This is a genomic window from Methylomonas sp. HW2-6 (assembly GCF_052474525.1).
In genome coordinates, this window is sequence record NZ_CP184124.1 from 2,754,380 (window position 1) to 2,985,065 (window position 230,686).

At 55.5% G+C, this 230,686-nt stretch carries 189 protein-coding genes, 2 tRNA genes and 1 pseudogene (2 of these 192 cut by a window edge); 110 read left to right on the forward strand and 82 right to left on the reverse strand.

Features of this window, described 5'->3' with window-relative positions:
• The 3 genes in view from nirB to ACH518_RS13585 are tightly spaced (at most 4 nt apart) and all read left to right on the forward strand, a layout consistent with a single transcriptional unit that may run on beyond the window.
• A protein-coding gene (nirB, locus tag ACH518_RS13575; RefSeq protein WP_445370470.1) for a nitrite reductase large subunit NirB crosses the window boundary here: on the forward strand, window positions 1-1,078 show its final stretch. The gene continues 1,463 nt to the left of window position 1, outside the view; 1,078 of the gene's 2,541 nt are visible here — the last part of the coding sequence; the start codon falls outside the window, past its left edge; the stop codon is at window positions 1,076-1,078.
• The gene (gene nirD, locus ACH518_RS13580; protein WP_140911544.1) at window positions 1,078-1,410 is read left to right on the forward strand and encodes a nitrite reductase small subunit NirD; all 333 of its coding nucleotides are present in this window, start codon (window positions 1,078-1,080) and stop codon (window positions 1,408-1,410) included. The genes nirB and nirD overlap by 1 nt, the downstream gene beginning before the upstream one ends.
• Before the next feature lie 4 nt (window positions 1,411-1,414).
• Window positions 1,415-2,332 (forward strand): PhzF family phenazine biosynthesis protein, encoded by a 918-nt coding sequence (locus tag ACH518_RS13585; protein ID WP_445370471.1) that lies wholly within the window; start codon window positions 1,415-1,417, stop codon window positions 2,330-2,332.
• Window positions 2,333-2,383: 51 nt separating this feature from the next.
• On the opposite strand, the gene ACH518_RS13590 is transcribed toward ACH518_RS13585, so the two are convergent.
• From ACH518_RS13590 to ygfZ, 4 genes are all read right to left on the reverse strand, one after another.
• Window positions 2,384-4,114, reverse strand: a complete 1,731-nt coding sequence (locus ACH518_RS13590) for a DEAD/DEAH box helicase (RefSeq protein WP_278212114.1) — start codon at window positions 4,112-4,114, stop codon at window positions 2,384-2,386.
• Window positions 4,115-4,235: 121 nt separating this feature from the next.
• The gene (locus ACH518_RS13595) at window positions 4,236-5,210 is read right to left on the reverse strand and encodes a COX15/CtaA family protein (RefSeq protein WP_445370472.1); all 975 of its coding nucleotides are present in this window, start codon (window positions 5,208-5,210) and stop codon (window positions 4,236-4,238) included.
• Between the two features lie 12 nt (window positions 5,211-5,222).
• Entirely contained in the window at window positions 5,223-6,065 is an 843-nt protein-coding gene (locus ACH518_RS13600; protein WP_445370473.1) for an HDOD domain-containing protein, read from the reverse strand.
• A gap of 13 nt (window positions 6,066-6,078) precedes the next feature.
• Window positions 6,079-7,020: a CAF17-like 4Fe-4S cluster assembly/insertion protein YgfZ gene (gene ygfZ, locus ACH518_RS13605; protein ID WP_445370474.1), complete on the reverse strand. Its 942-nt coding sequence runs from the start codon at window positions 7,018-7,020 to the stop codon at window positions 6,079-6,081.
• Window positions 7,021-7,107: 87 nt separating this feature from the next.
• On the opposite strand from ygfZ, the gene ACH518_RS13610 reads away from it, so the two are divergent.
• The 7 genes from ACH518_RS13610 to ACH518_RS13640 all read left to right on the forward strand — a co-directional run bounded on the left by ACH518_RS13610 (window position 7,108) and on the right by ACH518_RS13640 (window position 12,179).
• On the forward strand, window positions 7,108-7,518 hold the full coding sequence (locus ACH518_RS13610; protein ID WP_445372998.1) for a protein YgfX: 411 nt from the start codon (window positions 7,108-7,110) through the stop codon (window positions 7,516-7,518).
• The gene (locus ACH518_RS13615) at window positions 7,515-8,384 is read left to right on the forward strand and encodes an HDOD domain-containing protein (protein WP_140911537.1); all 870 of its coding nucleotides are present in this window, start codon (window positions 7,515-7,517) and stop codon (window positions 8,382-8,384) included. Before ACH518_RS13610 ends, ACH518_RS13615 begins: the two co-directional genes overlap by 4 nt.
• Window positions 8,381-9,574, forward strand: coding sequence for a diguanylate cyclase (locus ACH518_RS13620; RefSeq protein ID WP_445370475.1), 1,194 nt, complete (start codon window positions 8,381-8,383; stop codon window positions 9,572-9,574). The genes ACH518_RS13615 and ACH518_RS13620 overlap by 4 nt, the downstream gene beginning before the upstream one ends.
• Window positions 9,575-9,684: 110 nt before the next feature.
• Window positions 9,685-10,002, forward strand: coding sequence for a hypothetical protein (locus ACH518_RS13625; RefSeq protein ID WP_445370476.1), 318 nt, complete (start codon window positions 9,685-9,687; stop codon window positions 10,000-10,002).
• 41 nt (window positions 10,003-10,043) lie between these two features.
• Window positions 10,044-10,805 carry a complement resistance protein TraT gene (locus ACH518_RS13630; RefSeq protein WP_186289506.1) on the forward strand — a complete coding sequence of 254 codons (762 nt, stop codon included), beginning with the start codon at window positions 10,044-10,046 and terminating at the stop codon, window positions 10,803-10,805.
• A 151-nt stretch (window positions 10,806-10,956) separates the two neighbouring features.
• Window positions 10,957-12,048, forward strand: coding sequence for a redox-regulated ATPase YchF (ychF, locus tag ACH518_RS13635; protein WP_278212108.1), 1,092 nt, complete (start codon window positions 10,957-10,959; stop codon window positions 12,046-12,048).
• A gap of 54 nt (window positions 12,049-12,102) precedes the next feature.
• Window positions 12,103-12,179: transfer RNA gene (locus ACH518_RS13640), tRNA-Met, on the forward strand.
• A 94-nt stretch (window positions 12,180-12,273) separates the two neighbouring features.
• On the opposite strand, the gene nadB is transcribed toward ACH518_RS13640, so the two are convergent.
• The gene (gene nadB / locus ACH518_RS13645; RefSeq protein ID WP_445370477.1) at window positions 12,274-13,920 is read right to left on the reverse strand and encodes an L-aspartate oxidase; all 1,647 of its coding nucleotides are present in this window, start codon (window positions 13,918-13,920) and stop codon (window positions 12,274-12,276) included.
• 129 nt (window positions 13,921-14,049) lie between these two features.
• On the opposite strand from nadB, the gene rpoE reads away from it, so the two are divergent.
• The 9 genes from rpoE to ACH518_RS13690 are packed head-to-tail and all read left to right on the forward strand — an operon-like array spanning window position 14,050 to window position 22,085.
• The gene (rpoE, locus tag ACH518_RS13650; RefSeq protein ID WP_140911532.1) at window positions 14,050-14,640 is read left to right on the forward strand and encodes an RNA polymerase sigma factor RpoE; all 591 of its coding nucleotides are present in this window, start codon (window positions 14,050-14,052) and stop codon (window positions 14,638-14,640) included.
• Between the two features lie 10 nt (window positions 14,641-14,650).
• On the forward strand, window positions 14,651-15,154 hold the full coding sequence (locus ACH518_RS13655; protein ID WP_445370478.1) for a sigma-E factor negative regulatory protein: 504 nt from the start codon (window positions 14,651-14,653) through the stop codon (window positions 15,152-15,154).
• A 4-nt stretch (window positions 15,155-15,158) separates the two neighbouring features.
• Window positions 15,159-16,100 carry a MucB/RseB C-terminal domain-containing protein gene (locus ACH518_RS13660; protein ID WP_445370479.1) on the forward strand — a complete coding sequence of 314 codons (942 nt, stop codon included), beginning with the start codon at window positions 15,159-15,161 and terminating at the stop codon, window positions 16,098-16,100.
• A 38-nt stretch (window positions 16,101-16,138) separates the two neighbouring features.
• Complete coding sequence (locus ACH518_RS13665) at window positions 16,139-17,542, forward strand: DegQ family serine endoprotease (RefSeq protein ID WP_445370480.1); 1,404 nt, start codon at window positions 16,139-16,141, stop codon at window positions 17,540-17,542.
• 13 nt (window positions 17,543-17,555) lie between these two features.
• Window positions 17,556-18,464, forward strand: coding sequence for a cysteine synthase A (gene cysK / locus ACH518_RS13670; RefSeq protein WP_445370481.1), 909 nt, complete (start codon window positions 17,556-17,558; stop codon window positions 18,462-18,464).
• Window positions 18,465-18,505: 41 nt separating this feature from the next.
• Window positions 18,506-19,753: a hypothetical protein gene (locus tag ACH518_RS13675; protein WP_445370482.1), complete on the forward strand. Its 1,248-nt coding sequence runs from the start codon at window positions 18,506-18,508 to the stop codon at window positions 19,751-19,753.
• A complete protein-coding gene (locus tag ACH518_RS13680) occupies window positions 19,746-20,807 on the forward strand; it encodes a hypothetical protein (protein WP_445370483.1) in 1,062 nt (353 codons plus the stop codon). The genes ACH518_RS13675 and ACH518_RS13680 overlap by 8 nt, the downstream gene beginning before the upstream one ends.
• Window positions 20,794-21,513 (forward strand): hypothetical protein, encoded by a 720-nt coding sequence (locus tag ACH518_RS13685; RefSeq protein WP_445370484.1) that lies wholly within the window; start codon window positions 20,794-20,796, stop codon window positions 21,511-21,513. Before ACH518_RS13680 ends, ACH518_RS13685 begins: the two co-directional genes overlap by 14 nt.
• 29 nt (window positions 21,514-21,542) lie before the next feature.
• Window positions 21,543-22,085: a hypothetical protein gene (locus tag ACH518_RS13690; protein ID WP_445370485.1), complete on the forward strand. Its 543-nt coding sequence runs from the start codon at window positions 21,543-21,545 to the stop codon at window positions 22,083-22,085.
• Here the strand turns inward: ACH518_RS13690 and ACH518_RS13695 are convergent.
• Window positions 22,082-22,996: a carbohydrate kinase family protein gene (locus ACH518_RS13695; protein ID WP_445370486.1), complete on the reverse strand. Its 915-nt coding sequence runs from the start codon at window positions 22,994-22,996 to the stop codon at window positions 22,082-22,084. The two genes, ACH518_RS13690 and ACH518_RS13695, sit on opposite strands and share 4 nt — an antisense overlap.
• 19 nt (window positions 22,997-23,015) lie before the next feature.
• A complete protein-coding gene (locus tag ACH518_RS13700) occupies window positions 23,016-24,491 on the reverse strand; it encodes a RimK family protein (RefSeq protein ID WP_445370487.1) in 1,476 nt (491 codons plus the stop codon).
• Window positions 24,492-24,597: 106 nt separating this feature from the next.
• Between ACH518_RS13700 and ACH518_RS13705 the strand changes: the two genes are divergently transcribed.
• The 12 genes from ACH518_RS13705 to purL all read left to right on the forward strand — a co-directional run bounded on the left by ACH518_RS13705 (window position 24,598) and on the right by purL (window position 40,512).
• Window positions 24,598-25,689: a DUF2817 domain-containing protein gene (locus ACH518_RS13705; RefSeq protein ID WP_445370488.1), complete on the forward strand. Its 1,092-nt coding sequence runs from the start codon at window positions 24,598-24,600 to the stop codon at window positions 25,687-25,689.
• The gene (locus ACH518_RS13710) at window positions 25,686-26,786 is read left to right on the forward strand and encodes a peptidase C39 family protein (protein ID WP_445370489.1); all 1,101 of its coding nucleotides are present in this window, start codon (window positions 25,686-25,688) and stop codon (window positions 26,784-26,786) included. The genes ACH518_RS13705 and ACH518_RS13710 overlap by 4 nt, the downstream gene beginning before the upstream one ends.
• Before the next feature lie 98 nt (window positions 26,787-26,884).
• Window positions 26,885-27,049, forward strand: coding sequence for a hypothetical protein (locus ACH518_RS13715; RefSeq protein WP_445370490.1), 165 nt, complete (start codon window positions 26,885-26,887; stop codon window positions 27,047-27,049).
• Window positions 27,050-27,160: 111 nt separating this feature from the next.
• Window positions 27,161-28,345: an alanine transaminase gene (gene alaC / locus ACH518_RS13720; protein ID WP_278212094.1), complete on the forward strand. Its 1,185-nt coding sequence runs from the start codon at window positions 27,161-27,163 to the stop codon at window positions 28,343-28,345.
• Window positions 28,346-28,381: 36 nt separating this feature from the next.
• A complete protein-coding gene (locus ACH518_RS13725) occupies window positions 28,382-29,692 on the forward strand; it encodes a homoserine dehydrogenase (protein WP_445370491.1) in 1,311 nt (436 codons plus the stop codon).
• 3 nt (window positions 29,693-29,695) lie between these two features.
• Window positions 29,696-30,790 (forward strand): threonine synthase, encoded by a 1,095-nt coding sequence (thrC, locus tag ACH518_RS13730; protein ID WP_445370492.1) that lies wholly within the window; start codon window positions 29,696-29,698, stop codon window positions 30,788-30,790.
• Between the two features lie 54 nt (window positions 30,791-30,844).
• A complete protein-coding gene (recJ, locus tag ACH518_RS13735) occupies window positions 30,845-32,590 on the forward strand; it encodes a single-stranded-DNA-specific exonuclease RecJ (RefSeq protein WP_445372999.1) in 1,746 nt (581 codons plus the stop codon).
• A gap of 8 nt (window positions 32,591-32,598) precedes the next feature.
• Window positions 32,599-34,143 (forward strand): ArnT family glycosyltransferase, encoded by a 1,545-nt coding sequence (locus ACH518_RS13740; RefSeq protein WP_445370493.1) that lies wholly within the window; start codon window positions 32,599-32,601, stop codon window positions 34,141-34,143.
• On the forward strand, window positions 34,124-34,822 hold the full coding sequence (locus ACH518_RS13745) for a phosphatase PAP2 family protein (protein ID WP_140910502.1): 699 nt from the start codon (window positions 34,124-34,126) through the stop codon (window positions 34,820-34,822). The genes ACH518_RS13740 and ACH518_RS13745 overlap by 20 nt, the downstream gene beginning before the upstream one ends.
• A 116-nt stretch (window positions 34,823-34,938) precedes the next feature.
• The gene (gene dapA / locus ACH518_RS13750) at window positions 34,939-35,820 is read left to right on the forward strand and encodes a 4-hydroxy-tetrahydrodipicolinate synthase (RefSeq protein ID WP_445370494.1); all 882 of its coding nucleotides are present in this window, start codon (window positions 34,939-34,941) and stop codon (window positions 35,818-35,820) included.
• Window positions 35,817-36,542, forward strand: a complete 726-nt coding sequence (gene bamC, locus ACH518_RS13755) for an outer membrane protein assembly factor BamC (RefSeq protein WP_445370495.1) — start codon at window positions 35,817-35,819, stop codon at window positions 36,540-36,542. The genes dapA and bamC overlap by 4 nt, the downstream gene beginning before the upstream one ends.
• Before the next feature lie 82 nt (window positions 36,543-36,624).
• Window positions 36,625-40,512, forward strand: a complete 3,888-nt coding sequence (gene purL, locus ACH518_RS13760; RefSeq protein ID WP_445370496.1) for a phosphoribosylformylglycinamidine synthase — start codon at window positions 36,625-36,627, stop codon at window positions 40,510-40,512.
• Here the strand turns inward: purL and ACH518_RS13765 are convergent.
• Window positions 40,484-40,969 (reverse strand): GNAT family N-acetyltransferase, encoded by a 486-nt coding sequence (locus ACH518_RS13765; protein WP_445370497.1) that lies wholly within the window; start codon window positions 40,967-40,969, stop codon window positions 40,484-40,486. The two genes, purL and ACH518_RS13765, sit on opposite strands and share 29 nt — an antisense overlap.
• A gap of 148 nt (window positions 40,970-41,117) precedes the next feature.
• Here ACH518_RS13765 and ACH518_RS13770 point away from each other — a divergent pair, with 148 nt between their 5' ends.
• Window positions 41,118-42,428, forward strand: coding sequence for a sensor histidine kinase (locus ACH518_RS13770; protein ID WP_140910498.1), 1,311 nt, complete (start codon window positions 41,118-41,120; stop codon window positions 42,426-42,428).
• Window positions 42,425-43,072 carry a response regulator transcription factor gene (locus ACH518_RS13775; protein ID WP_140910497.1) on the forward strand — a complete coding sequence of 216 codons (648 nt, stop codon included), beginning with the start codon at window positions 42,425-42,427 and terminating at the stop codon, window positions 43,070-43,072. Before ACH518_RS13770 ends, ACH518_RS13775 begins: the two co-directional genes overlap by 4 nt.
• Before the next feature lie 23 nt (window positions 43,073-43,095).
• Here the strand turns inward: ACH518_RS13775 and ACH518_RS13780 are convergent, their stop codons facing one another.
• Both ACH518_RS13780 and ACH518_RS13785 read right to left on the reverse strand, forming a co-directional pair.
• On the reverse strand, window positions 43,096-43,929 hold the full coding sequence (locus ACH518_RS13780; protein ID WP_445370498.1) for an HDOD domain-containing protein: 834 nt from the start codon (window positions 43,927-43,929) through the stop codon (window positions 43,096-43,098).
• A gap of 128 nt (window positions 43,930-44,057) precedes the next feature.
• Window positions 44,058-45,758, reverse strand: coding sequence for a methyl-accepting chemotaxis protein (locus ACH518_RS13785; RefSeq protein WP_278212083.1), 1,701 nt, complete (start codon window positions 45,756-45,758; stop codon window positions 44,058-44,060).
• A gap of 180 nt (window positions 45,759-45,938) precedes the next feature.
• Here ACH518_RS13785 and ACH518_RS13790 point away from each other — a divergent pair, with 180 nt between their 5' ends.
• The 13 genes from ACH518_RS13790 (at window position 45,939) to ACH518_RS13850 (ending at window position 59,992) form a co-directional block, all read left to right on the forward strand.
• On the forward strand, window positions 45,939-46,427 hold the full coding sequence (locus ACH518_RS13790; protein ID WP_140910494.1) for a low molecular weight protein-tyrosine-phosphatase: 489 nt from the start codon (window positions 45,939-45,941) through the stop codon (window positions 46,425-46,427).
• Between the two features lie 22 nt (window positions 46,428-46,449).
• Window positions 46,450-47,169 carry a dienelactone hydrolase family protein gene (locus ACH518_RS13795; RefSeq protein ID WP_445370499.1) on the forward strand — a complete coding sequence of 240 codons (720 nt, stop codon included), beginning with the start codon at window positions 46,450-46,452 and terminating at the stop codon, window positions 47,167-47,169.
• Between the two features lie 127 nt (window positions 47,170-47,296).
• Window positions 47,297-49,897, forward strand: coding sequence for a DNA gyrase subunit A (gene gyrA / locus ACH518_RS13800; RefSeq protein WP_445370500.1), 2,601 nt, complete (start codon window positions 47,297-47,299; stop codon window positions 49,895-49,897).
• A complete protein-coding gene (gene serC, locus ACH518_RS13805) occupies window positions 49,897-50,976 on the forward strand; it encodes a 3-phosphoserine/phosphohydroxythreonine transaminase (protein WP_445370501.1) in 1,080 nt (359 codons plus the stop codon). The genes gyrA and serC overlap by 1 nt, the downstream gene beginning before the upstream one ends.
• A 6-nt stretch (window positions 50,977-50,982) precedes the next feature.
• On the forward strand, window positions 50,983-52,068 hold the full coding sequence (pheA, locus tag ACH518_RS13810) for a prephenate dehydratase (RefSeq protein WP_445370502.1): 1,086 nt from the start codon (window positions 50,983-50,985) through the stop codon (window positions 52,066-52,068).
• A gap of 12 nt (window positions 52,069-52,080) precedes the next feature.
• The gene (gene hisC / locus ACH518_RS13815; RefSeq protein WP_445370503.1) at window positions 52,081-53,184 is read left to right on the forward strand and encodes a histidinol-phosphate transaminase; all 1,104 of its coding nucleotides are present in this window, start codon (window positions 52,081-52,083) and stop codon (window positions 53,182-53,184) included.
• Window positions 53,177-54,058 (forward strand): prephenate dehydrogenase, encoded by an 882-nt coding sequence (locus tag ACH518_RS13820; protein ID WP_445370504.1) that lies wholly within the window; start codon window positions 53,177-53,179, stop codon window positions 54,056-54,058. The genes hisC and ACH518_RS13820 overlap by 8 nt, the downstream gene beginning before the upstream one ends.
• Window positions 54,059-54,063: 5 nt before the next feature.
• On the forward strand, window positions 54,064-55,383 hold the full coding sequence (gene aroA, locus ACH518_RS13825; protein WP_445370505.1) for a 3-phosphoshikimate 1-carboxyvinyltransferase: 1,320 nt from the start codon (window positions 54,064-54,066) through the stop codon (window positions 55,381-55,383).
• A gap of 3 nt (window positions 55,384-55,386) precedes the next feature.
• On the forward strand, window positions 55,387-56,043 hold the full coding sequence (cmk, locus tag ACH518_RS13830; RefSeq protein ID WP_445370506.1) for a (d)CMP kinase: 657 nt from the start codon (window positions 55,387-55,389) through the stop codon (window positions 56,041-56,043).
• Window positions 56,044-56,140: 97 nt separating this feature from the next.
• The gene (gene rpsA / locus ACH518_RS13835) at window positions 56,141-57,802 is read left to right on the forward strand and encodes a 30S ribosomal protein S1 (RefSeq protein WP_140910485.1); all 1,662 of its coding nucleotides are present in this window, start codon (window positions 56,141-56,143) and stop codon (window positions 57,800-57,802) included.
• A gap of 67 nt (window positions 57,803-57,869) precedes the next feature.
• Window positions 57,870-58,175, forward strand: coding sequence for an integration host factor subunit beta (locus tag ACH518_RS13840; RefSeq protein WP_054759678.1), 306 nt, complete (start codon window positions 57,870-57,872; stop codon window positions 58,173-58,175).
• Between the two features lie 125 nt (window positions 58,176-58,300).
• Window positions 58,301-59,260 carry an acetylxylan esterase gene (locus ACH518_RS13845; protein ID WP_445370507.1) on the forward strand — a complete coding sequence of 320 codons (960 nt, stop codon included), beginning with the start codon at window positions 58,301-58,303 and terminating at the stop codon, window positions 59,258-59,260.
• Window positions 59,261-59,263: 3 nt separating this feature from the next.
• Entirely contained in the window at window positions 59,264-59,992 is a 729-nt protein-coding gene (locus tag ACH518_RS13850; RefSeq protein ID WP_445370508.1) for an esterase family protein, read from the forward strand.
• Between the two features lie 111 nt (window positions 59,993-60,103).
• Here ACH518_RS13850 and ACH518_RS13855 read toward each other — a convergent pair whose 3' ends face one another.
• Window positions 60,104-61,198, reverse strand: coding sequence for a 5-(carboxyamino)imidazole ribonucleotide synthase (locus ACH518_RS13855; protein ID WP_445370509.1), 1,095 nt, complete (start codon window positions 61,196-61,198; stop codon window positions 60,104-60,106).
• On the reverse strand, window positions 61,195-61,692 hold the full coding sequence (gene purE / locus ACH518_RS13860) for a 5-(carboxyamino)imidazole ribonucleotide mutase (RefSeq protein ID WP_140910481.1): 498 nt from the start codon (window positions 61,690-61,692) through the stop codon (window positions 61,195-61,197). Before purE ends, ACH518_RS13855 begins: the two co-directional genes overlap by 4 nt.
• Before the next feature lie 153 nt (window positions 61,693-61,845).
• On the opposite strand from purE, the gene ccmA reads away from it, so the two are divergent.
• From ccmA to ACH518_RS13915, 11 genes are all read left to right on the forward strand, one after another.
• Window positions 61,846-62,478, forward strand: a complete 633-nt coding sequence (ccmA, locus tag ACH518_RS13865) for a cytochrome c biogenesis heme-transporting ATPase CcmA (RefSeq protein WP_278212067.1) — start codon at window positions 61,846-61,848, stop codon at window positions 62,476-62,478.
• Window positions 62,469-63,143, forward strand: coding sequence for a heme exporter protein CcmB (ccmB, locus tag ACH518_RS13870; RefSeq protein WP_256609474.1), 675 nt, complete (start codon window positions 62,469-62,471; stop codon window positions 63,141-63,143). The genes ccmA and ccmB overlap by 10 nt, the downstream gene beginning before the upstream one ends.
• Window positions 63,143-63,904, forward strand: coding sequence for a heme ABC transporter permease (locus ACH518_RS13875; RefSeq protein ID WP_445370510.1), 762 nt, complete (start codon window positions 63,143-63,145; stop codon window positions 63,902-63,904). Before ccmB ends, ACH518_RS13875 begins: the two co-directional genes overlap by 1 nt.
• A complete protein-coding gene (ccmD, locus tag ACH518_RS13880) occupies window positions 63,901-64,068 on the forward strand; it encodes a heme exporter protein CcmD (protein ID WP_140910477.1) in 168 nt (55 codons plus the stop codon). Before ACH518_RS13875 ends, ccmD begins: the two co-directional genes overlap by 4 nt.
• Window positions 64,065-64,499, forward strand: a complete 435-nt coding sequence (gene ccmE / locus ACH518_RS13885; protein ID WP_278212064.1) for a cytochrome c maturation protein CcmE — start codon at window positions 64,065-64,067, stop codon at window positions 64,497-64,499. The genes ccmD and ccmE overlap by 4 nt, the downstream gene beginning before the upstream one ends.
• Entirely contained in the window at window positions 64,496-66,442 is a 1,947-nt protein-coding gene (locus tag ACH518_RS13890) for a heme lyase CcmF/NrfE family subunit (RefSeq protein ID WP_445370511.1), read from the forward strand. Before ccmE ends, ACH518_RS13890 begins: the two co-directional genes overlap by 4 nt.
• Complete coding sequence (locus tag ACH518_RS13895; protein WP_445370512.1) at window positions 66,439-66,969, forward strand: DsbE family thiol:disulfide interchange protein; 531 nt, start codon at window positions 66,439-66,441, stop codon at window positions 66,967-66,969. Before ACH518_RS13890 ends, ACH518_RS13895 begins: the two co-directional genes overlap by 4 nt.
• A complete protein-coding gene (locus ACH518_RS13900) occupies window positions 66,966-67,421 on the forward strand; it encodes a cytochrome c-type biogenesis protein (RefSeq protein WP_278212062.1) in 456 nt (151 codons plus the stop codon). The genes ACH518_RS13895 and ACH518_RS13900 overlap by 4 nt, the downstream gene beginning before the upstream one ends.
• Entirely contained in the window at window positions 67,418-68,635 is a 1,218-nt protein-coding gene (gene ccmI, locus ACH518_RS13905; protein WP_445370513.1) for a c-type cytochrome biogenesis protein CcmI, read from the forward strand. The genes ACH518_RS13900 and ccmI overlap by 4 nt, the downstream gene beginning before the upstream one ends.
• Complete coding sequence (hemN, locus tag ACH518_RS13910; protein WP_445373000.1) at window positions 68,635-70,014, forward strand: oxygen-independent coproporphyrinogen III oxidase; 1,380 nt, start codon at window positions 68,635-68,637, stop codon at window positions 70,012-70,014. Before ccmI ends, hemN begins: the two co-directional genes overlap by 1 nt.
• Before the next feature lie 295 nt (window positions 70,015-70,309).
• A complete protein-coding gene (locus ACH518_RS13915; RefSeq protein ID WP_445370514.1) occupies window positions 70,310-72,538 on the forward strand; it encodes a PKD domain-containing protein in 2,229 nt (742 codons plus the stop codon).
• 131 nt (window positions 72,539-72,669) lie between these two features.
• Here the strand turns inward: ACH518_RS13915 and ACH518_RS13920 are convergent, their stop codons facing one another.
• From ACH518_RS13920 to ACH518_RS13945, 6 genes are all read right to left on the reverse strand, one after another.
• Entirely contained in the window at window positions 72,670-74,751 is a 2,082-nt protein-coding gene (locus tag ACH518_RS13920; RefSeq protein WP_445370515.1) for a carbon starvation CstA family protein, read from the reverse strand.
• A gap of 196 nt (window positions 74,752-74,947) precedes the next feature.
• The gene (locus ACH518_RS13925) at window positions 74,948-76,330 is read right to left on the reverse strand and encodes a DUF3526 domain-containing protein (protein ID WP_445370516.1); all 1,383 of its coding nucleotides are present in this window, start codon (window positions 76,328-76,330) and stop codon (window positions 74,948-74,950) included.
• The gene (locus ACH518_RS13930) at window positions 76,327-77,739 is read right to left on the reverse strand and encodes a DUF3526 domain-containing protein (RefSeq protein WP_445370517.1); all 1,413 of its coding nucleotides are present in this window, start codon (window positions 77,737-77,739) and stop codon (window positions 76,327-76,329) included. Before ACH518_RS13930 ends, ACH518_RS13925 begins: the two co-directional genes overlap by 4 nt.
• The gene (locus ACH518_RS13935; protein WP_445370518.1) at window positions 77,736-78,458 is read right to left on the reverse strand and encodes an ABC transporter ATP-binding protein; all 723 of its coding nucleotides are present in this window, start codon (window positions 78,456-78,458) and stop codon (window positions 77,736-77,738) included. The genes ACH518_RS13930 and ACH518_RS13935 overlap by 4 nt, the downstream gene beginning before the upstream one ends.
• Before the next feature lie 16 nt (window positions 78,459-78,474).
• On the reverse strand, window positions 78,475-80,898 hold the full coding sequence (locus ACH518_RS13940; RefSeq protein ID WP_445370519.1) for a TonB-dependent receptor: 2,424 nt from the start codon (window positions 80,896-80,898) through the stop codon (window positions 78,475-78,477).
• Window positions 80,895-81,968, reverse strand: a complete 1,074-nt coding sequence (locus tag ACH518_RS13945; RefSeq protein ID WP_445370520.1) for a HupE/UreJ family protein — start codon at window positions 81,966-81,968, stop codon at window positions 80,895-80,897. The genes ACH518_RS13940 and ACH518_RS13945 overlap by 4 nt, the downstream gene beginning before the upstream one ends.
• 443 nt (window positions 81,969-82,411) lie before the next feature.
• On the opposite strand from ACH518_RS13945, the gene ACH518_RS13950 reads away from it, so the two are divergent.
• Window positions 82,412-82,903 (forward strand): cytochrome P460 family protein, encoded by a 492-nt coding sequence (locus ACH518_RS13950; RefSeq protein ID WP_278212053.1) that lies wholly within the window; start codon window positions 82,412-82,414, stop codon window positions 82,901-82,903.
• 22 nt (window positions 82,904-82,925) lie between these two features.
• Here the strand turns inward: ACH518_RS13950 and ACH518_RS13955 are convergent, their stop codons facing one another.
• The 13 genes from ACH518_RS13955 to ACH518_RS14015 all read right to left on the reverse strand — a co-directional run bounded on the left by ACH518_RS13955 (window position 82,926) and on the right by ACH518_RS14015 (window position 104,560).
• Window positions 82,926-83,873, reverse strand: a complete 948-nt coding sequence (locus tag ACH518_RS13955) for a histone deacetylase family protein (RefSeq protein ID WP_445370521.1) — start codon at window positions 83,871-83,873, stop codon at window positions 82,926-82,928.
• Window positions 83,874-84,292: 419 nt separating this feature from the next.
• Window positions 84,293-85,657, reverse strand: a complete 1,365-nt coding sequence (locus ACH518_RS13960; protein WP_445370522.1) for an ATP-binding protein — start codon at window positions 85,655-85,657, stop codon at window positions 84,293-84,295.
• 99 nt (window positions 85,658-85,756) lie between these two features.
• The gene (locus ACH518_RS13965; RefSeq protein ID WP_445370523.1) at window positions 85,757-86,932 is read right to left on the reverse strand and encodes an EAL domain-containing protein; all 1,176 of its coding nucleotides are present in this window, start codon (window positions 86,930-86,932) and stop codon (window positions 85,757-85,759) included.
• A gap of 19 nt (window positions 86,933-86,951) precedes the next feature.
• On the reverse strand, window positions 86,952-89,633 hold the full coding sequence (locus tag ACH518_RS13970) for a molybdopterin-dependent oxidoreductase (protein WP_445370524.1): 2,682 nt from the start codon (window positions 89,631-89,633) through the stop codon (window positions 86,952-86,954).
• A gap of 10 nt (window positions 89,634-89,643) precedes the next feature.
• A complete protein-coding gene (locus tag ACH518_RS13975) occupies window positions 89,644-90,867 on the reverse strand; it encodes an NAD(P)/FAD-dependent oxidoreductase (RefSeq protein ID WP_445370525.1) in 1,224 nt (407 codons plus the stop codon).
• Window positions 90,868-90,930: 63 nt separating this feature from the next.
• Window positions 90,931-92,244: an alginate export family protein gene (locus ACH518_RS13980; RefSeq protein ID WP_445370526.1), complete on the reverse strand. Its 1,314-nt coding sequence runs from the start codon at window positions 92,242-92,244 to the stop codon at window positions 90,931-90,933.
• A gap of 38 nt (window positions 92,245-92,282) precedes the next feature.
• Window positions 92,283-94,001, reverse strand: coding sequence for an ABC transporter ATP-binding protein (locus tag ACH518_RS13985; RefSeq protein WP_140910511.1), 1,719 nt, complete (start codon window positions 93,999-94,001; stop codon window positions 92,283-92,285).
• 42 nt (window positions 94,002-94,043) lie between these two features.
• Window positions 94,044-95,057, reverse strand: a complete 1,014-nt coding sequence (locus ACH518_RS13990) for an ABC transporter permease (protein ID WP_140910454.1) — start codon at window positions 95,055-95,057, stop codon at window positions 94,044-94,046.
• Between the two features lie 160 nt (window positions 95,058-95,217).
• Complete coding sequence (locus ACH518_RS13995; protein ID WP_445370527.1) at window positions 95,218-96,612, reverse strand: CmpA/NrtA family ABC transporter substrate-binding protein; 1,395 nt, start codon at window positions 96,610-96,612, stop codon at window positions 95,218-95,220.
• Window positions 96,613-97,086: 474 nt separating this feature from the next.
• The gene (locus ACH518_RS14000; protein ID WP_445370528.1) at window positions 97,087-99,351 is read right to left on the reverse strand and encodes a putative bifunctional diguanylate cyclase/phosphodiesterase; all 2,265 of its coding nucleotides are present in this window, start codon (window positions 99,349-99,351) and stop codon (window positions 97,087-97,089) included.
• Between the two features lie 15 nt (window positions 99,352-99,366).
• Window positions 99,367-102,633, reverse strand: coding sequence for a chemotaxis protein CheB (locus tag ACH518_RS14005; protein WP_445370529.1), 3,267 nt, complete (start codon window positions 102,631-102,633; stop codon window positions 99,367-99,369).
• A 291-nt stretch (window positions 102,634-102,924) separates the two neighbouring features.
• Window positions 102,925-103,479 (reverse strand): PAS domain-containing protein, encoded by a 555-nt coding sequence (locus tag ACH518_RS14010; protein ID WP_278212041.1) that lies wholly within the window; start codon window positions 103,477-103,479, stop codon window positions 102,925-102,927.
• Window positions 103,480-103,981: 502 nt separating this feature from the next.
• Window positions 103,982-104,560, reverse strand: coding sequence for a beta-class carbonic anhydrase (locus ACH518_RS14015; protein WP_445370530.1), 579 nt, complete (start codon window positions 104,558-104,560; stop codon window positions 103,982-103,984).
• Between the two features lie 14 nt (window positions 104,561-104,574).
• On the opposite strand from ACH518_RS14015, the gene ACH518_RS14020 reads away from it, so the two are divergent.
• Both ACH518_RS14020 and ACH518_RS14025 read left to right on the forward strand, forming a co-directional pair.
• On the forward strand, window positions 104,575-104,724 hold the full coding sequence (locus ACH518_RS14020; RefSeq protein ID WP_186289667.1) for a hypothetical protein: 150 nt from the start codon (window positions 104,575-104,577) through the stop codon (window positions 104,722-104,724).
• Window positions 104,717-105,601, forward strand: coding sequence for a LysR family transcriptional regulator (locus ACH518_RS14025; RefSeq protein ID WP_445370531.1), 885 nt, complete (start codon window positions 104,717-104,719; stop codon window positions 105,599-105,601). Before ACH518_RS14020 ends, ACH518_RS14025 begins: the two co-directional genes overlap by 8 nt.
• A gap of 173 nt (window positions 105,602-105,774) precedes the next feature.
• Here ACH518_RS14025 and lnt read toward each other — a convergent pair whose 3' ends face one another.
• The 4 genes from lnt to modA are packed head-to-tail and all read right to left on the reverse strand — an operon-like array spanning window position 105,775 to window position 109,019.
• Entirely contained in the window at window positions 105,775-107,343 is a 1,569-nt protein-coding gene (gene lnt, locus ACH518_RS14030) for an apolipoprotein N-acyltransferase (RefSeq protein ID WP_445370532.1), read from the reverse strand.
• Window positions 107,344-107,360: 17 nt separating this feature from the next.
• The gene (locus tag ACH518_RS14035) at window positions 107,361-107,747 is read right to left on the reverse strand and encodes a hypothetical protein (RefSeq protein WP_445370533.1); all 387 of its coding nucleotides are present in this window, start codon (window positions 107,745-107,747) and stop codon (window positions 107,361-107,363) included.
• A 33-nt stretch (window positions 107,748-107,780) separates the two neighbouring features.
• Window positions 107,781-108,209 (reverse strand): TOBE domain-containing protein, encoded by a 429-nt coding sequence (locus tag ACH518_RS14040; RefSeq protein WP_445370534.1) that lies wholly within the window; start codon window positions 108,207-108,209, stop codon window positions 107,781-107,783.
• 45 nt (window positions 108,210-108,254) lie between these two features.
• On the reverse strand, window positions 108,255-109,019 hold the full coding sequence (modA, locus tag ACH518_RS14045; protein WP_445370535.1) for a molybdate ABC transporter substrate-binding protein: 765 nt from the start codon (window positions 109,017-109,019) through the stop codon (window positions 108,255-108,257).
• Between the two features lie 468 nt (window positions 109,020-109,487).
• On the opposite strand from modA, the gene ACH518_RS14050 reads away from it, so the two are divergent.
• Genes ACH518_RS14050 through ACH518_RS14060 form a run of 3 tightly spaced genes read left to right on the forward strand, consistent with a single transcriptional unit; the run spans window position 109,488 to window position 112,257 of the window.
• A complete protein-coding gene (locus tag ACH518_RS14050; RefSeq protein ID WP_140914294.1) occupies window positions 109,488-109,721 on the forward strand; it encodes a FeoA family protein in 234 nt (77 codons plus the stop codon).
• A complete protein-coding gene (gene feoB / locus ACH518_RS14055) occupies window positions 109,718-112,036 on the forward strand; it encodes a Fe(2+) transporter permease subunit FeoB (protein WP_445370536.1) in 2,319 nt (772 codons plus the stop codon). Before ACH518_RS14050 ends, feoB begins: the two co-directional genes overlap by 4 nt.
• Entirely contained in the window at window positions 112,033-112,257 is a 225-nt protein-coding gene (locus tag ACH518_RS14060; protein WP_140914292.1) for a FeoC-like transcriptional regulator, read from the forward strand. The genes feoB and ACH518_RS14060 overlap by 4 nt, the downstream gene beginning before the upstream one ends.
• A gap of 35 nt (window positions 112,258-112,292) precedes the next feature.
• Here the strand turns inward: ACH518_RS14060 and ACH518_RS14065 are convergent, their stop codons facing one another.
• The 3 genes from ACH518_RS14065 to ACH518_RS14075 all read right to left on the reverse strand — a co-directional run bounded on the left by ACH518_RS14065 (window position 112,293) and on the right by ACH518_RS14075 (window position 114,271).
• Window positions 112,293-112,583 (reverse strand): hypothetical protein, encoded by a 291-nt coding sequence (locus tag ACH518_RS14065; protein ID WP_140914291.1) that lies wholly within the window; start codon window positions 112,581-112,583, stop codon window positions 112,293-112,295.
• 76 nt (window positions 112,584-112,659) lie between these two features.
• Window positions 112,660-113,610: a YncE family protein gene (locus tag ACH518_RS14070; protein ID WP_445370537.1), complete on the reverse strand. Its 951-nt coding sequence runs from the start codon at window positions 113,608-113,610 to the stop codon at window positions 112,660-112,662.
• Between the two features lie 64 nt (window positions 113,611-113,674).
• Window positions 113,675-114,271, reverse strand: coding sequence for an SRPBCC family protein (locus tag ACH518_RS14075; protein WP_445370538.1), 597 nt, complete (start codon window positions 114,269-114,271; stop codon window positions 113,675-113,677).
• 123 nt (window positions 114,272-114,394) lie between these two features.
• On the opposite strand from ACH518_RS14075, the gene sbcB reads away from it, so the two are divergent.
• The 5 genes from sbcB (at window position 114,395) to ACH518_RS14100 (ending at window position 120,612) form a co-directional block, all read left to right on the forward strand.
• The gene (gene sbcB / locus ACH518_RS14080) at window positions 114,395-115,834 is read left to right on the forward strand and encodes an exodeoxyribonuclease I (protein WP_445370539.1); all 1,440 of its coding nucleotides are present in this window, start codon (window positions 114,395-114,397) and stop codon (window positions 115,832-115,834) included.
• 55 nt (window positions 115,835-115,889) lie between these two features.
• Entirely contained in the window at window positions 115,890-117,071 is a 1,182-nt protein-coding gene (locus ACH518_RS14085; protein ID WP_445370540.1) for a pyridoxal phosphate-dependent aminotransferase, read from the forward strand.
• A gap of 95 nt (window positions 117,072-117,166) precedes the next feature.
• Window positions 117,167-117,253 (forward strand) — tRNA-Leu (locus ACH518_RS14090).
• A gap of 186 nt (window positions 117,254-117,439) precedes the next feature.
• Window positions 117,440-118,315 carry a glycerol kinase gene (locus ACH518_RS14095; protein WP_445370541.1) on the forward strand — a complete coding sequence of 292 codons (876 nt, stop codon included), beginning with the start codon at window positions 117,440-117,442 and terminating at the stop codon, window positions 118,313-118,315.
• Between the two features lie 50 nt (window positions 118,316-118,365).
• Window positions 118,366-120,612 carry an nSTAND3 domain-containing NTPase gene (locus ACH518_RS14100; protein WP_445370542.1) on the forward strand — a complete coding sequence of 749 codons (2,247 nt, stop codon included), beginning with the start codon at window positions 118,366-118,368 and terminating at the stop codon, window positions 120,610-120,612.
• A 99-nt stretch (window positions 120,613-120,711) separates the two neighbouring features.
• On the opposite strand, the gene ACH518_RS14105 is transcribed toward ACH518_RS14100, so the two are convergent.
• Together ACH518_RS14105 and ACH518_RS14110 are read right to left on the reverse strand one after the other, a co-directional pair.
• Complete coding sequence (locus ACH518_RS14105) at window positions 120,712-121,257, reverse strand: REP-associated tyrosine transposase (RefSeq protein ID WP_445373001.1); 546 nt, start codon at window positions 121,255-121,257, stop codon at window positions 120,712-120,714.
• A gap of 142 nt (window positions 121,258-121,399) precedes the next feature.
• Window positions 121,400-122,275 (reverse strand): LysR family transcriptional regulator, encoded by an 876-nt coding sequence (locus ACH518_RS14110; RefSeq protein WP_445370543.1) that lies wholly within the window; start codon window positions 122,273-122,275, stop codon window positions 121,400-121,402.
• Between the two features lie 115 nt (window positions 122,276-122,390).
• On the opposite strand from ACH518_RS14110, the gene ACH518_RS14115 reads away from it, so the two are divergent.
• The 3 genes from ACH518_RS14115 to ACH518_RS14125 are packed head-to-tail and all read left to right on the forward strand — an operon-like array spanning window position 122,391 to window position 124,268.
• Entirely contained in the window at window positions 122,391-122,717 is a 327-nt protein-coding gene (locus ACH518_RS14115; protein WP_445370544.1) for an EthD family reductase, read from the forward strand.
• A 44-nt stretch (window positions 122,718-122,761) separates the two neighbouring features.
• Window positions 122,762-123,349, forward strand: coding sequence for a hypothetical protein (locus tag ACH518_RS14120; RefSeq protein ID WP_445370545.1), 588 nt, complete (start codon window positions 122,762-122,764; stop codon window positions 123,347-123,349).
• 34 nt (window positions 123,350-123,383) lie between these two features.
• Window positions 123,384-124,268 (forward strand): alpha/beta hydrolase family esterase, encoded by an 885-nt coding sequence (locus ACH518_RS14125; protein WP_445370546.1) that lies wholly within the window; start codon window positions 123,384-123,386, stop codon window positions 124,266-124,268.
• A 52-nt stretch (window positions 124,269-124,320) separates the two neighbouring features.
• Here ACH518_RS14125 and ACH518_RS14130 read toward each other — a convergent pair whose 3' ends face one another.
• Together ACH518_RS14130 and ACH518_RS14135 are read right to left on the reverse strand one after the other, a co-directional pair.
• Window positions 124,321-125,505: a type II toxin-antitoxin system HipA family toxin gene (locus tag ACH518_RS14130; protein ID WP_445370547.1), complete on the reverse strand. Its 1,185-nt coding sequence runs from the start codon at window positions 125,503-125,505 to the stop codon at window positions 124,321-124,323.
• Complete coding sequence (locus ACH518_RS14135; protein WP_445370548.1) at window positions 125,502-125,741, reverse strand: helix-turn-helix transcriptional regulator; 240 nt, start codon at window positions 125,739-125,741, stop codon at window positions 125,502-125,504. Before ACH518_RS14135 ends, ACH518_RS14130 begins: the two co-directional genes overlap by 4 nt.
• Window positions 125,742-125,974: 233 nt before the next feature.
• Between ACH518_RS14135 and ACH518_RS14140 the strand changes: the two genes are divergently transcribed.
• Window positions 125,975-126,241: a hypothetical protein gene (locus tag ACH518_RS14140; RefSeq protein WP_445370549.1), complete on the forward strand. Its 267-nt coding sequence runs from the start codon at window positions 125,975-125,977 to the stop codon at window positions 126,239-126,241.
• Between the two features lie 112 nt (window positions 126,242-126,353).
• Here the strand turns inward: ACH518_RS14140 and istB are convergent.
• Window positions 126,354-127,100 (reverse strand): annotated as a pseudogene (istB, locus tag ACH518_RS14145) (IS21-like element helper ATPase IstB); the annotation flags it as partial.
• Between the two features lie 855 nt (window positions 127,101-127,955).
• Here istB and ACH518_RS14150 point away from each other — a divergent pair.
• Together ACH518_RS14150 and ACH518_RS14155 are read left to right on the forward strand one after the other, a co-directional pair.
• A complete protein-coding gene (locus tag ACH518_RS14150) occupies window positions 127,956-130,967 on the forward strand; it encodes a response regulator (RefSeq protein ID WP_445370550.1) in 3,012 nt (1,003 codons plus the stop codon).
• Between the two features lie 23 nt (window positions 130,968-130,990).
• Window positions 130,991-131,350, forward strand: coding sequence for a response regulator (locus ACH518_RS14155; protein WP_445370551.1), 360 nt, complete (start codon window positions 130,991-130,993; stop codon window positions 131,348-131,350).
• A gap of 45 nt (window positions 131,351-131,395) precedes the next feature.
• Here the strand turns inward: ACH518_RS14155 and ACH518_RS14160 are convergent, their stop codons facing one another.
• Window positions 131,396-132,001 (reverse strand): DUF938 domain-containing protein, encoded by a 606-nt coding sequence (locus ACH518_RS14160; protein WP_445370552.1) that lies wholly within the window; start codon window positions 131,999-132,001, stop codon window positions 131,396-131,398.
• Window positions 132,002-132,052: 51 nt separating this feature from the next.
• Here ACH518_RS14160 and ACH518_RS14165 point away from each other — a divergent pair, with 51 nt between their 5' ends.
• On the forward strand, window positions 132,053-133,192 hold the full coding sequence (locus ACH518_RS14165) for a GNAT family N-acetyltransferase (RefSeq protein WP_140911301.1): 1,140 nt from the start codon (window positions 132,053-132,055) through the stop codon (window positions 133,190-133,192).
• A 5-nt stretch (window positions 133,193-133,197) separates the two neighbouring features.
• Here ACH518_RS14165 and ACH518_RS14170 read toward each other — a convergent pair whose 3' ends face one another.
• From ACH518_RS14170 to ACH518_RS14185, 4 genes are all read right to left on the reverse strand, one after another.
• Complete coding sequence (locus tag ACH518_RS14170) at window positions 133,198-133,416, reverse strand: TraR/DksA C4-type zinc finger protein (RefSeq protein ID WP_140911300.1); 219 nt, start codon at window positions 133,414-133,416, stop codon at window positions 133,198-133,200.
• Between the two features lie 34 nt (window positions 133,417-133,450).
• Entirely contained in the window at window positions 133,451-135,094 is a 1,644-nt protein-coding gene (locus tag ACH518_RS14175) for a putative bifunctional diguanylate cyclase/phosphodiesterase (RefSeq protein WP_445370553.1), read from the reverse strand.
• Window positions 135,095-135,252: 158 nt separating this feature from the next.
• On the reverse strand, window positions 135,253-137,349 hold the full coding sequence (uvrB, locus tag ACH518_RS14180; RefSeq protein WP_445370554.1) for an excinuclease ABC subunit UvrB: 2,097 nt from the start codon (window positions 137,347-137,349) through the stop codon (window positions 135,253-135,255).
• A gap of 43 nt (window positions 137,350-137,392) precedes the next feature.
• Complete coding sequence (locus tag ACH518_RS14185; RefSeq protein WP_445370555.1) at window positions 137,393-138,625, reverse strand: ABC transporter substrate-binding protein; 1,233 nt, start codon at window positions 138,623-138,625, stop codon at window positions 137,393-137,395.
• A 137-nt stretch (window positions 138,626-138,762) separates the two neighbouring features.
• Here ACH518_RS14185 and ACH518_RS14190 point away from each other — a divergent pair, with 137 nt between their 5' ends.
• The 3 genes from ACH518_RS14190 to ACH518_RS14200 all read left to right on the forward strand — a co-directional run bounded on the left by ACH518_RS14190 (window position 138,763) and on the right by ACH518_RS14200 (window position 141,008).
• Window positions 138,763-139,152, forward strand: coding sequence for a PilZ domain-containing protein (locus tag ACH518_RS14190; protein ID WP_278211963.1), 390 nt, complete (start codon window positions 138,763-138,765; stop codon window positions 139,150-139,152).
• Window positions 139,153-139,163: 11 nt separating this feature from the next.
• Window positions 139,164-139,985 (forward strand): MOSC domain-containing protein, encoded by an 822-nt coding sequence (locus tag ACH518_RS14195; RefSeq protein ID WP_445370556.1) that lies wholly within the window; start codon window positions 139,164-139,166, stop codon window positions 139,983-139,985.
• Window positions 139,986-140,117: 132 nt separating this feature from the next.
• A complete protein-coding gene (locus ACH518_RS14200; protein ID WP_445370557.1) occupies window positions 140,118-141,008 on the forward strand; it encodes an OmpA family protein in 891 nt (296 codons plus the stop codon).
• A gap of 79 nt (window positions 141,009-141,087) precedes the next feature.
• On the opposite strand, the gene ACH518_RS14205 is transcribed toward ACH518_RS14200, so the two are convergent.
• The 4 genes from ACH518_RS14205 to ACH518_RS14220 all read right to left on the reverse strand — a co-directional run bounded on the left by ACH518_RS14205 (window position 141,088) and on the right by ACH518_RS14220 (window position 144,577).
• Window positions 141,088-142,926 carry an Hsp70 family protein gene (locus ACH518_RS14205; protein ID WP_445370558.1) on the reverse strand — a complete coding sequence of 613 codons (1,839 nt, stop codon included), beginning with the start codon at window positions 142,924-142,926 and terminating at the stop codon, window positions 141,088-141,090.
• Window positions 142,923-143,570 carry a DUF2760 domain-containing protein gene (locus ACH518_RS14210; protein ID WP_140911294.1) on the reverse strand — a complete coding sequence of 216 codons (648 nt, stop codon included), beginning with the start codon at window positions 143,568-143,570 and terminating at the stop codon, window positions 142,923-142,925. Before ACH518_RS14210 ends, ACH518_RS14205 begins: the two co-directional genes overlap by 4 nt.
• 83 nt (window positions 143,571-143,653) lie before the next feature.
• On the reverse strand, window positions 143,654-144,037 hold the full coding sequence (locus tag ACH518_RS14215) for a hypothetical protein (RefSeq protein ID WP_445370559.1): 384 nt from the start codon (window positions 144,035-144,037) through the stop codon (window positions 143,654-143,656).
• 120 nt (window positions 144,038-144,157) lie between these two features.
• The gene (locus ACH518_RS14220; protein WP_445370560.1) at window positions 144,158-144,577 is read right to left on the reverse strand and encodes a hypothetical protein; all 420 of its coding nucleotides are present in this window, start codon (window positions 144,575-144,577) and stop codon (window positions 144,158-144,160) included.
• A 191-nt stretch (window positions 144,578-144,768) separates the two neighbouring features.
• Between ACH518_RS14220 and ACH518_RS14225 the strand changes: the two genes are divergently transcribed.
• From ACH518_RS14225 to ACH518_RS14245, 5 genes are all read left to right on the forward strand, one after another.
• Entirely contained in the window at window positions 144,769-145,572 is an 804-nt protein-coding gene (locus ACH518_RS14225; protein WP_445370561.1) for a spermine/spermidine synthase domain-containing protein, read from the forward strand.
• Window positions 145,569-147,770: a YgiQ family radical SAM protein gene (locus ACH518_RS14230; RefSeq protein ID WP_445370562.1), complete on the forward strand. Its 2,202-nt coding sequence runs from the start codon at window positions 145,569-145,571 to the stop codon at window positions 147,768-147,770. The genes ACH518_RS14225 and ACH518_RS14230 overlap by 4 nt, the downstream gene beginning before the upstream one ends.
• Window positions 147,771-147,880: 110 nt before the next feature.
• Window positions 147,881-148,621: a DUF6901 family protein gene (locus tag ACH518_RS14235; protein WP_445370563.1), complete on the forward strand. Its 741-nt coding sequence runs from the start codon at window positions 147,881-147,883 to the stop codon at window positions 148,619-148,621.
• Window positions 148,622-148,629: 8 nt separating this feature from the next.
• Window positions 148,630-149,007, forward strand: coding sequence for a VanZ family protein (locus ACH518_RS14240; protein WP_445370564.1), 378 nt, complete (start codon window positions 148,630-148,632; stop codon window positions 149,005-149,007).
• 157 nt (window positions 149,008-149,164) lie between these two features.
• Complete coding sequence (locus ACH518_RS14245; RefSeq protein ID WP_445370565.1) at window positions 149,165-150,739, forward strand: peptide chain release factor 3; 1,575 nt, start codon at window positions 149,165-149,167, stop codon at window positions 150,737-150,739.
• A gap of 54 nt (window positions 150,740-150,793) precedes the next feature.
• On the opposite strand, the gene ACH518_RS14250 is transcribed toward ACH518_RS14245, so the two are convergent.
• From ACH518_RS14250 to ACH518_RS14275, 6 genes are all read right to left on the reverse strand, one after another.
• Window positions 150,794-151,117 (reverse strand): hypothetical protein, encoded by a 324-nt coding sequence (locus ACH518_RS14250; protein WP_140911289.1) that lies wholly within the window; start codon window positions 151,115-151,117, stop codon window positions 150,794-150,796.
• Window positions 151,118-151,262: 145 nt separating this feature from the next.
• The gene (locus ACH518_RS14255) at window positions 151,263-151,967 is read right to left on the reverse strand and encodes a rhomboid family intramembrane serine protease (RefSeq protein WP_445370566.1); all 705 of its coding nucleotides are present in this window, start codon (window positions 151,965-151,967) and stop codon (window positions 151,263-151,265) included.
• Between the two features lie 38 nt (window positions 151,968-152,005).
• Window positions 152,006-155,899 (reverse strand): ATP-dependent RNA helicase HrpA, encoded by a 3,894-nt coding sequence (hrpA, locus tag ACH518_RS14260; protein WP_445370567.1) that lies wholly within the window; start codon window positions 155,897-155,899, stop codon window positions 152,006-152,008.
• 27 nt (window positions 155,900-155,926) lie between these two features.
• Window positions 155,927-158,161: a hypothetical protein gene (locus tag ACH518_RS14265; RefSeq protein ID WP_445370568.1), complete on the reverse strand. Its 2,235-nt coding sequence runs from the start codon at window positions 158,159-158,161 to the stop codon at window positions 155,927-155,929.
• 12 nt (window positions 158,162-158,173) lie between these two features.
• Window positions 158,174-159,289 (reverse strand): AAA family ATPase, encoded by a 1,116-nt coding sequence (locus ACH518_RS14270; RefSeq protein ID WP_445370569.1) that lies wholly within the window; start codon window positions 159,287-159,289, stop codon window positions 158,174-158,176.
• 97 nt (window positions 159,290-159,386) lie between these two features.
• Window positions 159,387-159,977 (reverse strand): hypothetical protein, encoded by a 591-nt coding sequence (locus ACH518_RS14275; RefSeq protein ID WP_445370570.1) that lies wholly within the window; start codon window positions 159,975-159,977, stop codon window positions 159,387-159,389.
• A gap of 698 nt (window positions 159,978-160,675) precedes the next feature.
• Between ACH518_RS14275 and ACH518_RS14280 the strand changes: the two genes are divergently transcribed.
• The 7 genes from ACH518_RS14280 (at window position 160,676) to ACH518_RS14310 (ending at window position 174,550) form a co-directional block, all read left to right on the forward strand.
• Window positions 160,676-161,764: a flavin monoamine oxidase family protein gene (locus ACH518_RS14280; RefSeq protein ID WP_445370571.1), complete on the forward strand. Its 1,089-nt coding sequence runs from the start codon at window positions 160,676-160,678 to the stop codon at window positions 161,762-161,764.
• A 314-nt stretch (window positions 161,765-162,078) separates the two neighbouring features.
• Entirely contained in the window at window positions 162,079-164,061 is a 1,983-nt protein-coding gene (locus ACH518_RS14285) for a TonB-dependent receptor plug domain-containing protein (RefSeq protein WP_445370572.1), read from the forward strand.
• A gap of 10 nt (window positions 164,062-164,071) precedes the next feature.
• Window positions 164,072-166,153 carry a TonB-dependent receptor plug domain-containing protein gene (locus ACH518_RS14290; protein ID WP_445370573.1) on the forward strand — a complete coding sequence of 694 codons (2,082 nt, stop codon included), beginning with the start codon at window positions 164,072-164,074 and terminating at the stop codon, window positions 166,151-166,153.
• A gap of 18 nt (window positions 166,154-166,171) precedes the next feature.
• On the forward strand, window positions 166,172-166,786 hold the full coding sequence (locus ACH518_RS14295; protein ID WP_445370574.1) for a YfiR family protein: 615 nt from the start codon (window positions 166,172-166,174) through the stop codon (window positions 166,784-166,786).
• Between the two features lie 19 nt (window positions 166,787-166,805).
• Entirely contained in the window at window positions 166,806-169,565 is a 2,760-nt protein-coding gene (locus ACH518_RS14300) for a response regulator (protein WP_445370575.1), read from the forward strand.
• Window positions 169,566-171,713 (forward strand): EAL domain-containing protein, encoded by a 2,148-nt coding sequence (locus ACH518_RS14305; RefSeq protein ID WP_445370576.1) that lies wholly within the window; start codon window positions 169,566-169,568, stop codon window positions 171,711-171,713.
• Complete coding sequence (locus ACH518_RS14310) at window positions 171,710-174,550, forward strand: EAL domain-containing protein (RefSeq protein ID WP_445370577.1); 2,841 nt, start codon at window positions 171,710-171,712, stop codon at window positions 174,548-174,550. Before ACH518_RS14305 ends, ACH518_RS14310 begins: the two co-directional genes overlap by 4 nt.
• Before the next feature lie 9 nt (window positions 174,551-174,559).
• On the opposite strand, the gene ACH518_RS14315 is transcribed toward ACH518_RS14310, so the two are convergent.
• Both ACH518_RS14315 and ACH518_RS14320 read right to left on the reverse strand, forming a co-directional pair.
• Window positions 174,560-175,393, reverse strand: coding sequence for a PHP domain-containing protein (locus tag ACH518_RS14315; protein WP_445370578.1), 834 nt, complete (start codon window positions 175,391-175,393; stop codon window positions 174,560-174,562).
• Window positions 175,390-177,219, reverse strand: a complete 1,830-nt coding sequence (locus ACH518_RS14320; protein WP_445370579.1) for an ABC transporter ATP-binding protein — start codon at window positions 177,217-177,219, stop codon at window positions 175,390-175,392. The genes ACH518_RS14315 and ACH518_RS14320 overlap by 4 nt, the downstream gene beginning before the upstream one ends.
• A 68-nt stretch (window positions 177,220-177,287) precedes the next feature.
• Between ACH518_RS14320 and ACH518_RS14325 the strand changes: the two genes are divergently transcribed.
• The 5 genes from ACH518_RS14325 (at window position 177,288) to galE (ending at window position 182,990) form a co-directional block, all read left to right on the forward strand.
• Entirely contained in the window at window positions 177,288-179,201 is a 1,914-nt protein-coding gene (locus ACH518_RS14325; RefSeq protein ID WP_445370580.1) for a transglycosylase SLT domain-containing protein, read from the forward strand.
• Between the two features lie 76 nt (window positions 179,202-179,277).
• Entirely contained in the window at window positions 179,278-179,793 is a 516-nt protein-coding gene (gene fabA / locus ACH518_RS14330; RefSeq protein ID WP_140911277.1) for a 3-hydroxyacyl-[acyl-carrier-protein] dehydratase FabA, read from the forward strand.
• A gap of 10 nt (window positions 179,794-179,803) precedes the next feature.
• A complete protein-coding gene (gene fabB / locus ACH518_RS14335; RefSeq protein ID WP_445370581.1) occupies window positions 179,804-181,024 on the forward strand; it encodes a beta-ketoacyl-ACP synthase I in 1,221 nt (406 codons plus the stop codon).
• A 46-nt stretch (window positions 181,025-181,070) separates the two neighbouring features.
• Window positions 181,071-181,928, forward strand: coding sequence for a tRNA 2-thiocytidine(32) synthetase TtcA (ttcA, locus tag ACH518_RS14340; RefSeq protein WP_140911275.1), 858 nt, complete (start codon window positions 181,071-181,073; stop codon window positions 181,926-181,928).
• 15 nt (window positions 181,929-181,943) lie between these two features.
• The gene (gene galE, locus ACH518_RS14345) at window positions 181,944-182,990 is read left to right on the forward strand and encodes a UDP-glucose 4-epimerase GalE (RefSeq protein WP_445370582.1); all 1,047 of its coding nucleotides are present in this window, start codon (window positions 181,944-181,946) and stop codon (window positions 182,988-182,990) included.
• On the opposite strand, the gene ACH518_RS14350 is transcribed toward galE, so the two are convergent.
• Together ACH518_RS14350 and ACH518_RS14355 are read right to left on the reverse strand one after the other, a co-directional pair.
• On the reverse strand, window positions 182,987-184,120 hold the full coding sequence (locus ACH518_RS14350; RefSeq protein ID WP_445370583.1) for a DUF484 family protein: 1,134 nt from the start codon (window positions 184,118-184,120) through the stop codon (window positions 182,987-182,989). The genes galE and ACH518_RS14350 overlap by 4 nt on opposite strands.
• A 109-nt stretch (window positions 184,121-184,229) precedes the next feature.
• Window positions 184,230-184,589 carry a DnaJ domain-containing protein gene (locus ACH518_RS14355; protein ID WP_445370584.1) on the reverse strand — a complete coding sequence of 120 codons (360 nt, stop codon included), beginning with the start codon at window positions 184,587-184,589 and terminating at the stop codon, window positions 184,230-184,232.
• A gap of 207 nt (window positions 184,590-184,796) precedes the next feature.
• On the opposite strand from ACH518_RS14355, the gene mobB reads away from it, so the two are divergent.
• Complete coding sequence (mobB, locus tag ACH518_RS14360) at window positions 184,797-185,321, forward strand: molybdopterin-guanine dinucleotide biosynthesis protein B (protein WP_445370585.1); 525 nt, start codon at window positions 184,797-184,799, stop codon at window positions 185,319-185,321.
• Complete coding sequence (gene moeA / locus ACH518_RS14365) at window positions 185,318-186,562, forward strand: molybdopterin molybdotransferase MoeA (RefSeq protein WP_445370586.1); 1,245 nt, start codon at window positions 185,318-185,320, stop codon at window positions 186,560-186,562. Before mobB ends, moeA begins: the two co-directional genes overlap by 4 nt.
• A 49-nt stretch (window positions 186,563-186,611) precedes the next feature.
• On the opposite strand, the gene ACH518_RS14370 is transcribed toward moeA, so the two are convergent.
• From ACH518_RS14370 to ACH518_RS14380, 3 genes are read right to left on the reverse strand one after another with little or no spacing between them, the layout of a single operon-like run.
• The gene (locus tag ACH518_RS14370) at window positions 186,612-187,340 is read right to left on the reverse strand and encodes a DUF3581 domain-containing protein (RefSeq protein ID WP_140911269.1); all 729 of its coding nucleotides are present in this window, start codon (window positions 187,338-187,340) and stop codon (window positions 186,612-186,614) included.
• Between the two features lie 14 nt (window positions 187,341-187,354).
• Window positions 187,355-187,678: a rhodanese-like domain-containing protein gene (locus ACH518_RS14375; protein WP_140911268.1), complete on the reverse strand. Its 324-nt coding sequence runs from the start codon at window positions 187,676-187,678 to the stop codon at window positions 187,355-187,357.
• Entirely contained in the window at window positions 187,669-188,832 is a 1,164-nt protein-coding gene (locus tag ACH518_RS14380) for a pyridoxal phosphate-dependent aminotransferase (protein WP_445370587.1), read from the reverse strand. The genes ACH518_RS14375 and ACH518_RS14380 overlap by 10 nt, the downstream gene beginning before the upstream one ends.
• Window positions 188,833-188,942: 110 nt before the next feature.
• Here ACH518_RS14380 and dksA point away from each other — a divergent pair, with 110 nt between their 5' ends.
• From dksA to ACH518_RS14400, 4 genes are read left to right on the forward strand one after another with little or no spacing between them, the layout of a single operon-like run.
• Complete coding sequence (gene dksA, locus ACH518_RS14385; protein ID WP_140911266.1) at window positions 188,943-189,374, forward strand: RNA polymerase-binding protein DksA; 432 nt, start codon at window positions 188,943-188,945, stop codon at window positions 189,372-189,374.
• Window positions 189,323-190,282 (forward strand): tRNA glutamyl-Q(34) synthetase GluQRS, encoded by a 960-nt coding sequence (gene gluQRS, locus ACH518_RS14390; RefSeq protein ID WP_445370588.1) that lies wholly within the window; start codon window positions 189,323-189,325, stop codon window positions 190,280-190,282. Before dksA ends, gluQRS begins: the two co-directional genes overlap by 52 nt.
• Window positions 190,283-190,297: 15 nt before the next feature.
• On the forward strand, window positions 190,298-192,238 hold the full coding sequence (acs, locus tag ACH518_RS14395; RefSeq protein ID WP_445370589.1) for an acetate--CoA ligase: 1,941 nt from the start codon (window positions 190,298-190,300) through the stop codon (window positions 192,236-192,238).
• Window position 192,239: 1 nt separating this feature from the next.
• The gene (locus ACH518_RS14400) at window positions 192,240-193,133 is read left to right on the forward strand and encodes a DMT family transporter (RefSeq protein ID WP_445370590.1); all 894 of its coding nucleotides are present in this window, start codon (window positions 192,240-192,242) and stop codon (window positions 193,131-193,133) included.
• A gap of 18 nt (window positions 193,134-193,151) precedes the next feature.
• Here ACH518_RS14400 and galU read toward each other — a convergent pair whose 3' ends face one another.
• Window positions 193,152-194,033 (reverse strand): UTP--glucose-1-phosphate uridylyltransferase GalU, encoded by an 882-nt coding sequence (galU, locus tag ACH518_RS14405; protein WP_445370591.1) that lies wholly within the window; start codon window positions 194,031-194,033, stop codon window positions 193,152-193,154.
• Between the two features lie 148 nt (window positions 194,034-194,181).
• Here galU and ACH518_RS14410 point away from each other — a divergent pair, with 148 nt between their 5' ends.
• Window positions 194,182-195,516 carry a TolC family outer membrane protein gene (locus tag ACH518_RS14410; protein ID WP_445370592.1) on the forward strand — a complete coding sequence of 445 codons (1,335 nt, stop codon included), beginning with the start codon at window positions 194,182-194,184 and terminating at the stop codon, window positions 195,514-195,516.
• A gap of 39 nt (window positions 195,517-195,555) precedes the next feature.
• Here the strand turns inward: ACH518_RS14410 and ACH518_RS14415 are convergent, their stop codons facing one another.
• Window positions 195,556-195,684 (reverse strand): MFS transporter small subunit, encoded by a 129-nt coding sequence (locus ACH518_RS14415; RefSeq protein WP_260839210.1) that lies wholly within the window; start codon window positions 195,682-195,684, stop codon window positions 195,556-195,558.
• A gap of 13 nt (window positions 195,685-195,697) precedes the next feature.
• A complete protein-coding gene (locus tag ACH518_RS14420; RefSeq protein ID WP_445370593.1) occupies window positions 195,698-197,092 on the reverse strand; it encodes an L-lactate MFS transporter in 1,395 nt (464 codons plus the stop codon).
• A gap of 319 nt (window positions 197,093-197,411) precedes the next feature.
• On the opposite strand from ACH518_RS14420, the gene ACH518_RS14425 reads away from it, so the two are divergent.
• Entirely contained in the window at window positions 197,412-199,694 is a 2,283-nt protein-coding gene (locus ACH518_RS14425; RefSeq protein ID WP_445370594.1) for a TonB-dependent receptor, read from the forward strand.
• Between the two features lie 3 nt (window positions 199,695-199,697).
• Here the strand turns inward: ACH518_RS14425 and ACH518_RS14430 are convergent, their stop codons facing one another.
• On the reverse strand, window positions 199,698-199,850 hold the full coding sequence (locus tag ACH518_RS14430) for a hypothetical protein (RefSeq protein WP_445370595.1): 153 nt from the start codon (window positions 199,848-199,850) through the stop codon (window positions 199,698-199,700).
• A 28-nt stretch (window positions 199,851-199,878) separates the two neighbouring features.
• On the opposite strand from ACH518_RS14430, the gene ACH518_RS14435 reads away from it, so the two are divergent.
• Entirely contained in the window at window positions 199,879-200,349 is a 471-nt protein-coding gene (locus tag ACH518_RS14435) for a hypothetical protein (RefSeq protein WP_445370596.1), read from the forward strand.
• Here ACH518_RS14435 and ACH518_RS14440 read toward each other — a convergent pair whose 3' ends face one another.
• The 5 genes from ACH518_RS14440 to ACH518_RS14460 all read right to left on the reverse strand — a co-directional run bounded on the left by ACH518_RS14440 (window position 200,350) and on the right by ACH518_RS14460 (window position 205,527).
• Window positions 200,350-200,850, reverse strand: a complete 501-nt coding sequence (locus tag ACH518_RS14440; RefSeq protein WP_445370597.1) for an aspartate carbamoyltransferase — start codon at window positions 200,848-200,850, stop codon at window positions 200,350-200,352.
• A gap of 110 nt (window positions 200,851-200,960) precedes the next feature.
• Window positions 200,961-201,641, reverse strand: coding sequence for a copper resistance protein B (locus ACH518_RS14445; RefSeq protein WP_445370598.1), 681 nt, complete (start codon window positions 201,639-201,641; stop codon window positions 200,961-200,963).
• Window positions 201,634-203,331, reverse strand: a complete 1,698-nt coding sequence (locus ACH518_RS14450; protein ID WP_445370599.1) for a copper resistance system multicopper oxidase — start codon at window positions 203,329-203,331, stop codon at window positions 201,634-201,636. Before ACH518_RS14450 ends, ACH518_RS14445 begins: the two co-directional genes overlap by 8 nt.
• A 64-nt stretch (window positions 203,332-203,395) precedes the next feature.
• Window positions 203,396-203,758 (reverse strand): hypothetical protein, encoded by a 363-nt coding sequence (locus tag ACH518_RS14455; protein WP_445370600.1) that lies wholly within the window; start codon window positions 203,756-203,758, stop codon window positions 203,396-203,398.
• A gap of 641 nt (window positions 203,759-204,399) precedes the next feature.
• A complete protein-coding gene (locus tag ACH518_RS14460; RefSeq protein ID WP_445370601.1) occupies window positions 204,400-205,527 on the reverse strand; it encodes a hypothetical protein in 1,128 nt (375 codons plus the stop codon).
• A 407-nt stretch (window positions 205,528-205,934) separates the two neighbouring features.
• Here ACH518_RS14460 and ACH518_RS14465 point away from each other — a divergent pair, with 407 nt between their 5' ends.
• The 3 genes from ACH518_RS14465 (at window position 205,935) to ACH518_RS14475 (ending at window position 212,601) form a co-directional block, all read left to right on the forward strand.
• The gene (locus ACH518_RS14465) at window positions 205,935-207,596 is read left to right on the forward strand and encodes a bifunctional metallophosphatase/5'-nucleotidase (RefSeq protein WP_445370602.1); all 1,662 of its coding nucleotides are present in this window, start codon (window positions 205,935-205,937) and stop codon (window positions 207,594-207,596) included.
• A 42-nt stretch (window positions 207,597-207,638) separates the two neighbouring features.
• Window positions 207,639-210,812: a hypothetical protein gene (locus ACH518_RS14470; RefSeq protein WP_445370603.1), complete on the forward strand. Its 3,174-nt coding sequence runs from the start codon at window positions 207,639-207,641 to the stop codon at window positions 210,810-210,812.
• Between the two features lie 76 nt (window positions 210,813-210,888).
• Window positions 210,889-212,601, forward strand: coding sequence for a DUF945 family protein (locus ACH518_RS14475; RefSeq protein WP_445370604.1), 1,713 nt, complete (start codon window positions 210,889-210,891; stop codon window positions 212,599-212,601).
• 61 nt (window positions 212,602-212,662) lie between these two features.
• On the opposite strand, the gene ACH518_RS14480 is transcribed toward ACH518_RS14475, so the two are convergent.
• A complete protein-coding gene (locus ACH518_RS14480) occupies window positions 212,663-214,675 on the reverse strand; it encodes a TonB-dependent receptor plug domain-containing protein (RefSeq protein ID WP_445370605.1) in 2,013 nt (670 codons plus the stop codon).
• A 423-nt stretch (window positions 214,676-215,098) separates the two neighbouring features.
• Between ACH518_RS14480 and ACH518_RS14485 the strand changes: the two genes are divergently transcribed.
• Both ACH518_RS14485 and ACH518_RS14490 read left to right on the forward strand, forming a co-directional pair.
• Window positions 215,099-215,704, forward strand: coding sequence for a GNAT family N-acetyltransferase (locus tag ACH518_RS14485; protein ID WP_140911252.1), 606 nt, complete (start codon window positions 215,099-215,101; stop codon window positions 215,702-215,704).
• The gene (locus ACH518_RS14490; protein WP_445370606.1) at window positions 215,697-216,557 is read left to right on the forward strand and encodes a carbon-nitrogen hydrolase family protein; all 861 of its coding nucleotides are present in this window, start codon (window positions 215,697-215,699) and stop codon (window positions 216,555-216,557) included. Before ACH518_RS14485 ends, ACH518_RS14490 begins: the two co-directional genes overlap by 8 nt.
• A 287-nt stretch (window positions 216,558-216,844) precedes the next feature.
• Here ACH518_RS14490 and ACH518_RS14495 read toward each other — a convergent pair whose 3' ends face one another.
• From ACH518_RS14495 to ACH518_RS14525, 7 genes are all read right to left on the reverse strand, one after another.
• Window positions 216,845-217,855: a catalase family protein gene (locus ACH518_RS14495; protein WP_445370607.1), complete on the reverse strand. Its 1,011-nt coding sequence runs from the start codon at window positions 217,853-217,855 to the stop codon at window positions 216,845-216,847.
• Between the two features lie 252 nt (window positions 217,856-218,107).
• Window positions 218,108-219,385 (reverse strand): sugar MFS transporter, encoded by a 1,278-nt coding sequence (locus tag ACH518_RS14500; RefSeq protein WP_445370608.1) that lies wholly within the window; start codon window positions 219,383-219,385, stop codon window positions 218,108-218,110.
• Window positions 219,386-219,403: 18 nt separating this feature from the next.
• Window positions 219,404-221,593: a glycoside hydrolase family 3 N-terminal domain-containing protein gene (locus ACH518_RS14505; protein ID WP_445370609.1), complete on the reverse strand. Its 2,190-nt coding sequence runs from the start codon at window positions 221,591-221,593 to the stop codon at window positions 219,404-219,406.
• Between the two features lie 267 nt (window positions 221,594-221,860).
• Entirely contained in the window at window positions 221,861-223,753 is a 1,893-nt protein-coding gene (locus ACH518_RS14510; RefSeq protein ID WP_445370610.1) for an ATP-binding cassette domain-containing protein, read from the reverse strand.
• Window positions 223,744-224,949 carry a competence/damage-inducible protein A gene (locus ACH518_RS14515; protein WP_445370611.1) on the reverse strand — a complete coding sequence of 402 codons (1,206 nt, stop codon included), beginning with the start codon at window positions 224,947-224,949 and terminating at the stop codon, window positions 223,744-223,746. The genes ACH518_RS14510 and ACH518_RS14515 overlap by 10 nt, the downstream gene beginning before the upstream one ends.
• Window positions 224,946-225,860 (reverse strand): AEC family transporter, encoded by a 915-nt coding sequence (locus tag ACH518_RS14520; RefSeq protein ID WP_445370612.1) that lies wholly within the window; start codon window positions 225,858-225,860, stop codon window positions 224,946-224,948. The genes ACH518_RS14515 and ACH518_RS14520 overlap by 4 nt, the downstream gene beginning before the upstream one ends.
• Before the next feature lie 68 nt (window positions 225,861-225,928).
• Window positions 225,929-229,231, reverse strand: coding sequence for a bifunctional diguanylate cyclase/phosphodiesterase (locus ACH518_RS14525; protein WP_445370613.1), 3,303 nt, complete (start codon window positions 229,229-229,231; stop codon window positions 225,929-225,931).
• Window positions 229,232-229,534: 303 nt separating this feature from the next.
• Between ACH518_RS14525 and ACH518_RS14530 the strand changes: the two genes are divergently transcribed.
• Window positions 229,535-230,686, forward strand: the 5' portion of a protein-coding gene (locus ACH518_RS14530; protein WP_445370614.1) for a type II secretion system F family protein. The gene runs 66 nt beyond the window's last position; the window shows 1,152 of its 1,218 coding nt (coding positions 1-1,152); the start codon lies at window positions 229,535-229,537; the stop codon falls past the right edge of the window.

Consider the following 230,686-nt stretch of genomic DNA (forward strand, 5'->3'; position numbering starts at 1 on the left):
TGCCTACACCCGCCAGGATTTGTACAACCTAATTATGGTCGGCCAGATCAAAACCTTCGACGAATTACTGGATAAACACGGCAAGGGCTTGGGCTGCGAGGTTTGTAAGCAAGCCGTCGGCTCGATCTTGGCTTCTTACTGGAACGACTACATTTTGGAAAAACCGCATATCGGTCTGCAGGATACCAACGACACCTTCCTGGCCAATATGCAGAAAGACGGCACTTATTCGGTGGTGCCGCGGATCGCCGGCGGCGAAATCACCCCGGATATGTTGATCGTGCTGGGACAGGTCGGCAAAAAATACAATTTGTACACCAAAATCACCGGCGGCCAGCGCGTCGACTTTTTCGGTGCCCGGCTGGAGCAATTGCCGGCGATCTGGCAGGAACTGACCGATGCCGGTTTCGAATCCGGCCACGCCTATGGCAAGTCGCTGCGCACCGTCAAATCCTGCGTCGGCAGTACTTGGTGCCGCTACGGTGTCGACGACAGCGTGGGTTTGGCGATCGAACTGGAAAATCGCTACAAGGGTTTACGGGCGCCGCACAAAATCAAATTCGCCGTGTCGGGTTGCACGCGGGAGTGCGCAGAGGCCCAGGGCAAGGATATCGGCGTCATCGCCACCGAGAACGGCTGGAATCTGTACGTTTGCGGCAACGGCGGCATGAAACCGCGCCACGCCGATTTGTTCGCCACCAATCTGGACAAGGAAACCCTGATCAAATACATCGACCGGGTATTGATCTTTTATGTGCGTACCGCGGCCCGGCTGCAACGCACTTCGGTCTGGATGGAAAACATGGAAGGCGGCCTGGACTATTTGAAGTCGGTGGTGATCGACGACAAGCTCGGGATTGGCGGCGATCTGGAGCAGCAGATGCAGCGTGTCATCGACACCTATCAATGCGAGTGGAAAACCACCTTGCAGGACGAACAACGCCTGAAACGGTTCCGCCATTTCGTCAACAGCGACCAAGCCGACGACAACGTAGTGTTTGTCGAGGAGCGCGGCCAGATTCGGCCGGCCAACGATTTCGAGCGCAAACATTTTAAACTGGTTGAGGAGGCCGCCTAATGAACAATTGGATCGATGTCTGCAGTATCGACGATTTGCAGCCGGATTCCGGTATTTGCGCTCTGGTCGGCGGCCAACAAGTGGCGATTTTTTATCTGCCGCGGCGGCAAGCGGTTTACGCGGTCGGTAATTTCGACCCGTTCAGTCGCGCGAATGTGTTGTCGCGTGGCATGATAGGCGACATCGGCGGTGAGCCGATGGTGGCGTCGCCGATGTATAAGCAGCATTTTCATTTACATACCGGCGTCTGTTTCGAAGATCCCAGCGTCGCAACGCCTGCATACCGGGTCAGAATCGATCGCGGCAGGGTAGCGGTGCAGTTGCCGGAGTAAACCGATGAAATACCGCTATTACATTGCCGACGTATTTACCCGGCAAATCTTTAATGGTGCCCAGATTGCGGTGTTGCCGCAGAGTAACGGTCTAAATACCGAAACGATGGTTGCCATCGCCAAGGAATTGAACCTGCCGGAAACCGTGTTCTTGTTTCCAGGCCAGGGTGCGGGTAGCGGTCGGCGTATGCGGATTTTTTCTCCGTTCGGAGAGATTCAGTTTGGTGGTCAGTCCATTGTGGCCGCGGCTTATGTGATGGCTGCTTGCGGCGATATTGCACTGGCCGACCCGGTGACGCCATTGTTGCTGGAACAAAACGTTGGCGTGATCGAAGCCAATATCTCCAGCGTCGGCGGCAAGCCGGTACTGGTGCAGTTTAGCCGGAGCATTAGCGCCGTCGTCGACCGCTTTGCGCCCAGCGATGAAGAGCTGGCCCAATTCCTCGGTTTGCAAATCGCCGACTTGGACCATAAGAAATATTCGCCGCGCCTGGTTTCCTGCGGATTTCCGTATCTGGTGGTGCCGGTGTGGAGTTACGAATCGGTGCGTAGGGCCCGATTCGATTATTCGGCGTGGAGCCAGTCCAGCGCCCCGCAAACCGCCGCCCAGGAAATTTTGTTGTTCGCGCCTAAATCGCCGAACCCGGAAGCGGATTTCACCTTGCGTCTGTTGGGACCGAACATCGGCATTCACGAAGATCCGCCGGTTGGTAGTGCAACGCCGGCATTTTGCAGCTATCTGTGCTCCTTCGAACACACGCGCAAGGGTACCCATGTTTTCGCCGTCGAGCGCGGTCACCACGCCGGTCGCCGCAGTTTGATACAGTTGGAAATGGACAACAAGCAGCAGGAGTATCTGACGGTCCGAGTCGGTGGACAGGCGGCAATATTTGCCGAGGGCACTATCGATTTGCTGGATTGAACCGGCGTATTGCAGGCCGGCGCGATTCCCGCGCCGGCTGCATTTGCCGGCTTATTCCCGGCTTTTAGCGCGTTTTGAGGTTGAGCCGACGCGTTTTTTGCTTTTGTCTTTCTTGACCAAAGCGGCGTCGAAACGGGAAATGTTCAACGGCTTGCCGGCCACGCGCACTTTTTTCAAAGCTTGAAATAAGTCTTTCGGCATGCCGGCCGGTAACTCCACGGTGCTGTAGTGTTCCTCGATTTTGATACGGGCGATGTGGTCGCCGTCGATGCCGGTTTCGTTGGCAATGGCGCCGACGATGTTGCCGGGCTTGACGCCGTCGGCGCGGCCGACTTCGATCCGGAACATTTCCATTTCCACTGCGCCGACGCGGCCTTTTTCCCGGCGCGGGCCACGTTCGCCCCGCTCGGTTTGCGGTTTGCTATCGGCATCTTTGCGCGGTTTTTTGCCGCTGTCTTTCAGCAGTAACGGTGTGTCGCCCTGCAACAGTCTGGCCAGGGCCGCGGCGATGTCCATCGCCGGAACGTTATGTTCCACCTGGTATTGGTTGATCAGCTGCGTATAAAAACTCAGTTCTTCGCCGGCCAGCGTGTCGGTGATGCGCTGTTTGAATTTGTTGATCCTGGCGTTGTTGATGAATTCGGTCGACGGCAGCTGCATTTCCTCGACTTTCTGTTTGGTGGCCTGTTCGATATTGGCCAGCAGGCGTTTTTCACGTGGCGAGACGAACAGGATCGCGTCGCCGGTGCGGCCGGCGCGGCCGGTGCGGCCGATACGGTGAATATAGGACTCGGTATCGTAAGGAATGTCGTAGTTGACGACGTGGGTGATACGGTCGACGTCCAGGCCGCGGGCGGCAACGTCGGTGGCGATCAGAATATCCAGCTTGCCGCTTTTCAGGTTGTCGATGGCGCGTTCGCGCAGTGCCTGCGACATGTCGCCGTTGATTGCCGATGCGGAAAAACCGCGCGCCTCCAATTTTTCTGCCACTTCGATGGTCGCGGTTTTGGTGCGGACGAAAATGATCATGCCGTCGAAATTTTCCGCTTCCAGAATCCGGGTCAAGGCGTCCATCTTGTGCAGGCCGCTGACAAACCAATAACGTTGGCGGATGTTGGCTGCCGTGGCGGTTTTGACCTTGATCGTGACTTGTTCCGGGTTGTTCAGGTATTGCTGGGCGATTTTGCGGATCTCGCTTGGCATCGTTGCCGAGAACAATGCGGTTTGCCGGGTCGGCGGAGTTTGCTCCAGGATCCATTCCACGTCGTCGATGAAGCCCATCCGCAGCATTTCGTCGGCTTCGTCCAGCACCAGGGTTTGCAACTGGTCCAGTTTCAAGGTGCCGCGGCGCATGTGGTCCATAACCCGGCCCGGCGTACCGACGATGACATGCGCGCCCCGGTTCAGTTGGCGCAATTGGCTGGTGTAGTCCTGGCCGCCGTATATCGGTAACACATGGAAGCCCTTGATGTGCGCGGCATAACATTGAAAGGCCTCGGCCACCTGGATTGCCAGTTCCCGGGTCGGCGCCAGCACCAGGGCTTGCGGGTCCTTTTGCTTGATGTCGATGCGGTTCAGGATGGGCAGGGCGAAGGCGGCGGTTTTACCGGTACCGGTTTGGGCCTGGCCCAACACATCTCGGCCGGCCATGACGAACGGTATGATTTGAGCCTGAATCGGCGAAGGAGTTTCGTAACCGACGCTTTCCAGCGCTTTGAGTATGGGATCGGCGAGGTTGAGATCTTTGAAGGAAGGCGCGGTTGCGGAGGGCGTATCGGACATTAAAAATACCTGTAGATGAAAAGAGATCGGCCGGCTAGGAGCACAGTCATAGCCGGCATTGTAACGCAGTTCGGTTGAATCTTGCTTAACTTATTGATAATTACAGAAAAATATCGATACGCTATGCTGCCCGGTTTGCCGAATAGCTCAGGCAAATAAACAGAAAAAATTGGGCGCCGAAAATCAGGTTCGCCATCAGCAAATGCACCGGTTGTGCAAACGCCGGGAAGCCTAAACGGTCCAATGTGACACCGGCCAGAATAGCCGTCACGATTAAGCCCGCCAGGACATAGCCTAGCCGCAACAACAGGTTGCCGGCGGCCGCTTGCTCGCGGATTTTCCAAACCAGCCACAGGTTGGTAAACAGAATGACCGACGAAAACGAGCGGTGGACGTAGAAGATGATTGGAAAACTGTCGCGCCAATATTGGCGGTCAATGTAACTGTGTTCGTGAGCGATGTAATCGACTGCTTCCCGTACCTGGGTGCCCATCGCGATTTGCAGTAAGGTCATGCCCATGGCTACTTTCAAAACCGTCGCGAAACGCGGCGTCAGCCAATGTGTGTCTATCGCCTGGAGCAGGGGTTTCTGCGAGCGGGCGATGGCATAAATCAACAGTGCGACGATGCCCAGGGCCAGCAGCATGTGCAGCGTAATCATCAGCGGTTTCAGGTTGCTAGCTACCACGGCCGAACCGAGCCAGCCTTGAAAACCAACCAACAAGAACACCGACAGCGCCAAATAAAAAATAGTCTTGTCGGCTTTCAGATAAATGCGCGAGGACCAGGCCGTCAGGAAAATCAAGAAACCTATCGTCACGCCGACCAGGCGGTTGGTGTATTCGGTCCAGGTCTTCACCGGATTGAAGGCCGTATTCTCGTAACCGCGCGCAGCATATATTTCGTGGTAATTGGCCGGAAGCTGCGATTCGTCGGTGGGTGGGACCCATTGGCCGAAGCAGGTCGGCCAGTCGGGGCAACCCATGCCGGCGCCTGAGGCGCGGACGATGCCGCCCACCAGAATCACAAAATACACGGCGAATATTGTCAGCGCGCCTAGGCGACGGAAGCGGGCGGCAGCCTGATCGTCTATCATGGTGTGGCGGGGTTATAAAAACATGGACTGGGCCAATTCGATCTCTTCGGAAACCCCTTCGATTTCCAAAATTTCGGCATCGGCTTGCAGGCCCAATTTGGCAAAAGCCGGCACCGTACTCCAATCGACCCGGCAGGCGGGGTGATCGGTACCGGCGATGCTTTGTAAGAAGGCAACTTGTACCAAGTCCACATAGTCGGCTTGCGGACCGGAATCCCGCTGAAAATCGACGTATTCAGACGGCACCCGCTTCAATTCTTCCGGAAAATTCCAGGTATTCATGATGAGTTTACCGACGTGCGGATGGGCCTTTTCCAATAGTTTGTCGAGTCGGGAGGGGCTGTCGCGGAATTCCGGAATTTTTTCCACCAAGGTCAGTATCGGCAGTTTGCCGATTTGGTGGATCAGGCCCGCCAGCATGGCTTCGTCGGCGTTCAAGTGTGGAACGAAAGAACTCAGGGCGCGGGCGATCGCCGAGACGTTCACGCCCTGTTCCCAGGTACTGCGGAAGTAGCTTTCCAACAATGCGCTGGCAGGCGTAAACATCTGCTGCATAATCAGGCTGGTGATCAGAGTCCGGATCGTGTTGTTGCCGAGCCGGGTTACCGCCATTTGAATGTTTTTGATTTCAACGGTGCCGCGGTACAAGGGGCTATTGGAAACCTGAATCAGACGTGCCGAAATTGCCGCGTCGGTGGCGATGATTTCAGCCAGACTTTGTGCGGTGGCGTCGCCTTTGGTAACAGCTTCTCGGACTTTGATGGCAACGTCCGGCAGCGTCGGCAATACCAGACGATTGGCGTCCAATTCCGCTTGTACGTGGACCAGAAAGTCTTGAACTGATTTGAATTGCATGAATGAATTTCCGTTATTGGACCGAAATCAGCGTCAGTTGCGCGTGGTTATCGCCGTCAAGTATAAGGTGTTTTGGCATACCATCAACTATTTGCAGGACCAACAATAGGCGTGTGCTGTTTTCCCAGGTAGCGGCAGTGAGGACGCTTCCGACCGTTTGTGTGTCGCCGTCCAAAACGGCGGCGCCAGGCTGCGGTTGGCTGGCGCCTGAGCAGGCTGCCACGAACAACGCGCGTTTAACTTTACCGAGGTAATGAGTCCGCGCCACAATTTCCTGGCCGGTATAGCAGCCTTTATTGAAACTGATACCGCCGAGTCGGTCGATATTCAGCATTTGCGGGATGTGCTGCTCGGACTGCTCCGGACCGAACCACGGTAAACCTGACGCTATGTCGTGGTAGCGCCATTCCGCCGGGCTCCCGTGGGTAAAACCGGGGTGATCAGTCAATTTTTCTACTTGGCTAGCGACTTCGTGTTCCGGCACCAGCCACAAAAACCGTTCGCTGCCGGGTAGCTTGAGCAAGAGCTCCGGGCCGGTAGACACTGCAAAATCGGCCTGAAGCGACGTTCGGTCGTTGAAGTTGCTGGCACAACCGGTGATCCCGAATATTTTCAGCCGGTCGTCCATCGTCAATTCCACTTTGGCGCGCAGCACATACATGCGTAGTTTGCGGTAAACGCTGTCCCTTAGCGCGAGCGGCAGAATCAATAAGAATCCTGGTGGCGTTTTGACCACTAACAGCGTACTAATGACCCGGCCCTTGGCGTTACAGAATGCCGCGATGCTGGCTTGCGATTCGGTCAGGTCGAGCACGTTGCAGGTGAGTTGGCCTTGCAAAAAGCCGGCGGCATCAACACCGTTGACGCCGATGGCAGCCAACCCGGTGTCGGCGTATAGTTTTTGGGGAAGTTTCGCTGGTTCTGCCGCTACGGCCGGAGTAGGGTCTACAATCATAAGGCTGTTAAAACCGAGAATAATTTGATTAGTTTACCTTAGGTAAGGCCGGGTGAAGGTTTTGTGACCAAAAATCTCGAGCAAAGCGTGGATTTTAACTTTGGCGTTTCCCGACAGCGCCGGATATGTGTTAGCGTCTTGCACAGCTTGGCGTTGGCAGGTTGTTGGCTGAATGCATTACCGGCGGGTTGCCGGGTAAGTCTGGCGGCGTTGGTGGTTTTGAGCTGGGCCAAAGCAATTGTGGCCGAAAAGGTCGGACCAATTCAGTTACGCTTCCATTTGAGTCGAGGCTGGTCGGCACGAGAAGGGCTAGGCGAATTTCTCCCGATTCGTTTGCTGCCGAGCTCCGTTGTTAGCCGGGTGGTGGTGGCGGTGCATTGGCGCGACGGGAGTGGAGTCCGCAACTCACTTGCGGTGTTCCCCGATATGTTGCGACGCGACCAGTTCCGCAGGTTGCTAGTGTGCCTGAAAATTTCCCAAATTGACCAAACCAAATGAACGCTACTTCTCGAACCATCGCGTTAGAAATAGGTGCATTGAAAAACCTGCCGGCCTTACCTGAGGCCAGTGTCAGAATACTTGCTGCCGTGAATACGCCGGATATTTCGATAGATAGACTAAGCTCGGTGTTGGCGTTGTCACCAGCGCTGGTGGCCAGACTGTTGGGATTGGCCAATTCTGCATATTTTTCCCGCGGTGGTGTTGTCAGCGATTTGCGTACCGCGATTTTCCAGGTTTTGGGTATGGACTTGGTCAAGTCGTTGGCGTTAGGGATTGTGTTCAACGCCCAATTCGATACCACTAAGTGCCAACATTTCGATAGCGAGCGCTTCTGGAGCGAGTCGCTATTGATTGCGATTGCGGCGCAAAAATTGGCGACGGAAAGCCGCCATTTGCATGGTTTCTCGGTATCGACGGTTTATACCAGCGGTTTATTGTTGAATATCGGTTTGCTGGCGCTCGGATTTTTGCTGCCGGAGCAGCTGAACGCGATCCTGGAAAAATGCAAAACGTCCGGGGAAGCGGTCGGTGACGAAATCGCCCGGGAATTTGGGCTTAGCCATTACCAATTCGGCTACGTGTTATTGAATAGATGGCAATTGCCGGTGGTGTATCAGACCGTACTGGCGAACTTCCGGCAACCGAATTTTAGCGGCCCGGAACGGCCTTTGCTGGTACTGCTCGGTTTGTCCCGCCAGTTAAGCGCCCGCATTTATAGCGGAACGGCGGTAAATAGCGGCGTGGTGGATGCGGCTTGTCGCGAAATCGAATTATCGGAACCAGCTATCGAAAACCTGGTGGATTGGCTAGCTCAAAACAAGCAGGCTTTAGATAGCTTGGCCGGCGTGATGGGGGCGCGATGAATTCGCAATCCGAAGGCACAAATCCTAGTCAAACCATTGGCATTCATGACTTGGTGATGGATTTGTTCAACGCCTTGTCGGCGATTAAGCAGTTGTCGGAACTCGACTGCCAGATCGACGACGAAGCCCTGCTGGTAAAACAAGCGCTCACCGGTTTGATTCAGTATCAGGACATGGAGCGCTGCTCGTTTTTTATGCTGGATGATTTGGGATGCCTGACCAATTTAGCCGGAACCAGCATTCAAGAGTCACTGCAAGTGGTGGAGTCGGTAGCGGACACGCCGCTAACCTTCAAAATCGGCGAGGGGATAATCGGTGCGGCTGCCGCGACCGGTGAGTTGCAGTATTGCCGAAATTGTCCGGAAGATCCGCGGTTCGAAAGAACGGCGGATGCTACGCCGCCGGGTTCGCTGATCAGCGTACCGGTGTTCACCTTGAATCGGCAGCTGATCGGCGTATTGAACGTGTCGCATCCGCAGCCGTTTTACTTCAACGATTGGCACATCCGCTTGCTGGAAATCTACAAAAATATCCTCGGTCAATTGATTACTAGCCAACGTTTGGTGCGGCAAATGGAGCGACGAATCGCGTCGCGGACGGCCGAATTGGAAAGTCTGGTCGCTGAAACCAATCAGCTCAAAGAACATTTCGCCAGTATGTCGATGCACGATCAGTTGACTGGCCTGCATAATCGGCGATTTTTTTACGATCAGGTCGAAATTGTTGTCGCCCAGCATATGCGTTATCGCAACAGCTTGTGTTTGTTGGTGCTCGATATCGATCATTTCAAAGTTGTTAACGACCGCTTCGGCCACTTATTCGGTGACCAGATACTGGTCGGTGTCGCTTCCGCATTAAAACGCCAAGTCCGCAGTACCGATATATTGGTGCGTTTCGGCGGCGAAGAATTTGTATTGATTTTTACCAATACGGCGAGCGAGGGCGGTAAGGTTTTCGGCGAGCGGATTCGGCAGGAAATCAATAAATTGGAATGGAAATTGGGCGGTCAGAAGGTAAACGTGACACTGAGTATCGGCCTGTTTTGCTTGGCAGCCGACAGCTATTCGGATAACTTGGCGCCGGACATCGACGAGATGATTAACTGTGCCGATGCGGCGCTTTACCAGGCCAAAGCCAATGGCCGCAACCAATTAGTAGTATTCGACGACCACATAGTGCGCGGCGATTAACGTTGTCGGCTCAAATCGGTTGTTCGGCGGCATTATCGATTCTAAAATCGGCGCGATTGTCATCAAAACGGAGAACGGCGTTGTGTTCTCTTGGTATCGGAGGAGATCGAATGAAACAAATGTTACCGCAGTGCGTTTTATTGCTGGGATTGATAGCGGCAAGTTGGGTGGTTCGGGCCGACCAGGCCAGCGACATGCAAAAGATGCTCAACGATCAGGTTATGGTCAAACCGTTCAGTGTTGAGGATGAGGCCAAGCTGAATAGTTATATCGAAGAAGCGACGAAAAGAGGTACGCCACCGAAGTCCGAGCCCAGTAAGTACTGGCGCCGCGGTTACACCTGCAACGATTTACGGCGTTACTCTTGGAACGATTACCGGGATTGCAGTTATTACTACCGTTATTACGGCTATTATTGGCCTTACTAAATTGCAGTTTTATTTTTGGATCAATTCATTTGGAGATATAGATGGCTATTGCTCGAAACACATTCATGAAACTTGCCGGTGCGGCGGCTGTGGCCGCAATGTTGGGCGGGTGTGCCGCCGTACACACATCGATTGCCAAAAAGGACCTGGACGTCCAAACCAAGATGAGCGACACGATATTTCTCGATCCGGTCGGGCCGGAACAGCGCACCATCTTTCTCGATGTGCGCAATACCTCGGACAAAGCCAATTTTGACGTGATGTTACCGGTGAAACAAGCTCTGCAGTCCAAAGGTTACATCATTTCCACCGATCCGGAAGCGTCGCATTATTGGTTGAGAGCCAATGTGCTCAGTGTCGATAAAGCCAGTCCCACCGCGGCGGAATCGGCGTTGCATTCCGGCTACGGCGGTTCGTTGGCGGGCGCAGCGGCCGGTGCGGCAATCGGCGGCGGCCTCGGCGGTTGGTCGGGAGCCGGTATTGGCGGTTTGGCCGGTGTCGCGGTTGGCGGCGCCATTGAAACCATCGCCGATGCTGCAGTCAAGGACGTAACCTACATGGTGGTCACCGACATCGAAATCGCTGAGAAGGCCAAAAGCGGTGTTGTCGTTAGGCAGGACAGCCAACAGGACGCCAAGCAAGGCATCGGCGGTTCGCGCCGGCAAACATCTTCGGAAGTCAGCGACCGAAAAAAATACCGCACGCGGATCGTCAGCACTGCCAATCAGGCCAATTTGGAATATGAGGCGGCGGCGCCAAGCTTAACCTCCGGTTTGGTTAGATCGATCTCCGGTTTGTTCTAAAACGCTTTTGCTTCTATCCGATACCTTTGCTGCGCCAGCTGTCCAGGCGAGGGTATCGGTTCTCAATTCGTAAAATCGCTGTATAATCCGCCGCCTCTCCAACCCGGCCATGTTGTGCCGGACATTCCTGTCAAATTTCGAAATTATTGCTATGGCACTTCATTGTGGAATCGTCGGCTTGCCCAACGTCGGCAAATCAACCCTGTTCAACGCGCTGACTAAAGCGACCATCGCTGCCGAGAACTATCCTTTCTGCACCATCGATCCGAATGTCGGAGTGGTTCCGGTACCCGATCCGAGGATGGATAAATTGGCTGAAATCGTCAACCCGGAGCGGGTATTGCCTACAACCATCGAGTTTGTCGACATCGCCGGACTCGTGGCTGGCGCCTCGAAGGGCGAAGGTTTGGGAAACCAGTTTCTCGGCAATATCAGAGAAACCGATGCGATCGTGCATGTGGTGCGCTGTTTTCATGACGATAACGTGATTCACGTTGCCGGTAAGGTCGACCCGGTCAACGATATTGAAGTCATCAATACCGAATTGGCCTTGGCCGACATGGCTTCGGTGGAAAAAGCCTTACAGAAATCGGCCAAGGCTTCCAAATCAGGTAACAAAGACGAGTTGGCCAGAAAGCAGGTGTTGGAACGGGTCCTGGAACACCTGAACGCCGGTGAACCGGTCCGCACCTTGGGGCTGAGCGAAGACGAAGCTAAATTAATTAAGGAATTGTGTTTGATCACGATCAAGCCCACCTTATATGTGGCGAACGTCCAGGACGACGGCTTCGAAAATAATCCGTTGTTGGATAAGGTAAAAAGCTTTGCCGATGGCGAAGGCTCTAAAGTGGTGCCGGTATGTGCTGCGATCGAGGCCGAAATCGTACAGTTGGACGACGCGGAAAAGGTCGAGTTTCTCGCGGATTTGGGCTTGGAAGAGCCCGGCTTGAACCGGGTGGTGCGAGCGGCTTACGAGTTGTTAAATCTTTCAACCTACTTCACAGCAGGGGTCAAAGAAGTCAGAGCATGGACGATTCCGGTCAATGCGCTGGCGCCGCAAGCAGCCGGCGTGATTCATTCGGATTTTGAAAAAGGCTTTATCCGAGCCGAAGTAATTTCGTATCAAGATTTTGTCAATTACAAAGGCGAACAAGGTGCGAAAGATGCCGGCAAATGGCGTCTGGAAGGTAAGGAATACAAAGTGCAGGACGGTGATGTGATGCATTTTAGGTTCAACGTTTGACAAGGTTTTGACGCGTCAGTATAATGATCGCTTGTTTCGTTGAACAAGATTTGTGGCGACATAGCTCAACCGGTTAGAGCGCGGGATTCATAACCCCGAGGTTCCAGGTTCGATTCCCGGTGTCGCCACCATTTAAAGCAAGGGCTTGAGATTTTCTCAAGCCCTTTTTTTATGCGCGTTCGTCGTCGTGCTGCCCGTGGGTAAGGCTTTGTCAGGGTTGGGCGATTATTGGTTGGTCTGTTCGGGGGTTAGTACCGTGTTAGTCGGGACGCGGCTGTTGTCCGGAGCCGGGTAGTCCTTGGTGTAATGCAGACCGCGGCTTTCCTTGCGTTGCTGCGCGCAGCGAATGATCAGTTCGGCAACAATTACCAAGTTGCGAAGCTCTAGGAGGTCGCTGGTAATGCGGAATTGGCCGTAGTATTCGGCGATTTCGTCTTTCAGCAACACGAGTCGATTCATTGCCCGTTCCAGACGCTTGTTAGTCCGGACGATACCCACGTAGTCCCACATGAAACGGCGTAATTCGTCCCAGTTGTGGGCTATCACTACTTCCTCGTCCGAGTCGCTGACTTTGGATTCATCCCAGTCGGGCAATGCTATCGGTTCCGGCAGTTGGTCGAAAATCCGCCGGATATCCTGGTTAGCTTGTTCGGCGAAAACCAGGCATTCCAATAACGAGTTGCTGGCCATGCGGTTGGCGCCGTGCAAACCGGTGCAGGCAACTTCGCCGATGGCGTATAAACCCGGAATGTCGGTACGGGCATTCGCGTCCGTAACGACGCCGCCGCAAGTATAATGAGCGGCCGGAACCACTGGAATGGGTTGCTGGCTGATGTCGATATCCAATTCCAGACACTGCATGTAGATGGTCGGGAAGTGCTTTTGAATGAACTCTCGGGATTTGTGGCTGATATCGAGATACACACATTCGATACCGTGCTTCTTGATTTCGCTGTCTATGGCACGGGCGACGATGTCGCGCGGCGCCAACTCCATACGTTCGTCGTAGCGGCGCATGAAGCGTTCGCCGTCCGGTAAAATCAAATGACCGCCTTCGCCGCGTACCGCCTCGCTGATCAAGAAAGAACGGGCAGTGGGATGATAGAGGCAGGTCGGATGAAACTGCATGAATTCCATGTTTGCCACTTTACAGCCCGCCCGCCAGGCTAGCGCGATACCGTCGCCGGTGGAAATGTGCGGATTGGTCGAATATAAATAGACCTTGTTGGCGCCGCCCGTGGCAAGTACCACGATCTTGGCCGCTATCGTCTTGATTTTTCCGGTTTTGCTGTCCAGAACGTAGGCGCCGCATATTCGCTGTTGCTCAGCCCCCAGCTTGGTCGCGGTGATTAATTCCACGACATTGTGGTATTCCAGCAAATTGATGTTGGGATGAGCTTTGGCCCGGTCGATCAAAGACAGCGATACGGCTTTGCCGGTAGCGTCGTCACTGTGTACGATACGCCGGTGGGAGTGTCCGCCTTCCCGGTTAAGATGCAACTGTTTTACACCGTCGGCGTCGTGTTCTTCGGTAAAGTTGACGCCTTGAGAGCGGAGCCATTCTATACTTTGCCGGCCTTGGGCGACGGTGAGGCGGACTATGTTAGGGTCACACAGCCCGGCGCCGGCGATTAAAGTATCCTCGATATGCGATTCGATGGAGTCGTGACGGTCGTCGAATACCGCTGAGATCCCGCCTTGGGCGTAGTAAGTGCTGCATTCGGTCAGCGCAAATTTCGCCAGCACTGCGACTCTAAACCGATCCGCCAAATGTAGTGCCAAGCTCAGTCCGGCGCCACCGCTGCCGGCAATCAAGACGTCGTAGTGAAGGTTTGCGTTTGGGACGGTATTGCTATGGGTCAAGGTCGTCAAGTTGATCAGCGAAGGAAAAAGTTCAAACCGGCCGGGAATAATATCTTGTTTTATCTGGCCGGCAATTTTTTTTGTATTGCCAGAACTAATAAGGTTTAATTCTGTCCATCTCATCAGAAAAATAGAGCAGTGAACGAACAAATTAGCAACACCGAAGATGTCGATCAGAGCTTGGTGCGGAGGGTGCAGCAAGGTGATAAATCCGCCTTCGATCTTTTGGTTTTAAAGTATCAGCATAAGATCGTCCACTTGGTGAATCGTTACGTTAAAGATCCCAGTGAAGCGCAGGATGTGGCACAAGACACCTTTATCAAAGCCTACCGGGCTCTGGGCGATTTCCGCGGAGAGAGTGCCTTTTACACCTGGCTTTACCGGATCGCGATAAATACAGCTAAGAATTATCTTTTGTCGCGCTCCCGTCGCCACTCCGATTATGAGATCGACGTTCAAGATGCGGAGCAGGTGGAAAACGCGCCGCAATTGAAAGATATAGAAACGCCCGAGCATCAACTGATGAACGAGCAAATTGTCGCTGTAATACGAGCGGCGATTGAAAATTTACCGGAAGAAATGCGAATAGCAATTACTCTCCGAGAATTCGAAGGGATGAGCTATGAAGAAATAGCCGAGGCTATGGATTGCCCTATCGGCACCGTGCGTTCGCGGATTTTTAGAGCCCGCGAAGCCATTGACCAAAAATTAAACCCATTGCTCGACTAAAGGTGTATCGATGCAGGAACAACTTAACGAAAAACTATCGCAATTCATAGACGACGAACTGGATGGCGCGCAATCGCTGGAGTTGCTGACGGCCGTTAGCGAAGACGACGCGCTGAAAGACAAGCTAAGGCGCTATCAAATTGCCAGTCAAGTGTTGAAAAGTAGTGAGTATTCGCTGGTGAGTAGCGATTTTGCCGACAAAATCCATCAGCAATTACGTCATGAACCGATTTATTTCATGCCGCGACAGAAAGCGGCGATAAAGTGGCAAAAAGCCGGGCTTGCGATCGCTGCATCTGCAGTCCTCGCCGTTGTCTGGCTAGCCAGTAAAGTCGAGCCTAGGCAAGCTAATCCGTTCAGTGCCGTCGGCGTGGTGGCGCATAGCGGTTCGGAGTCAACTGAAATGCACGCCCGTTTTAAGGACTATTTGCAGGCTCACGACAACACGCTTTACGTAAACACGGTGCAGGCGGCGCAACCTTATGCGCGGGTGGTGGGATATTCGCAGGAATAAGGACGTGAGATTATTACTGGTTGTTTTGATCGGCTTGATCGCCGAAACCGCTGCCGGCGACAATCTTACGGCGGTGCAATGGTTGGATAAAATGAATCTGGCGATGAAAACCCTCAATTACGAGGGTACCGTAATTTTCATGAAAAACGGCCAGATCGAAACCATGAAATATCGACATAGCGTCGATAACGGTGTCTCGCAGGAACGCTTATCTTCCTTGAACTCGCCGATGAGGGAGGTGACGCGCAAATCCAACGAAGTCACTTGTGTGTTCAAGGAAACCAGCGAAAAGGTGATTAACCACCATCCGTTGGACAGTTCTTTTATCATTAACATGCCGAGTAGTGCGGCGATGTTACAAAAGTCCTACAACTTGGAATTGGCTGGTCAGGAATCCGTCGCGATGTTGCCGGCGCAAATCGTTGCGGCGCAGCCGAAAGACCAACTGCGTTACCCGAGAAAAATTTGGATCAACACCCAAACCTTTCTGCCGTTGAAAATTGAAGTTTATGGCTTGGAAGGGCATGCTCTGGAACAAGTTATGTTCACCGACTTGAACACGCAGGCTGGAGCAGAACCCCTCAACGGCAATAACGTTGACGATAAGTTCCACACTAAACACATCCACAGCGCACAAGCCGAGCCTTTGGACAGCGCTACATTCGTTTTGAAAAATTGGCCTCAGGGTTTCGAGCCAGTCTTTTTTATCCGCAACTCGATCCAACAGTCGCAGAAAGCCGTAGACCATCTGTTGGTCAGTGACGGCTTTTCCACCGTTTCGGTTTACCTCGAAGCTAAGGAAGTCGACGGCATCAACGGTTTGCATAGTTTGGGAACTGTCAACTCTTTCAGCAAAGTGATAGACAATACCCAGATTACCGTGCTCGGCGAAGTCCCTGCGGAAACAGTCGAACTGATTGCCGACGGCATCGCGTTTCGGCAATAAACGTCTTCTTATATTTCATTCGTACGTTTGGAGATTACATGCTTAATAAGCTGTTTTATGGATTTCTTGTAATGCTTTTGGCGATCAACTCCGGTTACGCCCAACTGCCTGACTTTACCGAAATGGTGAAGACCAACGGCGATGCCGTGGTGAATATCAGCACCACCCAGAAAGCGACCGATTCGCAAGCCGGGGCCGACCCTCAGCAAATGCCGCAAGACATGCCGCCGGAGATGGAGGAGTTCTTCCGCCATTTCTTCCAGGGGCCGGGCCGAGGCTACACACCACGGGAAACCAATTCGCTGGGTTCCGGCTTCGTCATCTCCCGCGACGGCTATATCCTGACCAACCATCACGTGGTGAATAATGCATCGGAAATCGTGGTCAAATTAAAAGACCGCCGCGAATTGATCGCCAAATTGATCGGTTCCGACGAAAGTACCGATGTGGCTTTATTGAAAGTCGACGCTAAAGACCTGCCGGTGGTGGAAATCGGCGCACCCGACCAATTGCAAGTCGGCGAATGGGTATTGGCGATCGGCACCCCGTTCGGTTTCGACCAGTCGGTAACCGCCGGTATCGTCAGTGCCAAGGGCCGCAGTTTGCCGGACGGCAACTATGTGCCTTTCATTCAGACCGACGTGGCGATCAACCCCGGCAACTCGGGCGGTCCGCTGTTCAACATGCAGGGCAAGGTGGTCGGCATCAACTCGCAGATCTATAGCCGCTCCGGCGGTTACATGGGATTGTCGTTTGCGATACCGATAGACGTGGCGATGAACGTGGTCGACCAAATCAAAAGTAAGGGCAAGGTTTCGCGCGGTTGGTTAGGCGTGCAAATTCAAGACGTTACTCGGCAATTGGCGGAGTCGTTTGGCATGGACCGTCCGCACGGTGCGTTGGTATCGAAAGTGATTCCCGGCGGTCCGGCCGAGAAAGCCGGGATCCAGATTGGCGACATCATTGTCGAATTTAATGGCCAAGTCATCGAAACCTCAGGCGAATTGCCGCCGCGGGTAGGCATGACGCCGGTCGATGAAAAAGCTAAAGTCAAAATCATTCGCCAGGGCGACAAGCAAGACATTACGGTAAAAATCGGCTTGTTGCCGGCGCAGCAAAGCATGGCGGCTGCCGGACCGTCGGCGGCTCCGGAGACTGCGGTGAACCGGTTGGGGCTGGCGGTGGCTGATCTGACTGCTGAACAACGCCAACAGTTGCAGGTGGAAAAGAATGGGGTCCTGGTCCAGAAAGTCGGTAAAGGGATTGCCTTGGATGCCGGGATTCAGCCGGGCGATGTGATTTTGCGGATTCAAAACACCGTGGTGCGCGATGCCGCTGAATTCAACAGCATCGTCGCCAAATTACCGGTTGAAAAATCCATTGCGCTTTTGGTACAACGTAACGGCAGTCCGGTGTTCTTGGCTTTCAAAATCGAAAAATGATTGAGGTGACTCAATGCCTGCCGCCAGTAATGTAACTCAATTGATCGGCAACACGCCGTTGGTCAAATTGCAGAAAGTCGTCGAGGAAAACTCGGCGACGCTATTGGTCAAGCTTGAGTCGAGAAATCCCGGTGGCTCTGTAAAGGACCGCATCGGTTTAGCCATGGTGCAGGCGGCGGAAAAAAGTGGTCAACTGCGAGGTGGCGGGATCATTGTCGAACCCACCTCGGGCAATACGGGGATTGCGTTGGCGATGGTGGCTGCAGCCCGCGGTTACCGCTGCATTCTAACAATGCCGGAGACCATGTCGGTCGAGCGGCGCCAGTTGTTGGCACTTTACGGAGCGGAAATCGTATTGACGCCCGGTGCGGACGGCATGAAAGGGGCAATTGCCAAGGCGCAGGAGATCGTCGCCAACCATCCCGGTGCATTTATGCCGCACCAGTTTGAAAATCCGGCCAATCCTGAGGTGCATCGACAGACCACCGCTCAGGAAATTTGGTCAGCCACCGACGGTCAAGTCGATGCGTTCGTCTGCGGCGTCGGAACCGGCGGCACTATTTCCGGTGTGGCTGATGTTATAAAAAACCGGAATCCGCAATTCAAAGTGATTGCAGTGGAACCGGCCGAGTCGCCGGTCATTTCCGGCGGTAGCCATTCTCCGCACAAGATTCAGGGAATCGGCGCCGGTTTCGTGCCGAAGAATCTGGAAGTCGATTTGCTCGACGCAATCGAACTGGTTAGCACCGAACAAGCTTTTTCGATGCGCAAACGCTTAATCGAAGAAGAAGGCATCATGGTCGGCATTTCCTCCGGAGCCAGCGTTTGCGGCGCAGTCAGGGTGGCGGCGCAAATGGGGCCGGGTAAGACCGTTGTCACTATCGTCCACGACACCGGCGAACGTTATCTCAGCATGAGTTGAACCCGAATTCGGGTTTCACGCTGGTCATTAGAACAATAATTATGAACGACACCAGCAACAAGCACCGCCCCGGCGGGCCCGGCTATTTTCTGAATCGGATTCAGACTCTATTCGTCAGCATGCTGCGGATCTGGACGATACCCATCGTTCTGATGTTGAGCGTTTCCTCTGGTTTTACCACCTATTACGGTCTGTCGCATTTCATCACCCCGTGGATCGCGCTGGTGATCACCGTCGCCATTCAATCTATCATCGTGATTTGCTCGCTGGAGATGGCCGGGATTCATTGGACAGCCAACCGGATTCGATATTTCTCGGTGGTGGCGTCGTTGACCGTGGCGATCGCCGCCTCGATCACTTTTTCTTATTTCAAGTTTTACGAAATATCCGAGCGCGAAACTCTACACATCAACCGTCTGAATCAGTTGCGCCAGCAGAGCAAGGACTATCTTGACGCCGTAACCCAGCTCAAGAGCCGAATCTCGCTACAGCAAAAACAGGATTTGGATAAAGCCTCGCTCGACGCCAGCCAAGCCTATTTCGGCACCCATAATCAGATCGGTCCCGGCTACAAGAATCAGGTGGGCGAAGGCCCGTTCTGGCGGCATTACAACCAGATTTACCAGGAAAAAAAGCAGGCGTTGCAACAGCAGGAGCAAACCTTCCGCGAGCTGGACGAGCACATCCGCCAATTACACATAAATTTGAATCAGCTGGATGTGAGCAGCGACGAAGCTGCCTACGCCCAATTTTTGAAGCACTACCAGGATATCCAACTGGGCGTGAACCAATTGGCCAGCAGCATGGGCGTGAGTCCGCCAGATGCGCCGTTGCCGATGACCTTCAAACAATTCGTCGAGGACGTGAAACCGTCGTTTGCGATGTGGCGCGGATTTTCCTGGTTCGCTTTCGTCTGCGCGGCCATGGTGGATTTTTTTACCGTGCTGCTGTCGTACCGATTGGAGTTCACCGCGCCTGGGCCATTGACGGTGCAGGAGGAAGAATTGGTATTCGAATGCCTGCGCCAGTTCACCGAGTTTCGCATCAACCAGAATGACGAGCTGGAAATGGTGATCGAAAAATCCGATCTGGAAAAGGCCCGGCGCTATTCGGATTGGACCCGGATGTTTGTGGTCGGCCTTCTCCTTAGCCGCGGATTTTTGCGCAAAGTGGATCACCGTACTGTGGAATTCGCGCCCAACCTGTATCCGTTGGTTGCCGAGAAAATGTCGGATAAAATCGCGGCTCTGAAACAAAAGGCGCTCACTGCGCCGGCCGGCCATGAATAGCTCAGTATCGGAACTGGATGCCTGGCTCACCGGCAGCGATCTGCAGGATGATTTAGGTGCCGATGACAGCTACTGGTTGGCCGGTTTCGATGCCGACCGCCAAGTGGTGCTGGTTAAGTTGGGGCCTTATCAACAGCTGTATTTGCGGCCAAAGCAATTCATCAGGCGCTTTTACCACACGCTTTATCCGCTACCGGTCGAGTCCTGGCCTTACCGCCGGCAGATAACGCTGTTCGAAGGGTTTTGCACGCTGGACTTGGCGCTGGATTTGCGGTTTCAGGCGACATTCGATTACGCACTGAAAAATGCCGAATTGTTGCCGGATATCAACGCCCATATCCGGAATGTCTACGCCGCTATGGTCGAGGATGCCGTCAATCTGGAGTTGCAGACTCTGGCCGACGGCAACTGGGTCAATACCGGCCTGGCCGATGCCGAAAAACGCATCGCCCAACGCATCAACGAATTATTGGCGCAACAGCAGATTCAGTCTTTGGCGGTTTGCAGGTTGAACGCCGGTTTTGCCGAATTTCCCGATGTCCAGTTGGGACGCGACGCCGTTTACGTTAACGTGCTGAAAAAAACCTTCGAATTGAACCAGACCAAAAATCTGGAGTTGTCGCGACAACAGCGCTTGCTCGAAGAAGAGGAAATTCACGAAAAACGCCAGCAACTGGAACATTTGCGGCGGATGATTGATCTGGACCAACAGATGCAGGCGCTCGAAGCCGAAAAACAGCGGCGTTTGGCTGAAGACAAATTCGAGCAATTGACCCAGCAACTGGCAATCGAAAAACGGCTGCATGCCGAACAACTCCGGCACGATACCGAGTTACAGGAAATGCGCTTCGAAGCCGAATTGCTCAGCCAGGAAAAACGCCAGGTCCGGCAACGTAGTGCCGAGAACCGGCAATTGACCGACCAATTGGCGCACCGGGCGGGATTGCACGAGCAAGAAGTCTTGGCCGAACTTCGTATGCAGCAGCGGGCGCGAACTTTGATGCAGGAACACGATTTGGCAGAGCCAACAGGAGGCGAGCATGGAGAGGCTTAATACGAAGCTATTGATCGTCGTATTCGGCGTATTGATGGCAATGTTGAGTGGTTGCAGCGTCAACGCACCGTTACAGTTTCGCACCGAAATCGATGCTTTGGCCGCGCCCGGCGCAACGATCGGCAACCGTTTTCTGGTATTGCCGGGCAATCCGGGCGGTAACGAGCAGGATTTGCAATTCATCGAATTCAAAGGCTATATCGAAAAGGTACTGGCTAACCGCGGCTTCGTCAAAGTGGCGACAGCTCAGGACAGCGATCTGGTGGTGTTTCTCGGCTACGGCGTCGGCCAGCCGGAAGTTCACCAGTACGCTTACGACGTGCCGATGTGGAACGATTGGGGCTACTTTTACCCGTACCGAAGATCATTTTATTACCGTGGGTTTTATCCGGGTTTTGCCGGCACCGGATATACCCAACGCATCGACACGTACACCACTTTTCGCCGCTATCTGACCTTGGAAGCCTGCGAAACCGGGCCTTATTTGACGCAGCAGCAACGCAAACAATTGTGGAAAACCAGCGTGCAGAGCAGCGGCGCCAGTAACGATTTGCGCTTGGTGTTTCCTTACATGGCTGCCGCGATGCAAGGCTATATTGGCGCCAATACCGGCCATATGGTGACGGTGGATATCGACGAAACCGATCCGTTGGCGCGCAGTTTATTGGGGCCGCTTCCGGCCGCCGCAGCGCTGCCGCCGCGTTAAAACACAATAATCACAGTCAGGAGCTCGCCATGAACAGATCGAACCTTTGCCGATACGGATTGGCCGTCGCTATCGGCCTGCTGAGCGAAACCGCATTTGCCGCCAAATACAACTTGGAACCGGGCGATGCGGTGCTGACCAATTGCCGCGACATTTACACCAAAGGCGAAATCAAGGCCAAAGTCGACGACGGCTACACCGTGCATTTTCCGAAGCACAGCGGACCTATTCATTGTCCGCCCTTCCGCTGGCATGCGGAGTTTGTATTACCGTTCCAGTCGGTGCCGGAGTATCGCCTGCAATTTCTGGGCGGGTTGAAACGCGATATTGTGTTCAAGCTCGGCGAACCGGTGACGTTTCGGGTGGAAACCGACAAGCGCGTCGTCAAAAACAGGAATTCGATCGATATTGACGCCCAAATCACCGATATCAGCGCCAACGGTGCGATTGCGGTCAAATTGCTCAGTACCGACCCGGAAGCGGCCGCGACTTTCTGGCAATGGATAGGCGGCAATTACGTCGATTTGCGCCACAAATACTTGGAACCGGAGCGGGCCAAGCGTTCTCGCTAAGGCGTCGGTTCGCTTTGCCACCGTTGCAACAGCGCGCGGTGGGCCGCCTTATCGGGTAAGCCGGGGCGGGCGCCCAAGCGGGTGCAACATAACGCGCCGGCGGCACTGGCATAACGCAGCAACTCGGGCCAGGCCAAACCGGCCGCCAAACCGGCGGCGAAGGCGCCGTGAAACGCGTCTCCGGCCCCGGTGGTATCGATCGCCGTGACCGGCGGCGCGGCCAAACGGCCTGCTTCCTGACCGGCCCGCCAAACCAGGCCGCGTTCGCCCAGCGTGACGACCACCCAGGGTGCAATTTCCGCCAACCCCGACAGCGCCGCGTCAATGCCTCCGGAATGCTGAAGCGCAAATTTTTCCGAACATACCAAGTAGTCCATTTTGTCCAGCAAGGCTTCGGTGCCGGAATGTAACGATCCGGCATCCAGAACGGTCGGAATCTTTTCGGCGGCGCAACGCTCCAGCAAGCGTGCTGAAATATGCGGCTCGTGGCCGTCGCACAACACCACTTTGGGCCGGATCACCCCGAAGTCCACACTGTCTGCCGGTAGCGCTCGCGTGTCGCCTTTGTAATTAATCAACGCGCGCTTGCCGTCGGGCTTGACCAGTACCGCCGACAATGGCGTCGGCGAGTCGCCGCGGACGATGCAGCAGGTATCGACCCCATGGCTTAGCAATTCGCTTAAATGGCTATCGCCGTAGACGTCGTTGCCCAAATAGCCGCTGAATCCTACGCGGTAACCCAGTTTCGCCACCACGACCGCGGCGTTTGCCGCCGGGCCGCCGCCGCAGCCGAGCAAAGCGTCGGCCACCGTTTTTTCGTCGGCTGCGGGATGGTGCGGTACGCTGAACACCAGGTCGTAGCTGGCATGGCCGACGCAAAGTACATCCAAATCAATCAAGTCCGGTTCCATATGCAGGTGCGGTTAGCGTTTAATCCAGGCCTTTGCTGCGGTTTTCCATCCGCCGCAACAATTCGCCGATGATGGCTCGGTACAATTCTTCGCCTAAATATTTGTCTTCGACGCCGCTGTCGATGCTGGGGTTGTCGTTGACTTCGATCACATAGCCCTTGCCGTTGATTTCCTTGACGTCGACGCCGTAGAGGCCGTTGCCGATCGGCTGGGTGGCTTTCAACGCCGCGTCCAGCACCGGCTTCGGTACTTCGAAGGTCGGCAGCGTGGCGAAATTGCCGCTGTCGGTGCGGTTGGTGCCGTGGCGGTAAATCTGCCAATGGTTTTTCACCATGAAATAGCGGCAGGCATACAGCGCTTTGTGGTTGAAAATCCCGATTCGCCAATCGAAATCGGTGTAGAGAAACTCCTGTGCCAGCAATAAAGCCGATTGTTCGAACAATTCGGCGACCTTGGTTTCCAGTTCGGCCCGGTTATTGACTTTGACGATGCCGCGCGAAAACGAGCCGTCCGGGACTTTAACGACGACCGGAAAGCCGGCGATGGCTTCCAGCTTGTCCAAGTGCTCGGTGTTACCCTTATGCAGAATCCAGGTTTTCGGCGACGGCACTTTATGGGTACGGAACAGATCGGCCAGATAGACCTTGTTGGCGCAACGCAAAATCGAGGTCGGGTCGTCGATCACCACCAAGCCCTCCGCTTCTGCCTTTTTCGCGAAGCGGTAGGTATGGTGGTCTATTGCTGTGGTTTCGCGGATGAACAGGCCGTCGAACTCGGGCAGGCGGCCGTAGTGGTTGTGGGTGATCAATTCCACGTCGACACCCATTTGCCGGCCCACCGCGATGAACTTCTTCAGCGCGCCGCGGTTACTGGGCGGCAGGGCTTCCGCCGGATTGATCAAGATCGCCAGATCGAAGCGGGCATTCTTGCGGGCCCGGCTTTTACGCCAGACTTTTTTGCTGAAGCGGTCCAGAGCCTCAGCAAACAGGGTTTGCATCGTGTCGTCCAACTGGCTGGGCGAAACCGCTTTCAAATCGGTGATTTGCCACTGCTGTTCCAGGCTCAGCGTGATTTCCAGAATCGGGCAGGCAAAACGTTCGAACAACAAGCGGGCCAGTTCCTGGAACGCCGGTTCCGGTGTCGTGCCGAAATAACTGTACAGCCGGTATTCGCCGGTCTGATGCTGGTGCTTGAGGGCGCGGGCCAAGGGCTGGTTCAAATCCTCCAGCTGCAGTCGGTACAACGCATTTTTGCCCAGATCGTTGATGATCTTCACCGAGGGAATCACGTGGTGATTACGGGCTTCGGCCAGCAACGAGCAATAGTAGCCGTCCGACAGATAGCTGTAGCTGCTGCACAGATTGATAACCCGCACCCGTTGGTCGGGGTCGGTCTGTTCCATGGCCAGATAGGTTTCGAAACTGACGACCTGCTCGCTGGGATAATAAGGGTTCCAGTCGGAAAGATTGTCGACGACCAGCAGCGTACTTGCCATGTTGCTCAAACTCGGTGGGTTGGGGAGGCTGAATTTTGAAACCAGACAGGTTTTTAAACAAGGAGTAATATTTCTGCTTTATCCGACCGAGGCTGCTTGCTGCGAAATGTCCTATTCCTATGCCGATATCGATGCCAGCGTTTTTCCTGCCAGTTATGCCGAAGCCAGGCAACAGTGGTTACAACGGGTGGCCGCACTCGATTGCCCGATGCAATTGCAGGCGTTTCCCTGTTCCGGCCTCGGGCCGGACGGCGAAGCGCTGATAACCGATAGCGTCTGGTTGGGCGATGCCGATGCGGCCAACGTCGTGGTGGTATTGGGCGCCACTCACGGTATTGAAGGATTTGTCGGTAGTGCCGGCCAAATCGATTTGCTCGATTCGTTGCGGGCCGGGCGGGTAGTCATGCCACAGACAAGCGCGGTTTTGTTGGTACACGCATTGACACCCTGGGGTTACGCCTGGCTGCGGCGTTGCGACCGGGATGGCGTCGATTTGAACCGGAACGCGGTGGACTTTTCGGCGCCGTTGCCGGAAAACCCGGATTACAAGCGGCTGCGACAGGTCATATTTCAGCCCGACGCCGAGCAACGCCGCCAGGCCTTCGCCGATTATGCAGCGCAATACGGCCGGGTCGCGTTGGAGCAGGGCATCAGCGGTGGCCAATACGCCGATCCGGAAGGCCCGTTCTACGGCGGCCGGGCTCCGGCACATGGCCGCTTGGTGTGCGAAGCATTGATCAGCAAATATGCGCTGCAGCAGCGGCGGTTGGCGGTCATCGACTTGCACAGCGGGCTGGGGCCTTACGGTTACGGCGAAATCATTTGCGACCACGCGCCGGACAGTCCCGGTGCGGCAGTGGCCAAGCGTTGGTATGGCGATTCGGTGACCTTGCCGCTGGCCGGTACTTCGAGCTCGGTGCCGAAGCTGGGCCTGTTGGATTATCTGTGGCACGCGGCGATGACGCCGGAAAGCTGCTATGTCACTTTGGAGTTCGGCACCTTCAGCACCGACCGTTTGTTCGAAACCCTGCTGCGCGACCACTTGATCTGGGCCCAGGACGGGAACGGCGCCGAACGGCAGGTGCACGCCCAGCTCATGCTGGCTCACTTTTGCCCGGCGGCAACGGCCTGGAGAGAAATGGTGTTGTTCCGCATCCGCCAAGTGATCGGTCAGGCTTTGCCGGGAGTCTCGGTTTGAATATCGGCTTGCGGCCGGCGCAAAACGCCGATCTGGCGGCCTTGGTCGCTCTGGAAAACGCCAGTTTCAATACCGATAAATTGAGCCGGCGCAGCTTCAAACACTGGTTGGCCAGCGAGCACCGGGCGTTGTTACTGGCTGAATACGATGGTCAAACGGCCGGCTATATCCTGATCATTTACCATCCCGGTACCCGGCTGGCGCGGATTTATTCGTTGGCCGTGGCGCCGCAATTGCGCGGAAACGGTATTGCCAAGGCCTTGATGCTGGCCGGCGAGCAAGCGGCCGAAGCCGACGGCCGCCTGTATTTGCGGCTGGAAGTCAGCGTCGATAATTTGCCGGCAATCGGACTTTACGAGACCTTGGGATACAAAAAATTCGGCCTGTACCGCGACTATTATCAAGATCATAAAGATGCCTTGCGCTACCAAAAGCGCATTCGCCGTTACCACGACCAGCCGCAGCAGCGACCGGTACATTGGCTGCGGCAAACCACGCCGTTTACCTGTGGGCCGGCCTCTTTGATGATGGCGCTGCACGCGTTAAACAAGCAGTATTTGCCGTCGCGGGAAGAGGAAATCGAAATCTGGCGCGAAGCGACGACGATTTTTATGACCTCGGGCCACGGCGGCTGCCATCCGTTGGGGCTGGCATTGGCCGCAAAACGCCGGCAATTCGCCGTCGAGGTTTGGATCAACCAAAGCGGACCGCTGTTTATCGACAGCGTGCGCAGCGAGGATAAGAAACAGGTGGTCGAATTGGTCGACAACCGCTTCAAACACCTGGCGGCCGAGCAGGGGGTCGCCGTGATTTACGCCAATATCACCCAGAACGATTTGACCGCCGCCTTCGAGGCCGGAGCGATTCCGTTGATTTTGATCAGCACCTTCGCGATGGATCGCAAGAAAACCCCGCATTGGGTGGTCATGAGCGGTTTCGATAAAGACTGCCTGTACATGCACGATCCTGATCCGGAAGAGGGCCGGCAAAGCGAGCTGGACTGCCAATTCATTCCGATCGCGCGTGAGGATTTCGACCGGATGTGCTGTTTCGGCAAGAGCCGTTTGCGTACCGCGGTGATTGTCAAAGCCGGTTGACCCGTGTCAGGCCGCGCCTAACAATTTCGCAGCGCATTCTCTTCCGCCGCGGCAGCGGCTAAAATACGCCACTTTCAGCCAGCGGAACCGAAACCGAAATGCATCCCTCTGATCGAGACGAACACAAAAAAGTGAAAAACATTGCCGCCATCGTTTACCTGTTGGTGTTGGGGTTTCTGGTCGGCGGTTCTTATCTGCACCAGCAACGCACGGAAACGGCGGCGGCTAGACCGGAACTTGCGGCGAAACCTCAGCCGCAATAAACCCTGAATCCCGGATATTGCCCGGCGAATTGACATCGCCAGGCAACAACAGTAACTTAGCCGGCTTTCTCAAAAAAGCCGTTCGCAAAATCTGACCAACAAGAGCCGTTAATGGAAGAATTTCACCGCATCAGCCGTCTGCCGCCTTACGTATTCAACATCGTCAACGAACTGAAAGCCAAAGCGCGCGCCGCGGGCGACGATATCATCGACTTCGGCATGGGCAATCCCGACCAACCGACGCCGAAGCACATCCTGGACAAGATGGTGGAAGTGGCGCAACGCGGAGACACCCACCGTTATTCGGTATCAAAGGGCATTCCGCGCTTACGCAAGGCCATTTGCGGCTGGTACAAAAAGCGTTTCGACGTCGATCTCGACCCCAATACCGAAGCCATCGTCACCATCGGCTCGAAAGAAGGTTTGTCGCATCTGGCATTGGCAACTCTGGGCCCTGGCGATGTGGTATTGGTGCCGAATCCGGCTTATCCGATCCATCCCTACGGTGTGGTGATCGCCGGTGCCGACATTCGCCACGTGCCGCTGACTCCCGGCGTCGATTTCTTCGCCGAATTGCAGAAAGGCATCGACGAGTGCTGGCCGAAGCCGAAAATGCTGATTTTGAATTTTCCGGGCAATCCGACCTGCCAGTGCGTGGAATTGGACTTTTTCGAAAAAGTCGTCGCCATCTGCAAGGAACATAACATCTGGATCGTGCACGACATCGCCTATGCCGATATCGTGTTCGACGGCTATGTCGCGCCGTCGATTCTACAGGTGCCGGGTGCCAAGGACATTGCTGTCGAGTTTTTCACCCTGTCCAAAAGCTACAACATGCCGGGCTGGCGGATCGGTTTCATGTGCGGCAATCCGACCTTGGTTTCGGCATTGACCCGGATCAAGTCGTATATGGATTACGGCGCATTCACGCCGATCCAGGTGGCGGCGATCACCGCGCTGGAAGGCCCGCAGGATTGCGTGCAGGAAATCTGCGACATGTACAAATCGCGCCGCGATGTGTTGTGCGACGGCCTGAACGCGATGGGCTGGCTGGTCGAAAAACCGAAGGCGACCATGTTTGTCTGGGCCAAAATCCCGGAAGCCTACCGCGAGATGGGCTCGATCGAATTCGCCAAAAAACTGATCATTGATGCCAAAGTCGCGGTATCGCCCGGCATCGGCTTCGGCCAATTCGGCGACGACCATATCCGTTTCAGTCTGATCGAAAACGAGCAACGCACCCGCCAAGCCTTGCGCAGCATCCGTAATATGCTGAAAAAAGACAACGTTGTATAATCGCCCGCCGTTTTGGGTAAACAAAAGGAGTCGGATTTGAAGCCGGTTAGAGTTGGAGTATTGGGGCTGGGCACCGTCGGCGGCGGTACCGTCAACGTGTTGAAACGCAATGCCGAAGAAATCGCCCGCCGTGCCGGCCGCGAAATCGTCGTGACGCGGGCGTCGGCACGTGAGTTGAATCGCGCCCGCATCTGCGATACTCAAGGCATTGCCTTGACCACCGATCCATTCGAAATCGTCAACGACCCGGAGATCGACGTCGTCGTCGAGCTGATCGGCGGCTACGACCTGGCGAAACAACTGGTGTTGACCGCGATCGCCAACGGCAAACACGTCGTCACCGCCAACAAGGCGCTGATCGCATTGCACGGCAACGAGGTGTTCGCCGAAGCCAGCAAACAAGGCGTGATGGTATTGTTCGAAGCGGCCGTGGCCGGCGGTATCCCGATCATCAAAGCCATCCGCGAAGGCTTGGCCGGCAACCGGATCAAATGGCTGGCCGGCATCATCAACGGCACTGGGAACTTCATTCTGACCGAAATGCGCGACAAAGGCCGCGATTTCGACGACGTGCTGAAAGAGGCGCAAGCCCTGGGTTACGCCGAAGCCGACCCGACTTTCGACGTCGAAGGCATCGATGCCGGCCACAAGCTAACGATTCTGGCTTCGATCGCGTTCGGCATTCCGCTGCAATTCGACAAAGTCTTTACCGAAGGCATTACCAAGATCACCCGGCTCGACGTGGAATATGCCGAGGCCCTGGGCTACCGGATCAAAAACCTGGGCATCGCCCGCAAAACCGACGACGGTATTGAGTTGCGGGTGCATCCGACCTTGATTCCGAAACGGCGCTTGATCGCCAATGTCGACGGCGTCATGAACGCCGTGCTGGTATGCGGCGATGCGGTCGGCCCGACTTTGTATTACGGTGCAGGCGCCGGCGCGGAACCGACCGCCTCGGCAGTCGTCGCCGATTTGGTCGACGTCGTCAGAGCGATGACCAGTGACCCGGAAAACCGGGTGCCGCATCTGGCGTTTCAAGCGGACGCCATCGCCGACATTCCGGTGCTGCCGGCCGACGCGATCAAAACCGCCTACTACCTGCGGTTGACCGCCGAGGACAAACCCGGCGTGTTGGCCGACGTCAGCCGCATTCTGGCGGCGCACCACATCAGCATCGAAGCCCTGATTCAAAAGGAGCCGCCGGCAGGCGAAACCTCGGTACCAATCATCATGCTGACTCAGCAGACGCTGGAACATGAAATGAACGCGGCGATTGCCGACATCGAAGCCCTGGCCACCGTCAGCGGCAAAGTCGCGCGCATTCGCCTGGAAACCTTAGGATAAACAATGGCAAAACCCACACGCTACACCGGCCTGATCGATCGTTACCGCGACCGTTTGCCGGTCTCCGACGATACCCGGATCATTAGTCTTTGCGAAGGCGACACTCCGCTGATCCAACTGCAAAACATCCCGCGCCTGATCGGCAAGGATGTCGACATTTACGTCAAGTTCGAAGGCCTGAATCCGACCGGTTCGTTCAAAGATCGGGGCATGACCATGGCCGTGACCAAAGCGGTGGAAGAGGGTAGCCAAGCCATTATCTGCGCCTCGACCGGCAATACCTCGGCGGCGGCGGCGGCCTATGCCGTGCGCGCCGGCATTCGCGCCTTCGTGCTGATTCCGGAGGGCAAGATTGCGTTGGGCAAATTGGCGCAGACCATGATGTACGGCGCCAAGATCATTCAGATCAAAGGCAACTTCGATGCCGGTATGGCGATAGTCAAGGAAATCGCCGACCATGCGCCAGTGACCATCGTCAATTCGATCAATCCCTATCGGCTGGAAGGTCAAAAAACCGCGGCGTTCGAAATTGTCGACGCCCTGGGCGATGCGCCGGATTTCCACTGCTTACCCGTGGGCAATGCCGGTAACATCACCGCCTACTGGAAGGGTTATAAAGAATATTCTAGCGACAGTGCGACGCACAAAGCCGTGACCAAAAAACGTCCGGTGATGTGCGGTTATCAAGCCGCCGGTGCCGCGCCGTTTCTGGCCGGCCACCCGATCGAACACCCCGAGACCGTCGCCACGGCGATACGGATCGGCAATCCGCAATCCTGGGACGGCGCCTGGACCGCACAGAAACAATCCGGCGGCTGGTTTGCCTCTTTCACCGACGAACAAATCCTGGCAGCGCAAAAAATGCTGTCTGCTTACGAGGGCATCTTCTGTGAACCGGCTTCAGCGACTTCGTTGGCCGGGGCCTTGTTCGACATCGGCAACGGGAACATTCCGGAAGGCAGCACCATCGTTTGCACCCTGACCGGCAACGGTATCAAGGACCCGGATACCGCGATCGCCCAATGCCGGGACGACCAGCCGGTGACGGTCGAAGCTACCCTGGACGCAGTGAAAAGAGCGATTCTGGATAACATGTGATCCTGGCATTGTTCCCGCAAAAGCCGGCTGCAGCCGGCTTTTTTATTGGCTGATATGTATCTGCAAAGCGTAAAAAAAGTCATCGTTCCCCGCCCGGAGCAGGTTAAAAATCCGCATTTCGGCGAGATGGATCCGGTGTTGCAACGGATTTTCAACAGCCGCGGCATTCAAAATGCGGAGCAACTCGACCGCGGCTTGGCGCGTTTGCCGTCGCCCTGGTTGTTGTCCGGCATGAAAGCCATGGCCGAACACTTGCTTGCCGCCTTGGAGAGGCAAAGCAAAATCACTGTGGTGGCCGACTTCGATGCCGACGGCGCCACCAGTTGCGCGTTGGCATTGAAGGGCTTGGCCTTGTTGGGGGCGGAAAACCTGGATTTCGTGGTCCCGAATCGCTTCGAATACGGTTACGGTTTGACACCGGAAATCGTTGAGCTGGTAAAACGGCAGAATCCCGATGTCATTCTTACCGTCGATAACGGCATTTCCAGTATCGACGGCGTCAAAGCCGCGAAAGCCGCCGGCTTCACGGTACTGATCACCGACCACCATTTGCCCGGCGCAGAACTGCCGGCAGCCGACGCCATCGTCAACCCGAATCTGCCCGACGATAAGTTTCCCAGCCGCAATATCGCCGGCGTCGGCGTCATGTTTTATATCCTGATGGCGTTGCGCATTCGTCTGCGGGAAACCCATTGGTTCGAAAAACGCCGAATTGCCGAACCCAATCTGGCCCAACTACTCGATTATGCCGCTTTAGGTACTGTGGCCGACGTGGTGGCGTTGGATCAGGTTAACCGGATTCTGGTGCATCAGGGTCTGTTGCGGATTCGTTCCGGCCAATGCCAGCCAGGCATAAAAGCCTTGGTGGAAGTCTCCGGCAAGTCCCTGTCAGGCATACACGCCAGCGATTTGGGGTTTGCCGTTGCGCCGCGGCTGAACGCTGCCGGACGGATGGATGACATGACCCTGGGCATCCAGTGCCTGTTGACCAACGACGCCGGCTTGGCACGGGATATCGCTGAACAATTGCATGTGCTGAACCAGGACCGCAAGGAAGTGGAAGGGCAGATGAAAACCGAAGCCATGGCTTTATTGGCCGAGATGAAGGCTTTGGACGAGCAGCATGTTCCAGCCGGGGTTTGCCTGTTCGACGCCAATTGGCACCAGGGGGTGATTGGGATTCTGGCGGCGCGGATCAAGGACCGCGTGCACCGGCCGGTGATTGCGTTCGCCCCGGCCGAGAACGGCGATATCAAAGGCTCGGCCCGGTCGATTGCCGGCGTGCATGTGCGCGACGTGCTCAGCGACATCGCCGCCAAGCATCCGCAGATTTTGACTAAATTCGGCGGCCACGCGATGGCGGCCGGCTTGACCATAAAGCTGCACGATTATCCGCATTTTGCGCTGGCCTTCGCCGAAACGGTGGCGGGCAAACTGGCAAACGTCGACTTGCAGCAGAAGGTTTATTCCGACGGCGAACTCGACGAACGCCATCTGAGCTTGGAATTCGCCGAAACCTTGCGCCAGGCCGCGGTGTGGGGGCAGGCGTTCCCGGAGCCGGAATTTCATGGCGTGTTCGACGTGATCCAATGCCGTATCGTCGGCCAGCAACACCTGAAATTTGTGTTGCGATTGCCGTTCGGCGGGCAACTATTGGATGCGATTGCCTTTTTCGCCGATCATCCGGAAAAATGGCTCGGCTGCCGCAAAATCAACGCGGCGTACAAATTGGACATCAACGAATTTCGCGGTCAACGCAGCCTGCAACTGTTACTGCACTACTTGGAAAAATGGGAGTGAGTTGGCCGATGACTGAAAAAGTTTTGCGCTGGATCGAGACCTACCCGGTTGCCCTAATTCTGACGGCTTTGGCGGTGCGCGCCATATTTTTGTTGGCAAACGGGCTGGATTTGATCGGCGACGAAGCGTATTACTGGGACTGGTCGCGGCGGCCGGACTGGTGTTACTACAGCAAACCGCCGATGGTGGCTTGGCTGATCGGCCTGTCTACCTGGTTACTGGGCGATTACACCGTTGCGGTGCGAATGCCGACCTTGGTGTTGGGGACGGTATTTCTCTGGTTTTTTTATGCGACGGCACGCGCTTTTTACGGCGGCCGCGGCGGGGCCTTGGCCTTGTTGTTGATTTTGGCGACGCCGATCAATGTGCTGGCTAATTTTTTGATGACGATCGATCCCCCGCTTTACTGCTTTTGGATCATCGCGATTTACCATTTGCGCCGCGCCCTATTCGATGGTCAAGCGCGGGCCTGGTTATGGGCCGGCTGCGCCAGCGCAGCGGCTTTGCTCAGCAAACAGGCGGCATTGGCCTTGCCGGCGATGTTGCTGATCTTTCTGGTCACCGATAGCCAGCGCCGCCATCTGCTGAAAAGAGAATTTCTGTTGTATTTATTGCCGATTTTGGTCGCTGCCGTGCCGATCCTGTGGTGGAACCAGCAGCACGATTGGGTCATGTTCGGCCACAGTCGCAGCCACTTCGGCAATCATGAGCCGGTCCCGATTGGCAAGCACGTGCAATGGGCGCGGGATTTTCTGCTGTACCAAATCCTGTTGATATCTCCGGGGATTTTCGTATTGCTGCTGCTCAGCAGCCTGCGGGTCGTGTTCAAGTTCGGCAAACTCGGTGCCGAGCAGCGCTTTCTGCTGCTGATGGGGCCGGCCTTATTATTAGGGGTGTTGCTGTTGAGTTTTCTGCAAAAGGCTCAGGGCAACTGGCCGATGCCGTTCTATTTTACCGGACTGATACTATTGGCCGGCGAACGCGCCGCCGGTTACTGGCGGCGCAGCTTGAAATACGCGCTGGCTTTCGGTTATTTGATGGTGATTACCACCTACGCCTTACCGATTCTGTTGCAGGCGTTCAATCTGCAAAACACGGCGCTGGATCCGACCAAACGCTTCAAAAGCTGGCGGGAATTGGCGATCGATGTCCATTTCGAGCGATTGATTAGTGTGCCGAGTGTTGAGGACACGTTTTTGTTGGCGCTAGGCCACCGTTATCTTGCCAGCGAACTGGCGTTTTATCTGCCGGACCATCCCCGGACTTACCGCTTCGAAACCAGCGGCGAGGTCAGTAGCCAATATGAAGTATGGTCAGGACCGGTCGAGTACATCGGCAAAAATGGTTTTGTCATCGCCGAACAAACTCGCGACTCGTTGCCGCCGGTCTTGACGACGGCATTTGAGCGGTTTCGGTTCTTGGCGGAAATAGCGAATCCGGATCGGCCGGGGGCGAAATACTATTTGTACCTCGGCGAAAACTTGAAATTCTGGCCGGACCCGGTCAGCCCTGGATTAACTCACAAGGATGCCCATGTTACATCGGACAATTAGGCGCGCCCGGCGCGAACTGGCGATATTGCTAATACTGGCGGGACTCACCACATTGCCGTTTTGGTTTAGTGATTTGGATCTACGTCTGGCCGGATTGTTTTACCGGCCCGACAGCATCGGCGATGTTTGGCCATACCAGCATTGGGGGCTGTGGGAAGTTTTGTACGACTACGCGTTTCCGTTCACGGTATGTGCCGGCACCATTGCGCTGATTGTTTATATCGCCAGCCATTTTCATGCTTATACCCGCAGGTTCCGCTTGCGAGCGTTATATATTCTGTTGGTGATTGCCATCGGTCCCGGATTGGTGGTCAATTTGATCTTCAAAGACCATTGGGGGCGAGCCCGGCCGGTGCATGTCACCCAATTCGGCGGCGAGCATCAATACACGCCGCCGTTGAAATTCGGTCATACCCCGGATAAGTCCTTCGTCTGCGGCCATTGTTCGGTCGGATACAGCTTCTTCGTGCTGTATTTTTTATCGCAAAACCATAAGCTGCTGTATTTTGGATTGACACTGACTTTGGCTTGGACGCTGGGCTTTACCCGAATGACCTCGGGAGGGCATTTCGTGTCCGATATTTTATGGTCGGGTTACTTGGTGTTTCTGGTGGCTTATGCCTTGTACTATGGCTGGTATGTGCGGGTTGCCAAATTGCATCTACGCCCCGAGCGTTGACTGTAGCGCCCTTCGCGGCCAACTTGTTTGCCGGCCGGGCCGATTTAACAGGCTGAGTTTTCAAGGCCGGCTTGATATAATGCGTCGGTTTTAGTTCACCTTAACGAGAGATTTGCATGATTCAAGGTAGTATCGTTGCGCTGATTACCCCGATGATGGAAGACGGTGCGGTGGATGAAGCCAGCTTAAAAAACCTGGTTGAATTTCATATAGAGCAGGGCAGCGACGCACTGGTGGCGGTCGGCACCACCGGCGAATCGGCAACTCTCGACGAAGACGAACACTGCGCGGTAATCAAATTCGTGGTTGATTGCGTAGCCGGCCGGATACCGGTGATTGCCGGTACCGGTGCCAATTGCACCCGCGAAGCGATCCGTTTGACTGAGCGGGCCAGACAAGTCGGAGCGGACGCCTGTTTGCTGGTGACGCCGTATTACAACAAGCCGACTCAGGAAGGTTTGTACCTGCATTACAAGGCTATCGCCGAGGCAGTGGACATTCCGCAAATTCTGTACAACGTGCCCGGCCGTACCGGTTGCGATTTATTGCCGGAAACGGTAGGCAGGCTGGCCAAGATCGACAACATCGTCGGCGTTAAAGAAGCTACCGGTAAACTGGAACGCGTCAAACAAATCCGCGATTTAACCGACGCATCGTTTGCGCTTTACACCGGCGACGATGCCACCAGCTGCGAATTTTGCCTGATCGGCGGTAACGGCAGTATCACCGTGACCGGCAACGTGGCACCCAGGCTGGTGCACCAAATGTTGGCGGCGGCAATGCGGGGCGATAGAGTCGAAGCCGAAGCGATTGACGCCCACCTTACCGGCCTGCACCAGGCCTTATTCATCCAGTCAAATCCAATTCCGGTGAAATGGGCTGTTGCGGAAATGGGTTTGATCGGCAAGGGTATTCGCCTGCCGCTAACCTGGCTCAGCGCGGAATGTTTCGACACCGTGAGAGCTGCGATGCGGCAAGCTGGCGTTTTGCCCTCATGAAATCGACGAATTTTCTACGGTTGGTATTTACCGGCGCTTTGGTCAGCCTTATGCCGGCCTGTAGTTATGTCAAAAGCTGGTTTCCCGACAAAGAGCGCGATTACCAATTCACGACCGAAATTCCCGAATTGGTGATCCCGGACGATCTCAAACGCAAAACCCTGGCTGCGCCGCCCGCTGCTGCGGTGGTGGCGAAGGCGGAAACGGTTGCCGCTGCACCCCCGCAACCGGTTCCAACGAAATCGGAAGAGGCGGTTGCCCAGGCAAGGCAGCCGACCGAGTCGGTTCGGCCTGCCGAAACCTCTGTACCTGCGCCGCGTCCGGCAGCCACAGCCAATGTCAGCAGCTTGCAAATCGACCAATCCGCGCAGCAAGCCTGGTGGCTGGTAGGCAAGGCCTTGAGCCGGCAAAAACTGGAGGTCGTCGAACGCAATGTCGATAAACGCTATTTCTTCGTTAAATACGACCCGAACGCCATCAAGCCGGACGACGGATCGTTTTTGGATGAAATCAATTTCCTGTTCGGCGACGATCCGAGCCGTGAACAGGAATACAGAATAAGCGTCAACGAGTTGGATGCCCAATCGGCCGAAGTCACCGTGCAAGACGAAGCGGGCACCACGCTGTCCAACGACGTCGCCACCTCTTTACTCAGATTAATTACCGACGGTATCAAGCAGGATATGTCGGCGGAACCCACGGAAGCGCCGGCGGAGAAATAGCCGTTTGCGCTAAGTTCGCGTTTGGCGGCTACGCCGGCGCGGCAAGCACATCTCTTTTGCGTTACAGACCTTCGAATTTATTATGTTGATCCTTCCCGGCACCTCCGCATTGTCCCGTTTCCGTATCGAAAAATTGCTCGGCGATTTACAGGCTATCGAAGCCGGCATCGTCGGCTTCGATGCGCGCTTTCAACATTTCATACAACTCGACGATCAACTAAATCCGGCGGACCAGGCCATGCTGGCGCGCTTACTCGACTACGGCGATGCCGCCGACCGCGCGCCAACTGCCGGCGTTGACCTGGAACCGGCCGGAACCCTGTGGGTGGTGCCGCGTCTGGGTACGATTTCGCCATGGTCGAGCAAGGCCTCGGAAATCGCCGAGCGTTGCGGCTTGACTGCAGTTAAGCGCATCGAACGCGGTATCGAGTACCGTTTTTTTGCCGACGCGCCGTTGGCCGATGCGGTTAAACAGCGTTTGGCGGTGGTGTTACACGACCGGATGACTCAGCAGGTCGTGTCCGACACCGACGGATTGGACTTGTTTGTCAGCCACGCGCCGAAGCCCTTACAAACCGTCGCCATCATCGAACGCGGCCGCGCCGCGTTGGAACAAGCCAACACCGAACTGGGCCTGGCTTTGTCGGCCGACGAGATCGACTATCTGACCGAAAGCTTCAGCCAGTTAGGCCGCAATCCGACCGACGTGGAACTGATGATGTTTGCTCAGGCCAATTCCGAGCATTGCCGCCATAAAATCTTTAACGCCAGTTGGACTATCGACGGCGAGGAACAGGCCAAATCGCTGTTCGCGATGATCCGCAATACCCACAACCTAAACCCGCAAGGGGTGTTGTCGGCATATAAGGACAACGCTTCGGTGCTGGCAGGCCCGACCGCGCAGGTGTTCATCCGCGACGCCGATAGCCATCGCTATGGCTACGTCGAGGAAGCCGCGCACATTTTGATGAAGGTCGAGACTCACAACCATCCCACCGCGATCTCGCCGCATCCCGGCGCCGCGACCGGTTCCGGCGGCGAGATTCGCGACGAAGGTGCCACCGGCCGCGGTTCCGCGCCCAAGGCCGGTTTGACCGGTTTCAGCGTGTCGCATCTGAAAATTCCCGGTTTTTCGCAGCCCTGGGAAGCCGACAACGGCAAGCCGGAACGCATCGCCTCGGCTTTGGACATCATGCTGGAAGGCCCGATCGGCGGCGCGGCGTTCAACAACGAGTTCGGCCGGCCCAATCTGGCCGGCTATTTCCGCAGCTTCGAGCAACCTGCGGAAAACGGCGAAGCCAATCAATTCCGCGGCTATCACAAGCCGATTATGATCGCCGGTGGCCTGGGCAACATTCGGCCGATGCTGGTCGAAAAACAGCCGATTCCGGCCGGGGCGTTGATCGTGATTTTGGGCGGCCCGGCGATGCTGATCGGCCTGGGCGGCGGCGCGGCCTCGTCGCAAACCTCCGGCGCCAGCGCGGCGGAGCTGGATTTCGCCTCGGTGCAACGCGAAAACCCGGAAATGCAGCGTCGTTGCCAGGAGGTGATCAACCACTGCAACTCGCTGGGCGAACATACGCCGATCGTGTCGATTCACGATATCGGCGCCGGCGGCTTATCCAATGCGGTGCCGGAAATCATTCACGATTGCGATCGCGGCGGCCGCTTCGAATTGCGCAAGGTGCAAAACGCCGACAAGGGCATGTCGCCGATGCAAATCTGGTGTAACGAAGCGCAAGAGCGCTACGTGGTTGCGATCAAGCCTGAATCCCTGGCGCTGTTTCAAAGCTTTTGCGAGCGCGAACACTGCCTGTACGCGGTGATCGGCCATGCCACCGACGAGGAACACTTGACCCTGAGCGACGAATGGTTTGGGCAGTCGTCTCCGATTGATTTACCGATGTCGGTATTGTTCGGCAAGCCGCCGAAAATGCACCGCGACGTGCAACGGCTGCACAAAACCTTGCCGGATTTGGCTTTAGATCAAGTCGAGCTGGCCGAAGCGATTAAACGGGTATTGGCGTTTCCGGCCGTTGCCGACAAGAGCTTCCTGATCCACATCGGTGACCGTTCCGTCACCGGTCTGGTCGCTCGCGACCAGATGGTCGGCCCGTGGCAGGTGCCGGTGGCCGACGTTGCGGTCACCGCGTCCGGCTTTCAGGCCTTCACCGGCGAAGCGATGGCGATGGGCGAGCGCACGCCGCTGGCCTTGATCGACGCGCCGGCCTCGGGTCGCATGGCTATCGGCGAGGCTTTGACCAATTTGGCCGCCGCCCGCATCGGCAAGTTGAACGACGTGAAATTGTCGGCCAACTGGATGGCGGCCTGCGGCAGCCCCGGCGAAGACGCGGCCCTGTTCGATACCGTCAAAGCGGTTGGTATGGATCTCTGCCCGGAATTGGGCATCGCGATACCGGTCGGCAAAGACTCATTGTCGATGAAAACCGTCTGGCAGGACGATCAGGGCAACAAAACCATGACCTCGCCGCTGTCGTTGATCATCACCGCCTTCGCGCCGGTACAAGACGTGCGCGACACGCTGACGCCGGAATTGAAGAACGAGGACAGTGTATTGCTGTTGATCGACCTGGGCCAAGGCAAAAACCGCCTCGGCGGCTCGATATTGGCGCAAGTTTACAATCAGCTCGGCAATCAAGCGCCGGACTTGGACAACGCCGACCTATTCAAACGTTTCTTCGACGCCGTCCAAACCCTAAGCCAGCAAGGCCTGATCCTGGCCTACCACGACCGCGCCGACGGCGGGTTGCTGGCCACGGTTGCGGAAATGCTGTTCGCCGGCCGTAAGGGAGTCGATCTGGACTTGTCCGATTTGTCCGGCGACGCTCTGGCGGCGCTGTTCAACGAGGAGTTGGGCGCGGTGCTGCAAATCAAAAACAGCGATTTGAACCAAGTCGCCCGTCTGCTGGATCACGCCGGCCTGGACGACTGCAGCCACGTGGTCGGCCGCGTGGTGGCGGGCCAGCAGTTGCGGATTTTTAAATCCGGCCAGCAACTCTACAGCGCTACGCGCGCCGAGTTGCAGCAAATCTGGTCGGAAGTCAGTTACCGGATGCAGGCACTGCGCGACAACCCGGATTGCGCCAAGCAACAGTTCGAACGCATCGCCGACGATAAGGACCCCGGTCTGACGGCGCAGCTGACGTTCGATCCGAACGACGACATCGCCGCCGGTTTTGGCGGGCAAGTAAAGCCGAAAGTTGCGATCCTGCGCGAGCAGGGCGTCAACGGCCACGTGGAAATGGCGGCGGCCTTCGACCGCGCCGGCTTCGATGCCATCGACGTACACATGACCGACATCATCGGCGGCCGGGTCAGCCTGAGCGAATTCAAAGGCCTGGTGGCCTGCGGCGGTTTTTCCTACGGCGACGTGCTCGGCGCCGGCGGCGGCTGGGCCAAATCGATTCTGTTTAACGCCAAGGCCCGTGACGAATTCGCCGCCTTCTTTGCCCGCCCGGATACCTTCGGTCTGGGTGTCTGCAACGGTTGCCAGATGATGTCCGGCTTGAAGGACATCATTCCCGGCGCCGAACACTGGCCGGCCTTCAAACGCAATCTGTCCGAGCAATTCGAAGCGCGGGTGGCGATGGTCAAGATTCATGCCTCGCCGTCGATTTTCTTTACCGGCATGGCGGGTTCGCTGCTGCCGGTGGTGGTCGCGCACGGCGAGGGCCGGGCGGAGTTCGGCAGCTTGAATCCGGCCGACGCGCTGGCGGCAGTCGGCTACGTCGATAACTACGGCAATGTCGCCGAGACCTTCCCGGCCAACCCGAACGGCTCGCCGAACGGCATTACCGGCCTGACCACGGCTGACGGCCGTTTCACTATCATGATGCCGCATCCCGAGCGCTGCTTCCGGGCATTACAAAACTCCTGGCATCCGGCGGACTGGGCCGAAGATGGCGCTTGGCTGCGGATGTTCAGAAATGCGAGAGTCTGGGTCGGTTAGGGCTTCGCGGGGAGAATGCGCTTAGCTCGGGTCGAGGTCCGAGATGGGCCTTTTGCCGAGGCTGACCACATCGTCCTACAGGTAACCCAGGTTTCGGTAAAACGCCAGCGCGGCGTCGTTGCCGACCTGAACTTGCAAATTCAGTTTTGGGGCAGCTGCGCTTGGTTAGTTCCGCTTCCGCGGCGTGCATCAACTGCCTCCCCAACGCCGACCTGCGTTTGTCCGGCGCCACGGCAAGGTAGTTGATCCAGCCGCGGCGGCCGGCGTAACCGGCCATTGCGTTGCCGATAATGTTGGCGTCGGCATCGACGCCAACCAGGAACAATTCCGGCTGCACACTTAGTTTGGGTTCGATATCCAGATACGGATCGTTCCAGCGGTGCAGCAGACCGCATGCCGGCCATAATCGAATCACCGCCGTTTGATCTGTGGGCCGGTGGTAGGGGCGGGTTTTCATGTCGAATTTTGGCTCCGGCTGTCGAATGTCGGCGGCGTAAACGATGGCGAATAGGCCGGCTATCGGGCACAAGCCAGAAAGTGAATTTTTCCTGTGGCTGCATTTGGAACCACACCGGATAATACTCGGTTTTGAGTGTCACTGTGCAATGAGTCTTCGCTACCAGATTATCCTTCGTGTGTTGTTGTCGTCGCTCTGCATTTTGCTGTTGGGCGGAGCGATTGCAATATGGCAAGCCCGACAGGCAGTGGCAAAAGAGGTCGACGCGTCGATTCATTTGGCGTTGCAACTGATTACACTGGGTATAGCCGACACTCCTGTGTTTCAACAAAGCAGCGATTTATCCCGCTTCAGTGCGCTGCGTCAGACCCGCCACTTGACCATCCAACTGCAAAAACCGGACGGCCAACTGATTCATTTTGCCGGCGAAACCTTGCCTAGCTCTCCCGAGGAAATGCCCCCCGCTTGGTTCATCGGCTTGGTGAAAAGCGATTATCCGCAAGTTGAACATCAGTTGAAAACCGAACAGGGACAGGAGTTGAAGCTGATCATTCAGGCGCAACCGCTGGACGAAATTACCGAAGTATGGGGCGAAAGCGTCGGTTTTTTAGCGTCGATTTCGCTGCTGACCTTGTTGACTTTTTTGGCTGTCAATCTGGTGTTTAATAAGTCGCTGCAGTCGATTGCCGTTATTGTCGACGCTTTAAGGATTATCGAAACTGGCCAGTACCGACTCAAGTTGCCGCCGTTTTCCACCAAAGAATTCGACGATATTGCCAATGCAATCAATCACATGACGACTGAGTTGGAAAAAGCTCGCCAGGAAAACCGAGCACTGACCCAGCATTCGCTGGCAATCCAGGAAGAAGAACGCCGGCGCTTGTCTCAGGAATTACATGACGAATTCGGCCAATCCCTGACGGCGATTAAGGTGATGGCCGTCACAGCCGGCCATCAAAAAGCCGATACGGTTAAGATCAGCGCGTCGATCAGCGAAATTTGCGATCATTTGATGACGGTGGTGCGTTCGATGATGCAACAGTTGCATCCGCTAGTGCTTAGTGAGTTGGGATTGAAAGCGACATTGGAAGAAATGGTCAACCATTGGTCGGAGCGGAATGCCGGCTTGCAATTGAATATCCGCTGCAGCGATGCAGTCGACGACCTGGATAAAAATCTGACGGTTCAGATATTCCGGGTGATTCAGGAATGTCTGACCAATGTGGTGCGGCACGCCGGGGCCGGGCGAGTGGCCATCGATCTGGAACGGATGGAATCGCCTGCGGCCTGTCTTCATCTTAAAGTGCAGGACGACGGCCAGGGTTGCGATTTGCAGGCGGTAAAGCGCGGTTTCGGACTATTGGGGATTAAGGAGCGCATCAAATCATTGGACGGCGAACTGAAAGTGGTTTCCAGTCCCGGTGCCGGAATGGTTGTCGATGCCAGGATTCCGTTATGACAACGAAAATCAAGATATTGTTGGTGGACGACCATTTAGTGGTACGGGCCGGGTTTAAGATGCTGTTGGCTGCAGGCGATGCGATCGAAGTGATAGGCGAGGCCGAACGCGGCGAACAGGCGATTCAACTTTACCAGGAACTGCAACCGGATATGTTGGTGATGGATTTATCCATGCCGGGTATTGGCGGGCTGGAAACCATCCGCCGAATTATGCAGCGCGATCCGGCCGCGAAGATTTTGGTATTCAGCGTGCACCACGAACAGGTTTATGTCGGCCGGGCACTGAACGCCGGTGCGAAAGGCTATATTACCAAAAACAGCGCGCCCGGCATTCTGGCCGAAGCTATTGCTGCGATCATGGACGGCGGCGAGTACGTAGAACAGGGTTTGATCAAAAGCCTGAATCAAACCGATACGCCGCGTTCCGATCATCAGGCCGCTATCGCCGGTTTTTCGCCGCGGGAATTCGATGTGTTCAGTTTGTTGGCCCAAGGTATGACGGTGCATAAAATCGCCGACCAACTGTGCCTTGGGCATAAAACCGTGGCGAACTACGCCACGCAAATCAAGAAAAAATTGCAGGTGGATACCACGACCGAATTAGCGCATATTGCCGTCAATTTGGGATTGACGCTGCGTTGAGTCAACGCCAATCCGGGTTTGATTCAGTCTAATAGCCCGTCGAGTTCGGATTTTTGTAGTAGAACCGCAGGCATCTTTTCGTTCAGCAGATCTGCCTGGAATCCAAGCGGACCGGTGATTTGTTCCGGAAGATTGGCCAGAATTTCCGCCGGTTCCATGCCTCGGTCCTGCCGTTCGCTGATCCAACCGGCCAGGCAGACCGCGCAACTTAATTTATTTGGCTGCTCCGATAGCCAGGGCTCTGCAGACTGTTCTAACGTCTCAATCAGGATTTCGGCGAAACGCCAGCGTCGGCAAAGTTCGGCGCAAACCTGCTGACTGGTAAAGCCAAGACGGTTTTTCTCGATGTCCAACCGCTCCGCGCCGCCGGCTTTGACGTGTTGATCTATTTCATTGGCTTCGCTTGGGCAGGCAATGTGAATCAACACGTTACCCAGATTGGACAGCAGGCCGGCGGTGTATGCGATATCGGCAGCGACTCCCGCCTGTTCCGCCAGCCATTTACTGTATGCAGCCGTGCGAAAACTGTTCTGCCAACTTCGTTTGACATCGAAGTTTTTTATCTCGGGCATGGCGCCAATCATTCCGGACGCGATGACCAAGGTTTTCAGTTGATTTAATCCCAACATGGCAACCGCTTCGTTGATAGAGCCAATTTTTCGCGACAAGCCGAAATGCGCCGAATTGACCAATCGCAAAATTTTTAGCGCGATGACCTGTTCCTTCTCAACATCACGGGCGATGTTGAGCATGTCCGCATTCGGATTGTTCAGTTGGTTGATGATGGATCTGACGACCTCAGGTACTTGAGGGATCTTATGAATTTGATCGAACAACTGGTTAATGGAAGTGGGCATGTCCTATTTCCTAAAAGTGCGTTAGTGGATGTGCACCTTAAGTATAGCGGCCAGTTGTGGGTTTACTGGGGATTTGGAAGCCGAACTACAGCCGTAGCGGCCGGTCCGGCTTCAGTTTGAGGGTTATGTTAGGTTTTGAAGTTGCCGACCATCGAACGCAATTGATCGGCCAGAGCCATCAGTTCGTGGCAGGCTTCCGCGGTGTTTTTTGCCCCAATCGAGGTTTCTTCCGATACCCGGCTGATATTGGTAATGTTACGGTTGATTTCCTCAGCCACCGCGGTTTGCTCCTCGGCGGCGCTGGCGATCTGATTGTTCATATCATTGATCGTATCAATACGTTCGCTGATCGAGGTAATCGAGCCGCCGGCGGAAGCGGCCTGTTCAACGCTCGATGTGGCTCGGCTTCTGCCGTTTTCCATCACGTTTACCGCTTGTTTTGCCCGGTCTTGTAGGCGTTCTATGGTTTTTTGAATTTCCAAGGTCGAGTTTTGGGTCCGGCTGGCCAAGGTTCTGACCTCGTCGGCTACGACGGCAAAACCGCGGCCTTGTTCGCCGGCACGAGCCGCTTCGATGGCTGCGTTTAGTGCCAATAGATTGGTTTGTTCGGCAATGCCCTGGATAACGCCCAATACTTCACCGATGCTATTGCTATCGTTTTCCAGCTCGTGGATCACGTTGGACGCGTTTTCCACTTCGGAGGCCAGGTTATTGATGCCGTTTACGGCGTCTTTGACGATATTTTTGCCGGAGGACGCTTCTCGATCAGCAATTTCTGCAGCCTCCGACGCGCGGACTGCGTTTCGGGCCACTTCCTGCACGGTAGCAGTCATTTGTTTCATGGCGTTGGCGACCAGCGTGGTTTCGTGCAATTGTCGCTCGACGCCCGATTGGGTGGACTGAGTAATATTGGCTAATTTGTGCGAAGCGCTGGCGAGTTTTTCGCTGGTCACGCTGATTTGGTCGATGGTTTTAGCAATTTTGCGGACGAACGAATTGAAGCTGGATGCGATCCAGGCAAACTCCGATTTGCCGCTAGCGTCTAGGCGGGCGCGCAAATCGCCGTCGCCGCTACCGATGTCTTGCAGCTTCAGCGCCAGAGCCGTCAACGGTCCGATGATGATTTTGTTCATCATGAAGTATCCGGTGAAGCCGATGATAATCAAGGTGATGATCAGGAAGCCGATGGCGTAATAGACGTGCTGTTTCAACTCGTTTAAAGCCACGCTGAACGGCGTAATGATCTCGAATGCGCCATGTAATTCGCCGGCTCGGCGGTTTTCCATCGGGTAACCCAGCAAATCGACCCCTTTATCGTTTTTCCATAAGGTCTGGGACATTTTCGGATCGCCATGGCACAGTTCGCACTGTTTGACCATTTTTACCGGACGCAGGTAGCGTATTTCTTCTTTATCTTCGTCGACATAGCTGTAATCGCTGGCCGAAGGGTTGTTTCTGAAATACTCCAATGCTGTGCGTTCGATATCGTCCGCGGCGTTTCGCGGATTGCGTGGATTCAGGCTAGGCGCTTTGAAACGAAAGCCGTGGCCTTTGGCTTCGGTTTCCACCACATCCCAAGCGTTGGCGGTCGGTACCGTCGCGATCACCAATTCGCGGGCTTTGGCTTGTCCGAACTGTTCAATTAAACCCATCAACTGTTCCGGAGAATAAACGCCGGATTCCCATTTCTTAACCACGTTGTCGCGAACTGATTCAGAAAGGATCAACAGTTGGCGAGAAGAGGCTATTTGACTGTCGATCAGTTTTTGTTTTTCGGCACTCGAATACACGATCAATATCGCTATGCCGACTAGTGTGAGGACAGACATGGTAATTGCTACCACTTTCACCCCCACAGAATGCCAGTTCATCATTAACATCCTAAAGCTCCCGAAACATGTTGTATTTTTTAGCTAGATCAGCTCGTATTAGACGGCTTGGTCCGCAAGACAGACGGGCTGAGTATAGCTTACAATTTAGCGTCAACAATTCGGAAAACTTAAACAACAATGCGGAAAATTAAGGTTTTGTTTGTATGCATGGGCAATATTTGTCGATCTCCGACGGCCGAAGGTGTTTTTGCCCACTTGGTGGCCGAAAAGAACTTAGCCGAACGGTTTCAGATCGATTCGGCCGGCACTCACGCTTACCACATTGGCGATGCGCCGGACTTGCGGGCGCAGAAAGCGGCTCGGGAACGCGGTATCGAATTGAAGCATATCCGGGCGCGTAAAGTCGTAGCCGAGGATTTCGAGAATTTCGACCATATCCTGGCCATGGATGACGATAACCATGCGATATTGAGCGAGGTTTGTCCGCAAGATCAGGCTCACAAGATTCGGCGTTTTCTCGAGTATGCGCCGCACCTGAATCAAAGGGATGTGCCTGATCCTTACTATGGCGGTAGCTATGGTTTCGAACGGGTTTTGGATTTGGTCGAACAAGCCTCCGAGGGATTTTTGCAAGCACTTCAGGCTAAAGGCGATTTGCAACTTTAAAGACGTTGGTCGGGGAGCGCTTATGGCGATTGTGTCGAATACCGTAGGTTATTTGGATGGCGACGTGGCTCTGGAAGGCTTTTTTGCCTACGACGACGCGATCGCCGGCCCGCGCCCGGTTGTACTGATTCACCATGCGTGGGGCGGACGGGACGGTTTTGTTGCCGAAAAGGCAAAACTATTGGCTGAATTGGGTTATTTGGGTTTTGCCGCCGACGCATACGGTCGTGGTGTTCTTGGCAAGAATCCGGAAGAAAATGCCGGCCTGATGCAACCTTTTATGGCCGACCGGGCGCAATTGCAGGGACGGTTGCATGCCGCATTATCGGCCGCGAAATTGCTGCCTTGGGCCGATAACGCCAAGATCGCTGCTATCGGCTTTTGTTTCGGCGGATTATGCGCGCTGGATTTGGCCCGCTCCGGCGCCGATCTTCGCGGCGTGGTATCGTTTCACGGCTTGTTGCTGCCACCGGACAATATCCCGGAGCCACGGATCATAGCCAAAGTATTGGTGCTGCACGGCCACGACGATCCGATGGCGCCGCCGGCGCAGGTGCAGGCGCTGCAGGCCGAGTTGACCCGGGCCGGTGCCGATTGGCAAGTTCATAGTTACGGCAACACGATGCACGCATTTACTAATCCGGTTGCCAATAACCCCGGCTTCGGCACAGTTTACCAACCGCTGGCCGACCGCCGCTCCTGGCAAGCGCTGCAAAACTTCTTGGCCGAGATTTTTGCCTGACGGCAGAGGGTGGCGTTTGCTATAATTCGGCGCTTTATAATCCGGCCAGCACTGAGTAAACGGAATTGATGCATCGGGCTGTCCTGTCGAACGGGTGACCGTTAGGCCGCACTAGAATCACGGATCCATGTCAGACTTCGCTAAAGAAATTATCCCGGTCAATCTCGAAGACGAGATGAAACAATCCTACCTCGATTACGCCATGAGCGTGATCGTCGGTAGAGCGCTTCCCGACGTGCGGGACGGTCTGAAGCCGGTTCACCGCCGCGTGTTGTACGCGATGAGCGAACTCGGTAACGATTGGAACAAACCTTATAAAAAGTCGGCCCGCGTGGTCGGTGACGTGATCGGTAAATACCACCCGCACGGCGATACCGCGGTTTACGACACTATCGTCCGGATGGCGCAGCCATTCTCGTTACGCTACATGCTGATCGACGGCCAAGGCAACTTCGGTTCGGTCGACGGCGATTCGCCGGCGGCGATGCGGTATACAGAAGTCCGCATGGCTAAAATCGCTCATGAACTTCTGGCCGATCTGGACAAGGAAACCGTCGATTTCGTCCCCAACTACGACGAATCCGAATCCGAACCCAGAGTGCTGCCGACCCGGGTGCCGAACCTGCTGGTCAATGGCTCCGCCGGCATTGCGGTCGGGATGGCCACCAATATCCCGCCGCATAACCTGGGCGAAATCGTTAGCGCCTGTCTAGCTCTGATCGAAAACTCCGATTTGTCGATTTCCGAATTGATGCAAATCGTCCCCGGTCCGGATTTTCCGACTGCCGGCATCATTAACGGCGCATCCGGTATTTACGAGGCCTATGCCACCGGCCGCGGCCGAATCTATCTGCGCGCGCGTTGCCATTTCGAGGATATCGGCGACAGTGGTCGCCAGGCCATCATCGCCACCGAATTGCCTTACCAAGTCAACAAAGCGCGGCTGTTGGAAAAAATCGCCGAGTTGGTCAAAGAAGGGAAGCTGGAAGGCATCTCGGGACTGCGCGACGAATCCGACAAGGACGGCATGCGCATGGTCATCGAGTTGCGCCGCGGCGAAGTGCCGGATGTGGTGCTGAACAACCTGTACAAACAGACCCAACTGCAAACCGTGTTCGGCATCAATATGGTGGCGCTGTACGACGGCCGGCCGCATTGCATGAACTTGAAGGACATTTTGCTGGCCTTCATCGACCACCGGCGCGAGATTGTTACCCGCAGAACTATTTATAACCTGCGCAAGGCGCGCGAACGGGCGCATATTTTGGAAGGTTTGGCTGTAGCTCTGGCCAACATCGACGAGATGATCGAGCTGATCAAAACCTCGCCGAATCCGCAGGAAGCCAAAGCCGGCTTGTTAGCCAGAACCTGGAATGCCGGTCTGGTAGCTTCATTGCTGGACCGGGCCGATGCCGACCGTTCCCGCCCTGAAGATTTAGGGCCTGAATTCGGTTTGGCGGAAAGCGTTTACCGCTTGTCCGAGAATCAGGCTCAAGCGATTCTGGATTTGCGCCTGCATCGCCTGACCGGATTGGAGCAGGAAAAAATCGTCAACGAGTACCGGGAGTTGCTGGCGTTGATCGACGAGTATCTGCATATCCTCGGCAGCGACGTGCGCCTGATGGAAGTGATCCGCGAGGAGTTGGAGGAGATCCGTAACCAGTATGCCGACCAACGTCGCACCGAAATCGTGCAGGATTACTCCGACCTGTCGGCAGAGGATCTGATCACCGAAGAAGACATGGTGGTGACCATGTCACACGAAGGCTATGTCAAAACTCAACCACTCAACGATTACAAGGCCCAGCGCCGTGGCGGCCGCGGCAAATCGGCGACCGCCACCAAGGAAAACGACTTCGTCGAGAAACTGATCATCGCCAATACCCACGACACGATTCTGTGTTTCTCGTCGGCCGGTAAAGTCTACTGGCTGCGGGTATTCAACCTGCCGGTCGCCAGCCGGGCCTCGCGCGGCAAGCCATTTGTGAATCTGCTGCCGCTGGAAGAGGGCGAAAAAATCAATGCGATGCTGCCGGTGCGCGAATACAGTGCCGATAAATACATTTTCATGGCCACTTCGTCCGGCACCGTCAAGAAAACGCCGCTACCCGAATTCGAGCGCCAACGCAGCAACGGCAAGATCGCGATCGATTTGAGCGAAAACGATACCTTAGTCGGCGTCGCGATTACCGACGGCCAGCAGAACGTCCTGCTATTCAGCAGCGACGGCAAGGCGGTTTGTTTTAACGAGACCGACGTGCGCTCGATGGGCAGAACCGCGGCCGGCGTGCGCGGCATCCGCTTGCAGGACGGCCAAAAAGTGATCTCGTTGATCGTTTCCAGCGAGGGTACGGTCTTGAACATCACCGAGAACGGCTACGGCAAACGCACCCGGTTGGAAGAGTTCACCCAACACCGCCGCGGCGGCCAGGGCTTGATCGCAATTCAAACCTCGGAACGTAACGGCGCCGTGGTCGGCGCGGTATTGGTCAACGATACCGACGAAATCATGCTGATCACCGATGGCGGCACGCTGGTGCGGACCCGGGTCAAAGAGATTTCGGTCGTCGGCAGAAATACTCAGGGCGTTACCGTGATTCGGCTGGACAAAGGCGAGAAAGTGGTTGGCGTGGACCGCATTGACGGCCTTGGCGATGAAGACGGCGACGAAATCGGCGATCAGGAATTCGAGGACGGCACCCCGTCCGCTGCGGGAGAGGAAGAGTAATGGCAAGAATTTACAATTTTAGCGCCGGCCCGTCGATGCTCCCGGAAGCCGTGCTGTTGCAAGCCCAGCAAGAAATGCTGGACTGGCAGGGCAGCGGCATGTCGGTGATGGAGATGAGCCATCGCGGCAAACATTTCATGGCGATTGCCGAGCAAATGAAGGCGGACCTGATCGAATTGCTAGCGGTTCCGGCCGGTTATCAGGTGTTGTTTCTGCAAGGCGGTGCCACCGCGCAATTTGCGATGATTCCGCAAAATATTCTGAACGGCAAAACCAAGGCCTGTTACGTCAATACCGGCGCTTGGTCCACTGCTGCGATCAAGGAAGCCGGCAAGTATTGCAAAGTGCAACTCGCCGCCAGCGGCGAAGCCGGCTCGTTTACCACGATTCCGGCTTACGCCGAGTGGCAGATCGATTCCGGCTCCGCCTATCTGCATTACACTTCGAACGAGACCATCCACGGCGTCGAATTCAACGACGTGCCCGAGGTAGGTGAGCTGCCGCTGGTTTGCGACATGTCATCCAATATTTTGTCGCGGCCGGTCGACGTTAGTCGCTATGGCATCATTTACGCCGGCACTCAGAAAAACATGGGGCCGTCCGGCGTAACCGTCGTTATCGTGCGCGACGATCTGGTCGGGTTGGAAGCGAAAAATACGCCGGCGGTATTCAGTTACGCCCAACAAGCCAAAGCCGATTCGATGCTGAACACGCCTGCCACCTACAACTGGTATTTGTTGGGCTTGACTCTGCAATGGCTGAAAGGCGAGGGCGGCGTCGGCGCGATCGAGCAGCGCAATATCCGCAAAGCCGGGAAGCTGTACGATGCTATCGACAATTCCAGCTTATATCGAAACCCGGTCGACAAGGCTTACCGTTCGCGGATGAATGTGCCGTTCGTGTTGAGCGACCCGGCGCTGGACAAGGAGTTTTTGGCTCTAGCCGAGCGCAACGGTTTGAGCACTTTGGCCGGCCACCGGTCGGTCGGCGGCATGCGTGCCAGCATTTACAATGCAATGCCGGAAGCCGGCATTGATGCGTTGATAGCCTTCATGGCCGAATTCGAGCGTACCCACTAAGGCTTTATGACACCGATCATTCCGTTGTCCGAACTGCGCGATCGTATCGACGCGATAGACCAACAGATTCTGGAACTGGTGAACCGGCGCGCGGAATGCGCGCTTGAAGTGGCCCGCACCAAACAGGCCGAAGGCGAGACCGGCAGTTTTTATCGCCCGGATCGGGAGGCGCAGGTATTACGGCGGATCAAGGAACTCAACCCGGGACCGTTAGGTGACGATGCCGCCGCACATTTGTTTCGGGAGCTGATGTCGGCCTGTCTGGCGCTGGAAAAACCGCTGGAAGTGGCGTTTCTCGGCCCTGCCGGTACCTTTTCTCAGCAAGCCACCTTCAAACATTTTGGTCATGCGGTCAAAGACATTCCGGTACCGACCATTCATGAAATCTTTCAGGCGGTCGAGACCGGCCATTGCCAGTTCGGCGTGGTACCGGTGGAAAATTCCACTGAAGGTGTGATTGCGCACACGTTGGACCGCTTCATGGACAGTCCGCTGCAGATTTGCGGCGAAGTCGAGATTCGGGTGCACCAGAACCTGCTCGGCAAGATGGATAGCTTGGTCGGCATTAGCGAAGTGTTCTCACACCAGCAATCGTTGGCCCAGTGTCGGCAATGGCTGACTGCGAATCTACCCGGCGTACCCTGTACTGCGGTGAGCAGCAACGCCGAGGCCGCCCGTCTGGCTTCGCTGGACCATAGCAAGGCTGCAATCGCCGGTTTGACCGCTGCGGAGTTGTACGAGTTGAACGTCATCGAAAAGCATATCGAGGACGAAGCCAACAACACCACCCGTTTTATCGTCATCGGCCGTTTGCAACCGGTTTCGACCGGCCTGGACAAGACGTCCATTCTGGTGTCCACAGGCAACCAGCCCGGTGCATTGCACCGTATTCTGCAGCCGTTCGCACAATATGGGATCAGTATGACCCACATCGAGTCGCGGCCTTCGCGGCAAGGTTTGTGGGAGTACGTATTCTTTATCGACATCGAAGGTCATCGCGAAGACGAAGAAGTGGCCAAAGCGCTAGAAACATTGGAAAACAACGTCAAGATGCTGAAAGTACTGGGTTCCTATCCTAAAGCCGTCATTTAATCCGTTTGCTTCATGAATCAATTTTTACAACTTGCCCTGGAAGGCGTTCAGCAATTGATGCCTTACGTGCCGGGTAAACCGGCCGAAGAATTGCAGCGCGAGCTGGGTTTGAGCGAAGTCATCAAACTGGCGTCCAACGAAAATCCGCTCGGCACCGGCCGCAAGGTCGCCGAAGCGATTCAAAATACCTTGCCGGAAATCGCCCGTTATCCTGACGGTAGCGGTTACGCTTTGAAAACAGCGATCTCTGCCCGCTGGGGTGTGGATTTAGCACAGATTACGCTGGGTAATGGTTCCAGCGAGATTCTGGAACTGGTCATGCGCACCTTCGTCGCGCCGGAGCATGAAGTGGTGTTCGCTCAACATGCCTTCGCTTTGTACCCGATTCTGACTCAAGCGGTCGGGGCCAAGGCCGTGGTTGTGCCAGCCAAGGATTATGGTCACGATCTGGACGCAATGCGCGCGGCAGTGACAGCTAAAACCCGGGTGGTATTTATCGCCAATCCGAACAATCCGACCGGAACTTTGCTGGCTTCGCAAGCGGTGGAAGATTTTATCGCTTCGTTGCCCAAATCCGTGCTGTGCGTGCTGGACGAAGCCTATTACGAGTTCGTCGAGCCGGCCGTGCGCACCGAGTCGATGCAATGGCCGATCAAATATCCGAATCTGGTGATTGCCCGCACTTTTTCCAAAGCTTACGGTTTGGCCGGCTTGCGCATCGGCTTCGGTGTGTCTTCGCCGGAAGTGGCGGATTTGCTGAATCGGGTACGGCAACCGTTCAACGGCAATATATTGGCCTTGGCTGCGGCGGAAGCGGCGATGACCGACGCTGAATACTTGGCCGAGACCGTGGCGGTCAACAACGCCGGTATGGCCCAATTGACGGCGGCGTTCAAATCATTGGCTTTGCCTTGGATCCCTTCGTCCGGCAATTTCGTGTCGGTGGATATGAAACAACCGGCGTTGCCGCTATACCAAGCCTTGCTGCAAAAAGGCGTCATCGTCAGGCCAGTGGCCAATTACGAAATGCCCAATCACTTGCGGGTCAGTATCGGCACCGCACGGGAAAACCAAATTTTCATCGATGCATTAGCGCAGGTGCTGCAAGGTGTTTGAGCGCCTGTGCATCATCGGCATTGGCCTGATCGGCGGCTCTATCGCCAAGGCCGCTCGTGCCGAAGGTTTGTGCCAGCAGGTGGTCGCTTTGGGGCGGGAAAAAAATCTGCCCAATATGCAACGCGCTCTGGAATTGGGCGTGGTCGATGCGTTTTTCACCGATACCGCGCAGGCGATGGCCGGCACCGATTGCGTAATCATTTGTACGCCGGTCGGCAGCATGCAGGCCATCTTCGAACAGCTGAAACCGCATTGGAACTCACAAACGCTGTATAGCGACGCCGGCAGTACCAAAGGCAGTGTGATCGAGGCGGCGCGGGCAGTGTTCGGTGACGTGCCGAGCAATTTCGTACCCGCGCATCCGATTGCCGGCGCCGAGCGTAGCGGCGTTGAGGCGGCAAAGGTCGATTTATACAAGAATCGCCGCGTGATTCTGACACCTTTGTCTTCAACCGACACCGGAGCCGTCGATAAACTCGGTGAGTTCTGGCGGCGCATCGGTTCCAGCGTATCGGTGATGACGGTCGAGCATCACGACACGGTGTTGGCGGCCACCAGCCATCTGCCGCATATTCTGGCCTTTGCCTTGGTCGGCATGCTGGGGCGCAAGGACGAGCAGCGCGAGATTTTCAAATACGCCGCCGGCGGCTTCAAGGATTTTAGTCGCATCGCCTCCAGCGATCCGACCATGTGGCAGGATATTTGTCTGGCCAACAAACAGGAAATCATTCCGCTGATTCAACAATTTCAAGCCGAGCTTGGCCAAATCGAACGTCTGTTGCAAAACGATGAGGCATCATCATTGTTTGACACTTTTAGTTACGCCAAGCAAGCCCGGCAACGTTTTCTCGAAACTTTTGACGATCCCACTTAACCATTATGTCTTCATCCACTAACGTCATTTTCCAAGTCCAACCCGGCGGCAGCCTGAACGGCGAAATTCGCGTACCCGGCGATAAATCCATGTCCCACCGCTCGATCATGCTCGGCTCTTTGGCCGAGGGTGTCACCCATGTCACCGGTTTTTTGAATGCCGAAGACGCCATTTCCACGTTGGAAGCGTTTCGGGCGATGGGCGTTAAGATCGAAGGTCCGGTCAACGGCGAGGTGACGATCCACGGCGTCGGCAAGCATGGCTTGAAAGCGCCGGACAAGCCGCTGTATCTGGGAAATTCCGGCACCTCGATGCGCCTGTTGTCAGGCTTACTGGCCGGCCAAGCGTTCGACACCGTATTGACCGGCGACAAGTCGCTGGAGTCGCGGCCGATGAAACGCGTCACCGTGCCGCTGGCACAAATGGGCGCCGAAATCGAAACCCAACCCAACGGTACTGCGCCGCTGCATATCAAAGGCAAGGCCGGCAAATTGCAAGGCATGCATTACGACATGCCGATCGCCAGTGCTCAGGTCAAATCCTGTTTGTTGCTGGCCGGCATGTACGCCGAAGGTGAGACTAGCGTCACCGAACCGGCGCCGACCCGCGACCATACCGAGCGCATGCTGGCCGGTTTCGGCTACCCGGTCACCCGTGACGGCGCCACCGCGAAGATCAGCAGCGAAGGCAAGTTGACCGCAACCAATATCGACGTACCGAGCGACATTTCTTCGGCGGCATTTTTTCTGGTCGGCGCCAGCATTGCGCCGAATTCCGATGTGACTTTGAAGCACGTCGGCATCAACCCGACCCGAACTGGGGTGATCGACATTCTGCGCCTGATGGGTGCCAACATCGAAGTCTTGAACGAGCGCGAGGTCGGCGGCGAGCCGGTGGCGGATTTGCGGGTGCGTTCAGCGCCACTGAAAGGCATCAATATTCCCGAGCATCTGGTGCCGCTGGCAATCGACGAGTTTCCGGTATTGTTCGTCGCCGCGTCCTGCGCCGAGGGTCAAACCGTGTTGACTGGCGCCGAGGAATTGCGGGTCAAGGAATCCGACCGCATCCAAGTCATGGCGGACGGCTTGCAAATTTTGGGCATAGACGCGCAACCGACCAAAGACGGCATGGTCATCAATGGCGGCCAATTGGGCAGTGGCGAAGTCGATTCACACGGCGACCACCGTATCGCGATGTCGTTCTCGATTGCCGGCCTGCGCGCCAACGGCCCGATCACGATTAACGATTGCGCCAACGTCAATACCTCGTTTAAAGAGTTTCCGGCGTTAGCGACGCAATTGGGATTGAATTTAGGCACGATGTAAGTTATGTCAGTTCCGGTCTTAACGATTGATGGCCCCAGCGGGGCTGGTAAAGGCACGGTTAGCCGAGCTGTGGCAAGGCTTCTGGGTTGGAATTATCTGGATAGCGGCTCTATATACCGCTCGCTGGCGATCGCCTGCTTGCAGGCCGAACTGGATTTAACTGATATCGATGCGGTTTGCGATATTGCGGAAAGCATGACGCTGAGTTTTGATTGTGGCGACAATTTACGGGTGCTTTTAAATGGTCAAGACATAACCGATTTGCTAGGCACTGAAACTACCGGCAATGCGGCGTCTATCATTGCCGCCTATCCGCCTGTACGGGCATTGTTGCTGCAAAAACAAAAGGATTTTCAACAGCTTCCAGGTCTAGTCGCGGACGGGCGCGACATGGGTAGCGTGGTGTTTCCGGATGCCCAGTTTAAAGTTTACTTGACCGCCAGTGCCGAAGAAAGGGCGTTGCGCAGATATAAACAGTTGATTGAAAAGGGAATTGATGCTAACCTTCCGCAAATCACTCGGGAGATAGAGGAGCGCGATCGTCGCGATACTCAGCGGGCTTCGGCGCCGCTCACAGTGCCGGAAGGTGCGCATTTTATCGATTCATCCAGCTTGTCTATTCAACAGGTGATTGATCAGGTAGTAAATCTAGTCGAATGAGACTTTTGGCAGTTATCGGCATTAGCCGGTAGCTTTTATTAATTTTTTGATAATTGTTAAAACTTGCTGGTGTTGTGGCAAGTTTGGGAAAGTAAAGATGGGCGAAAGCTTTGCAGAGTTGTTTGAAGAGAGTTATGCCAAGACCGAAATGCGTCCTGGCGCGATGTTGATTGGTACCGTTGTCGACATCGAAAACGAATTTGTCATCGTCAGTACACAGGCGAAATCAGAAGGTGTCATTCCGAAATGGCAATTCCTGAATGCCGACGGCGACTTGGAAGTCAATATCGGTGACGAGATCGAAGTTGCTCTCGATCTGTTTGAAGACGGCCTGGGCGCCACGCTTCTTTCCCGTGACAAAGCCAAGAAAAGCAAGGCGTGGGCTGAATTGGAAAAAGCCTTCGAAACTCAAGAAACTGTTATCGGCCGTATCAACGGCAAAGTTCGCGGCGGTTTCACCGTGGCGGTTGGCGCATTGCGTGCCTTCTTGCCTGGCTCTCTGGTTGACGTGCGTCCGATTCGCGACACCGCATTCCTGGAAAACCGCGATCTGGAATTCAAAGTCATCAAAATCGACCAAAAACGTAACAACGTCGTGTTGTCGCGTCGTGCTGTCGTCGAAAGCGAATACAGCGCAGAGCGCGAAGAATTGGTTAAAACGCTGCAAGACGGCGCGATTGTTACCGGTATCGTCAAAAACCTCACCGATTACGGTGCCTTTATCGACCTGGGCGGCGTCGACGGCTTGTTGCACATTACCGATATGGCATGGCGTCGCGTTCGCCATCCGTCCGAGTGCGTAGAGATCGGCCAGGAAGTTAAAGTCAAGGTCCTGAAATTCGACAAAGACAAAACCCGCGTATCCTTGGGTATGAAGCAAATGGATGAAGATCCATGGCAAAACATTGCTCGTCGTTACCCAGCCGGCACTCGCGTGTTCGGTAAGGTCAACAATCTGACCGACTACGGTTGCTTCGTCGAAATCGAAGAAGGCGTCGAAGGTTTGGTGCACGTTTCCGAAATGGATTGGACCAACAAAAACGTCAACCCGTCCAAAGTGGTTCAGTTGGGCGACGAAGTTGAAGTCATGGTTCTGGAAATCGACGAAGAACGCCGCCGTATTTCTTTGGGCATGAAACAATGCAAATCCAATCCTTGGGATGAATTTGCAGCGACTCATAACAAAGGCGACAAAATCTCCGGCAAAATTAAATCGATCACTGATTTCGGTATCTTCATCGGCCTGGAAGGCGGCATCGACGGTTTGGTGCACATGTCCGATATTTCCTGGAACGAGAACGACGAAGAAGCGATTCGCAACTACAAGAAAGGCGACGAAGTTGAAACTGTTATCTTGGCAGTCGATTCCGAGCGCGAGCGTATCTCTCTCGGCATCAAACAACTGGAACAAGACCCTTTCCAAAACTACATCGCTTTGCATGAGAAAGGTAGCTTAGTCAAAGGCATCATCAAAGAAGTCGATGCCAAAGGCGCCGTCGTCACTCTGGCCGACAACGTCGAAGGTTATTTGAGAGCTTCCGAAATTCAGCGCGACCGCGTCGAAGACGCCAGCAAGTTGCTGAAAGCCGGCGACGAAATCGAAGCCAAATTCGTCGGTGTCGATAAAAAGACCAAGTCTATTTCGTTGTCTATTAAAGCGAAGGATGCCGAAGAAGAATCCAACGCCATTAAAGATTATTCCCAGCAAAATGCAGGTACTGCAACGTTGGGCGATATCTTTAAACAAATGGACAAGTAATAAAACCATCTCCGAGGGTGGCATGGGCGCACTCATGCCACCCTTTTTTGATTATTCAGGGCTGGATGTGACGAAATCAGAATTGATAGAGATGCTGGCGCGTAAGCAGCCGCACCTCGCGCTTAAAGATGTGGAATTGGCGGTCAGATGTGTAGTCGATCACTTGAGCGATACATTGGCCAGTGGCGAACGAATCGAAATCAGAGGCTTTGGCAGTTTTTCATTACACCACCGTTCCGCCCGTCTGGGCCGGAATCCGAAAACCGGGGATTCGGTGTCGTTGACAGAAAAGCATGTGCCGCACTTCAAGCCTGGAAAGGAGTTGCGGGATATGGTCGACGCTTCCAGGGAAAAATACAAAATCGTTGATTAAGCCTTAATCGGAACGGGGTGCTTGGCTTCGTTCCCTCATTTCACGCTTCTAACGTGACGGCAGCAGCCATCACCATTCACCTCATCCCGTTTGTGGATCGCCAATCCAAATTACAGTAATCGTCAGTGAGTTTATTTCATCACAACTACAGTTACGATCCGGGATATGGTCTTAACCTTAGCGATTTACTGACAGTCCCCGCGCCGGAGCAGCCGCTCGATTTTTGCAATTTCTGGCAGGAAAAATACCAACGAACCGTCGATATCGCAGCGGATTATTCGCTTGAATACCAGTCTACTCGTGCCGGTTACCGGGTCTACGATTTGCATTACCTTTCTACCGACGATTTCAAGATCGGCGGCTGGTTGCTGGAGCCCGAGAATCAAGCCATAACCCAAGCCATCGTCGTCGGCCACGGTTACGGCGGCAGGGATCAACCGGATTATCATCTGCAAATCGCCGGCGCCGCGTTGTTGTTTCCTTGCATGCGCGGTATTTCGCGCAGTCGCAACGGACATTTGCCGGAACAGCCTAACCAACACGTGTTGCATGCGATAGACGATCGGAATCGGTACGTGATTGGCGGTTGCGTCGAGGATATCTGGCTGGCAGTGACGGTTCTGGTGGCTATATATCCGCAATGTGCAGAGCGTATCGGCTATATGGGAATCAGCTTCGGCGGCGGCCTCGGTGCGTTGGCTGCGCCGTGGGACCGCAGGATCAAACGGTTGCATTTGAATGTACCGACGTTCGGCAACCAGCCTTTGCGTTTGAGTTTGCCCAGCAGCGGCAGTGCCGCTGCGCTGAAGGCGCACAGCCAATACCATCCTCATATTTTTGACACATTAGCCTATTACGATGCCGCGGTTGCCGCGCGCCATGCCAATCAGCCATTACATGCAGCAGTTGCGTTGTTCGATCCGGTTGTGGCTCCGCCCGGACAATTTGCAATTTACAACGCCTGGTCTGGCGAGAAACGTTTGTTCGTGCTGGAGGCCGGGCATTTCGAATATCCCCGTCAACACGAACAGGATCGGCAATTGGTTGCCGAATTGCAGCAATTTTTCGGAGTATCGCCGGCATAGGTTATGAACCGCGAATACCACCACTGGTACAGCCCGCGATTGGGTAGAGACATGGAGTTTTTGGTATTCGGCCACGCCGGCGCCAAAGTCCTGGTTTTCCCGACGCGCGACGGCCGCTTCTTCGAATACGAAAACCTGGGTATCGTCGAACGGCTGCGTAACAAAATAGAGGCTGGCTACATACAGCTTTATTGCGTCGATAGTATCGACCACGAGACCTTTTACTGTTTTTGGCGTAAACCGCAAGACCGCATTCAGCGGCACATAGACTTCGAAGACTATGTGTTGAACGAGATCATGCCGTTCATGGCACTGAAAAATCCGCACCCTTGTGTGATTGCGCACGGTTGTAGCTTGGGGGCTTTTCATGCCGCCAACATTGCATTTCGCCATCCGCACTTGTTCAGGAAATTAGTGGCATTTTCCGGCCGATTTGATTTGACGCTGGAAGTCGAATGTTTCAAAAACCTGTTCGACGGCTATTACGACGAAAATATTTATTTCCACACGCCGAGCCATTTTTTGCCTAATCTGGCCTGCGAGGCGCAATTGTCGGCTATCCGGCGGATGGAAATTACCTTGGTGATCGGTAAACAGGATCCGTTCTTGGCCAATAACCACGCATTGAGCCGGGTGTTGGCCGAAAAAAGCGTGCCGCACGCGTTATACGAATGGGAAGGGCGGGCACACCAAGGCCATTATTGGCGGCGCATGGCGCCGCTGTATCTGTGAGCTCCGGGCGAGTCTGGTTCCGACACTTCGGCTCAAATCGCATGGTCTCCATCGAATCGGTTGCCAAAAACAATTACTTCGGCTGACAGCCGACCGGCGGCAGGCAACTGCTCAGGAATCGTCGGTGGCAGCGGCCAGATCGGCCAACTGTTGCAAGCCGGCGCGGTAAGCGGCTTCCGAGTCGGTGCGTATGGTAGCGTGCGCCACTTTGCGACCTTTGCGCGGCGCTTTGTCGTACAAATGCAGGTGGGCGTTGGCGATGCCCAGCACTTGGCCGTCGTCGGCGAGGCCGCCGATGAAATTGACCATGGCGGCGTAACCGCGCGGTGCGGTCGAACCCAACGGCAGGTTTAAAATCGCACGTAAATGGTTTTCGAATTGGCTGGTTTCGCTGCCTTCGATGGTCCAATGACCGGAATTGTGCACCCTGGGTGCGAATTCGTTGGCCAGCAATGCACCGCCGGCATCGAACAATTCCAGCGCAACGACGCCGACATAATCGAGTTTTTCCAACAGGCGCCTGACGTAGTCTTCGGCCAGCGATTGCGCCGGATCTTTGTCGCGGCATTCGGCGATGCGCAAAATTCCGCCGCGGTGTCGGTTTTCCGAGAGCGGGTAATAAGCGATTTCGCCGGACGGACTGCGGGCGGCAATGATTGAGACTTCGCGTTGGAAATCGACGAAGCCTTCGACAATAGCAGCCGCACCCTGCATGCTGTCCCAGGCAGGAGCCAGATCGGCTTCCGACCGCAATACGGCCTGGCCTTTGCCGTCATAGCCCATGCGCCGGCTTTTCAAAATGGCCGGATAGCCGATATCCGCCATCGCCGCTTGCAAGTCGGTTAGGCTATCGATCGCGGCAAACGGCGCGGTGCCGATACCCAATTCGCGGAAGAAGTTTTTTTCCAGCAAACGGTCTTGCGCCACGGCCAAGGCGCCGGCCGGCGGATAGACTAGCGTGTGGCTGGACAAGAATTCGGCAACGTGGGCCGGCACGTTCTCGAATTCGTAGGTCACCACATCGGCTTTTTCGGCCAATTCGGCCAATAGAGCAGGGTCGTCGTAAGCGCCGAGCAAATGCTCGCTCAAGCCGCCGGCTCCGGCGTTGGCATCGGGATCGAGGACGATGAACTTCAGGCCCAGCGGATAGCCGGCCAGCGCAATCATCCTGGCGAGTTGGCCGCCACCCAGAATGCCAACCTTCATCCGGCCACCTGACGCGGGTCGGGAGTCGCGATGACGCTGTCGGTTTGTTGTTGGCGGTAGGCATCCAACGCGGCCCGGTATTGCGGGTGCTTGTTGCTGATAATGGCAGCGGCCAGCAGTGCGGCATTGATGGCGCCGGCCTTGCCGATGGCCAGGGTGCCGACCGGAATCCCTGCCGGCATTTGCACGATGGACAATAGTGAATCCATGCCGTTTAAAGCTTTGGATTGGACCGGCACTCCCAACACCGGCAATGCGGTTTTAGCCGCAGTCATACCCGGTAAATGCGCGGCGCCGCCGGCGCCGGCAATAATGACTTCCAGACCTTTGCTCTCGGCGGTTTCGGCGTAGCGAAACAGTTTGTCGGGGGTCCGGTGCGCCGATACCACTTCCACTTCGTGGGGAATGTCCAGATGCTCCAAGGTCTGCGCAGCATGCTGCATGGTTTCCCAGTCGGATGTGGAACCCATGATGATGCCTATCAATGCGGTCATGCAAAATCTCCGGTGTTTGCCATAAATCGTATCCGGGCGATTATCGCATAATTAGCGCGATTTTCTCGGTCGCCAAGTTGGGAAGCGGGCCGCGGTTAGTGTTAAGATAGCGCCCCTCTTATGACTCGAACCACCTAACCTAGGGACAGTAGAATGGAAAACGTGCAACATGCGACGCTGGAAGTCAGGGATTTATCCTGCTTTCGCGACGAACGCTTGTTGTTTTCGGCATTGAATTTCGAGGTGCAGGCCGGGCAGTCGCTGTTACTGGAGGGCGCCAACGGTAGCGGCAAGACCACGCTGCTGCGCATCCTGTGCGGATTGCGCGAAGCCGATTCCGGCCGGATCATCTGGTGTGGCCAGCCGGCCGAGCAAAGCTCTTATTACCGGGATATGGCCTACGTCGGCCATGCCGACGGCACCAAAAAGGAATTGACGGTATTGGAAAATCTCAAATTCGCGTTGGCATTGGGTAGTCCTGGCAAGTACCAAATCGACCACGCGCTGGACAAAGTCAAACTGGCCGGTTTCGACGACAATCCGGTGCACACGCTATCCGCCGGGCAAAAACGGCGCCTGTCTTTGGCTCGCTTGTTGATCACCCAAAATGTGTTGTGGATACTCGATGAACCGTTCACTTCGCTGGATAAACAGGGTATCGCCTTGATCGAGTCGCTGATCGCCGACCACATCAGCCACGGCGGTATGGCGGTACTGACCTCGCACCACGATCTGCGCATGGCGGACCTGAATCTGAAACGTATCCATTTGCAAGCATGCCACTGATCCGCGCCTTTTTGGCCATCATCCGCCGGGATTTGCTGCTGGCGTTCCGCCGCCGCGCCGAAATGGCCAACCCGTTGTTTTTCTTTGTGTTGGTGGTGACCTTGTTTCCGCTGGCGATCGGCGCCCAACCCAATTTGTTGCAAGCGATGGCGCCGGGCGTGATTTGGGTGTCGGCCTTGCTGGCGACCTTGCTGTCGCTGGATAGCCTGTTCCGCAGCGATTTCGAAGACGGCTCGTTGGAGCAAATGTTGCTTAGCCCGCATGCCTTGTCGGTGTTGGTGTTGGGCAAAATCGTCGCCCATTGGCTGGTCAGCGGGCTGCCGCTGTTGCTGGTCGCGCCGCTGCTGGCCTTGTTCTTGGGGCTTCCCGAGCAGGCGATGGGAACTTTATGGCTGACATTGATCTTAGCTACTCCGTTATTGAGCCTGATCGGTGCTATCGGCGTGGCCTTGACGGTCGGTTTGCGCCGCGGCGGTATGTTGTTGTCTTTGCTGGTGTTGCCGTTATACGTGCCGGTGTTGATATTCGCCAGTGGCGCGGTCGATCGTGCCGCCGGCGGATTGCCGGTCGGCGCCCAATTGAATATTTTGTTGGCGATGTTGCTGGCGGCGCTGGCCCTGGCGCCGTTGCCGACTTCCATTGCGTTAAAAATGAGTGTTAATTGATGTCCTGGATCCCCACGCCGGTCAGCCGGTTTTTTCACCGTACTTCTTCGCCGCCGCATTTTTACGCGCTGGCCGACCGTTTCATCCCTTGGCTGACGGCCATTTTTCTGCTGTTGCTCGGCGCCGGCCTCTATGCCGGCTTGTATCTGGCACCCACCGACTACCAACAGGGCGACAGCTACCGGATCATTTACATCCATGTGCCGGCCGCCTGGATGTCCTTGTTCGTCTACGTAATGATGGCGGTAATGGGCGGCATTGCTCTGATTTGGCGGATGAAACTGGCCGAGGTAATGCTGATCAGCAGCGCCCCGATCGGCGCCGGGTTTACCTTCGTCGCGCTGGTTACCGGATCGCTATGGGGCAAGCCGATGTGGGGCACTTGGTGGGTTTGGGATGCGAGGCTCACCTCGGAGCTGATCCTGCTGTTCCTGTATCTGGGCGTGATCAGCTTGTACGGCGCGATCGAGGACAAACGCAGCGCCGCCCGAGCGGTGTCTATCCTGGCTTTGGTCGGCGTGGTCAATATTCCGATCATTCACTATTCGGTGGAATGGTGGAATACGCTGCATCAGCCGGCGACAGTCAGCAAACTCGATAAACCGTCGATTCACATTACGATGCTGGTGCCGCTGTTGCTGATGGCGATCGCGTTCAAGTTTTACTACCTGATTGCGGTATTGCAGGCAGCCAAGCTGGAATTGCTGAAACGGGAAACCTCGTCGCAATGGGTGAAAAACATGTTGGAGAAACAGGCATGAGTTGGGACAGCTTTTGGTACATGGGCGGTTACGCCGCTTATGTCTGGCCGGCATACGGCGTCACGGCGCTGGTGTTGGCCGCGAACCTGGTGTGGCCGGTCTGGCAACGCAAACAATTATTCAGGCAACTGGCCATCAAACAAAAACGCGCGCAGTCCAAATGAAACCGATCCGCAAACAGCGACTGCTGTTAATCCTGTTAATGTTGGCCGGCCTGGGCTTGGCGGCTTTTTTTGCGTTGAAGGCATTCAACGAAAATCTGATGTATTTCTTCTCGACCAGCGACGTCGTCGCCGGTAAGGCACCGAACAATGCGGTATTCCGCCTGGGCGGCATGGTCGTCAAAGGTAGCGTGCAGCGGCCCAACGCCGACTTGCTGGTGCGTTTCAAACTAAGCGATTTCAGCCAGGAGGTCGCGGTGGAGTATTCCGGCATCTTGCCGGACTTGTTCCGCGAGGGGCAGGGCATCGTCGCCAAAGGCCGGCTGGATGGCCGCGGCGTATTCGTCGCCGAGGAAGTCCTGGCCAAACACGACGAGAATTACATGCCGCCGGAAGTGGCGGGTAGTCTGAAGAAACCGGCGGAGCAACCATGATCCCGGAAATCGGCCATTTCGCGCTGATCCTGGCGCTATGCATGGCGCTGGTTCAAGGCACGCTGCCCATATTCGGGGCCGGCAAGGCGGTTAGCGGCTGGATCCATGTCGCCCGGCCGGCCGCATTCGGTCAGTTGGCGTTCATGGCGTTGGCCTACGGCTGTTTGACCTATGCCTTTATCAGCCACGACTTTTCGGTGGCCTATGTCGCCCAAAACTCCAATACCGAACTGCCGTTTTTGTACCTGATCTCCGGCGTTTGGGGCGCACACGAAGGCTCCTTGCTGCTGTGGGCATTGGCCTTGTCGATCTGGACCGGCTTGGTCGCCGCCTTCAGCGCCCGGATTCCCGATCCCACCCGGGCTCGGGTGCTGGGTGTGATGGGCTTGGTCAGCGTCGGCTTCATATTGTTTTTGCTGTTGACTTCCAATCCGTTCGAACGCCTGTTTCCGGCACCGGCCGAAGGCCGAGACCTGAATCCGTTGTTGCAGGATCCCGGCTTGGCGATTCATCCGCCGATGCTCTACATGGGCTATGTCGGCTTTTCAGTAGCCTTCGCTTTTTCGATTGCCGCGCTGCTGGAGGGACGCCTGGATTCGGCCTGGGCGCGCTGGTCGCGGCCCTGGACCAATGTGGCCTGGATGTTTTTGACGCTGGGTATCACGCTAGGCAGTTGGTGGGCTTACTACGAACTGGGCTGGGGCGGCTGGTGGTTTTGGGATCCGGTCGAGAACGCCTCGTTCATGCCCTGGTTGGTCGGTACTGCATTGATCCATTCCTTGGCCGCCACCGAAAAACGCGGCGCGTTCAAGACCTGGACCGTGCTGCTGGCGATTTTCGCCTTCTCGTTGAGTCTGCTGGGTACCTTTTTGGTGCGCTCCGGCGTGTTGACCTCGGTACATGCTTTCGCCAGCGATCCGGCCCGCGGTTTGTTCATCCTGATTTTTCTGGGTGTGGTGGTCGGCGGTTCGTTGCTGCTTTACGCGATCCGCGCGCCGCAGGTCAAAAGTTACGCCCGCTTCGAACTGGTTTCGAAGGAGTCGGTATTGCTGGTCAATAACGTTTTGTTGGTCGTGACCGCCGCCAGCATTCTGCTCGGCACGCTGTATCCGCTGGTGGTCGATGCTTTGGGTCTGGGTAAATTGTCGGTCGGTCCGCCGTATTTCAATGCGGTGTTCATCCCGTTGATGGCGCCGCTGGCCTTGGTGGTCGGGATCGGCGTGTTGCTGCGCTGGAAGAGCGACGATATCAAAGTACTGGGCGCACGCCTGCGCGGTTTGATTGCCGGCTGTATCGGCATCGCCGTGCTGGCACCGTTGGCGATGCCGTTTTACTCCTGGGGCGCCGCGTTGGGCGTGGCCCTTGCGTTGTGGACTCTGGCGGTCAGCGCTTTTGCCTTTAAACAACGCCTGCAAAGCTGGTCCTGGCAACGCTTGAAACAAATTCCGGCCGGCTTTTACGGCATGACCTTGGCGCATATCGGCATCGCGGTGTTCGTGATCGGCATCAGCTTCACGTCGGTCTACAGCATCGAACGCGACGTGCGTCTGGCGCCGAAGGAAACGCTGGATCTATTCGGTTACGTGTTCCAGTTTCACGGTGTCACCGCCAGTGAAGGCCCGAACTACCGCGCCGAACAAGGCCATTTGAGCGTCAGTCATAACGGAGAAATCGTCGCCGAGTTGGCGCCGCAAAAACGCGTGTACCGGGTGCAAACCATGCCGATGACCGAAGCGGCAATCGACGCCGCCCTGTTTCGGGATTTGTTCGTCGCCCTCGGCGAACCTTTGGGAGAGCAGGGCGCCTGGAGTTTGCGAGTCTATTATAAAGCCTTCATCCGGTGGATCTGGCTGGGCGGCGTGTTCATGGCATTGGGCGGGTTGCTGGCTGCCTGCGATCGCCGCTATCGGTTGCCGAGTAAACAAACCGCTGAAAATCGATGAAATATTTATTGCCGCTACTACTGTTTATCGCCTTGTCGATATTTCTGGCGATAGGCTTGAAATTGAACCCGCGGGAAATCCCGTCGCCGTTGATCGACAAACCGGCGCCGGCTTTCACGTTGCCGATTCTGGCAACGCCGGAGCGGAGCCTGAGTCAGGCCGACTTGAAAGGTAAAGTCTGGCTGCTCAACGTCTGGGCCTCCTGGTGCGTGTCGTGCCGGGAAGAACATCCGCTGTTGAACCAGTTGGCCAAACTGAACAAAGTCACGCTGGTGGGTCTGAATTATAAAGATCAGGCCGACGCTGCCCAGGGCTGGCTGGCAAGGCAGGGCAACCCCTACACGGTCAGCGTCATGGATAGCGAAGGTCGTACCGGCATCGATTTCGGCGTTTACGGCGTGCCGGAGACTTTTGTTATCGATAAGCGCGGTGTGGTGCGTTACAAACATACCGGACCGATTCAAGCCGGCGATCTGGAAAAACTGTTTTTACCGCTGATTCAACAACTAGAGGCGGAAAGCGCATGAAATATTGGCTGATCCTGATGTTGTCGTTGCACCTGGTTCAGGCCAGGGCCGACATCGAATACCGCGACTTCAAGCAACCGGAACAGGAGCAGGCCTACCAGAGCCTGATCAATGAGCTGCGCTGTCTGGTCTGCCAGAACCAGACCATCGCCGACTCCAACGCCGACCTGGCCAAGGACCTGCGCCGCCAAGTCTACGAAATGCTGCAACAAGGCAAATCGCAGCAGGACGTAGTCAATTTCATGACCGAGCGTTACGGCGATTTCGTCATGTATAAACCGGCGTTCAAACTGAAAACATTTTTGCTCTGGCTGGGGCCGGTGTTGTTCCTGGTCTTGGGTCTGGCCGTGGTTTGGACTTTGCGCGCCAAAGGCGCCAGTGCGGATAAGGAATTGTCGGCTGCCGAGCGGGAGAAATTGAAAAAAATTCTGGAACAGGGTGACGACGCGTGACTATCGAGTTTTGGCTGGCGATAGCCGGATTAGTGGCCGTGGCTTTGGCCATTTTGTTGCCGCCCTTATTTAAAACCGCGCCCTTGCATGACGCCGACGGCGAAACCCGCAATAAAGCCATCGCTCGGCAACAATTGGCCGAACTGAAACAGCAACTGCAAGACGGCGTACTGACCCAAAGCCAGTTCGATGCTCAGTACCAGGAATTGCAACTGGCTTTATTGGATGAAATCCAGCAAGACGCACCGGCTAAGGCTGCGCTCAGGCCCGGAACCGGGCGCTGGGTGATTCCGCTGCTTGGCCTGGCGGTGCCTGTATTGAGCCTGTTTCTCTACCTGACGCTGGGCGAGCCGCAAGCGCTTGCCAAGGCTGAACTGGCGCAAAATCAGGCTAAAGCAGCCGATAATGTGCAGAATATGGTCGCCGCGTTGGCACAGCGCCTGCAACAACAACCGGACGATCTTGAGGGCTGGATGATGTTGGGTCGGGCCTATTTGTACATGCAACAATACGATAGCGCCGCCCAAGCGTTCGCCGAATTGAACCGGCGTAAACCGAACGAACCGGCGGTGATGCTGCACTATGCCGACGCATTGTCGATGGCGCGTAACGGCCAGATGCGCGGCGAACCGGCCGCATTGGTCTATCAGGCATTGAAACTGGTGCCGGAAGACCAAACCGCGCTGTGGCTGGGCGGTATGGCCAAGGCCGAGGAAGGCGACTTTGCCCAAGCCATCGCCTATTGGCAAAAACTGTCGGCCATGTTGCCGGAGCAAGACGAAACCCGGCAGCAATTGCAGAAAATGATTGCGATGGCGGAGGCTGAAACCCAGCAGGGCGCTGGCGCTGCGGCTGCCACGACCCCGGTCGAAATTAAAATCGATGCCGCCCTGTCTGACGAGCTGAAAACCAAGGCAAAACCGGACGACACGCTATTCGTTTACGCCCAGGCCCTGAGCGGTCCGAAAATGCCGTTGGCTATCGTCAAGCAACAGGTAAAAGACCTGCCGCTGCAAGCCGTACTCAACGACAGCATGGCCATGCAGCCGCAAACCCATCTGGCCGATTTCAAACAACTGCGTATCGTTGCCCGCATATCCAAATCCGGTAACGCGATGCCGCAACCGGGCGATCTGGTCGGCAGTGCCGAAGTCACTCTGGACGGATCGCCGACGGCGGCCGTGAGCGTGACCATCGATCAGGAACTGAAATGATGGACCAATCGATTAAATTCGATTTGGACTTGATCAAACGCTACGACAAGTCCGGTCCGCGCTATACCTCTTATCCGACCGCGTTGGAGTTGCACGAAGGCTTCGGTGAGGCCGAGTACCGGCGGCATATCGAAAAATCCAATGCCGCCGGCGGACCGCTGTCGCTGTACTTCCATATTCCGTTCTGCGACACCGTCTGTTTCTATTGCGCCTGCAACAAGATCGTCACTAAAAACCGCGCCCATGCGTTGCCGTATCTGGACAATCTGTGCCAGGAGATCGAGATGCAGGGGGCACTGTTCGATCGAAGCCGACCGGTCAACCAATTGCATTGGGGCGGCGGAACGCCGACCTTTTTGAGCGCCGAGCAAATGCGGCGGTTGATGGACACGACTCGGGCCAATTTCAATCTGCACAGCGACGATAGCGGCGAGTATTCGATCGAAGTCGACCCGCGCGAAACCGACGACCGCACCATCGCCGAGCTAAGAGCCTTGGGATTCAATCGCATCAGCCTCGGTTTGCAGGACTTCGATCCGGACGTGCAAAAAGCCGTCAACCGGCTGCAAAGCAAGGAACAAACCTTCGCGGTACTGGAAGCGGCGCGCAAGGAAGGCTTCCGCTCTACCAATATCGATCTGATTTACGGCTTGCCGTTGCAAACCATGCCCAGCTTTGCCGATACCCTGGACCAGGTACTGGCCTATGCCCCGGACCGGTTTTCGATTTTCAATTACGCCCACATGCCCAGCCGTTTCAAAACGCAGCGCCAAATCGACGAAGCGGCCTTGCCGTCGCCGGCGGCGAAACTGGAGATTTTGCAAATGGTCGGCCAAAAACTGACCGATGCCGGCTATGTCTACATCGGCATGGACCATTTCGCCAAACCGGACGACGAGTTGGCCGTGGCCCAGCGCGAGGGTAAGCTGTACCGCAACTTCCAGGGCTACTCCACCCATTCCGACTGCGATTTGGTTGGCTTGGGCGTGACCTCGATCGGTCGGGTCGGCGACGCCTATATGCAAAATTACAAGGAACTCGACGAATACGACGCAGCCATCGCGCAAGGTAAATTGCCGGTGTTTCGCGGCGTGGATCTGGACGACGACGACAAACTGCGCCGGGCCGTGATTACCCAACTGATTTGCCATTTCGAACTGAGTTTCGAACACATCGAACGGGAATTCGGTATCGTCTTTAACGACTATTTCGCCGCGGAATTGGCAAAACTGCAGCCGATGAAATCGGACGGTTTGTTGGATTTAACCGCCGCCGGCATTCAAGTATCCAGCGCCGGCCGCCTGCTGATCCGCAATATCTGCATGGTGTTTGACAAGTATCTGGCGCAGAAACAACAACAATTCTCCCGAGTCATTTGACTCGTTTCGATTCCAACGTTGCGGATTTTTCGGTCAAGGTTATGCCGAAAATCATTCCGCAATGATTGTCCATCTCCGGTCCGGAAACCGATTTTCATCGGATCTTAATGCTTTATGTAGGTTTTCTTTCACTTTTCAGCTGTAAATTCGATAGCTTTTTGAGCTGACCCCTCAAAGCGAGATGGTTTGTATCTGCCTGCCAAAAGGCTCGAAAACGACCGGGCCTTGCCCATGGCCATATCAGGCCACAGATGCTCGCATGCTGCCGATTCTATAAAGTAAATAAGGAAATCTCATGTCACTAACCGCTTCCCTAATCGCCGCCAATCTTTTAACTGTGCCGCTTTATTTTCCAAGCCGCGAAGTGGCCGAACAAACGCTAGCCGGCTATAACTATGGCTTGAAGCAGCTCAGCGATGGCCGTTACCAAGCTTTCGTGTCGGGATTGAACGGTTCCGGGCAACAAAGCGCGATTGGGACTGAAACGGCTGACGCGCTGGCCCAAAATCAGATTGGGGCAGGTAGTACCGATGCTACTGAAATGCCGTTTCCCAAACTTACGCTTAGGGAAAAAGTCAACGGCCAGGCTGCGATCCAAGCTTTAGGCGATCAATTACCTGGGGTTGCCGAACAATACGGCATGTCGGCAGAGCGTTTGCAATCGATCTTACGTACCGACTCTAGCGCTTGGATCGACCAAAGCGGCCACTTGTTGTACATCGATGCCGCGCATGAGCCGACCCCTTTGCCGGAGAGCCGGATTGCCGGTGTCACCGGCGCTTACGCTACCACTGCCGCCGGAACCGATACGTTCAACGCAACGGCAGTGGCGAGTGCGGATCCATTTACGCTCCATAGTAAACCCGGATCGAACCGCACCATATATCTGGATTTTAACGGCTACCAGGCCAGCAACAGCGCTTGGTACAACGGTACGTTGAATGCCAAGGCCTATGATACCGATGGTAATCCATCCGGTTTTAGCAGTGCGGAACAGAACAATATTCGCGAAATTTGGCAGCGGGTGGCGGAGGATTACGCGCCTTTCGATGTGGATGTGACGACGCAGGAACCCGCGGCCGCAGCGCTGCAGCGCACCAGTAGTTCGGACGCCGTGTATGGTATTCGTGCCGCGATCACGCAATCGATGCCCGAGCTTTGCAGCCAAGCCTGCGGCGGTGTTGCCTACATCAATGTGTTTTCCTATTATTCGTCGAGCAGTCCCGACTATTACAACCCAGTCTGGGTGTTTTTCGATAAGTTGGGCGGCGGCAATCCGAGATATGTAGCCGATGCCGTTTCGCACGAAGTGGGCCACGCTCTGAATTTGACTCACGACGGTACCTCCACCAGCAGTTACTACGCGGGCCAGGGCAGCGGGGCCACCGGTTGGGCGCCAATTATGGGGGTCGGCTATTACCAACCGGTGACTCAATGGAGCAAGGGCGAATATCCGGACGCCAATAACCAGCAAGACGATATTGCTGTGATCGCGGCGGCCGGTGCGCCGCAACGCGCCGACGATTTCGGCGGAACGCCAGCCACTGCGGCGCCGCTGTCCGGCAGCGCTGGCGCGGTATTGCAAATTGGCACTATCGAGAGCCGTACCGATCTCGATGTATTCAGTTTCTCTACCGATGGCGGCAATGTGCAATTCAACGCCGCCTCCGGGGCGGTATCAGCCAATCTGGATATTTCGCTAAAGTTGATGACCAGTTCCGGCGCCGTCCTGACTAGCGCAAACCCGGGGGATAGCTTGGCGGCTTCATTGGCGGCGACCCTGGCGCCGGGCCAGTATTTTCTGCAAATTGACGGCATCGGCTACGGCGACTTGACTACCGGGTACTCTGACTATGCCAGTGTCGGCCAATACCTGATTACCGGTACTTATCCGAAAAGCAGTGCCACAACGATAGCACCGACTGCCGTGATTTCGGCTTTGCCGACCAGCGGTAGTGCGCCGCTGACCGTGAGTTTGAATGGTACCGGCTCGGTCGATCAGGATGGCTCGATCACCGCTTACGCCTGGAATTTCGGTGACGGTACGCCAAACAGCAATTCCGCCAGCGTCAGCCATCTCTACAACACGCCGGGAACTTACAATGCCACCTTGACGGTGACCGACAGCAGCGGCTTGAAAGGCAGTGCCAGTCAAGTCATCTCGGTAGCTCAAGCGCCAGTGGCGCTTAGCATGAAAGCCGCCAGCACCAAAGTGACACGGCGGCTGGTGGGGAAAAACAAGGCGCAATGCGTGGCAACGGTGACGATCAATGACGGTGTTTCTGCCGTTTCCGGCGCAACCCTCTACGGAAGTTGGAGCGGGTCGGTGAAAACCAGCAGCGGCTCGACTACGGTAACCGGTGTTACCTCGGCTACCACCGGTACGACCGGTACCGCGAGTCTCAGTAGTGCGAACTTACCGGTGAATTCGTCCGGAACCTGCGCGTTTACCGTGACCAATGTCGTTAAGAGCGGTTATAGCTACGACGGCAGCGGCCAAGTGTCCGCTAGTTTTAGCTGGTAGGCCGGAAACCAAGTCCGCAACAGCAAAAGGCGCCGCGATCACGGCGCCTTTTTTTCGTCAAGGTGTCAACAAATCCGGGCGCCAATTCCGGCGCATAGTCTGTGGCCGGCAGCAGGAACCGATCAGGACGGTCAGTCCCTGACCCAATTCTCCACCAACCGGCTCGGTATATGCGGCGATTCGCTGGATTGCGGGTAGGGCTGGCCGCTGGTTACCCGGTAGATCACGCGCAGCATGTCGGCCAGCAGCAGCCAGGTGATCAGCATGAACAGGCAGGTCAGGCCGGCGTTCAGGTAATCGTTGAAAATCAATTGCGGGGCGCTTTTCAGTTGCGCGGCCGGCAGCGAACCGCTGGCGATTTTCGCCGACAAATCGGCGGCATGCGCCAGAAAACCGATGCGTAAATCCTCGGCGAACAATTTCTGCCAGGCCGCGCTGCTGGTGACGATAATCAGCCAGGACAGCGGCAGGGCAGTGACCCAGGCGTACTTCAGCTTGCCGGATTTGACCAGAATCGTCGTCGCCACGCACAGCGCGATTGCCGCCAGCATTTGGTTGGCGATGCCGAACAGCGGCCACAGGCTGTTGATGCCGCCCAACGGATCGATCGCCCCCATGTACAGGAAATAGCCCCAGGCGCCGACTACGGCGGCGCTGGTCAGTAAGATGCTGGCGTAACCGCCGCTGCTGCCGCGGCCGATATTGAAGTTACCGAGGATGTCCTGCAGCATGAAACGAGCGACGCGGGTGCCGGCGTCCAACGTGGTCAGGATGAACAAGGCTTCGAACATGATCGCGAAATGGTACCAGGCCGCCAGCAGATGTTGACCGAACACCTGGGCGAACAAGCTGGCCATGCCGACCGCCAGCGACGGCGCGCCGCCGGTGCGGGCGAACAAGGTCGATTCGCCCATGGTCTGCGCCAATTGCTGCATTTGCTCGACGGCCACCGGAAAGCCCCAACTGCTGATTTTCGCCACCGCTTCCGCCGCTTCCTTGCCGACCACGCCAGCCGGGCTGTTGATGGCGAAATAAACTCCCGGCTCCAACACCGACGCCGCGATCATCGCCATGATCGCGACAAAGGATTCCATCATCATTGCGCCGTAGCCGATAAAGCGGGCGTCGGTTTCGTTAGCCAGCAGCTTGGGCGTGGTGCCCGACGAAATCAGCGCATGAAAGCCGGAAATTGCGCCGCAGGCGATGGTGATGAACACGAACGGAAACAATTTGCCGCCGAAGATCGGGCCGCTGCCGTCGATAAACTGGGTCAAGGCCGGCATTTTCAGCTCGGGTCGCAAGATCAGAATTGCCACGGCCAGCGCGGCAATCGTGCCCAGTTTCATGAAGGTGGACAGGTAGTCGCGCGGCGCCAGCAGTAGCCAGACCGGCAACACCGCGGCGGCGAAGCCGTAACCGATCACCATCAACGCCAGTTCCGGCGCGTCGTAATCGAACCAGCCGCGGATGGCCTGATTTTCGTCGATCCAGCCGCCGCCGACCACGGCAAACACCAGTAAGGACACGCCGATCAGCGTCGCTTCCAGCACCCGCCCCGGCCGCAAATGGTTCAGATACATGCCCATCAACATCGCGATCGGTATCGTCGCGGCGACGGTGGCGGTCGCCCAGGGACTGTGTTTCATCGCATTGACCACGACCAGGCCCAGCACCGCGATCAGGATCACCATGATCGTCATCACCCCCAGCATCGCGGCACCGCCGCCAATGTTGCCCAATTCGTCCTTGGCCATCTGCCCCAGCGAGCGGCCGTCGCGCCTGACCGAGAAAAACAGGGTCACGAAGTCCTGCACGCAGCCGCCCAGCACCGCGCCGATCAGGATCCACAAGGTGCCCGGCAGATAGCCGAACTGGGCCGCCAGCGTCGGCCCGATCAACGGGCCGGGGCCGGCGATGGCGGCGAAATGGTGGCCGAACACCACCCATTTGTGGGTGGGCATGAAGTCGCGGCCATCGTCGAAGCGTTCGGCCGGCGTGGCGCGGCTGGCATCGAGCACCAGGACTTTGGCGGCGACGAAGGCGCTGTAAAAGCGGTAGCCGAGCGCGTAAACGCAGACTGCGGCGACGATCAGCCACATGCTGCTGATGGTTTCGCCGCGCTGCAAAGCAATACCGGCGATGGCGCCGGCCGCGGCCAGAGCGACGAGGCCCCAGAATAGGTTGATGGGAAGCGAGTGCTTGTTGCCTGACATGACGATTCCTGTCTGAAAGTCGGATTGGGATGCGATGGATTTCGCAAAATGGTAGCACGCCGCCGGCGTTCGCGGCAGGCGCTTTATCCCTCAAACCCTGCCGTTCGCAACCGAGTGCAGCCGGTCCGGCCGCATCGCGCTTGCCCATAGGCAAGATCGCGGTGTTGTGTACCGACCGGGACCGGAGCCGCCAACGCTAAAATTGCGAGAAGCGCTGCCGTAGCGCGAGCAGAACTGCCAGCATCGATGCCGCCGAGAGCGCCTGCAAGCCGATCAGGCCGTTGAGCTCGGCAATGTCGAAGGACTGATCGAAATCGAATTGCGGCGGCGCCGCTTGCTGCGCTTCGCTCCAGGCGGCGCGGGCCATGATGGACGGCACGAAGTACGCTCGCCAGCGGTCTTCGAAATCGTTGACGGCGGCGACGAAGCTGGCGTGCCGGGGTGCGTCCAGGCCGGATAAACGATCCGCCATCAACGCCACGGCCAAGGCCGGCGAAGTCCAGGACCAGCGTTGCATGAATCCGAATTGCTCGGCGCGGTGGGTTTCGAATTGCAGCATCAGCGGCCGAATCTGGCTGTCCAGTTGCAGGGCGGCCGGCAAGCCGGCGACTTCCCGCGGCAGTTTGGCAAGCGGCGTGTCGCCCAGCAGCTCGGGATGGGCCTTAAACCAGTCCGCCAGCAAATTTTGCCGCTGCTGGTTGGAGAGTTCCTGCAACCGGCGGATTTCGATAATGGCGGCCATGCGCGACGGCTTGGGCTGGGTCTGGTCGGCGGCCCAATGCAGCGCGGCCGGCACGCCGAAGGTCAAGATCAGCCAACTGCCGAGCAAGCCTATCGCCGCCGCGCCGGAAGAAATCGGCAGCAACAGGAACAAGCCGGCCAGACTGAACCAGAACAGCACGTAGCTCAGGCTGATCAAGCACCAGTAAGCCAGCGCCGACAGCGCCGAGCCGCTATCCAGCAAAAACGCCAGCAGCGAACTGGCGCAGGCGACCAGTGCCACCAACAGCAAACGCCAGCCCAGGCTGCACAACACCAATTGCCACGGCCGCGCGGTTTGGGTGCAGACCAGGCGCCAGACCCCGCTTTCGCGTTCCTCCTGCACCAAGCCGTAGCTCAAAGCGATGACGACCAGCGGCGTCAACAGCGCGAACACGCTGGCAAAGTCCAGCAACCCGAATTCGTAACTCAACGGATTGAATAATTGGTCGCTGTTGCGGCCGTCGGTATGGCGGCTGCGACTGGAGACTTTAATGGACGTGCCGACCAAATCGGCTTGGCTGACGTTCAGCACCAAACCGCCGAGCAGCGGCAATTGCAGTGGCGCCCGGTCATTGCTGGCGGCATAGGCCCCATCGCCGCCGTCATGCGCGTCCGCCTTCGGCGCGTCGTGCATTTCCGCGGCATTGGCGGCCGACGCCGCGATTTGCGGCGCCGCCGCGGCAGCGCGAATCTCGCTGGCCCTGAGTCCGGACCAGACGGCACTGAGCCCCATCAAGACCGCAAAAATCAGCAATATCGCCGCGTTCAGCGGATTGCGCCGGATTCTGATCCATTCCACTTTGACGATAGCCATCATGGCGCCAACCTCCGTGCCGAATGGGCCAACAGCCACAGTGCCGCCCCCAACCAGGCGCCCAGCACCGCTAGCGGCAGCAGGCTGGCTTTTAGCGAAAATCCGACCGTGGGAACGGCGTAAGCAAAGTCCCGCACGCTGCGCCAATCGGTTTCCGCGCCTTTGGCGGAGCGTTCGGTGCCGTGGCTGCGTTCGCGGTCCCAGTCTTCGGTGAGATCGATGAAATAACGCCGATATTTCTCGGCGGCGTCTTCGAAATCGCGTTGGTGCGCCAAATCGGTGCCGGCTATGGCCATCGACAACGAACGCAGCGCCAGACTGGGCCCCAGCCAACCGGCCAGATGCGCCAGTTGCTGTTGGGTGGCGAAGTTGGCCCGCAGGCGATCGAAATGCAACTGGTGGACTTTGCTGGAGTAAACGTCGTTATATTGTCGATTCAGCGAGACAAAACCCACCGGTAGCTGCTCTTTGCTGGCAACGCCGTATTGGGCCAGCACTTGGGCTTCGAAGGCCGTTTCGCGTTGTTGCTTGGAGCCGTCGCCGGGCAGGCCTTGGGCGATATCGGTCTTGATCGCATCCCAAAATTGGCTGGCACTGGGGTTGGGCGCAAGCACATCGCCGATCGCGGCGCCCAGCCGCGGGGCGACGAACACGCTGCCCATCCAGAACCCCAGCAGGCAAAACAAGGTGTTGCGGCTGGTGCGAAAGTAGGCGGAGGCGGCAATCGATAAGGCGGCGAACACCGTGTAATACGCCAGCAGGCCGGCCAGCAGCAAACTCAAACGCAGCAGGTCGTCGATCGCCAGCTCGAATTGGCCGGCCAGCGTCAGGCCCGCCAGTAACACGGCGGGCGACATGACCAGCCAGAACGCCGTCAGCAGCCCGAGCAACTTGCCGAACAACAAGGCCCGCGGCGCCACTCCCAAACTATGCAACATGCGCAAGGTGCCGCGTTCGCGTTCTTGCGACACCGAATTGAAACTGAGCGCGACGATCAACAGCGGCAACAAGGCATAAAGCACGAAGCTGCTGCTGGCCTGTCCGAATCGATTGGCCAATACGTCGTCGGCACTCGGATTGAAACGGGTCAGGTTGCGTTTGTGCGGCTCCAGCCACAGCGACTGGCCGGTAAACGGCGTCAAGCCCGGATCTATCGCCGCGCTGGGCAAATCCGGCTTGAACACGTAAATACCGTAGTGCGCGGCGGCATGGGGGTTCTTGACGCTCTGCGAATTCCACTGTTCCTTGGCCGTCGCGCCGACGCGCTGTTTTTCCTGGCGCTGTGCCTGCAACTGGTAACTGGAAAACAGAAAAAAGCCGGCGAACAAAACAAACAGCGACAGGCCCAGCACCAGCAAACGGCCGTCGCGCAACGTGGTGGCCAGCTCCTTGCGCATGACAATGGCGATCATGCCAACCCCCGGGCATGCGCCAGATATTTGCTTTCCAATTCGTCGTGTTGCACGCTGTGGGCATCGAACTCCTCGACCAGCCGGCCTTGCTTCATGATGCCGATGCGATCCGCGACTTGCTTGGCGTTGAACAAATCGTGGGTCGCCATCAATACCGCCATGCCGCCGTCCGCCGCGGCGCGGATGCGTTGGGCAAAGTCGTTGGCTGCGCTCGGGTCCAGGCCGGAGGTGGGCTCGTCCAGCAACATGGCTTTGGCGTGTTTGGCGCTGGCGATCGCCAGACCGACCTTTTGCCGCATGCCTTTGGAATACTGGCCGACCCGCTTGTCGTGGGCATCCGCCTGCAAGCCGCTGTCGCTCAACAAGCGGCCGGTCTGCTCCCGGCTCAATTCGATTCCGGCCAGCGCACAGAAAAACCGCAGGTTTTCCACGCCGCTGAGCAGGTCGTACAAGGCCACGTTTTCGGGCAGATAGGCCAGTTCGGACTTGACCAGCTCCGGTTGGTCCTGCAGCGAGCGGCCGCCGATCAAGACCTGGCCGCTGCTGGGACGGTTAAATCCCAAGAAGGTGCTGATCGTCGTGGTTTTGCCGGCGCCGTTGCCGCCCAGCAAGGCGTAAACGCAGCCCGCAGGTACCGCTAAATTCAGTTGGTCGATCGCCCGATGCTGTTGGTATTCCACCACCAGATTGCGGGTTTCGAGAATGTGGGTTGTCGTCATGGCTGAACAGTTGGGTTTAGTACTTAACGGATAAGCTGACATAGTAGGTGCGTTGCGCCAGCGGATTATTTTCGTAGACATCCTGGTCCAGAATATTATCGATACCGGCCGACATCGTGCTTTTCAGATTGTGGTATGTCGGCAGTCTGTAGTTGGTTTTGAAATCCACCAGCGTGTATTCGTCCGAGCCGTTGAATACGTTGGCTTCCGTATCGACGTTGGTAATTTGGTGGAACATGTCGCTACGGTAGCGGACCGATGGCGTGACATCCCATTCCGGCAGTATATGGTAAGTCGCCTGAACATTGGCCTGCAAACGAGGCGTCCGCGGCCACTCGTTACCGGCCAGCCCCGGCGCCTGGGGATTCTTGACGATTTGCTTGTTCAGGAAAATGGTATTGGCTGCAAAATCCAGCGGCAGGCCGAACAAACCGTATTTCTGATACGTCAAATCGACACCGATCGATTCGGTTTGCCCGATGGCCAGATAGGTGTTCGGCCCGTTGCCGCCCGCCAGCAGCGGGTTATAGGAAAATATTTCGTCGTTGATTTGGTCGTAAAAAAAGTTGGCCCTGACCAAGCCCTGGTGCAGGTCGTACTGAACCATGAAATTATGAAAATAACCATTTTCCGGCCCCAGGTTTGGATCGGAGAATGTGGTTCCGGCGACGGTATTCTTGCTGGCAAACAATTCTTCAGCCACCGGAAAACGATAGGCTTTGGAGAACGAATAACGCAAAGTCCAATTGTCCGGCGAATACTCGATCGCGGCTTTAGGCGAGATGCGGGCCTGGCTGCGGTCCTCGTAATTCTGGATGCGCCTGACGTCGGTAGCGCTACGGTTGTAATTGTAAAAATGGCCGCCTATCGTCTGAAAATGATCGTAGCGCAAGCCCGCCATTACGCTCCAATCCGGCAGGAAACGCCATTCGAGCTGCGAAAACAAGCTGTTGGTCTGGGTTTGTCCGCCCGAGTCGCTGATTTCGTTACCGCGCATGCCGCTCGCATAAACGCTGCTGTCATAGACCCGGTTATTATTGTTGCCGTGCACCAACTGGTAGCCGCCCATAAAGGATAAATCGTCGCGGCCGAATAACTGGTCGGTGGCGAGTTTCAGGTCGTAAGTTGCCCACCAGGTACTGACATCGGTGATTTGTCCCGGCAACTGGCCGGCGACCAGGGCGTTGGGGTCCAGTTGGGCGCCCCTGGATTGCAGGCTGGTATCCTTAAAGGCGTCGTAAAAGCTGGCCGTGGTGTCGATATGCCAGCGCTCGCTGATCTTCCCTTTCAGGCTCAAGCCGTAATTCAAGGCTTGGCGGTTCTGTTCCTGCAAACGGAAGCCATTCAACGGCACCGTGAAGTTATAGCCGTCTTGCGTATAGTAATTGGTAAAACGTCCGTTGTTGTTGGTGCTATTGCTAAACAGGGTTTGCCCGGTGGCAGAGCTTTTGGACAGGGCCAGCGGATCGTTGTTGTATCTGTTGCGTTCTTCGTAGGCAATAGTAAATCGAGCCTGCAAGTCGTCCGTCAGGTCGTAAGAGGTTTTCAGTTTAAACAAATCGGTTTCGGCCCGATCGATGCCCGAGTCGCCGAAAATAAAATTCCGGCCGCCGGTCGGGCTCGGAATCAGTTGTGCCCCGGTGACCGGGATGGCCGTGGCGCCGGCCGCCAGATTGCTCGGTAAACCGCGCGAGGCGGTTGATGTGCCGATCGGGTCCATCGGTTGGCCTTGGTTTTCCATGTGGTTGTATGAGAGGTACACCCGAAATTTATCGATACGGTCGCCGCCGGAAACGAAGGTACGAAACCCCTGCAATACCTGATCACGGCCGCCGCGGTGCATGTCCTGAAAGATGCCGGTGGCGCTCATTTCCGCTTCGAATTTATCCGGCATGCGGGTGTTGAAATTGACCACGCCGCCGAAAGAGTGGCCGTCGTACTGGCTGGAAAATGGCCCGAACAGTACGTCGACCGATTCGATTTCGTTCGGTGCAACCATCGACCAACGCGGTGCGGCGGTGTGGCCGGCGTTAACCATGTTGTAAATCGGCATGCCGTCCGCGAATACCATGGTATGGGCAGACTGGGTGATATTCGAACCGCGCATCGCGATCGGTGCGTTCGCATCGCCCGGGTAGCGGCGACGGACGTTGACGCCGGGAAGGTAGCGCAACGCGTCCTCGATGGTAACTTCGTTGACTTTGGTTTCGATATCCGCCCGGTTTACCGTCAAACTTGGCGTGGCTTTGGCGGTGTTGGGAAACTTGGGTTTGCCTGTTTCGGAATCGACGACCACTTCGCTCAACGTTTGCACCGAATCCTGGGCTTTGTCTTTAGCGGGCGCGGTAGTAGTGCGCGGGTCTGCTTTAACGCTCGGTCCGACGACGGAAGCGATGGTAAACGCCAGTACGGTTTTGGCGAGTTGCTCTGGAATTTTCATGGGTATGCGAGCCTTGATTGCTGAATAAAATCGGGAAAGTACTCACTAGCGGCGGGTAGCATTGGCGATATCGCCGGAAGTTGCCGTTGCGCGGCAGCGGAGAAACTGGTGCAAACGCACTGAAAGCCGGGAAGGCTAAAAGCGGGAGATGGAGCAGGGGCCCATGCCGTCGAGGGCTGGGGCGCGAGCGGTATGGCGGACGAGGGTAGCGATACGGTAATGGCAGGCAATCGCGGCGGCGAGGTGCGACCGACGCCGTTACTGGCCATGCTCAAACCCGGCGAGTGGTTGATCTCAGGAAATAGCCGTCTGAAGCGGCAAGCAACCGCGGCCGGCGGCGCCGATTCGATTTGGGGCGGGAAGCATCCGGCGTCGGCAGGGGCCGTTTGCCTGAACCGCGCTTGAACCCGCTCCACGGCTTCGGTCTGCATCCGCTTGGAAACGGCGAGCAGCGCGTCCGGAATATTCACCTTTACCGCACCGATTGCAGGGGGTTGCGCCAGCGTCATCGAAAAAAAACAGCCGACCGCCAATATCACGCCTTTGGTGAAGACGATCCCGGCGCCGTGCAATAGCAAGGTTGCCGATACGAAACCGCACACGTACGAAATCAAACCGGCGGAAGCCGAAATCTCCTGGCCGTGGGCAAAGCCGTGGCAAAAACCGAACAATGCAACGATCGCCAAGTTGGTATTGGTGCTGAAGCGCAGGTTGCGCACGATCAATACGCCGAATACGGCGCATGACAGCAGCACAATCGTTTCGATCTGCGGCAGGTAGCAGCCGAGCGCTCCGGCCAGACCGCCCAGGCTCATGACACCGACGAACGTGGCCGGCAGCATCCAAATCGCATGCCCGCGTAATTGTGCGGCCCAGATGCCAACCGCCAACATCGTGACCAAATGATCGTTACCGGCAAACGGATGGGCGAAACCGCTGCTCAAACCGTCGCGTTCGACATTCGCCAACAAAAACCAGCCAGCCACTGCCATCAGCGCGACCAGCACCCATAGCCGGCGGCTATCGGCTGCTGGAATCACCGGGCTTGAGGAATGGAAGGTATCGCGCATCGTTGAGTTTATGAAGTTTGAGATTAACTTCACATTCTAAACAGCCGTTTAGGGATGGCGCAAGTTGCATAAGCCAACAAAACCATTCCCGCGGGCTAAGAGTCCGTCCCACTAGGGACCACGGGGAAAGACGATGCTGTTGAACGAAACGATCGCTCCGGCAGGCATTACCGGAGCGATAGAGTACCAAGCGAATCTGGATCGCAGCGGTGTTAGGTCAAGGATGGTGGGAGCGGGCCATGCCCGTGATCAAGCGCCTTCGGTCGCAGGCCTGGCCTAATCCTCCAGAGTTTGAACAAGCCGGTTTTTTGCTTAACTTAACGACATTGAGGGCGGCTGGCTGAAGAAATACTGGCCGGGCTCAGCGGTTTTGTATTGGTCGCCGCCCTGTGGAGCCGTTACAATCCGCGCCGCTGGTTTACATGACTATTAACGGAGGGTGTATGTACAAAACGATTTCCGGCGGCCGGCTGCTGGCCGCCGCTTTGATTTTGGTTGCCAATGGCGTTGCCGCCGAAACCGTGCCGGCGGCGAAACCGGAGCACGGTGAATATCGGGATTGGCGGCTGTTGGGCGTGTCGCTGCGCCACGAAAAGAACAGCATGCGGGCGATCGTCGGCAACGACGTCGCCATCAATGCCGCGCGGGCCGGCAAGACCAAGCCCTGGCCGGACGGCAGCATTATCGCCAAGATCAAATGGGCCGAGCGCAAGCATCCGAATTGGGAACAAGCCTCGGTGCCCGGCGAATTTACCGCCGCCGAAGCGATGGTCAAAGACAGCAAGAAATACGCTGAGACCGGCGGTTGGGGCTTCGGTATCTGGGAAGGCAAGACTTTGAAAATGTACGACAAGGCGCAATCAGCGCCTTGCTTCGCCTGCCACGCGCCGATGAAGGACGCCGACTACGTCTATACCCTGCCGAATCTGCAATAACAACGGATGGGAAAGAGGGCGGTCAAACGCCCTCGTTGCCCCAGCCCATCAAAGCCGCCACATGCGCGGCGACGCTGTTTGCCAGCGCCTGTAAATTGTAGCCGCCTTCCAGCACCGAAATCAGCCGTCCCTGACAGTACTCTTCGGCGATCGCTCGCAATTGTTCGGTCAGCCAATGGTAGTCTGCTTCCGTCAAGCGCAACGAGGCGAGCGGGTCGTCTTTGTGCGCGTCGAATCCGGCCGAAATCAAAACCAACTGCGGTGCAAATTTGTGCAGGGCGGGGAATACCGTATCGCAATATTTGGCCCGAATCACCTCGCCGTCGCTGCCGGTCGCCAGCGCCAGATTGAGGATATTGCCGGCACCGTGTTCCGAAGGATGGCCGCTGCCGGGGTAATGCGGCCATTGGTGGCTGGATATGTAGAGCACTTGCGGTTGGTCGTAAAACGCGGCCTGGGTGCCGTTGCCGTGGTGGACGTCGAAATCGACGATCGCGATCCGCTCCAGGCCATAACTCTTGCGTGCATACTCGGCGGCTATGGCCACGTTGTTGAACAGACAAAAACCCATCGGGTAGTCGGGCATGGCATGGTGTCCGGGCGGGCGCACCGCACAGAAGGCATTGTCGGCTGCGCCGCCGCAGACTTTATCCACTGCATCGCATACCGCCGCGACGGCCAGTAGCGCCGCCTGGCGCGAACCGGGCGAAACCACTGTGTCGGCATCCAGGTTGGTCAGACCGTGTTCCGGTATCTCGGCCAGCAGTTTGGCGATCATGGCCCGACCGTGAACCAACCCGATTTTGTCTTCAATGTCGTCCGGCAATGCCGCTTGTAGATGCGTCAGTGCGGCGAATTTCGGCGTCGCGAGCGCTTCGGCAATGACTCGCAACCGCTCGGGGCATTCCGGATGGGCCAGCCCGGTATCGTGGGCCAGAAAATCCGGATGGCTGTAATACAGTGTGCGCATAAACATACTCCCGCGAAACGTGCTTCAAGGTATTCGGTTTCGGTTTGGGTTCGCCTGGCTGCAGTTTATCTTAAAGTCGCACGAAAACTCTATGGATATTAATTGTTTACAATGTCCGAGCCGGCCGACGCCGCGATTGGCGCGGAATCGGCCCGGCCGTGGCTAAGGAATTCGGTTTATCGTTGCCATCAACTCGCCTGAGTCCGATAATTCGGCTTAAAATAAAGAAAAATATTTAATATCAATATCTTGTAAAACATTCTTGAAGTGAGTTACGGGATAAACTTAATGTTGGCTAAAGTGCTTTGTTACGAGTTTCCCGTGAAACTTAAAGCCATCAAAATCGTTCCGGAATCAAACACTCACGTTACGGATGGGGCTGGTGCAATCGCGGCGGCCGGCGAACGCCGATAAGAGTTTCACTGGCTTGCTTCGGCATTGACCGGCAGTTCAATGCGCAAGGTGGTGCCTTCGCCGACTCGGCTGCGCGCGCTGATTTCGCCGCTGTGTTTTTTGACAATGCCGTAGGAAATTGTCAATCCCAGCCCGGTCCCTTTACCGACCGGCTTGGTGGTGTAAAAGGCATCGAAAATCCGGTTCAGTTGCTCGTCGGCAATCCCGCAGCCGGTGTCGGAAATTTCTAGCCAGACCCGGCCTTCGCCGCTGCCGGTGGCAATGGTGATGACGCCCCGCTTGTCAATCGCGTATGCGGCGTTGACCAGCAAGTTGACGAAGACCTGATTCAGTTGGCCAGCCAAGCAATTGACCAAAGGCAGCTCGCCATAGTGTTTGACGATGTCCGCTTTGTATTTCAGTTCGTTGTAAACAATGTTCAACGCGCTATCCAGGTTGGCGTTGAGATCGGCCCACTGCCAGGCGTCGCCGTCGTGTTGCGGATGGGAAAAGTCCTTCAAGTCCTGAACGATTTTGGCAACCCGGTTAATACCGTCCAGCGAATCGTTGAGTAAATCCGGCGCGTCGTCTCGCAAGTATTCGAAGTCGATCCGGCGTTTGACCGAGTCGATTTCGGCACGCAGGACCGGGTCGGCCAGCGCTGCCTCGGCCTGTTCGTAAGTCTCGGCCAGGGCTAATAAGTCTTCGGTATATCCCTTCAGAGTATTTAGATTGGATTTGACGAATCCGATCGGATTGTTGATTTCGTGGGCAACGCCCGCAGCCAATTGACCGATTGATGACATTTTCTCCGATTGCAGCAACTGCGCCTGCATGTCCTGCAACTTGTGGTTGGTCGCGTCGAGCCGTTGGTTCTGCATCACGATAAATTGCATGACGTCTTGGGTTTGCTTCACCAATTGCCATTGCCTGACCATAGCATGGACCACTTGGCGGACGACCAAGTCGCAAACCGGTTGCTGTAAAATCAGCAACTGATCGCTCTCGCCCAGCGTTTCGGCGATCTGTGGCCAGTCAAGTCCCGGATCGGCATTGCAAAGCACCGCGTTCAAACCGGAATCCAATTCCCACAGGTGTTTTATCAAGGCCACGCCGCTGGCTTGCGGCAAAGGATGCAGCACAAAAACCAAATTAAACGGGGTATTTGCGGCCAAACCGTCGGCAATCGCCTGTGCCGCATGCGCTGTATTGCCGGACCAATGTACGGCGTAGCTCGGTTTTCCGGAAATTTGGCTGCTATCGGCCACTGCCGCCCGATTGAACAACCGGTTGAGGCGGGTTGCCAATTCCGGATCGCTGCCGACAACCAAAATCGCCGGCCTGTCGCTGTCGATCACCAGAATTTTCGATAAGTTCTCGTCGTCGCTCATCTCGCCGCCTTTGCATACTCCAGCCAGTTACCATGTCGCACTGATTATAGTAAAAAGCCGGCCGCGGCCAGTTGCCGGTGCAGTTCGGGACAGATGAGTCTAGTCACCTACCACAGTATCCACCAATAAAATTCGCTCATTGTCCAGGCGTAGCGCCAGGGTCTTGCATAGCAGGCTGGTTTCGAAATCGCGATAGCGTTCGGAGGTGACGATGCGGTTGCGATCGCCGCAGTTTTCCAGCGCCAGCAACTGAAAGAAGTACGGCCGCCAGGACCAGTTGAAGCCGATCTTGCGCGGATCGGTAAACCATTGGTTTTCGCTGAAATTGAAATCCGGCGAAATCTGGTCGCCCTGATTGTTGCACAGGTAAAACCGGATCACGCCGCTTTGGCTGAAATTCCAGCTGACCAGTTCGTTCAGGTTGAAATCGTCCTGTAGTGCTTGGGCCAAGCGGTAAATCAAAGCCTTGATGGCGTTGATCGCGTTGATTTCTTTTTGTACCCGCGGCAGCGTGTTTTTGACGAACTTGCTGCGTAGCGAGGCTGCGTGCTGTTCGAAACTGTTGATGGGCAGGAAATCGGCTTCGGCTTTGGCGAACAAAAAGCCCTGCATGAATTGGGCGCCGCAGTTCAAGCCGAATAAAAACTCCTCGTCGCTTTCCACGCCTTCGCAGACGATGCGGGCGCCGGTGCGCTGGCCCAGACGCGACATCAGATGCACGATGTCGGTGGCGATGCTGCTGCCTCTCGCGGCGCGCTTGAATAGGCGCATATCGATCTTGATGATATCGGGCTGGATTGCGATCACCCGTTCCAGTTGCGAGGAACCGGCGCCGAAGTCGCCGATCGCCACCCGCAGGCCGTGTTTGCGGTAACGCTGCACGATCTGTTTCAACTTGTGCGGATCGACGTGAGCGTCGGAGATTTCGACCACGATGCGCTGGCGGTCGATATTCAACTCTTCCAGCATGCGCAGGGTCGGCAAAGCATTGAGTTGGCGCAGATTCTCGATCCAAGCCGCCGAAATGTTCAGCGCCAGATAGGTTTGGCTATCGGCCTGCTGCGAGAATTTTTCCAGGGCTTGCCAGCGTACCTGTCGGTCCAGTTCGGTACGCTGTTTGATGTCGACATCGGCGGAGGAGAACAGGGCGCCGGCAGAAACCACATTGCCCTTGACATCGTATTGGCGGGCCAAGGCTTCGTAACCGACGATTTTGCTGCTGGCTATCGCAATAATGGGCTGAAAATAGGGAAATAGCGTTGATTTTTCTGGCATGGTCCTTGTGCGCGTCGAGTTAACCGGGCTGAGGCAAAAACTCCTTCAATTCGGCGACGCAGGAACCGCAGCCGCTGCCCGCGCCGAGGCAGGCGCTGATATCCGCCACGCTTTGTAACTTATGGGTTTGCACCGCTTGTTGAATGGTTTTCTCGCCGACATTGAAACACGAACAGACGATTCGGCCAATATCGGCTTCGCCTTTCGGCGGCTGGCCGCTGAGCAAGGCCAAACGTTCGCTGCGACTCAGTTCCGGTTTCGGGAACAAACTGCACAGCCAGCCCGGCTCCGGCAACTCGAAATCCGGTCCGACCAACAGACAGACTTCCAGTCGATTGTCGCTGACGTAGGCGCAACGGTAATAGCCGGCCTGCAGATCGCTGTATTCCAGCCAGTCGCCCGCCCCGGCCATGCCGTGCTCGGCAAACAATTCCCGGCTCCACTGGCGCCAGTCTTTACCGGCGCCGCTGCCGGCCAGCTCGTAACGGAAAAACTGGTCGCCGCGGATTTTGACTTGATATTCGCAATCCCGGATCGCCAACGGTTGCCGGGCCAGAATCGTCGCGTACCAAGTCGCCGGCCAGGCTGAGATCGTCACCGGAGTCTGCTTGCTTTCCGGCTGGCCGGAGTAGGGGTCCACCACCGGGTTGACCAAAGCCCCCATCCGGCCGTGGCTGCTCAGTTGAGCAGTCCAATGCATAGGGACGAACAAGCTGCCCTGGCGTTGACCGGCGCCGATTTCGACCCGCGCCAACATTTGCCCCCAACGGCTTTCGATGTGGGCCAGACTGCGGTGCTTCAGTTGTAAGCGCTCGGCGTCGGCGGGATGGATTTCGACGAAGGGCTCCGGCCGATGCGCGTTCAATTTGGCGGCCAAGCCGGTGCGGGTCATGGTGTGCCATTGATCGCGCAAGCGGCCGGTGTTCAGCGTGAACGGGTAGTCGACGTCGACGCTATGGCGCGGCCCGTGCGGCGCGACCGGAATAAATCTGGCCTTGCGGTCGGCAGTATAAAAAAGCTTGTCGTCGAACAGCTGCGGCCGGCCTTGCGGTCGGTCGCGGCTTACCGGCCACTGTACCGGTTGCAGGGCATCGAATTCGGTCTGATCGATCGCGGTAAACGCCGACAAATCGAAGTCGCGTAATTGATGTTCGGCGTCGTTCTCGAAGGCCGACAGCGCCGCATGTTCGCGAAAGATTTCGGCGCTGGATTGGTAAGCGAAGGCCTCGGTAAAGCCCATGCGTTGCGCCACCCGGCTAATGATCCACCAGTCGTGGCGGGCTTCGCCGGAAGCCGGGAACAACGGCCGTTGCCGCGAGATGCGCCGTTCCAGATTGGTCACGGTGCCGTCCTTTTCGCTCCAGCCGGTGGCCGGCAACAACACGTGCGCGAGTTGGGCCGTGTCGGTCTCGGCGATGCAATCCGATACCACGACGAATTCGCAGCCTTGCAGCGCTTGCTTCACCCGGTCCGCGTCCGGCATCGACACCACCGGATTGGTGGCCATGATCCAGACCGCCTTGACCCGGCCGGCGGCGACGGCCTCGAACATGTCCACGGCTTTCAGTCCGGCTTTGTTCGCCACGTGTTCGCTGTGCCAAAACCGGCCGACGCGGTCGACATGCACCGGATTGTCCAGGTCCATGTGTGCCGCCAGCATGTTGGCCAGCCCGCCGACTTCGCGGCCGCCCATCGCATTGGGTTGGCCGGTGAACGAAAACGGCCCCATGCCGGGTTTGCCCAGCCGGCCGGTCGCCAGATGGCAGTTGATGATGGCGTTGCATTTGTCCGATCCGGAGCTGGATTGGTTGATGCCTTGCGAATACACCGTGACGCTGCGTTCGGTTGCTGCGAACCAAGCGAAAAATTGGGCGATATCGGCCGGGTCCAGCTCGCAGCCGGCGGCGACCGCGGCCACCGAACCGGCGCCGGCCTCGGCTTGGCGTAGCGCCTCGGCGAAACCGTTGGTGAAATTGGCGACGTAGTCGTGGTCGATGCGGCCATCGCGCTGCAGGTGGCATAACAGGCCATTGAACAGTAGCGCGTCCATGCCCGGCTTCAACGGCAGATGCAGGTCGGCGATATCGCAACTGGCGGTGCGGCGCGGATCGACGACGACGACTTTTAACTGCGGATTGCTTTCCTTGGCTTTGCGGATGCGTTGAAACGCAATCGGGTGGCACCAGGCGGCGTTGGAACCGACCAGCACGATCAAATCGGCCAATTCCAGGTCTGCGTAACTGCAGGGCACGGTATCGGCGCCGAAAGCGCGTTTATAGCCGACCACAGCCGACGACATGCACAAACGGGAATTGGTATCGATGTTGGCCGAGCCGATGAAACCTTTCATCAGCTTGTTGGCGACATAATAGTCTTCGGTCAGCAATTGGCCCGACACATAAAACGCGACCGCGTCCGGTCCGTGTTCGGTGATGATCTGCCGGAAGCGGCCGGCGACGTGATCGAGCGCACTATCCCAATCGCAACGTTGGCCGTTGACGGCAGGGTAGAGCAAGCGGTTTTCCAGCGTGACGGTATCGCCCAGCGTGGCGCCCTTCGAACAGAGTTTGCCGAAGTTGGACGGATGTTCCGGATCGCCTTTGATGGTGACCCGATGCGCAACGGGATCTTCGACCGTGGCTTCGATGCCGCAGCCGACGCCGCAATAGGGGCAGGTGGTTTTAACGGTTGCTGGAGTCATGGCTTAACGGTTAAGCGGCGGCGGCCAATGGCGTCTGGCCGAACATCAGGCGATCGCGGATCGCAGCGATCGGCGTCTTGTCCTTGACCAGATTCAAATACCAGGCGCTGTCGCTGGTGTCGCCGTACAAGATCACGCCGATCACGATATCGCCGCGCAATACGATTTTCTTGTAGACGCCGAGGCCGTGGTCGATCAATTGCAGAATTTGGCAGTCGGCGTCGCCCTCGAAATCGCCGACCGAAAACAAGTCGATGCCGGTCACTTTCAGCATCGTCGCCGAGGACAGAGTTTGGTAAATGCTGCCGTCATGACCCGACAATTGGCGGGCGCAGACTTTGGCTTGCTCGTAAACCGGCGCCACCAGACCGAACAATTCGCCGCGGTGCTGGACGCATTCACCGACCGAGAACACCCGCGGATCGCTGGTTTGCATCAGGTCGTCGACGATGACGCCGCGCTCGCATTGCAAGCCAATGCGCTCGGCCAAGGCGATGTTCGGTTTGATACCGGTCGACATCACCAGCAAATCGGCCGGCAGTATTTCGCCGTTACTGAGCTGCACCTGTTGAATATGGCCGTCGTCGCCGAGGATGCGATCGATGGTACAGCCCAAATGAAATTTTATGCCCTTGTCCGCTAATTGCTGTTGCAAAAAGCCGGCCGCCTGCCTATCCAGTTGTTTGTTCAATAAATGCCCGGCGCGGTTGATGACACTGACCTGCATACCGCGTTGCAACAGGCCGTTAGCCGCTTCCAGGCCCAGCAAGCCGCCACCGAGAATCACGGCGTGCGTCTTACTCGCTGCAGCGGCAATCATGCTCTGCACGTCGGCGATATCGCGAAAACCCAACACGCCGCGCAAGTCGCGGCCGGGGATATCCAGCATCAACGGCAGGGAACCGGTGGCCAGCAATAAATAATCGTATTCCGCTTCGGTGCCGTCCTGAGCCACAACCCGACGCCGGTGACGGTCGACGCCGACTACTGCTTTATCGGTACCGCAGTACAAGGTGATGTCGTGTTTGCGGTACCAGTCGAAATCGTGAATCATGATCTCGGCGATGCTTTTGGCGCCGAACAATACCGGAGTCAACATGATCCGGTTGTAATTGCCGTGCGGCTCGGCGCCGAACACGGTGATTTGATAGCGTTCGGGCGCCAACTGCAGCAATTCGTCGACGGTACGCATCCCCGCCATGCCATTGCCGATGACTACCAGTTTCAGTTTCATGACTATATCTAACAACTGTGGAATCGATACCGGCCGGGCATTTGCCGCCCGGCCGGCGGGGACTTAGAAGCTGACGTTGGCTTGCAGCCAGATTCTTTGGGTGTCGGTATATGCAGTGTTCTCGGTATTGAAGTTGGCGTACTTGGCTAACAAGGAGTAGTGCTTGCCGAATTTCTTCAAGATCGAGAAATCCCATTCGCTACCGTACTCGATGCCGCCGGTATCGTCGTAGAAGTCGTGGTAGACGCCGGTGACGATCAGGCTGTCGTTCATCATTTTGTACGTGGCGGTGGCGAACACGTCGCGAATACCGGCGGCGGGCGTGGTCAGGAACAAATCCGCCCAACCCTGGAAGGCGTGGTTGGTACCCAACGGGGTCTGGAAGGATTTGTAGGTGGTGCCGTTGGTGGTAACGCGGTTGCCGGTGTAGCCGTAACCGTTGAGCTGCTCGATGGCGCCTTGCAGACTCAGGTTGAAGGCGCTGACGCCACCCATGAAATTGAAGCGGTCCGCTTGGTAGTCGTTGGGGTTGTCGCCGTAGTCGAGCTGGTTGCTCCATTCGGCGGTATACAGAAAATTCACCCGATCGAAAAACTGCGGCGACTTACCGTCAAAACGCAGGCCGTAGGTTTGCGACGATTTGTGGTAGTTCTCGCGTTGCCGATAGTCCAGCCAATAGCCGTAACCGATCAGATTGCCCCAGTCGTTGACCTTGTAGTTCAGATTCAGGATCGGGGCGTTGATGGTTTCGGTTTCGCCGAAGATGTTTTGAATGTGGTCGAGATAGCCGGCGTTGACGGTCAGGCCGAAAATGGTCTGATTGTTGTGTGTCAGCAGTATCGAGTCGTAAGTCATCTCCATTTGCCGCCAACCAACGTTACCGATGAAGCGGTCGTCGTCTAACTTGATCCGTTGCCGGCCGACTTTGATCAAGGTGTCGGGGATGCCTTTGTAACTGAGCCAGAATTGATTCAATTCGCTGCGGTCGGGGTCGGCCACCAGCGAATAATCGCGATGGCGGTTAGTGGTGGTGCCGCCTTGGTCGTAGTCTTCCTGCAAGGCGTAGTTACCTTCGTATTCGGCATAGGCCTGGAAGTCGTAGAACGTCGGCGACAGCAAACCCAGCCGCAGGCGGGCGGTGTTGGCGTTTGCGGTCTCGACCCGGCGCGGCGCCTTGCCCGGAATGACCGGACCTTGGTCCTGGTCGAGGTTTTCCCAGCGATAGTTCAAATCCATTTTTACCGCGCCGTTACTGCCGTAATGGTAAAAATTCAGCGCATCTTCCACTTCCTTGGTCAGGTCAGCGGATGCGGTGGTACTGGCGATTGCCATCGACAGTAGCGTGGCGGTAGGTAGTTGATGTTTCGGTAATGGCATATAGATCCCCTAAGCAAATGAAATACAGAGAAGCGAAATCAGTGGGTATGGTCGCATTCGGACAAGAAGGTCAGCAGGCTCTCCCGGTATTTGTAATAGTCGGGGTGTTCGAGCAAGGCCTTGCGGCTGCGCGGCCGGGGCAGGTCGATCTCCTGGATTTTGCCGATTTTGGCGTGGGGGCCGTTGGTCATCATCACCACCCGGTCGGCCAATAAAATGGCTTCGTCGACGTCGTGGGTGACGACGATGGCGGTAACGTGTGTGCGTTCCCAGACTTCCATCAGAACTTCCTGCAATTCCCAGCGGGTCAACGAATCGAGCATACCGAACGGCTCGTCGAGCAATAACAGTTTAGGCGACAAGGCAAAAGCGCGGGCGATACCCACCCGTTGGCGCATGCCGTTGGACATGTCGGCCGCTTTTTTGAACATGCTGTCGGCCAAGCCGACCCGGGTCAGGTAATACTCGACGATGTCCTCGCGCTCGTCCTGGCTGGCATGGGGATAGACCTTGTCGACGCCGAGCATGACATTGTCGAAGGCGGTCAGCCACGGGAACAGACTCGGCGCCTGGAACACCACGCCGCGGTCCGGGCCGGCGCCGTCGATTTCGCGGTTGTCGAGCACGATACCGCCTTCGGAGATCTCGTTCAGACCGGCGGTCATCGATAACACCGTCGATTTGCCGCAGCCGGAGTGGCCGATAATCGAGATGAACTCGCCTTTCTTCATTTTCAGATCAAAACCGTCGACTACTTTTACGGTGCCGTTGCCGTCGGGGGTCGGGTAGATTTTCGACAGGTTGGCAAACTCCAGATAGCGGGCCTTGCCCAGATCGCGTTGATCCGGCTTCAGGGCCGAGGTATCCAGTTTCCAGTCGTTGCTGGTGTTGGGACGCACATCCGGCAATTTCAGCTTGTCACCGATTTCGGCCTGGGCTTTTTGCATGCCGATGTCCATCAGGTAACGGGTGATGTCGGCGCGCAGGCGTTTGAACTCCGGGTCGTGGTTCAAGGCGGTACGGTTGCGCGGGCGTTCCAGGTCGATGACGAAATCCGGGCCGAATGTTGCGTCCGGACCGGGGTTTAACGGAATCACCCTGTCGGCCATGTAGATGGCTTCGTCGACATCGTTGGTGATCAGAATCACCGTTTTCCGGTCCTGCTCCCAGATTTGCAGGATTTCGTCCTGCAGATTGCCGCGGGTCAAGGCGTCCAGCGCGCTGAGCGGTTCGTCCAGCAGCAGGATGTCCGGGTTGGCCGCCAAAGCGCGCGCGACGTTGACTCGCTGCCGCATGCCGCCGGACAGTTCCGACGGTTTTTTATCCATCGCCCGGCCCAGATTGACCATGTTGACGTATTTCTCGGTGTGGGCGCGACGTTGCTCCGGGGTCCAGTCCTTGAAGATCGCATCCACCGCCAGCGCCACGTTTTCGTAAACGGTCAACCAAGGCATCAACGAATAGTTTTGAAACACCACGCCCCGATCCGGCCCCGGTTCGCCGATGGTCTGGCCGTTTTTTAACAGTTCGCCGCTATCGGGATAGATCAAGCCGGCGATCAGCGACACCAAGGTGGTTTTGCCGCTGCCGGAAAAGCCGACTATGGCAATGAATTCGCCTTCCTTAATATCCAGATTGATGTCTTTCAATATCGAAGTCCGGCTTTTGCCCTCGCCGTAGGATTTGCAGACGTTTTTTAGTTCCACCAACGGTTTGCTGGAGTCGTTGGCCGGGGAGGCGCTCGTATGTTTATGCATGGATAGGTCGATGATTTTGGCGGCAGCGGTCATGGCGGCACCTTAAATTTTTTGGAACGAGAACAGGTTTTGCAGCGAATGCATGATGCGATCCAGCACGAAGCCGATGATGCCGATCGTGAACACTGCCACCATGATCCGGCTCAGCGAGTTGGAACTGCCGTTTTGGAACTCGTCCCAGACGAATTTGCCCAGACCGGGGTTTTGCGCCAGCATCTCCGCAGCGATCAATACCATCCAGCCCACGCCCAGCGACAAGCGCATGCCGGTAAAGATGAAGGGCAGGGCAGACGGCAGGATGATGCGTTTGATCTGGGTTGGCCAATCCAGTCGTAATACCTTGCCGACGTTGACCAGATCGCGATCGATCGACGACACGCCTACCGCGGTGTTGATCAGCGTTGGCCACAGCGAGCATAGCGTTACGGTGATGGCCGAGGTGATGAAAGACTTTTCGAACCAAGAGTCTTCGCTGGTGACGTAGAGCGCACTGACCACCAGCGTCACGATCGGCAGCCAAGCCAGCGGCGACACCGGTTTGAAGATTTGGATCAGGGGGTTGAACGCGGTATTGAGCACCGGGCTCATGCCGCACAGGATACCGAGCGGCACCGCCACCAAGGTCGCAATCACAAAGCCGGCGAACACGGTGCGCAGGCTGGTCAGAATTTTATCGAGGTAAGTCGGTTTGCCGGTGTAGGGGCGAATCTTGATTTCCGCGTTTGGATCTTCGGCCAGTTTTTCCTTGTTGCGTTGTTCCTGACGTTGGTAAAACTCGGCTTTTTTGGTGCGTTCGGAAATGTGCTCGTCGATCAAGCCACCGACCTCGTCCCAAACCGCAACCGGTCCCGGAATCGCACCCAAACTGGTTTTTACGCCGGATGCAGAGACGCTCCACATGCCCAGGAAAATAGCGAAGGCGATGATGGGCACGCCCATGATCAGAAACAATTGGCGCATTTGTTGGGCCGGGTTCTCGCCGGCCGCCATTTTCACCAAAGGTACGAACCAGGTCAGGCCCGTAATATTGAAGAATTTGATCAATTTGTTACTCATAAAATGTTCCTCTTCAGGAAATCAAGGTACGCGACGAGTACCCCATGTTGCTTGTTCAGGCTGCTCGAATACGCCTGAAGATCCAGTCCGTTAATTCTTTAAAAAAGATGTGCTTCCCTGCACCAAACAACGTCCCTGTTAGAGCACCCACCAGAGTTTGTTACTCGACAATCTTGCCGCCGGAGACGGTTTGTTTGCCTTTCAAGCCAATCGGGAATTTGGCCAGATAATCGTTAGGTTTGTTGGCATCGAACGGAATTTTGTCGATGAAGAAGTTTTGCGACGGCTTGATGCTGGTATCTGCCGGGAAATCTTCGGCTTTGGCTTTGCCTTCGGCGATCAATTCTTTCGCTGCAGCCAGATAAATGTCAGGGCGATAGACTTTTTTCGCGGTTTCCATGTACCAGTTGTCAGGCTTGTATTCGTTGATCATGCCCCAGCGGCGTAATTGGGTTAAATACCAGATCGCGCTGCTGTAAGACGGAACGCTGGCGCCGTGACGGAAGAAGGTATTGAAGTCGGGCTGGGAACGTTTGTCGCCTTTTTCGAATTCAAAAGTACCGTTCATGCTGGCCGCCAATACCTCGACGTCTGCACCTACGTACTGTTTTTGTGCAAGCATTTCGATGGCTTCTTTGCGGTTCTTGTTGCTTTCCGCATCCAGCCACATCGAGGCGCGAATCAGCGCTTTGGTGACGGCTAAAAAGGTGTTGGGATATTTTTCCGCCCAAGCCTGGGTCACGCCGAACACTTTGTCCGGGGTGTCTTTCCAGAGTTCTTCGTCGGTGATGACCGGTACGCCGATGCCTTTAAACACGGCTTGCTGGTTCCAGGGTTCGCCGACGCAATAGCCGAAGATGGTGCCGGATTCCAAGGTGGCCGGCATTTGCGGTGGTGGCGTCACCGCCAATAAAGCCTCGGCATTGATTTGGCCGGAGGTGTCTTGCGGTGGCGCGTAAAAACCGGGGTTGATGCCGCCGGCCGCCAGCCAGTAACGCAGTTTGACGTTATGGCTTCCAGGTGGGAAGGTCATCGCCATATTGAACGGCTTGCCTTCGGCTTTAAATTTGTCCACCACCGGCTTCAAAGCGTCGGCTTTAATCGGATGCACCGGTTTGCCGCCTTCCATCGGCACATTCGGTTTCATCTGTTTCCAGATCTCGTTGGACACCGTAATCGCGTTACCGTTGAAACCCATACTAAATGGCACGACGATATCGGCTTTGGTGCCGTAGCCGGCGCTGTAGCCCAAGGGCGCGGCGGCCAGCATGTGCGAGCCGTCCAATTCGCCATTGATGACCCGGTCCATCACCACTTTCCAGTTTGCCTGCGCTTCCAATTGCACGAACAGGCCTTCGTCCTCGAAAAAGCCTTTCTCTGCGGCAACGGCCAGCGGGGCCATGTCGGTCAGTTTAATAAAGCCGAATTTCAAATCTTCTTTCTCGGGTTTGGCGCCGGCCTGCACGGCTGTCGAAAAACTCAATCCGGCAACCGCTATGGCGGCAGCGACGGCGACAAACAGTTTTTTGGGGGCGGGTTTCTTGGCTGGTTTCATGTCGTTTCCTGTTAGCGATAAAAGTCTGGGCCAAAAAAAAAGCGCCTGCAGCCCGATTCCTAATCGAATCGGGTGCAGGACGCCTTTGTCCGGTTTGCTCAACATTGAGCGGTTAAAACAGTAACCCTGCTTTGGGTGTTATTAAGACTTAAGCAAACGAGGTGCCACTTTTGATTTTTATGGGGAAAATATAAAATAGTGTTGTTAAAACAAAGAGTTGAAGATTTATTATCCGGTTTTGGCCGGAAAACCCGAATTGTGTCGAAGGTGAAAGGCGGGTGGGATTGATAACAGTTTGGGCGAATCGCACATCTATGGTGCGAACAAATATGGTCAAACTGGTGCAAATCAGACTTGCTTGCCGACCATGCTGGGGCATGGTTTAACGAAACGGAGACTGCTTGAACATGGCCTGCCAAGAACGCGCGGCGTGCGGGCCTGCCGTGGAATCGGGTAATTCGGCTCGGGCCTGGATTATATTGGGGCTGTATTGTGCGTGCTGGAGCCAACCAACGGCAGTTTGATGTCAGTCGCTGATAACGGCGGCGAATAAAAATAACCCTGGCCGAGTTGGCAACCCAATTGCGTCAGTAATTGGGCTTGATCGGCATTCTCAATGCCTTCCGCCAGGATCAGCAGGTCCATGTTCTTGCCAATATCAATGATCGACTTGATCAGCGCATTATCTTGCTCTGCACCCAATTCATGCACAAAGGACTGATCGATTTTTAGGATATTGAGCGGGAATTTCTTCAGGTACGCCAGTGAAGAATAACCGGTGCCAAAATCGTCCAGGCTCAACAAAATGCCGAGTTCGCGCAATTCGTGCATCACCCGAATGCTCTCGCCGATGTTTTGCATGGCGGTGGATTCGGTGATTTCCAGGATCAGTTGGGCGCCAGCCAAGTGGCAGTTGGTCAACAATGTTTGAATGTCCCGGCACAAACCGGGCTGCAGAAATTGGCGAGGAGACAGATTGATACTAATTTTGAGCGGTATATCGGGCCATTGCCCGCGCCAAACCGATGCTTGCTGACAGGCATTCCTGATTACCCAGTCGCCGATCGAGTTGATCATGCCATTGTCTTCGGCGATAGCCAGAAAGCTGTCGGGTTTCAACTCGCCCCGTTGCGGATGCTGCCAACGCAGCAACGCTTCATAGCCATAGACCCGGTGATCGGCCAAATTGACCAGTGGCTGGTAAACCAAATGGAATTGATGTTCCCAATCGGCCATCTGCAATTCAAACTCCATACTGCTGCGGGCTATGGCTTGCTGACGCATCTGATCGTTGTAGAAACGGTAGCTGTTACGCCCCGCGGCCTTGGCGGCATACATCGCGGTATCGGCATTTTTGATCAGCTCCGGCGCCGTGGTGCCGTGTGCAGGGAACAGAGCAACACCAATACTGACGGAAGCGATAAATTGGACGCTGCCGATTTCGTGGGGGAGGGACAATTCGTGGAGCAGCTTTTGCAGGATATGTTCGGTGGTGGAGTGGCAATGATCCAGATCCTTGAAGTGGGTCAACAACACCACGAATTCGTCGCCGGCAAACCGCGATACGCTATCGGTTTCTCGGATACAGGCAAGCAGACGATTGGCGACGTTTTGTAGCAATACGTCGCCAGCCAGGTGGCCGCAGGTGTCGTTCAACAGCTTGAATCGATCCAGGTCGAGGAACAGAATACTCAGCGACTCGCGCGAGCGGCTGGCGTGCAAGATGGCATTGTTCAGCAGTTCGTTGAAGTAACTGCGATTGGGTAATTTGGTCAGAATGTCGTAATGCGCCAAAAACTCGATCTTGCTGTCGTTCAATTTTTTTTGCGTGACATCGGAAAACATTAGAATGCAGTTTTTGATTTTTCTGAATGCATCGTGGCTGCAACTGACGGTCAACGAGGCCGTGAAAGCAGTGCCGTTGCGGCGATAAAGCTCCACTTCTCCCTTCCATCGGTCGTGGCTGATCAATTTTGACCAGATCACCTCGAATAGTTTGAGGTGATGACCTGCAAACAGCACGGAAACCACCGACTTGCCGATCACTTCGGAACGCTGATAGTCGGTAATATCGATGAACGATTGGTTGACGCTGAGAATCTGTTTGTGGTCGTTGGTGATCAGGATCGCCTCTTCGCTGGTTTCAAATACCTTGGCGGCCAGTGCTTTCTCCTCTGCCAGACGATGCCGGTCAGTGACATCCACCGCGATCACCAACAACGATTGCCGCCCTTGGCCGCTCTCGTCGAGTTCGCTTATCTGGCGCGCATTGAACTGAACCTGCACGGGTATGCTTTGCCGCGGGTTTTTCAGTAGCCGCAATTCGATGGTTTTATGCTCGGGCTTACTGAAAAACGCCGGGTAGCGCGCACTGAAGATGATGGCGTCATCCGGGTGAATGAAGCGGCTGAGGTGATGGCCTTCAACATCCTGCTGTCTGACCTCCAACATGTCGAGTAGTGTCTGATTGGCCTTGAGAATGCGCCCCTGCTGGTCCATCTTCAAATACCCTGCAGGAGCTTGATCAAACAACAGACTGAAATTATTTTTGGCTTGGAGTAACGCCTGATAAGTTTCCCGCAACGTCTGGTTTTGCATCTCCAACTGCATTTGATGCACGTTCAATTCGTGGATCAAAGCTTTGACGTCATCCAACTGACCAGCGTACAGGCCTTTGGGTAAGTCGTTCAGAAGCGCTTCTGCTCGGCGACGTAAGGTTTCGGGATCCAGTTGCGGCATTCCGGTCTCCGGCTGTTAAACCGGTTTTTCCGTGGTGACCACCAGCATGGTATCGCCGTTTTGGTAGCCGAGAACCGACGCGATCATGGTGATGTCGAGCACTTGTTTGTTTTTGGTCAGGCGTTGGATCTGGGTAACCTGATAGCTCGATTTGCCGGAAATGATGCTTTGAAACATGTTACGTGCTTCGTCGCGCAGATTGGTCGGAATCAAGCTCTCGAACTTCATGCCCATCGCTTCCGATTGGGACCATCCGTAAAGGGATTCCGCTCCCTTGTTCCAGGCGACGATACGCCCCTCGAAATCGATGATAATGATGGCTTCACTGACATCCATCAACATGGACGCCAGCTTTTGAATACAACTGATGCAATGGCGTTTGTCGATCAACAAGTGGCTTCTCAGATCCCGCTCGGTCAACGCAAAGATTTGTCCGCTATCGTTTTGAGAAGAGAGCAAGGTGGCAGATACTGAAACATCAATGACTTCTCCTCTCCGATTTAAACGCTTGCTGTCGAATTGGGCAACTTGTTCGCCCTGTTTGAGTTTTTCAAATACCCGACGCATCCTTGGTCGTTCGTCCAGGGTTACCAGGTTTTCAAAGTGCATTTGTAGCGCCTCTTGCTCGCTCCAACCGTAAAGTATTTCCGCGCCACGATTCCAGGTGATAAATTCGCCCGATTCATCCATAAGGGTAATCGCATCCAGCGAATAATTGACAAAACTAGCCAGACGCTGGGTTTCCAACTCGGCCCGTTGTTGCAGACTTTGCTGGGTTTGTTTCAGCAGATCGATATTGACGAATGTCAGGATCACCCCTGAATAGATCCGGTCCGACACGGCGTAGGGAATGATCCGCATGAAGAACCAATTGCCAGATTGGTTTTGCACTTCCGATTCCAAAATGATCTTTTTTTCGACCACTTGGCTGATCAGATTCTCAAGGTCGATGTCGCGAATCGAATGAGTCAAATGAAAGAATGGTCGGCCTATATCGTTTTCAACGATATGAAACAAACTCTGCAATTTATGAGTGAAGCGGCGGATATCCAGATTCTCGTCCAGGAACAAGATACCGATATTGGTGCTATTGAACAGGTTGTCAAGGTCGTTGTTGAGAATCGTCAACTCGGTTATTTTGCTCTGGTGTTCGGCGTTGACGGTATACAACTCTTCGTTTACCGATTGCAATTCCTCGTTGGTGCTCTGCAATTCTTCGTTACTGGCTAATAATTCTTCGTTGGTGGCTTGCAATTCCTCGTTGGAGGTTTCCAGTTCTTCCACCGTGGCTTGCAGGTTTTCCCGGGTGAGTTGCAGTTCCTGTTCCAGATCGTTGATGCGTTGCGCGGCGTCCTGATTGATATCGAAATTATCTGCGACGAAGCCGATGTCCTGGGTGGCGTGATGATCGGCCTCGAAAATCAGAATGGCAATCAGGGTTTCTTGGCTCTTACGACCGGGCAACAACCTGATGTGAATGTTCAGCGTCCGCGCCTTGTCCTTTTCGCGCAGTTTAATGTTGGACATACTGATGTTTTCCCCGCTTTTCAGGGCTTTTCGCACGCCGGTAGCGATCGGAATGGCCAAATCCTTGCTGACCAGTTTGGTAATGTCGGTGACCAATTTGCCGCTGGGGTAGGTCAGATAACGCTGCGCGTCGCCGAAGATATGCGATATCTCCAAGTTCTCATTCACGATCATGGTGAACGGCAGCAGATCTTTGGTCAACGCGTTAAAAAAGCGTTCCAGAATTTTGTCGTCCTGGTAACGGCCGGCAAAGTGACGACTGGATTGCGGCGACGTATTGCTGAAGGACGTTATCAATGTCGGGGTCGGATCGATACTGCTAATACCCAGGCTGCGGTATTTGCCCCGAGCCCGGTAAATCTTGCCTTTGGGGCTGACCATGTCGAAATAGTCGACCATCTCGCCAATCGATTCGCTGGTGCCCAGCATCAACAGGCCGTCTTTCACCAACGAAAAATTGAATAGTTCAAGTATCTTTCTTTGCAGGATGGGCTGTAAATAAATCAATAAATTTCGACAGCTCAATAAATGAATGTTGGTAAAAGGCGGGTCCTTAATCAGGTTGTGCTGGGCGAACACCACCATCTCGCGGATGGATTGCGATATTTGAAAACTGTCTTCCCGGCGTGAAAAATATTTCACCAGCAAATGCGAGGGTATATCGGCGGCGATACTCTCCGGATACAGGCCGGAGCTGGCTTTCTCCACGGCTTTGGCATCGACATCGGTGGCAAATAATTTCATCCGGAAAAAATTGCCGGAATATTCCCGATATTCCGCGAGCATGATTGCCAGCGAATAGGCTTCCTCTCCGGTGGAGCAGCCGGCAATCCATACCCTGATTTCGTTGTTGTTAATCGACTTTACCAACTGGGGCAGCCATTTACTCCGGATCTCTTCGAACACCGTGTCGTCGCGGAAGAAACTGGTGACACCGATCAATAACTCCTGAAACAAGGTTGATACTTCTTGGGGATTTTCTTCCAGCAGGTTGCGGTATTCTTTAAGGTCGCGGCATTGATTGATCGTAATACGACGTTCGATACGGCGGACGATGGTGTTGGGCTTGTAAAACGTGAAATCGACTTTGTGTTTGTCGCGCAACAGGGCAAATATGCGGGTGAGATCGCTGTCCTCGGAGTTGATGCTGGCATCCTGAAAGGCGTATGGATGCTTGACGAATGCCATCAACTGTTTGGGCATGTCTTCCGGCGGCAGTATGAAGTCGACCAGGCCGGTCGCAATCGCATTTCGAGGCATGCCGTCGAACTTGGCGCTTTCTTCATCCTGGACCATGACCATGCCACCATGCTCCTTGATGGCGCGAATTCCGCGCGTGCCGTCGCTGCCGGTACCGGAAAGGACGATGCCAACCGCGAATTCACCGACATCTTCCGCTAATGAGCGCATGAAAATATCGATAGGCAAATTAAGTTCGTTGCTATGGTTCTGATTGTTCAACAGCAGATGGCCGTGAAAAATCGTCAGGTTTTTACGTGGCGGTATCAGGTAGACATGATTAGGTTCTACTTTCATGCCTTCTTCGATTCGCAACACCGGCATGAGAGTGTGCTTGGATAGTAGTTCGACCATCAAGCTTTTGTAGTCAGGCGATAGATGCTGAACCACAATAAAGGCCATCCCCGTATCCGCCGGCATTTTTTTGAAGAAACTTTCTATCGCTTCCAAACCTCCGGCAGAGGCACCGATACCCACTACGTATCGCTGGTCATTTTCTTTGTCGAGTTTTTTCATCGGTTCGCGGAGGGTCTATTCGGCTGCATTGAACACATTGTAGATAGATTGTTCATGTCAAACTCGCCACGTTCGACAGTCTCAACCATGAACCAAATTACTGTTACACGTCAAAATACCCTTAATTCGCCTATCTCCCAAGCATCGAAAACCGTATCTGATTGAATGCCGGAGCCACCTTCGACACCGTGGGAACCCAACTTGGCGTTATCAGTGGGCTTAGTTACCAAATCCGTTTTCGCAGACATTCGAAGTTTGCCGACCGGTTCAACAGGTAAGTCGGACCGGACGTTACAGATCATCGAGATCCGTTACGGTAATGATCAAAGCTTGCCCGGGAGTATGCGTAGGTGCAGATGTTTCGTTTTCGCCAATTTTCTTGCCCGACATTTTGGTTTTTAGCGGCATGTTTTTTTTGGCTTTCAGGCTCAGTGAAATTGATTTCCCTTCGGGGTTCTTGAAAAAACTGTCGAAGCGCGAATTGAACAACACCTTATCCTCATCGACTATCACCGAAGACAAGTGCTTTTTGACCAGCTGACCTTTCGAGACACCGAGCCATTCCAATAGCGTGTCGTTAACCTGCTCGACAAAACCGTTCGCACCCACAATGACGATACCCACCGGCAGCTGGTGGAACAGATAGTGGTAGTTGTTTCGTGAGCGGGTGAGCTCTTCCTGAGCGCTAATCAATTCCTGATTCTGCATCTTCAACTCGATCTGATGAATCTGCAGATCGTAAAAAATCCGTTGAATTTCATCCGGGGTGATCTGGCTGATTTCTTCCGGGGTGAAATCAATGATGTTTTCGGTCAGACCTTTAATTTTGTGCAGATATTCCGCCATTGCAACGCTCCTAGTGTAATGAAACACGCTTTCCAGTGTGTGATTGTTCAGGAAGCTTACCAGATTGCCCAAATCTTACAATCGAGCCCGGATAAGAGTGCCGAATCGTCTGATTGTTCCGCGCAGCTCGGTAGGCTGCGGCTGGCGGATTGGCTCGGTTACCTTTTACCGAATTTGTAGAGTCTTGGTTGACTCTCTCTCTGTCGCGGTCGCAGAAGAATAAAGGGTGATGCTAGAACAATATCTGGATAAGCCTTGGAAATACGGCAAACGCATAGAAGATCTACGGAAGCGATGAGCCGAGATCTGGCCAAGACTGCGGAAGAGTGCCCACTTGGCAGAATACTCCAGACAAATGGCGGCTGAAGAACGCGATCAGCCATTTATATTTTGATGAGAGCAGGCACGGCCTGCCTGATTTGGCTCGGGCTTTACCAAGAAATGCAGTGAAAGATAGCAGTTGCATAACTGCTATCTTCAATTGCTTAGCGTACTGGAAATCTTAGCTGGCTTGGCCGGCGGCAGTGGCTTCCGGTACTTCAAGCAATCGTCCGGTTTTGACGTCGTAGACGTAGCCGTAAACCGGAATATCGCTCGGCACCAGGGAGTGGGCCTTGATACGTTTCACGTCTTCCAGCACGCTGTCGGCCTGGTTCTTGATGGTCAGCCAATTAATGTATTTACCGTCGGTCGAGCCGGGACCGTCACCGCTATCGTGCCAGCCGCTGGCGTCGACGCTGGAGGTTTTCAGGCTGCTGGCCAGCAAATCGCTCATGATGTCGTTGGTAAAGGTTTCCATGCCGCAATCGGTATGGTGAATCACGAACCATTCCTTGGTACCGAGCAATTTATAGGAAATGACCAGGGAGCGGATGGCGTCGTCGCTAGCGCGACCGCCGGCGTTGCGGATCACGTGGGCGTCGCCTTCGGCTAAACCGGCGTATTTGGCCGGGTCCAGGCGGGCATCCATACAGGTCAGGATGGCGAATTGGCGGGCGGGCGGCATCGCCAAGCCGCCTTTATCGAAACTGGACGCGTATTCGCGATTGGCTAGGAGTACTTCGTTGTGAATTTTGCTCATAAAAACCTCGGTGGGTGAAAAAACGTCTGGCCGAGACTGCCGAACCAGACGGTGTAACAACTATCTCCGGGGTAAATTTTAACGAAGCCGGAATATGGTTTAAAGACGCAGAAAAGTTTATAAAATATAAACCTCAGGTTTATAAAAAGCAGGGCGATGGATAAATTCAATAATATGCGGGTGTTCTGCCGTATCGTCGAATTGGGCACGTTTTCCGCGGTTGCCAAAGAACTGAAACTGTCGACGATGATGGTCAGCAAATATATTGCCCAGTTAGAGGCCTCGTTGGGGGTTGTGCTCTTGCATCGCACTACCCGCAGCATGAGTTTGACCAGCGCCGGAGAGGCCTATTACCACCGCAGCAAACAGTTGCTGGAGGATTTGGCCGATCTGGAGTCGTCGACGGCCCAGTTGGGGGAGCGGGTAAAAGGCACCATCAAAATCAGTGCGCCTATCGATTTCGGCGGCATGTACATGGTGCCCGCCATTGAGACTTACTTAAAAAAATATCCGGAAGTCAAAATTCTGATGTCCTTGGATAACAAGCCGCCCAACTTGCGGGTCGGCAGCGTCGATATTTCGTTACTCGTCACCGACACCCTGGACCCTGGAGTGGTGGCGCGGAAGATCGCCGAAACCGAATTGGGGACTTATGCCTCGCCCGGCTATCTGGCTGAAAAAGGCTGTCCGCAAACTATAGATGAACTTAGCGGCCATCAATGCTTGCATTATGTCGATACCCCGCACGGCGATTATTGGTTGTTCAACGTCAACGGCGAGCTGAAACGGATCAAATCCGATTGGATGCTGGCTTCCAACAACGGCCGGGCCTTGTGCCAGGCGGCGGCCATGGGGATGGGTATCGTCCAGGCGCCGCGCTTATCGGTCGCGCCGCATTTGCAAAACGGGGAGTTGGTTGAAATTCTGCGTGAATACCGGCGGCCGGAATTGGCTATTTACGCCACTTATCTACAGCGCAGGTTCTACCCGGCCAAGTTGACTACTTTCATCAATTTTCTGTTGGCTTATTTCGGGCAATAGGCTTTATTTGTACTTTTGGACAATGTGGCAACTTGTCGCGTGACAATATGCCGCATTCCTAATATAAGGGGTTGCTGATAATATGTGCGTTATTGCAGAGATGTTCAGTGCAATAACTTCCTCCTCTCAAATCCGGCTTACAGCCGGATTTTTTTTGCCTGCCGGTTATTGTTTTAGGTGACAGTTGCGCCGGGCTTTGTAACTCCGGCGCGCAAGCCGGCTATTACTAACAGAACCAGTCCGCTCCATAACACGCCCGGCATCAGATGGAAATGGCGTTGGTAAAACGTGCTGGCCGGTTGTTTCGAGAACGGCACATGATAGCTGCCGGCCCAGCTCGTATCGAGTGGCGAAAGCGGCAACACCGTACCATCGGCTAACGACACTGTGGATATGCCGGTGTTGGTAGCGCGCAGTACCGGCCGCCTGAATTCCACGCCGCGCGCCAGCGTCATATATAAATGTTGGTAAGGCTCTTGCCAGCTGCCGTACCAGGAATCGTTGGTGACGTTGACGATGAACTGCGCTCCCAGATCGGCCAGCCCCTTGGAAAATTCCGGGAATAGACTTTCGTAGCAGACTTGCGGCCCCATATCGAAACCGTTCAAGCGCAGCAACAAGGTCGGTCCCGGTCCGCGCCCGAATTGGCTGACCATAGGCAATGCGGTTTTCAGCCAGGGAAACACGTCTGCGAACGGAATGTATTCGCCCAAAGCCAATAAGATGGTTTTGCTGTAGTGCGGCTCGGTGACCGTGCCGGTTTCGTCGATCACAAACAAGGAATTGGTGATCGCATTCTGCTCGTCCTTGGCGTAAGCCCCGGTCAGTAAAGCCAATTGCCGGTTGCGCACAAACTGTTGTAACAGATCGGCGTACTGCGATTGGTTGTATTCGCCGCCCAACAGGGCAGGGAAGGCGGTTTCCGACCACATCACGAAGTCGATGTCCGGGTTGTCGCCCAAACCGGCATCGGTGGCCTGAAAATATTGGGTCAAAATTTCCGCGCGATAGCCTTTGCCGTGTTCCATGGACTGTTTTTGCAGGTTGCCGATGTTGGCTTGCACCAGCAGCACGTCCAACGCATCGTCGGCGGCCGGCAACCGGTTTTTCAGCCATAGTCCGCCGGCGTTCAGCCCGGCAAAGCCGAGCACGATCGCGACGGATACGGTTTTGCCTGCGCGTTGCCCGCGATGCTGCCAGGCATACAGCACGGCCAAATTGGCGAGTACGGTCAGCATGCTCAAACCGGCGAAACCGACGATTTCCGCCCATTGGTAGAGCGGCAAGCCGGCGCCGTACCAGCTATACCCGAAATTCCATTTGAATAGCATCGGCACGTAAAATTCGGCCAAGGCGGTCAGAATCGCCATCAAAGCCAACGATATCCCGCGACTGGCGCCCAGGCTGCGGCGAACGTAGAACCAGACCAAGCCGGCGATCGGGACGAACAAATGGCCGAACGCCGCGAAAATCAGCATACCGATAGCGGCCACCAGCCAATTGACGTTGGCGAATTCGTGCAGGGTGTATGTCACCCAGTTGAAGCCGATCATCGTATAGATAAAGCTGGTCAATATCCCGCTTAGCAGGACTGGTCGCAGCCTGTCCTGACTTTGCCAGAATTGCCACAGCGGGACGAAACAGAACAACGAGGCCCAAGGCGGGAAGGGGATGTAGCTGGTACCGATGAAAATGCCGGATAACACCGGCAGCCACCATGGCGATCGAAAAGCCTGCCTCATATCTATGCCGTTTCTCGCTAAAAAGCGTCGATTGTAACCGATAGCGGTTGGCGGTCCGCTCGGTTCGCGGGAAGAGAGGCGCGGGCCGGATTGAGCTCGCTCGCCGTATTCTTGCGTAAATTAGCGGGAAGCCTTAACGGTTCGATGGCGGCCGGGTTCATGTAAAAGTAGCCGTCGCATGGCTGATGACGCACTGGTAAGGCAGATGGTCCAGCTGGGGCCAGATCGACGATGGCGTGGGTTTTGTTCAGGCTGTAGACGACGTCGCCTTCGCGCAAAGCCGCCCGCTGCCGGATAAGATAGGATGCCTGCAGCTTGTCTCGCACCGTTTCGGCGTTGTCGGCGCAATCGGTTTGCAGTGCCGCGTCGATCAGCCGCAGTTTTACATTTGCGCCCAACAACATAATTGCCTCAGCCGGAACATTGCCGGAACTCGATCAACTTTGCACGGCCAGAATAACGGCACCGGCCTTGAATATCGCCGTGGCCGGCTGGCCTATAGTTAGTCCTAGCGTTTCGACGCTGTCGTTGGTCACCGTCGCCGCGACGACTTCGCCGCCGCCGAGTTCGATGTCAACCTCGGAATTGACCGCGCCGGGTTTGACGGCCACCACGGTCCCGGCAAGCTGGTTACGCGCGGAAACTCTATAGCCGCCGAAATCGGTGACGACAATGATCTGCGGGGCTTTCACCAAAGCGATGGCTTCTATGCCGACTTCGATTCCGTGCGTAGCCACCGACTCTTTGGTAATCGACGCGACGATGGTGGCGCCGCCTTTCGAGCTCAGGTAAATCTCGGCATTGACTGCGCCGATCAACACTTGTTCGACTTTGCCGCTAAATTGGTTACGTGCACTGGTTTTCATAATGAGTCCTGGTTTAAGTTAGCTAAGAGGGGGAGGGCGTCATGGCTACTGCGGTAACGAGTAACCATATTTTTCGATAATTGCTCGCGCGGGAGCGGTTTTAAGGAACTCCAACAAGGCTTTTGCAGCCGGATTATCTCGGCCGTTGTTCAGTAAAATGGCATCTTGCAATATTGGTTTGTAAAGATTGGTCGGAACGGTCCAGCCCGAACCGGAGCCGATCTTGCCGTTTTCCATAACTTGGGAAAGCGCAACGAATCCCAATTCAGCATTGCCGCTACTGACGAATTGGTATGTCTGGGCAATATTCTCGCCATGCACGAACGTGGGTTGCAGCTTATCCAACAGTCCGAGGTTTGTTAAAGTGTCTATCGCCGCGGCACCGTAAGGTGCCAACTTAGGGTCGGCAAGTGCTATATGTTTAAAATTGCCCGAGCTCAAAACTTGACCTTGGGAATCCACAAAATCCACCGTTGCCGCCCACAACACCAACTTGCCTACAGCATAAGTGAACCGGCTGCCGGACACGGCTAGCCCGGATTCCTCGAGTTTCAGCGGGCTTTTGTCGTCGGCGGACAAGAAAACTTCAAATGGTGCGCCATTCTCGAATTGTGCGACAAATTTCCCCGACGACCCGAATGACAATTTCGCCGTGTGCCTGCTGGTTTTTTCGAATACTTGGGCAATTTCGTTCATTGGTTTGGTGAAGTTTGCCGCAACCGCTACTAAAGCCGTTTCGGCCTGTGCGGTTGTGTTGATAACCAATAGACCAGCTAACGTCGTAAGTCTGCTATTTACAGAAAAAAACATGTCAAATCTCCTTATTCCCGAACATGTTTTGTAGTGTATACCGTTATATACAATTGTAAATAACGAAAGATTGGTCTCCTGTTCGAATGACAATACCGTAGAAGCTTTTGCAAAGACGAGCATTAACTACATCCTGTGTTTTGCTACGTAGATTCCACTATATACAGGAAGGCGGAGGGGCGAGATTAAATGAACCGTTGATAACTTGTTTCTTAACCCAAAACAATCAAACGAGGGTCATTCAGTTTTCCAAGTGCGTTGCTCAAATTGAGCACGTCATGGGCTTTCGGCAGTTCTCACCACGAGGCTTGCTGGTAACTTCATATTATTTTACATAATATACATTATGCGAAATTTTGTCTCGCCGTGGCACGCCCCCGCGATGCTCGTCGAACATGTAAATTTGCCGTATTGATTTGTTGATATGCTATAGTGCTTATTAATGAGAACAATTATTAATTAGCCTGCATGCAGACAAATTTTAAAGCACTGGCGGCTGGCGATACTGGCCGCATCTTAGGGTTTGACCAATCCGGCGGAGTTTATCGGAAAAAACTGTTGGCAATGGGTTTGACTCCGGGAACTGAATTTACCGTGACGCGTTTCGCGCCTATGGGCGATCCGGTAGAGATTAAGATTCGCGGCTTTTCCTTGTCGCTCCGCAAAAACGAAGCGTCGGTGTTACTCGTAGAAAAAGTATGAAAGACGCCGTTTATACCGTTGGTGTTGTCGGTAACCCCAATTGCGGCAAAACCACGTTGTTCAACGCTCTGACCGGCTCCAAACAACACGTTGGCAATTGGCCCGGTGTCACGGTAGAACAAAAAACCGGTGAGTATATATATAAAGGAAAGCAGATCGACGTGGTCGATTTGCCCGGCACTTATTCGCTAGAAGCCGATGACGACAGCATTTCGCTGGACGAAAAAGTCGCGCGCGATTACGTCGCCTCGCGCCAAGCCGATTTAATCATCAACATCGTCGATGCATCCAACATCGAACGCAATCTCTACCTGACCTCGCAATTGCTCGAGATGCGGGTGCCGATGATTTTGGTTCTGAACATGATGGATGCCGTAAAAAAGCGCGGCATCCGCATTGATACCGAATTGTTGGCCAAACATCTCGGTTGCCCGGTGGTGCCGGTAACCGCGGCGACCGGCAAAGGCATCAAGGACTTGCTCGAAATCATCAGCAAAGCCTGCGCCGACAAGCCGATTCCCCAGCTTCAAGTCGCTTATCAAACGGAGATCGAAGCGGCCGTCGAGGAGTTGAAACCGCTATTGTCAGATATCTCCGGTCGCAACCGTTGCGATAGCCGCTGGCTGGCCTTGCGGCTGCTGGAAAACGATACCTTGGCCAAGCAGATGGCCGGGCCGGAACTCACCGAAACGGTCACTCGCCTGCGGGGCCAAATCGAAGATCAGACTGGCGACGAGATCGACATCCTGGCCGCCGACGCCCGCTACGGTCTGGTTAACCGGCTGGTGCAGGCCTCGGTATGTAAATTAAACGAAGTCTCGCGCAATACCACCGACAAAATCGACGCCATCGTGCTGAACCGGTTTCTGGGCATCCCGATATTTCTGCTGGTGATGTACGCCATGTTCATGTTTACGATCAACGTTGGCAGCGCATTCGTGGACTTTTTCGACAAAGCCGTCGGTGCGTTATTGGTAGACGGCCTTAGCGTATGGCTGACGGCAATGAACTGGCCGGATTGGCTGGTAGTTTTAACCAGTAGCGGCATCGGCGGCGGTATTCAGGTCGTGTCGACTTTCATTCCGATCGTCGGCTTTTTATTCATCTTCCTGTCCATGTTGGAAGACTCGGGATACATGTCGCGCGCAGCTTTCGTAATGGACCGCTTCATGTGCATGATCGGCCTGCCGGGCAAATCCTTCGTACCCATGATCGTTGGTTTCGGTTGCAACGTCCCCGCCATCATCGCCACTCGCACACTGGACAACCAGCGCGACCGGATATTGACCAACATGATGAATCCGTTCATGTCCTGCGGCGCCCGCCTCCCGGTCTACGCCTTGTTCGCCGCCGCCTTCTTTCCGGTTGGCGGCCAAAATCTGGTGTTCGGCTTGTATTTGTTCGGCATCGTGGTCGCGGTTTTGACCGGCCTGATCATGCGTTACACCCTGCTGCGCGGCTCCCCTACTCCTTTTTTGATGGAATTGCCCGCCTACCACTTACCGACGCTACGCGGGGTTTACACCAAGACCTGGGAGCGCCTGAAAACCTTCATCGTCAACGCCGGCAAAGTCATCGTGCCGATGGTGCTGGTATTGAACGTGCTGAATTCGGTCGGAGTCGACGGCAGCTTCGGCCAGGAAAACAGCGACAAATCGGTGCTCAGCGAAATCGGCCGGCAATTGACTCCGGCATTTCAACCGATGGGTATCGCCCGCGACAACTGGCCGGCTACGGTAGGCATTTTTACCGGCGTACTGGCTAAAGAGGCCGTGGTGGGTACGCTGGATGCGCTTTACAGCCAGATGGCGGCCAGCGACGCTGATGTCGAGGATAAAAGTTTCGATTTGGCTGCAGCCTTATCGGAAGCCTGTCAAACCGTGCCGGACAATCTGATCGCGATCGCCGACAAATTACTCGATCCGCTGGGTATCGGCATTGCCAATGTCGCCGACCAAGCCAGCGCTGCCGAAAAACAACAAGTTAAATTGGATACGTTTGCCGTGATGCAGGCACATTTCGACGGCCGGGTCGGCGCATTTGCCTATCTGCTGTTTATTCTGCTCTACGCGCCATGCGTGGCCGCCACCGCTGCCATCTACAAGGAAACCAGCGGCGGCTGGGCTCTGTTCGTGGTGTGTTGGACCACGTTCGTCGCTTACCTGACGGCGACGCTGTTCTATCAAGGCATGACCTTCAGTCAGCACCCGCAAACGGCAATAGGCTGGATTTTCGGTCTGACGCTGTTGTTTGCCGGCGTGCTGCTGGTGTTGCGCTTTTACGGCGCCCGTCAAATCCGTGGAGTAACGCCATGATATTGTCTGACTTGCGCGGCTATTTGCAGGACAAGCGCCGGGCTACGCTGCACGATTTGGTCCTGCATTTTCACATGGACGCCGACGCCTTGAGAGGCATGCTCGGCAAATGGATCAGCAAAGGTAAGGTCAAGCAAACTGCGGCCGGCAGCGCTTGCGGCAGCGGCGGTTGTTGCAAATGCGATCCGCTGCTGACCGAAATTTACGAATGGGTGGATTGAGGTGTTAGCGGGAAATTGTCCCGCTAACCGGATAGTTACTTACTCTCTGCAAGCCAGCCCTGCAAAGCTTCGATCAATTCCTGAGCCTGCTTTTCACTGGAAATATTGAATTTGGATTTTTGTTGATATTCGCCGTTGCGTTTTTGGTAACGGCGGATGCTGAAACGGTCCTGGCTGTATTGATTTTTGGCCGGTTCCCAGTCCTGATAACGGAAAATCACGGTGGCCCAGGCGCCTTTGCTCAGGATCTTCTTGTCCAATTCCTTGACGGTCTCGACGCCGCCATCTTCGTAACGAATAGTTAAATCTTCGACGTTTTCAGTCATAAAGTTCTCAACGAGTTTTAAAGCCGGCGCGCAGTCTACCACCGCAATGGTGCCGCCTGCAAAATACCGTCCGCTATCAATGCGTAATGAACTCGCCGAAAGCGCGACTGCCCTCCCCCGTATTGATGGTATCCACCACTTGCAGGGTTTTGGCGTCGATGACCGAGACATTGTTATCGAACCAATTGGCGACATAAATATGCCTGTCGTCCGGGTGCGCGCTAATGCCTTCCGGCTTGTCGCCGACCGGAATCACGGCAACTTGTTTCAAGGTCGCGGTATCGACGACCGAGACGGTGCTGTCGTCCTGATTAGTCACGAACAACAAACCGTCGCTATTGGCCAGCGCCACAGCGTAAGGTCGGGCGCCAACTTTAACCGTGGCCAGCCGTTTCAGGCTGCGCGCGTCCAACACGGTAACATCGTCGCTTTCCACGTTGGCCGAATACAAGCGCTTGCCTTGGCTATCCACTGCAATCCCGAACGGATGAGCGCCGACTTTGGTGGTGTTGCGGATGCTCAGTTTGCGCAAATCGATTTGGGAAATGGAATCGTCTATCCGGTTGGCGACGTACAGCCAGCGGTTGTCGGGGCTGACGGTCATGCCCGATGGCGACTTACCCACAGTAATGGTTTTTAACCGGCTGAAATCCTTGCTATCGAACACGGCCACCGAATTCTCATACCAATCGGCAACAAAAATTTGTTGGCCCTTGCGGTCAGTTGTGATGCCCAACGACGCGCCACCGACTTTGACATTTCGCAACTTGGTCAGTTTGTCGCCGTCCAGCACGGCAAAGCCACCGCCCTCCGGCGTGCTGACGTAAATTTGTTTCAATAGCGGGTTTATAGCCACACCGGCCGGTTTGCCTTCGACTTTGATCGTTTCGATGACGCTACGGTTTTGGGTATCGATCACCGAGACCGAATTATCCAGTTGATTGGTGATAAAGGCACGCGGATTGGCGTGAACCGGCAACGCGGCGATAGCAAATAAGCAAACAGCCTTAAACCTGAATCTGGACATGAACAAAATGGGGGCGGGAGGAAAATGGTTCCCGGCTCAAGGCCGGGAACGGGGATAAAGCCGATTAACGCTTGATATCGATTTCGACGTGTGCAGCCGCGGAGCCGGCTTTTTTGGACAAGGCTTCCAGGCCGGTTTTCAACACGTTGCTGACCGCTTTGTCGGCGGCTTCTTCGTTCAATTCCGCCGGCGGGTTGTTGTTGACGTAAGCGCGGTAGTAAGTGGCAACCCACTCGACTTCGGTCTTGCCGCCTTTGTCAGTGACTTGCAATTCGGCCGCATAGTTACCAACCGGCAATACCGGCAGCGGCTCGTCCTGGCCGGCATGTTTGATGGTGCCGGTGTTGCTCATTTCGGTGATTTTGTATTTGTAGCTCATTTTGGCGGCATCGTAGGCTTTCAATTCCTCGGTGATGGTACCGCCGTTAGCCAAAGTTAGCGTGCGCACCGCGCCCTTGTCGTTGCTACCGTTGCCTTTCACACTTTTGATGCCGGGATGCCAGGACATGTCGTCGTAGTTTTTGATCAAATCCCATACTTTTGCCGCGGGCGCGTCGACGGTCACGGTAGCGGTCATTTTCGCTCTGACGGGGCCGTGCGCATTGGCTAAGCCAGCGCACATCAGCAAAACGGATGAAACGAGTAGCGAGGTTTTTTTCATAACACTTTCCTATGAAGGTCACATAAAATGGAGCGGGCGATTATAGAATAATTTTCCGCCGCCAGTATCCGCAAAAGCGCGTTTGCGGAAATTTTCCCGACCGCCCTCCTCCCGGTTCCGCTCATGACTTCAACCACTTTTTTCTGGCACGACTACGAAACTTTCGGCGCCGATCCGCAACGCGACCGACCGTGCCAATTTGCCGGAGTCCGCACCGATACCGACTTCAACCTCGTCGGCGACCCGATCATGCTTTATTGCCGGCCGGCCGACGATTATCTGCCGCATCCGGAAGCCTGCCTGATAACCGGGATCACGCCGCAACTGGCGGCGGCGCAGGGTGTCTGCGAGGCGGCATTCGCCGAGACGATTCACGGCGCCCTGTCTCAGCCCGGCACCTGCGGCGTCGGCTACAACAGTATCCGCTTCGACGACGAAGTCACCCGCAATCTGCTCTACCGCAACTTCTTCGATCCCTACGCCAGAGAATGGCAGAACGGCAATTCGCGCTGGGATTTGATCGACGTGGTCCGCGCCGCCAGAGCCTTGCGCCCGGAAGGCATCGAGTGGCCGGACAAGGAAGACGGCCTGCCCAGTTTTCGTTTGGAGGACTTGACTCAAGCCAACGGCTTGTTACACGACGCCGCGCACGATGCCCTGTCGGACGTGTACGCGACGATCGCGATTGCGAAGCTGGTCAAACAAAAACAGCCCAAGCTGTTCGAATACCTGATCAACCACCGCCATAAAAGCCAAGTGTCGAATCTGCTGCGGCTCGGTAGTTTTACGCCGCTACTACATATTTCCGGCCGCTTGCCGTCGCGCAATCACTGCCTGGCGGTGGTATTGCCGCTGGCGCAGCATCCGACCAATAGCAACGAAGTCATCGTTTACGACCTTGCCGCCGATCCGGAACCGTTATTTGCGCTATCCGCGGAAGAGATCAAACAGCGCCTGTTTGTGGCTAACGCGGATTTGCCGGAGGGAACGGTGCGGATTCCGTTGAAAACTGTCCACATCAACAAATGTCCGGTGTTGGCGCCGATCTCCGTGCTGAAACCGGCCGACCGGGAGCGCTTGCAACTGGATTTGGCCGTGCATGATCGGCACCTAAAACAAATTCAGGCAGCGCCGGCCCTGGACGCCAAATTAGCCGAGGTGTTCAGCCGCCGCAACGACGACACGAAAACCAGCGATCCGGATTTGATGATCTATAGCGGCGGCTTTTTCAGCCAGCGCGACAAGTCTCTGTGCCAACGGCTGCGACAAACCGCCCCCGCGAGCTTGGCCGATTTCGAATCCGAATTCGAAGACCTGCGTCTGCCGGAAATGCTGTTTCGCTACCGCGCCAGAAATTACCCGGACACATTGAACCAGGAAGAGCGCCGGCAATGGTCGGCGTTTTGCCGCGACCGGCTGGAACGGGAAAGCGCCGGTTACATGGGCTTGGCGCAGTTCCGGGAAAAAATCAACGCCTTGCGCGCCGATAGCGGCCAGAATCACACGCTACTGGATGCTCTGGAAAATTATGCCGACCAGTTGGCCGCAAAACACCATGTTTGATGCCGGCTTATACCGTATAATGCCGACCATTTGAGTAAATTTCGACCGAGGAATCATGAGCATCACACTGTCCGACCGAGTTAAAGCGGTTAAACCCTCCCCTACCCTGGCCATCACCGCCAGAGCCGCCGCGATGCGCGCTGCCGGTAAGGACATTATCGGCCTGGGCGCCGGCGAACCCGATTTCGATACGCCGGACCACATTAAAAACGCCGCGATTAAGGCCATTAACTCCGGATTTACCAAATACACCGCTGTGGACGGCACGGCTGGCTTGAAAAAAGCCATTATCTCTAAGTTCAAACGCGACAACGGCCTGGATTACCTACCCAAACAGATTCTGGTGTCCTGCGGCGGCAAGCAAAGTTTCTTCAACCTGGCGCAAGCCCTGCTCAATCCCGGCGACGAAGTCATTATCCCGGCGCCTTATTGGGTCTCGTATCCGGACATGGTTTTATTGGCGGATGGCGTACCCGTCATTATTGAAACCGGCCAAAGCCAGGGTTTCAAAATCACGCCGGAACAATTGCGCGCGGCGATCACCGCGAAAACCCGCTTGCTGGTGATCAACAGCCCGTCCAACCCTACCGGAGCGGCGTACAGCCTGGAAGAATTGAAAGCCTTGGGCGACGTATTGCGCGACTATCCGGAGATTTTGATCGCCACCGACGACATGTACGAGTTGATCCTGTGGAACAAAGGCCAATTCGTTAACATACTGAACGCCCATCCGGACTTTTACGACCGCACCATTGTATTAAACGGCGTCTCCAAAGCCTACTCGATGACCGGCTGGCGCATCGGCTATGCCGCCGGCCCGGCCGACTTGATCGACGCGATGTGCATCATCCAGTCGCAAAGCACCTCCAACCCGACCTCGATTTCGCAAGTCGCCGCCGAAGAAGCCTTGAACAGCGACCAAGGCTGCATCGATACCATGATGGTCGAATTCAAGAAACGCCACGATTATGTCGTCGCCGAATTAAACAGCATCGACGGCATTGAATGCTTGCCGACCGACGGCACATTTTATGTTTTCCCCAACGTCGAAAAACTGTTGGCGCGTCTGGACGGCATCAACGACGACCTGGAGTTTGCCGAATTTTTGATCGAAAAAGCCGGCGTCGCCCTCGTGCCAGGCTCTGCGTTTGGTTGCCCCGGTCACATCCGCATTTCCATCGCCACCAGCATGGCCAATCTGGAAAACGCACTGGCCCGGATCAAACAAGCAATTTAAGCCGATACCGCATCGGGCGCCGGGTGTGCCAAGTTTCGATTGACAATTCCCGGCATTGCTTTAGAATTCGCGGCCTTCCAACACATGTTCGGAAAGCCTCGGTGGCGAAATAGGTAGACGCACGAGACTTAAAATCTCGCGACCGAAAGGTCGTACCGGTTCGATTCCGGTCTGAGGCACCAAATCCAAGAACCCGCAAGCTGTAAAGGCTTAGCGGGTTTTTTGTTGCGCCGCGATTTCCTCGGTATAGCCCAACAAGTTACCCCAAGTTCTTTTCTTGCCAGGGTCCACCAACCGTTGTCAATCTCTTTGCGGTAGCGAATATCGATGGTCTACACTTCGCTCCATCTAACTTGAGAACTACAGCGATGAGTGACGAAAAACGCCTTTCCACCACCCAATTAGCCAAGCTGCGAGGGGTAACGCAGGAGCAAATGTTCGGGCAACTGAGCACTTTGGGTTTGATCGAAAAACAAGACGACAAGTGGCAACTGACAAACGCCGGGGTTGCCGCCGGCGGCGTTTATCTGACCGGGAAATACGGCCAATACGTGGCCTGGCCGGAAGACTTTCAGTTACCCAACATACCGAGCAAACCGGATGCGCCAAAATTGCTGACCGCCACCGTGCTGGGGCAGCAATTCGAACTCCCGGCCAATAAAATGAATTACATCCTGTCCGAACTGGGCTGGATCAAAAAAGGCTTGAAAGGCTGGCTGGTCACCGAGCAAGGCTTGGCGATGGGCGCCGAGCAAGGCGAAGACAGCCGCTCCGGCATTCCTTACGTGCGCTGGCCGGAAAAAATCGTTCGCAACCGCGCGTTGAAAGACAACGTCGACAACATCAAGGGCGTCGACAAACCCAAAACCGACGCCGATAAAATGGACAGCTTCCGCCACAAATTCGAAGCCACCCACCGTACCACCGACGGCCACTTCGTCCGCTCCAAGGCGGAAATGCTAATCGACAACTGGCTGTACATGGCGGAAATCGTCCACGCCTACGAACGCAAACTGCCGATCGAAGAAGAAATGTACTGCGATTTTTACATACCAACCGGTAAGGTCTATATCGAATTCTGGGGCTATGAAAACGACGCCAAATACCAGGCCAGAAAACAGGAAAAACTCGCCATTTATCAGAAATATAATTTCAACTTGATTGAATTGACCGATAAGGATGTATTGAATCTGGACGATATTTTGCCGAGGTTGCTGTTGAAGTTTGGGGTGCAGGCGTATTAAAGTAGGTACCCTAGAAGTGACGAGCTAGCTATAATTTTTGAGAAAATATAATGGATTACGATTTTAAATCGCTTAATGATAAAGAATTCGAAATTCTATGCACAGATTTACTAAGTGAAGTTCAAGGAAGGCGTTTTGAACGATTTAAATCTGGGAAAGACGCTGGGGTAGATGGCAGGTACTTTATTGATCGAAATAAAGAAGTAGTTCTTCAATGTAAGCATTGGAGTAATACACCATTATCCAATCTTATTGCTACTCTAAAGAAATCAGAGAAGCCAAAGTTAGATAAACTGAAGCCATTTAAATATTTGTTAGCAGTTTCAAATCAGCTCTCTCGAGCTGATAAGGCTAAAATATTTCGTGCGCTTTCTCCACATTTGAAGTCGGAAAGTGATGTTTATGGAAAAGAAGATCTAAATGATTTGCTTAGAGATAAAAAGCATATTGAGGAAAGACATTATAAGCTTTGGCTGCATAGTTCCAGTATTCTTGGTTTTGTTGTAAATAATGCTATTCTCGGGCGTAGCGCATTTTCATTAGACGAAATTATATTAGCGTCTTCAAGATATGTTGTCACAGCTAATCATGAGGCCGCCTTAAAAGTTCTTGAAAAGCTCGGAGTGGTAATAATTACAGGAGAACCTGGCGCTGGAAAAACTACGCTTGCAGATCATCTATGTTTACACTATGTGTCAAGAGGGTACTCATATTTAAGAATTGCCGATGAAATAAAAGAGGCTGAATCAGTTTTCGACAACGATACTAAGCAAATAATTTATTTTGACGATTTTTTGGGTCGTAACTATTTGGATGCTCTTAAAGGCCACGAAGGTGCTCACATAACTCAATTTATTAGGCGCGTAACAACTAATAAAAACAAGCGATTTGTATTAACCTCCAGGACAACAATTTTAAATCAAGGTAAGTTATTAATTGATAGCCTTGATCATGCTAACATTAAAAGAAACGAATATGAGATAAAAATAAGATCATTGTCAAGCATGGATAAAGCTCATATTCTTTATAATCACATCTGGCATTCTGATCTGAAAAAAGAGTATGTTGAGCAGATTTACTTGAATAAACGCTACAAAGACATAATTAACCATAAAAACTTTAATCCGCGTCTAATAAACTATATTACTGACGCCGCTCGACTTGACTATTGTCCCCATGATCAATACTGGCATCATATTGTAAGTTCATTAGAAAACCCTTCTCAAGTCTGGGAAAATCCTTTTATTGTTCAGTTAGACGATTTTTGTCGCTTAATTGTTATTCTTATTGTTCTGAATGGACAGGCGATAGCTGAGCGCACTCTGAATCAGTCTTATAATTACTACCTTGCAATTCCATCCAACCAGAACTTGAGCGGCAGGCGTGAGTTTCAATCAAATATTCGTCTACTAACTGGATCATTTATTAATAGAGCTGTAATCTCAGATGGTACAACCATAATAGATCTTTTTAATCCATCTATTGGGGATTATGTATTAAAGCGATATTCAAATGATGTCTTTACGTTATGTCAAGGTTTTCTTAGTCTAAGAACAGTTCGTTCTACAATAGCTTTACGAAGTCTTCTTGCTGATAAATTTTTGTCAAAAAAAGATGTTAGATATATCTGTGCTAGTATTCTTACAACACTCGCGGATAATCAGTTTGAGAATGCATCATCGGACTATGTTTCGTCAGTTTTTGATATATACAAGCGCTGCGGTGATTTTGAAGTAACGGGATTTTTGACTGCTGCAATTATGTTTGTTCTTGATAAAACTGTCGGCGATTCCACAGAATTATCTATCGAATTTATTAAATGGGGTGTTGATAAATGCATAATAACCCCAAATCAGGGTCTAACTTTTATTCGAACTAATGTTGATTTTATGGATGATTATCAGCAGATTAAAGCTATGTCAGATCTATTGGCTATAATTCCAGATGATTTATCTGGATACAATGAAGTCCTTAAATCAATGAAATTTAATGTTATAGAAATTGTAACGGAAAACTTTGCTGATTTTATTGATGTAAATGATGCATTTTCGAAAGTTGAATATGGTGATGATAAGGCTGCGTGTAACGAATTAGAAGTTTCAATTTTTAAGGAGTTTTCTGCTTTAGGCGTTGATATAAGTAATGATGATGTAGCTAGTATGCTGGAGGCATATGATGTTTCATACGAATTAATGAAATTTTTTGAAAATTCTTATGAACAGGTTGATGAAGAACAATTTAAGGGGCCAGTTATTCTTTCAATTGATCAGATCGATGATCTATTTGACCCAGGATAAATAATCGTTGGTCCTATAAATGGAAAGAAATCGTACGAATGTTTTCTAATCGTTCCCACGCTCCGCGTTGGAACGCAGCCCCGGACGCTCCAGCGTCCATCACCAAACATCTATCTCCATCAACCCCGCCAAGCCTTCATAGTTGGCGGCACTGGAATAACGCCAATGCTGTGGTAAGTTCACATAACCGCGTTTAACCGGGTTAGCGTGGATGTAGTCCAACTTCTGCCGCATCATCGCTTCGTTCAAAATCATTTCGGCATGTAAACCTTCCTGCCAGAACTGGTAGTCGCGGTCCCGTTTATGCGCGGCTTTGCCAAAATGCAGGCGTTGCAGCAGGCGTTCGGCTTTTTGCTGCTGCAGGAGGTCGATGATCCGGCGTGCGGTGTAGGATTTGAAGCTAGCGACGCATTGGTCCAGTTCCGGCGCCTGGGCGATGAAATGCAGGTGATTTTCCAGAATTACGTTACCGTAGAGTTTTAACCCTGCGTGTTGGCATTGGTATTGCCAACTGTCGAGGACGATTTGCACGGTTTCCGGGCGGGTAAACACGGCCAGCCATTCGACGACGGTGCAGGTCATGAAATGGGGTTTGTCGGCTTCGGTGATGACGTAGCGGCTTCTGCCCCTGTTTGCCTTGTTCAGCAGGACGCCGGAGCGTCAGAGGCAGCGTTCCTACGCAGAGCGTGGGAACGATGATTAATCCGGGTTCGCCCGGCTAAGCGGCGACGGTTTGCGCGCAAATTAACACAATTGCTTAGCCAAGGCGGATAAGCTAATCGCCCAGTCAAAACCCAACTTTAAACTTTTCCAGCAACTGGTTTACTTCCGGATTTGTCGCCGCCGAGTCCTGGTAAACCGCATAAATCGTGCGCCGAATTTCCGGATCGGATAAATACCTGGTTTTGAGCTTATCGCCCCGCTTCGGCACACTGAATTCCGGCATCAACGCCACGCCTATCCCGGCCCGGACCATGCTCAATATCCATTCCTCGCTATTGCTTCTATAAGCCGCATAAAGATTGATCTGCCGGCCCAGGCAAACGCCGCGCAAGGTTTCGCGTAATTCGCAGTTTAGGCGGTCCAGATAAGGCTCGGATTGGATGGCCGCCAAATCGATGACCGATAATTGATTGAAGCGATGCTTGTCGTTAAAAACCACCACATAACGCTCTTCGTAAAGCTTTAAGGATTGCAAATGCGCCGGCAGCGGCGAGGTAGGCGCACTGACCACCAAATCCAGCCTTCCCTCGTCCAATTGTTGCAACAGATTACACTCGTTATCCACCACCAGTTCCAATTCCACATGCGGCCGATCTTGCTGGAAGTCGGCGAAGAACGGACTCATATGCTGCGCGGCAATAGTAGCCATCACGCCTATGCGTAGCGGCACGGTATTCAAGCGGCTGAAGCGGACAGCCTCGGCCTTGATGGTTTGCGCCTCGCGAAAGATCTGCCTCAGGGTCGGCTCCACCAAACGCCCCAGCGATGTCAAACGACAGCCGCTGCGTTCGCGGCTGAATAACTCCCCGCCCATTTCGTCTTCCAGCTTTTTGATCGCTTGCGTCAACGACGGCTGCGCGACATAAGCCGATTGCGCGGCCCGCGTAAATGACCCCTTATCGCATACCGCCAGGAAATAACGTATTTGTTGCATTTCCATATTCGCCCCATTTGAATAGGAAAAACCTATTGTTTCATAGAAAACCGGTATTTTACTAATTGGAAAAATAGGCGTCTCATAGCATCTCCTTTTTACAAAAACATTCGAGAAACCTATGAAAGCGGCAAAATTAATTGTGATGTACCCCGTACCGACCGATCTGGAAACCTTCGAACGCCGCTATGCCGAGGAACACGTGCCGATGGCCGTGGAAAAGTTGGCCGGGAAGACCCGCTTCGTCGCCTCTCTGATCAAATCCAATGCCGACCAAAGCGCCGCGCAGTTTCATCGTATCGCCGAAGTGTACTTCCCAACCCTGAGCGACTTGCAAGCCTGCCTAAGCTCGCCCGGCGGCCAGGAAACGGCGGCCCATGCGGTGGAAATTTCCAGCGGCGGCGCACCGACGTTTTTGATTTCCGAAGTGGAAACCTTCGATTTCTAATTGCGTTGACCAGCTTAAGTTAAACGCTTTGCAGGAGGAAACCGATGAACGCCGGACATAACCGTTATAATAGCCAGAGAGCAAAGATAGCCTTGATCTTGGCACTGACGTGCCTACCGTTGGGCAATGCCCACGCTCATCGCGGCGCGGCCGAAGAGGTCGACAACTGCAATGCGCGAGTGGGCTTTGAACGCGTGCATCTTACGGCGTATACCCCGACATTGTCCGGCAACCGGGAATACTGCAACATCATTCCAGGCGTCGGCCCCACCAAACTAGTGTTCGATTACGAGGGTAAAAGCCTGCGCCATGTCAGCGTCGAATTCGAGATCACCAAAGAGCCGGATGGTACGCGGGTGTTTTATCGGGAACCACAAAAAGTCAAAACCGGCACGGCGAACCTCTCGGTGGACTTTAGCCGTTATGGCGCCGGTAATTACTTGGCGCATATTTCCATCGTTGATAAGGATAAGCGTCTGGATACCCATATTCCGTTCTCAGTCGGGCTGGAGTCGGTGCCGGGTAAAAACTATACGCCGCTGCTGATAACGATAGCCAGCCTGTCTTTGCTGGCTTACGGCTTGTTCCGGGCCGCGTTAAAGCATACGCCCGAGCAAAATCCGGAAGCCTAAACCAAGCGCCGAACCCATCAAGGGAGCCATCAAAATGAATATTGCACAGTTAAAGTCCTATCTTCTTGAAAGCAATCGTTGGCAAAAAGTCTTGTTCGGATTGCCGGTAATAGTGCTGGCCGGCATGCTTTGGCTGGATCATAGCGGCGTTCCGGTGGAACTGGGGCAAACCGTTTACCGACCGGATATGCCGCATGGCGCTTGCCAGCCGGATCTATTGAGTGGCGATACCGGCGAAACTTACGGAGAAGAAACCGAAAACGGCATAAATTACAACGTCCGCACCCCTAAGAATTATGATGCATCAATTGCCCATCCTTTATTACTGGTATTTTCACCGGCGGGTGCGAATCGCGCCAAAACGGAGAAGATGACAGGATTCACCTTACCCGCAACCCGCTCCGGCTTTATCGTTGCTTATGCCGATCATCCTGAGCTTTCGCCGAGCACCACCGTGGAACTGGGTACGATCCCCCATGCGATGGCCAAAAAATGGTGTATCGATGAAAAACAGGTATATGTAACCGGTCATTCCGATGGCGGCACCTCGGCAATGGCTTTAGCTTTTATGACCGGCACCCGGCACGTTCCTACAGCAATCGCCCCCAGTGCCGCCGGCGTAACCTATGAAGACTTACGCGACCGCAAATGCCCGGAACCCTTGCCGGTGATGATCATACACAGCACCAAGGACCGTCTGTTTCCGGGTTACGGACAGCAAACAGCCGGCTGGTGGGCGGCCTGTAACAAATGCGAGCCGATTCCCGATACGATAGGCAATGGTTGCGTAGCCTATTCCGGTTGCGCCAATGGCGTAAAAACCGTGTACTGCGAAGGCGACAAACCGCATGCGCAATGGCCGGAACAGCGTAGCGATGCCATCATCGATTTTTTCTTGCATCACCACACTAGTATGTAACCAGCAGCTGCGGGGCAATAGACTCTGCAAGCCTAGCCCACAACTTTTTACTTCAATCATCCCCTGCAAGCCGTCTGACCGTCAGCGCCGTGCGTTGCTCGATCAGCTGCACGATTTGTTCAACCACCGGACTTCCGACGAATTGATGGTTCGCCGATGTCTGCAATCTGCGAGCGACCACGGATAGCCGTTGGCACAAACCTAGAACGCGTTTTCGGGTTTGCGTTACCGATAAGCCCGCCGATTGGGCAAAGCGATCCCAATGTCGGGCCTGTACTTCGCTGAATTTGTATTTGCCACCCAACTGCATCGCCATCTTTGGCGTCAGGCTGGGATAGACGGCGGTTGACAATACGTCATAGAGCGGAGCCAGAACGGCACCCTTGTCAGCGTACAAGATCGAAAAGTTTTTGGCATGGGCGTCGTGGTTGCCGATCAAGGCATTGAAAATGACCGTATCCAGCAGACGCAGTACCTGAGGCGCACTCGGTCGGGTCACGCGGCGGACGAAGTCTTCCTGGTGCAGCCGCAAGCGTTGGCCATTTGTAGCTTGAGTTCTGTCATAACGCTCGACCAGCAAAAATGAGCGGTCGTGAATGGCACAAATCCTCGACTGTGCGGTCTGGAATTGCATCGCAGCTGCCAATGCCAGGCAGAACCCTTCATTGATCACGCTGTCTTCAACGGCAGCGATAGCCGGTTTGAGAATATGGCTACTGGGCGTACCATTGCGGGGCAGACCGATTCGTTGACCATCAAATACCACCGGTAATTTGTCCTGAGCGCCGGCAAGTGATAAGCGCAAACCATCCTGACCGGCCAGCATCGGCCGCTGTGGCAATTCATCCAGCACGGCAAGCAGGTCATCGTCGGACAGCCAGTCAATATCGCTCGCTGAATTAGACACAGCGGGTAAACCGTCTGGCGGCAATAGCGAAACGGCGCCGGCGCATTCGCCGCCTATATGATTGAGCAATGCAAAGTCGTTTTGCTTCGAGACCTGAAACTGGCGTGCGATCAGTTGGCGTAATTTGCCTTCCGGTAACAATCCAGCAAAGAAAGGCCGCGTCTGTTGGTCGTTGAAAACCTCTAGTTGCAACGGGAACGAGCAGGACAGAGTGACGGCGTCGGCATGTCGCAGCCAGTCGGCGCTGTAGCTAAATTGCAGTCTGCCTTCAACCAGGGCCAAATTCCCCACTCGACGATCAAATAAATAGACTGCCAGTAGATGGCTCATGGCATTTTGTCACCGGTTACGCTGGGCAAGCCATCGAGCATGATCTGCCCACCCAGTGCGTCAATAACGCGCATCACCGTTTCCAGACGCACAGTCGGCTTGCCTGCTTCGAGGTCGACGATAAAGCGAACGCCAACACCTGCCGCCAACGCCAGTTCGGATTGGGTTAAACCGAGCTGTTTGCGAGCGGTGCGTAGCGCTTGGCCAAGTTGTTGAGTCGATTGGATGTTGATCATGAGGTTTTCCCGTTCGGGAAATTATTAGGCGAAAACAATCAATATTCAAGTTAAATTTCCCGTACGGGAAAATTAACTTAGAATTTACGAAAGACAAGCATCGAAGTTCCCGTTCGGGAAAAATAGCCCCTTTCTGTGTCAAGTCTATCTGACTGTGGTGGTTAGCGCTGAATGCTGATGATATAACTTAGGGTAATTGCAAAAACGAACCAAAAGAAAACAACCGACAGCAAATGACTAGCAAACAGAAAAAATCCAAAGCAACCTGGAGCGACGTTAAATCCAAATTGGCTGACGTCGATCGAGTTGGTCTGATCGGGCTTATACAGGATCTATACGCAGCGAATAAAGATAATCAAACGTTTCTGCATGCACGATTCGGGTTGGGCGAGGATATTCTTAAACCCTATAAGACCACCATTTCCCCCTGGATTTGTCCTGATGTAATGCGCAATCAGCCTATTTCAGTGGCCAAAGTGTTGGCGCCTGGCGAAAATTGACCAACCGTACCGGTTGAACGTTGACCAGGGGGCGGAGCCGGTTTTTGGAGCCACCGGCTGTGGATAAGTGTAAAGGAAACGGATGTCTTTCATCCGTTTCCACGTCGGCTTTTTAGAACGGATTCTCCTCGTACAAAATATCTTCCGGTGTTTTTCCGCTGCGCTTGGCTTTCTCCCTGGCTTGGATTCGAGCCTTGGCTTCTTCAGAGCTTTGTCGGAAGCGGTAGGATTCATTGCCCGTTTCAATGATGTAGCAATGGTGCGTGAGTCGATCCAGTAAGGCGGTGGTCATTTTGGCATCGCTGAACACGCTGGACCATTCGGCAAAGGTCAGATTGGTGGTGATCACCACACTGGTTCGCTCGTACAGCTTCGATAGCAGATGAAACAGCAAAGCGCCGCCGTCCTTGGAAAACGGCAAGTAGCCCAGTTCATCCAGAATGACCAAATCGACTTGCATTAAGCGGTAGGCCAATTTGCCTTGGTTGCCCGCAGACTTTTCTCGTTCCAGTTGCGTGACCAGATCGATCGTTGAATAAAATCGCACCCGCTTACCGTAATCGGTAATGGCCTTGACTCCCAAGGCAGTGGCTAAGTGGGATTTGCCGGTACCGGTGCCGCCCACCAATACCACGTTATGGGCGGCATCGATAAAGGCGCTGCTGGCCAGTTGCTCCACCAAGGGTCGATCCACCTTGCTTTGTTCAAAGTCGAAGCCGCCTAAGTCGCGATGCACAGGGAATCGTGCGCTTTGCAGTTGATAACGAATGGAGCGAATGTGCCTGTCTTCGACTTCGGCTTGCAGTAACTGCCAGAGTAGCCATTCCGAGGATTGCAGCTTGTCTCGCGCCTTGAAGGCAAATAATGTATTTCCATCGTTCCCACGCTCCGCGTGGGAACGCAGCCCCGGACGCTCCAGCGTCCATCACCAAACATCTATCGCCATCAACCTCGCCTAGCCTTGATAGTTGGTGGCACTGGAATAACGCCAATGCTGCGGTAAGTTCACGTAACCGCATTTAACCGGCTTGGCACCGCATCAGGCTGCGACAGGCTCCGCCCGGACGGAATATCAATATCGGCATGTAGGCCTTCATGCCAGAATTGGTAATCGCGATCCCGTTATGCGCGGCGTTGGCAAAATGCAGACGTCGCAGCAAGCGTTGCCCTGTTTCGTGGTAACGCCATGCGCCCGAAGAGGGCTTACTTTGCTCCGGGCGAACGGTATTTAAGGGCCGGGTTAATCGATTCCAAAACCCGCAAGAAGCGCTGCGGGTTTTGGCTTGTCCTACTTTCGCCAAAAAAACTGCTGACATACTCGCAAACCGGCTACATCGGCAGTGACACCGGCTAACGCGGGCTGCACAGTGTCAAAAATTTTTGCTGCTTCAGAATGGTGTCGAAACCGACTGTGAAGGCGGCGGATCTTGCCGCGATTGCTGCAGACCGATCGATGTTCCGGTTTCACCCGCTTCCCCGCCACCACTGCAACAGCTTTTTCTGAAATGGATGGATCGATTTGGCGGCTAGGTTTAGCCAATCCTTTAGCCCTGGCGGCTGTTAACACCTAACCGAGGTTCGGTTTTAAACCGAGCCTGCACTCATTTCAGAACGGGGTCGCTGACGCGGAAATCCAAGTTCCGTCCGGCGTACGTATCTATTATCGCAAAGGCTAGACGGCCTGTTTTCTCATGGGTATTCGGTAAACATAGCGATGAACCAGAACAATCAGGATTTTGAGGCGCTGCAACTGCAGATCGAATCGCTAAAACTGGCAAATGCCGCATTACAAAAACAATTGCTGGAGGAGGCCGAACATGCCGACGCGATGCTGCGGGAAGTGGAGCGTCAGCGTAACGAATTAAGCGCCGCCAATCGGCTGCAACAGGATCTGGCGAATCGCAGTCAACGTGTGATCGATGCCGTTTCCAGCCTGGTCTATCGGCTTGACCCCTATGGCCGTATCGTGCAGGCCAATCAACAAGGTTTGCAATTTTTGGGTTTGGCGGCGTTAGATGCCGCAACCCCGTTTTATTTGGACGATTGGTTATCCGCAGACGACATTCGACTGCTGAAAGAGCAAACGCCGCCACGCCCGTGGCAGATTTATTCCTGTCTGTTGGAGCGGATTCGGTTAGAGGGCAATTACACCGGGCACCATAGTTTGCGCAATAGCCTGGGCCAATATCGCCAGTTCATGTTGGATGCAACCATGATCTACGACCGGCAAGGCAAGGAAGACGGCACGGTCGTCTGCGCCGCCGATATCACCGAACTGAAACGGTTGGAGCAGGATCTCAGACAAGCCAATAGCAAAGCGGAATCTGCCGCCCGTTCGAAGAGCGAGTTCCTGGCCAATATGAGTCACGAAATACGGACTCCGATGAACGCGATCGTCGGTTTGTCGCAACTTGCCATGAATCGGGATGTATCGCCGCAGATTCGGGATTATCTGGAAAAAATCAAAGGTTCTTCCGATCATTTACTCAGCATCATCAACGACATTCTCGATTTCTCGAAAATCGAAGCCGGCGGCATGACCATAGAAGCCCATCCGTTCGGCATTGCCCGGCTGGTCGCGGATATTGAGGGGCTATTTCGATTTCCGGCAGAACAAAAAGGTTTGGAGCTGCAATTGCGGATCGGAAACGATGTGCCTGCGATGGTTGTGGGCGACAAATTGCGGATTCAACAGATCTTAACCAATTTGATCTCCAATGCACTCAAATTCACGACGCAAGGCCGAGTGCGTTTGACGATCGAGCTGGTTTCCCGCGAGGAGCAACGGGTAAATTTGGCATTCGCCATTGCAGACCAAGGCATTGGGATTGCCCCGGCCGACCAGGAAAAGTTATTTCAACCCTTCAGCCAGGCCGACAGTTCCATCTCCCGTCGATTCGGCGGGACCGGCCTCGGTTTGGCCATCAGCCGTAAATTGCTACTGATGATGGGCAGCGATTTTCATGTCGCGAGTGCCGTAAACCAAGGCAGTACTTTTACCTTCACTTTGTCGCTGGGATTGGCGACCGAACAAGAAACGCAGCTTTGCCAGGAGCAACCTATTCACAGCAGCGCCGGCAGTCTAACTGACCGTATGCAAACCTATGCTGCAGTGTTGACCGGCATGGAAGTACTGATCGCGGAAGATAATCCGCTAAATCGACAGGTTGTGCGCGAGTTTTTACAACTGGCCGGCATCAAGACCACGTTTGCGACCAACGGTCGGGAGGCGCTCGAATGTTTGGCGTTAAACCCCGGCTTTGCCGCAATATTGATGGATGTGAATATGCCGGAGATGGGCGGAATCGAGGCAACCCAATTAATTCGGCAACAACCCGCACACGCTCGGCTGCCGATTATCGCCCTGACGGCCGGCGTAACCTACGAAGAAAAGGAACATTGCCTGGCCTCGGGGATGACCGATTTCGTATCCAAACCGATCGAGCCCGTGCATTTGTTAAACACCCTGTTGAATTGGACCAAGCCGGAATTGTCCAGGACCGATGCCGACGCTATCGGCATGCTAACCGCCACCCAAAGGCCGCGCCTGAAGTTGCCTGGGTTCGATCTGTCCAACCTCAATTTAATGCTGGGAGGCAACGAGGAAGATATGTTCGAATTGCTGCAAGGTTTTGCGTGCAGCCTGGCAACGGTGGAAGCGCGGCTGAACGCCTATTTCGCGGCCGACGATAGCGCCGCAATAATGGCTCTTGCGCACGAGATCAAAGGTTCGGCCGGAAATTTTGGCGCAAAAGCCTTATTCGGCGCGGCATCGATTCTGGAACGGGCGGCGAAACAACGGCAAGTGACCCGTGCCCTATTGGACGAATGCTGCCACCAGTGTCGAGAAGCGGCATCGGTATTGCAGACAGCGGATAAAACCACCGCGACTGACGCGGCTTCGCCTTCGGTTTCCGGTCAAATCGCGCAAGCGGCTCAAGCGCTGGCGGGTAAGCGCATTTTGGTTGTGGAGGACAACAGGATCAATCAGCGGGTGGTTGCGGAATTTTTGCAGTTGGCTGGAATGGAAGTGGATGCGGTCAACAATGGCCTGGAAGCGCTCGCGCAAATCGATGCGGTGTTCTACGATGCCATTTTGATGGACATCCAAATGCCGGAGTTGGACGGCATAAGCACGACCCAAGCGATCAGAAACAAGGACTCCCATCGGTCGCTGCCGGTCATTGCCTTGAGCGCCAGCATTTCCGTCGCAGAGCATAAGGCCTGCCTCGAATCCGGCTTCAATGACTTTCTGACCAAGCCCGTCGATCCCGAGGGATTGATCGCCAAGCTGAATCAATGGTTGTTGCCGACTGCGGCCCAAGCCACGCTCGTCAATCCGCCTCCCGACGCTGAACCCGAAAACGCAGCCGATCCGCTTTGGCCAACAATCGCCGGGATCGATACCAAGCAAGCCGCGTTGCTTTTGGGTGGAAGCTTATCGTTATTCGCTGAACTGGCAGCGCTATTCGTTAGCGAGAATTCGAGTTTGATGGCGAAATTGACGGACCATCTCGCGCACAACCGGTTTGACGAGGCAGCAAAATTTGCGCATAAGTTGAGAGGGCAAGCGGCAAGTCTGGCGGCAATTGAGCTGGCGGAAAGCGCCGAACTGTTGGAAAATGCGCTGGCTAAACGTAGCGATCACATCCTTGGCAGTCAACATGAACTGCTGGCAGCCAATCGGCGTTTGATAGCTGCAATCCGCGACTGGCTTGAAGAATGAAGCAGTAACCGTTAGAGAACACCATGAAAAAACTCCTTGTCGTCGATGACGACGCGATGTTTCGGCGCGTGATGAAACATCATCTTTCCCAACTTGGTTTTACCGCCATCGAAAACGATTCGGCGCTGCACCTGTATCAACAAATCCGCGAAGAATCTCCAGCGGCCTGCTTCATCGATATCGTGATGGAAGGTAAAGACGGGATCGAAACCATATTGGAACTGAAAGAAAAGAGCCAATGCCCGAAATTGATTGCAGTATCCAGTAACGTCATGTATCTGGATTGGGTCAGCGAATTCGGTGTCGATGCCATATTGATCAAGCCGGTTTCGCTGCAAGCGGTGAAACAAGTCCTAGACAAGTTAGAGATCCACGCCGTTTAGCGGGGCTATCCGGCCGGGATTCGGCGAACTCGACACCCAATCGGTTTAGCCATCACTTTTGCGAAACACCAACAACCGGTTATTGGCCGGCATTTCACAGTCTGAACGTAATTCCAGCCCGGCTTGGGCTGCCAGTTCGACAATATTCTCGAAATGTTTGATCCCGCTCAGTGGATCGCGCTGCTTTAACCACTCATCGAATCGGGCATTGCTGTCGCTGGTGTAACTGCCGGCGTAGTTAAACGGGCCGTAGAAGCAAACGGGAGCCGCGGCGTTCAGGTATTCGCCTAAGCCGGCAAAACAGGCTTCGACCTGGTTTTGACTCATGATGTGCAGGGTATTGGCGCTAAACAAGGCCTGGATTTGTGAACAAGGCCAGGGGGCGTGCTCAACGTCCAGGCACAGCGGCGGATGCAGGTTGGGCAAGCCGGCTGCGATTCGCCACTGCTCGATACCGGCCAGGTTTTCGGCACGGTCGGTGGGTTGCCAGGCCAAATGCGGCAGTTGTTCGGCAAAGTAGCAAGCGTGCTGGCCGGTGCCGCTGCCGATTTCCCAGACCGTGGTCGGATCGGTGAATACGGTTTCGATCACCCGCAAGATAGGCAGTTTGTTATTTTCGCAGGATTGGGAAAACGGTTTTTGCGTCGTCATAAGCCAATTATCGGTGGTATCTTGTGGCTTTCAACTGTAATGGTTTTAGCCATGGACGTCACGCAAATTAGCGGTTTCGCCGACTTTGGACATAAGGAATGGCGCAGTTTGGCCGATGACCGTTATCCCTTTTTCGACTATGCCTTCCTTAGCGCTTTGGAGCGTAGCGGAGCCGTCTCCGCCGAGAACGGCTGGCAACCCGCGCATTTGCGCTGCACCGATAACGGCGAATTGGTCGCCGCCCTGCCCTTGTATCGGAAAAGCCATTCTTGGGGCGAATACGTGTTCGATCAGCGCTGGGCTCAGGCTTATGCCGAACAAGGTATGGCGTACTATCCGAAGTGGCTGAATGCGATTCCGTTCACGCCCTGCCCCGGACCGCGGCTTGCGTTGCGGCAGGGCGTGAGTCCGGACCAGGTAGTCGATACCCTATGCGGTTTCCTGGCTGACAACGCCGCTGCCCAGGGTATTTCGTCGCTGCACTGCCTGTTCCCGGAACGGGAAATGGCCGAGATTATGGCGGCGCGCGGGTTTAACATCCGCGAAGGCGTTCAATTTCAATGGTTCAACCGCGGTTACCGGGACTTTGCCGATTTCCTGGCGATGCTGAGCTCCAGTAAGCGCAAGATGGTCAAACGCGAGCGGCGGCGGGTGGAGGAGCAAGGCATTAGTATGTTGCGCTTGAGCGGCCGCGATATCGGCGACGAATATTGGCGAGCGTTCTATGACTTTTATGCGCTAACGTATCTAAAACGCCAATCCCAACCTTACCTGAATCCGGAGTTTTTCAGGCTGCTCGCCGCCGAAATCCCGGAGCGCTTATTGATGGTCGTCGCATTGAAACAGCGGCAGCCGGTTGCCGCAGCCCTGAGCTTTGTTGGCGCCGACACGCTGTATGGCCGCTATTGGGGATGTTACGAAGAATACAGCGCCTTGCATTTCGAGGCCTGTTATTACCAGGGATTGGAGTATTGCATCGAGCACGGTTTACAGCGTTTCGATTCCGGTGCCCAGGGCGAGCATAAGATCGCCCGCGGTTTCGAGCCGGTCACGACCTATTCCGCCCATTGGCTGCGCGATCCCGGTTTCGCCGCCGCGGTGGCACGCTTCGTCGCTCGGGAACGGCAACTGATCGCAGAGTACAAACTGGATGCCGCAAAATATTTGCCTTTCCGGCAAAGCGACGCTTGAGCGGGTTATTTACCGGCTTTTTCCAGGCTGGTTTGGCAAGGCAAACAGTATTTGCAGGGAATTGCCGCGCGCCGCGCTTCCGGAATCGGCTCGCCGCATTCTTCGCAGTGGGTGGCGGATTCCCCGGTGTATATCGCTTTTCGGGTTTCGGCGACGAACAGTTCCGTCATTTTTTCCATGCGTTCCGCTATCGCATCGGCCCCGCCGGCCCAAGCTGTAGACATCGTCTTTCTATTCCTTCGCGAGTAAATGGCAAATTTAGTGATTGTGGCTGCTTTGCTGCAACCAAGTATTGAATTCGTGGAATGGCTTGGGCTTGCTAAACCAGTAGCCCTGGGCGATATCGCAACGGTAACTGGCCAGTCGGTCCAGCACCTCGCCGGTTTCGACACCCTCGGCGACGACCTGCAAACCCAGGTTATGCGCCAGATTGATTGTGGCTTTGACAATGACGGCGTCGTTGTCGCTTTTTAATAAATCGTAGACAAAGGATTTGTCGATCTTTAATTCGCTGAGCGGCATCTTTTTCAAATACGCGAGCGAGGAATACCCGGTACCGAAATCGTCGATCGACAATTTATACCCCATCTCATGCAGGCGCAAAATCGTTTCCATGGCCCGCTCCGGATCGTTCATGATCGAACTTTCGGTGATCTCCAGCATCATCCAGGCCGGCTTGATGTTGGCCGCCGCGGCGACGCCCGCCATCACGTCCGGCAAATCCGGATCGTGCAAATCCTTGGTCGACAGGTTGACTGACACCACCAGTTCCAGACCTTGCCGCCGCCATTCCGCGCAATCCCTGAACGCACGTTTCAACATCCACAAGGTCAGGTGCTTGATGACGCGAGTTCTTTCCGCCATCGGGATAAACTCGTCCGGCGCGATAAAGCCATGTTTGGGATGGGCCCACCTTACCAAGCCTTCGACGCCGTATATTTTACCGGTCTGAATCGACACTTTGGGCTGGTAATAAATCATCAGTTGTTCTTTTTCGATGGCCTGGCGTAGCTCGCTCATCAGCGTCAATCGGCGCGGGCTGTGGTCGTCGTACGACGGTGCGTAAATCGTATAACCCTCGTGCGATTTGGCGGCCATAAACAAGGCTACGCCGGCTTTTTGCACCAGCGTGTCGACGTCATCGCCGTGTTCCGGAAAATTGACGATGCCGATGTTGGTGTGGATGGCCAGATTCAAACGTTCGACTTTGAATGCGGGATCCAAGGCCGCCTGAATGTTCTTGGCCAGATTCAGCGATGCGTCTTCACTTTCGGTGGCGGGCAGCAGCAAACTAAAAATATTGCTGTCGATCCGAGCCACGCTGTCGCTCCCCATCACCACGCTTTGCAGGCGGGTGGCGATTTGGCGCAAGATCATGTCGCTGCTGTTACGGCCCAGTGTGTCGTAGACTTCCTTGAAATTGGCGACCTCGACCAACAGCACCGATAACATTTTGCCCTGGTTGCTGGCCGCATGTAGCGCTTGCTCTACCCGGTCGTAAAACAAAACCCGGTTGGGCAAGTCGGTCACCGCATCGTGGGTGGACGAGTAACTGACTTGTTTCTCCAAGGTTTCGGCCCGGTTGCGCAACTCCTGAGTCTGGTCGAATATCATGGCGCCAGCCTGATAAGCAATCACCGAACTCGAATATTGGCCCCAAAACCCGAACAGAAACGGTAGCGCCTCCAACACCCACAAGCCGTAGTTTTCGGTTTGGGCGCGGATGATGCCCGCGAACGAGATTTCGCCGGTGTAATAAAAACTCAAAGCCAACAGTGCACAGACGATCGCCAGCAGGGCGATGGCCACGCCTTGGTAGGTGGTTTTGGAGACCTCGCTTTTCAGGATTCTGACGTTATCGGTAAGCAAGTGTTTGGCGGCAATCATGTTTTTGGACTTCAAATTCGAACCGTTCCTAGCAATGTTTCGGCGCCGCGCTAGACATGTCACCTTGACGCGGAGCGAGATGTAACGACGTTTTACCCCAGGCGCGGTCGCTTTGTTTCAACTCAGTTCAAAGTTTAGACGATGGTAATTTGTCTGCCACCGCCGGTGTCCGCTCAAACCGCCATCTCTGCCTGCAACAGTTTGATTTGATCCCTGACCCGGGCGGCGTCCTCGAATTCCAGATTCTTGGCATGCTGATACATCTTTTCTTCCAATTGCTTGAGGGTCTTGGCGGCCTGCTTCGGCGTCAACGCTTTGTAATTGCCGACCGGTTCCGCCACTTTGGCACGGGCGTTACTGATCGAACCGCCGGAACCGGGAATCACCAACTCCAGGATGTCGGTGACCGATTTGAACACGGTGCGGGGCTGGATATTATGCTGCTTGTTGAATTCGATCTGTTTCGCCCGCCGCCGTTCGGTTTCGTCGATCGCCTGCTGCATCGAGCCGGTGATTTTGTCGCCGTACAGAATCACTTTACCGTTGGCGTTGCGCGCCGCGCGGCCGATGGTCTGGATCAACGAGGTCAACGAGCGTAAAAAGCCTTCCTTATCGGCATCCAGAATCGCCACCAGCGAGACTTCCGGGATGTCCAGACCCTCACGCAACAAGTTGATGCCGACCAATACGTCGAACACCCCCAGCCGCAAATCGCGGATGATTTCGACCCGTTCCACCGTCTCGATATCGGAATGCAGATACCTGACCTTAATGCCGTGTTCCATCAGGTAATCGGTCAAATCTTCCGACATGCGCTTGGTCAACGTCGTCACCAACACCCTTTCCTGCACCGCAATCCGCTTGTTGATCTCCGACAGCAAATCGTCGACCTGGCTGGTGGCCGGCCGCACTTCCACGATCGGATCGACCAAGCCGGTCGGACGCACCACTTGCTCGACCACGGCGCCGGCGTGTTCCTTCTCGTAACCGCCCGGCGTGGCCGACACGTAAATCCGCTGCCCGCAGATACGTTCGAACTCTTCGAAACGTAGCGGCCGGTTATCCAGTGCCGACGGCAGTCTGAATCCGTATTCGACCAAGGTTTCCTTACGCGAACGGTCGCCTTTGTACATCGCCCCGATCTGCGGCACCGTAACGTGGCTTTCGTCGATGATGACCAACGCATCTTTCGGTAGATAGTCGAACATGGTCGGCGGCGACTCGCCTTCGGTCCGATTGGACAAATGCCGCGAGTAGTTTTCGATGCCGGAGCAGTAGCCGACTTCCATAATCATTTCGATGTCGAACAGCGTGCGCTGCTCCAGCCGCTGGGCTTCGACTAACTTATGGTCTTCGCGCAACTGCGCCAGCCGTTCGACCAATTCCAACTTGATTTTTTCGACCGCACTGAGCAACTGGTCGCGCGGCGTGACGTAATGGCTTTTCGGATAGAGCGTGAACCGGGCCAGACGCTGGGTGACCTCGCCGGTCAACGGGTCGAACATCGACAGACGTTCGATCTCGTCGTCGAACAGTTCGATCCGCAGCGCCTGTTCTTCCGATTCGGCCGGAAACACGTCGATCACATCGCCGCGCACCCGGTAGGTGGCGCGGCGCAGCTCGATATCGTTGCGGGTGTATTGCATTTCCGCCAACCGGCGCAGAATGTCGCGCTGCTTGATCATATCGCCGCGTACCAGATGCAACACCATCTGGAAATAGGATTCCGGCTCGCCCAAGCCGTAGATCGCCGACACGGTGGCGACGACGATGGTATCGCGCCGTTCCAGCAAGGCTTTGGTCGCCGACAAGCGCATTTGCTCGATGTGTTCGTTCAGCGAAGCGTCCTTGTCGATGAAGGTATCGGAAGCCGGAATGTAGGCTTCCGGCTGGTAGTAATCGTAATAGGAGACGAAGTACTCGACGCTGTTTTCCGGAAAAAACTCCTTCATCTCGCCGTAAAGCTGGGCTGCCAGGGTTTTGTTCGGCGCCATGATCATCGCCGGCCGTTGCGTCTGCTGTATCACGTTGGCGATGGTGAAGGTTTTGCCGGAACCGGTTACCCCAAGCAGGGTTTGGTGAACTTCGCCGTCGTTGATGCCTTCCACTAATTGTCGAATCGCTGTGGGCTGGTCGCCGGCCGGTTGGTAACGGCTTTGAATTTTGAACGGCTTTGGCTGGAAGCCTTTGCCCTTGACTGACGGCTCTTCCACTGTCAGTACGCCGGATATCGCCGACTGGCTGATCTCCATCCGCCGCTTGTCGCTCATGCCGACTTCCTTGCCGAATTGATCCGATTTGTCGAAACCATGATTATTTACAACCCGTTTCCGGTTGGTCGAAGCCCAGCGTATCGAGCTCGGTTTTCGGATGCAAAAAACCCTCGATCGGCGCCACTGCCACCAGCGAGCGCGGCGCGGCCAACAGGATGGGTTGCCGTAACTGGCCGTCCCATTTGCGGAACGACAGCGGCATGCCTTTATAACCTTGCAAGGCAAAGGCGTCGGACAACATATACTCTTTTAACGCCGGCATCTCGTTGGATTTGGTCCGGATACTAGCCTCGCCGATGGCTCTGACCGCCAGGTACGCGGCGTAGTCCTGCTCTTCCATCCAACGCCCCGATGCAATCTTGAAACGGTTCTGCAATTGCACCGCCCCCCACTGTTCGTGGCTCCGGTGCCAGGCCGTCGCGGTTAGGCCCTGGGTGCCGATCACCGGCCGCGGTTTCCAGGTGCGGTAATCCAGATATTCGCCGAACAGGCCCTGCTCGTCGGCAATTACCAGCACATCGTAATCGTCGACCTGGGTGAAGGTCGGCACGTCGGCTTGGGCCGTGCGGCGGGCGTCGTAGTCCTGGTTCCATTCTTTTTCGGCGACGAGCTTCATACCGAAGCGCTTGGCCGCGCGTTTGATCGCGGCCGCGTAGAGTTTGTCTTCCGGCGCCGGGCCTGCGACCAAAAACCAATTCTGCCAGCGCTTTTTCAACATGTATTGCGCCAAGGCGTCGGCGCGCATCGCCCGGTTCGGCAAGATGTGCAAGACGTTATGCCGGCAATCCGCATTGCGCAACTCGTCGCTGCTATTGGCGACATCGAACAGCAGTTTGGTTTTGGCGATCGGCCGATCGGCCAGTTTATTCAATTGGTCGGCTGCGACATTAAGCAACACCAGGTCGGCGTCGATGCCATCGAATAGGGGTTGCGGATCGGCGCCGGCCGGGACCAGGATTTTTTTCAGTTCGTATTGCTGGCCGGTAAATTGGCCGGTGGTATTGTTGTCGCTAATCGCCAATTCGGCGCCGAGCGCGCCTTTGTTTGGAATGAACGGGTCCAAGTTGGACAAAGCCGGCGGCGCGACCTGTTCCTGCGCGAAGTACGCGATCTTGACGATTTGCTTCGGCGTTTGCTGGGCCGGCGCGGGGGCTGGTTTGGTTTGAGGCTTGGCGGCGGCCGTAGTCGGTTTGGCCTTGGCCGCGGCCGGTAGCGGCACACTGCAACAGAATGGAATCAATAGGCCGGCGGCTAAGCGTTGGAGTTTTTTCATGTTTTGCGGCTATCCGTAAAGATCCCTGCATTTTATCGATAAATTGCCAGCAAGCCTAACCGATAATCGTGTGGCTTCTATTGAATTTTACCGGTTTAGGTTCAATACTTAACCACTCCTTGCTTGTGGCATTCGCTATGTCTGATTCGGATTTTTCCATGGATTTTCTCGATCAAGAAATCGATCTTGATAGCGAATGGTCCAACAAACGCACTGCCGTGCGCTATCTGCGCAACGACATCAAAGCGGCCGTAAAAATACACAGCCTTTGGTTTCCGCGTCTGTTTCCGGTATTGTTGCGCGACATCAGCAGCCGCGGCGCCGCGGTCATCACCAGCAAAAAAATTAAAAAAAAAAGCCGGGTTAGCCTGTTTCTGCTATTCGGCGACGGCAGACGGTTCAAGGTCGAAGCCACCGTCGTCCACCATGACGCCGACCAAAACCGCTACGGCATCAAATTCGACAGTCTGAATAGCGAATTGGCCGAACATCTACTTCATACCCAAACCGACTTGAATTTCAGCTAAAGCAAAAATCCATGCCGACACTCAGCCGAATCTATGTCTACCCGGTCAAATCCTTGTCCGGATTCCAGGTTACGCAATGGCCGGTCGATGAAAAAGGCCTGCTGTACGACCGCAAATGGATGCTCGTCGACCGCGACCGTCAATTTCTCAGCCAACGGCGTTTACCGCAAATGGCCCTGGTAAAAACCCGGATCGATGCCGACCGCTTGATTCTGTCGGCCCCCGGCAGAAAGGATCTGATATTGCCGTTAACCGCCAGCAGCAGCGAAACCATCGAGGTTACTGTCTGGCACGACCAATGCCGAGCGGAAACCTGCGGTGCCGAAGCCGACGCTTGGCTCAGCGAGTTTTTGCAAACCGATTGTCGCCTGGTATACCAAGCCGCCGAGGACCGCCGCCAAGTCGACCTCAACTATGCGACGGTCGCCGACCAAACGGCGTTCTCCGACGGCTTTCCGTTTTTGCTGGTATCCGAGGGTTCGTTGACGGCCTTGAACCAAGCCATGCAATTGGACTACGACATGGTCCGTTTTCGGCCCAATCTGGTGGTTTCCGGCTGCGACAGTTATGCCGAAGACCGCTGGCGGCGGGTCAGCATCAACGGTATCGGTTTCCGGCTGCCCAAACCCTGTTCGCGCTGCCCGGTGCCGACAATCGATCCGGAAACCGCGATTTCCGGCAAAGAACCGTTGGCGACCTTAAGCCGGCTACGCAAATGGCAGAACAAAGTATATTTCGGGCAAAATGCGTTGCATGACAAATCGGGCAGCCTAGCCGTGGGACAGAGCGTACAGATCGACGAAATTGGGGAGCCTCAGCCGCCTTTGCCTTAACCGGTAACTCGCCCGGCGATGGCCGCCGCCGATTTTAAGAACGATTTAAGAAAACGGTGTTTAAATTTCCGACAACCGACGGCTTGCCAAATTGGTGTCGACGATTTTTGCATCACAACCAGGACCAAGACTATGTATAAAAATTTACTTGCCATCTCCATCAGCGCCGTGCTGCTGAGCGCTTGCGCCACCAACCCGTATACCGGCCAGTCCGGCATGAGCAGTCTGGGCAAAGGCGCCGGCATCGGCGCCGCGGTTGGTGCCGGTGCCGGTACCCTGTTCGGCGGCAACGATTGGAAAAACGCCGGCTTGGGCGCTTTGGCCGGTGCCGCAGTCGGTGCCGGTATCGGTTATTACATGGATAAGCAGCAGGAAGAGATGCAGCAATCGCTGCAAGGCACCGGTATCGAAGTGCAGCGTACGGCCGAAAACCAATTGGTATTGAACATGCCCAGCACCAGCGACGTCACCTTCGCCTTCGGTAAATCCGATTTGACGCCGGATGCGCAACATGCACTGGATCCGGTCGCCCGGGTACTGAACAACTATCCCGATTCGACGCTTTCGGTCACCGGCCACACCGACGATGTCGGCTCGGATGCCGACAACCAGCGTCTGTCCGAAGCCCGCGCTACCAGCGTCGCCAATTTTCTATCGTCCCGCGGCGTGAACCGAATGCGCATCTCGCAACAGGGCATGGGCGAAAGTTCGCCGAAAGTGCCGAACACCAGCGACGCCAACCGGGCCATCAACCGCCGGGTGGAATTGTCGATCAACGCCAACCAGAACGCCGGCGCCGCCCAGCAAAACCAACAATATCCGCAGCAGAACCAGCCTTACCAACAGCAAGGCTATCCGCAGCAGCAACAGGGTTATCCGCAACAAAATCAGCCGTACCAACAGTATCCGCAGCAAAACCAACCCTACCAGCAACAATACCCGCAGCAGGGCTACCCGCAACAACAGTACCAGCAAGGCTACCCGCAACAGCAGCAATACCAGCAGCCTTACTACCGGCAATAATTCCGCCACGCTGGAGCGTAGATACGAATAAGGCCGGAATTCCGGCCTTATTTTTTATTTAGGGCAGAAAAGTTACCGATTAGACTTCGCCGGCGCGAACATCGAATTCGATTTTCCAGCGCTGCTGGTCGCGTCGCGAGACGGCGCGCAATTCCAGCGTCCCGACTTCGGTTACCGCCGCCGACAAGTGGACCGGCACGATTTCGCCGGCTTGACGGCCATCTTCGACCGGCAACGTGATTTCGATTTCGTCCAACTCTTCCAGTTCGTCGTCGCCCCATTCGTCGAGACGATCGCCAACCTTGTCCTCACGCCGAGTTTTCGAGCCGAAGAAACGGAAACGCACCGGCTCGCCGATGACCAAGCCGAATTCGTCGTGCGGCAACTCCTGTTCGCTGCCCTCTTCCATGCCGAACGCTGCAATACACAACGCCTCTATCGCCGGCGGCAAACCGGGTACCGCCGGCATCGCACTCTCGATGCCGACGTAATAAGCGGCGGCAGTACCGCCTTTGATCCGCACGCCTTTACCTTGGCGCACGAAACCGTAATATGCCGCACCGCGGGCGACCGCCAAATCTAGATCGGCCCCATGCAGCAAGCGGGCTGGAGCGGCCTGTTCGGTCTGCAACCAATTGTTCAATACCGCCATCAGCCGTTCGGCCAACACGCCGGCCTTCAATACACCGCCGTTGAACAACAGCGCGGTCGGGTGCAGGAAGCTGGCGTGTTCGGCCAGCGCGATTGAACTGAACTCGTCGGTTGCCTGGCGCTGTCTGGACAGAAAGGCCGCCAGATGCCGGGTAATGCCGGCATCCTGCGCATACGGCAGGCCGACGTTGCGCAGACCGCTGCGCGGCCGCGATACCGGTTTATCGCTGGCTTGAGCATGCGGCAAAAAGCCGTCCACCAGGATCCGGTTCAATTCGTCCCGAGTCAGTTCGCTGCGCAAAGTGCCGCCGATCAGCGACGACCCGCGCCCGGCAACCGCGAGCGGCATAGCGGCCAAATCGGGTTGGTTAAACAGTTTTTCTTTGGCTTCGCGGCAGGCATGGGTCAAGGCCTGCAATTGCCAGGGCTCCAATTTTTTGCCGCCGTCGGTTTCCAGCTTGGCCTTAACCGTATACGCCAGCGCCAAATCCATGTTATCGCCGCCGAGCAGAATATGATCGCCGACTGCCACCCGGGTCAATTGCAAATTGCCTTCTTGTTCGGTTACGGCAATCAACGATAAGTCGGTGGTGCCGCCGCCGATATCGACGACTAAAATCACATCGCCGACTTTGACCTGATTGCGCCAGTCGCCGGCGCTTTTTTCGATCCAACTGTACAAAGCCGCCTGCGGTTCCTCGAGCAACACGGCTTGGCCAAGACCTACTTCGCGCGCGGCTTCCACGGTCAATTCCCGAGCGGCCGGATCGAACGACGCCGGCACCGTGATGGTCAAGTCCTGCTGTTGCAACGGCTGTTCCGGGAAGCGATGATTCCAGGCGTCGCGCAAATGCTGCAAATAGGCTTTGCTGGCGGCAAATGGTGAAATCTTGGCGACGTCTTCCGGCGCGTCGACCGGCAGAATCGCCTGCTTGCAGTCGACGCCGGCATGGCACAACCAACTCTTGGCGCTGGAAACCAGCCGAATCGGCGTCTTGCCGCCCAGGCTACGGGCGATTTCGCCGACCAGATGCTCGGGTTTGGCGGTCCACGGCAAAGCCGAGGCTCCCTCGGCGATTTCCGCCGGATGAGCGATATAGGCGAACGAGGCCAGTTGGGCTTTATCTTCAATCACGCCCGGCGAAACCAGTTGCGGCGTGTAAAACACTTCCAGTGCCGGACTATCGTCGCCCGCCGCCAAATCGACATAAGACATTACACAATGCGTGGTACCCAAATCGATACCGACCGAATAGCGCGCCGTCATAATTCAACCTCGGCCGCAGCGATGATTTTGGCATTGTGGCCTTCGGTCAGTTTCGGCAAATGCAGCTCGGTGACCTGCCAGCCTTTATGCACCAACACGCCGGAGAACGGGGCTTCGCCGACAATATTGCCGGTCAAACGAAATGCAGCGGCGTCGAAGCCTTTGTTCAGGGTCACGCGGCTACCTTCGGCATCCTGACTGACCGGCGCCAACTTGAAGTGCTCGTTGATCACTTTACTGCAGCCTTGATGCACGACGCGCGCCGCGGCGCCTATTTCAGCATCGGCAAACGCACTGACGTCTTCTTTGACGAAATCGAGGAAACGGGCTTCCTTCTGCAACAAACTTAATAACTGTAAAGCCGCATCCGGCGTGGCTTCTTTGAGCACCACCGGTTCCGGGGCAGGTGCCTGAACGATTTTTTCGACTTCGACGATCTTTTCCACCACTTTGATTTGGGGTTCGGGTGCCGCGATCGGCATGTCCGGTTGCCGGGTCGATTTACAGCGGCGCAAGCCCAGCAATACCGATACCAGCACCGCGATCAAAATGAAAGCCAACACAGCCGCGGTTCCGGCTAAGCAAACGTGCCACAAATCGAATGTAGTCGGACGTAACGATAAGTCTATGGTGTAAGTGTTCATGAAAAATGGATATTGGGGGAATACAAAGCGGCAAGCGCAGAACGGACCAGCCGGCGACCAGATTGCCGGTCGGCTCGGCTAAATCACTGAGGCATGCCGGATTTTTTTGCGGCCTCGGCGTACATCAGTTCCTGCAACAAATTGCGGGTAACCTTGATGCGCATGGTTTTCAAGTGGCGGTCGGCGATGACGCCCGGCACCTGCGCGTCGACATAAACCTGGCGCATTTCGGCTAGCGTCGGTTCGCACAATTTAATGATGGCATCGGTCGCGTTGCGGCTTTCCAGCTTGGCAAAATCCGGTTTTTGCATCGTGTCGACTACGCACTTTTTATAATTGAATTGCGCTTTTTGAATTTTTTCGATGGATTCATTGCTTAAGCTGGTTTCGTTCCAGTCTTCTTTGGCCTCTTCGGCATTGGCCAAGCCGGCGGCGAGCATCAGCAAAGCAAACAAACGGTATTTCATGATTTCTTCTCCAATACGGACATGATGGCGAAAAGCGATTTTACGCGATGCCGGCGGAGTTGAACAACGACATGGGCGAATCGCCTGCCTGCGGCCGCCGGCACCGTCTGCTTCGCCGGACTAAGGATGTATCGAGTTATCGCAAATATGGCGAGCTTTGCCGCTTTCCGAGTAGGATTCTGCCGCGACCAGGTCCGGTGTCAACCCGGCCAAGCCTTCGCTACACTTTTTGGTCAATTGCATGGCTTTGTTTGCGGCGATTTCCTGACCGAACCCGATCGCCCGTTGTTGAGCTTCGTCGCGCTTGCCCGCGGCGCACAACTGCTTGACGTCGCTACTCAATTGTTTGGCCTGCGATTCCAAAGCTTGCAGCTCGGCTTTGTCGACGTCTTTCATGCAGTTTTGCATCGCTTGAATCTTTTCCAACATCTGCTGCATTTTCGGGTTCGCAGCAGGCTGGGGGACACTCCGGCTATCGGCGGCATTGGCTGTCGCAAGCGCCGGCGCCATCAATACCAGGATCGGCAATAGTCTGTTCATAACGAAGCCTCGGAATAGTGGTTTTGGGAGCCTCCACTGTAGGGCGATAACCCTAAGACCGCAAGTGTCGAGCGCACAAACGGCAATTCGTCTACTCGCTGCCGCCGCCGGCAGCGGATTTATCAGGAATCAGAAGACAAGCAGCGGATTTTCAAGGAAAATAGCCCCGTCTTTTCCGTTTGCCGCACTGCATGTACAAATACGAAGGCCTAGTCGTTCACCAAAGCCATGACGACGAGGGCGTGATCGAAGTCGTCGACAACAACGGCGAACGCGCTCTGCATTTCGGCTCGCCTGCCCGGCAAAGCAGCATGTTGATGGCCGATCCGAACCGGCTGCATTCCTTCTACGCCCGGGCGATGATGGCGCTGCTGCTGTTCAACGACGACCCGCGTGATGTGCTGATGATTGGCCTTGGCGGCGGCACTATCGCCAAATTTATGCTGCACCAGTTCCCGGAATGCCGGCTGAAAGTCGTCGAATTCCGCAGCAGCGTGTTAAAAGTGGCCCGTAGCCACTTCGGCCTGCCGTTCAATTCGCGCCTGAAAGTCAAAATCGGTTGCGGCGCCGAGCATGTTCGCCGTCAAAGTCAGGAACTGTCGGAGATTCACGACGTGATCATGATCGATGCGTACGGCGAGAACGGCATGGCGCCTGAAGTCGGCAGCCAACGTTTTTTCGACGATTGCCGCAGTCTGCTGAAACCGGACGGGGTGTTGGTGATCAATTTATGGGGTACCGATAAGGCCATGTTTCAGCAAGTTTCCTGGCATATGGGCAGGATTTTCAGTTGGCGCATGCTGTTTCTGCCGGTGCGGAACCGCGGCAATGTCATCGGCTTTGCCTTCGGCGAAAACTTTCCGAAACTGCAGTTCAAAACCCTGATAACCAAAGCCAAAGCGCTCGAGCTGCAATATCAACTGGAATTCCCAGTGTTCATGCAAGACTTTAAACGCAATAATCCCAGCCTCCTGCATCGAGTTCTGAAACCATGATTCACAACGCCCCCAACATCTTCGGTTACAAAAAATACTGGGCCCACCGCTTCGGTCCGGCACCGGAATTGCCGATGAGCCGCGCGGAAATGGACGCGCTGGGCTGGGACGCCTGCGACATTATCCTGGTAACCGGCGACGCCTACGTCGACCATCCCAGTTTCGGCATGGCGGTAATCGGCCGGGTGCTGGAGGCGCAGGGGTTTCGGGTCGGCATCATTTCCCAGCCGGATTGGCACAGTGCCGACGATTTTCGCAAGCTCGGCCAGCCAACGCTGTTCTTCGGCGTTACCGGCGGCAATATGGATTCGATGGTCAACCGCTATACCTCGGACAAGAAAATCCGCTCCAACGACGCTTACACCGCCAACGGCGAGGCCGGCAAGCGCCCGGACCGTGCGGTCAACGTCTACTCGCACCGTTGCCGGGAAGCCTTTAAAAACGTGCCTATCGTCATCGGCGGCATTGAGGCCAGCCTGCGCCGCATCGCCCATTACGACTACTGGTCGGACAAGGTACGCAAGTCGATCTTGCTGGATTCGAAGGCTGATTTGCTGGTGTACGGCAACGCCGAGCGCCAAGTCGTCGAGATTGCGCATCGATTGGCGAAGGGCGAGAGCATTCACGATTTGAAAGGCATCCGCGGCACCGTCCACTTTGTCAAACAAGTGCCGCAAGGCTGGATCGAAAAGGATTCGACCCATTTCGATCAGCCCGGCGCAGCCATCGTGCACCAGAATCCGTATCAGGAAATGCCCAGTTGCGAATCGGCGCCGACATCGGCCGACACCGGGCTGGCGGATAACGAAAAAGTCATCCAATTCAAACCCATCGCCAATAAAAACCGCGCCCAAACCGTGATTCGGCTACCGGATTACGACGCGGTCAAGGACGATCCGATTTTGTACGCCCACGCTTCGCGGGTGATGCACGGCGAAACCAACCCCGGCAACGCCCGCGCCCTGATCCAGCGCCACGATAACCGCGAGGTTTGGATCAATCCGCCGCCGCTGCCGCTGACCACGCCGGAAATGGACGGCGTGTTCGATCTGCCCTATTCGCGCTTGCCGCACCATGCTTACGGCAAGGCCAATATTCCGGCCTTCGAAATGATCCAACATTCGGTCCTGATCATGCGCGGCTGTTTCGGCGGCTGCAGCTTTTGTTCGATTACCGAGCACGAAGGCCGCATCATTCAAAACCGTTCGGAAGATTCGATTATCCGCGAGATCGAAGCCATCCGCGACACCTCGCCCAACTTCACCGGCAATATTTCCGACCTGGGCGGGCCCACCGCCAACATGTGGCGCTTGGCCTGCAAGGACCCGAAAATCGAGGCATCCTGCCGCAAGCCGTCCTGCGTTTATCCCGGCATCTGCCAAAACCTGAACACCGATCAGACCCCGCTGGTCAAACTCTACCGCCGCGCCCGCGCCTTACCCGGCATCAAAAAAATCTTCATCGCCTCCGGCCTGCGTTACGACATTGCCGTCGAGACACCGGAATATGTGAAAGAACTGGTCAGTCACCACGTCGGCGGCTACCTGAAAATCGCCCCGGAACACACCGAACAAGGCCCTTTGTCGAAGATGATGAAACCGGGTATGGGCACTTACGACCGCTTCAAGCAGATGTTCGATAAGTACTCGAAAGAAGCCGGCAAGGAACAGTACCTGATCCCCTACTTCATCGCCGCCCACCCCGGCACCGAAGACAAGGACATGTTGAATCTGGCGCTATGGCTGAAACGCAATGGCTTCCGCGCCGATCAGGTGCAGGCGTTTTTGCCGTCGCCGATGTCGATTGCCACTGCCATGTACCATTCCGGCAAGGATACCCTGCACAAAATCGGCCGTAACGTCCCGGACATCCCGATTCCGCGCAGCATGAAACAGCGCAAGCTGCACAAGGCTTTTCTACGCTACCACGACCCGAAAAACTGGCCTCTATTACGGGAAGCGTTGAAGGAAATGGGGCGGGCGGACTTGATCGGCAATGGCAAGCAGCATTTGGTGCCGAGTTTTCAACCGAAAACCGACGCCGAACCGGTGAACAAACCGGCCAAAACACAGACCTTTAAGACCAAGCACACCGGCTTCGATAACGCGAATAACAAACACGAGCAGCGCCGAAAGCATACTCCGCGCAGCAATCAAAGCGGCCAGGGTGTGCCGAAGCGCTCCGAAAAGCGGCGTTAGCGCTTCAATGCGGGTTTGTGGCGTCGCAAAAACGAATGCCAAACAAGCCCAAGCAAACGCTTACAGGCAGCGCTACAATCATCAGAATTTAGGTTGAAGCTACATCTCCCATGTCCAACGCATACCCGCCGCAAGACCTGTTACGTTTTGTCTACAGGCTTACCGCCGAAGATTACACTTGCGCGGAATTTCTCGTCGAAATCCACAAACCGACCATGACCTTAGTTCCGGCGGCTGAGGCACCCTACCCGTACTGGACCGAATTGAGCTACCACCAATGCCAAAACTGCCCGCTGCACGCCGCCCAAACGCCGCATTGCCCGGTAGCCGTCAATCTGGCGCCGCTATTGGAGTTGTGCGGCCATTTGGTGTCGCATAAACCGATGAGCGTCGAAGTCATTACCGACAGACGCACGATTCACTGCAAAACCACGGCGCAACACATTGCCAGTTCGATTCTGGGTTTGATCATGGCCACCAGTCCCTGCCCGCACACCGAATATCTGAAGCCGATGGCGCGCTTTCATCTGCCTTTGGCCGATCAGGACGAAACCATTTATCGAGTGACTGCTACCTTTTTGTTATCACAATATTTTCGCCGCCAGGACGGTTTGCCCTATTCGCTGGAGCTCGACGAGTTACTGAAAATCTATCGAAACCTACAAGTCGTCAACCAGCACCTGACTCAGCGTCTGAAAGCCGGAATCAGCGAAGACGCCGCCGTCAACGGCGTGATTTTGCTGGATTTGCTGTCCAAAACGGTTTCCTGGTCGATAGAAGACGGTCTGGAGGAAATCAGCTATTTGTTCGACAGTTACCGCAAACCGCTGCAACCGCCACCGGAAACCTGAGCCGCATCATGTCCAAAATTCTGGATCTATCCGCCCTGCTGCTGTATTGCGCATTGATTTTCTGGCTTTCCGACCAAACCAAACTGCCCGACCACGCGCTGGTCGAAAACCAGGACAAGCTCGACCATTTCCTGGCCTATTTCGCGATGGCGGTGTTCGCTTGGCGCTACTTCGCCCATTTCTCGGTGCCGCGCCACTGGCACTTCGTCATCGGCACGATATTTTGCAGCTTATACGGACTGTCCGACGAATGGCACCAATCCTTTGTCGTCGGCCGCGAAGCGAGCGCACTGGATTGGCTGGCCGATTCGTTGGGCGGCTTGTGCGGCAGCCTGTCCTGCTATTGGTATGTTCAGCGTCACGCCCGGCGGCGTTCGCCAGGCTGATTCCACGAGTCTGCGGACCTAGCCGACCAACACATCTTTGCTTTACCTGGCAAGCGTCCAGCGCGGCGGCCGCTTACGTTATAATGCCGGTTTGATCTTTAATTGCGTCATTTCAGTTCGGACGCAACATTTACCGCGAAACCTATCAAGAATCTCCATGGAAGTCCCAGAATATAAGCGCCGCAGAACCTTTGCCATCATCTCGCATCCCGACGCCGGTAAAACCACCATCACCGAAAAACTGCTGCTGTTCGGCGGCGCGATTCAGTTGGCCGGCTCGGTCAAGGGCCGCAAGGCGGCGCGCCACGCCACCTCCGACTGGATGGAAATGGAAAAGGAACGCGGGATTTCGGTCACCACGTCTGTGATGCAGTTCGAGCACAACGGCGCGATTGTCAACCTGCTTGACACACCGGGCCACGAAGATTTTTCGGAAGACACCTACCGCACGCTGACCGCGGTCGACTCCGCATTGATGGTGATCGACGTTGCCAAGGGCGTTGAGGACAGGACCATCAAATTGATGGAAGTCTGCCGCTTGCGTGACACGCCGATCCTGACCTTCATCAACAAACTGGACCGTGAAGGCCGCGAGCCGATCGAACTGCTGGACGAAGTGGAAAGCGTGCTGAAAATCGAATGCGCGCCGATGACTTGGCCGATCGGCATGGGCAAGCGCTTCAAAGGCGTCTACCAGTTATATAAGGACGAGATTTTGCTGTTCAACCCGCAGCACGGCGGCAAAATTGCGGAATCTACCCTAATCAAGGGCTTGAACAACCCGCAACTCGATCAGCTCCTCGGTTTGCAGGCTGACGAATTGCGTGAGGAAATCGACTTGGTAAAGGGCGCCAGCCACGAATTCGATCTGGACAAATATCTGCGTGGCGAACAAACTCCGGTGTTTTTCGGTTCGGCGATCAACAACTTCGGCATCGTCGAACTGCTTGACGCCTTCGCCGAATTCGCGCCGCCGCCGCGTCCGCGCCAGGCCGAGCAACGCTTGGTGGAACCGAGCGAAGACAAATTCACCGGCTTTGTGTTCAAGATCCAGGCCAACATGGACCCGGCCCACCGCGATCGCGTTGCCTTCATGCGCATCAGTTCCGGTAAATTCGACAAGGGCATGAAGATGCATCACGTCCGTATCGGCAAAAGCATCCAGGTGGCCAACGCGATTACGTTTCAGGCCGACAGCCGCAAAAACGTCGAGGAAGCCTATCCCGGTGACATCATCGGCCTGCACAACCACGGCACCATCCAGGTCGGCGACACCTTCTCCCAAGGCGAGAACCTGAAATTCGGCGGCATCCCCTACTTCGCGCCGGAATTGTTCCGCCGCGTGGTATTGAAAGACCCCCTGCGCGCCAAGGCGCTGCAAAAAGGCTTGGTGCAATTGACCGAGGAAGGCGCCACTCAGCTGTTCAAACCGCTGAAAAACAACGACTTGATTCTGGGTGCGGTGGGTATTTTGCAGTTCGATGTCACCGCCCACCGCTTGAAGCACGAATACAACGTCGAATGCGTTTACGACGCCTCGCCGATCAATACCGTGCGCTGGGTCAGCTCGGCCAATCCGGCTAAACTGGAAGAGTTCAGGAACAAGGCCTTCGAAAATCTGGCCGAGGATGGCGGCGGCTATCTGGTATATCTGGCGACCAGCCGGGTCAATCTGCAATTGACGGAAGAACGCTGGCCTGACATCCACTTTAGCGCCACCCGGGAACTGTAAACCGCCAGACACAAAAAAGGGGCCAGAAGGCCCCTTTTTCTTATTGGTGAAAACTTATTTCGCGGCTTCGGCGATTTTATTGAAAGCCTCTACCCGTTGTTTGCCCAAGTTGGCCAGTTCAATACCGTTTTCGACGATCATTTGAATCAAACCCGGCGTGTTGTAAACGATTTTGCCCAGGTAAGCCACGGCAGGTACCGCAATGATTGCGCCGAACACAGTACCGATACCGAGGACGCTCAAGGCTTTGGTAATCAATACCACGATATCCAGCGGCAATAGAATCATGGTGCCGAAATAAACCAGCACGATGAATGTAAACAAGGCAAACACCACGAATTGCAGCAGCCTGACCAGCACAACATTTAGGTTTTTCATGATCAATATTTCTCGATTGAATGGGGATTCTTTTGGACTTATAAGCAACGGCCTTGATTTCTATCGTATTTTCCGCCGCTTGCTAACGTCGGCATTATAAAATAAAACCCCTAGCGTTTTCTCTACTTTTTGCCCGCAACCGGCGCTATTCGGCGCTCAAATCCTGTTGTTCCGGCTTATTCTCGATGAATAGCGGATGCAACAGCGCCCCGGCCGCAAAACCGCCCAGATGCGACCACCAGGCCGAATCCACCGCGACGTTGTCGAACACGGCCGCGGTGAAAGCGTCGCCCAATTGTACGATCACCCAAAACCCGAGAAAGGCAATCGCCGGCACCTGAAAAAACAGCGGATAAAATAGGATCGGCACCAGAATCACCACCGTCGCGTAAGGGAAACGCACAAAATAGGCGCCTAATACGCCGGCAATCGCCCCGGAAGCGCCGACCACCGGCACCGCCATGGTCGGATAAAAATACCATTGGGTATAAGTCGCGATCAGCCCGCACAAGATGTAAAACACCACAAAGCGTTTATGCCCCATCAAATCTTCGATGTTGTCGGCGAAGATCCACAAAAACACCATGTTCATCAACAGGTGCAAAAAGCCGCCGTGTAAAAACAAGCTGGTCAGAAACGACAAATAGTGATCCGGTGGCAGACCGAAGGCATAAGCCCAATCCGGGTTGGAATAACGAATCGGCACCATGCCGTACATGTAAGCGAAGTGCTGGCCGACTTCGTCCGGCATCAGCAACATCATCAAATACACCGCGACGCACAAGGCCATCACGCCCCAAGTGACGTAAGGCTTAGTCTGGCAAGGTATCGAATCGCGAATCGGTATCATCGTTTGCCCTCTTGGTTATGGTTTATCCAGCGCCGCTGTTAATAGCTGTCGCTCCACTGCTTTTCCAGGCGCTGCACCGACACCGGAAATGCCGTTTTCAATTGTTGGGCGAATATAGACACCCGCAGTTCCTCCAGCGCCCAGCGAAAAGTTTCCCGCTCCGGCGTTGGCGTGACGGTCTTGCTCTGCTTCGCTATGTATTGCCAGTAGCGTTGGTTCAACCGTTGCAAGCCCTGTACCTCGGCCGAGTCCGGTTTTTGCTTGTCCAAACGACATTCCACCGCTTTCAAATAGCGCGACACGGACTGCAATTGCCCCGCCGGCGTGTACCGCAAAAAGCCTTTGTGTACCAGCAAGCTTAGTTGTTGTTCGATTTCTTCGCGCAAGCCCGGCGCCACAGCCGGTTGCTGCAGGCGCCTGCTCAATGTTTGATAGTGTGCCAGGATTTCGCCGATCTGCTTGCCGGTCTGCGTCATGGTCGACATTAATGTCGACTTTTTCGTCGCCAGAATAGACTCGAATTGCTGTTGCGTGCGAATCGTCTGGCCTTCGACGAACACCGCGGCAAAGATTGCATACAACACATCCTCCTTGAAATCGCCGCCGACGCGGTCTTTCAACAGCGGATGCGCCGGCAATTGGTTGTAGGCCAGTTGCAAGGCCGGCGATACGCCGTGATTCTTTAAAATGTATTGCGCGTCTTTTTTGCAGACCAGTTGGTACAGCTTGGTCAGGCCGTCGAAGTGGGCCAGTTCGGCCTTGTGCTGAGTTTCCAGAATCTTCACCCCAACCGTCTGGCCTTCATCCAAAATCGCCGGAAAGCCGATGAAGCTCTGGCCTTTTTGCATGAACTGCCAGGTCTCCGGCAAGTCGTCGAAGGCCCAGGCGATGCAGCCGGTATGGTTCATTTCTTCCTGAGCCAGCTTGTCGAAACTGTCGCCGGCCTTGGTCGCGAACTGGGCCTGTAACTTGGCCAGATTGCGGCCGTAACCGATGGCCCGGCCGGCATCGTCGACCACCCGAAAGTTCATCTTCAAATGTTCCGGCAAGGCGTCCGGCTGCCATTCGTTGAGCGGAATCGCCTCGCCGGTCAATTTGCGCAAGCGGTTACTCAGCCATTCGTACAGCGAACCTTTGAAATCCGGCTCGATTTCCAGGCAGGCCTTGGCGGTGTTCGGCACCGGCACGAAATGTTTGCGCAGATGCTTGGGCAGGCCCTTGATCAAAGCCACGACCTTTTCCTCCAGCATACCCGGCACCAGCCAGTCGAACGGGGTTTGCCGAATTTGGTTGAGCTGATGCACCGGCACGATCGCGGTAACGCCGTCCTCGTCGTGGCCCGGTTCGAAGCGGTAATGCAATTCGATGGTCAAATCGCCGATTTTTTTACTGTCCGGAAAATCCCAGTCGTTGATTTGGTTGTCGTCGGTGCGGGTCAGGTCTTCCTTGGTCAGGAACAGAATCTTGGGATTATCCCGCTCGACCTGCTTGCGCCACTGGTCCAAGGTAATGCCGCTGACGATTTCGGCCGGCAGTTTCTTGTCGTAAAACTGATACAGCCATTCCTCGTCTTCGATCAAATCGACGCGGCGGCCCTTGTGCTGGATGTATCCCACCTCCTCCAGCAGTTTTTCGTTGGCCTTGAAGAACGGCGCATTGGAATGGTAGTCCTGATTCACCAGCGCATGGCGGATGAACATCTCCCGCGCCGCCTTGGCATCAACGTTCTCGTAAGGCACCTTGCGCTTGGCGGTCAGGGTCAAGCCGTATAACAAGGTGCGTTCGAACACACCGCAGCGACCGGCGTTTTTCTCCCAGTGCGGGTCGTAGTAATTGCGTTTGACCAAATGCTGGGCGCAAGCTTCTATCCATTCCGGCTCGATCTTGGCGACGGTACGCGCATAGACCTTGCTAGTCTCGACCTGCTCGGCGGCCATGATCCACTTCGGCCGCGCCTTGTGTTGGCCGGAACCGGGGAAAATAAAAAACTTCAGGCCGCGCGCACCCAGATATTCATATTGCTCATGTCTGAAACCAATGTTGGACAGCAAACCGGGCAGCAAGGCCATGTGGATTTGCTCGTAATTGGCCGGATTGCCGGCGGTCTTCAGACCCAAATCGCCGCGCGCCACCTGCATGATTTGAGTATGAATGTCGTGCCATTCGCGCATGCGGATGTAGGACAGAAAGTTGTCCTGGCAGTATTTGCGCAGCTTGCTGTTGGTCAAATGCTTTTTCTGTTCCTCGAAAGCATTCCACAGGTTCAACAGCGTCAAAAAGTCGGAATCCTCGGCTTTGAATTGGGCGTGTTTGGCTTCGGCTTGGGGCAATTTATCGGCCGGCTTGTCGCGCGGGTCCTGGATGCTGAGCGCCGAAACGATGATCGCCACTTCGTGCAACGAACCCAATTGCGCCGCCGCAAGCAGCATCCGCGCCAGTTTCGGGTCGGTGGGAATCTTCGCCAACTGCCGGCCGGTTTCCGTCAGATTGCCTTGTTTGTCCAAGGCATCGACTTCGAACAACGAGGTCTTGCCGTCGCGGACCATTTTTTCGTCAGGCGGCTCGACGAACGGGAACTCCTCGATGTCGCCCAGCTTCAGCGCCGCCATCTGCAAGATCACCGACGACAGGTTGGTGCGCAGAATCTCGGGATCGGTAAATTCCGGCCGCGCCAGGTAATCCTCTTTGGAATACAGCCGGATGCAGATACCCTCGGCGACCCGACCGCAGCGCCCTGCCCGTTGGTTGGCACTGGCTTGCGAGATGCGTTCGATCGGCAAGCGTTGGATCTTGCTGCGGGCGCTGTAGCGGCTGATGCGGGCGTGGCCGGAATCGATCACGCAGCGGATGCCCGGTACGGTCAGCGAAGTCTCGGCGACGTTGGTGGCCAGCACGATACGCGGTTTGTTGCCGGACGGCTTGAACACCCGCTCCTGCTCGGCCACGCTGAGCTTGGAATACAACGGCAACACCTCGTAGCGGCCGTTGTTATGCGACTTGCGCAAGGATTCGGTAGTCTCGCGAATTTCGTGTTCGCCGCTGAGGAAAATCAAAATGTCGCCGCGCAAATCCCGGTACAACTCGTCCACCGCATCCAGAATCGCTTGCTGCAAATCGGCGGAGGTTTCGTCGTCTTCCTCAATCAACTCGATGGGCCGATAACGAATATCGACTGGATAGGTACGGCCGGAGACGTTGACGATGGGCGCGCCACCGAAATGCTTGGCGAATCGTTCCGGGTCGATGGTCGCCGAAGTAATCACCACCTTCAAATCCGGCCGTTTGGGCAGCAGCCAGCGCAGATAGCCGAGCAGGAAGTCGATATTTAGACTGCGCTCGTGGGCCTCGTCGATGATGAGCGTGTCGTATTGGTTTAAGTAGCGGTCGTTCTGGGTCTCGGCCAGCAAAATACCGTCGGTCATCAACTTGACCAGCGAATTCGGCGCGGTCTGGTCGTGGAAGCGCACCTTGTAACCGACCGTGTTGCCGATAGCCTGGCCCAGTTCCTCGGCAATGCGGTCGGCCACCGTGCGCGCCGCAATCCGCCGCGGTTGGGTGTGGCCGATCATGCCGCTGATACCGCGGCCAATCTCCAGACAAATCTTCGGCAACTGCGTGGTCTTGCCCGAGCCGGTCTCGCCGCAGACTATCGTTACTTGATTGCTCTTAATCAGCTCTGCAATCTCGTCCTTCTTGCCGCTGACCGGTAAATCCGGATACTGGATAACCGGCACCGAGGCGCGCCGCTGGTTGCAACGGCTGATCGAACGCTCGATCTTGTCCGCCAGTTGCTGGAGTTGCCCGCCTACTTCCTTGCCTTTGCCCGCCTCGTTGCGCAAGCGGTCAAGCTGGCGTTTGAGCGAATGCCTATCGACGCTCATGCAACTGGCAAGGTTTCGGGAAAGTTGTTTCAGGGTTTCGGTTGAAGACATCGGATATAGCAGGTAAAAAGCGGGCGATTATACGGGGTTTGAGTCAGTTGATTGTTCTGGCAATAAACGGTATCGCCGCCGAAAGCCTTCGAAATTTAGCCGAATTTCGGCAACGGTCTGCTCCAACTCCGGCCCCATTCGCAAGACATCATCCCGGCGGGACTCGCCGATTTCCTGCAACACGGCATAGTAATAAGGCTTCAGATGTTCTTTCAGATTTAGGTGTCGATATTTTTCGTTTTCGAACAATTTCAATGCGAATGCGGTTTGACCTTTGGCTATTAACATCATAACTAGCAAAGGAAGTAATATTCTCATTTCATTTTGGTCTCCCTCAAGTTCAATCAAGTCTTGCTCGATGAAATTGAAAGCATCGAGATAATCTTCGTTCCATAGGGTCACCAAACCCAACAACCTGTTTGAAACAGCTTTTGGCTCAATTTCCAAAGCGTTACGGAGTAGCCTTAGCGCTTCACGCGGCTGCAGGCCGTGCATCAGATAAAAGGTAGAGAAATCGCATATCGCTTCTGCATCCCCCTCGCCCACCGCTATCGAAAAATAGTGTTCAGCAAGTTCCAATTTATCTTGTTCAGCATAATTTTTGGCAAGATCAATCGTCGCACCTGAAAATCCCTTTTCAATTGCTAAGAGATAATAACGCTCTGCTTTTTTGAACTTTCCTTGATCTTGATATAAGCGAGCCAATGCCCAAAAGCCAACCGGAAGACCTTTCTCCGCAGTTTTTTGATAGTAAGACTCGGCCAGCTTCAATTTGCCCTCATCTTGATAAAAAACACCCGTCAATCCCATTGCCCTTGGAATACCTTTTTCAGCTACGGGCAATATAAGCTGCAACGCTTCTTTTAAGTTACCTCGTTTATATGCTTCATCTGCTTTATCGAACAACACATAATCCGACTCCGGCAAACTCTCCGCCACTTGCGGAAAGAATTCTCGTGTCGTATCCAATACCCGCTGCTGCAATTCCAAATCCCGCAAACTCTGCGCCAGCGCCTGACTCCACAACAAGGCATGGCGCGGCGCCAATTTGCCTTGTTTTAAAGCATCCATGTGCCGCTCGGCGCGCTCGGCCAATTCCTGCTCGTCGCACCAACTTTCCAAAAACTTGACCAACCAAATCGCCCGTTGCTTGTCGTTCTTCCGCCCTAGCCGCATCAAGCACCAGATATTGAAGAAGCGTTCTTCCAATTGGTAGAGATGGTTCTTGGTCGAGGTGGGAATGCAGCGGATCAAACGGTTCTTTTCCAACTGCTTCAATTGCGCGGAAATCAATTTGCTGGCTAGCTTGGTTTTGGCGGCAATTTCCTTGGTGGACATGGCATCCCAACCCAGGGCAATGGCATGGACGATGGCTTGTTGCTGGGTAGGCAGGTCGTCCAGGCGGTGTTTGTACAGTGGCGTGACTCGGTCCAGCAGCACTTCCAAGTCGTCCAACGCACTGCCGTGGTCGTCCAGAAAGATTTCGAACAGCAGAATCATCGTGCGCGGCACGCCGGCGGTCAGGCGGCGCAAGGCTTCGACCTTGCCGGCTTTGGTTTCCAGAATTTCCCGCATTTTTGCGGTCTGCTCGGCGTTGCCCAAGCCCAACAGCAATTCGTGGGTTTCCTCGCGATTGAGACCAGACAAGGTTTTAACGGTAAAAAACTGGAAAAACGGTTTGCCTTGGTCGTAATGCTGTTCCAACATTACCGCGGAGGCACCGACGATGCGGACGCGGCGATTGGTTTGCAGGATTTCCCGCAGGCGTTGCTGATCGCGAATGTCGAATTTTTCCAGCATTTCGCCGAGATTGTCGATCAACAACAGCACGCTTTTATCGGCTTGCTGCAAGGCATCGGCCAAGATCGAAAAACAGTCCTTTTCGTAATGCGGCGAGGCGTAGGCCTCTTCGAACCGCTCCGGCAACGCTTCGAACTCGGGTCGTTCGGCCAGATAGTCGCCGACCAATTCCCACAGCCGGCACAGCGAGGTCACCGAGTATTCTTCTTCCCGAAACAGTACCGGTATCAGCCAAGGCGACAATTCGGCATCGTCGCGCACGCAAATCGACAACTTGCGCAGCAGCGTGGTTTTGCCTTGGCCGCGCAGGCCTTGAATGATGGTGTGTTTGAAGGTTTGCTCCGGCTCGGTTTGACGGATGCGTTGCAGCAGTTCCGCCAAGGTGTCGCGGCGCACCACGAAACGTTCGACGAACAAGTCTTCCTGCATTTCCTGCGGATTATAAATGGCGGCGACGGTCATGCTCGGCTCCGGTCAGTTGGCGATTTCTTTCCACCACCAGGCACGCAGCACCGGGGAGATGAAACGGAAACGGTTTTGTTCGTCGCGGGCGAGATAGCCGTCGTGTTGCAGGATGTTCAACAAACGGGACACTTCGTCGATGACCTCGTGTTGCACCGCCAAATTGCAGGCCTCGCCGTAATAGATACCCAGGCGCTCCGGGTCGGCCGCCGAGCTAAGCAGCGTTTTGCAGAAACGGTATTCTTGTTTGGTGAGCGCTTGCGGCTTTAGCCGGTTGTGCCAGTGCTCGAAGTTGTGTCGATGGCCGAGCATGGCTTGAAAGGCCTCGTCGATATGTTGTTCCGCCAGTGGCGATGCGTGAAGCTCGTCGATCAGCAAACTGATGTAGAACGGCGCCAGCCAATCGATACGGTCGAGCAATGTTTCCAACCAGGCGTCACTGGCTTGTAGCAATTTTTTATCCAGTAAACACTGCAAATAATCCCGAGCCTCGTCACGGCGGAACGGGCGCATTTTGATTTCGCGCAGGTCGTTGATGTGTTTGGTAAACCCCATGCCCTCCACGACGTTTTGCAAGCCGATGGAACCCGCATAAAGAAACTGGATTTTGCCTTTGTACCGGGGTTCTTGCCGCAGCTCGCGCTGAGTAGTCAGCAGTTTTCTGACTTGCTGATCGCCCTCGTTCGCTCGAACGTTCTCCAACGCTTGCGGAAATTCGTCCAGCATCAATACGATAGGCTGCCCTGGCTCCAGGTTTTCCAACAGCCGGCAAAACTCGGCGTGGTAATCCAACGATTTGGCGTCGCCGAATCTGACGCTTTTACCGATTTCCTGAATATTGATGGATTTGAAACGACTGGTGATTTGCCAGCCCAACTTGTCCCAGCGACTGAGGAAGCTTTGATCGGCCAGATGGGAAATCAACTTGCGATAAAACTCGTCAACGGTATCGACCGACTCGACGACCACATACGTCGGCAGAAAAGCATCCGGCGCGTTGGCTTCCAAATGCTGCATCAACTGGGTTTTACCGATGCGGCGGTGACCGCTAAGAATGACGTGCTCTCCAGATGCCAAACGCTCGGTCAACGCTTGCAACACATCGTGTAAAGGCAGGTATCGAGGCATGAGAAACTCCTGACAATAAATTTGCTGTCATATTATTAGGCAAAATTTTTATTGTCAAACTATTTGGCAATATATTTATTGTTAAACATTGAAATATCTAATCCCCACATCCTTTCGACAAAGGCTTCAGCGTCAGCCAAATCTGCCCATCCACCGGCAAGCGCGCGTTGCCGGATGCGGTTTTTGCCAAGTCGCCTCGGATTTCCTTGACCTGGAACACCAGGACTTTTTCCACGTCGCCGATGCAGGCGGACAAGCCGTAACGGGCGAATACCGGTGCCAAGGGCTGCGGATACGCCGGGCCGTTCAGAAGCAGTTGCACGCTCCGGTTGTCGCTCTCGCCGGTCTTGCTGGGCCGGCCGCGCTTTTTGTTCCAGGATTTGGCTTTCGCGGCAGCGCCGGCCAAGGCGCGCGACCAGTCGGGATAGTCCATCAAACGGCCTAGATACACGCCGCGTAGCGGCAGGCTGTCGCCGGGAAACCATTCCCGCAGGCCGGCATCGAGCAGTTTGGCGAGCGACGGCAAGGATAAATGGCACGGGGTTCTGACGATTGCGACTTCGTCGTCCGCGCTTCGGCGCTCCAGTCTTGACTCACACTCCGGCAAGACCAGCGAAAAGACCTGATCGGCGCGTGCTGCCAGCGGCAATATCATCAGGATTACAGTCAAAGCGGTTTTCATTGTCATCGCAAAATCATCCTCCTGTTCTGAGTCCGTAGTTCGCTGTAGCCTTTACCAATCTTCCGAGCGGTAACAAACCGGCGTCCATCAGCAAATCGCTCCGTTCTTAGCCGGGCTTGGCGGCTATGGCAATCACAATCAATTCATTGCTAGTAGTCGATAGACCAAACCCGACAAATCGGTTTTCGCTTTGTGTAGATTGGCAGCGGCCATCGCCCCCCCAGATAAGCTAACTGAGCTTATTAACCCGACCCTATTTATTACTGGTATTTTGTTCGGGTTGAGCCTGTCGAAGCCTGAGGTGGAATGCCCTTCGACAAGCTCAGGGCTAACGGTATTTATGGGCCGGGTCAATAGTTTAAGTATTGCGGGTGAATTTAATAAATCCTCAGAGTAGGCAGAAACCGGACAATCGCCTGTCCGTTTGTGTTGATCGACACAGCGTGCGGTAACAATGTCGGCTGGAAGTACCGTTTGCAATACCGGCAACCCGCCGTAATACCGCATTGTTTGGAATTGGCCTCGAATTTGAATGTTCCGATGCTGAGCACCAAGCTGTCTGACGGATCACCCTGACAGCTAAGTGTGATTTTCGATCAGGTGCCTGAGCGGCCTGCCGCGGGGTGAAGACAACACTATTCCGATAAAACTTAAGCTACAAATAATGCCCCCCCGACTTTGCGAGCCCGAATGAGAACAATGCTATGTTGGATATCGCCATAATCGGGGCCGGTTTGTCCGGTCTATACTTGGCCGAATGCTTGGCTGACGGACACCGCAATATTGCAGTGTTCGACGCGCGCGACCGCTATGGCGGACGCATCCTGACGGTTCGGCTAGCGAACGGCTCAGCGGCCGATTTGGGTCCGACTTGGGTCTGGCCTGAGCAGCAACCGCGGATCGCCAAGTTGTGCCGTCGGCTGAATTTGGCGCTGTTTCGCCAAGCTGATACCGGTCTAAGCCTGTATAAAGCGACTAGTCTTGCCGAGCCAGTCGGGTATGTCGACAAGCAAACCCACGCCGGCGCTTATCGAATCCAGGGCGGCTGTGGCTGCATAGCCGATGCGCTGGCGCGCAATCTGAGTAATACGCCTTTGCATCTGGGCTGGTGTCTGGACCGGGTTGCGGACTGCGGCACATATGTGGAACTGGCGTTCTTAGTTAACGGCTCGCTACGCCTCGTCAAGGCCAAACAAGCCGTTTTGTCGATGCCGCCGCGCCTGATAGCCGCACGGATACGTTTTGAACCGGCCTTGCCCGCCAAACTGGCGGAAACTTGCCACGCGACAGCGACCTGGATGGCCGGACACGCTAAAGCGGCTATCGCCTACCCGGACGCCTTCTGGCAACGCCAAGGCTGGTCGGGTAATGCGCTGGCGGCGTATCCCGGCGCGATACTTTCGGAGATTTACGATGCCGGCGATCCGCAGTCCGGTTCAGCCGTTTTGTTTGGCTTTTTCGGCATCCCGGCGCAGCTACGCGAACAATACCGCCAGCAGTTGCCGGAGTTGGTCACCAACCATTTGGTGAGTGTATTCGGCCAATCGGCGGCGATGCCGGCCGATCTGCAAATTCAGGACTGGAGCCGGGAGCCTTTCACGACAACGGACGCCGACAGCGTACCGCCGATTACCCACCCCATTTACGGCCACCGCTGGCTGCAGCTAGACCTGTGGAACGATAAGTTATACTTTTCCGGCAGCGAAACCGCCGTCGACCAAGGCGGTTATCTTGAAGGTGCTTTGGTTGCCGCGGAGCGGGTATATGCGGCACTCAACAATCCCGGTACTTAAAAATGCCGGCAGCGGCCTCACTCCACCTAAACCGAATTCCGCGTCAAGCGATGGGACTCCAGGTTACCGCGCAGACAACTAAGCTAAACTCAATTTTTTTACTACTATTCGGAACCGAATATGAAAATCTGCGGAAGGTTCCACGGTTTGGCGGGAAACCGTTCGCCAAAAATTCGAAATCTGGCAAGCTGACCCGACTAAGTATCTGTTAACCGTCAAACAATTGAATTTCGACTACTGTTATCCATATCTAATGTCCCGCGCTGGCAGGTACTCGAATCAATGAATTCACCCAGAATCGATCTTTACACTCAATGCGTAAACTGATTGCGGCGTCATTCTTCGCCTCGACGGCCTTCGCCACTGAAGCGACCCGAGACGATTTCACCAATCTGTCGATCGAAGAATTATTGAAACTTGACATCATCAGTGCGTCGCGTCTTGGCGAAAAAACCAGTCAGGCTCCCACGTCAATTTCGATCTTGACCGCAAAAGACATCCGCACCTTCGGCTGGCGCACCCTCGCGGAAGCGCTAAACAGTCTGCGCGGGCTGTTCACCAGTAACGACCGCAACTACAGTTTTCTTGGTGCGCGCGGTTTCATGCGTAGCGGCGACTACAATTCGCGGATTTTGCTGATGATCGACGGCCAGCGAATGAACGAAAACATCTACGACGGCGGCTACATCGCGCAGGAGTTCATGCTGGACCTGGACTTGGTGGACCACATCGAATATGTGCCGGGTTCAGGTTCCTCTATCTATGGCGCCAATGCGTTTTTGGGCATGATCAACGTCGTCACCAAAAAAGGCCAGGCGGTCAACGGCGCGCAATTGGCCGGGGAAATCGGCACTTTCGACACCTACAAGGGCCGAGTCAGTTACGGCAAGACGCTGGACAACGGTGCCGACCTGCTGTTTTCGGCGTCGCATTTCGATAGCGCCGGTGTGGAAAACTTGTATTTTCCCGGATTTGATAAGCCCGAGACCAACTATGGTGTCGCCCACAACATGGATGACGAACGCTCCGACCGCTTGTTCGGTAAGTTCACCTTCGAAGAATTCACGTTAAGCGGCGGTTATGTCAATCGTTTTAAACGGGTACCGACAGCGTCCTTCGATGCCGTATTCAACGACCAGCAATACTTCACCGAGGACAAACAATTTTTCACCAATCTCAAATACGAAAAAAATTTCAGCGACACCAGCAAGCTACAAGTCAAAGGCTTTTATCAAGGCTACGGTTACCATGCCGATCAGGCTTATCTGGCTGACGGCACACGGGTCATCAACCACGATTTCGCCAGCGGCCGCTGGTGGGGCGGCGAAGCGCAATTGACCTTTTCGCCGATCGACGGCCACCACGTCATCATGGGGTTGGAATACCAATACGACCAGCGCCAGTCGCTGATCAACCACGACATCGATCCGTACTTCTCCTACGTCCAAAGCCGGCGTAGCGGCCACCGGCTGGAAGCGTATCTGCAGGACGATATCCAGATCCTGGGCGATCTGATTTTCAGCGCCGGCGCCCGCCTCGACTACCACCATATGCTGAACAGTATGCAGGCCAACCCGCGGCTCGGCTTGATTTGGAGCCCTTTGGACAACACCCAGTTTAAACTGCTTTACAGTTCGACCTTTCGGGCACCCAATGCCTGGGAACGCGACTACAATGCGTTTGGGTTCGTCGCCAACCCCGACATGCGCGAAGAGCAGATCAAAAGCTACGAAGCCGTCGCCGAATGGCGCGGCAACAGCGGGTTGCGGCTGCTAAGCTCGCTGTTTTACAACGATATCTCTCAATTGCTGCAGGGCCGTCCAGTCACCGACGACATCAACGGCGATTATTCGGTGCAAAATTACGGTCGCTACCACGCCTACGGCATCGAGTTGGAAGCGGAAAAACGTTGGAACAATGGCCGGTTGCTAAAAGCCTCTTATACCTACAATCTACTAACTAACGAGAATCTGCACGGCACTTGGGCCGCCTACTCGCCGCAAAACCTGTTTAAATTGCATTATGCCGAATCCTTTTTTAACGACAATCTAACGCTGGGGATCGAAAACATCTTTATCGACCGGCGCAAACTGGATTATGCCGGCAGCTTTGCCGACGCTTACAATCTGGTGAACGTCAACCTGAGTTCGGATAAAATCTTCCCCGGCTTGGACACCTCGTTCGGCATCTATAATTTGTTCGATATTCACCCGCAGATGCCGGGTGTCAGCGATCAAATAGACATCATCCGCATGAACGGCAGGGAGCTTCGTTTGAAATTCCAATTGACTTTCTGAGCTCCCGACCATGTTGATTAAGGCACACCACCCCTTGACTCCGGCGACGTTGGCCCTGGTAATGGCCTGGTCGGCCGCCACCCAGCTTGTCGAAGCGGCCAACCAATCCCCGGACGACGAAAATCTGCCGGATTTGACAGCGCTGAGTGTCGAGCAGTTGTTGAATCTGGACGTGACGTCTGTGATGAAAACGTCGACCGACCTCAGCCATGTGCCGGCAGCGATTTACGTGCTGAGCAACGAAGACATCCGCCGCAGCGGAGCCACTACGATTCCCGAAGCGTTGCGGGTGGTACCCGGCTTGAATGTAGCCAAAGTCGACGGCAACAAATGGGCGGTTTCGGTGCGCGGCTTCAACACCCAGTTTGCCAATAAATTGCTGGTGCTGGTAGACGGCCGCAGTGTTTACAACCCGCTGTTCTCCGGCGTCTGGTGGGACCAGCAGGACGTGATGATGGAGGACATCGAACGTATCGAAGTGATTCGCGGTCCCGGCGCCAGCCTATGGGGAGCCAACGCGGTAAACGGCGTAATCAATATCATCACCAAAACCGCAAACAACACCCAAGGCGCTTTATTGAGCGGCCAAGTCGGGACTCAGCGCTACGGCGGCGGCGTCCGTTACGGCGCCGATTTGGGCGACGAGGCCTATTTAAAAGTCTACGCCCGCCACTCGGATTACGGCGACTCCAGAACCCGCCAGTCGTCTCGTCAGGCCGGCGACGAAGGCGATATGAGCAAAGTCGGCTTTCGCTACGACAAAGCCTTCGATATTGCCAATAAGCTGAGTATCCAGGGAGATGCATTCATCGGCGAAAGTAATGGTGCACCGGTTGAGTTTCCGGCCTTAACGGCCAATCTGACGCCGGTGATGGCACCACCCTACTCCCAATTGCTACCCGCCAACCAACAATTCTCCGGCCACTATTTGCAAGGCCGGTGGGAACATCACCAGGGCACCGACTCCACTACCGTCGTGCGGATGTATTGGGACCGGCACAGCCGAAAATCGCCGTTTCTGAACTCTCAATACCAGATCGATAGTTTCGATATCGACTTTCAGCACAACTATAAACTGGACGATCGCCACCTGCTGTTGTGGGGGACCGGTTTGCGCTTCAACCTCAATGACTTTGAAAACAGTCCGCAAATTTCGATGAGCGCGCCGCAACGGACTGATCGAATTTATAGTTTCTTTGCCCAAGACGAAATCAGTCTGGTCCCGGACCGCTGGCGTTTGACCTTGGGCGGCAAAGTCGAACACAACCCGGTCACCGATTTCGAAGTTCAGCCCAACGCCCGCCTGTTATGGACGCCGGACGACCGCAATTCTTTCTGGGCCTCGGTATCGCGTTCGGTCAGAACACCGAACTGGGTGGAACAAAATATCTCGTACAGCCTGAATCTGCAGCCTCCGCAGCCCGGTTTGCCGGTACCCATGATCACCGGCTTGGTCGGTAATCCCAACCTTGAAGCCGAAAAAATGCTCGGCTTCGAACTGGGTTGGCGCGGCCAAATAACGCCGCAGCTCAGCACCGACATCGCGCTTTACCATTACAACTACGACGACCTCACCAGTTATTCGATTAGTAACAGTTTCAAAATCGTGCCGCCGGCAAGTTACGTATTGGTGAGTACCGGCCTGAGCAATTTGGGCATTGCCGAAGTCTACGGCGGCGAGGTCAGTCTGGATTGGCAGGTTTCCGACAAGTGGAAACTAAAAGCCAACTACAGCCACGAGGAAGACCGCGTCCGTCCCGGCAACGGCGTGCCGGCCAGTGTCGTCGTCAGTGACCGCAGCAGCTATCCGGTGCACAAAGCCATGCTCTGGTCGATGTACGATATTACTCCGCAACTGAAACTGGATTTGAATTGGCGTTTCGTCAGTTCCACCGTCACCAACCGGAGCTTTACTCGAGGCTATCAGGATCTCGACGCACGCTTGGCTTGGGATCTGGGCTCTGGCTTGGAATTGGCGTTGGTCGGGCGCAATCTGCTCGACAGTTACCATTTCGAATACGGTTCCGATCTATTTTCCACCGCAACCGCCGTACAACGCGAGGTCTACGGCACCTTGCGCTGGCAATTTTAACCGGGACGGCGGAACTCGATGAATTGGCACATCCGTCAAAAATCAGCTCTCAGCCCCCAAGCGGCCGTTCAATGCCGCCGTGCTCGCTGGCGCCGGAATTTGGCCCTGTCGGTGCGCAGAGCCGGTGCGCTGCTGGTGCTGCCGCTGATATTCGTCCACAGCGCCTTTGCTGCAGAAACCGCCAACGAAGCCGCGGTAAAAGTCGCGTTTCTATACAACTTCTTCAAATTCATCGAATGGCCGGAGGCCGCCAGCCAGAGCAAATTTAACTTGTGCTTGGTAAGCCCGCACAACCTTGGCGACAATCTGCTGGCACTGGAAGGCAAAACTGTCAACGGCAAACCGTTAGCCGTCCTCCAAGATGTCGCGAGCAAAGAGTTGAAAGCCTGCCATCTGGTTTATATTGCCAAATCGGCTACCGGCGCCGGAGAGATTGCGCGGGATTTGAGGGGCGCACCGGTGGTCACTGTCAGCGACAAACCGGGCTTTTTAGAACAGAACGGTACCATTGGGCTGGTTCAGGACGGTAACCGACTGAACTTCGAGGTAAACCTGGACAACGCCAATGCCGCCAACATCCGCATCAGCGCCCAATTGCTGAAACTCGCTAGAAATCTGAACCTGAACAAATGATTCTGGAGCCGATATCGTCATGATCCGGGACAAGCTGGTCGATCTGCCGATGACCTATAAGCTGCAGCGTTTGCAGGCAGTTACCTTGGCGTTGGCGTTGGCATTGACCTTGGCGATCGTCAGCGTTACCCAGGTTTGGCAGGAAAAAAACGAAATGCTCAACGAAATCCGCTCGTTAGGCAAGATGGTCGGATTCAGCGCCGGGGCCGCGCTATTGTTCGGCGATGCCAAAACCGGTTCCGACATACTCGCCACCTTACGCGGCAAACCGGAAATTCTGTCCGCACAACTTTACGGCCGCGACGGCGAGATTTTCGCCCACTATCCGACACAGGCTTTACAGCACAGCTTTCCGCCGAATCTGTTAAAAGCCCAGGAACAACAGATCGGCCAAAGGATGCGGTTGCTGAATCTGATAACGCTGAACCCCTTGCCGGACGATAATGGGGAAGTGGTCGGCTACCTGAGGATAATGATCGATTTACGTCCGCTGTGGCGCTCGGTCGGCATCAACTTGGGGCAAATTCTGCTCTCGATGCTCGTCGCCTTTATGTTTGCCGCCTGGTTCGGCCGGCGTCTGGCCGCCTCCATCGCCGCTCCGCTGACCCGATTGTCGCAACTGGCCAGACAGGTATCGGTCGACAACAATTACATGGTGCGGGCTCAAGGCGAAAGCCGGGACGAAATCGGCCAATTAGTGAAAAGCTTCAACCAAATGATCGAACGCATTCAACAACGCGACGCCGAGTTGGAAAACCAGCGCGGTTGCCTGGAGCGGGAAGTCGACCTGCGTACTGCCGACCTGCGCCAGGCCGTTATCGATGCGCAGGCCGCAAGTATCGCCAAATCCCAATTTCTGGCGACGATGAGCCATGAAATCCGCACGCCGATGAATGGCGTCCTGGGCATGACCGAACTATTGCTAGGTTCCGAATTGAAACCGACCCAGCGCCAGTATGCAGAGACCGTGTTCAGCTCTGCGGATTCGCTGTTGACCATCATTAACGACATTCTGGATTTCTCCAAAATCGAGGCCGGCAAACTGGAACTGGAGGAAACCGATTTCAGCTTGAGCAATTTGGTCGACCAGCTCGGTGCCTTGTTCTTCGAGCGGGCCAGTAGCAAAAACATTCGGTTGTTGTGCGAAATCGACCCGGCAACGCCGAAAGAAGTCCGCGGCGACCCTTACCGTTTGCGGCAAATCCTGACCAATCTGTTGTCGAATGCCGTCAAGTTCACCGAGGCCGGCGAAGTCAAACTACAGGTTCGCAACCGGGAATCGACGCTGTGCACGTCGGGCAGCGGCCTGTGCCTGGAGTTCAAGATCAGCGATACTGGCATCGGCATGAATCCGGAGGCCTTATCCCGGTTGTTTCAGGCCTTCAGCCAAGCCGACGGCTCCACCACCCGCAAATACGGCGGCACCGGTTTGGGCCTGGTCATTAGCAAGGAGCTTTGCGAGTTGATGGGCGGCACGATCCGGGTGGAGAGCCAACCCCAGGTCGGCTCGGTTTTCAGCGTTTACTTGCCGTTGCGCGAAGCACTGGCGCCGTTGCCGGTCAAAACTGCCGCGCAAGGCAATCTAACCGGAAAGCACGTGCTGGTCGTTGAAGACAACGCCACTAACGCCAGAATCCTGGAAAATCATCTGGCCGAATTCGGCATGCATTTCCGGGTTGCAAAAAACGGCGGCCATGCCCTGGAAATTTTGGATCAAAGAGCGCAATCCGGGCAGAGTTTCGATGTTGCATTGCTGGATATGAGAATGGACGGCATCAGCGGTACCGAACTGGCCAGGCGTATCCGCGCCGACGCTCGTTTTGCCGGGTTACGCATCGTGATTATTTCATCAAGTGCCGACGAAACCGAGATGGCCGAAATCCGCTGCTGCGGTTGCGACGTGCATTTACCGAAACCGGTTTACCGCCGTACCTTGCAAGATACCCTGTTGCGCTTGCTACCGGCGGACGTCGCGGTCGACGCCAAACCGGCTACGCCTGCTGCCAGCGTGCGTATCCTGCTGGCGGAAGATAATCCGGTGAACCAGAAAATCTGCAGCGCCATGCTGCGGCAATTGGGTTACACCCTGATTTGTGCCAGCAACGGCCAGGAAGTGTTGAACTTGTTCCAAACCGAACCGGCCGATTTAATCTTGATGGATTGCATGATGCCGGTCATGGACGGCTACACCGCGACCCAGCAGATCCGCGAACTGGAACGGACAAAGGCTACCAAGCGGACGCCGATTATCGCCCTGACCGCCAATGCGATGGAGGGCGACCGTGAAAAATGTCTGCGGGTCGGTATGGACGACTATTTGAGTAAACCGTTTTTGCAAAGAACCTTGCATGACAAAATCCGCGCGTTAATCGGCGACACCCGCCCGAACCTGGTTTCGGCGGTATCCGCCGCAGTTGCCGACATCATCGACCGCGGCCAACAGGCCGAATTCGATTCTGCTGAATTGCGCTCGCTACGCCAAATTGGTGGCGACCAATTAGTGGCTGAGGTGTTAAGGCTGTTTCGGGAAAATGCCGCGCAGCAAATCAGCGCGATCGCGTTTGCGATCGAGCATCAACAGAGTGCGGAGGTACGGCAAGCGGCGCATAGCCTGAAATCGACCGCGGCGAATATCGGGGCGAATCATCTGGCGGAATTGGCCCGCAATGTAGAACATGCCGCCCGCGATAACACGCTTGAGTTCGATAGTCGTATTGCCGAATCTTTGCAAACCGCCTATAAAACTATCGTGCAACAACTTCCCGCCACCGCTTCGTAGATGCAACGACCACACGCAACCAATCTGATCCTGGCCATCGACGATGACGACATGGTGCGTCTGATGTTACAGGATATCTTGCAGCGCGAAGGCTTCGACGTGGTCTGTGCCGGTAGCGGCCGGCAAGGGCTGGAGTTTTGTACCAGCCGGAAACCCGATCTGGTGCTGCTGGACGTGATGCTGCCCGATCTGAACGGCTTCGATTGCTTGCAAGCCATTCGCCAAATGCCGGGCAACGCGATATTGCCGATCGTGATGCTGACCGGCGTGGACGATCTGGAATCGGTGAACCACGCATTCGAATTGGGTGCCACCGATTTTATCGCCAAACCGATCAATTGGCCGACCTTGCCGCACCGGTTGCGCTATCTGCTACGCTCTGTAGCCACCATGTCGGCGTTGGCCAAGAGCGAGTCGGAATTACGTAAAGCGCAAAAAATTGCCCAACTCGGCAGTTGGGATTGGCAGGTTAGCAGCGACACACTGCAATGTTCGGATGAGATTTTCAATATTCTGGACATCAATCCGCCGCGCCACTCTTTCAAAATGCTGGATCTGCTCAACCGCGTGGACGCTTCAGAGGCCGCCAAATTGCAGCAGGCCATAGACTTGTGCCTGAAGAACAAGCTGAGTTTCCGCATCGAATTGCCGGTGACGCATCGCGACGGTAGCAGCCGGGTACTCCACATTCAGGGCGAACCGATTGTCGAGCACGACGCGGTGGAGCATATCCGCGGCGCGATTCAGGATATTACCGAACGACGCCACATCGAAGAGCGGGTGCGGTTTTTATCCTATTACGACCCATTGACCGGGCTGCCCAACCGCACGCTATTCAAAGAAATTTTGGGCCAGGCCATGGCTGCTTGCGACCGTTACGGCACCGCGCTTTCGACCTTGTTCATCAGTATCGCCCGCTTCAAGCGCATCAATGAAACCTTGGGGCCTAAAATCGGCGACCACGTGCTGAAAATGTTCGCCGATCGCTTGGTCGCCGAAGTCAGGGAATGCGATTACGTCTCGGCCAATTCGGACGTCGATCTGGCGGATATGACGGTATCCCGGCTAGGCGGCAGCACGTTTACCGTTTTATTGAACCGGGTACAAGACGCCCGCGACAGCGTCAAAGTCGCCAAGCGGATTTTTCATATCATGCAGCAATCGTTTCCGGTCGAGGCCACCGAGCTGTTTTTAGGTATCAATATCGGCATTGCCGTATACCCCGGCGATGGCATGGATGAAGATAGCTTCATCAAAAACGGCGAATTTGCAATGAACCACGCCGGCGAATACGGACACAACAACTACCAGTTCTTCAGCAAATCGCTGAATGTCGCTGCCTTCCATAAACTGGCGATGGAAAACAGCCTGCGCCGGGCCATCGAACGCGACGAACTGGAACTGTATTACCAGGCAAAAATCGATATTCGCCGCCATCGGGTGGTCGGTTGCGAAGCCTTGATTCGTTGGCGCCACCCGGAATTGGGTTTGATAGGTCCGTCACAATTCATCCCGATCGCCGAAGATTCCGGTCTGATCGCACAGATCAGCAATTGGGTTCTGGAGAACGCCTGTCGTCAGGTGCTGAGTTGGCGACGGCAAGGCGCTTGCCCTGAATTGGTGATGTCCGTCAACGTCTCCGCCAACCAATTCCGCCAACGCGGATTCTGCGGCCATGTCCGCGAGGTATTGGCGCAAATCGGCCTGGAGCCGCGCTATTTGAAACTGGAATTGACCGAAACCATTCTGCTGCACAATGTCGAAGAGGCATTGGTTACGCTACGCGAGTTGCAGGCTTTGGGTGTCAGGATCAGCATCGACGATTTCGGCACCGGCTATTCGTCGTTGTCCTACCTGAAAAAACTGCCGATATCGGAGTTGAAGGTGGACCACAGTTTCGTTCGCGATTTGCCGCACAACGAAGACGACATGGCAATTACCTCGGCGATTTTGGCACTGGCCGAGGCCTTGTCCTTGGAAGTGGTTGCCGAGGGCGTAGAAAACCAGGATCAGGCTAACTTTTTGCTGGACAATGGCTGCGACATCGTACAAGGGTTTCTGTTCCAGCGGCCGATGCCGGCTGCCGAATTCGCCGAGTTTGCCAGAGTGTTCGATAGCCAATCCGTCGTTGACCCGATTTCGCCGTGACCATCGATCCCAAAATTCTGATTGTCGACGACGACGCCATGGTCAGATTGTTGGTGGGCCAAGTATTACGCGCCAACCAGTACCAAACCGTGGAAGCCGAAAACGGGCGCGAAGGCTTGCGCTTGTTTTACCAGGAACAGCCGGATCTGGTGTTATTGGACGTGATGATGCCGGAACTGGATGGCTTCGCCTGTCTACGGCAAATCCGGTCGCTGCCGCAATGTAACACGCCTATCGTCATGATGACGGCTATCGAAGACACTCACGCGGTCAACGAAGCCTTCGAGCTGGGCGCCACCGATTTTATCGGCAAACCGGTGCAATGGCCTCTGTTGCCGCACCGGATCGAGTACGTATTGCGCGCGCATCGCACGACGCAAAACTTGTTGGAGCAGCAAAACCTGTTGCGGCACAGCGAGCAGCGCTTCCGCGAGCTGGTCGAAAGTCTGAGTTCCGAATATTTTCTGTTCTCTTTGAATCCGCAAGGTGAGTTCATTTACCTGGGGCCATCGGTAGAACAGATTCTCGGTTATCCGGCCGACCGGTTATTGGGCGATTGTTTTGCTTTGGCGACGGAAAATCCGCTCAACCAAGTCGCCCGCGCCCATACTCAAGCCTGTTTGAACGGTATCAAGCCGCCCAATTACGAGTTGGAATTGCGCTGCCGAAACGGCGGCAGCCGGTTGCTAAGCCTAAACGCCACCCCCATTTTCGACGACCAGGACCGGGTGATTGCAGTCAACGGCCTGGCCCACGATATCACCGAAATTCGCCGGACCCAACAAGCACTCAGCGATAGCGAAGAACGCCTGCGTTTGTCGATGCAGGCCGCCAAACTCGGCTTTTTCGACTTGAATCCGCAGACTGGCGCAACCGTTGTCAATCGCGAATATTCGGCAATGCTTGGTTACGAGGCGACCGCTTTTTCGGCCGATTTCGACGCCTGGGCCGAAAGGCTGCATCCCGACGACCGTCAGGCAACGCTGGAGCGCTATCGAGCCTATATCGGCGGCGCTCTCGGCGAGTACCGGCTCGAATATCGCCTGCGTTGCGCCGACGGCAGTTGGAAATGGATTCAGTCGATCGGCAGTATTGTCGAACGCGACGCCGACGGCCGACCGCTGCGAATGCTTGGCACCCACGCGGACATCACTGAGAGTAAAATCGCCGCCGAACGCTTGAAATTGCTCGCCAAGGTGTTCGAAAACAGCGGTGAAGCCATATTTTTATGCGCGCCGGACCTCACTATCGTCTCCAGCAACCAAGCCTACACCAATATTACCGGTTACCGGGCTGAGGAAGTGCTCGGCAAAAAGCCGGCGATGCTCGATTCCGAACACAACGACAGCGGCCATTTCCGCCGTATCCGCCAAGCATTGAAGGATAACGGCTATTGGCAAGGCGAAATATGGGACACCCGTAAAAATGGCGAACCCTATCCGGCCTGGCTCGGTATCTCGACAATAGGCGATACATACGGTGCGGTCAGCCACTACATCGGCATTTTCTCGGACATCACGGCCCGCAAAGCCGCTGAAGCTCAGATTGAATATTTGGCCCGGCATGACCCGCTGACCAACCTGCCGAACCGGACTTTGCTGCGCGACCGTTTCGACCAAGCCATGGCTCATGCTTTACGCAATAACACGCTGGTTGGCCTGCTGTTTCTGGATCTGGATCATTTCAAGAACATCAACGACACGATGGGTCACGACGTCGGCGACCGTCTTTTGCAGGGCATTGCCGAACGCCTGTGCCAATGCGTCCGCGAAGTGGATACGGTGTGCCGCCAAGGCGGCGACGAATTCATCATCATTCTGACCGACATTCCGGAAGTGGACACCATCGCCCAAATCTCGCTGAAAATTCTCGATCAGTTAAACCAGCCGTTTCAAATCGAGGGCATCACCGTGTGCACCTCATTCAGCATCGGTATCAGCCTCTATCCCAACGACGGTTTGAGTTTCCACGGCCTGTTGAACAAAGCCGACACCGCGATGTACGCGGCCAAAAACGAAGGCCGCAATACTTTCCGTTTCTTTTCCCATGACATGAACCTGGCCTCTATCGAGCGCATGAATATCGAGAACGGCCTGCGTGCGGCATTGAAACAAAACGAATTCCGCCTGCACTATCAGCCCCAATATTCGATTCGCGATAACAAAATCATCGGCGCCGAAGCCTTGTTGCGCTGGCAACCGGCCAGCGGCCCGATGATTCCGCCGGCCAAGTTCATTCCGATTGCGGAAGACAATGGCCTGATCGTACCGATCGGCGACTGGGTATTGCGGGAAGCCTGCCGGCAGAACCGGATTTGGCGTGATGCCGGTTACGAATTGTTAGTGACGGTGAATATTTCTGCGCTGCAATTCAAACGCGGTAATCTACTGGAATCGGTACGCTCCGCCTTAGCCGAGTCGGGCCTGGAGCCGGAATATTTGGAATTGGAACTGACCGAATCGGTGTTGATGTACGACACCGCGACGGTCATTCAGAATATTGCCGACCTGAGAGCACTGGGGGTCAGCTTTGCAATTGACGACTTCGGCACCGGCTATTCCTCGCTCAGTTATCTAAAGCGTTTCGCGGTCAACAAACTGAAGATCGATCAATCGTTCATCCAGGATTTAAACTCCGGCAAGGCCGAAGACGCGGCGATTGTCGAGGCCATCGTACAACTCGGAGACACGTTGGGCTTGTTGACGCTGGCCGAAGGCGTCGAGACTCAAGAACAAGCGGAACGTTTACACCAGCTCGGTTGCCATAAAGCCCAAGGTTTTTATTGGAATCAACCGTTGCCGCCGGACGAGTTCGGCGCCCTGTTCGACGCCGACTAAGCTGTATCGTCAGAACAAATCCCAAACCGGATTGGCGCCAGCCGGCATCGCCGCCAACCGGCCCAATTCCAGGTACTGGTTACCCGGCGCGTGAAAATCCGAGCCTTGCGAAGCATACAACTGGTGTTTGAGCGCAAAGCCGTAACTTAAGCGAATGTCGTCGATGCTGGCCCTGCCGGTAACCACCTCGATCCCCTGCCCGCCTGCGGCCTTGAACTGGCCCAGGGCCTTGTCCAACCATTTCGTGCTGAGCTTGTAGCGTAAGGGATGCGCCAGCACCGCCACCCCGCCGGCCTGCCTGATCCAAGCCACGCATTCGGCCAACGGCGCCCAAGCAGTCGGCACGTAGCCGGGTTTGCCTTTACTCAAATAACGGTCGAAAGCATCCTGCTGAGTCGCGACATAACCGTGCTTGACCAGGAAATCGGCGAAATGCAGCCGGGTGATTTCGCCGTTGCCGGCCGCGGCGCGCAGTTCCGGATAAGCGTCCGGAATGCCTTTCTTGACCAACTTTTGGGCGATTTTTTGCGCCCGATCCTCGCGCGTGATCTGCTGCCGAGCAATTCCTTCCAACAAATGGCCGTTAGTCGGATCGATATTCAGACCGACGATATGCAGGCAATGGCTCTCAAAGCCGGCCGACAATTCGATACCTTGAATCAGCCGCATGCCGCAATCCTGTGCCGCTTGGCGGGCTTCGGCCAAACCGGCCACAGTGTCGTGGTCGGTCAGTGCCAGGACGTCGACACCTTGTAGTTTGGCACGGCCGACCAGTTCGGCCGGCGGCAAGGCTCCGTCCGACGCGGTCGAATGGCAGTGTAAGTCGTAAATCGGATCGCTCATTGGTAGTCGCCGTAAAGTTTGGCGTATAAGCCGTTCTGCTGAATCAGCACTTCGTGCTTGCCTTGCTCGCAAATTTGGCCCTGTTCGAACACGTATACGTGGTCGGCCTGTTTCACCGCGCTCAAACGATGGGCGATGATGATGGTGGTGCGTCCTGCCAAAAAGCCGTTTAAGGCCTGGTGCAGCTTGTACTCGGTTTCGCTGTCCAATGCCGAGGTGGCTTCGTCCAGAATCACGACCGCCGGTTGGCTGACGATCATTCGCGCGATCGCCATGCGCTGGCGTTGGCCGCCGGACAAACGCATGCCTTGGCGGCCGACCACCGTATCCAATCCGGCCGGCAAGTCTTTAACGACGTGTTTTAACTGAGCGATTTCCAGCGCCTGCCACAAAGCCGCGTCCGCTATATCTCGGCCCAAGGTCAGATTGGCGCGTATGGTATCGTTCAGCAGTGCCGGATGCTGCAGTACCGTCGCCACGTGTTCGCGCACCACGTCCAGCCCGATGCGGTCCAGCGGCACACCGTCGAAATAAATCATGCCGCTACCCGGCGGATAGAGCCCGATCAGGGTTTGTGCCAATGTCGATTTGCCGCCGCCGCTGGCGCCGACCAGTGCTATCTTTTCCCCGGCCCGGATCGACAAATTGATGCCGTTCAGTACCGGCTCGTCCTTGTAACTGAAATACAAGTCTTTGACGCTGACCGAAACCGTTTTCTTGCCCTGGAATGGATTGGCCAAATGCGGATAGTAAGGCTCGCGTTCTAGTCTGGCCAGCTGATTTACCCGCGTCAAAGCGGCTTTGGCGGCATAAAACGATTGCTGAATGCTCAGGATTTCCTGGACCGGCGCCATCATGAACCACAAATAACCGAACACCGCCAACATTTCGCCGATACTGAGGTTGGAATACAGCACCATCAGCATCGCAGTGGCGCGGAAAATATCGAAACCGAACAAAAAGGTCAGGAAACTCAGCCGTACCGTCGCATCGCTTTTCCAGGCGTAGATCGTGGAATGGTTTTTCACGGCCAGCGCGCTGTTGACCAATTGCCGACAGTAATGCTCCTCGCGGTTACTGGCACGGATCTGATGTATCGCTTCCAGCGTTTCGCTCAAGGCCTGCTGGAAGATTGCGTAAGCTTTGTTTTCGTTGGCTTTCAACTCCTTGACCCGGGAGCCGACCGCCTTGGCCAGGTAAATCACCAAGGGGTTAAGGAAGATGATGAACAGGCCCAATTGCCAATGCATCCATAACAAGATCAGTGCAGTACCGAATACCGTCAACACCGCGACCAGTAATTTGCTGATCGTGGAGCCGATGAAGTTGTCTAGGGTATCCAGGTCGGTCACCATGTGCGAACTGACGGTACCACTGCCCAGACTTTCGTATTCCGACATCGAGATACGCTGCAAGTGCGCCACCAGGCTGGCCCTGATTCGAAACACCACATCCTTGGCAATGTTAGAAAACTGTCGGGTCTGACTGATATTTAACGCCAATGCGAATAAGCGCAACAACAAACTTGCCAACAAAATGGCGCCGATATAGACCACAGGCGTACGCCATTCCGCCGGCAACCAGGGATTAAGCGTCGCCAACACGACACCGGGATGGTGTAACAGTACTTCATCTACCAGCAAAGGCATCAACAGCGGCACCGGCACGCTGGCCACTGTCGCCAGGATCGCCATCATATGTCCGGCCAACAATTGCTTTTTGTGTTGGAGAGCAATACCGTAAATGTAACGCCAGGAGTATTCAGTGTGGCTTGCAGCTTGATTGATTTTCAACGTCTGTAAACGAATTCTATTGAGTTTAGCCATTATAATGGTCCGATGGCCGCGGCAAAACAGCTTGCCGGGCCGAATGGTCCGATTATCGGGGAAGTGCCATGTCGTTAATCCAAAATATGATGCTCGCCGCAATCGTCAGCCTATTGCCGGCGCGGGCGACGGCCGGAGATTCCGAAATCGGCGATCTGCGCCAACGTTTTCTGCAAGCGGAACAAGCTATCTCAGCGCACCGCGAATCCGACTACCGTCAGCTCGCCGCCACTTTGAAAACTTACCCGTTGTATCAGTATTTGCAATACCAATGGTTGAAAAGCCGTTTGTCCGCCGACGATGAGATACGCGCGTTCCTCGCAGAAAACGGGTCCAGCCGCTATGCCGGCTTGCTCAAGCCGAAATGGTTGGCTTACCTTGGCGAACAAAAACGTTGGCCGGACTTTTTAAGATATTACCAAGCCAGCGACGAAAGTGCTTTGCAATGTTACGCCGGCCAGGCCTACGTCGAAACCGGCCAAACACCTGAAGCGTTTGTTCTCGCCCGCGCACTTTGGTTGAGCGGTAAATCGCAACCGAACAACTGTGACGGCCTGTTCGCGGCCTACCAAGCATCGCCTTACTTTAATCACGATCTAGTCTGGCAACGTTTCCATGCTGCCTTGAAACGCGATAATCCGGCGCTGGCCGAGTATCTCGCCCGTTTCCTGGCCGCTGATGAACTGCCGCGCGCCGAACTTTGGTTGAAACTGCACCGGCAACCGGAAGCCATACAGACCGAAACCGGTTGGCGCAATCAACCGGCAGATGCACCGGAAATGCTGGGCCATGCGGTCGAGCGTTGGCTGGAGCGCGATCCCGGAGCGGCGGCACGATATTGGGATCAGGAAAAAGCGCAGCAGCCCATCGCGCCGGATCGCGCCGCCTTTATCGAAAGACAACTGGCTCTGGCCTTGGCATTGAAGCACGATGCCCAAGCCTATCCGCGCTTGTCGCGTTTGGAAACCGACGACGAATCGAGCCGGGAATGGCGGGTGCGGGCGGCATTGAATAGTCAGGATTGGCCGAACGTGCTCACCGCCATCGCCCGCTTGAACAGCGAAGAGAAAAGTCGGGACAAGTGGCGTTATTGGCAGGCGCGGGCTTTGGCGGCAGTCGGCCAAGGCGAAGCCGCTAACCGCCAATTCGTAGAGTTGGCGAAAAATCGCAGCTTTTACGGATTTATGGCCGCCGCTAAATCCGGCCAAGCGATCGACTTGGCGCACCGACCGTTACAGGTTGCCGAATCCGAGTTGCAAGCGCTAAGCAACCGAGCCGATTTTCAGGCGGCAAACGAACTGCTGGTATTGAATCGGCCGGCAGAAGCCAGGCGCCAATGGCAGTTCGCCGTTGCCAAATTGGAACCTAACCTATTGCCGGTTGCGGCTAAGCTGGCACAACGCTGGCGTGCCCCGGCTTTAGCGATCGCTACCGTCGCCAAAGCCAATCATTGGGACGACGTCGAGTTGCGCTTTCCGCTGGAATACAGTCGGGAAATCGGGCAAATCGCGCAGGAAAGGCAGTTGGATCCCGCCATCATCTACGGTTTGATTCGTCAGGAAAGCGCCTTCGACAGTCAGGCCGATTCGCCCGCCGGCGCCAAAGGTTTGATGCAAGTGATGCCGCAAACCGGCCGGCAAATCGCTGCCGATCTGCACGACAGTTGGGGCGACGACGATAGTCTGTTCCGTCCGGAATTAAACCTGAAGTACGGCGCATTTTATTTCAAGAAACTGTTGCTCCAGTTCGGCGGCCACTACGCTTTAGCTGCCGCGGCCTACAACGCCGGCGCCAACAAAATTAAGCGTTGGCTGCCCGGAAGCCAAGCGCTACCGGCCGATATCTGGATCGAAAACATACCGTACAAAGAAACCCGCGGCTACGTCGCGTCGGTCCTGATGTACGCTTTGATTTACCAGCAACGCTTGCAACGCGACTCATTGAAGCTTGACGACTTGCTGCGCGAGGTGATGCCGGGATAAAAATTGAGCTGATTTTTTAAGCCGATTATTGGATAATGGTGGATGTTTTTGAACCCACGAATCAGGTAATTATTGGATGGAGAAGCAGAACAGTTTCACGCGCGAAGAGTTGTTGATGTCCGGCCGGGGCGAGCTTTACGGTCCGGAAAACGCGCAGTTACCGCTTCCCAATATGTTGATGATGGACCGCATCGTCCATATTTCCGATGAAGGCGGTAAATACGGCAAGGGCGAGATTATTGCCGAACTGGATATCAATCCCGACTTGTGGTTTTTTGCCTGCCATTTTCAGGGAGACCCGGTCATGCCCGGCTGTCTGGGGCTGGATGCCATGTGGCAATTGATCGGTTTTTACTTGTGCTGGCTCGGCGGTCCCGGCAAAGGCCGAGCTCTGGGTTGCGGCGAGGTGAAATTCACCGGCCAGGTGCTGCCGACCGCTAAAAAAGTCACCTATAAAATCGACTTGAAGCGCGTAATCATGCGCAAACTGGTGATGGGTATCGCCGATGCAGTCATGGAAGTAGACGGCAAACAAATCTACGAAGCCACCGATTTACGGGTCGGCTTATTTACTTCCACTCAGGATTTCTAAGGAAACCAACATGAGACGCGCGGTTGTAACAGGCTTGGGGATCGTTTCCAGCATCGGTAATAACCGGGACGAAGTCGTCGCTTCGCTACGGAGCGGCCGTTCCGGCATCGTGCACGCCCCGGTTTACCAGGAACTGGGCTTCAGAAGCCAGGTCCACGGTCCGGTTAACATCGATCTTGACGAGGCGATAGACCGCAAAATCAAACGTTTCATGGGCGACGGTGCCGCCTTCAATTACTTGGCAATGGAACAGGCCATTGCCGATTCCGGCCTGGACGAAAGCGATATTTCCAATATCCGCACTGGCTTGGTAATGGGCTCCGGCGGGCCGTCGACCTCCAATCTGGTCGATTCCGCCGACATTCTGCGCTCCAAAGGCGTCAAGAAAGTCGGGCCGTATATGGTGACGCGGGCCATGTCCAGCACCAACACCGCCTGCCTGGCCACACCGTTCAAAATCAGGGGCGTCAACTATTCGATCAGTTCGGCTTGCGCGACCAGCGCCCACTGTATCGGCCACGCCCAGGAACTGATCCAACTCGGCAAGCAGGATATCGTATTTGCCGGCGGCGGCGAAGAACTGCACTGGACCATGTCGGTCATGTTCGACGCCATGGGCGCCTTGTCGTCCAAATATAACGACAGCCCTGATACCGCGTCTCGCCCTTACGACGAGACCCGCGACGGTTTCGTGATCTCCGGCGGCGGCGGCGTTTTAGTGATCGAGGAGCTCGAGCACGCCAAAGCCCGCGGCGCCAAAATCTATGCCGAGCTGGTCGGCTACGGCGCCACCTCGGACGGTTACGACATGGTGCAACCCTCCGGCGAAGGCGCGGTACGTTGCATGCAAATGGCGCTGGCGACCGTAAACGACCCGATCGACTACATCAACGCACACGGCACCAGTACGCCGGTCGGCGATACCCGCGAATTGGAAGCGATGCGCGCGGTATTCGGCGCCGATACGGTGCCCAGAGTCAGCTCGACCAAATCCCTGACCGGCCACGCCCTCGGTGCTGCCGGCGTCAACGAAGCGATTTATTCGCTGCTGATGATGGAAGAAAACTTCTTGAGCGCGTCGGCCAACATCAGCCAACTCGACCCCGGTGCCGCCGGCATCCCCATCGTCCGCGAATATCAGGACAACGTGACCTTGAATACGGTGATGTCAAACAGCTTCGGTTTCGGCGGTACCAACGCCACGCTGATCTTCCAACGTTACAACGGTTAACTGCCAAGCGGTCTGCACCTTTTGCCAGGCCGCCTCTCTTCCCACCATGTCCGATCCCAGCCAAAAATCCCGTACCCAGTTCAACAAACTGCAAAAGCGCCTGAGGCGCAGCGTCGGCGAGGCCATCGCCGATTACAACATGATCGAACCGGACGACAAGGTCATGGTTTGTCTATCCGGCGGCAAGGATTCGTACACCATGCTGGACATTCTGCTGAATTTGCAGAAAACCGCGCCGGTGAATTTCGAAATCATCGCCGTCAATTTGGACCAGAAACAGCCCGGCTTTCCCGAACACGTGTTGCCGGAATACCTGACATCGATCGGCGTACCGTTCCACATCATCGAACACGATACTTACAGCATCGTCAAACGCATCATTCCGGAAGGCCAGACCACCTGCAGCCTGTGCTCGCGGCTCCGGCGCGGCACGCTGTACGGCTTTGCCAGAGAACACAAAATCACCAAAATCGCGCTGGGCCACCACCGCGACGACATCATCGAGACCTTTTTTCTGAACCTGTTCTACGCCGGCAAACTGAAAGCAATGCCGCCGAAACTGCTCAGCGACGATAAACAGAATATCGTGATCCGGCCGCTGGCCTATTGCCGCGAAAAGGACATCAACCGCTTTGCTGCCTTCAAGCAGTTTCCGATCATTCCCTGCAATCTGTGCGGATCGCAGGAGAATTTGCAACGCAAGGCGATGAAGCAGATGTTGAACGCTTGGGACAAACAATTCCCCGGCCGGATCGAAACCATCTTCGCCGGCTTGCAAAACATCGCCCCGTCGCAAATGCTCGATACCGGCTTGTTCGACTTTGCCGGCCTGCGTCGCGATCCGAATTCAACCCTGGCCCGCGTCGTCTCCGACGAGCCGGGACTGGACATACTCGAACGCTAAACAGGGAACGGAAACATGGCTCAAACCATCCTAGTGACGGGCGGTACCGGCTACATCGGTAGCCATACCTGTGTGGAATTGCTGAATAACGGTTTCGATATCGTTATCGTCGACAATCTCAGCAACAGTAAAGTCGAGGCGCTCCGCCGCATCGAAACCATCACCGGCAAGGCGCCGGTGTTTTACCAAGCCGATATTACCGACGCCGCGGCCCTTGGCCGCATCTTCCACAACCACAGTGTCGACGCCGTCGTCCATTTTGCCGGCTTGAAAGCGGTCGGCGAATCCTGTCAGCAACCGCTCAGCTACTACCGCAACAACATTTACGGCACCCAGGTCTTGCTGGAAACGATGGCGGCAGCCGACGTCAAACGGCTGGTGTTCAGTTCGTCGGCGACCGTTTACGGCGACCCGCACACGGTGCCTATTTTGGAGAGTTTTCCGCTGCAAGCGACCAATCCCTACGGCCGCACCAAACTGTTCATCGAGGAAATTCTGCGCGACGCCAGCGTGGCGGATGGCTTGAACCAGACAGCCTATCCATGGCAAACCGTCGTCCTGCGTTACTTCAACCCGATCGGCGCCCACAGTAGCGGCCTGATCGGCGAGGACCCGAACGGCATCCCGAATAATCTGATGCCCTACTTGTCGCAGGTTGCGATCGGCAAATTGCCGATGCTGTCGATATTCGGCGACGACTATCCCACCGTCGACGGCACCGGAGTGAGGGATTACATCCACGTGGTCGATCTGGCCCAAGGTCACATCAAAGCCTTGCAATACCTGCTGAGCCAGCCGGCAGACGCCCCGGTCTGCGATGCCGTCAATCTGGGCACGGGTAACGGTTACAGCGTCTTGCAGATGGTCAACACCTTTATCCAGGTTACCGGACAGGACGTACCATATAAAATCGCGCCGCGCCGGGCCGGCGACGTCGCCGCCTGCTATGCCGATCCGAGTCTGGCCGCACAGAAACTGGGTTGGACAGCCGAACGCGATTTAACCCAAATGATCGCCGATACCTGGCGTTGGCAAAGCCAGAATCCGAACGGCTACCACTAAGCCGCATCCATCCTTAGCACCAGACCGCCGTTTTCGACTCGGTTACGGCCGTTGCGCTTGGCTTCGTAGAGCGCGGCATCGGCGGTCTGGATTAATTGCAGCGCAATCTCGGCTACCGGCTTTTTCAGGGCGAAAGCCGGTTGGTAAGTAGCGGCACCCAGCGAAATCGTCACCGGAATGGTTTGCTCGGCAAAGGTGATCCGCAAATCGGCGATACTGCCGCGAATCCGCTCAGCAATCTCGACCGTATGTTTGTTATCGCTTTGCGATAACAGCGCCACGAACTCCTCGCCGCCGTATCGGGCCAACACATCGTTGTTACGCAATTGTTTTTTGATCACCGTCGCCACGGCAGCCAACACGTGATCGCCGGCCTGATGGCCGTAGCCGTCATTGATGCGTTTGAAATAATCGATATCCATAAACAGACAGGATAGCGGATCACGAGTACGTTGGCTGCGGTCCAGTTCTTCTTCGATCCGCTGCTCCAAAAAACGCCGGTTATTGACGCCGGTTAACGGATCGATCAGGCTGGTGCGGCGTATGGTCTCCACGTTCAGGTTGTTTTCCAGGCAGATGCTGATCACCGACGCAATATGCTCGATGAAATCCGTAGCCATGCCCTGCACAAAACGGTCGCTACGGTAACTACCTAAATTCAAGGAACCGAGGTATTTATCGCGGCGCACCAAGGGGGCGATCACAACCGATGCCGGCTTTTTAGGCTGCGCTGCCGGAAAGAAACGCTCGCAGTCGTGATCGCGGTAACTGCCAAGCACCGGCTGCTTGCTGCCGACAAAGCCGGTATACAGCGGAGCCTCCTGATTCAGAAGCAGCAAGCCCTCGCGCCGCCGGTAATCGTAATGGTCACTGTCCAAATAGGCCGCGATTTCGTTCTTCGGATCGACCAACCACAAATTGACGACATCCAGACCGAACAGAATTTTGGTTTCGGCCAAAATGAATTCAATCATCTCCGCCAAAGTATTCATCGCCAATAGCCGCATTTCAAAGCTTTGCAGGCGTTTCAACGTCAGGCTGTTATGCTGCACGCGACTTAACATGCCGTCTAAATGACTCTCCAGTACGCGCAGTTCTGTAGTGATATCGTCTTCCAATGTCGGCCTCATCGGCATTTTCAAGCGCTTAAGACTAGCAGTTTTCGTAAAAAATTCACGCCGCGACAGCAATGGCAATTGCCTCGAAATGACCGCCGCACGGACTATCGTCGACTTGCCGTTACCGGCCCAACAGCGTTTTCTTGGCCTGGTTGATTTGTGCGGCCAAATAATCCGATCCGCCCCGATCGGGATGCATGCGGGATATCAAAATGCGATGAGCGTTGACAATTTCGGCCTCGGTGGCGCCGGGCTGCAAACCGAGAATTTGCAACGCCTGCTCCCGGGGCATATCCGTTGCGGACTTAGGCCGCGAATGGTCTTGGCCGGCATCCGGCCTATCCTGGAACAGCCGCCAGACTCTGTGCAACTGCGGGGCATAATTTAGGATGAACGGAATTGCTCTGACCATAAACGCCAACAGTACGCCTATCAGAGCCACCAAACCGTTCAACCTTCCAGTCAGCAACAGCACAGCCACTATGCAAACCGCCGAAACCCAAAGAATACGACGGAATTGACGCCTGGCCGCCTGCGACGGCGTTGTGATGTACCAGCGATAGGCTAAAACGCCAATTATCAGCACCAAAACTATTCCGATCCTTACCATTCTCGACGGGTCCTTTCTTAACACCGGTTTGCATAATAACTTAGAATACGTCGGCTTGGATTAACGACGTTTTTTCTAATGACCCATTGTGCTCCCCCGGTTTTGGGCTTTGCGGCCTACAGCGGCACCGGCAAAACCACGCTGTTGACCAAATTGATTCCGTTGCTGAAGGCAAAGTCGCTACAAATCGGCCTGATCAAACACAGCCACCATGATTTCGAAATCGACAAACCCGGTAAAGATAGCTACGAGCTGCGCAAATCCGGCGCAAATCCGGTGCTGCTGGTTTCGAAATACCGCCGAGCCATCGTCGAGGAACTCCCGCAAGATGAGGTAAAGCTGACTGATCAACTGGCCGCATTATCCGGTGTCGAGCTGGATCTGATTTTGGTCGAGGGATTCCGACACGAGGCGTTTCCGAAAATTGAACTGCACCGGCCAACGCTGGGCAAACCCTTACTCCAACCGAGCGACCCTTGGATCATCGCCGTAGCCAGCGACTCGCCGCTAGCGACGCCACCGGATTGCCCTTGGTTGGATCTGAACGACACCGATTCCATAGCCGACTTTATTCTGTACCAATTTTTGAGCCGCTCTCAGTGAACGATATCTGCTTCCCCCCCCAAAACACCCTCCTGTCCGCCGAGCAAGCGCTGTCGCGGATTCAACAAACCCTTGCCCCGATTGCCACCATAGAGTCGGTCGAGTTGAGTAGCGCATTGGGCCGAATCCTGACCACGGACGTGTTCGCTTCAATCGACATGCCGCCGCAGCCGAATGCGGCGATGGACGGCTACGCCTTTGCCGCCACCGGACTCTGCGGAGACGCCGAATTCAGCCTGCGCGTAGTCGGCACTGCCTGGGCCGGCAAACCTTTTACGGGTTCGCTGGCTCATGGCGAGTGCGTGCGCATATTTACCGGCGCGGTGGTGCCGGAAACGGCCGACAGCGTCGTGGCCCAAGAACAAACGCGTGTCGAAGCGGACCGCGTCTACTTTGCCGCGCCGTGTTTGTTTCAAAAAAACATTCGATCAGCCGGCAGCGATTTTAAGCGCCAAGAGAGGCTGATCGCGGCGCCGAAAAAGCTCAGTCCGCGCGACATTAGTTTGCTGGCGGCGGCTGGCATCAGTACCGTCGAAGTCAAAAGCCGTTTGCGAATCGGTTATTTTTCCACCGGCGACGAGCTGGCGCCGCTCGGTTCTGCATTGGCTATCGGCCAAATCTACGATAGCAACCGCTATTTGCTGGCGGCCTTGCTCGAAGACCCAAACTTCATGGCGAACGATTTGGGGGTGGTAAAAGACGATCCGGTCGCCTTGGAAGCCATGTTGGTTCAAGCGGCGGCGCAACACGACGCGCTGATTTCGACCGGCGGCGCGTCGGTAGGTGACGCCGACTACGTCAAACAGGTTCTGGAGAAATGCGGGCAAGTGCATTTTTGGAAACTCGCGATCAAACCCGGCAAGCCCTTGGCATTCGGCAAGATAAGCGACTGCTGGTTTTTCGGTCTGCCCGGCAATCCGATAGCGGTGCTGGTCACTTATAACAAATTCGTAAAACCCGGTCTTGATCGACTTCTCGGCGCCAGCCCCGCCAAGACGCTGCAGATAAGCGCCCGTAGCGACAGCGATCTGCGAAAAGTGCCGGGCCGCAGCGAATACCAACGCGGCGTGCTGCGGCAATTGGACAACGGCGAATTCGCGGTGACGGCCGCCGGCACCCAAGACTCGCATCAACTTAAGGTGGCCAGCGTAGCCAACTGTTTTATCGTGCTGTCCGCCGAATGCGATGGCGTTAAACGCGGCGATTGGGTGTTGGTGGAACCGTTCTCGCTCGATTTGTGATAGCGAAGCCGAACGCGAATATCCGCAATCCGGCTCGCCGCAGCCCAGCTTAAGCGTTCGCCGTGGCCAATTCGCCTAGATAGCCGTGTTTTCGGGCCAGATAGTCGTCGACGAAGGCTTGCATCGGTTCGGCTTCGTAATCGCGCAGGCCGCTGACGGCCAGCTTCTTGAATCCGGAACCAACCACTTCGCCATTCGCTTGGATTTGAAAATGCAAGTAAGCGGTAGCCCGCTTACCGTTGACTTCCATTGTCGGCTCCAGCATTTCCAGCTTGGGCTTGGCAAAATCCAGCCGGCTTAAATTCAAGGTCATGCTCTCGTATATGACCAACGGCCGGTCTATGTTGAACATCACCTGTTCCTTGGCCAATAACGGCACCAACACGTACGGGAAGTTCTGCCCGGAAAACGCCACATAATCCCGAATCAGAGTTTCAATTAGCTCCGGATCGCGGGTCAGGCTGCCGGAACGCTGGATTTGCAGGTAAGTTTTACCCTGATTATCGGTAACATCGATCTGTTCCGCATCGGTGTCGGGAAAGTTAAGCAGCACCCCGTGGCCGACCATTCCGGAAAACGTGAAATGCATATTGCTGCTCAAACCGTATTTTTCCAACACCAGGGAAAACAGCAAATCGCCCGGTACGCAAAAACGCTTGGCATCTTCATCGTGCAGCGGATTGAAGTCGTGCGCGACTTCTTTGGCGAACATACTGGCTTGGGCAGCGCTAATCGCGACACAGCCATCCTGAATTGCATAGAATTCTTTTAAAAACATAGATTTATTATTTATTAATAACGAGGAACCGAAGAGTCGCAGACTAGCGACCAAGCATCGATACCGCCGCGTAAATTGATCAAACGTTCAAAGCCGGCATGTTGCAGATAATTACACGCTTGTTGGCTACGCATGCCATGGTGGCAAATTGCCACGATATCCCGGTCGGTCGGTATCTCGTCCAGCCGTTGCGGGATTTGCTGCAATGGAATCAATACGCTACCGGCAATTTTGGCATAGGCAAACTCGTGCGGCTCGCGCACGTCGAGCAACAGCGGCGGCGCTTCTTCCTGCAAACGCTGGCGAAGTTGTTCGGGCGTATATTGGCTTATCGGCATATGAATCGTTCCAGTCTGGTGAGAGCGGCGGCCATTCTATCGATTGAGGCGGTATATGCAAACCGAATATGGCGATTGGCCAGATGTTCGCCGAAATCTTTGCCGGGGGTTACGGCTACGCCCTCGGTTTCCAATAGACCTCTGGCAAAATCGAAACTGTCGCTGCAAAACTCGCTGCAATCGGCGTAAATGTAAAAAGCCCCTTGCGGCTTACAGGCAATTTTAAACCCCAAACCCAGCAGGTTATCGTAAAGAAAGTCGCGCCGCGCCGCAAACTCGTCGCGCCGTCGGCGCAATTCGTCCATGTTCTCCGGACTGAAGGACGCCAGCGCCGCATATTGCGAGTGAGTCGGTGTGGCGATGAAAATATTTTGCGCCAACTTTTCCACCGCGTCGATGAAGTCCTCCGGCACTATCAGCCAGCCCACCCGCCAGCCGGTCATCCCGAAAAACTTGGAAAAACTGTTGATGACAAAGACTTCGTCGCTAAACCGCAAGGCGGTTTCAGCGGCAGCGCCGTATACCAAGCCATGATAAATCTCATCGGAATAAAAACATCCGTCCAACGCTCTGACTTCCGCCACCGCAGCTTGCAAATCGGCATGACTGATCAGGGTGCCGGTAGGATTGGACGGCGACGCGATCAGCGCACCTTTGCATTGCGGCTGCCAGTGGCGCTGAATCAGCTCAGCGTTCAACTGGTAGCCAGTGTCGGCTCCGACCGGCACGAAATGCGTGCTTGCGTCGAACAGCCTGACAAAATTATCGTTGCACGGATAACAGGGATCGGCCATCAGCAGTTTATCGCCAGGATTCAGGCTGGTGGCAAACGCCAACAGGAAAGCGCCGGACGCGCCAGGCGTTATAAATACCCGGCGCGGGTCCAGATCGACACCGTACTGAGTACGGTAAAAATCGGCCACTGCAGCGCGCAATTCGGGCAAGCCGGCTGCAGCGGTGTATTTGACTTCGCCTTTGCTGAGAAAACGGTTACCGGCCTCCAGCACCAACGGCGGGGTGGCAAAATCCGGTTCGCCGATTTCCATGTGAATGATATCCCGGCCCTGCCGCTCCAGTTCCTTGGCGCGCTGTAATAATTCCATCACATAAAACGAACTGATACCGCGCATCCTGTCGGCGACGTGCTGTTTCATAATCCAGTATCCGGGTAGAGGTAAAGCTTTGGCATGATAACAAACTTCTTGCTTGCCCCCGGCTATTCTGATAAAAAGCCCCGATTTTTTAGACCGCCAGGAGTCATTGGATGAACAATTCTAACCCTGCAGCAGCGGAATTTACTTTTAAGCCTTATGAGGAAAAAGAAGGCGAAGAGTACATGAACGAAGCGCAGTTAAAACACTTTTCCGCCATCTTGAACAAATGGAAATCCGAACTGATGATAGAGGTGGACCGGACGGTTCACCACATGCAGGACGAAGCGGCAAACTTTCCGGATCCTAACGATCGCGCCACGCAAGAATCCGAATTCAGTCTTGAACTGCGCACTCGCGACCGCGAGCGCAAATTGATCAAAAAAATCGATGAAGCGCTGAAAGAAATCGAGTCCGGCAATTACGGCTACTGCGAAACCTGTGGTATCGAAATCGGCATCCGCCGCCTGGAAGCCAGACCGACCGCAACCTTGTGCATCGATTGCAAGACACTGGACGAAATCAGGGAAAAGCAATTAGGCTAGAACCAGCCCCACCTCACCCCTATATCGGCCGGTTTGCGCCCTCGCCTACCGGCCCGCTTCATCTTGGCTCCCTTTACACCGCGCTGGCCAGCTATCTCGATGCCCGCCACCAAAACGGCTTATGGCTGCTGCGTATCGACGACGCCGACACTCCGCGCAACATGCCCGGCGCGGCGGAGCGGATTTTAGATTGTCTGGCGGCATTCGGGCTGAATTGGGACAAAGAGGCCGATTATCAAAGCCGGCATTTAAGCCAATACCACCAAGCGCTCGCCGAATTGCGGCAGCAAGATGCGGTGTATCCCTGTAGTTGTAGCCGGAGTTCGTTAGCCGCTGCCGGGCCGATTTACCCCGGCCACTGCCGGCTAAGGTCGCAGCAAACCGACCATCCGGCCGCATTGCGAGTCAAAGCAATGCCGGTATGCGTCGAATTTTGCGACGGTTTGCAAGGCGCTATCCGCGAGAATATCGCTGAGCAACACGGCGACTTTGTCGTGCTGCGCAAGGACGGCATCGTCGCCTACCAGTTGGCTGTCGTGGTGGACGACCAGCGCCAAGCTATCACGCACATCGTCCGCGGCTGCGACTTACTCGAGTCCACACCGAAACAAATATACTTGCAAAAACTGCTCGGCTTCCCGGAACCGAACTACCTGCATGTGCCGGTCATCGTCGATCGTGCCGGGCAAAAACTCAGCAAACAAACCCGAGCCGAAGCAGTGACCGCAACATCGCCGCGCCAAACCTTGTTCATGCTGTTAAGCTTACTCGGCCAAAATCCGCCGCCAACGCTGAAACAGGCCGAAATTCCGGCGATATTAGACTGGGCCGTTGCTCACTGGTCGCCGGAGCCTTTACGCGGCGTCCGCAGCGTCAGCCTGGACTCGCCGCCCAGTAACCAGACTTAGCACAAGGAGTAAAACATGTCAGATCAAAAAACCTATCCGGTATCCCCCGAAGTCGCGGCCAACGCGCATATCGATGCAGCGGCATACCAGCAGCTATATCGGCAATCGGTCGAACAACCGGAGGTTTTTTGGGCAGAACAAGCCGTGCGGTTTCTGGACTGGCAAACACCTTGGCACACCGTACTGCAATACGACTACCCCAAAGGCGAGATTGCATGGTTCGTCGGCGGCAAATTGAATGTCACCGTCAACTGTCTGGACCGCCATTTGCCGCACCGCGCCGACCAGATCGCGATTATTTGGGAAGGCGACGATCCGGCCGACAGCCGCGCGCTGACTTATCGAGAGCTGTACGAACAGGTCTGTAAATTCGCCAATGTCCTGAAAAATCACGGCGTCGGCAAGGGCGACCGAGTCTGCATCTACTTGCCGATGATCGCCGAAGCGGCGGTGGTGATTCTGGCCTGCGCCAGGATCGGCGCGGTCCATTCCATCGTCTTCGGCGGCTTTTCGGCAGATGCCTTGCGCGATCGGGTGATCGACGCCGATTGCCGGATACTGATCTGCGCTGACGAAAGTTTCCGTGGCGGCAAAATCGTCCATTCCAAGCTGAATGTCGACAAAGCTGCGGATCAGTGCCCGAATTTGAGTAAAGTCATCGTCATCAAACATACCGGCCACGACATTCCCTGGCACGATCAGCGCGATATCTGTTACTACACCGAGATGGCAACCGCTGCCGCCACTTGCCCGGCGGAAATGATGGACGCGGAAGACCCGTTGTTCATCCTCTATACGTCCGGCTCGACCGGCCAACCGAAGGGCGTGTTGCACAGCACCGGCGGTTACTTGCTGTATGCGGCAATGACCCACAAATACGTGTTCGATTACCAGGAAGGCGAAGTCTATTGGTGTACTGCCGATATCGGCTGGATCACCGGCCATTCCTACGTGCTTTACGGGCCGTTGTGCAACGGCGCCACCACGTTGATGTTCGAAGGCGTACCGACCCATCCGCATCCGGACCGGTTTTGGCAAGTCATCGACAAACACCGGGTCAATATCTTTTACACGGCACCGACCGCGATCCGGGCGCTGATGGCGCAGGGCGACGAATTCGTCAACCGTACCCAACGCACTTCGTTGCGCATTCTGGGCAGCGTCGGCGAACCGATAAACCCGGAAGCCTGGGAATGGTATTACCACGTAGTCGGCAACAAGCGCTGTCCGTTGGTCGATACCTGGTGGCAAACCGAAACCGGCGGCATCCTGATCACACCGCTACCCGGCGCCACAACCTTGAAGCCGGGCTCGGCTACTTTGCCCTTTTTCGGCGTACAGCCGGCCATTCTCGACCAGGACGGTCATGAACTGGAAGGAGAAGCCGAAGGCATTCTGGTGTTGACTCAGCCCTGGCCGGGCCAGGCGCGGACGGTCTATGGCGATCACCAACGTTTCGTCGATACCTACTTCAGCAAATTCCCCGGCTATTATTTTGCCGGCGACGGCGCCCGCCGCGACCAGGATGGCTACTACTGGATCACCGGCCGCATCGACGACGTGTTGAACGTATGCGGCCACCGCTTGGGAACTGCCGAAATCGAAAGCGCCCTGGTGCTGCACGATCTGGTGGCCGAAGCGGCCGTGGTCGGCTTTCCGCATCCGATCAAAGGCCAGGGCATCTATGCCTACGTCACGTTGAACGTTGGCGTCGAAGGCAGTAGCAGCCTGAAAGGCGAGTTGAAAGATTTGGTCAGAGAGGAAATCAGTGCCATCGCCCTGCCCGATCTGATTCAGTGGGCGCCCAGCCTGCCGAAGACTCGCTCCGGTAAAATCATGCGCCGGATTTTGCGCAAGATTGCCGCTAACGAATTTCACGATTTGGGCGACACCTCGACCCTGGCCGATCCGTCGGTGGTCGAGCAATTGATCGCCAACCGCTTGAAACTGCCTTAAGTTGAATATTCGCCTCGGTCTGGCCTATATCGGCGTGGTGTTGATCTGGACCACGACGCCGCTGGCCATCCAATGGAGCAGCGTAGGCGCCGGCTTCGTATTCGCGGCCACGGCGCGGATGAGCATCGGCCTGAGTTGCCTGTTATTGCTGTGCTTGGTGGCGCGTCGCCGGATACCGCTGCGCCGGCCGGCCTTGACCAGCTACTTCGCCGTGGCGGTACAACTCTACGGCAGCATGCTGGTGACCTATTGGTCCGCTCGATTCGTCCCCTCCGGCTGGATATCAGTCATATTCGGCCTCAGCCCATTCATGACCGCATTCATGGCCGCTGCCTACTTGAAAGAACGCAGCCTGGGTTGGGGCAAGCTGTTCGCTTACAGCCTGGGCGTTTGCGGCCTGCTGATCATGTTCAATTCGGCGCTGGAACTGAACGAGCAAGCAATAACCGGTCTGATCGGGGTGTTGGTCGCCACCTTTATCCACGCCGCCAGCGCGGTCTGGGTCAAACAAATCGATGCCGGTCTTGGGGCGTTGCCGTTGGTCACCGGCGGCTTGTCGATCGCGGTCCCGCTGTACCTGGCGACCTGGTATGGCATGGAAGGCTTGGCATTCCCGCAAGACATCGAGCCGAAGGCGCTGTATTCGATTATTTACCTTGGAGTCATCGCCACCACGCTGGGTTTTGCGCTGTATTACTTCGTGCTGAACAACATGCCGGCCACCAACGTGGCGATGATGAATCTGCTGACGCCGGTCATGTCCTTGTTTTTGGGTTACAGCGTGAATCAAGAACCGATCACGCCGACCACGCTGGCCGGCACGGCGCTGATTATGCTGGCTCTATTGATTTACGAAACGGTAAACCGACGGCAAGCCCGGAACGGCCGCGGTTAGCCGTTCCGGCCGCCACAATCAGATTTTAGCGACGCGCTGTTTCAGGTATTGGCCGAACTCTTGGTTGATTTCCTGGTGCAGCAAGCCGTATTCGACGTTGGCTAACAGGAAACCGAATTTGGAACCGCAGTCGTAACGGTTACCTTCGAATTCGTAAGACAGGACTTGTTCGTCTTTCATCAACGCTGCGATCGCGTCGGTCAATTGAATTTCGCCGCCGGCGCCGCGGCCGGTGCTCTCGATTTTCTCGAAGATCGCCGGTGTCAGGATATAGCGACCGACAACGGCGATGTTGGAAGGCGCTACTTCCGGCTTCGGTTTTTCGACAATCGAGCTGAGCTTGCCGACCCGCGGCGCGGTTTCGCTGTGTTCGACGATGCCGTATTTATGGGTTTCGGTCGGATCGACCCGCTCCACCCCCAGGATACTGCTTTGCTCTTTTTCGAACAGATCCACCATCTGCTTCAGACAGCCGCGGCTGCCGTCTTCGATCAGGTCGTCCGGCAAAATCACCGCGAACGGCTCGTTACCGACCACCGGTTTGGCGCAATGTACGGCGTGGCCCAGACCCAAGGCTTCGGCCTGGCGCACGAACACACACGAGACGTGCGGCGGCAGCAAGCCGCGCAGCATGTTCAGCAAGCCGGTCTTGCCGCTTTTTTCCAGCTCTTTTTCCAACTCGTAAGACTTGTCGAAATGGTTGGCGATCGACTCCTTGTTACGGCCGATGACGAACACCATGGTGTCGATGCCGGCCGCGACCGCTTCCTCAACCGCATATTGGATCAGCGGTTTATCCACGATCGGCAGCATTTCCTTGGCAACGGCCTTGGTGGCAGGCAAGGAACGGGTTCCAAGCCCGGCGGCTGGAAAAACGACTTTAGTGATTTTCTGACTCATAGTGACTCTTTTCAGGTTTCAGTTTGGTTTTGACGGATAAATGATGTGTGCCTAACCTTATGGCACTCTTAGTGAATTAAACACTGTCGCCGGGCTATTTTAGGCGATAATGATTATTTATTTTTACCCGTCCGCACGAGATATAGCAATGACAAGAACGTTATGCACGCTTTTGGTGGCGTTAATCCCGGTTAAGTTGGCTTTCAGCCAGGATTTGCTGGAGACCTTCCAATTGGCAAAAGCCAACGATCCCGATTTCAAAAGTTCGGATATCAACAAACTGGCGACGGCCGAAATCAAATCGCAAAGCATTGCACAGATGTTGCCTAAGCTCTCGTTCAATGCCAACAGCAGCCGCAATCGGCTGGAAAGTACCAGCTTCCTGGGTACCACCTTGCAGCATTATTGGGATAGCAAGTTGGGCTTCAACTTAACACAACCGGTCTTTCACTGGGAGCACTGGGTGCAATTGGACCAGGCCGACAACAAAATCGCCCAGGCCGAAGCCCAATTTCAGGCCAAATACCAGAACCTGATGCGACGCACCGCGGAAGCTTATTTCAACATTCTGGCGGCGCAAGACAATCTGGAATTTGCCGTCGCCGAGAAAAAAGCCATCGAAAAGCAGTTAGAACAAGCCAAGCAACGGTTCGACGTCGGCATCATCGCCATCACCGACGTTTACGAAGCTCAAGCCGGCTACGATCGGGCGCTGGCCAGCGAAATCGAAGCGCAAAACCTGCTCGACAACAGCAAGGAAGCGCTACGGGAGATCGTCGGCGACAACGCTGCCGATTTGGAGGGTCTGCAACCGGAAATTCCGCTGTCGCCGCCGGCGCCGGAGGATTTGTCGTCCTGGGCCAATTCCGCCGAGAACAATAATTTTTCGATCGTCGCTCAAATCAACCAGACTGAATACATCAGAAAGAACATCGATTTACAGGAATCCAAGCACATGCCGACCCTGGATATCGTCGCTCAATACAACGAAATGGATACCGGCAACCAATACGGCCTGCGCGGCGACAGCCAAAGCTTCGGGCTGCAATTGAATCTGCCGCTGTACGAAGGCGGCGGCGTCTCGTCGCGGGTGCGCCAAGCCGAGCACGAGTACCAAGCGGCCAAGGAAGACCTGACCAAGGTCAAGCGCAGCGTCAACCGCGGCGTCAAGGACGCCTTTCGCGGCGTGGTTTCCAGCGTCAGCCGGGTCAAGGCGCTAGATGCCACCAGCAAATCGGCCGACATGGCGGTACAAGCCGCCGAAGCCGGCTTCGAAGTCGGCACCCGGACCATGGTCGACGTGTTGACCGAGCAACGCAATCTGTACAAAGCCAAAAGCGATTACGCCAGAAGCCGTTACGACTACCTCATCAATGGCATCAAATTGAAGGAAGCGGCCGGCAGTTTGAGTGAAGTGGATTTGGAAGTGGTCAACCAATATCTGCACCATGCGGCGGGCGCGGAAAAATCCGGTTCCCGTTGAGCCACCGCATCAGCCGGGCCGCAGCGGCTGGATGCAGATTTAGCCGAATAAAGCCAAAGCTTTCTTGACCGTGGACCAGACGCCCCAGGCCAGCGGCAGTAATACGTAAAGCCAAAACAAGGCCACGAGCAGCGGACTGGAGGGTTGGTGATTTTGCGGATTGTTCATAATTGGTCTCGGTTCAGTGATCGGTCTCGCCGGCTGGATAAATACCGTCCAGTTCGTCGAAATCATCGTGTTTCATATGGTGCTTTTCATGCACCGGCCGAATCGCCAGATTCGCGGCAAATCCAACCAGCAACAGCCCGGCCATGATGTACATCGTCATGTTATAGGCTTCAGCTTTGGCCACGCCTTGGCCAATCTGATATTCGCGCAGATAGTTGACCAACACCGGACCCAACACGCCGGCCGTGGACCAGGCCGTCAGCAGCCGGCCGTGGATGCCGCCGACGAAACGGGTACCGAATATATCGGCCAGATAAGCCGGGATGGTCGAGAATCCGCCGCCGTACATGCTCATGATCAATGCATACAGCAGCACGAACATCGCCATATTGCCGGCCATGCCCATAGTCGGAATCGTTGCATACAGCACCGCGCCGACCGCAAAGAAAATCATGTAGGTATGCTTGCGGCCCAGATAATCCGACGCCGACGACCAGAAAAAGCGGCCGCCCATATTGAACAAACTCAGTAAGCCGACGAAGCCGGCCGCGGCGGCCGGCGTTACCGAGCCCTTGAACATTTCCTGAATCATCACCGAAGCCTGGCCTAACACGCCGATACCGGCGCTGACGTTCAGGCACAACACCAGCCACAACAAGTAAAACTGCGGCGTTTTCAGCGCCTGATCGATATGCACGTGTTTGTCGGTAATCATTTTGTTGGCGACGACCGGCGGCGTCCAGCCCTCGGGCAGCCAATCAGCGGGCGGAATCCGGATCGCCAATGCCCCGATCAACATCGAGCAAAAATACACGGCACCCATCACCAAAAACGCTTCGCTCACCCCGACCGACGTTGCCGATTTGAATTGGTCCATCAACCACACCGATAACGGCGCACCGATCATCGCGCCGCCGCCGAAACCCATGATAGCCATGCCGGTAGCCATGCCGCGTCGGTCCGGAAACCATTTGATCAAGGTCGATACCGGCGACACGTAACCCAAGCCCAGGCCGATGCCGCCGATCACGCCATAACCCAGATAAAGCAACCCGATCTCATGCAGTTTGACGCCAAGCGCGGCGATAAAAAATCCGCCGCCGAAGCAACAGGCCGCAACGAACATGGTCAGCCGCGGGCCGACTTTTTCCAACCATTTGCCGCCGAATGCGGCGGACAAGCCCAGAAAGACGATGGCTAAACTGAAGATCCAACCCAGTTCGGTTAATTTCCAATCGTCGGGAGCCGAAGCGCCAATGCCGATGACACGGGTCAGCGGATCGTTGAATACGCTGAACGCATAGGCCTGGCCAATGCATAGATGTACCGACAGTGCGGCTGGCGGGGCCAGCCAACGGCTATAGCCTGACCGGGCGATAATACGCTGCTTCGAGAAAAATCCTGCCATTTGCTGAGTCCTTAACCGATTTCAGAAATTCCGAACGCCGAATGTCCGGCCAAGCCGCCATTTTAACAACACCCAAGGCTGCAACGAAAATCGATTACTTACGGCATATCCCCTAGTCGAACCGGATTATAAAACATAGTTTAATTGACTCGGGCCTCCGCAGGCCAGAGCCGGCGCCGGCTGCGGAACTGGTCCGTTACTTGCGTTTCCGAGCCCTGGTATTACGCATACTTCTATCCCATTTCAAAACGTAACCGATTCGGCAACCATGACAAAACACTACCGGGCCCCCGGGCGTCAATTCACAGTACTCATCAACATGTCCATTTTGGCTTGCGGCATCAACGCCGCACTTGCCGCCGACGGCAGCGCTGCAGAAGAGGAGCAGAAGCAACCCGCAAAACAAGAAAAACAAGAAAAACCGGCGACACCGAAAGCCGCCACACAGACCCTGGAAGCAATGACGGTGGTCGGCACTGCGCCGTTAAATCCACCCAACCAAAAACCGCAATTGGATAGCGAAGCGGTCACCGGTAGCCGTCTGGGCTTGACGCCGCGGGAAACGCCGGCCTCGATCACGATCATCGACCGCGCCACCTTCGAAAAACGCGGCGCGCAAACCACGCAGGAAGCCCTGGAGAGAGCGCCGGGCATCATCGTATCGTCTCAACCCGGCTCTGCCGGTTCGGTATCGATGCGCGGTTTCAGCGGAGCGCAAATCACCCAGTTATTCAACGGCATCACGGTACAGTACGATGTGGTTGCGGCCAGGCCGCTGGACAGTTGGCTGATCGAACGGGAAGAAGTATTGGGCGGACCGTCCACCTTTCTCTATGGGCAAGGTGCCGTTGGCGGTTCGATCAATTACGTCAGCAAGATCGCCCAACGCGGCCCGGACCGCCATAGCGCACTGGTTTCGCTCGGCGAATATCTGAACCGGCGGGCTTCTTACGGATTTAACGGTCGGCTCGGCAACACCGATAACTGGTTGCAGGCCGATATCAGTTACCTCGGCTCCGAAGGTTATATCGATCGGACCGAGGCCAATTCCGGTGCCATGTCGTTTTCGTTGTTGAGCGACATCACCTCCAAGCTGTCCCACACCATCGCCTTCGAGCACCAATTGGAAGACCGCGACTCCTATTGGGGGACGCCGGTACTGAATCCGACGGTTGGCGGTCGGATCGTCCCGTGGGGAACCCCTGGTCTGGGCCCAATCGAAGGCCAAATCGATCCGAACACCCGTTTCAGAAATTACAACGCCGCCAGCCCCACATTCGACCAACAGGTGTTCTGGCTACGCGACATCGTCGATTACCAGTTGTCGGAAAATACTCAGTTCAAAAACACGTTTTATTACTACAAGGCCGACCGGCAATGGTTGAACGTCGAAGGCTACGACTGGAACGCCAGCAACACCCAAATCATTCGCAACCGGTCGTTTGCGGTCAACCACGACCAAGCCCTAGTGGGCAACCGTTTCGAAATTGTCCACAGCGACCGCTGGTTTAACTTGCCGTCGAAATTCTCGGCCGGTATCGACGTCGCCTACAACAAACAAACCCGGGCGCCCAGCATGGAGAGCCCGAACGGCACGGTCAGTACCGTCGATCCCTACAATTTCAGCGTAGGCAGCTACTACGATTATCCGGCTGCTACCGGTCCGGTGCCGAACGCTCGCAACGAGCTGTATACCGTCGCCGGCTACGCCGAAAACCGACTGACGCTGGTACCTGATTTGAATCTGATCACCGGCTTGCGGGTGGACGATATCCGGCTGGATGCGGTCAACCTGCGCACAGGAATCGTACCGCCCACCGCGACTACGCCGGCCGCGTTCGGTCGCCGCTGGACCGCGGTGACTTGGCGCGCGGCGCTGATGTACGACATCACCTCCACCTTCAACGTGTATGCCCAATACAGCACTGCCGCCGATCCGCCTTCCGGCATCCTTACCACCGGCACCTTCGCCGCCTTGCGCGATTTCGACCTGACCACCGGCCGTCAGGCGGAAATCGGTACCAAATTCGATTTCTGGGACGGTAAAGGTTCGGCAACCTTGGCCGGTTATTACATCGAACGTAAAAACCTGTCGATGACCGACCCGTCCGACCGTAACCGGGTGTTGCCGATCGGGGCACAATCCTCCGCCGGTATGGAAGCGAATATCGGCGTGCAATTAACCCCGGAATGGAGCATGCAGGGCAATATGGCTTATGTCGACGCCCAATACGACAAGTTTCTGGAAACCGTCAATAACACCACCATCGTTTCCCGAAAGGGCAACCGGCCGACCAACGTTGCCAAATGGGTCGCGAACGCCTGGCTGACCTGGGATTTCGACCCGGACTGGCAATGGAACTTCGGCTCCCGTTATGTCGGCGACCGCTTCGTCGATACCAGCAACATTATCAAGGCCCCGGCATTCGCGGTATTCGATACCCAGTTGGCCTGGAAATTCAACCCGCACGCGACCGTTACCGCCCGCGTAAAAAATCTGTCCGACGAACAATATGTGGAATGGGGCAGCGGCGGCAACGCACCGTTATTTTTCATTGCCGCGCCGCGCACCTTCATGATGGAATTGAAACTGGATTTCTGAACCCTAGCCGTCCCTGCCGCCGCTACGCACAACACCATCGTCGGCGTAGCGGTAACGGGTGGCGGCGAACAGCGCCGGCAATGCTTCTTTTTCAGCGCCAGCAATGCTAAATTCCCGGCTTAACTTTTTTAGCGGCCTGATTATGATCGGATTCATTGCCTGTAGCATTGCCCTCGCGGTTTTAGTGCAAAACCAAACCGCGCTCCTGGATTACCTGGTGTCGCCGCTGGCGACCGCCGTCGGCGTCACGGTGATGGCCGCCAGCGTCGCCGGCGGCTATCTGAAAAAACTCCCTACCTCGCTATGGCACGATGGCTTTGCCACTGCCGGTTTGTTCGTCTGGTATTCCTACTGGCAACCTCAGTTCGGCGCCGAAGCGCCGATGTTTTTCTTGTTTCCGATCTACTACGCGTTATTGACCGCGACCTTGACCCTGGCCTTGATCAATAAGGCGCCTTACTTCGATCCGGACTCGGTACAACACTTGCGTTACCTGGAGAAAATCAGCCGATTCGACTTCAGCCTGATTCTCGGCCTGGTTGCCGCCAGCTTACTAATTACCCGTCATTACGCGCTGTATCCGATGGCGATGACGTTTTTCGTGGTGCGTCATACCATGCTGGTATGCCTGGAAATTATCGACTCCGAGGCCTGATCATTGCGCCGGCGCGGCATGATGTTGCTGATGTCCTGGGACCGCCTCTGCGCCGTGGGCTTGGGTTTGGGCATCGAACCATTCGTGCAACGCCTGCACCAATTGCGGGTATTCGCTGCTGTAATGGATCTGGCCGCCGTTCGGTAAAGCCCGGTACTCGTAACGAATCTCGTCCGGTTTCGCGTTTTTCAGCCTTGCCAAGCCCGGCATGGCGGCACCGTGCATCCGTTCGCTAGCGGAAAAATCGCCGCTGGTCAAAGCACCCGCCAACTGCCGCAGATGGGCCTGGATGGCAGCGATCACCTTGGCGTCGGCACCGGGCTTGGCGACCACGTGCTGCACGCCGCCGTGCACGGTTTTGCTGAAAGTTTGCAGCGTGTTATCCGGCGAATACGCTGCGGACACCGGACTTGGGGCTGGTTTGATTTCGCCAAACGCCGTGGTGGCAAAAGCGGTAGTGATTAAAAAAATAGCGATGGCGACGAAGTTGGAATTTGTCATGGTGGCTCTCCTGAAAGTATTGATTAGCCACTTCCCGGTTGTGGGTTATCGTCCTAATCCGATCAGACAAGCAAATTCAAGTACTGGTTCAGCCCTTTCGCAGCACCTTGCTAATACCAGAACCGGAAACCGGCAACGGCTCTGACGCTATGTTGATGTTCGCGCAGCGACTGCTCTTCGACGTAATCGACCCCCAGATAAGGCGCAAACTCGCGTTCGATTTCGTAGCGCAGCCGTAAACCGGCCTCGAATTCGGTCACCCCGGCTTTGACACCGCGCGATTGCAAGTCTTCCGCCGCCACATTCAAACCGATGCGCGGCTGCAGGATCAGGCGCTGACTCAGCAACAGCTCATAACTGACCGTCAATCGACCGAGCACATTGCCCTTCTCGGTGACGAACAGCGCGCTGTCAACTTCAAAAAAATACGGTGCCAAGCCCTGAAACCCAATCACCGCGTCGAACGTGCGCTCCGGCTCGAACGCGCGGCGGGCGCCGATTTGAAAATCCCAGAAACTATCGACGTTGCGGCTGTACAGCACCTGTAAATCGGCTCGGCCGAAAATGTCCTGGTCGGCGGAATAGTCGCCTTCCGTTTTCAGCCAAAGCTTGTGGTCGTCGTTGCCGAACCAATTCTGTATATCCCATTTCGCCAGATGCAGTCCGCCGTTACTTTCGTATTCCAGGCGTTCGGCCAGGAAGCGGTTGAACAGCATGTGGCCGTCATCGGCTCGGCAGTTCAGCCACAGCAGACCGATGATTGTGGCTATCGCTCTGCGCCGCTCAATCATGATTTGGCTCGACGATCAATTTACGAAACATGCCGGTATCCATGTGGTACAGCAAATGGCAATGAAACGCCCATTCGCCCACCGCGTCGGCCGGCACATCGACCACCGCGGTGGTCCCCGGCCTGACATTGACGACGTGCTTTTTCGGATTGTATGCGCCGGCGCCGATATCCAGGTATTGCCACAAGCCGTGGATATGGATCGGATGGTTCATCATGGTCTGATTGACGTAACGGAAGCGCACCACTTCGCCTAACTTGACCCGAATCGGTTCGGCATCGGCGTATTTGACGTCGTTGAACGACCAGATGTAGCGCCGCATGTCACCGGTCAGCCGTAACTCGATTTCCCGGTCCGGCTTGCGTAGCGGCGTGGCGGTTAGAGCGCGCAAATTGCGGTAATCGAGTGTCTGGTACGACGGAATTTCCGGCGACATGGCGGCGTGATGGTGGCCGGCATGGACGGCATGTTCTGTTGCCCGGCCGGCTGCGGGACTCTCGGTAGTCTGCGGCCCATGGCCGACGTGTTCGGCGTGTTCGGCGTGTTCGGCGTGTTCGACGTGTTCGACGTGTTCGACGTGTTCGACGTGTTCGACGTGTTCGGCATGTTCGAGATGATTATCGCCCGGCATTGAGTGTCCGGCGTGGGCACCGCCCATATCCGCCAGCGTCAACAAGGTCCGCGGCGTCGGCGGCGGCACCGGCGCCAACCAATCCGCCCGCGGCGACAGGCTGGCGTGAGCGTAACCGCTGCGATCCATCGCCTCGGCGAAAATACTGTAGGCTTGTTCGGCGTTGGGTTGCACCACGACGTCATAGGTTTCCGCAACCGCAATCCGGAAGGCATTAACGTTCAAAGGCTGCAGGTTTTGGCCGTCGGCGGCTACGACCTGCATCGCCAAACCCGGAATCCGCACATCGAAATACGTCATCGCCGAGGCATTGATGAAACGCAGCCGCACTCTTTCTCCGGGTTTGAACAAAAAATGCGATTGCATTTGCGGGGTGCGGCCGTTAATCAGGAAATGGTAGGTCGAACCGTTGACGTCGGCCAGATCGGTCGGGTCCATCCGCATCGCTCCCCAGGCCAAACGGTCGCTGACGGTTTCCCCAAACCCGAGCCGTTCGATATCGGCAAAAAAATCGGCAAGCGTGCGTTTCTGAAAATTGTAGTAATCGCTCTGCTTTTTCAGCCGAGCCAGCGTGCGGTAAGGGTCGGCCTGCGGCCAATCCGACAGTATCACCACGTAATCGCGATCGGTTGGCGGCTGCGGCTGCGCCGGATCGATGATCAACGCCCCGAACAAGCCCTGCTGCTCCTGCATGCCGGAATGGCCGTGGTACCAATAGGTGCCGCTCTGCTTGACCGGGAATTGGTAAGTAAAGCGGCTACCGGGCGCGATACCCTCGAAACTGATACCCGGCACGCCGTCCATCCGATACGGCAACTCGAGGCCGTGCCAATGGATCGAAGTCGGCTCCGACAGCCGGTTTTCGATATGCAACACCACCTGTTCGCCTTCCCGCCAATGCAATGTCGGCCCCGGCAGACCATCGTCCGCTAGAATCGCGGTCTGCGGCTGGCCGATGAGATCGACTCGCTTCTCGGCAATCGTCAAATGGTATTCCCCGGCCACAGCCTGTCCGGCCAGCGCCATGACCAAACCGATACAGCGGATACGATTCGGCACAGGCTTGCCCGCAGAGCCGCCAAGCAAACAGCGGCTAGCTGATAACCGATGCTTTCGCCCGCGCTTAACGCGCATCTTCCGGCATCTCCGGCGCCTGCCACTCGCCGCGTTGGCGCGCCTCGTCGACGGTTTTCCAACCGGCTGCGACTTCCTGTTGCGTAATCCCCAACCGCTGCAACAACGAGTCCAGCAACGAATCGGAGCTAGCCGGCGCCGAAATCGGCGCGGATTTACCGGCGGACTTCGCGGTCGGCAGTTCGGTAATCACCAAGGCGCCGTTGATCGGTTTGACTTCGCCTTTGGCGCATTTTTTGGCGTCGTCGGTATACAGCGTTTTACCTGCCACCACGCATTTGACCGGTTCGGCCGGCAGCGGTGCGGCTGCCGCCAGCATCAAGGCCGCACTCAGTGTTTTGACGAGCTGCATCGCTGCCTCCGAAAGATAAGGGTTTCTGTCCGGCAATCGCGCGTGGGCCAAGCCGCTAGCGCCGAAAATCGGACTTGGAACATTTCCCAATCGCGCCCAATCCTCCGAGCGCTGCCGGGCCAAATGACCGGTTCAGCATACCGAAGGACGAGCTGAAATTAATCCTCGCACTGATGATAGCCGCAATTGCCTACTCGGCACTAAGCTTTATCGCCGAACTGGCCGGAGAACTCGCCGAATTCGCCGTCGAAGCCTGGCGACATGGGCAAACGGAAAAGTAAAGCCCGTTTCGAGACGGCCGGTTGGTAGGCAGTTGCGCTCCCGGTCATCCGGATGGCGTTGGCTTTTGCGCTTCCCCGCGCTTTCCGTACTGGAGCGAAAGGATTCACTGGCTTGCGGTTTTCGAGCCAAGCGATGAATCGTCGATGGGAGAGTTATTTGAGCGTACTTCGATGAGCGCTGTTTGTAAGCACCAATGCCCCTTTATACGAAACAATGAATCAGTTTTGTTTTTTTTAAAGATCGCTATCGGCCAAAACCAGTCAATTGGCAATTTAACGTTAAGGGCAAATCACGTATCAATAACAGTCATTCATGCTTAAAGTATCCAGCCGGTTTGAATTTTTGGCTTACTTTGATAATTACAATGATTCGCTTTTTTCATACGCCATCAGGGTTTGCCAAGTTTCCCGAACACCATGAAGTTGCCAAACGCCTGCAATCTTATGAAAAGTTGCGGTGTAATTAATCCGATCCCTACCCAATATGAATTCACAATCAATTAAAGCCTTATCTTTATTTTTATTAAAACGGGGTTTAGAGTTTTTCCTCCATCTTCCAGCATATAATGTATTGCCTATTTTTTCTCCTGCTTTAATAAGATTTAGATCTGCAATAGATTCAGGTTTTGAATCGATATAGTTTATTGCTTGCTGGATGTCTTTAGTTCGGTTTTTATTATTTAATGCGGCTTCAACTAAAATCTGCCTGCTAACTGGTGTTCCAATCAGCATTAGGGTTTGAATCGCTCCAGATTCAACCCACCGGTCTTTATATTTGTTTAGCACTGACTCTCGCAAAAACGCCCATTCTTGATCTGAAGATGGCTCGATTAAAGCTGTGACTACATGATACGCCCAGCGACTACCTAAAACTCCATCGTTTGGTTGTGGCGCATTATTGACAATGAGTCGCAAGTCCTCTGGAGCTCCAATAAGAGAAAGCAAATTTATTACCGCTAGACCAACGTGAGGATCATTTATCAACGATCTTAACGCAGGTCTTAGTTTTTTTTCTTCAGAAAATACTAGTTCTTCAAGTGGCTCATTTTGAAGTGAATCAGGGTAGTCTCCCGCTAGAAGTTCACGTAGATGGATAATTTGCTTTTCGCCAGAAAGCTTAATAATATTTTTTAAATTAAATGGATTATATTTCCTCTTTACAACGTACTGAGATTTATAATTTGATGATGAATATTCCTCATAACCTTTTTTAGAAATTCCATAGAATATATGCTCATCATGAGGAGCAGCAGATTCGTCATAGCTTCCTTTAATTTGTCCATTTTTGTCTGACCTTAATCGTGCTAAAGATATTTCGCGGACATCATCATCAGTTATTGTTTTTAACCAGTAGATATTAACCTGAACATTACTAACAGGTCTTCCTAGCCCGTCAACAATTGACGTGTTTACCTCTTTAGCCTTAACAGAGGACATTCCCCCAATCAATACTATCGAAATTATTAAATACCTAAGTCCAAATTCCATAATTCATCCAATTCCAGATTTATTTTTTTATGATAACTGTCCACTTTACGGTAAGTATCAGACGGTCAAGAAAATCCGCTGAATGGCAACTTACGGGTCGCTACTTGACATTGTCGAGCAAACATTATTTTCGAATCTACGCCCATCAAACATTCAAATTGATTCGCCGCAAGAGTAGCATCGATCTCGTTTCAGCGCGCTAAGCCAATAGAACGCAGGCTCGGTCGGTTTGCCTTGGGCAATAGCAATACCTGCCACTTAAGCCACGAAAATCGGCGGATTAGCTTTCCAGCAAAAGTCGGCTTGCCCCCTCTGCGCCGGTGGTAACCCCGTCAATTTTTGGGTTAATTCCGATTCGCTGCTATCTTGATCGGCAACATGGCCCGGCACCGCGGAGGATAGGTTTTATGTCGCCGACAAAATCACTGCTACTCGCAACCGTCGTCGCCTCGCTTGCGGCTTGCAGCGCGGTTTCCACCTCCGATACGCCTGCCGGAGCGGAGCCGGCGCCAAGCGCGCATTTCCGGATTCTGCAAGTCAACGACTCCTACAAAATCGAAGGTCTGGAGAACGGTAACGTCGGCGGTTTTGCCCGCTTGCGTACCCTGCGCCGTCAGTTGCAGGCCGATACCACTCCGGTGCTGCTGTTGCACGGCGGCGATTTTTTGTTTCCGTCGGTGATGAGCAAATACCTGCAGGCCGATGCGATGGTCCAGGTCATGAACTTGCTGGACGGCGCGCCGGCTGCGTTCGATCACGAGATGATGGCGGTGTTCGGCAATCACGAATTCGATACGCCGGACGCCGGGCTGTTGTTGCGGCGGATCGTGCAATCGGACTTTAGCTGGATTTCGTCCAACACCCGCTTCAAATTCAGCGAAAGTGCAGTTGCAGAACCCTTCAGCCAAAGGGTGCCTCAGGTGCACGATGTTTGTGTCAAAGACATTGCCGGGGTCAAGGTCGGCTTCTTCGGCATCACCCTGGATAGCCGCAAACCAGCTTATGTCGAATTCGCCTACGATCTGCCGGCCAGGCGCACCGCCATCCGCAACGCCTTGGACCGCTTGCAAAGCCAGGGGGCGACGGCCATCGTCGCCCTCACCCACCAGGATTTGGACCAAGACCAATGGCTGGCGCGCGAATATCCGGAAGTGAACCTGATCGTCGGCGGCCACGAGCATTTTTTTATCGAACAACAGATCGGCAACACCTGGATCACCAAGGCCGACGCCGACAATAAAAGCGCCATCGTCCACGACATTTACCTCGCCGCCGGCAAGTTCAGCAGCAGCCACCGCAAAGTTGATCTGGACCAAAGCATCGCCAAAGACCCAATGGTGGCAGCCGAAGTCGACCGCCAGTTGCAACGGCTGGCCGGCGTATTTCAGCAACAAGGCAAAGACCTGAAGCAGGTGTTGGGCTACACCGAACATCTGCTGGAAGGCGTCGAACCGGCAGTGCGCGGCCGGGAAACCGCACTCGGCAACTTCCTGGCCGACACGATGCGGGAACGGATGCGCACCGACATCGCCTTCACCAACGGCGGCGGCATCCGCATCAACGACAACATCCCGGCCGGACCGGTCACGCTGTACGACATGGAAGGCTTGTTTTCCTACGACAACAAGCTGGTCAGCTTCGAATTGACCGGCCAGCAACTGCTGGAGGTGTTGAATAACTCGGTGTCCAAAGCCCATTTGGGCGACGGCCGTTTTCTGCAAGTCTCCGGCATCCGCTTCGGCTACCGCGCCGAGCCCCTAGCCGACGGCGGCTTCAAGTACCGGGTAGACGCCGGCGACGTGCAGATCAGGCCGCGCGGCACCAAACAAGACCAAGCCCTGGATTTGTACAAAACCTATAGTGTCGCCAGCACCGATTTCATTTGGGAACACGGTTCCAGCGACGACTATGCGATATTCGGCAAAGGCGCAGGCAAAACCAGTCCGCGCCGGCTGGACGACGGCACGGCTGTCGGTTTCCGCCAAACCGTGGAAGCGGCAATCGCCAACTTGCCGCAGCGCACGATAACTCAGCAGGTCGAGGGCCGCATCGTCCGGCTGCAACCCTAACCCGCCGCAACCGGCCCGTTTGCCGCCCATTTTGGAGAGACCATGGCTCAGCCCCGCTACTACTTCGCCGACGGCGAACGCTTTGTCGTTGAGCAATACAACGACTGCGCTGCATTTGCCAGTTTTCTGCCCGGCATCGCCGGCGTATCCGGCCGACCGGCCTGGGCGTTTTACGTCAACCGCGGCCAGGCCATCGCCAGTTTCGGCGTCCGCAACAAAGACGGCGCCTTCCTGGAGTTCTTTCCGGCCGACAAGGCTTACCAACTGACGCCGTCCCGCGGCTTCCGCAGCTTTTTAAAAATTTCCGACGGCCAAACCATCCGTCATTACGAACCGTTCCAACGCGGCGCCGGTGCGGAGGTCGTCCAGCGGTTAAGCGTGACGCCGCACGAAGTCGGGGTCGAAGAGATCAATCCCGGCCTCGGTTTCAGCATCCGCGCCGATATGTTCACACTGCCGGAGGCCAACGTCGCCGGCCTGGTGCGCCGGGTGGAAATAGGCAATATTTCCAGCCGAACCCTGCGCATCGAAATCGTCGACGGCTTGCCGCAAGTCTTGCCGTACGCGATGAACCAATGGATCTTGAAATTCATGAGCCGCACCTCGGAAGCCTTCATGCGCGTCGAAGGCGTCGACGACGCTCTGCCGTTTTACCGACTGAAAGTCTGGCCGACCGATTCACCGCAAGTGGAAGCGGTCGACGGCGGTAATTTCTTTTTCGGCTGCAGCGCCGGCCGGCGTAACCCGGTGATCGTCGACCCGGAACGGGTATTCGGGTTGGCCGGCGATTTTTCCAGCGCGGAACGCTTCTTTAGCGACGCGCCGCTGGATTTAGAAAACCAGGTCGCAGCCAACCAGACGCCGGCGGCATTTCAAACCTTTACGCTGGACCTGCCGCCCGGAACCAGCCAGGTGTTTTACGCGGTCTACGGCCACGCCGAATCGGTGGCGGAATATCAACGTTTCGTGGCGCAGGCCGCCTATCGAGCCGAGTATTTCGCCGCCAAACGCGAAGCTAACCGAACGTTGATCGACCGAATCGGCCGCAAAGCCTTTACCGCCACCGCCCTGCCCTTGTTCGATGGCCACGTCCGCCAATGCTATCTGGATAACGGTTTGCGCGGCGGCTTTCCGACGCCGGTTCCGGGCGGCAAGCTGTTGTATTTGTTCGGCCGCAAACACGGCGATCTGGAGCGCGACTATAACGACTTCCTGTTGCAGGACACGCCGTATTCGGAAGGCAACGGCGACTTTCGCGACGTATTGCAGAACCGCCGCGTCGATCTGTTTTTCGAGCCGGGCTTGGGCGGGCAAAACATCCGTTACTTTTTCAATCTGATCCAGCCGGACGGCTATAACCCCTGCGCTCTGCGCAACTGGCGTTTCGCCGTCGCTGCGCCGCAGGAGTTCGCGGCATATTTTGCCGAAATTCCGGGACTGGCGGCTTTACTCGAAACCGAATTCAAATACGCCGAGCTCTGGCAGCTGTTGGCCGGCCATGACGCGGCTGACGAAATGCTCGGCGCCATTCTCGCCGCAGCGCGGGAAGTGGCGGACGCCGAATTCGATCGCGGTTATTGGTCCGACCATTGGACGTATCTGGTCGATCTGCTGGTCAACTATCGGGCGATCTTCCCCGACCGGCTGCCCGCACTGTTGCTGGAAGCCGATTACACCTTTTTCGACCCAACCCATTACGTCGCCCCGCGCGCGCAAAAATACCGGATTACGGCCGACGGCCTGCGCCAGTACGGCGCCGTGCAATTCAGCGCGGAGAAAAAAGCCTTGATCGAGTCGCGTAGCGGCCGGCGTTACCAGGTGCGCGCCGAGCAAGGCCGTGGCGCCATCGTCCACACCACCTTGTTGGGCAAAATCGTCACCTTGGTGGCAAACAAGCTGGCGACGCTGGACCCGGCCGGGATCGGCATCGAGATGGAAGCCGACCGGCCCGGTTGGTGCGACGCTTTGAATGGCTTGCCCGGCATTCTCGGCTCGGCGGTCAACGAAACCATCGAACTGAAACGGCTGTTCGATTTTAGCTTGCCGTTATTCGCCGCGATCAACGCCGCCGAGATAGCGCTGCCGGCCGAGCTGGCCGCTTTCGTCGCCGGGCTGGACCGCTTGCTGGATCTGCCGGCGTTGACGCCGCACGCGTTCTGGCAGGAAAGCGGCGCCTTGAAGGAAGCTTACCGCCGGCAAGTGTTCATGGGCTTCGCCGGTGCCGAAACAGCACTGACTCGGGACCGGCTGCGCAGCTTCTTCAGCAAAGCCTCGGCTTATCTGACCGCTGCGGTAGCCAAAGCCGAATCCGACGCCGGCATCACCACTTATTACGCCTTCCGTGCCGGCGACTACCACGAGCAGGCGGACGGCAGCGTCGAGATTACCCGTTTCCTTCCGGTGGCGCTGCCGCCGTTTCTGGAAGGCTTCGTCCATGCGCTCCGGATTGCCGATCGCGAATCGGCCAGACGCCTGTATCTGGCCGCGCGCAATTCCGAGCTGTACGACCGCAAATTGGGCATGTACCGGCTCAATGCTGCGCTGGGCGACCAGGCGCTGGATCTGGGCCGGATCGGCGTATTCAATTACGGCTGGCTGGAAAACGGCTCGATCTTCCTGCACATGCATTACAAGTTTGTATTGGAAATGCTGCGCGCCGGTCTGGTCGCAGAATTTTATGCCGACATCGAGCGTTTGTTGGTGGCGTTTCGGGATGCCGAGGAGTACAAGCGCAATCCGCTGGAGAATTCCAGCTTTCTGGTCAGCAGCGGCTTCAGCGTCGACCCGCGCCAGCACGGCCGCGGCTGCGTCGCCCGGTTGTCCGGTTCGACGGTGGAACTGCTGCAACTGTGGACCTATCTGTTTTTCGGCGATGCCCCGTTCCGCGTTGTGGACGGCAAGTTGCGTTTCCAACCCGAGCCGGTGCTGGCGGCCAGGCTGTTTTCCGACGGCGAGCGCAGTGCGGCGCCCTTTGCTGGCGAAGAAACCTTGCCGGTGGCCAGTGCCGCCTGCGCCTTGTTCGGCGCCACACTGGTGGTTTACCTGAATCCGCAACGGCGTGATTGTTTCGGTCCGTACCCGGTCAAGCCGCAGCGGTACCGCTTATATTTCCGCGACGGCAACGAGGCAACGCTGGACGGCGCTTATCTGGACGCCGAGGCCGCTGCGGCCTTACGCCAGGGCATGCTGCGGCGTTTGGATATCGAATTGGCCTAGTAACCGCAATGTTTTCGCGGCCGGTCACGTTTACGGCCTTATATTTGCCGGTGCCGGCTGCAGCCAGAGCAGTGCGGTGTTTGTTAGACTGGCGCCGTTATCTAAACAGCATTGGGTGGCGATCATGGAGCAAAAACCTCTAATTCAGGCGGCAGGCGCTATCGCCCTGTTCGCGGCAGCTTGGCTGGGCGCCAGCGTTTATCTTGGCCGCAATGCCGAACGGGAACTGGCGGAGCGGGTGGACAAGACCTCGGCGGATTGCGCTGTGCGTTTGAGCAATTTACAACAGCAGAACGGTTTGTTGTCGGCCAACGGCTCGCTGGAACTGCAAGTCGGCGATTTGTGCAGTCCCGACCAAACCGGCAAATATTGGGTCGTCGCCGATGTGCAATACAACGTCAGCCACCTGATTCTGCCCGGCTCGGCCATGCGGTTTAACTGGACCTTGCGGCAGCGGCCCGAACCCGATCGCGACGGGCCGGGGCTGCAGTTCAGCGGCAGCGGGCATTCGGCGTTTTCCGGCACGGTGTTTTCCGATATTGCCTCCGCGGAAATGGCCGGAGGAGCAGCCGATAGCGAAAGCTGGCGCCTGGAACCGTTGACCGGTCATATCGAAGCCGACGAAAAAAGGGTGAATCTCAGCTTAAAAGCGCCGCGTTTTACCCTGCGCGGCAATGGTAATGCACTGGATGTACAAGGAATGGGCCTGCAGCTTAATCTGCTGGATCGAGGACTGGGCTTGGGCACCTCCAGCTTTACCGTGGACAAAATCGCGTCGACGAACGCTAGCGGCGAAAGACTTGGGGTATCCAGTGCGACGGTACAAAACGGCGACCGAATCGATACGACCATCCAGTATGCCTTGGGCAGTATCGATACGATGGGTTATGCCGCGAGAGATCTGGCGCTTGAGCTTGCCATTCGCGGACTGGATGCCGAAAGCATCAAAACCCTGGCCGACATTGCCAAGGAATCCAAATCGTTTCAAAATCTGACGCTGGAGGAAAACCAACGTTACCGCAAGGCCCTGAAACAAGCCATTAATCGCGGCTTCTCCACCGGTATCACTAAACTGAGCGGCACCGTCAGTAACTCCGCCGCAAATAGCGCACTAAACGGCCAGCTGACGATAGAACTGAAACCCAACGCCAATCCCGACGCCGACATTGCGTTGGCTAAGGTATTGCAATCCTCCGGCCGGGTCAGCGTTAGCGGTGATGCGATCGGCGAGGAACAGAAAAACCAATGGGTGGAAATGGGCATAGCACGAGCCGGGGCCGAAGGCCTGCAGGCCGGTTACGAATATGCCGCCGGCATTCTTAAGACCAACGACCGTATCATCGACGGCCAATGGCTCCAACAAACCTTGACCGACACCGACGCGCATCTCAACCGCTTTCTGAATGATCCGGAAAGCGAGATGCCGGTACCCGGCTTGGAAAACGTGATCAACCCGCAAACCGAAAACGACGCCGACGAATCCGATTCGGCACCGGACCCGGCGGATCAAGCCGCGAATCCGCTGGCCTACCAATCCATCAGCATGACCGGTCGTGCCGTTTACGCCGAATCCGGGGCAATGTTGGAAAGCTCGGACGGCCAACGCCTGTATTTTGCTGCCGACTCCGACATCGGCCAACTGATCGCAGGATTGTGCCGCGAAGGCGAAACCTGCGCCGTGACCGCCCTGGTCGACGCCGATCGGCAGATCAAGGCGATTCAACAACTCAACGCCATCCCTGCGGCGGAAACGGAACCCAACGGCGGGACTGCCCCGGCGGCGAACTGAGCGGGCTATCGGCCAACAGTGCCGCCGAGGCCGGCCGCGCAGCCTCACTCGATTCCAGGCCTCAAAACTCCAACGCAATTTCGCCGAAAAGCATACGGCCGGGGGATGCCGGAACGGTGTTGATGTTTTTACGGTTGAACTCCGGATAATAAAAATTTTCGTCGAGCACATTGTCCAGATACAAGGTAAAAGTCATGTGTTTGTGTTTGGCGGCTCCCAGCCAGTTATTCAACTTGTAATTGGCGTTGACGCTGACGTTGTGATAACCGCCGGCAGACGGATTGACCAATAACGCACTGGGAGCGGCTTTGGCGGCGCTGAAATAGGTATCGAACACGCCGATTTGGACGTTGGGGCTGAAATCGTAGCTTAAGCCCAGTTTCGCCATGTGGTTGGGCATTAGGGTTTTATTGTTCTGTTGGTTTTCGTCGCGATTGGTTTGGAAGGTGTAAGAGCCTTTCCAGGACAAACCGGGCAACAGTTTGGCCTCGGTCTCCAGTTCCAGGCCCTCGAAGGTTGCGCAGCCGCCGTTGACGTATAGCAGCCGGGTCGGCACCGTATTCGGGATCGGGCTGCGCACGATCAAATTGGTCACCCGGCTTTCGAACGCGGTCAACGAGATCTGGTAATCGGCATCGTGGTAAAAAATCTGGGCGTCGGCCGTTTCGACTTTTTCCGGCTCCACGCTGCGGTTGCCCAACACCACCGCCGAATTGGCGCCCAATTCGCCGGCACTCGGCGCCCGATAAGCCTGGGCGAATAACAACTTGGCGCCCCAATTGGCCGTCATTTCGTAAACCAGGCCGGCGCGGCCGACCAGGCCGTCGATGGCGTTGTCGTTTTCCGCGACGCCGCTCGGAGCCGCCTTCAAATGGTCAAAGCGGTGCCATTGTCCGCCGAGATTGAGCTGCAGATTATCGAATATGGCGTAACCGACGTTCGCGTAAATGCTGGACTTCAATTGCTCGTAGGGCGCCAACGTGTTCGGGTGTGAAACCTGAGTCACCTGCCCTTGTTGCCATTCCACCAGCCCGCCCAGCAGCAGATTCAGTTTATCGTCGAAAAACGATAGGTAATGGCTTTGCTCCAGCAACAGGTTGTTTTCCCACAAATCGGTCAGGTAGGGCACGCCGGCTACCGGCAGATTGTAGTTTTGCGAGAACTTGTTCAGCGTCAGATTCCATTTGCTGCGCCAAAAGTCGTTGATTTGGTGGTTGTAACCGGCGTCGAAAAACAGGCGGTTGTTCTCGACCTGTTGGCCGAAGCCGATCGGCACCGCGCCCCAATGCTGTTTCTGGCTGTTGACCACGTACAAATTGAAATCGAATTCTCTCCAGCCGCCCCAGATGCTGGCGCTGACGTCGCCGTCGTCGTTGCGGAAATTGACGTTTTGCCGGGTTTCGTCGACCGCAGATGCCGTCCAGCCGTCGCTGGCCCGATACCTCACCGCGCCGCTGATCGCCGCGTCGCCGCGGTTCCAGCCGAACTCGGTTTCGGCTTGGCCGGTATTGTAGCTGCCGTAGCGGCCGCGCACGGTAAGCCGGTTGTCCTGTTTCTTTTGGGTAACGATATTGATTACGCCGGTAAAAGCATTGCTGCCGTACAACACCGAACCGGAGCCGCGCACGACTTCGATTTGTTCGATATGGTGGATCGGAAAGTCGCGGAACATGGTCTCGTTCAAACCGCCGTAAGCGCTATCGCGAAACGGCCGGCCGTTGATCAGCACCAGGGTATGGTTGTTGACGTGGGTCAGCGCGTCGCCGCGCACCGCCGCGGTGCTGTTGGACCAGATATAGGTGCTGAGCATGTAAACGCTGGTGACCCGGTTCAACACGTCGGCCAGCGTGTTGGCGCCGTAGCGCTCGATATCGTCGCGGGTGACGATGCTGACGATGCCGGCAGCCGAATGTTGGCTTTCGGCTTTCTTCGACACCACTTCCACATTCAAAATGTCTTCCAACGACATTTTTTTCAGAACTTCGATATCGGCTCCGGCCAGAGAAACGCTTGCGTTCAGGCAATTGCCCACAATCAGCGCAATCTTAAAAGTGACTAGGCGAAATCTCTGCATAAAATCGGATGCTACCGGTTATTGGACGGCCGAATTCGGCAACCTTGAATCGCGCTTGTTTTACATAGGCCCAGTCTAGCGTAAAACGGCGAAATATCGATTCAAAACGTTAGAGTGCGAACGGCGACCTTCGGCCTCTGCTGCCCAACCTGGCCCATAAAACCATTTGACCGCAAACCTTACGCCGGGAGGCACTTCAACATTCTACTGAAGCGCCGCCACCACCGAGCCTATCGTATTAGGCCGTTAACCGCTGCAACCGGCAAAACTCAGCGGGCCGCATAAGAACCGGTAATCGCCGCGAGCCGGACCACACCGAACTCAATCAGCGCATAGGCAACCAAAGCCTCGTGCAATACAATAGCGGATTGACCGGCCCGAAATGCCGGTTGCTGTTTCGTTTCCACCCAACCGCATATCCACATGAGCAAAGATATCCGCATTCAGCGCCTCAGCGGCGAAGCCTTGGTTCAATACATCCCGGAATTGGCGCGCCTGCGCATCGAAGTGTTCCGCGATTTTCCTTACCTGTACGACGGCGATTACGAGTACGAGAAAAAATACCTGCAAACCTACATCAACTGCCCGGACAGCGTCATCGTGCTGGCTTTCGACGACGACAAAATCATCGGCGCCTCGACTGCCATCCCGCTGAAATACGAAACCGACGAGGTCAAAAAGCCGTTCGTCGAACACGGTTACAACCCGGACGAGGTGTTTTATTGCGGCGAATCGGTGTTGAACAAAGCCTATCGCGGCTTGGGCATCGGTGTGAAGTTCTTCGAACAGCGCGAAGCCCACGCCGCAGACCTGGGCGGCTTCAAACACATCACCTTCTGCTGCGTCGAACGCCCAATCGACCATCCGCGCCGGCCCGCCGACTACGTGCCGCTGGACGCATTCTGGAATAAACGCAGTTATTTCAAGCATCCGGAACTGAAGACCACTTATTCCTGGAAGGATCTGGACGATAGCGCGGAAACGCCCAAGCCGATGACGTTCTGGTTGAAGGAGGAAGGCAATGCCTAAAATCGCCAGCGCCCAATACGATATCGGCTTCCTGGAAACCTGGGAAAACTTCGAAGCAAAGGCCCGCCGCTGGGTCCAGGAAGCCGCCGATAACCGGGCCGACATTCTGCTGTTCCCGGAATACGCCTGCATGGAATTGGCCTCGCTGTTCCCGCCGGAAATCTACCAATCTTTGTCCGGCCAGTTGGAAGCCCTGCAAAGCCTGTTGCCGCAGTACCTCGACTTGTTCAAATCCCTGGCCGCGCAACACCGGGTTTATATCCAGGCCGGCACTTATCCGGTCAAACACGACAACGGCGAATTCCGCAACCACGCCTATTTCTTCACCCCGCAAGGCGACGTCGATTTTCAGGAAAAACTGACGATGACCCGCTTCGAAAACGAGCAATGGCATATTTCCCGCGGCCTGGAAATTAAGGTATTCGATACCGTATTCGGCAAGGTGGCGATCAACATCTGCTACGACAGTGAATTCCCGCACTACGCTCGCCAGCAGACCGAACGCGGCGCCACTTTGATTCTGGTGCCGAGCTGCACCGATACCGAGGCCGGCTATTACCGGGTCCGGATCGGCTGCCAGGCCCGCGCCCTGGAAAATCAATGTTACGTGGTGCAGGCCTCGCTGGTCGGCAATGCGGACTGGTCGGAAGCCGTGGACGTCAACTGCGGCGCGGCGGCGATCTACACGCCGGTCGATCGCGGCTTCCCGAACAACGGCATTTTGGCAATCGGCGAATACAACAAAGTGCAATGGGTCTACGCCGACCTGGACTTGGCCGCGGTGGAAACCGTGCGCAATGTGGGACAGGTGTTCAATTACCTCGACTGGCCGAAACAGTTCGATTGCCGCTAACGCCCTATCCCAGCAGGCAGCGGCTGCATAATGCCGCGCCGTTTGGGAATGCCAGCAGATGGTATGCGCTGCGTACCATCGTCGGCTCGACCTTACTGAAAGCCAAGCCCTAGCTCGGGCCACAGAAGCCGTGCGGAAAATTCAGATCCGGAAGCATTCGGACTCTCGGTTCTCGTTAACACTAGTGTCATCAACGCTTTAAGCCCAGTGCCATCTTGACATCAGTCTGCATGGACACTGGAAACATCTGTATCTCCATTCGAACCGCTTGAGGTTGCTACCGCGAGCTAAATATCCCATCCACTCGGCTCGGTCCGCGGCACGTTGTTGGACTCGTGACGGAACGCCGAAATCGCATCGTAAACAACTTTCCGGGCCCGGTTGATGCCGCCTAGAGGCCGGTGTTCGGGTAAGGCATGCCAAGGCGTAAAAGACAACTGCTCGCCAAACGCATTCTGCGCCTCGGTATCAAACGCCTGCCGAAAGATCCTGAGCGTCGCCACCTTGCGGAATGGCGAAACCGATTCCGGCCATTCGACACCAGGGTCTTCGATCGGCATCGCCTCGGCGTCAGTTTGGAATTGCACTGCGAAGTCGAATAGCATATCGCCGACCTGCAACTGCTTGACCATGGCCTCGCGCAAAAAATCGGCCGTGGGTTTGGCCGGACGTTCGGCGACAGCAACGAGTTGCGGGATTGCCGCGTACTTGACCGCCAACTCCCCAAACAGATACGGTGTGGCGCTGAAGTAGCGGATCTGCAACGGGTTGGCGTGCCTGCGCATCGTTCTGAGTAAAATCCAGGCCACTCGCCAATGGCAAAGAAAAAACCGCAACTTGGCGAACAAACTACCGCTCAGCGCTGCTGCCAAGGCGTCAAATTCGGCAACGTCCCTGGCGACAAACTGATTGGCGCTAATCAAAAGCAAATCGTGGGTCTGTTCGTGCCGTTCGGCCTCCAGCACTTTATCGCCCGGCACTCCCATCAACTTGATCGCCATGCCGCGAATGTCACGGTCCCGGTCCGGTCTGATCGAGCCGCTGGCGTTGGAAAACCGGACCCAGGCCTGATAGGTTTTGGGTTCTTTGAACAAACCAACCCGCAATTCGTCATCCAAATCGGCGTTGACGGTAAACTCGGCTTTGACCAAACCATGCATCTTGGGATGGGCATCACGGCGCATGATGCCGGCTGGATAGTCATTTACGATTTTGGCTTTGAGCCGCGCGGAAAGGTTTTCGATGACCTGGGTTTCCGCTGGAGGGATAATTTCTTGCGCTAAAGGTTTTTCGGCCATTTTTGATTCTCCTCACCCTAAGGCGGCAGGCCCGGCGCGGGGCATGAAACCCAGCTTTTACAGTCGATACCCCATTTTATTGCGGGATATCGCTTTCTCAACTCAGCCGAACGCAGCCATTTCTTGTTGGTATTGCGCTATGCCATTTCAACCGAAAACTGCAAATAGGTACAGGAGTTTTGCAACGGCAGTGTCACGAGTTTGTTGGCGTCAACCGCTTTACAATTGGCGTAGCCCGCATTCAAGCTCGCGTCAGTCGGTATTGAACCGTAATTGGCGGGCGCAGCGCTTGCCGTAATAAGCGATGTACAGATAGCAAAGCAAAGGTACGAAAAACGCATACTGGATGCCGATGCGGTCGGCGAACAGGCCCTGCAGCAGCGGAATCAGCGCGCCGCCGACGATGGCCGAGCACAGGATACCGGAACCCTGGCCGGTATGAGCCCCCAGGCCGGTCAAGGCCAGGGAAAAAATGGTCGGAAACATGATCGAATTGCATAAACCGACCGCCAGAATGGCAACCGTCGCAACGCGACCGTCGGCCAACATCGCCAGACCGACCAATCCCGCCGCGCACAAAGCGTTGAAGATCAAAGCCTTGCCCGGATGAACCTTGCGCATCGCCACCGCGCCGATAAAGCGGCCCACCATCGCCCCGCCCCAATAGAACGACACCAGTTTGCCGGCTTCTTGTTCGGTCAGGCCGGCAATATCCGCCTGCCCCAGAAAATTGACCAGAAAGCTGCCGATGGCGACTTCGCCGCCGACGTACACAAAAATCGCCAGCGCGCCCAACACCAGCAACGGAAACTGCCAGGCACTGGCTGCGGCCTCCGGCTCAGGCATAGCCCCTGCTGATGCGGCCGGCGCCGTTGCAGTTACGGTGGGTAATTTCAGAAAGGCAAACACCGCCGCCAAACCGAACAACACCGCCGCCAGCCACAAATACGGCTGTTGCACCGCCGCCGCTTCCGCCGCCTGGTACACCGACAATTGTTCGGCGTTCAATGATGCCAGCTCGTCGGAGGTTTTCACTGCCGTCGCCAGAATCAGCAGGGAGCCGAAATAGGGCCCGATCGTCGTGCCCAAGGAATTGAAGGCCTGGGTCAAGGTCAACCGGCTCGAAGCCGTGTCCGGATTGCCCAACACCGTGACGTAGGGATTGGCGGCAACCTGCAGCAAGGTAATGCCGGAGGCCAACACAAAAAACGCGGTCAAAAACAAAGGATAGGCATGCAAAGCGGCCGCCGGATAAAACAGCAGACAACCGCCGCCGGCCACCGTCAGGCCGACGATGATGCCGGGCTTGTAACCGACTCTGTCCACCAGATAACCGCACGGCACCGACATCACGAAATAAGCCGCGAAGAAGCAAAACTGCACTAGCATGGCCTGGGTGTAATTCAAGGTGAAGACGGCCTTCAAATGCGGAATCAGAATGTCGTTCAGGCTGGTCAGAAATCCCCAGATAAAGAACAGCGAGGTCAGTACCGCCAAAGCGCCGCTATAGTTGTTTTGCTGATCGGCCATGCTTCGCTCCGGCACAGGCTAGTTCACTAAATGAAACGAAGCCGTTTCGGCGCCGACCGTGACGTGGAATTCGCCCGGCTCGACCACCCGTTTCATATCCAGGCCAATGAACGACAGGTCGCGCGGCGTTAACTCAAACTGCAGAGTGCGCTGCTCGCCCGGCTGCAATTCCACTTTCTTGAACGCTTTCAGTTGCTTGACCGGGCGGGTAACCGAGGCCGCGACGTCGTGCAGGTAGACCATCACGGTTTCCTTGCCGGCCAGACTGCCGGTGTTTTTGACGTTGACGCTCAACTGCAGATTTTCGCCGGCCGTAATCGCCGGTTTCGCCAGCCGCAAACCGCTGGTTTCGAAGCTGGTGTAGCTCAGGCCATGGCCGAACGAATACAAGGGCCGGTATTGGTTACTCTCGTAGGCTTCGATCGGTTTATGGTCGTAAGGCGTGATGTCGTTGGTATCGCGCGGGTAGGAAATCGGCAATTTACCGCTGGGATTGACGTTGCCGAACAGGATGTCGGCTACGGCCGCACCGCCCTCCATCCCCGGCAAAAAGCCGAGCACGACCGCCTGAGCCTGATTGGCGATTTCGGTGATGATGCGCGGCCGGCCGCCGAAGGTGACCAGCACCACCGGTTTACCGGTCTGGAAGATCGCCCGCGCCAATTGCAATTGCACCGGGTCCAGTTGCAAAGAATCGATGTTGCCTTCGGTTTCGGTATAGGTTTTTTCGCCCAGCGCCAACACCACCACATCGTGGTGCCGGGCTTCGCTGACGGCATGTTCGATGTTGATCTCGTCGCTGAATTGTTTGCCGCCGACATAAGTCACCTTGCCGTCGGTTTGTTGCCTGATCGCCTCCAACAGGGTCAGTTTGTCCTGCGGGTAAAGTTCTTCCTTGTTGCCTTGCCAGGTAATGGTCCAGCCGCCGTTCATCACGCTAAGCAGGTTTGCGGTCGGGCCGGTGACCAGGACGCTGGCATGTTTGCTCAACGGCAACATGCGCGCGTCGTTCTTGGCCAGCACGATGGCTTCGCGCGCCGCCTGGCGGTTGACCGCCGCGGCTGTGGCGGTAGCAAAGTGGCCGTACTCCGCCAAGGCCGGCTCACGCCGCTCGAACAGCCCGCTGCGGAATTTGACGCGCAGAATCCGGGCCACCGCCTCGTCTATCCGTGCCAGCGGCACTTCGCCTTGTTGGGCCAAATCCAGCAACAGGTAATAAAACGAGAAATCGAACGGCACCATGCTCATATCGACCCCGGCCATCACCGCGATTTTCACCGCCTCCCGCGGCGAGTCGGCCAGTTTGTCGCGGTTGTACAAGCGGATGATGTCTTCCCAATCCGATACGGTAAAACCGTCGAAGCCCATTTCGCCGCGCAGAATATCGGTCAGGTAATGGCGATTGGCGTGTCCCGGCACGCCATCGACTTCCGCCGAATTGACCATCACCGTCGGCGCGCCGGCCAGAACGCCGGCTTCGAACGGCGGCAGAAACCACTCGCGCAACGCGCGTTCGCCGATCCAGGCCGGCGTGCGGTCCTTGCCGTTTAACGGATAGCTGTAACCGACGTAATGTTTCAAACAGGTCGGCGCTTTATCGGCGGCCGCCATGTCCTGGCCCTGGTGGCCGCGGATGTAGGCGCTGCCCATCGCGCTGGCCAGATGCACGTCCTCGCCGTAGGTTTCCCACAACCGCGGCCACAGCGGCTGCCGGCCTATATCCATCACCGGGGCAAAATTCCAGTCCAAACCGGAGGCTTTGACTTCGCGGGCGGTGATCTCGCCTTCCTGGTAAGACAAATCCGGATTGAAGGTCGCCGCCATACTGATCGCTTGCGGGAACAGCACCGCATTTTGGGTATAGGTGGCGCCGTGAATCGCATCGATACCGTAGATCACCGGAATTTTCAGCCGGGTGCGGGCCGCGGCTTCGCGGATCTGCTGAGTCAGGCGCCGCCATTTGCCGAGCGGCTGCGCCTTGTTGTTCGGCGTACTCGGCGCATTCAGAATCGAGCCGACGTGATACTGCATCAAGGCTTGTTCCAGCTTGACCGGATCAACCGGGTTTTCGGCGTCCTGACCGTCGGCGACAGAAATCACGCTGAAATCGATTTGGGTCATCTGCCCGACCTTTTCTTCCAAGGTCATTTGCGCCAACAGCGCCTGAACTTGATCTTCGACGGCCTGGCTTGCTTCTTGTGCACTCACAGCGGACTCCATTACGGCTGACAGAATTAAAACGGAAAGATAATTTCTTATTTTCAAGGCTTTAGACACTCAATAACGCCGGCCGGATGCGCGCTGAAAACGGCAACAGGCGGCTGGTTAAAACGTTCTGCGCCGGCGATGCGCCGCCAACGCATTGACTGGATTTTAGCTTGATATAGGGCAATGCGCCTATTATCGAACCGGTTGAAAAGGATGCCCGGCCAATGCGGCGGGAATCCAGGCGATCAAGAGCGGCGCTAGCGGCCATTAGCTTTGTAGCGCATCCAATTCGTCCCAGCGACTATACGCCGCCGCCAGTTCGGTTTCGACCGCCTGCAACTCGGCCATGGTTCCGGCCACGGCGTCCTGCCCCTGTTTGTAAAACTCGGCGCCGCTCATCGTTGCGGTCAACTCGGCCTGGCGCGTCTCCAGTTGTTCGATACGCTCCGGCAACTGTTCCAGTTCGCGCTGCTCTTTGTAGCTGAGTTTTTTGCCGGTAGCGGGTTTGGGCTTTTCCTTTTTTGCAGCCGTTTCCGCGCTTTTCGCCGTTTCGACTTGCTGCTGTTTGTTGCGCTCCGATAAGGCGAACCAATCGGCATAGCCGCCGATGTACTCTTCGACCCGGCCCTCGCCTTCGAACACCAGCACGCTGGTGACGACGTTATCCAAAAACTCGCGGTCGTGGCTCACCAACAGCAAGGTGCCCTGGTACTGCACCAGTTTTTCTTCCAGAATTTCCAGGGTTTCCAGATCCAGATCGTTGGTCGGTTCGTCCATTACAATCAAGTTGGCCGGCTTGGTGAACAGCCGCGCAAGCAGCAACCGGTTTTTCTCGCCGCCGGACAAACTCCGCACCGGCGAACGCGCCCGCGCCGGCGCGAATAAAAAGTCGGCCAGATAGGACATGACGTGGCGCTTGCCGTCCGGAGTATCGACGAACTCGCCGCCGTCCAGCACGCTGTCGGCCACCGACAGTTCCGGATCGAGCTGTTCGCGCAACTGGTCGAAATAGGCGATTTGCAGATTGGTGCCCAACTCGACGCTGCCGGTAGTCGGCTGCAACTGGCCTAATAACAGCTTCAGCAAGGTCGATTTACCGGCGCCGTTGTTGCCGAGCAGGCCGATCTTGTCGCCGCGCTCGATCAGCAAGGAAAAATCCCTGATGATGGTTTTATCCTGATAGCCGAAGTTGACATTAACCGCTTCGATTACTTTCTTGCCGGAGCTCTCGCCTTTATGCAGCGCCAATTTGGCCGAACCTTGGCCGGTGCGGCGCTCGGCGCGCTCGGCGCGCAATTTCTTCAAGGCCCTGACCCGGCCTTCGTTACGGGTACGGCGGGCCTTGATGCCTTGCCGGATCCAGGCTTCTTCCTTAGCCAATTTCTTGTCGAATTCGGCATTTTGATTGGCTTCGTCTTCCAGCGCCGCGGCCTTGCGCACCAGGTAATCCTGGTAATTGCCGGCCCAGGAGGTCAATTGGCCGCGGTCCAGATCGATGATCCGCGTCGCCAATTTTTGCAGGAAAGCCCGGTCGTGGGTGACGAACATCACCGCGCCCGGAAATGCCAGAATCTGTTCTTCCAGCCAGGCGATACTCTCGAAATCCAGGTGGTTGGTCGGCTCGTCCAGCAGCAACACTTCCGGATCGATCACCAGCGCCCGCGCCAACGCCACCCGCCGTTTCCAGCCGCCGGAAAGGCTGCCGACCTTGACATCGGCCGGCAATTGCAGCCGGCTCAGTATCGCTTCGACCCGGGTTTGAAATTCCCAGCCGTGGTCGGCTTCGAGTTTATGTTGCACCTCGCCCAACGCCTGCAAAGCCTGTTCGCTGCCGTCCATGTGCGTCAATAGCTCGTGGTAGCTTGCGATCAGGCGCCCCAGTTCGCCCAAGCCGCCGGCCACCGCTTCGTAAATGGTTGCGTCGCCGTCCAGCGTCGGCGCCTGCTCCAGCCAGGCCAAGCGCAATTCCGGTTGCTTCCAGATTTCGCCGTGGTCGGGCGGAATCTCGCCGGCGATGATTTTCATCAGCGTGGATTTGCCTTCGCCGTTACGGCCCAGCAATCCGACCCGCTCGCCGGGATCGAGTTGGAATGAGGCGTTGTCCAGCAGTGCATGCACGCCGAAGGCGATGGAAACGTTGTTTAACCGAATTAAAGGCATGAGTTTTGAAAATAGCGTCTGAGAAGGTCCAGCGCCAACAACGCGGCCTGGTTCTGTTTATGGATACCGGCACCGTGCGCGGTTAACCGCCGGGAAACCACGCCTTGCGGCGTAGCCAGGGCATTATAAAGGACGATGCCGCTATCCTTATCGTCGAAACTGCCGGACTCGATTGCATAGAGCTGCACCAATCCGAAATCGGTCTGCCGCTCGGCCCGCAGTTCGCGCGCCAAGGCTTCGGCGCGGATTTCCCAATCATCGGCCGCGTCGGCAGCCGCGCTGTTCAACCGCAACTCGGCATGCTGCAACCAGGGCCGGCCCAGGCATTTGGCGGCCAGCAAGCCGTGGCTGGCGGTTTCCAGTACCGCCAGCGAATACCGGCCGGCGTTGAGCGCCGCGTCGACGACGGCCAGCAAGTCGCCCTGCACATCCGGCAAGCCGTCCACTGCGAACACATAGTCGCCGATGCGGGCGGCGGCTTCGGCGGCCACCCGCCCCCGTTCAGCTTCCGGAACCGCCGCTGGAAACAGCAGTTTGGCCTGCACTTCGTCCGGGGCGGCGCGAAATCCCAACACTGCACCGGGCGGCAAAGCCAAATGCGCCAGTTTCTCTTGAATCGCCGACTCGCCCAAACCGATGCAGCGCAAGGTCACCAAATGATCCGGCTGCAGTGAGAATCGTTGCAATAAATCGGCGCGCACCCAGTCGCCGAACATTTGCTTCATCTCGAACGGCACGCCGGGTAAAAATACGAACCAGCAACGCTGAAATTGCAATGCGAAACCGGGCGCGGTACCGAAGCGGTTGTCGATGCGCAGCGCTCCGGCCGGCAGTAACGCCTGTTTGCGATTGGCTTCCGGCATCGTGCGCTGCCGCCTGGCGTAATAGGCCTGGATCGCAGCGAAGGCTGCGGCGTCGAATTCAAGCGGCACACCGCTGGCCGCGCTGACCGCCGCCGCGGTCAAATCGTCGCAGGTCGGCCCCAGACCGCCGGTACAGATGCAACAGTCGGCGCGGCGGGCAATTTCGCCGAACAGATCGACCAGATCGGGCAAATCGTCGCCCACCGCGGTATGCCGCTTCAAGCTGAAACCCAGCTCGGTCAAATGCTGCGACAGCCAGGCGGCGTTGGAATCGACGGTCTGGCCGGTGATGATTTCGGCACCCTGGGAAAAGATTTCGGCGATCAAGGTCATAAGGAATGGAACCAAAAAGGTAGGCTGAACAAACTGCATGCCGTGGTCAGCGTCACGGCCATGGCATACAGGCCGCTATCGAGCCGATAACGGTCGCATAATACGATACCGAGCACCATGCTCGGCATGGCGATGTCGAGCACCGCGGCGGCTTTGAACTGGCCGGCCAATGCCAGATAGTCGGCCAGCCAGAAGGCGAACAATGGCATCAGCAACAGCTTGACCAGCAAGATCGGCACGACGTAAGGCAGATTGCGCAGATGTACGTCGCGCCAACTCAAGGCCAATCCCAACGAAAAGATCATCAGCGGCGCCACGGCACCGGAGCAAGTGTGCAACAGGCCGGCCAACCAGTCGGGAGTGGCGATTTGATTCAGGTTCAGTGCGACAGCGACAAAGGCCGCCCAAAACGGCGGCGCATTCAAAAACGCCAGCGGCGACTTGGGTTTATCTGCGGCAGACTCGCCGTAATGGCGGGCCAAGCCAACGCCCAGGGTAAACACCAAGGGCGCTGCGGCGAATAGATCGAGTTGAATCACCACCGAGCGCGACCAACTGCCAAAGGCCTGCTCCAATACCGGTAGGCCCAGGTAGGTGACGTTGGGAAATGCGGCGGCCAGGATCACGGCGCCGGTTTGCGGATTGCGGAACCGGCACAGCTTGCAGATCGCCCAACTCAGTCCGGCGGTTGCCAGGATGCTGGCGCAACCCAACAGGCTGAAGCTTAGCGATTGCCAACCGATATCGGCCCGCCAGAGTACGTCGAGCACCATCGCCGGCAGGAAAAAATAGTAGACCACGCTGGTCAATACCAGCCGGGTCTGCTCGGCGGACAGCCGGTTCGGCGTCGTGATTCGCCAGCCGGCACCGCACAGCATCAGCACGGTCATCTGTATCAATGTCGTATTCATCGCGACATTCTAACAGGCGGGCGGACTTGACTGCGATGCGCGCCGCGTATCCGTTCCGGTTAGCGGTTTTATCCGGCCGCGTCAGCCACCATAATCCCGGTTGCGAACAAGCGCTCGAACTGCTCGGCCGGCACCGGCTTCGAAATTAAATAGCCCTGGCCGTAATCGCAGCCTATCCGTCGCAACAACTGGTATTGCTCTGCGGTCTCGATACCTTCGGCGACCACTTTGATCCCCAACTTGTGCGCCATTACCACGATCGCTTCGCACAAGGCCATATCGCTGGATTCCGCTACCATGTTGCGCACGAAGGTCTGGTCGATTTTGATGTAGTCGATATCGAACTTTTTCAGGTAAGCCAGCGACGAATACCCGGTACCAAAGTCGTCCAGCGCCACCTGAATCCCGGCATCGCGGAATACTAACAATTGTTCGCGACTGGCGTCGCTGGCTTCCAACAACGCACCCTCGGTAATTTCCACAACTACGCTGTCGCCCGGCAAACCTAATCCCTGCAACACTGCCACCCAGGCCTGGCTCTCTACGGCCTGCTTTCGAAACTGTACCGGGGATTTATTGACGCTGATTTGAAACTGGGGTTGGTACAACTCGCGCCATTGTTTGAGCTGGCGCACCGCGTCGGCGAATACCCAATCGCCGATTTCGACGATACTGCCGGTGTCCTCGGCAATCGGAATAAATTCGGCCGGACTGACCATCCCCAGATCCGGATGTTGCCAGCGCAGCAGTGCTTCGGCTTTTGCCAACCGACCCGAGCCGAAGTCGACTATGGGCTGGTAATGCAACAACAACTGGTTTTTTGCCAACGCCGCATGCAGATCGTTTGCCAGACGCAGACGCTTTTGCGATTGCAGTTGCATTTGCGCGGTGAAATATTGGTAACGGTCGCGGCCTTGGTTTTTGGCGGCATACATGGCTTGGTCGGCGTTCTTCAACAGCGCTTCCGAGTCATTACCGTCGTCGGGAAACACGGCGATGCCGATGCTGGCGGAGATATAGGCGATCTCATTCCCCAAGGAGAAAGGCTGGGCCAATCGCTGCAAAATGCTGTCGGCAATCCGGTCTACGCTTTCGGTGTGTTCCAATTCGCCCAGAATGATCGTGAACTCGTCGCCGCCGAGCCGGGCAATACTGTCGGAATCGCGCACGCTTTCGCTCAGCCGGTGTGCGGCTTCTTTCAACAATACATCGCCCATGAAATGGCCCAGGCTGTCGTTGACATCCTTGAACCGGTCAAGATCCAAAAACATCAGCGCGACTTTTTGGCTGTGGCGTAAAGCTTTTTTGATTTCCCGGTCCAGACGGTCCAAAAACATATTGCGGTTGGGCAGACTGGTCAGCGGATCGAAATTGGCCTGGCGCCAGATCAATTGCTCGGATTTTTTGCGCTCGGTAATATCGGTAATCAAAGCGACCCGCCGATGCACACCGCCGGTTTCGTTATAAATGGAATTGACCGTTACCCAGTGGACGCAATCCTCCCCGTTTTTGCGGCGGCCGCCGATCTCTCCGGCCCAATGCCCCTGAGTATTGGTTACCCGCAACACGGTTTTGAAAAAAGCCTGATCGTGCTGTTCCGGGCTCAGGCCGGTGAACGACCGACCGATGACTTCGTCGGCGGCGTAACCGGTTACTTTGGTAAAGGCCGGATTCACGGTAATGATCAGCCCACTGCCGTCGGTCACCAGCATCGCTTCGCTACTGTTCAGGTAGACCAGCGAAGCGAGCTGCATTTCCTGTTCGGCCAATTTGCGCGCCGTGATGTCGTCGTAAACGCCCAGCACCCCAATCGGCCGGCGCTGGGCGTCGCGTAGCGGGACTTTCGAGGTCTTCAACCAGACGGTATTGCCGTGCGGATCGATTTGAGCTTCCTCGTAATCCAGTTTCGGCGCATTGCTCCGGATGACCTGCAGGTCGTCGGCCCGGTATTTGTCGCCGAAGTCGCGCCAAGCCAACTCGCTATCCAATTTGCCGATTAATTGTTCCGGCCCGGCCAAGCCCGCGTCGCGGCTGAAAGCGATATTGGCGCCCAAGTAACGCGAATCCAGGTCTTTCCAAAATACCCGGCTGGGAATGGTATCGATCACGGTTTGCAGCATATCGACCGACTCCGCCAGCCGCCGCATCGCCTCCACCCGGTCGGACACGTCGTGCAACATCAGAAAATTGGTGGCGGCCGGCGTGTTGTCCAGCACCACGTTATTGACCAATACCGTGTGCAGGCTGCCGTTTTTGGCACGGACCGCCAACTCCTGCGGCGGCGACAGTTCGCCGGATTCGTCGTAAAGCCGGCGGTATTCGTGCCAGCGGCCGATCACTTGCTGGCGGTACTCGGCATCGGGATGCGCCAACCACCACCACTCGGCCAAACTCGGAATATCGCTGCGGTCGTAACCGAAAATTTTGACGAAGGCCGGATTCAAATAATCGATACGCCCCTGGGTATCGTAAACCACGTAAGCCACCGGCGATTCGTCGATGATGGCGTGAAACCTGGTCTCGCTGGCCGACAAGGCTTGGTGAGCCGCGAACAGACGCTGATAAGGCCGTTGCACGCTCGACACGAATATCGAACGGTAGATAAAGGCATAGGCAAAGACTTTGTAGACGTGGCCGAGCAGAATGTACAAATCGGCGACGCTGGTATAAAACGTGACGAACAACTCGCTCATCGCCATGACCGCGGCGGCGGCGGCCAAACCGGCGGCATCGCAGTTACGGCGCCAACGGGCCTGGTAAACGAATACCACTGCGATCAAGCCGTACAGGGCTGCCAACAGGTACTCGCTATTTTTCTTGAACGGCGTCAGGCCGGTAGTTTCGTCGAAGGTGGCCGGCAACCGGGCCTGATGGAAAAATACCAGCCAAGCGCCGACGCCGCACAGGCCGATCACGCAAACCAGCACGGACCAGCGAAACGCCGGGGACAATAAACGTTTGCACGGTACCGCGCAGGCAATTAACCCCACTGCGGCAAGGCTTCTGGCCATCAGCCAAAATGCAATGGCTTTTTCAGGTCCGCTCTCGCTAACGAACGCCGGCATGCCTTTGAAAGACAGGGTATGCAAAAAATCCAGCAAGGCGACGCCGAGAAAACAGCACGCCATCACCACGAATCCGCCCGAATTTTCTTTTTGGTAGACGCTCCAGCCCACCGCGAACACCGACGCGGAAATTACGATGGAAACGCCTTCCATCAGATTGTGGGTCGACAACGAATGCGGCTGAATTTGCCGGGCCAACTCGGCGACCGGAAGCGTCAGGCTGGCAAGTTGAATCAGCAACAAGCCCATAACCGATACCAGCAAATGCCCAATGGCTTGCGGTTCTTTGCTGATGGCTTCGGTCATCTTGGGTCCCGGATCAACTACGCGAAAATTTAATTGGCGGTGGTGCGACGATTAACAGACTGAGAAAACTAAGGCCATCGGCAATATGCCGTAGCTGAACTGAATTTTAACCGTAAATCCGTTTTGCTTGGGGATTTTGGCAAACGCCGGTTGCAAGCGGCTCGCGCCCGACCAACCCAACTCTCATTTACCCGCTTGAACCGAGTATCGGCCGGCGGTTTTTGTAATTGGCCGGCAATTAGGCCAAAATGAGCGGCCGACATCGGCTTACCAAGACTACCCTCGTTTCGCGAGTACCCGGCCATGGCCTTATTTTCTTACAAAGTTGTCAACAATCTGGGCGTCACCGAAGAAGGCGTGCGCGACGCTGCCGACGAAAGAACGTTGCTGTTGGAACTGCAAAAACAGGGCTTGGTGCCCATCCGTATCGAGCCGGCAAAAGACAAGACTTTTCTCGGTTTCAAACTCAAATCCGCTGCGGTCAGACTGTCGCAAAAGGAAATCGGTATGTTGACCGGCGAACTGGCAACCCTGCTGGAGTCGGGCTTGCCGTTGGATCGCTCGTTGACGATCTTGATGCAGCTGACCGAGGAAAATCCGAAACTGAACAAACTGGTCGGCGAGGTGCTGGAAAAAGTCAAAGCCGGCAAAGCCCTGGCCGATGCCCTGGAAAGTCAGAGCGGGGTATTTTCCCGATTTTATTTGAACATGATCCGGGCCGGCGAGTTGGGCGGCAATCTGGGCGGCGTACTGCAGCGGCTGGCCGAATATCTGGAGCGGTCGCAGGAACTGAAAGACACGGTCAGCACCGCGCTGATTTATCCGGCAATCCTGTTGGTGATGTCGCTGGCCTCGCTGTTCGTGATGCTGACTTTCGTGGTGCCGCAATTCAAGGAAATGTTCGACAGCGCCGGCCAGGCTTTGCCGGTGCCGACCCAAATCGTGGTCGGATTGGCCGAATTTCTGCAGCGGTATTGGTGGGTGATGCTGCTGGCGATCGTGATCGCGGTGCAAACCCTGAAAAGCCAACTGGCCGATCCGGCCGGCAAAAAGGCCTGGGACGGCCGTTTTCTAAAAATGCCGCTGTTCGGCGAAATTGTGTTGACCATGGAAGTCGCCAATTTCAGCCGGACCTTCGGCACCTTGTTGGGCAACGGCGTATCGATTTTGAAATCGCTTGGCATCGTCCGGGAAACGGTCGGCAATACGGTGCTGGCCGACCTGCTGGAACAGGCCGAGGCGCAATTGAAGCAGGGGCGGACCATGTCCGAAGCCTTGGCCCAGCAAAACCTGTTTCCCAAACTGGCAGTGCAAATGATTAAAATGGGGGAGGAAACCGGCCGGCTGGAGGAAATGCTGATGCGGGTTGCCCTAATTTACGATAAACAGTTAAAAACCACGATACAACGGATGCTGGCGCTGCTGGAGCCGGCCTTGATTATTTCGCTGGGGTTG

What these genes read in the sequence shown, in the direction of transcription:
- ACH518_RS14275 (WP_445370570.1), bottom strand. Translation starts at nt 159,977, where the DNA reads ATGACAATGAAAACCGCTTTGACTGTAATCCTGATGATATTGCCGCTG.
- ACH518_RS14280 (WP_445370571.1), top strand. Translation starts at nt 160,676, where the DNA reads ATGTTGGATATCGCCATAATCGGGGCCGGTTTGTCCGGTCTATACTTG.
- ACH518_RS13625 (WP_445370476.1), top strand. Translation starts at nt 9,685, where the DNA reads ATGAAACAAATGTTACCGCAGTGCGTTTTATTGCTGGGATTGATAGCG.
- hemN (WP_445373000.1), top strand. Translation starts at nt 68,635, where the DNA reads ATGGACCAATCGATTAAATTCGATTTGGACTTGATCAAACGCTACGAC.
- ACH518_RS13855 (WP_445370509.1), bottom strand. Translation starts at nt 61,198, where the DNA reads ATGAAGGTTGGCATTCTGGGTGGCGGCCAACTCGCCAGGATGATTGCG.
- ACH518_RS14060 (WP_140914292.1), top strand. Translation starts at nt 112,033, where the DNA reads ATGATATTGTCTGACTTGCGCGGCTATTTGCAGGACAAGCGCCGGGCT.
- sbcB (WP_445370539.1), top strand. Translation starts at nt 114,395, where the DNA reads ATGACTTCAACCACTTTTTTCTGGCACGACTACGAAACTTTCGGCGCC.
- ACH518_RS14035 (WP_445370533.1), bottom strand. Translation starts at nt 107,747, where the DNA reads ATGTTGTTGGGCGCAAATGTAAAACTGCGGCTGATCGACGCGGCACTG.
- fabB (WP_445370581.1), top strand. Translation starts at nt 179,804, where the DNA reads ATGAGACGCGCGGTTGTAACAGGCTTGGGGATCGTTTCCAGCATCGGT.
- ACH518_RS13795 (WP_445370499.1), top strand. Translation starts at nt 46,450, where the DNA reads ATGGCGATTGTGTCGAATACCGTAGGTTATTTGGATGGCGACGTGGCT.
- ccmD (WP_140910477.1), top strand. Translation starts at nt 63,901, where the DNA reads ATGAGTTGGGACAGCTTTTGGTACATGGGCGGTTACGCCGCTTATGTC.
- ACH518_RS13780 (WP_445370498.1), bottom strand. Translation starts at nt 43,929, where the DNA reads ATGCCCACTTCCATTAACCAGTTGTTCGATCAAATTCATAAGATCCCT.
- ACH518_RS13950 (WP_278212053.1), top strand. Translation starts at nt 82,412, where the DNA reads ATGTACAAAACGATTTCCGGCGGCCGGCTGCTGGCCGCCGCTTTGATT.
- gyrA (WP_445370500.1), top strand. Translation starts at nt 47,297, where the DNA reads ATGTCAGACTTCGCTAAAGAAATTATCCCGGTCAATCTCGAAGACGAG.
- nirD (WP_140911544.1), top strand. Translation starts at nt 1,078, where the DNA reads ATGAACAATTGGATCGATGTCTGCAGTATCGACGATTTGCAGCCGGAT.
- ACH518_RS13940 (WP_445370519.1), bottom strand. Translation starts at nt 80,898, where the DNA reads ATGAAAATTCCAGAGCAACTCGCCAAAACCGTACTGGCGTTTACCATC.
- ACH518_RS14025 (WP_445370531.1), top strand. Translation starts at nt 104,717, where the DNA reads ATGGATAAATTCAATAATATGCGGGTGTTCTGCCGTATCGTCGAATTG.
- ACH518_RS14265 (WP_445370568.1), bottom strand. Translation starts at nt 158,161, where the DNA reads ATGACCGTCGCCGCCATTTATAATCCGCAGGAAATGCAGGAAGACTTG.
- ACH518_RS13990 (WP_140910454.1), bottom strand. Translation starts at nt 95,057, where the DNA reads ATGAGTAACAAATTGATCAAATTCTTCAATATTACGGGCCTGACCTGG.
- hrpA (WP_445370567.1), bottom strand. Translation starts at nt 155,899, where the DNA reads ATGTCTTCAACCGAAACCCTGAAACAACTTTCCCGAAACCTTGCCAGT.
- ACH518_RS14130 (WP_445370547.1), bottom strand. Translation starts at nt 125,505, where the DNA reads ATGAGCCATCTACTGGCAGTCTATTTATTTGATCGTCGAGTGGGGAAT.
- ACH518_RS14485 (WP_140911252.1), top strand. Translation starts at nt 215,099, where the DNA reads ATGAGCAAAGATATCCGCATTCAGCGCCTCAGCGGCGAAGCCTTGGTT.
- ACH518_RS14315 (WP_445370578.1), bottom strand. Translation starts at nt 175,393, where the DNA reads ATGAGCGATCCGATTTACGACTTACACTGCCATTCGACCGCGTCGGAC.
- ACH518_RS13690 (WP_445370485.1), top strand. Translation starts at nt 21,543, where the DNA reads ATGAACAGATCGAACCTTTGCCGATACGGATTGGCCGTCGCTATCGGC.
- purE (WP_140910481.1), bottom strand. Translation starts at nt 61,692, where the DNA reads ATGACCGCATTGATAGGCATCATCATGGGTTCCACATCCGACTGGGAA.
- ACH518_RS14085 (WP_445370540.1), top strand. Translation starts at nt 115,890, where the DNA reads ATGAGCATCACACTGTCCGACCGAGTTAAAGCGGTTAAACCCTCCCCT.
- ACH518_RS14305 (WP_445370576.1), top strand. Translation starts at nt 169,566, where the DNA reads ATGCAACGACCACACGCAACCAATCTGATCCTGGCCATCGACGATGAC.
- ACH518_RS14190 (WP_278211963.1), top strand. Translation starts at nt 138,763, where the DNA reads ATGTCTGATTCGGATTTTTCCATGGATTTTCTCGATCAAGAAATCGAT.
- ACH518_RS14320 (WP_445370579.1), bottom strand. Translation starts at nt 177,219, where the DNA reads ATGGCTAAACTCAATAGAATTCGTTTACAGACGTTGAAAATCAATCAA.
- ACH518_RS14150 (WP_445370550.1), top strand. Translation starts at nt 127,956, where the DNA reads ATGAACCAGAACAATCAGGATTTTGAGGCGCTGCAACTGCAGATCGAA.
- ACH518_RS13680 (WP_445370483.1), top strand. Translation starts at nt 19,746, where the DNA reads ATGAATAGCTCAGTATCGGAACTGGATGCCTGGCTCACCGGCAGCGAT.
- ACH518_RS14350 (WP_445370583.1), bottom strand. Translation starts at nt 184,120, where the DNA reads ATGAGGCCGACATTGGAAGACGATATCACTACAGAACTGCGCGTACTG.
- ACH518_RS13945 (WP_445370520.1), bottom strand. Translation starts at nt 81,968, where the DNA reads ATGCGCGATACCTTCCATTCCTCAAGCCCGGTGATTCCAGCAGCCGAT.
- ACH518_RS14215 (WP_445370559.1), bottom strand. Translation starts at nt 144,037, where the DNA reads ATGAAATACCGTTTGTTTGCTTTGCTGATGCTCGCCGCCGGCTTGGCC.
- ACH518_RS14070 (WP_445370537.1), bottom strand. Translation starts at nt 113,610, where the DNA reads ATGTCCAGATTCAGGTTTAAGGCTGTTTGCTTATTTGCTATCGCCGCG.
- ACH518_RS14270 (WP_445370569.1), bottom strand. Translation starts at nt 159,289, where the DNA reads ATGCCTCGATACCTGCCTTTACACGATGTGTTGCAAGCGTTGACCGAG.
- ACH518_RS13965 (WP_445370523.1), bottom strand. Translation starts at nt 86,932, where the DNA reads ATGCCAGAAAAATCAACGCTATTTCCCTATTTTCAGCCCATTATTGCG.
- ACH518_RS14490 (WP_445370606.1), top strand. Translation starts at nt 215,697, where the DNA reads ATGCCTAAAATCGCCAGCGCCCAATACGATATCGGCTTCCTGGAAACC.
- ACH518_RS13695 (WP_445370486.1), bottom strand. Translation starts at nt 22,996, where the DNA reads ATGGAACCGGACTTGATTGATTTGGATGTACTTTGCGTCGGCCATGCC.
- ACH518_RS13615 (WP_140911537.1), top strand. Translation starts at nt 7,515, where the DNA reads ATGAACGCTACTTCTCGAACCATCGCGTTAGAAATAGGTGCATTGAAA.
- ACH518_RS13705 (WP_445370488.1), top strand. Translation starts at nt 24,598, where the DNA reads ATGTCCTATTCCTATGCCGATATCGATGCCAGCGTTTTTCCTGCCAGT.
- ACH518_RS14225 (WP_445370561.1), top strand. Translation starts at nt 144,769, where the DNA reads ATGTACAAATACGAAGGCCTAGTCGTTCACCAAAGCCATGACGACGAG.
- ACH518_RS14185 (WP_445370555.1), bottom strand. Translation starts at nt 138,625, where the DNA reads ATGAAAAAACTCCAACGCTTAGCCGCCGGCCTATTGATTCCATTCTGT.
- ACH518_RS14005 (WP_445370529.1), bottom strand. Translation starts at nt 102,633, where the DNA reads ATGAAAAAACTCGACAAAGAAAATGACCAGCGATACGTAGTGGGTATC.
- ACH518_RS13700 (WP_445370487.1), bottom strand. Translation starts at nt 24,491, where the DNA reads ATGGCAAGTACGCTGCTGGTCGTCGACAATCTTTCCGACTGGAACCCT.
- ACH518_RS13790 (WP_140910494.1), top strand. Translation starts at nt 45,939, where the DNA reads ATGCGGAAAATTAAGGTTTTGTTTGTATGCATGGGCAATATTTGTCGA.
- fabA (WP_140911277.1), top strand. Translation starts at nt 179,278, where the DNA reads ATGGAGAAGCAGAACAGTTTCACGCGCGAAGAGTTGTTGATGTCCGGC.
- bamC (WP_445370495.1), top strand. Translation starts at nt 35,817, where the DNA reads ATGAAATCGACGAATTTTCTACGGTTGGTATTTACCGGCGCTTTGGTC.
- ACH518_RS14440 (WP_445370597.1), bottom strand. Translation starts at nt 200,850, where the DNA reads ATGACAAATTCCAACTTCGTCGCCATCGCTATTTTTTTAATCACTACC.
- ACH518_RS14110 (WP_445370543.1), bottom strand. Translation starts at nt 122,275, where the DNA reads ATGGAAATGCAACAAATACGTTATTTCCTGGCGGTATGCGATAAGGGG.
- ACH518_RS14210 (WP_140911294.1), bottom strand. Translation starts at nt 143,570, where the DNA reads ATGAACACTTACACCATAGACTTATCGTTACGTCCGACTACATTCGAT.
- ACH518_RS14015 (WP_445370530.1), bottom strand. Translation starts at nt 104,560, where the DNA reads ATGAGCAAAATTCACAACGAAGTACTCCTAGCCAATCGCGAATACGCG.
- ACH518_RS14470 (WP_445370603.1), top strand. Translation starts at nt 207,639, where the DNA reads ATGGCTCAGCCCCGCTACTACTTCGCCGACGGCGAACGCTTTGTCGTT.
- ychF (WP_278212108.1), top strand. Translation starts at nt 10,957, where the DNA reads ATGGCACTTCATTGTGGAATCGTCGGCTTGCCCAACGTCGGCAAATCA.
- ACH518_RS13960 (WP_445370522.1), bottom strand. Translation starts at nt 85,657, where the DNA reads ATGAGCGACGACGAGAACTTATCGAAAATTCTGGTGATCGACAGCGAC.
- ACH518_RS14425 (WP_445370594.1), top strand. Translation starts at nt 197,412, where the DNA reads ATGTCCATTTTGGCTTGCGGCATCAACGCCGCACTTGCCGCCGACGGC.
- ACH518_RS14095 (WP_445370541.1), top strand. Translation starts at nt 117,440, where the DNA reads ATGAGTGACGAAAAACGCCTTTCCACCACCCAATTAGCCAAGCTGCGA.
- ACH518_RS13980 (WP_445370526.1), bottom strand. Translation starts at nt 92,244, where the DNA reads ATGCCATTACCGAAACATCAACTACCTACCGCCACGCTACTGTCGATG.
- ACH518_RS14135 (WP_445370548.1), bottom strand. Translation starts at nt 125,741, where the DNA reads ATGATCAACATCCAATCGACTCAACAACTTGGCCAAGCGCTACGCACC.
- ACH518_RS13920 (WP_445370515.1), bottom strand. Translation starts at nt 74,751, where the DNA reads ATGTCAGGCAACAAGCACTCGCTTCCCATCAACCTATTCTGGGGCCTC.
- ACH518_RS13995 (WP_445370527.1), bottom strand. Translation starts at nt 96,612, where the DNA reads ATGAAACCAGCCAAGAAACCCGCCCCCAAAAAACTGTTTGTCGCCGTC.
- acs (WP_445370589.1), top strand. Translation starts at nt 190,298, where the DNA reads ATGTCAGATCAAAAAACCTATCCGGTATCCCCCGAAGTCGCGGCCAAC.
- ACH518_RS13675 (WP_445370482.1), top strand. Translation starts at nt 18,506, where the DNA reads ATGAACGACACCAGCAACAAGCACCGCCCCGGCGGGCCCGGCTATTTT.
- ACH518_RS14100 (WP_445370542.1), top strand. Translation starts at nt 118,366, where the DNA reads ATGGATTACGATTTTAAATCGCTTAATGATAAAGAATTCGAAATTCTA.
- ccmE (WP_278212064.1), top strand. Translation starts at nt 64,065, where the DNA reads ATGAAACCGATCCGCAAACAGCGACTGCTGTTAATCCTGTTAATGTTG.
- modA (WP_445370535.1), bottom strand. Translation starts at nt 109,019, where the DNA reads ATGTTTTTTTCTGTAAATAGCAGACTTACGACGTTAGCTGGTCTATTG.
- ACH518_RS14140 (WP_445370549.1), top strand. Translation starts at nt 125,975, where the DNA reads ATGACTAGCAAACAGAAAAAATCCAAAGCAACCTGGAGCGACGTTAAA.
- serC (WP_445370501.1), top strand. Translation starts at nt 49,897, where the DNA reads ATGGCAAGAATTTACAATTTTAGCGCCGGCCCGTCGATGCTCCCGGAA.
- ACH518_RS14525 (WP_445370613.1), bottom strand. Translation starts at nt 229,231, where the DNA reads ATGACCGAAGCCATCAGCAAAGAACCGCAAGCCATTGGGCATTTGCTG.
- ttcA (WP_140911275.1), top strand. Translation starts at nt 181,071, where the DNA reads ATGTCCGATCCCAGCCAAAAATCCCGTACCCAGTTCAACAAACTGCAA.
- ACH518_RS13630 (WP_186289506.1), top strand. Translation starts at nt 10,044, where the DNA reads ATGGCTATTGCTCGAAACACATTCATGAAACTTGCCGGTGCGGCGGCT.
- ACH518_RS14455 (WP_445370600.1), bottom strand. Translation starts at nt 203,758, where the DNA reads ATGCAGCTCGTCAAAACACTGAGTGCGGCCTTGATGCTGGCGGCAGCC.
- ACH518_RS13620 (WP_445370475.1), top strand. Translation starts at nt 8,381, where the DNA reads ATGAATTCGCAATCCGAAGGCACAAATCCTAGTCAAACCATTGGCATT.
- galE (WP_445370582.1), top strand. Translation starts at nt 181,944, where the DNA reads ATGGCTCAAACCATCCTAGTGACGGGCGGTACCGGCTACATCGGTAGC.
- ACH518_RS14430 (WP_445370595.1), bottom strand. Translation starts at nt 199,850, where the DNA reads ATGAATCCGATCATAATCAGGCCGCTAAAAAAGTTAAGCCGGGAATTT.
- ccmA (WP_278212067.1), top strand. Translation starts at nt 61,846, where the DNA reads ATGGAAAACGTGCAACATGCGACGCTGGAAGTCAGGGATTTATCCTGC.
- ACH518_RS14235 (WP_445370563.1), top strand. Translation starts at nt 147,881, where the DNA reads ATGTCCAACGCATACCCGCCGCAAGACCTGTTACGTTTTGTCTACAGG.
- ACH518_RS14325 (WP_445370580.1), top strand. Translation starts at nt 177,288, where the DNA reads ATGTCGTTAATCCAAAATATGATGCTCGCCGCAATCGTCAGCCTATTG.
- ACH518_RS13850 (WP_445370508.1), top strand. Translation starts at nt 59,264, where the DNA reads ATGAACCGCGAATACCACCACTGGTACAGCCCGCGATTGGGTAGAGAC.
- ACH518_RS13685 (WP_445370484.1), top strand. Translation starts at nt 20,794, where the DNA reads ATGGAGAGGCTTAATACGAAGCTATTGATCGTCGTATTCGGCGTATTG.
- aroA (WP_445370505.1), top strand. Translation starts at nt 54,064, where the DNA reads ATGTCTTCATCCACTAACGTCATTTTCCAAGTCCAACCCGGCGGCAGC.
- ACH518_RS13600 (WP_445370473.1), bottom strand. Translation starts at nt 6,065, where the DNA reads ATGCAATTCAAATCAGTTCAAGACTTTCTGGTCCACGTACAAGCGGAA.
- lnt (WP_445370532.1), bottom strand. Translation starts at nt 107,343, where the DNA reads ATGAGGCAGGCTTTTCGATCGCCATGGTGGCTGCCGGTGTTATCCGGC.
- ACH518_RS13655 (WP_445370478.1), top strand. Translation starts at nt 14,651, where the DNA reads ATGCAGGAACAACTTAACGAAAAACTATCGCAATTCATAGACGACGAA.
- ygfZ (WP_445370474.1), bottom strand. Translation starts at nt 7,020, where the DNA reads ATGATTGTAGACCCTACTCCGGCCGTAGCGGCAGAACCAGCGAAACTT.
- cysK (WP_445370481.1), top strand. Translation starts at nt 17,556, where the DNA reads ATGCCTGCCGCCAGTAATGTAACTCAATTGATCGGCAACACGCCGTTG.
- ACH518_RS13785 (WP_278212083.1), bottom strand. Translation starts at nt 45,758, where the DNA reads ATGTCTGTCCTCACACTAGTCGGCATAGCGATATTGATCGTGTATTCG.
- ACH518_RS14495 (WP_445370607.1), bottom strand. Translation starts at nt 217,855, where the DNA reads ATGGCCGAAAAACCTTTAGCGCAAGAAATTATCCCTCCAGCGGAAACC.
- ACH518_RS14295 (WP_445370574.1), top strand. Translation starts at nt 166,172, where the DNA reads ATGAATTGGCACATCCGTCAAAAATCAGCTCTCAGCCCCCAAGCGGCC.
- purL (WP_445370496.1), top strand. Translation starts at nt 36,625, where the DNA reads ATGTTGATCCTTCCCGGCACCTCCGCATTGTCCCGTTTCCGTATCGAA.
- ACH518_RS14240 (WP_445370564.1), top strand. Translation starts at nt 148,630, where the DNA reads ATGTCCAAAATTCTGGATCTATCCGCCCTGCTGCTGTATTGCGCATTG.
- ACH518_RS13970 (WP_445370524.1), bottom strand. Translation starts at nt 89,633, where the DNA reads ATGACTCCAGCAACCGTTAAAACCACCTGCCCCTATTGCGGCGTCGGC.
- ACH518_RS13715 (WP_445370490.1), top strand. Translation starts at nt 26,885, where the DNA reads ATGCATCCCTCTGATCGAGACGAACACAAAAAAGTGAAAAACATTGCC.
- thrC (WP_445370492.1), top strand. Translation starts at nt 29,696, where the DNA reads ATGGCAAAACCCACACGCTACACCGGCCTGATCGATCGTTACCGCGAC.
- ACH518_RS14040 (WP_445370534.1), bottom strand. Translation starts at nt 108,209, where the DNA reads ATGAAAACCAGTGCACGTAACCAATTTAGCGGCAAAGTCGAACAAGTG.
- ACH518_RS13595 (WP_445370472.1), bottom strand. Translation starts at nt 5,210, where the DNA reads ATGATAGACGATCAGGCTGCCGCCCGCTTCCGTCGCCTAGGCGCGCTG.
- ACH518_RS14200 (WP_445370557.1), top strand. Translation starts at nt 140,118, where the DNA reads ATGTATAAAAATTTACTTGCCATCTCCATCAGCGCCGTGCTGCTGAGC.
- ACH518_RS13590 (WP_278212114.1), bottom strand. Translation starts at nt 4,114, where the DNA reads ATGTCCGATACGCCCTCCGCAACCGCGCCTTCCTTCAAAGATCTCAAC.
- ACH518_RS14255 (WP_445370566.1), bottom strand. Translation starts at nt 151,967, where the DNA reads ATGATACCGATTCGCGATTCGATACCTTGCCAGACTAAGCCTTACGTC.
- ACH518_RS13900 (WP_278212062.1), top strand. Translation starts at nt 66,966, where the DNA reads ATGAAATATTGGCTGATCCTGATGTTGTCGTTGCACCTGGTTCAGGCC.
- ACH518_RS14510 (WP_445370610.1), bottom strand. Translation starts at nt 223,753, where the DNA reads ATGCCTTTAATTCGGTTAAACAACGTTTCCATCGCCTTCGGCGTGCAT.
- ACH518_RS14160 (WP_445370552.1), bottom strand. Translation starts at nt 132,001, where the DNA reads ATGACGACGCAAAAACCGTTTTCCCAATCCTGCGAAAATAACAAACTG.
- ACH518_RS13930 (WP_445370517.1), bottom strand. Translation starts at nt 77,739, where the DNA reads ATGATCGCCATTGTCATGCGCAAGGAGCTGGCCACCACGTTGCGCGAC.
- ACH518_RS14205 (WP_445370558.1), bottom strand. Translation starts at nt 142,926, where the DNA reads ATGACGGCGCGCTATTCGGTCGGTATCGATTTGGGTACCACGCATTGT.
- feoB (WP_445370536.1), top strand. Translation starts at nt 109,718, where the DNA reads ATGAAAGACGCCGTTTATACCGTTGGTGTTGTCGGTAACCCCAATTGC.
- ACH518_RS14165 (WP_140911301.1), top strand. Translation starts at nt 132,053, where the DNA reads ATGGACGTCACGCAAATTAGCGGTTTCGCCGACTTTGGACATAAGGAA.
- ACH518_RS14420 (WP_445370593.1), bottom strand. Translation starts at nt 197,092, where the DNA reads ATGGCAGGATTTTTCTCGAAGCAGCGTATTATCGCCCGGTCAGGCTAT.
- ACH518_RS13935 (WP_445370518.1), bottom strand. Translation starts at nt 78,458, where the DNA reads ATGACGACAACCCACATTCTCGAAACCCGCAATCTGGTGGTGGAATAC.
- ACH518_RS14410 (WP_445370592.1), top strand. Translation starts at nt 194,182, where the DNA reads ATGACAAGAACGTTATGCACGCTTTTGGTGGCGTTAATCCCGGTTAAG.
- ACH518_RS14010 (WP_278212041.1), bottom strand. Translation starts at nt 103,479, where the DNA reads ATGGCGGAATATCTGCACAAAATTAAAGGTCTGACCGAAAACATCATT.
- ACH518_RS13955 (WP_445370521.1), bottom strand. Translation starts at nt 83,873, where the DNA reads ATGCGCACACTGTATTACAGCCATCCGGATTTTCTGGCCCACGATACC.
- ACH518_RS14120 (WP_445370545.1), top strand. Translation starts at nt 122,762, where the DNA reads ATGAACGCCGGACATAACCGTTATAATAGCCAGAGAGCAAAGATAGCC.
- galU (WP_445370591.1), bottom strand. Translation starts at nt 194,033, where the DNA reads ATGAGTCAGAAAATCACTAAAGTCGTTTTTCCAGCCGCCGGGCTTGGA.
- ACH518_RS13890 (WP_445370511.1), top strand. Translation starts at nt 64,496, where the DNA reads ATGATCCCGGAAATCGGCCATTTCGCGCTGATCCTGGCGCTATGCATG.
- ACH518_RS14500 (WP_445370608.1), bottom strand. Translation starts at nt 219,385, where the DNA reads ATGGCCGATCAGCAAAACAACTATAGCGGCGCTTTGGCGGTACTGACC.
- ACH518_RS14170 (WP_140911300.1), bottom strand. Translation starts at nt 133,416, where the DNA reads ATGTCTACAGCTTGGGCCGGCGGGGCCGATGCGATAGCGGAACGCATG.
- ACH518_RS13585 (WP_445370471.1), top strand. Translation starts at nt 1,415, where the DNA reads ATGAAATACCGCTATTACATTGCCGACGTATTTACCCGGCAAATCTTT.
- ACH518_RS14115 (WP_445370544.1), top strand. Translation starts at nt 122,391, where the DNA reads ATGAAAGCGGCAAAATTAATTGTGATGTACCCCGTACCGACCGATCTG.
- hisC (WP_445370503.1), top strand. Translation starts at nt 52,081, where the DNA reads ATGAATCAATTTTTACAACTTGCCCTGGAAGGCGTTCAGCAATTGATG.
- ACH518_RS14125 (WP_445370546.1), top strand. Translation starts at nt 123,384, where the DNA reads ATGAATATTGCACAGTTAAAGTCCTATCTTCTTGAAAGCAATCGTTGG.
- ACH518_RS14370 (WP_140911269.1), bottom strand. Translation starts at nt 187,340, where the DNA reads ATGTTTTTAAAAGAATTCTATGCAATTCAGGATGGCTGTGTCGCGATT.
- ACH518_RS13915 (WP_445370514.1), top strand. Translation starts at nt 70,310, where the DNA reads ATGTCACTAACCGCTTCCCTAATCGCCGCCAATCTTTTAACTGTGCCG.
- ACH518_RS13770 (WP_140910498.1), top strand. Translation starts at nt 41,118, where the DNA reads ATGAGTCTTCGCTACCAGATTATCCTTCGTGTGTTGTTGTCGTCGCTC.
- ACH518_RS13985 (WP_140910511.1), bottom strand. Translation starts at nt 94,001, where the DNA reads ATGCATAAACATACGAGCGCCTCCCCGGCCAACGACTCCAGCAAACCG.
- ACH518_RS14515 (WP_445370611.1), bottom strand. Translation starts at nt 224,949, where the DNA reads ATGACCTTGATCGCCGAAATCTTTTCCCAGGGTGCCGAAATCATCACC.
- ACH518_RS13665 (WP_445370480.1), top strand. Translation starts at nt 16,139, where the DNA reads ATGCTTAATAAGCTGTTTTATGGATTTCTTGTAATGCTTTTGGCGATC.
- ACH518_RS14285 (WP_445370572.1), top strand. Translation starts at nt 162,079, where the DNA reads ATGCGTAAACTGATTGCGGCGTCATTCTTCGCCTCGACGGCCTTCGCC.
- ACH518_RS13775 (WP_140910497.1), top strand. Translation starts at nt 42,425, where the DNA reads ATGACAACGAAAATCAAGATATTGTTGGTGGACGACCATTTAGTGGTA.
- ACH518_RS14250 (WP_140911289.1), bottom strand. Translation starts at nt 151,117, where the DNA reads ATGAAAAACCTAAATGTTGTGCTGGTCAGGCTGCTGCAATTCGTGGTG.
- ACH518_RS14445 (WP_445370598.1), bottom strand. Translation starts at nt 201,641, where the DNA reads ATGATTGAGCGGCGCAGAGCGATAGCCACAATCATCGGTCTGCTGTGG.
- ACH518_RS13875 (WP_445370510.1), top strand. Translation starts at nt 63,143, where the DNA reads ATGTCCTGGATCCCCACGCCGGTCAGCCGGTTTTTTCACCGTACTTCT.
- ACH518_RS13745 (WP_140910502.1), top strand. Translation starts at nt 34,124, where the DNA reads ATGTTACATCGGACAATTAGGCGCGCCCGGCGCGAACTGGCGATATTG.
- cmk (WP_445370506.1), top strand. Translation starts at nt 55,387, where the DNA reads ATGTCAGTTCCGGTCTTAACGATTGATGGCCCCAGCGGGGCTGGTAAA.
- pheA (WP_445370502.1), top strand. Translation starts at nt 50,983, where the DNA reads ATGACACCGATCATTCCGTTGTCCGAACTGCGCGATCGTATCGACGCG.
- ccmB (WP_256609474.1), top strand. Translation starts at nt 62,469, where the DNA reads ATGCCACTGATCCGCGCCTTTTTGGCCATCATCCGCCGGGATTTGCTG.
- ACH518_RS14465 (WP_445370602.1), top strand. Translation starts at nt 205,935, where the DNA reads ATGTCGCCGACAAAATCACTGCTACTCGCAACCGTCGTCGCCTCGCTT.
- ACH518_RS14050 (WP_140914294.1), top strand. Translation starts at nt 109,488, where the DNA reads ATGCAGACAAATTTTAAAGCACTGGCGGCTGGCGATACTGGCCGCATC.
- ACH518_RS14065 (WP_140914291.1), bottom strand. Translation starts at nt 112,583, where the DNA reads ATGACTGAAAACGTCGAAGATTTAACTATTCGTTACGAAGATGGCGGC.
- ACH518_RS14520 (WP_445370612.1), bottom strand. Translation starts at nt 225,860, where the DNA reads ATGAATACGACATTGATACAGATGACCGTGCTGATGCTGTGCGGTGCC.
- ACH518_RS14480 (WP_445370605.1), bottom strand. Translation starts at nt 214,675, where the DNA reads ATGCAGAGATTTCGCCTAGTCACTTTTAAGATTGCGCTGATTGTGGGC.
- ACH518_RS14380 (WP_445370587.1), bottom strand. Translation starts at nt 188,832, where the DNA reads ATGAAACAGCACGTCGCCGACAGGATGCGCGGTATCAGTTCGTTTTAT.
- ACH518_RS14155 (WP_445370551.1), top strand. Translation starts at nt 130,991, where the DNA reads ATGAAAAAACTCCTTGTCGTCGATGACGACGCGATGTTTCGGCGCGTG.
- ACH518_RS14220 (WP_445370560.1), bottom strand. Translation starts at nt 144,577, where the DNA reads ATGAACAGACTATTGCCGATCCTGGTATTGATGGCGCCGGCGCTTGCG.
- ACH518_RS14195 (WP_445370556.1), top strand. Translation starts at nt 139,164, where the DNA reads ATGCCGACACTCAGCCGAATCTATGTCTACCCGGTCAAATCCTTGTCC.
- ACH518_RS13765 (WP_445370497.1), bottom strand. Translation starts at nt 40,969, where the DNA reads ATGAAAACCCGCCCCTACCACCGGCCCACAGATCAAACGGCGGTGATT.
- ACH518_RS14000 (WP_445370528.1), bottom strand. Translation starts at nt 99,351, where the DNA reads ATGCCGCAACTGGATCCCGAAACCTTACGTCGCCGAGCAGAAGCGCTT.
- ACH518_RS14230 (WP_445370562.1), top strand. Translation starts at nt 145,569, where the DNA reads ATGATTCACAACGCCCCCAACATCTTCGGTTACAAAAAATACTGGGCC.
- ACH518_RS14300 (WP_445370575.1), top strand. Translation starts at nt 166,806, where the DNA reads ATGATCCGGGACAAGCTGGTCGATCTGCCGATGACCTATAAGCTGCAG.
- ACH518_RS14415 (WP_260839210.1), bottom strand. Translation starts at nt 195,684, where the DNA reads ATGAACAATCCGCAAAATCACCAACCCTCCAGTCCGCTGCTCGTGGCC.
- ACH518_RS14075 (WP_445370538.1), bottom strand. Translation starts at nt 114,271, where the DNA reads ATGAAAAAAACCTCGCTACTCGTTTCATCCGTTTTGCTGATGTGCGCT.
- dapA (WP_445370494.1), top strand. Translation starts at nt 34,939, where the DNA reads ATGATTCAAGGTAGTATCGTTGCGCTGATTACCCCGATGATGGAAGAC.
- ACH518_RS14375 (WP_140911268.1), bottom strand. Translation starts at nt 187,678, where the DNA reads ATGCCGATAAGCCAATATACGCCCGAACAACTTCGCCAGCGTTTGCAG.
- recJ (WP_445372999.1), top strand. Translation starts at nt 30,845, where the DNA reads ATGTATCTGCAAAGCGTAAAAAAAGTCATCGTTCCCCGCCCGGAGCAG.
- dksA (WP_140911266.1), top strand. Translation starts at nt 188,943, where the DNA reads ATGAACAATTCTAACCCTGCAGCAGCGGAATTTACTTTTAAGCCTTAT.
- ACH518_RS14245 (WP_445370565.1), top strand. Translation starts at nt 149,165, where the DNA reads ATGGAAGTCCCAGAATATAAGCGCCGCAGAACCTTTGCCATCATCTCG.
- ACH518_RS13975 (WP_445370525.1), bottom strand. Translation starts at nt 90,867, where the DNA reads ATGAAACTGAAACTGGTAGTCATCGGCAATGGCATGGCGGGGATGCGT.
- uvrB (WP_445370554.1), bottom strand. Translation starts at nt 137,349, where the DNA reads ATGAGCGACAAGCGGCGGATGGAGATCAGCCAGTCGGCGATATCCGGC.
- ACH518_RS13925 (WP_445370516.1), bottom strand. Translation starts at nt 76,330, where the DNA reads ATGATGGCTATCGTCAAAGTGGAATGGATCAGAATCCGGCGCAATCCG.
- rpsA (WP_140910485.1), top strand. Translation starts at nt 56,141, where the DNA reads ATGGGCGAAAGCTTTGCAGAGTTGTTTGAAGAGAGTTATGCCAAGACC.
- mobB (WP_445370585.1), top strand. Translation starts at nt 184,797, where the DNA reads ATGACCCATTGTGCTCCCCCGGTTTTGGGCTTTGCGGCCTACAGCGGC.
- ACH518_RS13740 (WP_445370493.1), top strand. Translation starts at nt 32,599, where the DNA reads ATGACTGAAAAAGTTTTGCGCTGGATCGAGACCTACCCGGTTGCCCTA.
- ACH518_RS14290 (WP_445370573.1), top strand. Translation starts at nt 164,072, where the DNA reads ATGTTGATTAAGGCACACCACCCCTTGACTCCGGCGACGTTGGCCCTG.
- alaC (WP_278212094.1), top strand. Translation starts at nt 27,161, where the DNA reads ATGGAAGAATTTCACCGCATCAGCCGTCTGCCGCCTTACGTATTCAAC.
- ACH518_RS14460 (WP_445370601.1), bottom strand. Translation starts at nt 205,527, where the DNA reads ATGGAATTTGGACTTAGGTATTTAATAATTTCGATAGTATTGATTGGG.
- ACH518_RS13895 (WP_445370512.1), top strand. Translation starts at nt 66,439, where the DNA reads ATGAAATATTTATTGCCGCTACTACTGTTTATCGCCTTGTCGATATTT.